The sequence below is a fragment of the Streptomyces sp. NPDC126503 genome (assembly GCF_040302405.1).
Classification (GTDB): domain Bacteria; phylum Actinomycetota; class Actinomycetes; order Streptomycetales; family Streptomycetaceae; genus Streptomyces; species Streptomyces gulbargensis.
In genome coordinates this window covers 163,529-392,074 of record NZ_JBEORS010000001.1, presented here as the reverse complement: position 1 = coordinate 392,074, position 228,546 = coordinate 163,529, and the positions used below count along the sequence as shown (strand labels likewise).

198 protein-coding genes and 7 tRNA genes (2 of these 205 only partly in view) are annotated in these 228,546 nt (G+C 72.8%); 125 read left to right on the top strand and 80 right to left on the bottom strand.

Annotated features, from left to right (window positions below):
- Positions 1 to 489, top strand: the 3' portion of a protein-coding gene (locus ABTY40_RS01865) for a methyltransferase domain-containing protein (protein WP_352057693.1). 465 nt of this gene lie to the left of the window's left edge; 489 of the gene's 954 nt are visible here — the last part of the coding sequence; the start codon falls outside the window, past its left edge; the stop codon is at positions 487 to 489.
- Between the two features lie 44 nt (positions 490 to 533).
- On the opposite strand, the gene ABTY40_RS01860 is transcribed toward ABTY40_RS01865, so the two are convergent.
- The 14 genes from ABTY40_RS01860 to ABTY40_RS01795 all read right to left on the bottom strand — a co-directional run bounded on the left by ABTY40_RS01860 (position 534) and on the right by ABTY40_RS01795 (position 19,701).
- Positions 534 to 1,988 carry an FHA domain-containing protein gene (locus tag ABTY40_RS01860; RefSeq protein ID WP_352057692.1) on the bottom strand — a complete coding sequence of 485 codons (1,455 nt, stop codon included), beginning with the start codon at positions 1,986 to 1,988 and terminating at the stop codon, positions 534 to 536.
- A gap of 45 nt (positions 1,989 to 2,033) precedes the next feature.
- Positions 2,034 to 3,359, bottom strand: coding sequence for a vWA domain-containing protein (locus tag ABTY40_RS01855; protein WP_352057691.1), 1,326 nt, complete (start codon positions 3,357 to 3,359; stop codon positions 2,034 to 2,036).
- 51 nt (positions 3,360 to 3,410) lie between these two features.
- On the bottom strand, positions 3,411 to 4,820 hold the full coding sequence (locus ABTY40_RS01850; protein WP_352057690.1) for a protein phosphatase 2C domain-containing protein: 1,410 nt from the start codon (positions 4,818 to 4,820) through the stop codon (positions 3,411 to 3,413).
- A 2-nt stretch (positions 4,821 to 4,822) separates the two neighbouring features.
- Positions 4,823 to 7,336 carry a tetratricopeptide repeat protein gene (locus tag ABTY40_RS01845; RefSeq protein WP_352057689.1) on the bottom strand — a complete coding sequence of 838 codons (2,514 nt, stop codon included), beginning with the start codon at positions 7,334 to 7,336 and terminating at the stop codon, positions 4,823 to 4,825.
- Positions 7,333 to 8,610: a coiled-coil domain-containing protein gene (locus ABTY40_RS01840; protein WP_352057688.1), complete on the bottom strand. Its 1,278-nt coding sequence runs from the start codon at positions 8,608 to 8,610 to the stop codon at positions 7,333 to 7,335. Before ABTY40_RS01840 ends, ABTY40_RS01845 begins: the two co-directional genes overlap by 4 nt.
- A gap of 48 nt (positions 8,611 to 8,658) precedes the next feature.
- A complete protein-coding gene (locus tag ABTY40_RS01835) occupies positions 8,659 to 9,747 on the bottom strand; it encodes a glutamate ABC transporter substrate-binding protein (RefSeq protein WP_502990458.1) in 1,089 nt (362 codons plus the stop codon).
- An 11-nt stretch (positions 9,748 to 9,758) separates the two neighbouring features.
- Positions 9,759 to 11,219 (bottom strand): GlnX family signal transduction membrane protein, encoded by a 1,461-nt coding sequence (locus tag ABTY40_RS01830; protein ID WP_502990457.1) that lies wholly within the window; start codon positions 11,217 to 11,219, stop codon positions 9,759 to 9,761.
- 336 nt (positions 11,220 to 11,555) lie between these two features.
- Complete coding sequence (locus tag ABTY40_RS01825) at positions 11,556 to 12,542, bottom strand: N-acetylglucosamine kinase (RefSeq protein WP_352057687.1); 987 nt, start codon at positions 12,540 to 12,542, stop codon at positions 11,556 to 11,558.
- On the bottom strand, positions 12,533 to 13,798 hold the full coding sequence (locus ABTY40_RS01820; RefSeq protein WP_352057686.1) for a 6-phospho-beta-glucosidase: 1,266 nt from the start codon (positions 13,796 to 13,798) through the stop codon (positions 12,533 to 12,535). Before ABTY40_RS01820 ends, ABTY40_RS01825 begins: the two co-directional genes overlap by 10 nt.
- Before the next feature lie 10 nt (positions 13,799 to 13,808).
- A complete protein-coding gene (locus ABTY40_RS01815) occupies positions 13,809 to 14,714 on the bottom strand; it encodes a carbohydrate ABC transporter permease (protein ID WP_352057685.1) in 906 nt (301 codons plus the stop codon).
- 3 nt (positions 14,715 to 14,717) lie between these two features.
- Positions 14,718 to 15,659 carry a carbohydrate ABC transporter permease gene (locus ABTY40_RS01810; protein WP_352057684.1) on the bottom strand — a complete coding sequence of 314 codons (942 nt, stop codon included), beginning with the start codon at positions 15,657 to 15,659 and terminating at the stop codon, positions 14,718 to 14,720.
- Positions 15,660 to 15,665: 6 nt separating this feature from the next.
- Positions 15,666 to 17,003: an ABC transporter substrate-binding protein gene (locus ABTY40_RS01805; protein WP_352057683.1), complete on the bottom strand. Its 1,338-nt coding sequence runs from the start codon at positions 17,001 to 17,003 to the stop codon at positions 15,666 to 15,668.
- A gap of 101 nt (positions 17,004 to 17,104) precedes the next feature.
- Complete coding sequence (locus ABTY40_RS01800; protein WP_502990456.1) at positions 17,105 to 18,400, bottom strand: ROK family transcriptional regulator; 1,296 nt, start codon at positions 18,398 to 18,400, stop codon at positions 17,105 to 17,107.
- Positions 18,401 to 18,621: 221 nt separating this feature from the next.
- On the bottom strand, positions 18,622 to 19,701 hold the full coding sequence (locus ABTY40_RS01795; RefSeq protein WP_502990455.1) for a mechanosensitive ion channel family protein: 1,080 nt from the start codon (positions 19,699 to 19,701) through the stop codon (positions 18,622 to 18,624).
- A 241-nt stretch (positions 19,702 to 19,942) separates the two neighbouring features.
- Here ABTY40_RS01795 and ABTY40_RS01790 point away from each other — a divergent pair, with 241 nt between their 5' ends.
- Positions 19,943 to 20,506 carry an HNH endonuclease gene (locus tag ABTY40_RS01790; RefSeq protein ID WP_352057681.1) on the top strand — a complete coding sequence of 188 codons (564 nt, stop codon included), beginning with the start codon at positions 19,943 to 19,945 and terminating at the stop codon, positions 20,504 to 20,506.
- Between the two features lie 31 nt (positions 20,507 to 20,537).
- Here ABTY40_RS01790 and ABTY40_RS01785 read toward each other — a convergent pair whose 3' ends face one another.
- The gene (locus ABTY40_RS01785; protein ID WP_352057680.1) at positions 20,538 to 23,822 is read right to left on the bottom strand and encodes a glycoside hydrolase family 84 protein; all 3,285 of its coding nucleotides are present in this window, start codon (positions 23,820 to 23,822) and stop codon (positions 20,538 to 20,540) included.
- A gap of 238 nt (positions 23,823 to 24,060) precedes the next feature.
- On the opposite strand from ABTY40_RS01785, the gene ABTY40_RS01780 reads away from it, so the two are divergent.
- From ABTY40_RS01780 to ABTY40_RS01770, 3 genes are read left to right on the top strand one after another with little or no spacing between them, the layout of a single operon-like run.
- Positions 24,061 to 24,327 carry a hypothetical protein gene (locus ABTY40_RS01780; protein ID WP_386334882.1) on the top strand — a complete coding sequence of 89 codons (267 nt, stop codon included), beginning with the start codon at positions 24,061 to 24,063 and terminating at the stop codon, positions 24,325 to 24,327.
- Position 24,328: 1 nt separating this feature from the next.
- Positions 24,329 to 26,428 carry a 4-alpha-glucanotransferase gene (gene malQ / locus ABTY40_RS01775; protein WP_352057679.1) on the top strand — a complete coding sequence of 700 codons (2,100 nt, stop codon included), beginning with the start codon at positions 24,329 to 24,331 and terminating at the stop codon, positions 26,426 to 26,428.
- A 20-nt stretch (positions 26,429 to 26,448) separates the two neighbouring features.
- Complete coding sequence (locus tag ABTY40_RS01770; protein ID WP_309053572.1) at positions 26,449 to 26,679, top strand: hypothetical protein; 231 nt, start codon at positions 26,449 to 26,451, stop codon at positions 26,677 to 26,679.
- 90 nt (positions 26,680 to 26,769) lie between these two features.
- Here the strand turns inward: ABTY40_RS01770 and ABTY40_RS01765 are convergent, their stop codons facing one another.
- Positions 26,770 to 27,300, bottom strand: a complete 531-nt coding sequence (locus ABTY40_RS01765; protein ID WP_352057678.1) for a MarR family winged helix-turn-helix transcriptional regulator — start codon at positions 27,298 to 27,300, stop codon at positions 26,770 to 26,772.
- A 124-nt stretch (positions 27,301 to 27,424) separates the two neighbouring features.
- On the opposite strand from ABTY40_RS01765, the gene ABTY40_RS01760 reads away from it, so the two are divergent.
- The 4 genes from ABTY40_RS01760 to alc all read left to right on the top strand — a co-directional run bounded on the left by ABTY40_RS01760 (position 27,425) and on the right by alc (position 31,497).
- Positions 27,425 to 28,381, top strand: a complete 957-nt coding sequence (locus ABTY40_RS01760; protein ID WP_352057677.1) for an EamA family transporter — start codon at positions 27,425 to 27,427, stop codon at positions 28,379 to 28,381.
- Between the two features lie 5 nt (positions 28,382 to 28,386).
- The gene (locus ABTY40_RS01755; protein ID WP_352057676.1) at positions 28,387 to 29,325 is read left to right on the top strand and encodes a DMT family transporter; all 939 of its coding nucleotides are present in this window, start codon (positions 28,387 to 28,389) and stop codon (positions 29,323 to 29,325) included.
- 9 nt (positions 29,326 to 29,334) lie between these two features.
- Complete coding sequence (locus ABTY40_RS01750) at positions 29,335 to 30,261, top strand: LysR family transcriptional regulator (protein ID WP_352057675.1); 927 nt, start codon at positions 29,335 to 29,337, stop codon at positions 30,259 to 30,261.
- Positions 30,262 to 30,357: 96 nt separating this feature from the next.
- The gene (gene alc / locus ABTY40_RS01745; RefSeq protein WP_352057674.1) at positions 30,358 to 31,497 is read left to right on the top strand and encodes an allantoicase; all 1,140 of its coding nucleotides are present in this window, start codon (positions 30,358 to 30,360) and stop codon (positions 31,495 to 31,497) included.
- Positions 31,498 to 31,669: 172 nt separating this feature from the next.
- Here the strand turns inward: alc and pepN (ABTY40_RS01740) are convergent, their stop codons facing one another.
- The 4 genes from pepN (ABTY40_RS01740) to ABTY40_RS01725 all read right to left on the bottom strand — a co-directional run bounded on the left by pepN (ABTY40_RS01740) (position 31,670) and on the right by ABTY40_RS01725 (position 39,655).
- On the bottom strand, positions 31,670 to 34,246 hold the full coding sequence (pepN, locus tag ABTY40_RS01740; RefSeq protein WP_352057673.1) for an aminopeptidase N: 2,577 nt from the start codon (positions 34,244 to 34,246) through the stop codon (positions 31,670 to 31,672).
- Between the two features lie 140 nt (positions 34,247 to 34,386).
- On the bottom strand, positions 34,387 to 35,403 hold the full coding sequence (locus ABTY40_RS01735; RefSeq protein WP_352057672.1) for an aspartate-semialdehyde dehydrogenase: 1,017 nt from the start codon (positions 35,401 to 35,403) through the stop codon (positions 34,387 to 34,389).
- Positions 35,404 to 35,606: 203 nt separating this feature from the next.
- The gene (locus ABTY40_RS01730) at positions 35,607 to 38,924 is read right to left on the bottom strand and encodes a S8 family serine peptidase (RefSeq protein ID WP_352057671.1); all 3,318 of its coding nucleotides are present in this window, start codon (positions 38,922 to 38,924) and stop codon (positions 35,607 to 35,609) included.
- A gap of 188 nt (positions 38,925 to 39,112) precedes the next feature.
- Positions 39,113 to 39,655, bottom strand: a complete 543-nt coding sequence (locus ABTY40_RS01725; protein WP_352057670.1) for a CGNR zinc finger domain-containing protein — start codon at positions 39,653 to 39,655, stop codon at positions 39,113 to 39,115.
- Positions 39,656 to 39,785: 130 nt separating this feature from the next.
- Here ABTY40_RS01725 and ABTY40_RS01720 point away from each other — a divergent pair, with 130 nt between their 5' ends.
- The 5 genes from ABTY40_RS01720 to ABTY40_RS01700 all read left to right on the top strand — a co-directional run bounded on the left by ABTY40_RS01720 (position 39,786) and on the right by ABTY40_RS01700 (position 43,577).
- On the top strand, positions 39,786 to 40,241 hold the full coding sequence (locus tag ABTY40_RS01720; RefSeq protein WP_352057669.1) for a VOC family protein: 456 nt from the start codon (positions 39,786 to 39,788) through the stop codon (positions 40,239 to 40,241).
- 44 nt (positions 40,242 to 40,285) lie between these two features.
- Positions 40,286 to 41,161, top strand: coding sequence for a pyridoxamine 5'-phosphate oxidase family protein (locus ABTY40_RS01715; RefSeq protein ID WP_352057668.1), 876 nt, complete (start codon positions 40,286 to 40,288; stop codon positions 41,159 to 41,161).
- Positions 41,158 to 41,775 carry an HPP family protein gene (locus ABTY40_RS01710; RefSeq protein WP_502990454.1) on the top strand — a complete coding sequence of 206 codons (618 nt, stop codon included), beginning with the start codon at positions 41,158 to 41,160 and terminating at the stop codon, positions 41,773 to 41,775. Before ABTY40_RS01715 ends, ABTY40_RS01710 begins: the two co-directional genes overlap by 4 nt.
- A 29-nt stretch (positions 41,776 to 41,804) precedes the next feature.
- The gene (locus tag ABTY40_RS01705; RefSeq protein WP_352057667.1) at positions 41,805 to 42,272 is read left to right on the top strand and encodes an NUDIX hydrolase; all 468 of its coding nucleotides are present in this window, start codon (positions 41,805 to 41,807) and stop codon (positions 42,270 to 42,272) included.
- Between the two features lie 99 nt (positions 42,273 to 42,371).
- Entirely contained in the window at positions 42,372 to 43,577 is a 1,206-nt protein-coding gene (locus tag ABTY40_RS01700) for a serine hydrolase domain-containing protein (protein ID WP_352057666.1), read from the top strand.
- 3 nt (positions 43,578 to 43,580) lie between these two features.
- Here the strand turns inward: ABTY40_RS01700 and ABTY40_RS01695 are convergent, their stop codons facing one another.
- From ABTY40_RS01695 to ABTY40_RS01675, 5 genes are all read right to left on the bottom strand, one after another.
- A complete protein-coding gene (locus tag ABTY40_RS01695; protein ID WP_352057665.1) occupies positions 43,581 to 44,588 on the bottom strand; it encodes a hypothetical protein in 1,008 nt (335 codons plus the stop codon).
- A 202-nt stretch (positions 44,589 to 44,790) separates the two neighbouring features.
- Complete coding sequence (gene pepN / locus ABTY40_RS01690) at positions 44,791 to 47,337, bottom strand: aminopeptidase N (protein WP_352057664.1); 2,547 nt, start codon at positions 47,335 to 47,337, stop codon at positions 44,791 to 44,793.
- A gap of 178 nt (positions 47,338 to 47,515) precedes the next feature.
- Positions 47,516 to 48,160, bottom strand: a complete 645-nt coding sequence (locus tag ABTY40_RS01685) for a superoxide dismutase (RefSeq protein ID WP_309053935.1) — start codon at positions 48,158 to 48,160, stop codon at positions 47,516 to 47,518.
- A 211-nt stretch (positions 48,161 to 48,371) separates the two neighbouring features.
- Positions 48,372 to 49,784 carry an amino acid permease gene (locus ABTY40_RS01680; RefSeq protein WP_352057663.1) on the bottom strand — a complete coding sequence of 471 codons (1,413 nt, stop codon included), beginning with the start codon at positions 49,782 to 49,784 and terminating at the stop codon, positions 48,372 to 48,374.
- A 115-nt stretch (positions 49,785 to 49,899) separates the two neighbouring features.
- A complete protein-coding gene (locus ABTY40_RS01675) occupies positions 49,900 to 51,315 on the bottom strand; it encodes an amino acid permease (RefSeq protein WP_352057662.1) in 1,416 nt (471 codons plus the stop codon).
- Positions 51,316 to 51,575: 260 nt separating this feature from the next.
- Between ABTY40_RS01675 and ABTY40_RS01670 the strand changes: the two genes are divergently transcribed.
- Positions 51,576 to 52,169 (top strand): biotin transporter BioY, encoded by a 594-nt coding sequence (locus ABTY40_RS01670; protein WP_352057661.1) that lies wholly within the window; start codon positions 51,576 to 51,578, stop codon positions 52,167 to 52,169.
- 73 nt (positions 52,170 to 52,242) lie between these two features.
- Here the strand turns inward: ABTY40_RS01670 and ABTY40_RS01665 are convergent, their stop codons facing one another.
- Entirely contained in the window at positions 52,243 to 53,688 is a 1,446-nt protein-coding gene (locus ABTY40_RS01665) for an amino acid permease (RefSeq protein ID WP_345281352.1), read from the bottom strand.
- A 196-nt stretch (positions 53,689 to 53,884) separates the two neighbouring features.
- Here ABTY40_RS01665 and ABTY40_RS01660 point away from each other — a divergent pair, with 196 nt between their 5' ends.
- Together ABTY40_RS01660 and ABTY40_RS01655 are read left to right on the top strand one after the other, a co-directional pair.
- On the top strand, positions 53,885 to 54,379 hold the full coding sequence (locus tag ABTY40_RS01660) for a ribose-5-phosphate isomerase (protein WP_345281350.1): 495 nt from the start codon (positions 53,885 to 53,887) through the stop codon (positions 54,377 to 54,379).
- Positions 54,379 to 55,188: an Fpg/Nei family DNA glycosylase gene (locus ABTY40_RS01655; RefSeq protein WP_352057660.1), complete on the top strand. Its 810-nt coding sequence runs from the start codon at positions 54,379 to 54,381 to the stop codon at positions 55,186 to 55,188. The genes ABTY40_RS01660 and ABTY40_RS01655 overlap by 1 nt, the downstream gene beginning before the upstream one ends.
- Positions 55,189 to 55,208: 20 nt before the next feature.
- On the opposite strand, the gene ABTY40_RS01650 is transcribed toward ABTY40_RS01655, so the two are convergent.
- Positions 55,209 to 56,438, bottom strand: a complete 1,230-nt coding sequence (locus ABTY40_RS01650) for a GNAT family N-acetyltransferase (RefSeq protein WP_352057659.1) — start codon at positions 56,436 to 56,438, stop codon at positions 55,209 to 55,211.
- 108 nt (positions 56,439 to 56,546) lie between these two features.
- On the opposite strand from ABTY40_RS01650, the gene ABTY40_RS01645 reads away from it, so the two are divergent.
- Complete coding sequence (locus ABTY40_RS01645) at positions 56,547 to 57,692, top strand: PP2C family protein-serine/threonine phosphatase (RefSeq protein ID WP_345281343.1); 1,146 nt, start codon at positions 56,547 to 56,549, stop codon at positions 57,690 to 57,692.
- Here ABTY40_RS01645 and ABTY40_RS01640 read toward each other — a convergent pair.
- Positions 57,649 to 58,764, bottom strand: coding sequence for an acyltransferase family protein (locus tag ABTY40_RS01640; RefSeq protein WP_352057658.1), 1,116 nt, complete (start codon positions 58,762 to 58,764; stop codon positions 57,649 to 57,651). The two genes, ABTY40_RS01645 and ABTY40_RS01640, sit on opposite strands and share 44 nt — an antisense overlap.
- A 344-nt stretch (positions 58,765 to 59,108) precedes the next feature.
- Between ABTY40_RS01640 and ABTY40_RS01635 the strand changes: the two genes are divergently transcribed.
- Positions 59,109 to 59,303, top strand: coding sequence for a hypothetical protein (locus ABTY40_RS01635; RefSeq protein WP_309054347.1), 195 nt, complete (start codon positions 59,109 to 59,111; stop codon positions 59,301 to 59,303).
- A gap of 164 nt (positions 59,304 to 59,467) precedes the next feature.
- Here the strand turns inward: ABTY40_RS01635 and ABTY40_RS01630 are convergent.
- Positions 59,468 to 59,541 (bottom strand) — tRNA-Gly (locus ABTY40_RS01630).
- 135 nt (positions 59,542 to 59,676) lie between these two features.
- Between ABTY40_RS01630 and ABTY40_RS01625 the strand changes: the two genes are divergently transcribed.
- From ABTY40_RS01625 to clpX, 5 genes are all read left to right on the top strand, one after another.
- Positions 59,677 to 59,753: transfer RNA gene (locus tag ABTY40_RS01625), tRNA-Pro, on the top strand.
- A 172-nt stretch (positions 59,754 to 59,925) separates the two neighbouring features.
- The gene (tig, locus tag ABTY40_RS01620) at positions 59,926 to 61,299 is read left to right on the top strand and encodes a trigger factor (RefSeq protein WP_352057657.1); all 1,374 of its coding nucleotides are present in this window, start codon (positions 59,926 to 59,928) and stop codon (positions 61,297 to 61,299) included.
- A 252-nt stretch (positions 61,300 to 61,551) separates the two neighbouring features.
- Positions 61,552 to 62,169, top strand: coding sequence for an ATP-dependent Clp protease proteolytic subunit (locus tag ABTY40_RS01615; RefSeq protein ID WP_309052224.1), 618 nt, complete (start codon positions 61,552 to 61,554; stop codon positions 62,167 to 62,169).
- 62 nt (positions 62,170 to 62,231) lie between these two features.
- Positions 62,232 to 62,894 (top strand): ATP-dependent Clp protease proteolytic subunit, encoded by a 663-nt coding sequence (locus ABTY40_RS01610; RefSeq protein ID WP_345281335.1) that lies wholly within the window; start codon positions 62,232 to 62,234, stop codon positions 62,892 to 62,894.
- 176 nt (positions 62,895 to 63,070) lie between these two features.
- Entirely contained in the window at positions 63,071 to 64,354 is a 1,284-nt protein-coding gene (gene clpX, locus ABTY40_RS01605) for an ATP-dependent Clp protease ATP-binding subunit ClpX (RefSeq protein ID WP_030494070.1), read from the top strand.
- 78 nt (positions 64,355 to 64,432) lie between these two features.
- Here clpX and ABTY40_RS01600 read toward each other — a convergent pair whose 3' ends face one another.
- Positions 64,433 to 65,413, bottom strand: coding sequence for a hypothetical protein (locus tag ABTY40_RS01600; RefSeq protein ID WP_352057656.1), 981 nt, complete (start codon positions 65,411 to 65,413; stop codon positions 64,433 to 64,435).
- Between the two features lie 139 nt (positions 65,414 to 65,552).
- Here ABTY40_RS01600 and ABTY40_RS01595 point away from each other — a divergent pair, with 139 nt between their 5' ends.
- The 20 genes from ABTY40_RS01595 (at position 65,553) to galE (ending at position 93,618) form a co-directional block, all read left to right on the top strand.
- Entirely contained in the window at positions 65,553 to 68,174 is a 2,622-nt protein-coding gene (locus tag ABTY40_RS01595; protein WP_352057655.1) for a valine--tRNA ligase, read from the top strand.
- Positions 68,175 to 68,314: 140 nt separating this feature from the next.
- A complete protein-coding gene (locus tag ABTY40_RS01590; RefSeq protein ID WP_352057654.1) occupies positions 68,315 to 69,454 on the top strand; it encodes a sensor histidine kinase in 1,140 nt (379 codons plus the stop codon).
- 87 nt (positions 69,455 to 69,541) lie between these two features.
- A complete protein-coding gene (folC, locus tag ABTY40_RS01585; protein ID WP_352057653.1) occupies positions 69,542 to 71,065 on the top strand; it encodes a bifunctional tetrahydrofolate synthase/dihydrofolate synthase in 1,524 nt (507 codons plus the stop codon).
- A 5-nt stretch (positions 71,066 to 71,070) separates the two neighbouring features.
- Positions 71,071 to 71,439, top strand: coding sequence for a DUF4233 domain-containing protein (locus tag ABTY40_RS01580; protein ID WP_345281310.1), 369 nt, complete (start codon positions 71,071 to 71,073; stop codon positions 71,437 to 71,439).
- A gap of 66 nt (positions 71,440 to 71,505) precedes the next feature.
- Positions 71,506 to 71,919: a nucleoside-diphosphate kinase gene (gene ndk / locus ABTY40_RS01575; protein WP_309054747.1), complete on the top strand. Its 414-nt coding sequence runs from the start codon at positions 71,506 to 71,508 to the stop codon at positions 71,917 to 71,919.
- Positions 71,920 to 72,143: 224 nt separating this feature from the next.
- Complete coding sequence (locus tag ABTY40_RS01570; protein ID WP_309050388.1) at positions 72,144 to 73,163, top strand: rod shape-determining protein; 1,020 nt, start codon at positions 72,144 to 72,146, stop codon at positions 73,161 to 73,163.
- Positions 73,164 to 73,312: 149 nt separating this feature from the next.
- Positions 73,313 to 74,428 (top strand): rod shape-determining protein MreC, encoded by a 1,116-nt coding sequence (mreC, locus tag ABTY40_RS01565; RefSeq protein ID WP_352057652.1) that lies wholly within the window; start codon positions 73,313 to 73,315, stop codon positions 74,426 to 74,428.
- Positions 74,425 to 75,093, top strand: a complete 669-nt coding sequence (gene mreD, locus ABTY40_RS01560; protein WP_352057651.1) for a rod shape-determining protein MreD — start codon at positions 74,425 to 74,427, stop codon at positions 75,091 to 75,093. The genes mreC and mreD overlap by 4 nt, the downstream gene beginning before the upstream one ends.
- Positions 75,094 to 75,112: 19 nt before the next feature.
- The gene (gene mrdA, locus ABTY40_RS01555; protein WP_345281302.1) at positions 75,113 to 77,299 is read left to right on the top strand and encodes a penicillin-binding protein 2; all 2,187 of its coding nucleotides are present in this window, start codon (positions 75,113 to 75,115) and stop codon (positions 77,297 to 77,299) included.
- A 4-nt stretch (positions 77,300 to 77,303) separates the two neighbouring features.
- Positions 77,304 to 78,503 carry a rod shape-determining protein RodA gene (gene rodA / locus ABTY40_RS01550; protein ID WP_345281300.1) on the top strand — a complete coding sequence of 400 codons (1,200 nt, stop codon included), beginning with the start codon at positions 77,304 to 77,306 and terminating at the stop codon, positions 78,501 to 78,503.
- A 134-nt stretch (positions 78,504 to 78,637) separates the two neighbouring features.
- Positions 78,638 to 80,257 (top strand): CYTH and CHAD domain-containing protein, encoded by a 1,620-nt coding sequence (locus ABTY40_RS01545; RefSeq protein WP_352057650.1) that lies wholly within the window; start codon positions 78,638 to 78,640, stop codon positions 80,255 to 80,257.
- Positions 80,258 to 80,309: 52 nt separating this feature from the next.
- Positions 80,310 to 82,238, top strand: a complete 1,929-nt coding sequence (locus tag ABTY40_RS01540; RefSeq protein ID WP_309050382.1) for a TIGR03960 family B12-binding radical SAM protein — start codon at positions 80,310 to 80,312, stop codon at positions 82,236 to 82,238.
- 86 nt (positions 82,239 to 82,324) lie between these two features.
- Positions 82,325 to 83,434 carry a hypothetical protein gene (locus tag ABTY40_RS01535; protein ID WP_352057649.1) on the top strand — a complete coding sequence of 370 codons (1,110 nt, stop codon included), beginning with the start codon at positions 82,325 to 82,327 and terminating at the stop codon, positions 83,432 to 83,434.
- Between the two features lie 126 nt (positions 83,435 to 83,560).
- A complete protein-coding gene (locus ABTY40_RS01530) occupies positions 83,561 to 84,352 on the top strand; it encodes a TIGR03936 family radical SAM-associated protein (protein WP_309050380.1) in 792 nt (263 codons plus the stop codon).
- 235 nt (positions 84,353 to 84,587) lie between these two features.
- Complete coding sequence (locus ABTY40_RS01525) at positions 84,588 to 88,475, top strand: Rne/Rng family ribonuclease (protein WP_352057648.1); 3,888 nt, start codon at positions 84,588 to 84,590, stop codon at positions 88,473 to 88,475.
- Between the two features lie 253 nt (positions 88,476 to 88,728).
- On the top strand, positions 88,729 to 89,049 hold the full coding sequence (gene rplU / locus ABTY40_RS01520) for a 50S ribosomal protein L21 (protein ID WP_156694430.1): 321 nt from the start codon (positions 88,729 to 88,731) through the stop codon (positions 89,047 to 89,049).
- Between the two features lie 14 nt (positions 89,050 to 89,063).
- Complete coding sequence (gene rpmA, locus ABTY40_RS01515) at positions 89,064 to 89,318, top strand: 50S ribosomal protein L27 (protein ID WP_010041940.1); 255 nt, start codon at positions 89,064 to 89,066, stop codon at positions 89,316 to 89,318.
- A 109-nt stretch (positions 89,319 to 89,427) separates the two neighbouring features.
- Entirely contained in the window at positions 89,428 to 90,867 is a 1,440-nt protein-coding gene (obgE, locus tag ABTY40_RS01510) for a GTPase ObgE (RefSeq protein WP_352057647.1), read from the top strand.
- Between the two features lie 89 nt (positions 90,868 to 90,956).
- Positions 90,957 to 92,615, top strand: a complete 1,659-nt coding sequence (locus ABTY40_RS01505) for a glycosyltransferase family 2 protein (protein ID WP_352057646.1) — start codon at positions 90,957 to 90,959, stop codon at positions 92,613 to 92,615.
- A 16-nt stretch (positions 92,616 to 92,631) separates the two neighbouring features.
- Entirely contained in the window at positions 92,632 to 93,618 is a 987-nt protein-coding gene (gene galE, locus ABTY40_RS01500; protein ID WP_345283239.1) for a UDP-glucose 4-epimerase GalE, read from the top strand.
- A gap of 105 nt (positions 93,619 to 93,723) precedes the next feature.
- Here galE and ABTY40_RS01495 read toward each other — a convergent pair whose 3' ends face one another.
- From ABTY40_RS01495 to ABTY40_RS01485, 3 genes are all read right to left on the bottom strand, one after another.
- Complete coding sequence (locus tag ABTY40_RS01495) at positions 93,724 to 94,830, bottom strand: glycosyltransferase (RefSeq protein WP_352057840.1); 1,107 nt, start codon at positions 94,828 to 94,830, stop codon at positions 93,724 to 93,726.
- A gap of 62 nt (positions 94,831 to 94,892) precedes the next feature.
- The gene (locus tag ABTY40_RS01490) at positions 94,893 to 97,763 is read right to left on the bottom strand and encodes a bifunctional glycosyltransferase/CDP-glycerol:glycerophosphate glycerophosphotransferase (RefSeq protein WP_352057645.1); all 2,871 of its coding nucleotides are present in this window, start codon (positions 97,761 to 97,763) and stop codon (positions 94,893 to 94,895) included.
- 326 nt (positions 97,764 to 98,089) lie between these two features.
- On the bottom strand, positions 98,090 to 99,754 hold the full coding sequence (locus ABTY40_RS01485; RefSeq protein ID WP_352057644.1) for a hypothetical protein: 1,665 nt from the start codon (positions 99,752 to 99,754) through the stop codon (positions 98,090 to 98,092).
- A 239-nt stretch (positions 99,755 to 99,993) separates the two neighbouring features.
- Between ABTY40_RS01485 and ABTY40_RS01480 the strand changes: the two genes are divergently transcribed.
- From ABTY40_RS01480 to ABTY40_RS01450, 7 genes are all read left to right on the top strand, one after another.
- The gene (locus ABTY40_RS01480; protein WP_352057643.1) at positions 99,994 to 100,992 is read left to right on the top strand and encodes a glycosyltransferase family 2 protein; all 999 of its coding nucleotides are present in this window, start codon (positions 99,994 to 99,996) and stop codon (positions 100,990 to 100,992) included.
- Positions 100,993 to 101,123: 131 nt separating this feature from the next.
- Positions 101,124 to 101,549, top strand: a complete 426-nt coding sequence (locus tag ABTY40_RS01475; protein ID WP_352057839.1) for a GtrA family protein — start codon at positions 101,124 to 101,126, stop codon at positions 101,547 to 101,549.
- A gap of 113 nt (positions 101,550 to 101,662) precedes the next feature.
- Complete coding sequence (gene proB / locus ABTY40_RS01470; RefSeq protein ID WP_345283743.1) at positions 101,663 to 102,766, top strand: glutamate 5-kinase; 1,104 nt, start codon at positions 101,663 to 101,665, stop codon at positions 102,764 to 102,766.
- 187 nt (positions 102,767 to 102,953) lie between these two features.
- Complete coding sequence (locus tag ABTY40_RS01465) at positions 102,954 to 103,463, top strand: DUF8830 family protein (RefSeq protein ID WP_352057642.1); 510 nt, start codon at positions 102,954 to 102,956, stop codon at positions 103,461 to 103,463.
- Between the two features lie 93 nt (positions 103,464 to 103,556).
- Complete coding sequence (locus tag ABTY40_RS01460; RefSeq protein WP_352057641.1) at positions 103,557 to 104,840, top strand: glutamate-5-semialdehyde dehydrogenase; 1,284 nt, start codon at positions 103,557 to 103,559, stop codon at positions 104,838 to 104,840.
- A gap of 76 nt (positions 104,841 to 104,916) precedes the next feature.
- A complete protein-coding gene (locus ABTY40_RS01455) occupies positions 104,917 to 105,546 on the top strand; it encodes an SCO2584 family spore wall biosynthesis protein (RefSeq protein ID WP_352057640.1) in 630 nt (209 codons plus the stop codon).
- An 82-nt stretch (positions 105,547 to 105,628) separates the two neighbouring features.
- Positions 105,629 to 106,717 carry an SCO2583 family membrane protein gene (locus ABTY40_RS01450; protein WP_352057639.1) on the top strand — a complete coding sequence of 363 codons (1,089 nt, stop codon included), beginning with the start codon at positions 105,629 to 105,631 and terminating at the stop codon, positions 106,715 to 106,717.
- On the opposite strand, the gene ABTY40_RS01445 is transcribed toward ABTY40_RS01450, so the two are convergent.
- Entirely contained in the window at positions 106,702 to 107,820 is a 1,119-nt protein-coding gene (locus ABTY40_RS01445) for a M48 family metallopeptidase (RefSeq protein WP_352057638.1), read from the bottom strand. The two genes, ABTY40_RS01450 and ABTY40_RS01445, sit on opposite strands and share 16 nt — an antisense overlap.
- Before the next feature lie 128 nt (positions 107,821 to 107,948).
- On the opposite strand from ABTY40_RS01445, the gene ABTY40_RS01440 reads away from it, so the two are divergent.
- The 7 genes from ABTY40_RS01440 to ABTY40_RS01410 all read left to right on the top strand — a co-directional run bounded on the left by ABTY40_RS01440 (position 107,949) and on the right by ABTY40_RS01410 (position 112,186).
- Positions 107,949 to 108,143, top strand: a complete 195-nt coding sequence (locus tag ABTY40_RS01440; protein WP_352057637.1) for a hypothetical protein — start codon at positions 107,949 to 107,951, stop codon at positions 108,141 to 108,143.
- Positions 108,144 to 108,227: 84 nt separating this feature from the next.
- Positions 108,228 to 108,392, top strand: coding sequence for a hypothetical protein (locus ABTY40_RS01435; RefSeq protein ID WP_030494103.1), 165 nt, complete (start codon positions 108,228 to 108,230; stop codon positions 108,390 to 108,392).
- 53 nt (positions 108,393 to 108,445) lie between these two features.
- Positions 108,446 to 109,066 (top strand): nicotinate-nucleotide adenylyltransferase, encoded by a 621-nt coding sequence (nadD, locus tag ABTY40_RS01430; protein ID WP_345283268.1) that lies wholly within the window; start codon positions 108,446 to 108,448, stop codon positions 109,064 to 109,066.
- Between the two features lie 19 nt (positions 109,067 to 109,085).
- Positions 109,086 to 110,840 carry an LCP family protein gene (locus ABTY40_RS01425; RefSeq protein ID WP_352057636.1) on the top strand — a complete coding sequence of 585 codons (1,755 nt, stop codon included), beginning with the start codon at positions 109,086 to 109,088 and terminating at the stop codon, positions 110,838 to 110,840.
- 69 nt (positions 110,841 to 110,909) lie between these two features.
- Positions 110,910 to 111,347, top strand: coding sequence for a ribosome silencing factor (rsfS, locus tag ABTY40_RS01420; protein ID WP_345283282.1), 438 nt, complete (start codon positions 110,910 to 110,912; stop codon positions 111,345 to 111,347).
- Positions 111,344 to 111,997, top strand: coding sequence for a histidine phosphatase family protein (locus ABTY40_RS01415; RefSeq protein ID WP_352057838.1), 654 nt, complete (start codon positions 111,344 to 111,346; stop codon positions 111,995 to 111,997). The genes rsfS and ABTY40_RS01415 overlap by 4 nt, the downstream gene beginning before the upstream one ends.
- Positions 111,998 to 112,113: 116 nt before the next feature.
- A tRNA-Ala gene (locus ABTY40_RS01410) sits at positions 112,114 to 112,186 on the top strand.
- A 59-nt stretch (positions 112,187 to 112,245) separates the two neighbouring features.
- Here the strand turns inward: ABTY40_RS01410 and ABTY40_RS01405 are convergent.
- Positions 112,246 to 113,121 (bottom strand): helix-turn-helix transcriptional regulator, encoded by an 876-nt coding sequence (locus ABTY40_RS01405; RefSeq protein WP_352057635.1) that lies wholly within the window; start codon positions 113,119 to 113,121, stop codon positions 112,246 to 112,248.
- A gap of 101 nt (positions 113,122 to 113,222) precedes the next feature.
- Between ABTY40_RS01405 and ABTY40_RS01400 the strand changes: the two genes are divergently transcribed.
- Together ABTY40_RS01400 and ABTY40_RS01395 are read left to right on the top strand one after the other, a co-directional pair.
- The gene (locus ABTY40_RS01400) at positions 113,223 to 114,653 is read left to right on the top strand and encodes an MFS transporter (protein ID WP_352057634.1); all 1,431 of its coding nucleotides are present in this window, start codon (positions 113,223 to 113,225) and stop codon (positions 114,651 to 114,653) included.
- Positions 114,654 to 114,790: 137 nt separating this feature from the next.
- A complete protein-coding gene (locus ABTY40_RS01395) occupies positions 114,791 to 115,024 on the top strand; it encodes a hypothetical protein (protein WP_005317760.1) in 234 nt (77 codons plus the stop codon).
- Here the strand turns inward: ABTY40_RS01395 and ABTY40_RS01390 are convergent.
- Positions 115,003 to 116,337 carry a glycosyltransferase 87 family protein gene (locus ABTY40_RS01390; RefSeq protein ID WP_352057633.1) on the bottom strand — a complete coding sequence of 445 codons (1,335 nt, stop codon included), beginning with the start codon at positions 116,335 to 116,337 and terminating at the stop codon, positions 115,003 to 115,005. The genes ABTY40_RS01395 and ABTY40_RS01390 overlap by 22 nt on opposite strands.
- A gap of 123 nt (positions 116,338 to 116,460) precedes the next feature.
- Here ABTY40_RS01390 and ABTY40_RS01385 point away from each other — a divergent pair.
- The 10 genes from ABTY40_RS01385 (at position 116,461) to ABTY40_RS01340 (ending at position 129,238) form a co-directional block, all read left to right on the top strand.
- Positions 116,461 to 116,533: transfer RNA gene (locus tag ABTY40_RS01385), tRNA-Ala, on the top strand.
- Between the two features lie 313 nt (positions 116,534 to 116,846).
- The gene (gene leuS, locus ABTY40_RS01380; protein WP_352057632.1) at positions 116,847 to 119,714 is read left to right on the top strand and encodes a leucine--tRNA ligase; all 2,868 of its coding nucleotides are present in this window, start codon (positions 116,847 to 116,849) and stop codon (positions 119,712 to 119,714) included.
- 130 nt (positions 119,715 to 119,844) lie between these two features.
- On the top strand, positions 119,845 to 120,594 hold the full coding sequence (locus ABTY40_RS01375; protein WP_352057631.1) for a hypothetical protein: 750 nt from the start codon (positions 119,845 to 119,847) through the stop codon (positions 120,592 to 120,594).
- Between the two features lie 136 nt (positions 120,595 to 120,730).
- The gene (locus tag ABTY40_RS01370) at positions 120,731 to 121,576 is read left to right on the top strand and encodes a DegV family protein (RefSeq protein WP_352057630.1); all 846 of its coding nucleotides are present in this window, start codon (positions 120,731 to 120,733) and stop codon (positions 121,574 to 121,576) included.
- A gap of 333 nt (positions 121,577 to 121,909) precedes the next feature.
- Entirely contained in the window at positions 121,910 to 122,827 is a 918-nt protein-coding gene (locus ABTY40_RS01365; protein WP_352057629.1) for a ComEA family DNA-binding protein, read from the top strand.
- Positions 122,824 to 125,352, top strand: a complete 2,529-nt coding sequence (locus ABTY40_RS01360) for a ComEC/Rec2 family competence protein (RefSeq protein WP_352057628.1) — start codon at positions 122,824 to 122,826, stop codon at positions 125,350 to 125,352. The genes ABTY40_RS01365 and ABTY40_RS01360 overlap by 4 nt, the downstream gene beginning before the upstream one ends.
- Positions 125,353 to 125,398: 46 nt before the next feature.
- Entirely contained in the window at positions 125,399 to 126,034 is a 636-nt protein-coding gene (locus ABTY40_RS01355; protein ID WP_352057627.1) for a winged helix-turn-helix domain-containing protein, read from the top strand.
- Complete coding sequence (locus ABTY40_RS01350) at positions 126,031 to 127,302, top strand: MFS transporter (protein ID WP_352057626.1); 1,272 nt, start codon at positions 126,031 to 126,033, stop codon at positions 127,300 to 127,302. Before ABTY40_RS01355 ends, ABTY40_RS01350 begins: the two co-directional genes overlap by 4 nt.
- A 26-nt stretch (positions 127,303 to 127,328) precedes the next feature.
- Positions 127,329 to 128,210 (top strand): arylamine N-acetyltransferase family protein, encoded by an 882-nt coding sequence (locus tag ABTY40_RS01345; protein ID WP_352057625.1) that lies wholly within the window; start codon positions 127,329 to 127,331, stop codon positions 128,208 to 128,210.
- A 104-nt stretch (positions 128,211 to 128,314) separates the two neighbouring features.
- Positions 128,315 to 129,238: a YceI family protein gene (locus ABTY40_RS01340; RefSeq protein ID WP_352057624.1), complete on the top strand. Its 924-nt coding sequence runs from the start codon at positions 128,315 to 128,317 to the stop codon at positions 129,236 to 129,238.
- 28 nt (positions 129,239 to 129,266) lie between these two features.
- Here ABTY40_RS01340 and ABTY40_RS01335 read toward each other — a convergent pair whose 3' ends face one another.
- A complete protein-coding gene (locus tag ABTY40_RS01335) occupies positions 129,267 to 129,509 on the bottom strand; it encodes a hypothetical protein (RefSeq protein ID WP_345283322.1) in 243 nt (80 codons plus the stop codon).
- A gap of 62 nt (positions 129,510 to 129,571) precedes the next feature.
- Here ABTY40_RS01335 and holA point away from each other — a divergent pair, with 62 nt between their 5' ends.
- Positions 129,572 to 130,558: a DNA polymerase III subunit delta gene (holA, locus tag ABTY40_RS01330; RefSeq protein ID WP_352057623.1), complete on the top strand. Its 987-nt coding sequence runs from the start codon at positions 129,572 to 129,574 to the stop codon at positions 130,556 to 130,558.
- Positions 130,559 to 131,110: 552 nt separating this feature from the next.
- On the opposite strand, the gene rpsT is transcribed toward holA, so the two are convergent.
- Complete coding sequence (rpsT, locus tag ABTY40_RS01325) at positions 131,111 to 131,377, bottom strand: 30S ribosomal protein S20 (RefSeq protein ID WP_043221497.1); 267 nt, start codon at positions 131,375 to 131,377, stop codon at positions 131,111 to 131,113.
- A 216-nt stretch (positions 131,378 to 131,593) separates the two neighbouring features.
- On the opposite strand from rpsT, the gene lepA reads away from it, so the two are divergent.
- The 3 genes from lepA to hemW all read left to right on the top strand — a co-directional run bounded on the left by lepA (position 131,594) and on the right by hemW (position 136,801).
- Positions 131,594 to 133,462, top strand: a complete 1,869-nt coding sequence (lepA, locus tag ABTY40_RS01320; RefSeq protein ID WP_309053868.1) for a translation elongation factor 4 — start codon at positions 131,594 to 131,596, stop codon at positions 133,460 to 133,462.
- Between the two features lie 182 nt (positions 133,463 to 133,644).
- A complete protein-coding gene (locus ABTY40_RS01315) occupies positions 133,645 to 135,522 on the top strand; it encodes an AMP-dependent synthetase/ligase (protein WP_352057622.1) in 1,878 nt (625 codons plus the stop codon).
- 37 nt (positions 135,523 to 135,559) lie between these two features.
- Entirely contained in the window at positions 135,560 to 136,801 is a 1,242-nt protein-coding gene (hemW, locus tag ABTY40_RS01310; RefSeq protein WP_352057621.1) for a radical SAM family heme chaperone HemW, read from the top strand.
- Between the two features lie 172 nt (positions 136,802 to 136,973).
- On the opposite strand, the gene ABTY40_RS01305 is transcribed toward hemW, so the two are convergent.
- Positions 136,974 to 137,780 carry a DUF3097 domain-containing protein gene (locus ABTY40_RS01305; protein WP_352057620.1) on the bottom strand — a complete coding sequence of 269 codons (807 nt, stop codon included), beginning with the start codon at positions 137,778 to 137,780 and terminating at the stop codon, positions 136,974 to 136,976.
- Between the two features lie 10 nt (positions 137,781 to 137,790).
- Positions 137,791 to 138,528, bottom strand: coding sequence for an MBL fold metallo-hydrolase (locus ABTY40_RS01300; protein ID WP_352057619.1), 738 nt, complete (start codon positions 138,526 to 138,528; stop codon positions 137,791 to 137,793).
- A gap of 136 nt (positions 138,529 to 138,664) precedes the next feature.
- On the opposite strand from ABTY40_RS01300, the gene hrcA reads away from it, so the two are divergent.
- The 6 genes from hrcA (at position 138,665) to ABTY40_RS01270 (ending at position 143,599) form a co-directional block, all read left to right on the top strand.
- Positions 138,665 to 139,684: a heat-inducible transcriptional repressor HrcA gene (gene hrcA / locus ABTY40_RS01295; RefSeq protein ID WP_345283339.1), complete on the top strand. Its 1,020-nt coding sequence runs from the start codon at positions 138,665 to 138,667 to the stop codon at positions 139,682 to 139,684.
- Positions 139,685 to 140,821 carry a molecular chaperone DnaJ gene (gene dnaJ, locus ABTY40_RS01290; protein ID WP_309049519.1) on the top strand — a complete coding sequence of 379 codons (1,137 nt, stop codon included), beginning with the start codon at positions 139,685 to 139,687 and terminating at the stop codon, positions 140,819 to 140,821. It begins immediately after the preceding gene.
- A gap of 190 nt (positions 140,822 to 141,011) precedes the next feature.
- On the top strand, positions 141,012 to 142,106 hold the full coding sequence (locus ABTY40_RS01285) for a nitronate monooxygenase (RefSeq protein WP_352057618.1): 1,095 nt from the start codon (positions 141,012 to 141,014) through the stop codon (positions 142,104 to 142,106).
- Positions 142,103 to 142,846, top strand: coding sequence for a 16S rRNA (uracil(1498)-N(3))-methyltransferase (locus tag ABTY40_RS01280; RefSeq protein WP_352057617.1), 744 nt, complete (start codon positions 142,103 to 142,105; stop codon positions 142,844 to 142,846). Before ABTY40_RS01285 ends, ABTY40_RS01280 begins: the two co-directional genes overlap by 4 nt.
- Before the next feature lie 76 nt (positions 142,847 to 142,922).
- Positions 142,923 to 143,216, top strand: coding sequence for an ArsR/SmtB family transcription factor (locus ABTY40_RS01275; protein WP_352057616.1), 294 nt, complete (start codon positions 142,923 to 142,925; stop codon positions 143,214 to 143,216).
- The gene (locus ABTY40_RS01270) at positions 143,213 to 143,599 is read left to right on the top strand and encodes a VOC family protein (RefSeq protein ID WP_352057615.1); all 387 of its coding nucleotides are present in this window, start codon (positions 143,213 to 143,215) and stop codon (positions 143,597 to 143,599) included. The genes ABTY40_RS01275 and ABTY40_RS01270 overlap by 4 nt, the downstream gene beginning before the upstream one ends.
- A 20-nt stretch (positions 143,600 to 143,619) precedes the next feature.
- On the opposite strand, the gene ABTY40_RS01265 is transcribed toward ABTY40_RS01270, so the two are convergent.
- Complete coding sequence (locus ABTY40_RS01265; protein WP_352057614.1) at positions 143,620 to 143,976, bottom strand: hypothetical protein; 357 nt, start codon at positions 143,974 to 143,976, stop codon at positions 143,620 to 143,622.
- Positions 143,977 to 144,043: 67 nt separating this feature from the next.
- On the opposite strand from ABTY40_RS01265, the gene ABTY40_RS01260 reads away from it, so the two are divergent.
- From ABTY40_RS01260 to ABTY40_RS01235, 6 genes are all read left to right on the top strand, one after another.
- Positions 144,044 to 145,393, top strand: a complete 1,350-nt coding sequence (locus ABTY40_RS01260; RefSeq protein WP_352057613.1) for an ATP-binding protein — start codon at positions 144,044 to 144,046, stop codon at positions 145,391 to 145,393.
- Positions 145,390 to 146,511, top strand: coding sequence for a tetratricopeptide repeat protein (locus ABTY40_RS01255; protein ID WP_352057612.1), 1,122 nt, complete (start codon positions 145,390 to 145,392; stop codon positions 146,509 to 146,511). Before ABTY40_RS01260 ends, ABTY40_RS01255 begins: the two co-directional genes overlap by 4 nt.
- Before the next feature lie 95 nt (positions 146,512 to 146,606).
- Positions 146,607 to 146,966 carry a histidine triad nucleotide-binding protein gene (locus tag ABTY40_RS01250; protein ID WP_345283357.1) on the top strand — a complete coding sequence of 120 codons (360 nt, stop codon included), beginning with the start codon at positions 146,607 to 146,609 and terminating at the stop codon, positions 146,964 to 146,966.
- A gap of 14 nt (positions 146,967 to 146,980) precedes the next feature.
- Positions 146,981 to 147,883, top strand: coding sequence for a ribonuclease Z (locus ABTY40_RS01245; protein WP_352057611.1), 903 nt, complete (start codon positions 146,981 to 146,983; stop codon positions 147,881 to 147,883).
- 7 nt (positions 147,884 to 147,890) lie between these two features.
- Positions 147,891 to 148,901 carry an adenosine deaminase gene (locus ABTY40_RS01240; protein WP_352057610.1) on the top strand — a complete coding sequence of 337 codons (1,011 nt, stop codon included), beginning with the start codon at positions 147,891 to 147,893 and terminating at the stop codon, positions 148,899 to 148,901.
- A 5-nt stretch (positions 148,902 to 148,906) separates the two neighbouring features.
- On the top strand, positions 148,907 to 149,038 hold the full coding sequence (locus ABTY40_RS01235) for a hypothetical protein (RefSeq protein ID WP_352057609.1): 132 nt from the start codon (positions 148,907 to 148,909) through the stop codon (positions 149,036 to 149,038).
- 22 nt (positions 149,039 to 149,060) lie between these two features.
- Here ABTY40_RS01235 and ABTY40_RS01230 read toward each other — a convergent pair whose 3' ends face one another.
- Positions 149,061 to 150,401, bottom strand: a complete 1,341-nt coding sequence (locus ABTY40_RS01230) for an MFS transporter (protein ID WP_352057608.1) — start codon at positions 150,399 to 150,401, stop codon at positions 149,061 to 149,063.
- A 253-nt stretch (positions 150,402 to 150,654) separates the two neighbouring features.
- Here ABTY40_RS01230 and ABTY40_RS01225 point away from each other — a divergent pair, with 253 nt between their 5' ends.
- The 5 genes from ABTY40_RS01225 (at position 150,655) to ABTY40_RS01205 (ending at position 155,097) form a co-directional block, all read left to right on the top strand.
- Positions 150,655 to 151,770: a PfkB family carbohydrate kinase gene (locus ABTY40_RS01225; protein ID WP_352057607.1), complete on the top strand. Its 1,116-nt coding sequence runs from the start codon at positions 150,655 to 150,657 to the stop codon at positions 151,768 to 151,770.
- 106 nt (positions 151,771 to 151,876) lie between these two features.
- Positions 151,877 to 152,923, top strand: coding sequence for a PhoH family protein (locus tag ABTY40_RS01220; protein WP_309049533.1), 1,047 nt, complete (start codon positions 151,877 to 151,879; stop codon positions 152,921 to 152,923).
- Between the two features lie 12 nt (positions 152,924 to 152,935).
- Positions 152,936 to 153,439 carry an rRNA maturation RNase YbeY gene (ybeY, locus tag ABTY40_RS01215; RefSeq protein WP_352057606.1) on the top strand — a complete coding sequence of 168 codons (504 nt, stop codon included), beginning with the start codon at positions 152,936 to 152,938 and terminating at the stop codon, positions 153,437 to 153,439.
- A gap of 12 nt (positions 153,440 to 153,451) precedes the next feature.
- Complete coding sequence (locus tag ABTY40_RS01210) at positions 153,452 to 154,747, top strand: hemolysin family protein (RefSeq protein WP_352057605.1); 1,296 nt, start codon at positions 153,452 to 153,454, stop codon at positions 154,745 to 154,747.
- Positions 154,744 to 155,097: an MmcQ/YjbR family DNA-binding protein gene (locus ABTY40_RS01205; RefSeq protein WP_352057604.1), complete on the top strand. Its 354-nt coding sequence runs from the start codon at positions 154,744 to 154,746 to the stop codon at positions 155,095 to 155,097. The genes ABTY40_RS01210 and ABTY40_RS01205 overlap by 4 nt, the downstream gene beginning before the upstream one ends.
- Positions 155,098 to 155,137: 40 nt before the next feature.
- Here ABTY40_RS01205 and ABTY40_RS01200 read toward each other — a convergent pair whose 3' ends face one another.
- Complete coding sequence (locus ABTY40_RS01200; protein ID WP_352057603.1) at positions 155,138 to 156,541, bottom strand: MFS transporter; 1,404 nt, start codon at positions 156,539 to 156,541, stop codon at positions 155,138 to 155,140.
- A 91-nt stretch (positions 156,542 to 156,632) separates the two neighbouring features.
- Between ABTY40_RS01200 and ABTY40_RS01195 the strand changes: the two genes are divergently transcribed.
- The 4 genes from ABTY40_RS01195 to era all read left to right on the top strand — a co-directional run bounded on the left by ABTY40_RS01195 (position 156,633) and on the right by era (position 159,840).
- On the top strand, positions 156,633 to 157,520 hold the full coding sequence (locus tag ABTY40_RS01195) for a helix-turn-helix transcriptional regulator (protein WP_352057602.1): 888 nt from the start codon (positions 156,633 to 156,635) through the stop codon (positions 157,518 to 157,520).
- Positions 157,521 to 157,666: 146 nt separating this feature from the next.
- Positions 157,667 to 158,371, top strand: a complete 705-nt coding sequence (locus ABTY40_RS01190; RefSeq protein WP_352057601.1) for a hypothetical protein — start codon at positions 157,667 to 157,669, stop codon at positions 158,369 to 158,371.
- Between the two features lie 27 nt (positions 158,372 to 158,398).
- Positions 158,399 to 158,761 (top strand): cytidine deaminase-like protein, encoded by a 363-nt coding sequence (locus ABTY40_RS01185; RefSeq protein ID WP_345283382.1) that lies wholly within the window; start codon positions 158,399 to 158,401, stop codon positions 158,759 to 158,761.
- A gap of 128 nt (positions 158,762 to 158,889) precedes the next feature.
- Positions 158,890 to 159,840 carry a GTPase Era gene (gene era, locus ABTY40_RS01180; RefSeq protein WP_425578593.1) on the top strand — a complete coding sequence of 317 codons (951 nt, stop codon included), beginning with the start codon at positions 158,890 to 158,892 and terminating at the stop codon, positions 159,838 to 159,840.
- 57 nt (positions 159,841 to 159,897) lie between these two features.
- Here the strand turns inward: era and ABTY40_RS01175 are convergent, their stop codons facing one another.
- The gene (locus ABTY40_RS01175; protein WP_352057600.1) at positions 159,898 to 160,164 is read right to left on the bottom strand and encodes a protealysin inhibitor emfourin; all 267 of its coding nucleotides are present in this window, start codon (positions 160,162 to 160,164) and stop codon (positions 159,898 to 159,900) included.
- 20 nt (positions 160,165 to 160,184) lie between these two features.
- On the bottom strand, positions 160,185 to 161,243 hold the full coding sequence (locus ABTY40_RS01170; protein WP_352057599.1) for a M4 family metallopeptidase: 1,059 nt from the start codon (positions 161,241 to 161,243) through the stop codon (positions 160,185 to 160,187).
- A gap of 296 nt (positions 161,244 to 161,539) precedes the next feature.
- Between ABTY40_RS01170 and leuA the strand changes: the two genes are divergently transcribed.
- Positions 161,540 to 163,315 carry a 2-isopropylmalate synthase gene (leuA, locus tag ABTY40_RS01165; protein WP_352057598.1) on the top strand — a complete coding sequence of 592 codons (1,776 nt, stop codon included), beginning with the start codon at positions 161,540 to 161,542 and terminating at the stop codon, positions 163,313 to 163,315.
- Between the two features lie 327 nt (positions 163,316 to 163,642).
- Positions 163,643 to 164,335: a TerB family tellurite resistance protein gene (locus ABTY40_RS01160; protein ID WP_352057597.1), complete on the top strand. Its 693-nt coding sequence runs from the start codon at positions 163,643 to 163,645 to the stop codon at positions 164,333 to 164,335.
- Positions 164,336 to 164,343: 8 nt separating this feature from the next.
- Here ABTY40_RS01160 and ABTY40_RS01155 read toward each other — a convergent pair whose 3' ends face one another.
- From ABTY40_RS01155 to ABTY40_RS01125, 7 genes are all read right to left on the bottom strand, one after another.
- Positions 164,344 to 165,285 (bottom strand): DMT family transporter, encoded by a 942-nt coding sequence (locus ABTY40_RS01155; RefSeq protein ID WP_352057596.1) that lies wholly within the window; start codon positions 165,283 to 165,285, stop codon positions 164,344 to 164,346.
- A gap of 87 nt (positions 165,286 to 165,372) precedes the next feature.
- On the bottom strand, positions 165,373 to 166,899 hold the full coding sequence (locus tag ABTY40_RS01150; protein ID WP_352057595.1) for a LuxR family transcriptional regulator: 1,527 nt from the start codon (positions 166,897 to 166,899) through the stop codon (positions 165,373 to 165,375).
- Positions 166,900 to 167,096: 197 nt separating this feature from the next.
- Positions 167,097 to 168,464, bottom strand: a complete 1,368-nt coding sequence (locus ABTY40_RS01145; protein ID WP_352057594.1) for an FAD-dependent oxidoreductase — start codon at positions 168,462 to 168,464, stop codon at positions 167,097 to 167,099.
- Positions 168,465 to 168,586: 122 nt separating this feature from the next.
- Positions 168,587 to 169,381: a hypothetical protein gene (locus ABTY40_RS01140; protein WP_352057593.1), complete on the bottom strand. Its 795-nt coding sequence runs from the start codon at positions 169,379 to 169,381 to the stop codon at positions 168,587 to 168,589.
- 33 nt (positions 169,382 to 169,414) lie between these two features.
- Complete coding sequence (locus ABTY40_RS01135; protein WP_352057592.1) at positions 169,415 to 170,215, bottom strand: DUF3592 domain-containing protein; 801 nt, start codon at positions 170,213 to 170,215, stop codon at positions 169,415 to 169,417.
- On the bottom strand, positions 170,212 to 170,481 hold the full coding sequence (locus ABTY40_RS01130; protein WP_352057591.1) for a DUF397 domain-containing protein: 270 nt from the start codon (positions 170,479 to 170,481) through the stop codon (positions 170,212 to 170,214). Before ABTY40_RS01130 ends, ABTY40_RS01135 begins: the two co-directional genes overlap by 4 nt.
- A complete protein-coding gene (locus ABTY40_RS01125; protein ID WP_352057590.1) occupies positions 170,463 to 171,299 on the bottom strand; it encodes a helix-turn-helix domain-containing protein in 837 nt (278 codons plus the stop codon). The genes ABTY40_RS01130 and ABTY40_RS01125 overlap by 19 nt, the downstream gene beginning before the upstream one ends.
- Before the next feature lie 117 nt (positions 171,300 to 171,416).
- On the opposite strand from ABTY40_RS01125, the gene ABTY40_RS01120 reads away from it, so the two are divergent.
- From ABTY40_RS01120 to ABTY40_RS01105, 4 genes are all read left to right on the top strand, one after another.
- On the top strand, positions 171,417 to 171,653 hold the full coding sequence (locus tag ABTY40_RS01120) for a hypothetical protein (protein WP_345283421.1): 237 nt from the start codon (positions 171,417 to 171,419) through the stop codon (positions 171,651 to 171,653).
- On the top strand, positions 171,650 to 171,865 hold the full coding sequence (locus ABTY40_RS01115; protein ID WP_309054677.1) for a hypothetical protein: 216 nt from the start codon (positions 171,650 to 171,652) through the stop codon (positions 171,863 to 171,865). The genes ABTY40_RS01120 and ABTY40_RS01115 overlap by 4 nt, the downstream gene beginning before the upstream one ends.
- A gap of 135 nt (positions 171,866 to 172,000) precedes the next feature.
- Entirely contained in the window at positions 172,001 to 172,750 is a 750-nt protein-coding gene (gene recO, locus ABTY40_RS01110; protein ID WP_345283427.1) for a DNA repair protein RecO, read from the top strand.
- Positions 172,751 to 172,768: 18 nt separating this feature from the next.
- Positions 172,769 to 173,593 (top strand): isoprenyl transferase, encoded by an 825-nt coding sequence (locus ABTY40_RS01105; protein ID WP_345283747.1) that lies wholly within the window; start codon positions 172,769 to 172,771, stop codon positions 173,591 to 173,593.
- A gap of 94 nt (positions 173,594 to 173,687) precedes the next feature.
- Here the strand turns inward: ABTY40_RS01105 and ABTY40_RS01100 are convergent, their stop codons facing one another.
- Genes ABTY40_RS01100 through ABTY40_RS01085 form a run of 4 tightly spaced genes read right to left on the bottom strand, consistent with a single transcriptional unit; the run spans position 173,688 to position 176,888 of the window.
- Positions 173,688 to 174,098, bottom strand: a complete 411-nt coding sequence (locus ABTY40_RS01100; protein ID WP_345283429.1) for a Fur family transcriptional regulator — start codon at positions 174,096 to 174,098, stop codon at positions 173,688 to 173,690.
- 60 nt (positions 174,099 to 174,158) lie between these two features.
- Positions 174,159 to 175,052 carry a metal ABC transporter permease gene (locus tag ABTY40_RS01095; protein ID WP_352057589.1) on the bottom strand — a complete coding sequence of 298 codons (894 nt, stop codon included), beginning with the start codon at positions 175,050 to 175,052 and terminating at the stop codon, positions 174,159 to 174,161.
- Between the two features lie 16 nt (positions 175,053 to 175,068).
- Positions 175,069 to 175,833 (bottom strand): metal ABC transporter ATP-binding protein, encoded by a 765-nt coding sequence (locus ABTY40_RS01090; protein WP_345283437.1) that lies wholly within the window; start codon positions 175,831 to 175,833, stop codon positions 175,069 to 175,071.
- Positions 175,834 to 175,862: 29 nt separating this feature from the next.
- A complete protein-coding gene (locus ABTY40_RS01085; protein WP_352057588.1) occupies positions 175,863 to 176,888 on the bottom strand; it encodes a metal ABC transporter substrate-binding protein in 1,026 nt (341 codons plus the stop codon).
- Between the two features lie 164 nt (positions 176,889 to 177,052).
- Here ABTY40_RS01085 and ABTY40_RS01080 point away from each other — a divergent pair, with 164 nt between their 5' ends.
- Both ABTY40_RS01080 and ABTY40_RS01075 read left to right on the top strand, forming a co-directional pair.
- On the top strand, positions 177,053 to 178,435 hold the full coding sequence (locus ABTY40_RS01080) for a glycine--tRNA ligase (RefSeq protein ID WP_345283445.1): 1,383 nt from the start codon (positions 177,053 to 177,055) through the stop codon (positions 178,433 to 178,435).
- Positions 178,436 to 178,650: 215 nt separating this feature from the next.
- Positions 178,651 to 178,839, top strand: coding sequence for a DUF6243 family protein (locus ABTY40_RS01075; protein ID WP_352057587.1), 189 nt, complete (start codon positions 178,651 to 178,653; stop codon positions 178,837 to 178,839).
- 91 nt (positions 178,840 to 178,930) lie between these two features.
- On the opposite strand, the gene ABTY40_RS01070 is transcribed toward ABTY40_RS01075, so the two are convergent.
- Positions 178,931 to 180,361 (bottom strand): MFS transporter, encoded by a 1,431-nt coding sequence (locus tag ABTY40_RS01070; protein WP_352057837.1) that lies wholly within the window; start codon positions 180,359 to 180,361, stop codon positions 178,931 to 178,933.
- A 109-nt stretch (positions 180,362 to 180,470) separates the two neighbouring features.
- Here ABTY40_RS01070 and ABTY40_RS01065 point away from each other — a divergent pair, with 109 nt between their 5' ends.
- From ABTY40_RS01065 to ABTY40_RS01050, 4 genes are all read left to right on the top strand, one after another.
- Positions 180,471 to 181,592 carry an MmyB family transcriptional regulator gene (locus tag ABTY40_RS01065; RefSeq protein WP_352057586.1) on the top strand — a complete coding sequence of 374 codons (1,122 nt, stop codon included), beginning with the start codon at positions 180,471 to 180,473 and terminating at the stop codon, positions 181,590 to 181,592.
- A complete protein-coding gene (gene dusB / locus ABTY40_RS01060; protein WP_352057585.1) occupies positions 181,483 to 182,619 on the top strand; it encodes a tRNA dihydrouridine synthase DusB in 1,137 nt (378 codons plus the stop codon). Before ABTY40_RS01065 ends, dusB begins: the two co-directional genes overlap by 110 nt.
- Before the next feature lie 355 nt (positions 182,620 to 182,974).
- Positions 182,975 to 185,686: a pyruvate, phosphate dikinase gene (gene ppdK / locus ABTY40_RS01055; RefSeq protein ID WP_352057584.1), complete on the top strand. Its 2,712-nt coding sequence runs from the start codon at positions 182,975 to 182,977 to the stop codon at positions 185,684 to 185,686.
- A gap of 545 nt (positions 185,687 to 186,231) precedes the next feature.
- On the top strand, positions 186,232 to 187,254 hold the full coding sequence (locus ABTY40_RS01050) for an ArsR/SmtB family transcription factor (protein ID WP_345283459.1): 1,023 nt from the start codon (positions 186,232 to 186,234) through the stop codon (positions 187,252 to 187,254).
- On the opposite strand, the gene ABTY40_RS01045 is transcribed toward ABTY40_RS01050, so the two are convergent.
- Positions 187,224 to 188,384, bottom strand: coding sequence for an alkaline phosphatase PhoX (locus ABTY40_RS01045; RefSeq protein WP_345283463.1), 1,161 nt, complete (start codon positions 188,382 to 188,384; stop codon positions 187,224 to 187,226). The genes ABTY40_RS01050 and ABTY40_RS01045 overlap by 31 nt on opposite strands.
- 226 nt (positions 188,385 to 188,610) lie before the next feature.
- On the opposite strand from ABTY40_RS01045, the gene ABTY40_RS01040 reads away from it, so the two are divergent.
- Both ABTY40_RS01040 and ABTY40_RS01035 read left to right on the top strand, forming a co-directional pair.
- Entirely contained in the window at positions 188,611 to 189,072 is a 462-nt protein-coding gene (locus ABTY40_RS01040) for a group III truncated hemoglobin (RefSeq protein WP_352057583.1), read from the top strand.
- Positions 189,073 to 189,189: 117 nt separating this feature from the next.
- On the top strand, positions 189,190 to 189,603 hold the full coding sequence (locus ABTY40_RS01035; RefSeq protein ID WP_345283470.1) for a VOC family protein: 414 nt from the start codon (positions 189,190 to 189,192) through the stop codon (positions 189,601 to 189,603).
- Positions 189,604 to 189,671: 68 nt separating this feature from the next.
- On the opposite strand, the gene ABTY40_RS01030 is transcribed toward ABTY40_RS01035, so the two are convergent.
- From ABTY40_RS01030 to ABTY40_RS01010, 5 genes are all read right to left on the bottom strand, one after another.
- The gene (locus ABTY40_RS01030; RefSeq protein WP_352057582.1) at positions 189,672 to 190,433 is read right to left on the bottom strand and encodes an SDR family NAD(P)-dependent oxidoreductase; all 762 of its coding nucleotides are present in this window, start codon (positions 190,431 to 190,433) and stop codon (positions 189,672 to 189,674) included.
- Positions 190,434 to 190,534: 101 nt separating this feature from the next.
- Entirely contained in the window at positions 190,535 to 191,119 is a 585-nt protein-coding gene (locus tag ABTY40_RS01025; RefSeq protein ID WP_352057581.1) for a TetR/AcrR family transcriptional regulator, read from the bottom strand.
- Positions 191,120 to 191,177: 58 nt separating this feature from the next.
- Complete coding sequence (nirD, locus tag ABTY40_RS01020; RefSeq protein WP_352057580.1) at positions 191,178 to 191,525, bottom strand: nitrite reductase small subunit NirD; 348 nt, start codon at positions 191,523 to 191,525, stop codon at positions 191,178 to 191,180.
- Positions 191,522 to 194,074, bottom strand: a complete 2,553-nt coding sequence (gene nirB / locus ABTY40_RS01015; RefSeq protein ID WP_352057579.1) for a nitrite reductase large subunit NirB — start codon at positions 194,072 to 194,074, stop codon at positions 191,522 to 191,524. The genes nirD and nirB overlap by 4 nt, the downstream gene beginning before the upstream one ends.
- 1 nt (position 194,075) lies before the next feature.
- Positions 194,076 to 195,296 carry an NAD(P)/FAD-dependent oxidoreductase gene (locus tag ABTY40_RS01010; protein ID WP_352057578.1) on the bottom strand — a complete coding sequence of 407 codons (1,221 nt, stop codon included), beginning with the start codon at positions 195,294 to 195,296 and terminating at the stop codon, positions 194,076 to 194,078.
- Positions 195,297 to 195,512: 216 nt separating this feature from the next.
- Between ABTY40_RS01010 and ABTY40_RS01005 the strand changes: the two genes are divergently transcribed.
- The gene (locus tag ABTY40_RS01005; RefSeq protein WP_352057577.1) at positions 195,513 to 196,298 is read left to right on the top strand and encodes a sulfite exporter TauE/SafE family protein; all 786 of its coding nucleotides are present in this window, start codon (positions 195,513 to 195,515) and stop codon (positions 196,296 to 196,298) included.
- 28 nt (positions 196,299 to 196,326) lie between these two features.
- Here ABTY40_RS01005 and ABTY40_RS01000 read toward each other — a convergent pair whose 3' ends face one another.
- From ABTY40_RS01000 to ABTY40_RS00990, 3 genes are all read right to left on the bottom strand, one after another.
- Positions 196,327 to 196,947: a class F sortase gene (locus ABTY40_RS01000; RefSeq protein WP_352057576.1), complete on the bottom strand. Its 621-nt coding sequence runs from the start codon at positions 196,945 to 196,947 to the stop codon at positions 196,327 to 196,329.
- A gap of 115 nt (positions 196,948 to 197,062) precedes the next feature.
- Entirely contained in the window at positions 197,063 to 197,569 is a 507-nt protein-coding gene (locus ABTY40_RS00995; RefSeq protein WP_352057575.1) for a GVDTG sorting domain-containing protein, read from the bottom strand.
- Between the two features lie 282 nt (positions 197,570 to 197,851).
- On the bottom strand, positions 197,852 to 198,679 hold the full coding sequence (locus ABTY40_RS00990; protein ID WP_352057574.1) for an aminotransferase class IV: 828 nt from the start codon (positions 198,677 to 198,679) through the stop codon (positions 197,852 to 197,854).
- A 151-nt stretch (positions 198,680 to 198,830) separates the two neighbouring features.
- Here ABTY40_RS00990 and ABTY40_RS00985 point away from each other — a divergent pair, with 151 nt between their 5' ends.
- From ABTY40_RS00985 to ABTY40_RS00965, 5 genes are read left to right on the top strand one after another with little or no spacing between them, the layout of a single operon-like run.
- Positions 198,831 to 199,436: an NADPH-dependent FMN reductase gene (locus tag ABTY40_RS00985; protein WP_352057573.1), complete on the top strand. Its 606-nt coding sequence runs from the start codon at positions 198,831 to 198,833 to the stop codon at positions 199,434 to 199,436.
- 9 nt (positions 199,437 to 199,445) lie between these two features.
- A complete protein-coding gene (locus ABTY40_RS00980; protein ID WP_352057572.1) occupies positions 199,446 to 201,182 on the top strand; it encodes an ABC transporter ATP-binding protein in 1,737 nt (578 codons plus the stop codon).
- Positions 201,179 to 203,038: an ABC transporter ATP-binding protein gene (locus ABTY40_RS00975; protein ID WP_502990453.1), complete on the top strand. Its 1,860-nt coding sequence runs from the start codon at positions 201,179 to 201,181 to the stop codon at positions 203,036 to 203,038. Before ABTY40_RS00980 ends, ABTY40_RS00975 begins: the two co-directional genes overlap by 4 nt.
- 20 nt (positions 203,039 to 203,058) lie before the next feature.
- Positions 203,059 to 203,418: a divalent-cation tolerance protein CutA gene (gene cutA, locus ABTY40_RS00970; RefSeq protein WP_352057571.1), complete on the top strand. Its 360-nt coding sequence runs from the start codon at positions 203,059 to 203,061 to the stop codon at positions 203,416 to 203,418.
- A complete protein-coding gene (locus ABTY40_RS00965; RefSeq protein ID WP_352057570.1) occupies positions 203,415 to 203,567 on the top strand; it encodes a gamma-glutamylcyclotransferase family protein in 153 nt (50 codons plus the stop codon). The genes cutA and ABTY40_RS00965 overlap by 4 nt, the downstream gene beginning before the upstream one ends.
- 47 nt (positions 203,568 to 203,614) lie before the next feature.
- On the opposite strand, the gene ABTY40_RS00960 is transcribed toward ABTY40_RS00965, so the two are convergent.
- The 3 genes from ABTY40_RS00960 to ABTY40_RS00950 form a co-directional block, all read right to left on the bottom strand.
- Positions 203,615 to 205,696: a molybdopterin oxidoreductase family protein gene (locus ABTY40_RS00960; protein WP_352057569.1), complete on the bottom strand. Its 2,082-nt coding sequence runs from the start codon at positions 205,694 to 205,696 to the stop codon at positions 203,615 to 203,617.
- A gap of 163 nt (positions 205,697 to 205,859) precedes the next feature.
- Entirely contained in the window at positions 205,860 to 206,570 is a 711-nt protein-coding gene (locus ABTY40_RS00955; RefSeq protein ID WP_352057568.1) for a SanA/YdcF family protein, read from the bottom strand.
- 30 nt (positions 206,571 to 206,600) lie between these two features.
- On the bottom strand, positions 206,601 to 207,323 hold the full coding sequence (locus ABTY40_RS00950) for an aquaporin (protein WP_352057567.1): 723 nt from the start codon (positions 207,321 to 207,323) through the stop codon (positions 206,601 to 206,603).
- A gap of 75 nt (positions 207,324 to 207,398) precedes the next feature.
- On the opposite strand from ABTY40_RS00950, the gene ABTY40_RS00945 reads away from it, so the two are divergent.
- From ABTY40_RS00945 to ABTY40_RS00920, 6 genes are all read left to right on the top strand, one after another.
- On the top strand, positions 207,399 to 208,118 hold the full coding sequence (locus ABTY40_RS00945) for a hypothetical protein (RefSeq protein WP_352057566.1): 720 nt from the start codon (positions 207,399 to 207,401) through the stop codon (positions 208,116 to 208,118).
- Positions 208,119 to 208,230: 112 nt separating this feature from the next.
- Positions 208,231 to 209,214, top strand: coding sequence for a sirohydrochlorin chelatase (locus ABTY40_RS00940; RefSeq protein ID WP_352057565.1), 984 nt, complete (start codon positions 208,231 to 208,233; stop codon positions 209,212 to 209,214).
- Positions 209,215 to 209,249: 35 nt separating this feature from the next.
- Positions 209,250 to 210,557, top strand: coding sequence for a deoxyguanosinetriphosphate triphosphohydrolase (locus ABTY40_RS00935; RefSeq protein WP_352057564.1), 1,308 nt, complete (start codon positions 209,250 to 209,252; stop codon positions 210,555 to 210,557).
- 155 nt (positions 210,558 to 210,712) lie between these two features.
- Positions 210,713 to 211,975, top strand: a complete 1,263-nt coding sequence (locus ABTY40_RS00930; RefSeq protein ID WP_352057563.1) for an NAD(P)/FAD-dependent oxidoreductase — start codon at positions 210,713 to 210,715, stop codon at positions 211,973 to 211,975.
- A 26-nt stretch (positions 211,976 to 212,001) separates the two neighbouring features.
- Positions 212,002 to 213,897 carry a DNA primase gene (gene dnaG, locus ABTY40_RS00925; protein ID WP_352057562.1) on the top strand — a complete coding sequence of 632 codons (1,896 nt, stop codon included), beginning with the start codon at positions 212,002 to 212,004 and terminating at the stop codon, positions 213,895 to 213,897.
- A gap of 142 nt (positions 213,898 to 214,039) precedes the next feature.
- Positions 214,040 to 215,056 (top strand): RNA polymerase sigma factor, encoded by a 1,017-nt coding sequence (locus ABTY40_RS00920; protein WP_502990452.1) that lies wholly within the window; start codon positions 214,040 to 214,042, stop codon positions 215,054 to 215,056.
- 78 nt (positions 215,057 to 215,134) lie between these two features.
- Here ABTY40_RS00920 and ABTY40_RS00915 read toward each other — a convergent pair whose 3' ends face one another.
- The 4 genes from ABTY40_RS00915 to ABTY40_RS00900 all read right to left on the bottom strand — a co-directional run bounded on the left by ABTY40_RS00915 (position 215,135) and on the right by ABTY40_RS00900 (position 220,760).
- Positions 215,135 to 217,063: an ABC transporter ATP-binding protein gene (locus tag ABTY40_RS00915; RefSeq protein ID WP_352057561.1), complete on the bottom strand. Its 1,929-nt coding sequence runs from the start codon at positions 217,061 to 217,063 to the stop codon at positions 215,135 to 215,137.
- On the bottom strand, positions 217,063 to 218,796 hold the full coding sequence (locus ABTY40_RS00910) for an ABC transporter ATP-binding protein (protein ID WP_352057560.1): 1,734 nt from the start codon (positions 218,794 to 218,796) through the stop codon (positions 217,063 to 217,065). The genes ABTY40_RS00915 and ABTY40_RS00910 overlap by 1 nt, the downstream gene beginning before the upstream one ends.
- Before the next feature lie 159 nt (positions 218,797 to 218,955).
- Positions 218,956 to 220,395, bottom strand: a complete 1,440-nt coding sequence (locus ABTY40_RS00905; protein ID WP_352057559.1) for an FGGY family carbohydrate kinase — start codon at positions 220,393 to 220,395, stop codon at positions 218,956 to 218,958.
- Between the two features lie 50 nt (positions 220,396 to 220,445).
- Positions 220,446 to 220,760: a YtxH domain-containing protein gene (locus ABTY40_RS00900; RefSeq protein ID WP_345283519.1), complete on the bottom strand. Its 315-nt coding sequence runs from the start codon at positions 220,758 to 220,760 to the stop codon at positions 220,446 to 220,448.
- A 136-nt stretch (positions 220,761 to 220,896) separates the two neighbouring features.
- On the opposite strand from ABTY40_RS00900, the gene ABTY40_RS00895 reads away from it, so the two are divergent.
- From ABTY40_RS00895 to ABTY40_RS00885, 3 genes are all read left to right on the top strand, one after another.
- Positions 220,897 to 220,969 (top strand) — tRNA-Asn (locus tag ABTY40_RS00895).
- Positions 220,970 to 220,974: 5 nt separating this feature from the next.
- Positions 220,975 to 221,050, top strand: a tRNA-Asn gene (locus tag ABTY40_RS00890).
- A 163-nt stretch (positions 221,051 to 221,213) separates the two neighbouring features.
- A tRNA-Ile gene (locus ABTY40_RS00885) sits at positions 221,214 to 221,290 on the top strand.
- A gap of 169 nt (positions 221,291 to 221,459) precedes the next feature.
- On the opposite strand, the gene ABTY40_RS00880 is transcribed toward ABTY40_RS00885, so the two are convergent.
- The 5 genes from ABTY40_RS00880 to ABTY40_RS00860 form a co-directional block, all read right to left on the bottom strand.
- Positions 221,460 to 221,960 carry a hypothetical protein gene (locus tag ABTY40_RS00880; protein WP_352057558.1) on the bottom strand — a complete coding sequence of 167 codons (501 nt, stop codon included), beginning with the start codon at positions 221,958 to 221,960 and terminating at the stop codon, positions 221,460 to 221,462.
- Positions 221,961 to 221,962: 2 nt separating this feature from the next.
- Positions 221,963 to 223,405: a hypothetical protein gene (locus tag ABTY40_RS00875; RefSeq protein ID WP_352057557.1), complete on the bottom strand. Its 1,443-nt coding sequence runs from the start codon at positions 223,403 to 223,405 to the stop codon at positions 221,963 to 221,965.
- Between the two features lie 48 nt (positions 223,406 to 223,453).
- Entirely contained in the window at positions 223,454 to 223,894 is a 441-nt protein-coding gene (locus tag ABTY40_RS00870; protein ID WP_352057556.1) for a hypothetical protein, read from the bottom strand.
- A gap of 195 nt (positions 223,895 to 224,089) precedes the next feature.
- Complete coding sequence (locus ABTY40_RS00865; protein WP_352057555.1) at positions 224,090 to 224,221, bottom strand: hypothetical protein; 132 nt, start codon at positions 224,219 to 224,221, stop codon at positions 224,090 to 224,092.
- A 69-nt stretch (positions 224,222 to 224,290) separates the two neighbouring features.
- Positions 224,291 to 224,725, bottom strand: coding sequence for an Lrp/AsnC family transcriptional regulator (locus tag ABTY40_RS00860; protein ID WP_352057554.1), 435 nt, complete (start codon positions 224,723 to 224,725; stop codon positions 224,291 to 224,293).
- Between the two features lie 98 nt (positions 224,726 to 224,823).
- On the opposite strand from ABTY40_RS00860, the gene ABTY40_RS00855 reads away from it, so the two are divergent.
- Positions 224,824 to 225,759, top strand: coding sequence for an SMP-30/gluconolactonase/LRE family protein (locus ABTY40_RS00855; protein ID WP_352057553.1), 936 nt, complete (start codon positions 224,824 to 224,826; stop codon positions 225,757 to 225,759).
- 8 nt (positions 225,760 to 225,767) lie between these two features.
- Here the strand turns inward: ABTY40_RS00855 and ABTY40_RS00850 are convergent, their stop codons facing one another.
- Both ABTY40_RS00850 and ABTY40_RS00845 read right to left on the bottom strand, forming a co-directional pair.
- Complete coding sequence (locus ABTY40_RS00850) at positions 225,768 to 227,825, bottom strand: phosphocholine-specific phospholipase C (protein ID WP_352057552.1); 2,058 nt, start codon at positions 227,823 to 227,825, stop codon at positions 225,768 to 225,770.
- A gap of 314 nt (positions 227,826 to 228,139) precedes the next feature.
- Positions 228,140 to 228,546 carry the 3' portion of an organic hydroperoxide resistance protein gene (locus tag ABTY40_RS00845; protein ID WP_309054730.1) on the bottom strand. The gene runs 10 nt beyond the window's last position, so 407 of the gene's 417 nt are visible here — the last part of the coding sequence; its start codon lies off the right edge, out of view — the gene reads right to left on this strand; it ends in the stop codon at positions 228,140 to 228,142.

The following is a 228,546-nucleotide window of genomic DNA, read 5'->3' as shown; positions in this document are numbered from 1 at the left end:
GCCCACCTCGCCGCCGCCGGCCACCGGCCCACCGTGCTCACCGCCGACGGGGCACGCGGCTGCCCCGAACGCGCCCCGTTCGGCCGGATCGTGGCGACCTGCGCGCTGCCCTCGCTCCCGTACGCCTGGCTCCCGCAGTGCCGGCCCGGCGCGCTCGTCCTCGCCCCGCTGTCCACCGGACTCCTCCTGCTGCGGGTGCGCGACGCGGCCCACGCGGAGGGGAGGTTCCTGAACACCCCGGCGTACTTCGTCGGCCTCAGGGGCGTCGCCGCGCGGGTCCCGCGCTCCACCCCGGTCGGCGACGACCGGTTCGGCTTCCTGTACGGGCTCGTCGGCGACCGCCTCGACCGGCGCGAAGCGCTCGCGCTCTGGCGCCGCGAGGGGCGGCCGGAGCGGGAGCGCTTCGGGGTGACGGTGAGCGGGGGACGGCAGTGGGCCTGGCTGGACGAGCCCGGCGGCCCGTACGCCTGGCCCCTGCCGGAGGCCTGACGGGGAGGCCCGTGCGGGGGCGGCCGTCCGCCGCCCCCGGTGGTTCAGCCGCGCCGGACGGTGATCGTCGTCCAGGCGCCGACGTGCACCCGGTCGCCCTCCTGGAGCGGCACCGGCACGTACGGCTGGATCGGTTCGTCACCGCCGTTGATCGTGGTGCCGTTGGTGGAGTTCTGGTCCACCACCGCCCACGACCCGTCGGGCTGCTGCACCAGCACCGCGTGCTGGTGCGAGACGCCCGGGTCCTCCGGCGGCACCGACAGGTCGATGTCGGGCGACTCACCGGTGGAGTGCCGGCGGCGGCCGATGGAGACCTGGTTCCCCTGGAGCGGCAGCTGCTTCGGCGGGGAGTACGCGGGCAGGTTCAGGCCCGAGGCCTCCGGGCCGCTGCGCCGCATCATCGCCATGAAGTAGTCGCGGTCCGGCCCGATGTGCGCGGTCCAGCCCTGCGGCTGCCGCGGCGGCGGGAACTGCTGCTGCGGAGGCTGCGGGTGCTGGGGCTGCTGGGGAGGCCCCTGGTGCGGCGGGGGTCCCTGGTGCTGCGGCGGAGCCTGGTGGGGCGCCTGCGGTCCCTGATGCGCCTGCGGTCCTTGGTGCGGCGGGGGCCCCTGGTGCTGCTGAGGCCCCTGATGCTGCTGAGGCGGCGGACCCTGCTGCGGCTGGTGCTGCGGCGGGCGGGGAGCCGGGGCCGGGGGCGCCGGAGGGGCGGGCGGCTGCGTCTGGGACGGCGGGGACAGGACCCAGTCGTCGTCCGCGCGCGGCTGCGGCGGGGCAGGACGGGGAGGCGCCTGCGGACCCGGGCCCTGGGCCTGCGCGGGCCCCTGACCAGGGCCCTGCCCGGGCGCCTGGCCCGGGCCGCCCTGCGGGAAGGCCGGCGGCCGGGGCGCCTCGGGGCGCTGCGGCGGAGCCTGGTGGTGGGTCGGCTCGGCGCCCAGCGGCTCGGCCGGCCGGTTCACCTGCGAGGGCCGCGACCCCTGGTAGCCGAAAGGGTCCTGCTGCTGCGGCGGAGCGGGCGGCTGCGCCGGCGGCGGGGTCTGGAAGCCCGGGGGCAGGTTCAGGCCGGGCGGCGGTCCGGGCCGCTGCGAGGCCTGCGGGGGCGGCGCCACGGGGGTGTAGGAAGTCGCCGTGTTCGTCAGGAAGTTCCAGCGGCACTCCTCGCAGAACGGCGCACTGTGCTCGCGCGGCGTCCGGCACTGCGGGCAGAGCTCCGCCTGGGCCGTGGCGTTCGGGTCGCCGCCGGGGCCGAAACCACCGGGCGCCGCGGGCGGAGGGCCCACCGGGGGCGCGCCGGGCGGCGGACCCATGGGCGCGGGCCCGGCGGGCCCGCCGGGAGCACCCTGGCCACCCGGTCCGTTCGGGCCCGGGTATCCGTACGCGGGCGGCGGCGGGGGAGGCGGCGGTACGGCACCCGCCGGCGCACCCGTCCCGGCCATGCGATGGCCGCAGACCTCGCACCAGTCGTCGGAGACCGACTGGTGTCCGTTCGGGCAGGTCGGCATGTCGGTGCTTCCCCCTCTCTCGTCGTCAGGCCCGGCGTACCGGGCTCACCTCTTGACGCGAACGGTCTTCGTGGAGCGGGTCTCGAGTGTCATCTCGTCCGCCTCGGCGACCTTCGCCTTCAAACGCACAGTACCCGTCGCCGCGTCGACCACGTCCACCACCTTCGAAAGGAGTTTCGCGGTATCCGCGTTCCCGGAAGCCGCCGCGAGCTGCACGGCCCGGCCCAGCTTCGCCGTCGCTCCGTCACGATCGCCCGCTTTGCGGGCGTTCAGCCCCTGCTGGATGGCGTCGGCGAGCTCGGCCTGCCCCGTGTAGTGCGCCACCTGCGGATGGATGGCCGTCGACAGGGCGAGGTCCTCCGTCCACACGGCCCGCACCAGGCCCTGGCCCAGGACCCGGGGCGCGCCGCCCGCCCGGTCCGGGACGACCAGGGAGACCCGGGCGGCGAGCATCTCCCGCCCGATCGCCGCCTCGGGCACCCGCACGGTCACGTGGTAGTCGCGGGACTCGTCGCCCCAGGAACCGGTCGGGTAGTCACCGGCCCGCGGCCCCGCCTCCGAACGCCGCCCGGTCAGGTCCTCCACGGACGGCGCCACCTGCTTGACGCGCGTGAGCTCCGCCCCGACCGGCGTCCACAGGCGCAGCGCCACGTCGGCGACGCCCTTGCCCATCGCGGTCTCCATCATGGCCGTGAAGTCCGCGGCGAGTCCGGCCGGGTCGGCGACGATGTCGGCGGTGCCGAGGAGCGCCGAGGCGATCCCGGTGACCTCCTTCACCTCCCAGTCGGTGCCCACGCCCCGCGCGTCGCAGGTGAACCGGCCCGCGCAGGCGTCCAGGGCCGCCCGCAGCTCCTGCGGCGACTCGTGCTCGTTGCGGCCGTCGGTGAGCAGCACGCCGTGTCTGATGGCCAGGTCGGCGGAGGCGAGCAGCCGGTCGGCGAGGCGCAGCCAGGTGCCGATGGCGGTGCCGCCGGCCGCCGTCAGCCGGCGCAGCGCCTCCTTGGCCGCGGCGCGGGTGTGCGGACCGGCGACGGCGAGTCCGCCGTTCGCCGGGTAGACCTCGGTGGCCTCATGGGTGCCGGCGACCACGGCGAAGGCCGTCCCGTCGCGCAGGGTGTCGATCGCGGCGGCGGTGGCCTCCCGGGCGCCGCGCATCTTGTCCGGCGGGTACTCCATCGAGCCCGAGCAGTCCACCATGATCACCACGCCGGCCTGCCCGCCGCCCGTGAGGCCGCCCGCGCCGCTGGTGCCGCCGCCGGTCGCGGTGACCGTGACGACGGCGTGGACCTCCCGGCCGCCCTCCGGCAGGAACTCGTTCTGGAACACGTCCACCGAGAAGTGGGGCACGGTCGGCTTGGAGAAGTTCGCCATCGGTTTCGGCTCCTCGGCAAGGCGGTCGAAGGGGCGGGGTGCGGCGCGCGCTCAGGCGGTCGCCGTCCCGGCGGAGGGCAGGGCGAACGGCAGGACGGCCACCGTGACGTTGTCGTGGCCGCCGCCGTCCAGGGCGTGTCCGACCAGTACCCGCGCGCTGTGCAGCGGGCGGTCCGCCGCGTCCGGCGGGACGACCCGTGCCATGTCCTCGGCCCCCTCCGCGTAGTTCCACAGACCGTCGGTGCAGACCACGACGACGCCGGAACGGTCGGGTTTGAAGGCGGCGGTGTGCGGGTCGAGTTCGTACGCGTCGGCGCCGAGCCAGCCGGTGATGGCGTGGGCGCGTTCGTCCGCGTACGCCTCGGCCTCGTTCATCAGGCCGGCCGCGACCATCTGGGCGGCCCAGGAGTCGTCCTCGGTCAGCCGGGCCGGCGGTGTCGTGCGGTCGTCGGGCACCCAGTAGACCCGGCTGTCACCGATCCAGCCGACGACGAGCAGCCCGTCGGCGACGACCGAGCCGACGATGGTGCAGGCCGGGGCCCCGCCGGCGCGGGCGCGCAGCGAGTCGTGTCCGCCTGCGTCCTCTCCGGGCTCCCGGGCCAGGGAGTTGACGGCCTCGGAGGCGGCGACGATCGCCTCGTGCATCGCCTGCTGCGGATGGGTCCCCCGGGGGAGCGCGGCGAGCAGCGAGGCGCTGGCGGCCTCGGCGGCGGCGGCGGAGGCCTCGTCGGGGCGGGTCGCGGAGGAGACGCCGTCGCAGACGATGGCGAGGGTGGCGGGGGAGCCGTCGGGCAGCGTGGTCGCGGAGACGGCGAAGGCGTCCTCGTTGCGGTGGTGGCGCAGGCCCCGGTCGCTGACCGCGCCCGCGAGCCCGGCGAGTTCGCGCTCGACGTGGTCGCGTTCGCGGGGCTGGGCGTGCCCGCAGTGCTCGCAGTAGCCGTCGGTGTCCACCCGTCCGGCCCGGCACGCCACGCACACCCCGGCCGCCGGGAGGGCGACGGGAGCGGCGGCGGGCGCGGGAGCGGGTGCCGGTGCCGGCGTCACCGGGGCGGTGAGGTCGGCCCGTACGGCGGTACGGGGATCGGGCGCGGCGAGTTCGAAGTCCCCGCTTCCCGAGACCGTCGGCCCGTCGCCCGGGGAACCGGCCGGGGCACCCGGCTCCGGCACCCCGTCCGTGCGGACCGCCAGGGTCGGCAGGTCCCGGCCGCCGGAGTCCGTGCCCGGGAGGTCGCCCGGGTGCTGGGTCGCGGTGGACAGGGAACCGGCGTCCCGCGGCGGGGCGTCCGGCCAGACCACGGGGGTGCCGATCGCCACGGTCGGGCGGTCCGGCTCGGGGCCCGCCACGGGCAGGGCCGTCAGGTCGTGGCCGCACGCCCCGCAGTACCGGTCTCCCGAGTCCAGCGGCTCCGCGCAGCCCGGGCAGGCGGCGAGTCCGTGCGACGGCTTCGGCTTCTGGGACATCCTCACACCCACGTCCGGGGGCGGAAACGGTTCGCCCGCTCCACCAGTTCGATCCTCTCCTCGCCCCGCTGCGCGAGCCGGGCCAGCACCCGGTACGAGCGTTCGAGGCCGAAGCGCAGTCCGCGCTCGTCCAGTTCACTGCCGAGCAACAGCGCGCCACCGCCCGGTGCCGCGCCGGGACTCCCGGAGAGTACCCAGTCCAGCGCCGTACCGAGCACCTCGGTCGACAACCGCTCCCGGCGCACCGCGTCCAGACCGAAGCCCCGCAGCGCCGAGACCTGCGCCGCGGCGGCCGTCAGGTCCGGTCCCAGCGGCTCGTCCGCCGGGCGCCGCCGCAGCCGTGCCCGTACGGCCGCGACCCGGGCCGCCGTGTAGTGGATCGACGTCTCCGGGACGGACTCCAGCGCCCGTACGGCCCCGGTCCGGTCGCCCGCCGCGAGCCGCACCCGCGCCAGGCCGAAGGCGGCGCTCACGAAGTTCGGGTCGGTCGCCCACACCAGGCCGTAGTACTCGGCCGCGTTGTCCAGCTGGCCGAGGACCTCCGCGCAGACGGCCAGCGCCAGCTTGGGCGCCGGTTCCCCGGGGAAGGCGTCGTACACCGCGTCGAAGGCCAGGGCCGCGTGCGCGAAGTCCCCGACCACCAGCGACGCGACGCCCCGGTACCAGACCACCCGCCAGTCGTCCGCCCGGTGTTCCTCCAGGGCGACGAGGGTCCGCCCGGCCGCCGGCAGGTCACCGAGCTCCAGCTGCGCCCGCAGGGCGCGCAGCCACAGTTCCGGCGAGGGCGCGGGCGCCGCCTGGAGGGCGACGAGCAGTTCGGCAGGCGCGGCGGCCACCAGGCCCGCGAGGAAACCGGCGTTGGGGTCGGCCGGGTCGACCCGCGGCACGGGCAGCGCGAGGGCGGTGGCGGGCAGGTCGAGCGGGGCGAGCGCCGCGGCCAGCCCCCGGCCCTCCGGCACCGGGGACACCGCCGGGGCCCCGGCCCGCCGGCCCCGGCGGGCGCCGAGCACCGACACGTCCTCGGCCGACTCCGCGAACAGCTCGGTGTCGGTCACCCGCACCTCCGTGCCGAACAGTGTCGACAGGGCGGGGCGCGGACGCCCCGACTGCAGTGCCACGACCTCGCGCAGCACCCCCGTCAGCTGCTCCGCCATCTCCTGCGCGGAGGCGAACCGGCGCACCGGATCCGGGTCGGTCGCCCGCACCAGGAGCCGGTAGAACGACTCGTACCGGCGGAACACCTCGATGTGCTCCGGGTCCGGCAGCGAGTCGGCGAAGACGTTGGTGTAGCCCTGGAAGTCGAAGGTGAGGACGGCGAGCGTGCGCGCCACCGTGTACAGGTCGCTGGCCACCGACGGGCCGACCTCGGCCACCTCCGGCGCCTGGTAGCCGACCGTGCCGTAGATCGCCGACTCGTCGTCGTCCATCCGCCGGACCGCGCCCATGTCGATCAGCTTCAGCTGGTCCTCGCTCTGGATCGCGTTGTCGACCTTGAAGTCGCAGTACAGCAGGTTCCGGCTGTGCAGGTGCCCGAGCGCCTCCAGGGCCTCGATCCCGTACGCGCAGGCCTGCTCCACCGGCAGCGGGTCGCGCCGGCCGTCCGGGGTCCGGCGGTCGTTGGCGATCTCCTTGAGCGACTTGCCGCCCACGTACTCCATGACGATGTAGCCGTCCAGGGAGCCGGTGCGCGGGTCCAGGTGCTCGACGAAGTTGTAGATGCGGACGATGTTGGAGTGCTCGATCTCGGCGAGGAAGCGGCGCTCCGAGATCGCCGCGGCCATCGCGTCCTGGTCACCGGTGTCGAGCAGGCCCTTGAGGACCACCCACCGGTCGGAGACCGCCCGGTCCACGGCCAGGTAGACCCAGCCGAGGCCGCCGTGCGCGAGGCAGCCCGCCACCTCGTACTGCCCGTGCACGACGTCCCCGGCCCGCAGCTTCGGCACGAAGGAGTACGGATGCCCGCACGAGGTGCAGAACCCCTCGGTGCGGCCCGGCCGGTCGCCCCGCGACCGCCCCACCGGGGCCCCGCACTCCGAGCGCGAGCAGAACCGCTTGCGCTCCGGCACCTCCGGGCGCTCCATCACGGCCGCCCGCGGATCAGGACGCGGCACCTCCGGGACCGTCACCAGACCCGCGCCCAGCCGGCTGCGCGCCGACTGGCCGGTCGACGTGCCCGAACTGCGCACCGACACCGACCGGTCGGTGGCCGCCCCGGACAGCGACCGCGACAGGCGCCCGGAGACCGAGCGGCGCGAGGTCGAGGAGCGGGACGAGGACCGCGAGGAGGCGCGCGAGGAACTGCGCGCCGAACCGGAGTCCGGCCCCCCGGCCACCGGCCCGGCACCGCCCTTCCCCGGCACGGCCACCCCGGTCGGCACCGACCGCAGCAGCCCGCCGGGCGCGACGACCGGCGCGAGCCCGCACGTGTCGCAGTACAGCTCGCCGCCGCCCACGTCCTCGTACGACCCTTCGCACGAAGGCCGCTGACAGCTCCCCACGCCCGTTCCCCCGCTCACCCCTCGCGTCCTTCCGCGTCCCTGGGCGCGGACAGCACGTCCGCCGCCGCCCGCTGGTAGCGCAGCACCGCCTGCTCGGCCGCCCGCAGGTCGCAGGGCGCGCTCCACAGCATCCGGCGGGCCGCGTCGTAGCGCTCCACCAGCAGCGGGTCCTCCGCCGCCCCGAGCCGTGCCACCTTCGCCTTGTAGGCGTCGAGCCGGCCGCGCAGCTCCGCCCGGACCGCGAGCGGCGCCGTCACCGCCGTCAGCGACTCCCTGGCCCGCAGCAGCTCGTCCTCCGCCTCCACCTCCAGGGCGTCCAGGAGCGGCGACAGCCGGTGCCACTGGGCGTGCCTGCGGTACTCGGCGGCCGTGGCCAGCCGCTCCTGCAGGGCCGTCGGCGGCCCGCTCACGGCCGGCACCTCCGAGGCGGCGATCTTCGCCAGGACCTCACCGCGCGCGGCCCGCGCCTCCGCCAGGGTCCGGTCCGCCCGCGACAACACGTCCCGCAGCCGCAGCAGCCGGTCCTCGGAGTCCTGCCGCACCGCCAGGACCGCCTCGATCTCGCGCCGTACGTCCTCCAGGGCCAGCGCCGCCCGGTCGTACCGCTCCGTGTCCGGCCGGCCCCCGCCGGGCGCCGAACTGCCCCCGGCCGGCCGCCAGAAGGCCAGCGGGTCCGTCACCACCTGGGCGCGCAGCGCCGTCAGCTCGGCCGTGATCGCCTCCAGCGCGTCACCGGCCGGGTGCTCCCCGGGCCGGACGCCGACCGAGTGCGCCAGCGACCGCGTCCGGCGCAGCTCGGCGGCGAGCAGGTCTATGCGGGCGGGCAGCGCCGACCAGACGGCGTCGGCGGTGACGACCACGTCGAGCGAGGAGGCGTACAGCTCGTTCATCCGCCGCACCAGCCGGTCCAGGCTGAACAACTCGGCGAGCACCGGCTGCCCGTCCGTCCCGCCCGGGACGGCCACCCACGCGCCGCGCAGCCGGTCGGTGAGCTCCGCGAGCTCCTCCCGGCCGGGCCAGCGGCGGCGCGCCCGGATCTCCCGCGCCTCGCGCAGCGCGGCCGTGTAGGCGTCGAAACAGTTCCAGAGCAGGCCGATGGTCCGCTCGGCGGCCGCCCAGCGGTCCCGGGTCGTGCCCGTCAGCTCCGCCCCTTCGAGGAGCCTGCGGCCGGCGTGGTCCTGGAGCGCGAGGAGCGAGTCCTCGATCGCCTTGTGCTCCGCGCCGAGCCGCGCCAGCGCACGGTCCGCCTCGTCCCGGTCCATCACCGGCCCAGGAGGTCCCGCGACGCTCATCGATCACCTCTTCCGCTCGCGTGCGCCGGGGCCGTGGCGGCCCCGGGGCTACTTGTACAGGGGGGCGGGCGGGGTGGTCATCCCGGGCAGGACGGCCTCCAGCCACTTCTCGTACGCCTTCTGCCAGGGGCCCTTCCGGTAGCCCTCCAGGACCTGGTTGACCCGGCGGACCAGGTCCTCGTTGCCCAGCTTGGCCGCCACCGCGTAGTACTCCTTGGTGAAGCGCGTGCCCTTGAGCTCGACCGCCGGGTCCTGGGCGGCCTGGCCGGCCGCGAGGGCGCTGTCGGTGACGACCGCGTCCACCTCGCCCAGCTGGAGGCGGGCCAGGCAGTCCAGCTGGTTGGGCACGGTCAGCAGGTCCTCGTCGTCCTTGGTGCCGTCGCCCGGGTCCTTGAAGACGGCGCCGAAGGCGTTCTCCTCCAGGGCCTCGTAGGCGGTGGAGCTCTCGGCCGTGCAGACCCTCTTGCCGCGCAGCGAGGCGTCGTGACCGGTGATGCTCCGGTCGCGCTTGGGCGCCAGGACCTGCTGTCCGGTCTCGAAGTAGGCGGTGGAGAACGCGACCTGCTGGATGCGCCTGCAGTTGACCGTCATCGTCCGCACGACGAGGTCGACCTTGCCGTTGTCCAGGGCGGCGACCCGCTGGTTGGTGGGGACCGCCCGGAGGATCACCGCGTCCTCGTCACCGAGGATGTCCTTGGCGATGGCCTTCGCCAGGTCGATGTCGAAGCCCTGGAGGGCCTGCGTCTCCGGGTTCCGGTAGCCCCACAGGTAGCTGGACTGGTCGACGCCGACGATCAGCTTCCCGCGCTTCCTGATGGCCCGCAGGGTGGGGCCGTCGGCGGTGGACGGGCGCAGCGAGGCCTCCGGGTCGCGGCAGGTGTCCGCCTTGACCTGGATGCCGGTGCCCACGCCCGGGCCGGACACGGGGGCCCCGGGGACGGCCGCCGCGCCCCCGCCGTGCGCCAGCGGCAGCAGCGTCAGGGAGGCCGTCAGACCGCAGGCCACGGCCATGGCGGCGACCCCGCCCCAGCCGCGCAGCCGGGCCGCCGCCCGCCGCACCGCCCGCGTGGACGCACCCGGCGCCGTCCGCCGCGCCAGCGGGTCCGCGCCGCCCGCTCCGTACGAACCGTCCGTCATCCCGCCCCCTCTCACCGGTACTCCGACAGTCTGCGGTTGATGCCGAGCAGGGCGCCCAGCGCGCCGAGGAAGCCCAGCGCCACCGCGCCGGCCGGGAGGGCCGTGAGCGCGTCCCCGGCGTCCCCGGCGGCGCGGGTGAACTCCGCCTGCTCATGGGTGAGGCCCCGCTCCAGGGCCGCGTCGACCCGGTCGAAGGTCTCGCCCGTCGTTCCCCGCGGGCCGATGATCAGCCGCAGGGCGCCCAGGAAGTCGCCGCCCTCGCCCAGCGCGCGGGCGGCGGTGTGGCGCTCCTTCCACTCCGCCGTGCGCGCGGCCGCCTCGTCCACCGGGCCGCGCCCGGCGTCGTCGTCCGCGAGCTCCCGCGCCCCGGCGAGCGCCGTGGTCAGGGCCTCCATGGCGGTCGCGTACTCGACCTCGTACTTGTCGTCCTTGCCGTCCTCGGTGAGCACCGCGCCCCGGGCGACCTGGGTCAGGTTCTCGTTGGCCCGGGCCTTCAGCGAGCTGATCCGGGCCTCGTTGAGGAGCTGGAGCGAGGCCTGCCCCTGGGCGCGTGCGGTGCTCAGCTCGGAGCGCGCCACGGTGTGGGCGGCGAGGAGCCAGACCAGCACGGCGAGCGAGGCGGCGGTGGCGGCCAGCAGCCCCGGGCTGAACACCCGGTGGGTACGGGTGTAGTGCCGCCGCTGGGCCCAGGCGAGCACCCCGAGGGCGAGCAGGCCCACGGCGAGCGAGGCGACCGGCCAGGCCCGGGCGGCGTCGTCGTCCCGCCGGAGCCGCTCGGTCTCCGCCGCGTACAGCCGCTCGGCGGCGGGCAGCATGTGCCGCGTCATCTGCTGGTTGGCGTAGCGGAGATAGGCGCCGCCGAGCGGCAGCCCCTGCCGGTTCGCCGCGCGGGCCCGCTCGACGAGACCGGTGTAGCGGGGCAGTTGTTCGTTGAGCGTGGTGATCTCACGGCCCGAGGCGGACGAACCGTCCGTCTGCGCCGCCGCCTTGACCAGGAGGCGGGAGGCGGTGGAGATGTCGCGGAGGTAGCGCGCGCGGGACTCGGCGGGCTCCAGGGTGCCCGCCAGGATCCCGGCCGCCGCGGTGGAGTCGGCGTCGGCCAGCGAGCGGTAGACGGCGGCGGCGTCGGCGCTCAGCGGCTGGCTGCGGCGCACGACGTCCTCGGCGGCGGAGGCCCGGTCCGCCACCTCGTAGGCGGTGACCGCGCCGAACGCGACGACGAGCAGCGCGAGCACGGCCCCCAGGATCTGCAGGCGGCCCGGTTCGGTCGTCGCGGCCTCGCGCAGCCGCTCACGGGCCACGGCCCAGGCGCCGCGGCCCCCGGGCTCCACGGCCGAGGAGCCGTCGGGCGAGCCGGGGGAGGGCGGTCCGGCCACGGCCGACGGCTGCGCGGGCACACCGGCGAGGCCCGCGGACGCGGTGGCCGCGCCGCGCGCCGCCGGCGCGGCGGGCGCGTTCGGCGGGTATGTCACTGGACCTCCCCCTCGGTCGCTGACGACGGCCCGTCCCTCCGTCTCCCGGCGGGACGCACCACCCGGCGAGCAGTATGACCTCAGCGGCCGTCCCGCACACCAGGGTTGACGCGATCTTGTTCCTATGGTGCCGCATGCCCCCGGCACATCCTCGGGCGAACCCGCCCCCTCTGCATACACCCTCCGGCCCGCATCGGTTCCGTTCGAGCCACCCCTCGGACAGGTGATACGGGAGCGGGGCGCCCCCTCCGAGAGGAGAACGCCCCGCGTGAGCCGCGCGCGAGCCCCCACGTGCCCGCGCGTCCGACCCGTTCACACCCCCCGTGGCCGGCTCCGTCAGCCCTCGTAGTGCGCCCGCAACCGGGCCGCCGCCTCCGGCCGGGCCGCCGCCTCGTCCAGGGCGAGCAGCGCCGCCCCGAGGACCGGCGGCGCGGTCACGTACCCGGTCACCGCCTTCGGCGCGCGCTCGGCGAGCAGTTCGCCGATCCGCCGCTCAAGCTGCGGGTGCCGGGCGGCCAGCACGCTGCCGCCCAGCATCACCGGGGTCTCCTCCGCGAGGAGTCCGAGCCGGCCGAGCGCCACCACCGACATCGCCACGACCTCCTCGGCCTGGCGGTGCACGAGCCCCAGCGCCACCGGGTCACCGGCCGCCGCCACCCGGAAGAGCACCGGTGTCAGCTCGTGCTTCCGGACGAGCGGGATCCGGCCCAGGTGCAGGGCCTCGATCAGCCCGTACATCGACTCCAGGCCGAAGTGCGCGGGAAGTTCACGGGCCAGCGCGGTCGGTTCGCCGCGCCCGTCCTCGGCGCGGGCGGCGCACCACAGAGCCTCGTCGGCGAGTCCGCCGCCCCCGCCCCAGTCGCCGGAGATCTTCCCGATCGCCGGGAAGCGGGCGGTGCGCCCGTCCGGCGTCATCCCCACGCAGTTGATCCCCGCCCCGCAGACCACGGCCACGCCCCTCGGCTCGTCGATCCCGGCCCGCAGGATCGCGAAGGTGTCGTTGTGCACCCGCACCGAGCCGCTCCAGCCCCGGGCGAGGAGCGCGCGGTGCAGCTCCGCCTCCTCCACGGGCAGGTCGGCGTTGGCGAGACAGGCCGTGACGTGGGCGAACCGCACCGGGACGGACGCCTCGGCCGCCGCCCGCCCCACGATCTCGGCCAGTGCGTCGACCGCCGTCCCCACCCCCACCACCGGGGGCTGGAACCCGCCGCCGCGCGCCGTGCCGAGCACGGTTCCCTCCGTGGAGAGGACCACGGCGTCGGTCTTGCTGTTCCCCGCGTCGATCGCGAGGAGGACCACGTCCGGGCTTGCGTTCACGCCCACGCGAGGTGCTCCCGGTTGTGCGCGATCAGCCGGTCGGTGAGCCCCTCGGCGGTCGCGTACTGCCCGACCAGCGGGTGGGCGAGCAGCGCCGCGAACACCCGGTCGCGGCCCCCGCGCAGCGCCGCCTCCAGGGCGAGCTCCTCGTAGGCCGTGACGTGGGCGATCAGCCCCGCGTACAGCGGGTCGAGCGGCGCCACCGGCAGCGGCACCGGCCCGGCCGGCCCGACCGCCGCCTGCGTCTCGATGACGGCGTCGTCCGGCAGGAACGGCAGCGTGCCCCGGTTGTAGGTGTTCACCACCTGGTACGGGGAGCCCGCGCCGCCCAGCAGCGCGGCCGCCAGGTCCACGGCCGCCTCCGAGTAGAAGGCGCCGCCCCGCTTCGCGAGCAGGGCCGGCTTCTCGTCGAGCGCCGGGTCCCCGTACATCTCCAGGAGTTCCTTCTCCATCGCCGCGACCTCGGCGGCCCGCGAGGGCTTCGTGCCCAGCTCCCGCACCACCTCGTCGTGCGCGTAGAAGTAGCGCAGGTAGTACGAGGGGACGACGCCGAGCCGGTCCAGGACCGCCCGCGGCAGGCGCAGGTCGCCGGCGATCGCGTCGCCGTGCTCGGCGAGCAGCCGCGGCAGCGCGTTCTCGCCCTCGGGGCCCCCGATCCGTACCGCCGTCTCCCAGGTCAGGTGGTTGAGACCGACGTGGTCCAGGTGGATTTCGGACGGTTCGAGGTCCAGGAGCGCGGCGAACCTGCGCTGGAAGCCGATCGCCACGTTGCACAGGCCGACCGCCTTGTGGCCGGCGTGGAGCAGCGCGCGCGTGACGATGCCGACCGGGTTGGTGAAGTCGATGATCCAGGCGTCCGGGTTGGCGCGCCGGACCCGCTCGGCGATGTCCAGGACGACGGGGACCGTGCGCAGCGCCTTGGCGAGACCGCCGGCGCCCGTGGTCTCCTGGCCGACGCAGCCGCACTCCAGCGGCCAGGTCTCGTCCTGGTTCCGGGCGGCCTGGCCGCCGACCCGCAGCTGGAGCAGGACGGCGTCGGCGCCCTCCACCCCGGCGTCGAGGTCGGCGGTGGTGGTGATCGTCCCGTCGTGGTCCAGCTTGGCGAAGATCCGCCGGGCGAGCCCGCCGACCAGCTCCAGACGGTCGGCGGCCGGGTCGACGAGGACCAGTTCCGTGATGGGCAGGGTGTCGCGCAACCGCGCGAAACCGTCGATCAGTTCGGGGGTGTAGGTGGAGCCGCCCCCCACGACAGCGAGCTTCATGATGTGTGCGTCAGCCCTTCACTCCGGTGAGTGTGACTCCCTCGACGAACGCCTTCTGGGCGAAGAAGAACACGAGGATCACGGGGGCCATGACCAGGACGGTCGCGGCCATGGTCAGGTTCCAGTCGGTGTGGTGCGCGCCCTTGAAGGACTCCAGGCCGTAGCTGAGCGTCCAGGCGGCCGGGTTCTCGGAGGCGTAGATCTGCGGCCCGAAGTAGTCGTTCCAGCAGTAGAAGAACTGGAAGAGGGCGACGGCGGCGATGCCGGGCTTCGCCATCGGCAGCACGATCCGCAGCAGGGTGCGCAGCTCCCCGCAGCCGTCGATCCGCGCCGCCTCGATGTACTCGTCCGGGATGGTCAGCAGGAACTGGCGCAGCAGGAAGATCGCGAAGGCGTCGCCGAAGGCCATCGGGATCAGCAGCGGCCAGAGCGTGCCGGACAGGTCCATCTGCTTGGCCCAGAACAGGTACATCGGGATGAGGACGACCTGCGGCGGCAGCATCATCGTCGCGACCACGAGCAGCAGTGACAGGTGCCGGCCCCGGAAGCGGAACTTGGCGAGCGCGTACGCGACGGGCACGGAGGACACCACGACGAGGACGGTGCCGAGCCCCGCGTACAGCAGCGAGTTCCGCCACCAGGTGAGGAAGCCGGGGGTCTCGAAGACGGTGACGTAGTTCTCGGGGTGCCAGGTGTTCGGTGTGAGGTCCCGGGTGAGCGCCTGCGCGTCGCTCATCAGGGAGGTGAGCAGGACGAAGACGAACGGCAGCACGAAGAAGAGGGCCGCGGCGACGGCCAGGGAGTGCACGGCGATCCAGTGCAGCAGCGCCTTGCGGCGGGCGGTCCGCGCGGCGGACCCGGCGGGCCCGGCCGCGTGCCCGCCCCGGGGGCGGTCGAGGACGGTGGAGGTGCTCATGGTTCAGTCACCCGAGCCGATCAGGCCGCCGCGCCGGCGCATGAGCAGCGCGGTGCAGGCCATGGAGAGGGCGAACAGGACGAGGGCCACGACGCAGGCGGCGCCGTAGTCGAAGCGGCCGAAGCCGAGGGTGTAGACGAGCTGGGGCAGGGTCAGGGTGGAGTCGTCGGGGTAGCCCGGCTCGAAGGTCTGTCCCGAGCCGCCCATCACGCCCGAGGCGACCTTGGCGGCCACGATCGGCTGCGTGTAGTACTGCATCGCGCCGATGATCCCGGTGACGACCGCGAAGAGGACGATCGGCGCGATGTTCGGCAGCGTCACGTACCGGAACCGCTGCCGGGCGGAGGCGCCGTCCAGCTCCGCCGCCTCGTACTGCTCCTTCGGTACGTCGAGCAGCGCGGCCATGAAGATGACCATGAGGTCGCCCACGCCCCACACGGCCAGGACGGTGAGGGCCGGCTTGGCCCAGGCCGCGTCGTTGAACCAGGAGGGGGCGGGGATGCCGACCGCATCGAGGAGCGCGTTGACGGGGCCGGTGCCGGGGTTGAGCAGGAAGACGAAGGCGAGCGTCGCGGCCACCGGCGGCGCCAGGTAGGGCAGGTAGAACAGGGTGCGGAAGACGCCGGTGCCGGTCTTCACCTTGGTGGCGATCATGCCGACGCCGAGCCCGAAGACGACCCGGCAGGTCACCATGACGACCGCCAGCCAGAGCGTGTTCTGCAGGGCGGGCCAGAACTTCGGCAGGTCGGAGAAGACGTACGTCCAGTTGTCGAGGCCGCGCCAGGTGGGCGGGTTGAGCCCGTCGTACCGCATCAGCGAGAAGTAGACGGTCGAGACGAGCGGGTACGCGAAGAAGACGCCGAAGCCGACGAGCCACGGGGCCATGAAGGCCGCCGTGCGCAGCGCCGACCTGCGGCGCTTCGAGCGGAGGGTGTACGTGGTCATGGGGGGTTACTTCGCCTGCGCGATGTCGCGGTCGATCTGGGCGGCGGTCTCGGCCAGCCCCTTGCGCAGGTCCGGCACCTGGCCCTTCTCGTACTTCTCGGCGAAGTCCTGGAAGGTGTCCTGGTAGGTGGAGCCGTTCACCGCGCCGTCGGAGGTGGTGGACTCGGGGTGCCGGGCGATGTCCAGGAAGACCTTGAACCGCTCGTCCGTCCTCAGGTCGGGGGACTTGAGGGCGTCCAGCGTGGAGGGGACGTTGCCGATGGCGTTGGCGAAGCTCACCACGGCCCCGGTGTCCATGGTCATGTACTTGACCAGCTCCCAGGCGGCGTTCTGCTTCCGGCTCTGCGGGGCGATGCCGATGATCGTGCCGGAGAGGTAGCCCTTGCCGTACTCGTCCACCTCGTCGTCCGCGACGGGCAGCGGCGCGACGCCGACCTCGAAGCCGACCTTGGCCTCCTTGAGGAAGTTCAGCCGCCACTCGCCGTCGAGCTGCATGGCGACCTGACCGGTGTGGAAGGGGTGCTTGGCGCCCCACTCGTCACCGAAGGTGGTGCGGTAGCGGTCCAGCTTCTCGAAGCCGCCCAGCGCGTCCACCAGGGACTTCTGGTACGTCAGCATCTCGGCGAAGGCCGGGTCCTTGGCGATGTTGGACTTGCCGTCCGCGTCGAAGTAGCGGTGGTCCCACTGCGACATGTAGTGGCTCGGGACCGTCTCGTAGCCCAGGTAGTTGGGCATGAAGCCGAGTCGCTCGTAGCCGGCTCCCTTGTGCCGGGTGAGCTTCTTGGCGACCTGGGTGAACTGCGACCAGGTCTTCGGCGGCTCCTTGATGCCGGCGGCCTCGAAGGCGTCCTTGTTGTAGTAGAGGCCGTAGGCGTCGGAGAGCAGCGGCAGGGTGCAGCGCTTGCCCTCGAACTGGGTGTAGTCCTGCAGGACCTTGGAGAAGGTCTTGTCGAGGTCGATCCTGTCCCTCTCCAGGAAGGGCTTCAGGTCCGCGAAGGCGCCCGAGTGGCAGAACTTGCCGACGTTGGCGGTGGTGAAGGAGGCGGCGACGTCCGGCCCGTTGGAACCGCCCGCGCGCAGCGCCTGGTTGAGCTTGTCGTCGTTGATGTTGCCGACGACCTTCACCTTGATGTTCGGGTGTGCCTTGGTGAACCGGTCGATGTTGTCCTGGATCGCCTTGACCTCGGAGGGCGCCGACCAGCCGTGCCAGAAGGTGAGGGTGGTCGGGGCGTTCGGGTCGTCGGCCGCCGCGTCGCCGGCGGGGCCGGTGCAGGCGGTGGCGAAGAGGGCCAGGGAGGCGGTGGCGGCGAGCGCGGCGGCGGCTCTGCGGAGGCGTACGGGCATGGCGGTGTCACTCCCGGGACGGAAAGGTTGCGGGGACGGGCGGGGACGTGGCGGGTCGGCCCCGGGGCGCGGCGGGCCCCGGGGCGGTCGGGCGGGACGGGTCAGCGGGAGGTGTCGAAGACCTCGTCGCGGGTGGTGGCCAGGGCGCTTTCGAGGGCGCCGCGCAGGACGGGGCGGTGGGGTACGGCGGTGAGGACGAGCCGGGGCCGGGAGGCGGCCAGGTCGGCCAGCTCGGACTGCACCCGGGCCCGCAGGGGTTCGCCGCCCGCGACGAGGACCTCCCCGGACAGCACGATCAGTTCCGGGTCCAGGACGGCGACGACGGAGGCGAGCCCGGTGGCGAGCCGCTCGGCGTACCGGTCGAGCAGCTCCGCGTACCGGGCGTCCTCAGCGTGGACGGCGGCGGCCCGGGACAGCAGCCCCGTCGCGACCGGTACGTACGGCTGCTCGGCGGTCTCGATGCCGAGGGCGCGGGCGATCCGGGGCACCGACTGGACGCCGGCGAGTTCCTGGTAGCCGCCGGAGTTGGCCTTGGTGACCTGGCGGACGAGCGGCGTGCCCGGCACGGGCAGGAAACCGACCTCGCCGGCGCCGCCGGTGAAGCCGCGGTGGAGGCGCCCGCCGAGGACGAGGGCGGCGCCGAGGCCCTCCTCGTTCCACAGCAGCACGAAGTCGCCGTGGCCGCGCGCGGCGCCCAGGCGCTGCTCGGCCACCGCGGCGAGGTTGACGTCGTTCTCGTACTCGAACGGCATGGGCAGGGCGGCGGCCAGCTCCGCCAGGAGGGTGGGGGAGTGCCAGCCGGGCAGGTGGGAGGCGTAGCGGAGCCGTCCGGTGGCCGGGTCGAAGGCGCCGGGCGTGCCGATGACCAGGCGCCGCACCTCCGCGCGGCCGATCCCGGCGGCCGCCACCGCCCCGTCGAGGGCCTCGGTGACCTGGCGGACGACCCCGCCGGCGGGACGGCCCGGGGTGCGCAGCTCGAACTCGCCGACCAGGGCGCCGGTCAGGTCGGCGACGGCGGCGTGGATGCGGTCGGGGCTCACGTCGAGGCCGGCGGCGTACGCGGCGCGGGCGTTCACGGCGTACAGCTGGGCGTTGGGGCCGGGCCGCCCGGCGGTGGTGCCGGTGGCGACGACCAGCCCGGCCGCTTCGAGGCGCGCGAGGAGCTGCGAGGCGGTCGGCTTGGACAGGCCGGTGAGCTTGCCGATGCGGGTGCGCGAGAGCGGGCCGTGGGCCAGGAGCAGGTCCAGGGCGGCGCGGTCGTTCATGGCGCGGAGCACGCGAGGCGTGCCGGGGACCGTGGCGGCGCCGGCGGAGACCGGCGGCGCGCTCCCGGCCGGGGACGCGCCCGTGGTCGGGGCCCCGGGGGCGCCCGGGGTTCCGGGAGTCGTACCGGCCATCTCGGTCGCACCTGCCCTTCGACGCTTTCGGGCCATTGTGCTGCCTGCAGGGGCGGTCGGCGGGCCCGCTTCCCCGACCACACTGTTAGGAAAGTTTCCTATTCTGTGGGAGGAAAATAAGGCGCCCGTCACGGAGCCGTCAATACCCGGGGACGCGCGACGCCCCCGAAGGCAACCGAAGCGTTACCGCGGGGGCGTCGGACGGTCCTGCGACCGGCGGGCTACTTGTTCAGGTCGGGCCTGGGCAGCGGCGTCGCCGCCGCCGACTGCGGCGACGTGGTCGACGCGAACGCCGAGGGCGCCGCCATGCCCGCCGTCGGGTCGGCGTCCGCCTCGTCCGCCGGCTGCGGCAGCCCGCCCACGATCCGGATGCCCGCCTGGTCCAGGCCCCGCTTGATGCGCCAGCGCAGCTCGCGCTCCACGCCCAGCGCCTTGCCCGGCATCGTCTTCGCCGACACCCGGACCGTCATCGAGTCGATCAGCACCTCGGTCAGACCGAGCACCTCCACCGGCCCCCAGAGGCGCTCGTTCCACGGCTCCTCCTTGGCCATGGCCTCGCCCGCCTCGGTGACCACCGACCGCACCTTGTCCAGGTCCTCCGACGGCCGGACCGTCACGTCCACGCACGCCGTCGCCCAGCCCTGGCTGAGGTTGCCTATGCGCTTGATCTCGCCGTTGCGCACGTACCAGATCTCGCCGTCCACACCCCGCAGCTTCGTCACCCGCAGGCCCACCTCGACGACCTCGCCGGAGGCCACGCCCGCGTCGACCGAGTCACCGACCCCGTACTGGTCCTCCAGGATCATGAAGACACCGGACAGGAAGTCCGTCACCAGGTTCCGGGCGCCGAAACCGATCGCCACACCGGCCACACCGGCCGAGGCGAGCAGCGGAGCCAGGTCGATCTTGAAGGCGCCGAGGATCATCAGGCCGGCCGTGCCCAGGATGAGGAACGACGCGACCGAACGCAGCACCGATCCGATCGCCTCGGACCGCTGCCGCCGCCGCTCGGCGTTGACGAGGAGACCGCCCAGGGCCGTCCCCTCCACCGCCTGCGCCGACCGGTTCATCCGGTCGATCAGCTTCGTCAGGGCACGGCGGACGGCCATCCGCAGCAGGATGGCCACGACCAGGATCAGCAGGATGCGCAGACCGGTGTTGAGCCAGGTGGACCAGTTCTCCTCCACCCAGCCGGCGGCGTTCGTGGCCCTCTCCGCCGCCTCGTCCAGGGTCACCGGCAAGGGCTCGGGTTCGGTGGCAGCCGCCAGGGCGGACCAGGACACGGGACAACCTCCAGGCATCGCGTACGCAGGCCATCCACAGTAACGGGGCCGCGCACCCGGACCCGTGACCCTGTTCGAGGGAGAGACGGACCTCACCCGGGCACGTAGGAGGAGAGAGCTGCCGATGTGGTCGAGAACACCCCCGGCCCGTCACCCCCGTTCCGGATACGTGGTGGCGTTCCGACCAGGCATGAGGAGAGACTGAGAGCAGTTTCGTCCCGGCGCGAGCCACGCGCCGCCGGCGTCATAGGAGGCATCCGTGCCGCACGTCCTGGTCCTGAACGCGTCGTACGAGCCGCTCGGCGTCGTACCGCTCCGCCGCGCACTCGTCCTCGTACTGGAGAACAAGGCCCTCTGCATCGAGGAGTCCGGCGCCTTCCTGCACAGCGAGACCCAAGTCGTCCCCGCGCCCAGCGTGGTGCGGCTGAAACGCTTCGTGCGGGTCCCCTACCGGGGGCCCGTTCCCTTGACCCGCAGAGCCCTCTTCGCCCGGGACGGCGGGCGGTGCATGTACTGCGGGGGCGTCGCCACCAGCGTCGACCACGTCATCCCGCGCAGCCGGGGCGGCACCCACGCGTGGGACAACGTGGTGGCGGCCTGCCGCCGCTGCAACCACGTCAAGGCCGACCGGCACCTGCGCGAGCTGGGCTGGCGGCTGCGCCACCCACCCGCCCCGCCGACGGGCCTGGCCTGGCGGATCATCGGGACCGGACACCGGGACCCCCGCTGGCTGCCGTACCTCAAGGCGTTCGGCGCCGAGGACGTGATGGCCCGGATCGACGCCGTCGCCGACACCCCCGAAGGGGCGTTGACGACCGGTTGATCCGGGCCTTTCGCGTACCGGGGGAGACCTCCTAGGGGGTCTCCTCCGGTGCCGTCGTCCGGTCGGCCGCGTCCGCCGGGGCGTCCGGCGCCTGAGCCGGAGGCGCCGCGGATTCCTCCGGCGTGCCCGCGTCCGGGGACTCCGGCGCGGGCGGGGCCGCCGGGGAGCCGCCGGCCTCGGGTGTCTCCGGTGCCTCCGGGCCCTCCCCGGGCCGGGCCGGCTCCGCCACCGCGTACGTCTCCACGGACCAGAGCGAGTAGCCGTACCGGGTCGCCCGGGCCTCGCCGCGCACCCGCAGGAAGCGGGTGTCCGCCGCGTCCATCCGCACCGACTCCCGGCCGCCCCGCCCGTCCTCGACGCGCGTGGCCGTGCGCCAGGTGCGGCCGTCCGGTGACACCTCCACCCGGTAGCGGGAGGCGTACGCGTCCTGCCAGTGCAGCACCACCCGCCCTATCCGGGCCGGGGCGGGCAGCTCCAGCTGCCACCAGGCGTCGTCCTGGGCCGGGGAGGACCAGCGGGTCGCCGGATCGCCGTCCACCGCCGAGGAGGCCGGGAAGTCCGGGGTCTCGTCGCCCGAGGACGTCGCCTTCGCCGCCCGCGCCAGGTCGGGGCCGGCCGTGCGCGGGAACGCCCGCACGGTCAGCACCCGCTCCTCGCCCGCGAAGGAGATTGGCACCCGGTACGCGCCGGCCGGCGCGTCCCCCGCCACCGACACCTCCAGCGGCACCGTCGTCCGGGTGCCCCGCTCCACCACCGTCCGCCGCGGCACCCGTACGGAGACGCCCTTCGGCGCCTTCGCCGTGACCGCCCCGGCGACCTCGCCCGCGCGCACACCCGACAGCTCCAGGTCCACCCGCTGCGCCGCGCCGCCGATCTCGGCGTCCGTCTCCGGCCGCTTCAGGTCCAGGCCGGCGCGCGGACCGTCCGCGAACCACGGCACCAGGGAGCGCACCTCGGGCGGAGCGCCCTCGCCCCACACCACCCGCAGCGCGTCCGCGCGCAGCCCCTTCGGCTCCGGCTGCGTCCAGCCGCCGGACGCGAGCGGCCCCAGGGAGCGCCAGCCCTCGCCCGGGACGTACGCCTCCACGCGCGCGTGCCCGTCGCCCGTGCCCGGCACCGTGAGCACCGTCACGGCCTCCAGGGCCCGCGGGCGGTCCAGCCGCACCGTGTACGCGCCGGCCGTGCGCTCGGCCCGCCGCGCCTCGGGCCGGCCGGTCCCCGTCCAGGCCGCCGACTCGGCGAGCACCGCGTCGAGGAACGGGCCGAGCACCCCGGCGCCGACCGTCACCTGCCCGGGCTCCAGGGACGCACGCAGCGGCTCCAGGCGCAGCCGGGCCCGCCAGGCCGCCGCCCCGTCGCCCCGGTCCTGGGCGAGCAGCATGTCGACCGCCGCCTCACCGGCCCGGCCGTACCGGGAGAGCCGCTCCAGCCACGGGCCGGTCTCGTCGCCCAGCGCGCCCCCCGCGGTGCCCGCGAGCCGCCGCGGGGCCTCGCCCATCACCGTGAACGCGGCCCGCAGCTCCCGCGCGGCCTTCTCCCGCGCCGCCTTCTCCCCGGGGCCCGTGCCCGGAAGGGCGCGGGAGGAGCGGAAGGCGGCCAGGAGCGGCTTCAGATAGGCCGACTCGGCGCCCGGCGCGAGGATCGAGGAGGCGTCGTTCCCGGCGAGCGCCCACAGGGCCTCGCGGGCCGCCGGGTCCGGGCCCGCGAGGTCGTCGACGGCCGCCCGCCAGGACTCCTGGGGCCGGTAGCCCTTCGGGTTCCAGGCGTAGTCGGCGGCGGTGAACAGCGGCACCCGCGAGGCCACCGGCTGCTCCATCGCGTGGGCGAGGAAGGCGGCGGACCCGGCGGCCACGGCCGGTTCGCGGCCGGTGTGCGGTCCGAGGAAGAGACGGTCCTGCGCGTAGTCGTTGACCGGGTAGTTGTCCATGGTGACCAGCGGGTGGCCGCCCAGGGCCGCGCGGACCCCGGCCATCTCGCCACCGGTGATGGTGCGCGGCACCACCCCGACGCCGGTCCAGGCCACCCGCACGCGCGCGTCGAGCGCCCCGGCGAGCGCCGTCCGGTAGGCGGTGGCGCCGTCCTGGAAGTACTCCGTCGGCATCACCGTCAGCGGCTCGGCGCCCGGGTACCGCTCGGCCAGGTGCCGGGCGACGGTGTTCGCCACGCGCGCGTGCGCGGTGGCGGCGCCCGCCGCGTCCCGCCCGAAGACCTCGGCGTCCCGGGCGCAGTGCCACTCGCCGTACCCGGCGTCCTGGAACTGGAGCTGGAACGAGCGGAAGCCGAGCTCCCACATCGCGTCGAGCTTCCGCGTCAGGGCCCGTACGTCGGCGTCCGAGGCGAGGCACATGGACTGGGCGGGCGCCACGGCCCAGCCGAGCGTCACGTGGTTGGCGCGGGCCCGCTCGGCGAGCGCCCGGAACTCCGCGCGCCGCTCCGCCGGGTAGGGCTCGCGCCACTGCGCCTGGCGGTACGGGTCGTCACCGGGTGCGTAGAGGTACCGGTTCTGCTTGGTGCGGCCCAGGAAGTCGAGGTGCGCGAGCCGCTGCTCCGCGGTCCACGGGGTGCCGTAGAAGCCCTCGGTGACACCGCGCTCCGCCGTGCCCGGCCAGTCGCGGACGACGACGCCCGGGATCTCCCGGCCGCCGCCGAGGAGCTGGCGCACCGTCTGCACGGCGTGGAACAGACCGTCCTCGCCCACCCCGTCCAGGGCGAGCGTGTCCCGGCCGCCGGGGCGCCCGGTCGCCAGCCGATAGCCGCCGCGCGGCAGGTCGAGCCGCTCAGGCACCCGCAGCGCGCGCAGCGCCTCCGCGGCTCCGGAGACCCCTTCGCCGGACGGCCCGGCGGCCCGGATCACGGGCCCCGCGCCGGGCAGCGCGGTGTGGACGGTCCGTACCCCGGCCCCGCGCAGCAGTTCCCGCAGGGCGGCGAGCGCGTACGGATCGGCGTCGGCGTCCGCGAGCAGCGTCACCTCGTCCCCGAGACGTACGGAGGGGCCGCCGGCGGTCAGCGACTGGGGCCGGGGCCAGACGGCGGGAGCGCCGTTGGAGGAGGTGGCGGTCCCGGTCCCCGGGGCCTTCGCCGCTTCCCGGCCCGCCGGCGCCTCCTGGCCCCGCGGCGTTCCCGCGCTCGCCGGTGCTCCGGGGGCCGGCGACGTCCCGGGGTTCGGTGACGTTCCCGGGTTCTGCGGTGCCACCGGCGCGAGAGGTGAGCGGGGGGCGTGCGGCGCGGCCTGCGCCACCCCGGGGGCGGGGCCTGAGAGAAGGCCGCCGATCACCGCCGCGGCCACCGCCGTCGCGGTCCGCTTCCTGCGCCCCACAAGGACTCCCTTCGGCCCGTTCACTTGCCCGGATGCCCCGGCTGCCCGGTCGCCGCCTGCCCGGCCACGCCCTCCGACGGGCGCGTGGCCGGGCGTGCGGCGGGTCACGAGCGGGTTACGACCCCACCACCCGTCGCACTGGGGTGTCAATGTGCGGGGGCGATGTGTCGGCTTTGCCCGTCGATCCTTCGGCGAGGTGACGTCACTTCGCCACAATCCGCCGGTAAAACGAGGAGCGATGGGTAGGGCTTCAGTCGTTGTGCCCTGGTCCCACCCGCCGAGACGACACCCGGGAGACCCCGTGCCCCCCACCGCCCCCCACCACGCCGGACGGATACGGATTCCCCGTCAGAGCGAGCCCGGCGCCGGACCGTTGACCAGCGAGCCGCCGCTCGCCGCCGCCGCGCCCCTCACCAGCGAACCGCCCCTCACCGGGGCGGCCCCCCTCACCAGCGAAGCCACCGCCCCCGGCACCGCGGGCGGCGCGGAGTCCCCCGGAGTGTGAAGTGACCCTGGCCCGTCTCGCCGCCCGCCACGGCGTCGCCACCGAGTACAGCCCCTCTCCAGGCGTCACCGTCCGCGTGCCGGACGCCACCGTGGTCGCGGTCCTCGGCGCCCTGGGGGTGGACGCCACCACCCCGGAGGCGGTCGCCGCCGCCCTCGGCGCGGCGGAACGGGCCGAGCGGGAACGGCTGCTGCCGCCCACGCTGGTCCGCCACCGTGACGGCGAACCGGTCCGGCCCCCGGCCGGTCTGCCGCCCGGGACCCGGCTCCGGGTCACCATCGAGACGGGCGGCACCCACACCGGCCCCGACTGGGACGCCCTGCCCCCCGGCGTCCACACCGTGACGGCCGAGGCCCCCGACGGACGCACCGCCACCAGCACCCTGATCGTCGCCCCCGCGCGCGTGCCCGGCCCCGGCCGGCGGGGTTACGGGCTCCTCGTCCAGCTGTACTCGCTGCTCTCCACCCGCTCCTGGGGCATGGGCGACCTCGGCGACCTGCGCGAGCTGGCCGACTGGGCGGGCCGCGTCCACGGAGCGTCCTTCCTCCAGGTCAACCCGCTGCACGCGGGCGTGCCCGGCGCCCCCTCCGACCCCTCCCCGTACCGGCCCTCCTCCCGCCGCTTCCCCGACCCGGTCCACCTGCGGATCGAGGACGTCCCCGAGTACCGCCACCTCGGCCCCGAGCACCGCGAGGAACTCGACCGGATCCTCGCCGAGGCCACCGAACTGCGCGAACGGGTCCTCAAGGGCGCCCTGATCGACCGGGACGCCGTCTGGGCGCTCAAGCTGCGGGCCCTGGAGCTGATCGTCACCGGCGTCGATCTCGGCCCCGGGCGGCGCGCCGACTACCACGACTTCCTCGCCGAGCGCGGGCGTGCCCTGGAGGACCACGCCACCTATCTGGCCCTCGCCGAGCGGTACGGCCACCACTGGCGCTCATGGCCCGAGCAGCTGCGCACCCCGCGCGGCGCCGAGGCCGTCGTCCACGCCGACGCGGAACTCGCCGCCCGGGTCGACCTCCACTGCCGCCTGGCCTGGCTGACGGACCGGCAGCTCGCCGGGGCGGCGGCCGCCGCCCGCGAGGCCGGCATGGCGGTCGGGATCATCCACGACCTGGCCGTCGGCGTGCACCCCGAGGGCTCCGACGTCTGGGCGCGCCAGGGCGACTTCGCCGCCGGCATGTCGGTCGGCGCCCCGCCCGACGCGTTCAACGCGCGCGGCCAGGACTGGGGCCTGCCGCCCTGGCGCCCCGACGCCCTCGCCGCCGCCGGCTACGCCCCGTACCGCGCGCTCCTGCGCGAACTCCTCCGCCACGCGGGTGCCCTGCGCATCGACCACGTGATGGGCCTGTTCCGGCTCTGGTGGGTGCCGGAGGGCCGTGAGCCCGCCGAGGGCACCTACGTCCGCCACGACGCCGAGGCGATGCTCGCCGTCCTCGTCCTGGAGGCGCACCGGGCCGGCGCCCTCGTCATCGGCGAGGACCTGGGCACGGTCGAACCGGGCGTACGGGAGACGCTGGCCCGGCGCGGTGTCCTCGGGACCTCCGTGCTCTGGTTCGAACGCGACTGGGCGGGCGGTGGCCGGCCGCTCGCGCCGGAGTCCTGGCGGGCCGACTGCGTGGCCACCGCAACCACCCACGACCTGCCGTCCACGGCGGCCCGGCTCTCCGGCGACCACGTGGCCCTGCGGCAGCGGCTCGGCCTGCTGCCCGGGGACCCGGAGCGGGAGCGGGCGGCGGACGCGGCCGAGACCGCCGAATGGCTCGGCCTCTTCCAGCGGCAGGGCATGCTCCCGGAGGGCCGGGGCGAGGAGGAGGCCTCCGTCCGGGCCGTCCACCGCTTCCTGTGCGCCACGCCGGCCCGGCTGGTGGGGGTGTGGCTGCCGGATCTCGTGGGGGACCGCAGACCGCAGAACCTCCCCGGCACCTGGGACCAGTACCCCAACTGGCGGCTGCCCGTCGCCGACCCCGGAGGGCAGCCGGTCACCCTGGAACGGATCGCCGCCTCCCCCCGCGCCCACGCGCTGCTGCGGGTCGTCCGGGACGGCACCGGGGCCCCGGCCGGAGCCCGTACGGCACCCCCGGACGCGCGGCCCGTTTAGGTGTTCGCTACGTTTGCACCGTGGACAAGAAGAACGCCCTGCGCGCCGGCGCCGTCGCGGCCGGTACGACGCTGATGATGCTGCTCATGTCGTCCCCCGCGCTCGCGCTGACCCGCGACGACGGTGACGACCCGGCCCCCAAGCTGGAGGTCGTCGAGACCCTCGGTCTCTTCGTGGTGGCCCCGCTGGTGCTGTTCCTGGTCATCACCGGCCTGGTGATGGTGCTCGACAAGTCCCGCAAGAAGGCCTGACCGCCTCCCTCTCCTTCCCCGCGAGGGCGCCGCACGGTACGACGTACCGCGCGGCGCCCTCGCCTGCGTGCGCCCTCGCTCCCGCCCGCCTCAGGCGGTGGTCGCGAGCAGTTTGCGGAGCAGGGCGGCCAGCTGGTCCGCCTCCTCCTCGGTGAGCGCCGACTCCAGGGCCTCACGCTGGCGTTCGAGGCCCGCGCCGACCGCCTGGTCCACCAGCTCCCGTCCGCGTTCGGTGAGCGTGACCCGCAGTCCGCGCCGGTCGTTCGGGTCGGGGCTGCGGGTGAGCAGTCCGGCCTTCTCCAGCTTGTCGAGCCGGCCCGTCATCCCGCCGGTGGTGATCATCAGGGTGGCGGTCAGCTCCCGCGGTGACAGCGTGTACGGCTCCCCGGACCTGCGCAGGGTGGCCAGCACGTCGAACTCCCCGAGCGCCATGCCGTAGGGCGCGTACGCCTTGTCGACCTTCCCGCGCATCGCGGCGGCCAGCCGGTAGATCCGTCCGAAGACCGCCATGGGGAGCGTGTCGAGATCGGGGCGGACCGCCGCCCACTGGTCGGTGATGGCGTCGACGGCGTCGTGGGCCGGCCCGGAGGGGTGCCCCGGGCCCGGGATGTGCTTCTCCATGTCCCCAGTCTTCCCTTCCCCCTGACTCGAAAGCAAGAAAGACACTTGCAAGTAAGTAGCTTAGTGGTAAGTTAATTACTGCCAAGGCGCTTCGGTGCCGTCGCTCACCGCAGGGGGAACCGTCATGTCCCGCAAGGCCGCCGTCGTCGCGCTCACCGCCCTCGCCCCCATCTCCTGGGGCTCGACCTACTTCGTCACCACCGAGTTCCTGCCGCCCGACCGGCCCCTGTTCACCGGCCTGATGCGCGCCCTGCCCGCCGGGCTGCTCCTCCTCGCGCTCACCCGGAAGCTGCCGAAGGGCGCCTGGTGGTGGAAGGCCGCGGTCCTCGGCGCCCTCAACATCGGCGCCTTCTTCCCCCTGCTGTTCCTCGCCGCGTACCGGCTGCCCGGGGGTCTCGCCGCCGTCGTGGGCTCGGTCGGTCCGCTCTTCGTCGTCGGCCTCGCCGCCCTCGTCCTCGGCGACCGTCCCAGCGTCCGCTCCCTGCTCACCGCCGTCGCCGCGGCCTTCGGCGTCAGTCTCGTCGTCCTCAAGGCGGGGGCCGCCTTCGATCTCGTCGGCGTGGGCGCCGGGCTGCTCTCCGCGCTCTCCATGTCCGCCGGTGTCGTCCTCACCAAGCGCTGGGGCCGCCCCGAGGGTGTCGGCGCCCTCGCCCTCACCGGCTGGCAGCTCACCGCCGGCGGTCTGGTCATCCTGCCCCTCGCCCTCGCGATCGAGGGCGCGCCGCCGGTCCTGACCGGAACCCATCTGGCCGGCTACGCCTACCTCGCCTTCGGCAACACCGCCGTCTCCTACTTCCTCTGGTTCCGCGGCATCGAGCGGCTCGGTGCCTCCTCCGCCACGCTGCTCGGCCCGCTCTCGCCGATCACCGCCGCCGTCATCGGCTGGGCCGCGCTCGGCCAGGCCCTCGGGCCGGTCCAGGTGCTCGGCATGGTCATCGCCTTCGGCGCCACCGTGGCCGCACAGCTGACCCCCCGTAACGCCTCCCCGGCCCCGGCCCCGACGCGGAAAATGTTCACTTATTCTGAAAGGAACGGTCAGGAAGTTTCGATGGACCTGGAGGTTTCCGGGATGCGACGGTAGCGGGCATGACCTCCACCACCGCTCGCCTCCCCACCACCGCTGACGACAGCCCCACCGACTCCGCGAGGCCGGCGCCCGCCAAGGGCGCCGGCCTCGGTCTGCTCCTCGCCCTCCTCGCCACCGTCGTCTGGTCCGGCAGCTTCGTCGCCACCCGCGACCTGGCCGACTCCGTCCCGCCCGTCCAGGCCGTCTTCTGGCGCTGGATCATCGCCCTCGCCGCCGTCGCGCCCTTCGCCGTCCGCCCCTTCTGGCGGCAGCGCAAGCTCCTTGGCCGCCACCTCGGCTTCCTCGCCCTGGCCTCCCTCTTCGGCGTCGCGCTCTACAACACGCTGGTCCACCAGGCGGGCCTCACCACCTCCGCCACCAACATGGGCATGATCATGGCCGCCTCCCCGGTGATCATGGCGGTGTACGCCCGCTGCGGCGGCGAACGCCTCGGCCCCCGCCGCGTCCTCGGCACCGCCGTGGCCGTCGTCGGCGTCCTCCTGCTCGTCGGCAAGGGAAGGCTCACGATCGACTTCGCGGCGGGCGACCTGTGGATGTTCGCCGCGGCCCTCTCCTTCGCCTCCTACAGCGCCCTGCTCAAGCGCAGGCCCGAGGGGATCGACCCGCTCGCCTTCCTCTTCGCCACCTTCCTGCTCGGCGCGCTGATGCTCGCCCCGGCCTACGGCGTCTCCCTCGCCGTCCAGGGCGGCTTCCCCGTCACGCCCGGCACCGCCGGACCCCTGCTGTACGTCGGTGTGTTCTCCTCCGCGGTCGCCTTCTTCGCCTGGAACCGGGCGATCTCCCTCGTCGGGGCCGCCCGCGCCGGAGTCGTCTACTACCTCCAGCCCGTGTGCGTCGCCCTCCTCTCCGCCGCCCTCCTCGGCGAACGGCTCGGCCTCCTCGGCGGCGTCAGCATGGTGCTCATCCTCGGCGGAGTCGCCCTCAGCTCCGCCCGGTAGGTTGCGGCCATGACCGAGTGGGACATCAAGAAACTGCACATCCTGCGCACCCTCCGCGACCGCGGCACCGTGACCGCCACCGCCGAGGCGCTGCGCATGACCCCTTCGGCCGTCTCCCAGCAGCTCACCAACCTCGCCCGGCAGCTCGGCGTCCCGCTCCTGGAGGCCCATGGCCGGCGCGTCCGGCTCACCGACGCCGCCCATCTGGTCCTGCGGCACGCCGAAGCCGTGTTCGCCCAGCTGGAACGGGCCGGAGCCGAACTCGACGCGCACGTCAGGGGCGAGGCGGGCCGGTTCCGGATCGCCGCCTTCTCCACCGCCGTGCCCGCCCTGGTGGTCCCCGCCGTCCAGAGCCTCCGCGCCGACCACCCCGGCCTGGACGTCCGCGTCCACGAGGCCGAGGCGGCCGAGGCGTACGAACTCCTGGCCGGCGGCGAGGCCGACCTGGCGCTCTCGCTCGCCGCCCACGCCCCCACCGCCCGGGACCCCCAGTTCGGCCGGATCCCGCTGCTCGCCGACCCCCTCGACGTCGCCCTGCCCGCCGGACACCCGCTCGCCGAAGCGCCCGGCCTGCGCCTCGCCGACCTCTCCGGCGAGCCCTGGATCTTCGGCGGCTCCGGCCCCTGGTCCGAGATCACCACCGCGGCCTGCGAGGCGGCCGGCTTCGTCCCCGAACAGGCCCACAGCGCCGCCGGCTGGACCGCCATCCTCGCCATGGTCGAGGCCGGGATGGGGGTCGCCCTCGTCCCGCGCATGGCCTCCGCCGAACGCCGCGGCGGCACCGGCTCCGGCGTCGTCATGCGGGTCCTCGCCGCCGACCAGCCCCGCCGTCACGTCGTCGCGGCCGTCCGGGGCGGCGCCGAGGAGGGGCCGGCCGTGGCCCGGGTCCTGCACGCCCTGCGGCTGGCCGCGGGCCGGCGCGAGACCGTCCACTGACGGCCCGCTCCCCGGGCCAACCTTTCGAGAAAACTGAACAGGACCGTCGAAAACATTCGATGGACCTCCGGTGTCGGGGCGCGGGAGAGTCGGACCATGACGACCTCCGCAGGGAACACCGCCCCCGAGAACCAGGACCCGCACGCCAACGACGCCGCCCCCTACTCCGGCGGCGACCCCTACGCCGACTACCGCGCCGGTGACTTCCCCTTCACCGAGCTCGTCGACCTGGCCGACCGCCGCCTCGGCGCCGGCGTCGTCGCCGCCAACGACGAGTTCTTCGCCGAGCGCGAGAACCTCCTCGTCCGCGAGCGCGCCGTCTTCGACCCGGAGCACTTCGGCCACAAGGGCAAGATCATGGACGGCTGGGAGACCCGCCGCCGCCGGGGCGCCGACGCCGAGAACGTCTTCCCCGCCGCCGACGACCACGACTGGGCGATCGTCCGCCTCGGCGCCCCCGGCGTGATCCGCGGCATCGTCGTCGACACGGCCCACTTCCGCGGCAACTACCCGCAGCGGGTCAGCGTGCAGGCCACCGCCGTCGAGGGCTCGCCCAGCCCGGCGGAACTCCTCGACGCGAAGTGGGAGGAGCTCGTCCCGCCCACCCCCGTCCGGGGCCACGCCGCCAACGGCTTCACCGTCGACAGCGAGCGCCGCTGGACCCACATCCGCCTCTGCCAGCACCCGGACGGCGGCATCGCCCGCCTGCGCGTCCACGGCGAGGTCGTGCCCGACCCCGAGTGGCTGGAACTCCTCGGCACCCTCGACCTGATCTCCGTCCTCAACGGCGGCGTGTACGAGGACGCCTCGGACAAGTTCTACTCCTCGCCCACCCAGATCATCCTGCCGGGCACGTCCCGCAAGATGGACGACGGCTGGGAGAACCGCCGCCGCCGCGTCCGGGGCACCAACGACTGGGTCCGCTTCCGCCTCGCCGCCCAGGGTGCCGTCCGCGCCGTGGAGATCGACACCGCCTACCTCAAGGGCAACTCGGCCGGCTGGATCGCCCTGCACGGCCGCAACGGCGAGACCGGCGAATGGTTCGAGATCATCCCCCGCACCCGCCTCCAGCCCGACACCCCGCACCGCTTCAAGCTCCCGGCCCAGGCGGTCGTCACCCACGTCCGCCTCGACGCCTTCCCCGACGGCGGCGTCGCCCGGATGCGGCTGCACGGCACCCTCACGGAGCAGGGCGCGGCCGACCTGCGCGCCCGCTACGAGCGCCTGAGCGGCTGAGCCCGAGCGCCTGACCGCCCCCGGGCGTCAGGCACGAGACCTCCGCCCGGCGGCGCGGCCGCGCGCCGACGCCCGCCCGCCGGGCGGATTCCAGACACGGCAGAAGGGGCGCCCCCGGGGGGAGGCGCCCCTTCTGCCGTACGCCGGCGAAACGCCGTACGCCGGCGGTCCGCTAGACGGCGGCGGCCGCGTCCGCGGCCTGGGCCCTCAGGGCCCGCTCCACACCCGCGCGGCTCTCCGTCACCAGACGCCGCAGCGCCGGCACCGGCCGGTGCTCCGCGATCCACGCGTCGGTCGCGTCCAGCGTCTCCTGGGACACCTGCAGCGTCGGGTAGAGCCCGACCACGATCTGCTGGATCATCTCGTGGCTGCGGGTCTCCGCGACCCGCTTGATCGAGGCGAAGTACTTCTCCGTGTACGGGGCGAGCAGCTCACGCTGGTCGGGCTGGACGAACCCGGCGATCACCGCCTCCTGCACCGCGTTCGCCAGCTTGTCGTCCTCGACGACCGACGCCCAGGCCTCCGCCTTCGCCGCCTCCGTCGGACGGGCCGCCCGCGCGGTGGCCGCGTGGCGCTCGCCCGCCGCCGTCCGGTCGCGCTCCAGCTCGGCGGCGATCTCCGTCTCGTCGTAGACGCCGGCCGCGGCCAGCCGCTGCACGAACGCCCAGCGCAGCTCGGCGTCGACGGCCAGGCCCTCGATGGTCTCGCGGCCCTCCAGGAGCGCGGCCAGCAGGTCGAGCTGCTGCGGGGTACGGGCGGTCGCGGCGAAGGCCCGCGCCCACGCCAGCTGGTGGTCGCTGCCCGGCTCGGCCGCCTGGAGGTGCGCCAGGGTCGCCTCCGTCCAGCGCGACAGACCCGTCTCCCGCCACTGCGGGGCCGCGTACAGCTCCAGGGCGGCCTTCACCTGGCCCTGGAGGGACTGCACCACGCCGATGTCGGACTCCTTGGCGATGCCGGAGAGCACCAGCTCCAGGTAGTCGCGGGTGGCCATCTCGCCGTCGCGGGTCATGTCCCAGGCGGAGGCCCAGCACAGGGCGCGCGGCAGCGACTCGGCGAAGTCGCCGAGGTGCGCGGTGACGTGGGCGAGGGACACCTCGTCGAGGCGGACCTTCGCGTACGACAGGTCGTCGTCGTTCAGGAGCACGACCGCCGGGCGGGCCTTGCCGACCAGCTCCGGCACCTCGGTCGAGGCGGCCGCGGCGATGTCCAGCTCCAGGCGGTCGGTGCGGACCAGCTTGCCGGTGCCGTTCAGCTCGTAGAAGCCGATCGCGATCCGGTGCGGGCGCAGCACGGCCTCGCCCTTGGCGCCGGCGGGCAGCGCGGGGGCCTCCTGGCGCACCGCGAACGAGGTGATGACCCCGTTCTCGTCGGTCTCGATCTCCGGGCGGAGGACGTTGATGCCGGCCGTCTCCAGCCAGGCCTTCGACCAGGCCGTCAGGTCGCGGCCGGAGGTCTCCTCCAGCGCGCCGAGCAGGTCGGCGAGGCGCGTGTTGCCGAAGGCGTGCCGCTTGAAGTAGGCCTGCACGCCGGAGAAGAAGGCGTCCTCGCCGACGTAGGCGACGAGCTGCTTGAGGACCGAGGCGCCCTTGGCGTACGTGATGCCGTCGAAGTTGACGAGCACGTCCTCCAGGTCGTTGATCTCGGCCATGATCGGGTGCGTGGACGGCAGCTGGTCCTGGCGGTAGGCCCAGGTCTTCTCCGCGTTGGCGAAGGTGGTCCACGCGTGCGGCCAGCGGGTGCCGGGGACGGCGGCCTGGCAGGCGACCGAGGTGAAGGTCGCGAACGACTCGTTCAGCCAGAGGTCGTTCCACCACTCCATGGTGACGAGGTCGCCGAACCACATGTGGGCCAGCTCGTGCAGGATGGTCTCGGCCCGGCGCTCGTACGCCGCGTCCGTCACCTTCGAGCGGAAGACGTACTGGTCGCGGATGGTGACCGCGCCCGCGTTCTCCATCGCGCCCGCGTTGAACTCCGGCACGAACAGCTGGTCGTACTTGGCGAACGGGTAGTCGTACGCGAACTTCTCCTGGAACCAGTCGAAGCCCTGGCGCGTGACGTCGAAGATGTGGTCCGCGTCGAGGAACTCGGCCAGCGAGGGGCGGCAGTAGATGCCGAGCGGGACGGTCCGGCCGTCCTTCTCGTACGTCGAGTGCACCGCGTGGTACGGGCCGGCGACGAGCGCCGTGATGTACGTGGAGATGCGCGGGGTCGGCTCGAAGACCCACACGCCGTCCTTGGGCTCCGGGGTCGGCGAGTTCGAGACGACCGTCCAGCCCTCCGGGGCCTTCACGGTGAACTGGAAGGTCGCCTTCAGGTCGGGCTGCTCGAAGGAGGCGAAGACCCGCCGCGCGTCCGGCACCTCGAACTGGGTGTAGAGGTAGACCTGGTCGTCGACCGGGTCGACGAAGCGGTGCAGGCCCTCACCGGTGTTCGTGTACGCGCAGTCCGCGACGACCCGGAGCTCGTTCCGGCCGGCCTTCAGGTGCCGCAGGGCGATCCGGGAGTCCCGGAAGACGGCGGCCACGTCCAGCGACCTGCCGTTCAGGACGGCCTCGTGGACGGCGGGCGCGACGAGGTCGACGAAGGTCTCGGCACCCTCCTCGGCGGCGTCGAAGCGGACGGTGGTGACGGACCGGTAGGTGCCGCCCTCCTGCGCACCGGAGAGGTCGAGTTCGACCTCGTACGCGTCCACGGTGAGCAGCGCCGCCCGCTGCTGCGCCTCTTCGCGGGTCAGGTTCGTGCCAGGCACCCGGTCAACTCCTCGGTTTCGTGACGTTTGGGCCATCCTTCCACGGGGCCCGCCGGAGGCGCACGGAACATTTCCCAGGGCGAACAGGCGAAAGGGCGGCCACCCGAACGGGTGCCGCCCTCACCGGGTCCGTACCGGCGTCAGCCCTTGAGCTCCGCCGCGACGAGCTCCGCGATCTGCACCGCGTTCAGCGCGGCGCCCTTGCGCAGGTTGTCGTTGGAGACGAACAGCGCGAGGCCGTTCTCGACCGTCTCGTCCACGCGGATGCGGCCGACGTACGAGGCGTCCTTGCCGGCGGCCTGGAGCGGGGTCGGGATCTCGGAGAGCTCGACGCCCTCGGCGTCCTTGAGCAGCTCGTAGGCGCGCTCGACGCCGATCGGGCGCGCGAAGCGGGCGTTCACCTGGAGGGAGTGGCCGGAGAAGACCGGGACGCGCACACAGGTGCCGGAGACCTTGAGGTCCGGGATCTCCAGGATCTTGCGGGACTCGTGGCGGAGCTTCTGCTCCTCGTCGGTCTCGTGCGAGCCGTCGTCGACGAGGTTGCCCGCGAGCGGCAGCACGTTGAAGGCGATCGGCCGGCGGTAGACGCCGGGCTCCGGGTAGGCGACGGCCTCGCCGTCGTGGGTGAGCTCGGTGGCGCGGTCGGCGACGGCCTTGATCTGGCCGTCCAGCTCGGCGACGCCGGCCACGCCGGAGCCGGAGACGGCCTGGTAGGTGGTGGCGACGAGCGCGGTCAGGCCGGCCTCCTCGTGGAGCGGCTTGAGGACCGGCATGGCGGCCATGGTGGTGCAGTTCGGGTTCGCGATGATCCCCTTGGGGCGGTCCTTGACCGCGTGCGGGTTCACCTCGGACACGACGAGGGGAACCTCGGGGTCACGGCGCCACGCGGAGGAGTTGTCGATCACGACGGCGCCCTGGGAGGCGACCTTTTCGGCCAGGGCCTTGGAGGTGGCGCCGCCGGCCGAGAAGAGAACGATGTCCAGGCCGGTGTAGTCGGCGGTGGACGCGTCCTCGACGGTGATCCCGTCCACGACGGTGCCGGCGGAGCGGGCGGAGGCGAGCAGGCGCAGCTCGTCCACCGGGAAGTTCCGCTCGGCCAGGATCCTGCGCATGACTGTGCCGACCTGACCGGTGGCTCCGACGATTCCGACCTTCACGGGGACTCCTCCGTACGAATGTGCAGGCTGCTGCCGTCCATGATGCGCGTCTTCCGGCCCGCCTTGTCCAATCCATTGTCCAAGGGCCGGGACGGATGCCGGACGTGACACCGGACACGCCGTGCCGTGGGCGGGCGTGCCCGGGGAGACGACGGAGGGGCGGGCACCGGTTCCGGCGCCCGCCCCTCACTGGTACCGCGGTGTTACGGAGTGACCTTGCCGATCAGGACGCTGCCGGAGCCCGCGACGGTGCCGCGCGCGTTGAGCAGCTGGACCTCGCCGAAGAACTGGCGTCCCTCGGGGGCGGGGCCGGCGACCAGGACCTGGGCCGCGACCTCGGCGCTGCCGCCGTTGGCCAGGGGGTAGGTCTTGGCGGAGTCCACCTGGACGCTGCCGAGCGCGGCCGAGTAGTACACGTCCTTGTAGTCGAAGGTCGTGCCGCTCTCGGCGTGCACCGCGTAGCCGTCGATCACGACGGTGTAGGTGCCCGGAGCGGGCTTCACCAGGGAGACGCTCTCCTCGGAGTCGCCGTCGGCGGACTGGCCGACCTGCTTGCCGTCCTTGAGGACGCTCAGGTCGAGGTCGGCCGCCTTGTCGGAGGTGTTGCCGATCGCGATGTCGAGCCGCTCGACGCCCTCACCGATGGTGACGGTCTTCGTCTGCTGCTCGTGGTGCTTGATCGTCGGGGTCTCGACCCGGGCCGAGCCCAGCGGGCCGCCCTTCAGCTTGCCGTCGAGCGCGGCGAAGGAGTTGGTGACGGTCCACTCGACGGCGGCCGGGGTGCCGACCTTCGCCTCGGCCACGGTCTGGACGGCCGGGTCGAAGGAGGCGCCGAGGACGGAGACACCGAGGGTGTACGGGTTGTCCAGCTCGGGCGAGGTCCGGCGGGCCTCGACCTCGATCTCCCAGACGCCCGGCGTCGGGTTGGCGTACGACCGCAGGTCCGGACGGCAGGTGTTCGCCGGGTTGTAGTGCGGGTAGCACGCGGTGGACGCGGTGGACTCGATGGCCACGCCGTACGGGTGGATCGCGATGAACCGGGTCTGGCTCTTGCCCTTCAGGCCCCCGAGGGAGACCTCCAGGGACTTGGCGCCCTCCGGCACGGTCACGAAGTACGACTTGTGGCTGTTGCGCTGGACCGAACCGGCGGCGGAGAAGCCGTAGCCGGGCGCGACCAGGTCGCTCGCGACGACCGAGGTGGCGAGGATCTGCTTGTCCACGCCCTCGGTGCGCTCGTCGTCGGCCTCCAGGATGACGCTGTGCACGCCGGCCGTGGTGGGACGGGCCTGGAGCTTGACGGTGACCGGCTTGTTCAGCGGCAGGTCGATCTCGTCGTCGCCGAGGATGCGGAAGGTGCCGTCGTTGTACTTGAGCTCCAGCTCGTGCTCGATGACCCGGTCCGGGCCGCTCGTGCGCGTGACGGTGACGTCGTAGACCTTCTTCTGGCCGACCTTGAGGCCGCCCTCGCGGTCGTACACACCGGTGCCGGTGCGCGGGGCCGGGAAGATCGCGGTGTCGACCGGGGCCTCGACCTTGTAGTCGTGGGCGGTCGCGCCGTCCTTGATCGCGTCCCAGGCCTCTTCGATGTCGATGAGGCCCGAGCCCTGCTCGTGGGCCGCGACACCGGAGATCCGCTTGGCGGTCGAGGTGAGCGCCGTGCGCAGGGTGAGCGGGGAGAGCTCCAGGCCCTTCTGCTTCGCGGCGGAGAGCAGCAGCGCGCTCGCGCCCGCGACCTGCGGGGAGGACATGGAGGTGCCGTTGAGCATGCCGTAACCGGCGGGCAGCGCGTATCCGGCCTCGGCGACGCCGGAACCGGCCTGCCAGGTCGGGATGGTGTTCACGGCCGAGCCCGGACCGGTGATGGTCGGGGTGAAGCCGCCGTCCTCACGCGGGCCGCGCGAGGAGAAGGGGAACATGGCGTAGGACTTCTCGACGGCCGAGCCGTAGTTGGCGGCCCAGGTCGACTTCGAGATGGCCGCGCCGACCGAGACGACCTTGTCGGCCAGGCCGGGGTCGCCGATGGTGTTGATGCCGGGGCCCGAGTTGCCGGCCGAGATGACCAGCTGGACGCCGTACTCGTCGATGAGACGGGTGTAGAGGCGGGCGCGGACGTTGTCGCCGTCGTTCTGCGCGGGCAGGCCGCCGATCGACATGTTGACGATGTCGACGCCGCGGTGGGCGACGAGGTCCACCATGCCCTCGGTGAGGGCGGTGTTGGTGCAGCCGCCGGTCCACGTGCAGGCACGGGAGGAGACGATCTTCGCGCCGGGCGCGGCACCGCTCATCCGGCCGCCGAAGAGGCCCTTCGCGGCGGTGATGCCGGCGACGTGGGTGCCGTGCGAGGACTCGACCAGGCCGACGTTGACGAAGTCGCGCTTCTGGCCGACCCAGCTGCCGCCCAGCGGGTCCATCGGGACGTCCTTGCGGATCTCCACGACGAACGGGGTCTTCTCGACGACCTCGGTGGCCGGGTTGTCGGTACCGAAGTAGCCGATCTGGTACCCGTCCTTGTACGGCTTCATCGGCGCGTTGTCCGTGAAGTCGTTGTTCTGGTCGGTGTCCACGCGGACGGTGCCGGCGGCCGGGTCGTACAGCAGACCGAAGACGTCGGTGGTGTCGCCGTCGCGGTTGATGTCACCGGCCGGGTCGCCGCCCGCGGTGACCGACTCGCTGAAGCGGCTCCACTGGTACGAGCCCTCCGGGGCCTTCCAGCTCTGGGTCGCCGCGGTGAAGACGGGGCCGGAGACCGGGGTGACCTGGGCGCGCCAGGTGCCGTCGCTCTCGGTCAGCGGGTCGGTGGCGGTGACCCAGTCGACGATCTTGCGCTCGCCGGTGGTGGTCTTCTGCAGGGCCGGGTGGCCCAGGTCGACGCCCGAGTCCAGGATGCCGATGGTCACCCCGCGGCCGTCGGCCTTCGGGTGGTCCTCGACGAAGTCGACCGCGCCCGTCTCGTGGGACGGGTTGTACGGGTTCTTCGCCGGGGTGCTCTTCGAGGGCGCCGGGTAGGTGCGCGTGACGGTGGTGCCCTCGACGGCACCGGTGGCGGCGCCCGCGTCCGGGGTCGGGTCGTCCAGCGGGATCTCGGCCTGGAGGTCGATCGACTGGACGGAGGAGAGCTTGGCGGCGGCCTTGATCGCCGCGTCGGCCTTGCCGGTGGGCAGGGTGGCGCGGACGTAGCCGAGCTTGTCCTCCCGCTTGCCGACGGAGGCGCCCTGGAGCGCGTCGAGCTGGCCGGCGACCTGCTCGGTGGCGCCGGGGGCGGTGGCGACGAGGATCGTGACGTTCTTCTCGCCGCTCGCCTCGGCCTCGGAGAGGCGCTGCGCGTCCGTGGCGCCGAGCTTGTCGGCGGGCTCGGTGGACTTGACCGGGGGAGTGGTCGCCGGGTCCTCGGCGGCCAGGACCGGGGCGGCACCGGCCGCGACGAGCGCGGTCACCAGTCCGGCGGCGGCGGCGATGCGGGCCGCACGTCTCCCGGGGGTCGAGCGCCCGGGTATGGAGCTCTGGGTTTCGGGGGTGGTCATTTACATCCCTGTTTGTGAAAAGAGAGGGTCCGGATTTCGGTACCGGATGACCGCTCAGCCTTTCGCAAATGACAGGGGTTTGGGGAGAGTTGCCGGGTGTCCGGATGGGCCGATGGCGTACATCCGCCATCATGCCCGATCCGCCATCGGGAGCGAAACACCCCCAACCGGGGTGAGTCGCCCGGGATTCAGCTGTCCTTCGTACGGGCGTAGTGGCGCGAGGCCTTGGCCCGGTTGCCGCAGGTCGCCATCGAGCACCAGCGCCGGGTGCCGTTGCGCGAGGTGTCGAAGAAGTGCAGGACGCAGGCCTCGTGGGCGCAGGCGCGGATGCGGTCGGGGGCGGTGCGCAGCAGGTCGAGGTAGTCGCGGGCGGCGATCCAGCCGGGGCCCCGGGCCGGGTCGGCGAACTCCGCCTCCTCGCCGGGGCCCTCGGTGGTGAGGGTGGCCCGGATGCGGCCGTGACCGAGGACCGCGTCGACCCGGGCGGTGGCGCCGGGGTCACCGGGCCGGTCGACGAGCGCGGCGAGGGCGTCCCGGGCGGCGAGGGTGTGGCGCAGGGTCGGGGCGTCGGCGGTGAAGCGCCCGTCGAGGCCGTTGGCGGCGAGCCAGACCGCGAGGCCCTCCTCGTCGGTGAGCAGGTCCTGGAGGACGCCCTCGTGATTCCAGCGGGTGTTGAGCAGGTCGAGCGAGACGGGCTCGCCGGTGAGCGGCCGTGGGTCGGGAGCGGTCATGGCGGCACCTTCCTCGCAGGACTAACCCCTCAAGGGTACGTGAGCGGTTGACGCTCGCGATCTCTAACCTCTAAAGTCGAATTAACAGGTTAGCCCGCACGGGCCGGCCACCACCGGGAGGGGAATCACCATGTCCGCCATCGGCACGCTCGCCACCCACCACGTCGGCCTGAACGTCACCGACCTGGACCGCTCCCTCGCCTTCTACGGCGAGGTCCTCGGCTTCGAACTCCTCCGCGAGGGCACCGAGGACGCCCGCCGCTACGCCCTGCTCGGCCAGGACGGCCGCCTCGTCCTCACGCTCTGGCAGCAGGCCGGCGAGACCTTCGACGCGGGCCGGGCCGGCCTGCACCACCTCGCCTTCGAAGCCGAGTCCCTCGACCACGTCCGCGCCGCCGAGTCCGCGCTCACCGCCCGCGGCGCCGCCTTCGCCCACGAGGGCGTCGTCGCCCACCGCGAGGGCGCGGCCTCCGGCGGCATCTTCTTCCACGACCCGGACGGCACCCGCCTGGAGATCTCCGTCCCGCACGGCGCGGACGGCGCCCCGGCCCCTTCGGGAGAGGCCCCCACCTGCGGCTTCTTCTGACCGCCCCGCAGCCGACCGCCCACTCGCCCCCCGTGGAGTCCCGCATGACCGCGTATCACCACGGCTCCCTCGCCGTGCAGGAACGGCTCGGCGTCCGGCAGCTCGCCGAGCACGTCGGCCGCTCGCTCCTTTCCACCCTCCGCCCGGTCGCCGCCGCCTTCCTCCAGGCCCAGCCCCTGCTGGTCGTCGGCGTCACCGACGACCGGGGCCGGGTCGGGGCGCACCTGCTCACCGGTGAGCCCGGCTTCGTCCGCGCGACGGGCCCGCGCACCGTCTCGGTGGCCGCCGCCCTCCCCGGCGGACCGCTCGCCGACCCGGCCGCCGGCACCCCCGTCGGCACCCTCGCCCTCGACCCCCGCACCCGGCGCCGCATGCGCCTCAACGGCCGGGCCCGCCCCACCGGCGAGGGCTTCACGATCGAGGCCGAGGAGGTCTTCTCCAACTGCCCCAGATACCTCCAGAAGCGGGAGCTGTACGGCTCCGGCCCCACCGGACGCCCCGGCCCCGGCGCCGTACGCCGCGGTGAGGCGCTCACCCCCGGGCAGACGCGCCGCATCCGCGCCGCCGACACCTTCTTCGTCGCCACCTCCGCACCCGACGGAATGGACGCGAGCCACCGCGGCGGCAACCCCGGCTTCGTCCGCGTGGACGGCCCCCGCGACCTCAGCTGGCGCGACTACCCGGGCAACGCGATGTTCCTCACCCTGGGCAACCTGGAGACGGACGGCCGCGCCGGAATCCTCTTCCTGGACTGGAAGACGGGGACGACCCTGCAGCTCAGCGGCCACGCCCGGACGGAGTACGGTCAAGAGGAGCGGATCGTTCACTTCCGGATCGACGGCGTCGTCGAGACCCCGGCCGCCGGCCCCCTGCGCTGGTCGGCGCCGGAGTTCTCCCCGGCCAACCCGACCACCCCGTGACCGCCCCGCTCCTCGCCGCCCGCACGCGGACACCCGACATCCATGACCCCGAGGAACCCGTGACCACCACCCCGGCTCCCGAGGCCACCGTGCCCGCCGCCCCGTCCGCCCCCGCCGCCCCCGCCCCGGCCACCGTCCGGCTCCGCCCGCCCGCCCGGCCGCGCCCCCTGGCGGTGCTCGCCGCCACCGCCGCCAGCACCGCCGCGCTGCTCCTGCTCGTCGCCCTCGGCACGGTGCTCCACCACCCCCTGCTCATACCGCCGCTCGCCGCGAGCATGGCCCTGGTCGCGGCCTCGCCCGAGCTGCCGCTCTCCCAGCCCCGCTCCCTCGTCGGCGGCCAGCTGCTCTCCGCCCTCACCGGCTTCGCCGTGCTCGCCGTCGCGGGCCCCGGCCTGTGGAGCGCCGCCGCCGCCGGCGGCCTCGCGCTCGGCGTGATGATGCTCGCCCGCACCCCGCACTCCCCGGCCGCCGCCACCGCCGTGATCGTCGCCCTCCAGGACCCGCCCTTCCTGGTCTTCACCGCCCTGCTCGTCCTCTCCTGCCTCCTCCTCGTCGCGGTCGGCCTCACCGCCGCCCGCGCCACCCGCCGCACGTACCCCGCCTACTGGTTCTAGAAGCGCGAGGGATCGCCTAACCTCGCGACATGAAGCAGGAGTTGCGGGTGGCGGCCTACGCCGTGTGCGTACGGGACGGGGAGATACTGCTGGCCCGCTGGGTGGCCCGGGACGGCACCAAGCGGTGGACCCTGCCCGGTGGCGGCATGGACCACGGCGAGGAACCCGTCGCGACCGTCGTCCGCGAGGTCGAGGAGGAGACCGGCTACCTCAGCGAACCCACGGCCCTCCTCGGCGTCGACTCCGTCCTGCGCACCTGGACACCCCGCCTCGGCATCCCCGGCTCCTTCCAGGGCCTCCGCCTCCTCTACGAGGCCCGGATCACCGGGGGTGCCCTCCGCAACGAGACCGGCGGCTCCACCGACCTCGCCGCCTGGCACCCCCTGGACTCCGTCGCCGATCTGCCCCGGGTCGAACTCGTCGACATCGGGCTCGACCTGTGGCGCGAGCGGCCCCCGCTCGGCCGCTCCCGGCTCACCGGCCCGGCGAACGGCTGAAAAACGCTCAACCGGCGCGGGGCGGCGCAACCCTGGCCGCCCGCCCGCGGTCCTCCCCGCCGACCGCAGTACCTCCGAACACAGATCAGGGGACACCGCATGTCAGCCGTACGCACCACACGCGCCGCGCTCGCCACCGCCCTCGTGGCCGGCCTCACCGTCACCGCCCTCGCCACACCGGCCCTGGCCGCCCCGGCCGAGCGGGACCACGCGGCGACCCAGCGGGCGCTCCAGGCCGCCGTCGACGCCGGCGTCCCGGGCGCTGTCGCCCAGGCGCGGAACGGGCGAACCTCCTGGACCGGCACCGCCGGTGACCGCGGCGGCGACGACCGCTACCGGGTGGGCTCCATCACCAAGACGTTCGTGGCCACCGTCCTCCTCCAGCTCCAGGCCGAGGGACGGATCGACCTCGACGACCCGGTCGAGAAGTGGCTGCCCGGCCTGGTGCGGGGCAACGGCCACGACGGCCGGAAGATCACCGTCCGCCAGCTCCTCAACCACACCAGCGGCATCTACGACTACACGGCGGACCCCGGATTCGGGGCCAAGACCTTCGGCCCCGGATTCCTGGAGCACCGCTACGACACCTGGGCCCCCCAGCAGCTCGTCGGCATCGCCATGGAGCACCGGCCGGAGTTCGCCCCCGGCACCTCCTGGAAGTACTCCAACACCAACTTCGTCCTGGCCGGTCTGGTGATCGAGAAGGTCACCGGACGCCCCTACGGCAAGGCCGTCGAGAACCGGATCGTCAAGCCGCTGAAGCTCCGCTCCACCAGCGTCCCCGGCACCCGGCCGACCGTGCGCGGACCGCACAGCCCCGCCTACTCCACCCTCTCGGCCGACCCGAACGCGCCCGTGCACGACGTCACCGAGCTCAACCCCTCCCTCGCCCACGCGGCCGGCGAGATGATCTCCGACTCCGCCGACCTCCAGACCTTCTACCGGGCCCTCCTCCAGGGCCGGCTGCTCCCGAAGAACGAGATGCGCGAACTGACCACCGCCGTCCCGGTCTCCCCCCAGCACCCCCAGTTCCGCTACGGACTCGGCATCTCCTGGCAGAAGCTCGGCTGCGGAACCGAGATCTGGGGCCACGGCGGCGGCATCCACGGCTCCCTCTCCGAGGCGTACACCACCCGCGACGGCCGGCACTCCCTCGCCGCCAACATCAACGCCGACTGGACGGGTGACACGCAGGCGATCATCGAGGCCGAGTTCTGCGGCACGGAGCCGAAGCCCGCGGCGGGCAACGCGGACCCGAAGGGGCTCGCCGCGAAGGCCGCGGCCGGGCTCCTTCCGGCCGGCTGACCCTCACCGGGGCAGGACGACGACGTAGGCGGCGGGCTGCCGGTCCGACGCGGCCACCAGGGCCGTACGGACGACGGTGGCCTGCTGCTCCGCCGACTCCCGCAGCTTGCGCGGGGTCAGGTGGACGACGGTGATCCCGAGCCGCTCCAAGTGCTCGCGCTTGCGGGTGCACTCGGACCACCGCGCGTCGTCGTCCTCGCGCGGCGCCCGGGTGTCCAGCTCGACCGCGACCGCCTGGTCCGGCCAGTAGGCGTCGACTCCGCCCAGGTGCGGGCCGCCCGGCAGCCGCAGGTCCACGTTCCACAGCGGGTCCGGCAGCCCGAAGGCGCGCACCATCTCGTAGAGCCGCTCCTCCGACAGGGACCGCCCCTCGGCCAGCAGCGTGTCCACGGCGTCCACGACGTGTGGGCGGGTGAGCAGCCGGGCCCGGTTCAGCTCGCGGACCACCGGGCCCGGCTCGCAGTGCCCGCCCCGGACCGCCTCGGTGAGCACCCGCCGTACCGCCTCCGGGTCGGTCAGCGCCGCCACCGCGTCGGCGACCGCCCGGGCCACCGGGGCGACCGGCAGACCGGTCACCTCCACCGGCTCCGGCGTCTCGGGCGCCCGCACCACCCGCACCCAGCCGGTCGAGCGCAGCCGCCGGGTCCGGGGCACCAGCACGTCGATCCGGTCGAGCGCGGTGAGCGGGGGAGCGGCCGTGAAGCCGTGCAGGGCCAGCGCGGCGAGACCCGTGATCATCGGCTGCGGTCCCTGGACGGGCACGGCCCCGTCCCTGCGGGCGTACAGGAGGGCGGCGACCAGCCGGTCCTCGCTGGTGGGCCGTCCCGGGCGGAGCAGGAAGACACCGGGCAGCAACTGCCGCCAGTCACCCCCGGGGGCGCAGCGGGCGGCGACCTCGGCACCGGTCAGCCCCTGCGCCCGCAACTGGGCGACGGTGGCGAGGCGTTGCGTACCGGGGGTGCGGGAGGCGCGGGGGAGGGGGCGGGGGGAGATGGGGGTGTTGTGGTTCATGCCGGGGGTCTTCCGCTTCCGAAGGGTCCCCTAACCCCTGTTACACGCTCGTCGACATTCCGGGACAACCTCGCCCTAAAGTACGCACGTTCGAATGCCGATGAGGGCTCCCGGTCAGGCGACCGGGCCGCCCCCGCGACGAGGGCCCCGGTGCCGCGCCCTCCCGCGCGCCACCGGGGCCCTCGTCGTACCGGCCGCGCCGCTACGAGGCCATGGCGTCGCAGGCCTGCGCCCGCAGCGCCCGCGCCAGGTCGTCCCGCGCCTCCAGGACCAGGCGGCGCAGGGCCGGGGCCGCCCCGGCGTGCTCCGACAGCCAGGCGTCCGTCGCCGCGAGGGTCTCCTCCCGGTCCTGGAGCGCCGGGAAGAGACCCTGGACCACGTCCATGCCGATCTGGATGGACCGGTCGGCCCACAGCCGCTCGATCGCCGCGAAGTACTTCTCCGCGTAGGGGGCGGTCAGTTCCCGCTGCGAGGGCTGGGCGAAGCCCGCGATCGTCGCGCCCACCAGCGCGTTCGACAGGGCGTCCGACTCGACGACCTGCGCCCAGGCCTGCGCCTTGACCTCCGCCGCCGGCCGCGAGGCGAGCAGCCGGACCTGGTGGCGCTTGCCCGTCGCCGTGTCGTCCCGGGCCAGTTCCTCGCCGATCCGGGCCTCGTCGGCCCGCCCGTGCGCGGCCAGCGGCGACAGCAGCGCCCAGCGCAGCTCCTGGTCGACGTCGAGCCCGTCGATCTTCGCCGTACCGTCCAGCAGCCCCTCCAGGAGCTGGAAGTCCGCCTCGGACCCGGCCACGGACGCGAAGAAGCGCGCCCAGGTCAGCTGCTGCTCGCTGCCCGGCTCGGCGAGCCGCAGCTCGCGCAGTCCGCCCTCGGCGAGCAGCCGCCCGCCCTCCTCGCGCCACGCGGGGGCCGCGTAGCGGGTGACCGCCGTCCGCGCCCAGGTGTGCACCATCTGGAGCACGCCGATGTCGGTCTCGCGGCCCGCGTGGGCGAGCGCCACGGAGACGAAGTCCCGGGCCGGCATCAGGCCGTCGCGGGTCAGGTTCCACAGCGCCGACCAGCACAGCGCCCGCGCCAGCGGGTCCGTGACGTCCCCGAGGTGCGTCCGCAGGGTGGCGAGCGAACCCTCGTCGAAGCGGACCTTGCAGTACGTCAGGTCGTCGTCGTTCACCAGGACCAGGTCCGGCCGCTCGGCGCCGGCCAGCTCCGTGACCACCGTCCGGGTGCCCGTCACGTCCACCTCGGCGCGGGCGTACCGGACGAGCTCACCGCCGGTGAGCCGGTAGAGGCCCACGGCGGCCCGGTGCGGGCGCGGCTCCGCGCCGTCCTGGACGACGGCGAGCTCGGTGATCCGGCCCTCCGCGTCGTAGGTGACGGCCGGGGTCAGGGTGTTCACGCCGGAGGTCTGGAGCCAGGACTTGGCCCAGGCCTTCATGTCGCGGCCGGAGGTCTCCTCCAGGACGGACAGCAGATCGGCCAGGCGCGTGTTGCCGTACGCGTGCCGCTTGAAGTAGATCCGCGCCCCCTCCAGGAACGCGTCCCGGCCGGCGTAGGCGACGAGCTGCTTGAGGACGGAGGCGCCCTTGGCGTAGGTGATGCCGTCGAAGTTGAGCTTGGCGTCCTCCAGGTCACGGATGTCGGCCGTGATCGGGTGCGTGGACGGAAGCTGGTCGGCCCGGTAGGCCCAGGCCTTGCGGTTGTTGGCGAAGGTGACCCAGCTGTTGGTGAAGCGGGTCGCCTCGGCGAGCGAGAAGGAGCCCATGAAGTCGGCGAAGGACTCCTTGAGCCACAGGTCGTCCCACCAGACCATGGTCACCAGGTCGCCGAACCACATGTGGGCCATCTCGTGCAGGACGACGTTGGCCCGGCGCTCGTACGCCGCCTGCGTCACCTTGCCCCGGTAGATGTACTCCTCGGTGAAGGTGACCAGACCCGGGTTCTCCATCGCGCCGAGGTTGTACTCGGGCACGAACGCCTGGTCGTACTTGCCGAAGGGGTACGGGTAGTCGAAGTTGTCGTGGAAGAAGTCGAGCCCCTGCTTGGTGACGAGGAAGACGTCGTCCGCGTCGAAGTGCCGGGCGAGCCCCTTGCGGCACATCGCGCCCAGCGGGATCTCCAGGTCCCCGCGCGTGTACGTGTCCGTCACGTAGTGGTACGGGCCGGCGACGACACAGGTGATGTACGAGGAGATGGGCGCGGTCTCCGCGAACCGCCACACGCCGTCCTCGCCCCGCTCGCCCGCGCCGTTCGACCAGACCGTCCAGCCCTCGGGCGCGGTCACCTCGAAGCGGTACGGGGCCTTGAGGTCGGGCTGCTCGAAGGTGGCGTAGACCCGGCGCGCGTCGGCCGGCTCGTACTGCGTGTAGAGGTAGACCTCGCCGTCCTCCGGGTCCACGAAGCGGTGCATGCCCTCGCCGGTGCGGCTGTAGGCGCACTGGGCGTCGACGACCAGGACGTTGTCGTCGGCGAGTTCGTCGAGGGTGACGCGGGCGCCGTCGAAGACGGCCGCCGGGTCCAGGGAGCGCCCGTTGAGGGTGACGGCGTTCACCGAGGGGGCGATCAGGTCGACGAAGGTCGAGGTGCCCGAGCCCGTGCGGCGGAACCGGACGGTCGTGACCGAGCGGAAGGTGCGGACCGCCTCCTCGGAGTCACCGACCGCCGAGCGCAGGTCGAGGGCGACCTCGTAGGCGTCGACGGACAGCAGCTCGGCCCGCTCGCGGGCCTCGTCGCGGGACAGGTTCTCACCGGGCACGGTCACTCCTTCGTGGCGCGTTCGAAACAGCCCCGATCCTCCCACGGGCCCCGGGGGACGGAAGAACCCCCGTGAGTCACGTCCTCACGGGGGTTCTTCTTTCATCCGCCCGCAGGTGAAGGTTGAGAAGACGATCACGAGCAGGACGCCGGGGGCGGGCGGCGCGGGCCGCCGCCGGTCAGAAGGAGATCAGCGGGACGCTGGCCTTCGCCGCCTGGTAGCGCTTGTTCACGTCCTGCCAGTTGACGACCTGCCACATGGCCTCGATGAAGTCCACCTTCTGGTTCTTGTACTGCAGGTAGAAGGCGTGCTCCCAGGCGTCGAAGACCAGGATCGGGACCGAGCCCTGGCCGACGTTGCCCTGGTGGTCGTAGACCTGCTCCACGATCAGGCGGCCGCTGATCGGCTCGTAGGCGAGGACGCCCCAGCCGGAGCCCTGGGTGGTGGCGGAGGCCTTCGTCAGCTGCGCCTTGAACTTGGCGAAGGAGCCGAAGGACTCGGTGATCGCGTCCGCGAGGTCACCGACGCCGTCGGCGGCCAGCGGCTCGCCGCCGCCCCCGTCCTTCGGGCTGTTCATGTTGTTCCAGTAGATGCTGTGCAGGATGTGGCCGGAGAGGTGGAACGCCAGGTTCTTCTCCAGGCCGTTGATGGAGCCCCACTGCTCCTTGTCGCGGGCCTCCTCCAGCTGCTCCAGCGTGTCGTTCGCGCCCTTGACGTACGCGGCGTGGTGCTTGTCGTGGTGCAGCTCGATGATCTGCGGATTGATCACCGGCTCCAGCGCCGCGTAGTCGTACGGCAGCTCCGGAAGGGTGTAGATCGCCATGTGCCCGGCTCCTTCGACAGCGTGCTTATTGCAACCTATATGCAAGTGCAGGCTAACAGTAGGTGCGGCAGAAGTTGATCAGACCCTGGACCTAGGTCCTCGGACGCCCCCGGTGGTCGCGACGCCGGGCGCGCCGCGGACCGGCCCCGGACGCGGCGGAGCCCCCGGACCGTGGTCGGTCCGGGGGCTCCGGGAAACAGCGGGGGGTGTGTCAGGAGGCGCGGCGCGCTGCGGCCTTCTGCCGGACGAAGCCGACCGCGGCCAGCAGGACGGTGAGGCCGCCCGTCCAGTACAGCTGCACGCGGGTGCCCTCCTCGCGGGCCATCAGGAGGAAGATCGCCGCCATGCCGGCCAGCGCCACCCAGGTCAGCACCGGGAACGCCCACATCTTCACGACCAGCTTCTCCGGCTCCTCGCGCTCGGTGCGGCGGCGCAGCACCAGCTGCGAGGCGGCGATGAAGAACCAGACGACGAGGATGATCGCGCCGATCGTGTTGAGCAGCCAGATGAAGATGTCGTTCGGCCGCCAGTAGCTCAGCAGCACGCAGGCGAAGCCGAAGACGGAGGAGACGAGCACCGCCGGGCGCGGCACCCCGCCGTAGAGGCGGCCCAGCGCCTTCGGTCCCTGGCCGCGGGCGACCAGCGAGCCGGCCATGCGGGAGGCGCCGTAGATGTTGGCGTTCATCGCGGAGAGCAGGGCGATCAGCACGACCACGTTCATGATCTGGCCGGCCGCCGGGATGCCCAGGTGGTCGAGGGTGGCCACGTACGGGCCCTTCTCGACGACCGCCTTGTCGTCCCACGGCACGAGCGTGACGATGACCGCCATGGAGCCGATGTAGAACAGCGCGATCCGCCACATCGCCGTACGGACCGCCTTGGCGACGCCCTGCACCGGGTGCTCCGACTCGGCCGCCGCGATGGTGACGGTCTCCAGGCCGCCGTACGCGAAGACCGAGGCCAGCAGACCCACGATCAGGCCCTCGGAGCCGTGCGGGAAGAAGCCGCCGTCACCGGTCAGGTTGGTGGTGCCCGGCGCGTCGCTGCCCGGCAGCGCGCCCACGATCGCGAGGACGCCGATGCCGAGGAAGAGGACGATCGCGCCGACCTTGAGGGCGGCGAACCAGAACTCGAACTCGCCGAAGTTCTTCACCGCCGCCAGGTTGGTGCCGCAGAAGACCAGCATGAACAGGGCGACCCAGGCCCACTCGGGCGTCCCCGGGAACCAGCCGGTCATGATCTTCGCGGCGCCGATGCCCTCCAGGCCGACGGCCACGCAGAGCAGGAACCAGAAGGCCCAGCCCGCGGTGAACCCGGCCCACGAGCCGAAGGCCCGCTCGGCGTGGACGGAGAAGGAGCCGGAGGCCGGGTTGGCCGCCGACATCTCGCCGAGCATGCGCATCACCAGCATGACGAGCAGGCCGGAGAGCGCGTAGGCGACCACGATGGAGGGGCCGGCGGCGGCGATGCCGGCGCCGGACCCCACGAAGAGGCCGGCCCCGATCACGCCGCCGAGGGCGATCATGGAGAGATGGCGCTGCTTGAGGCCGTGGGAGAGGCCGTCGGCAGGAGCGGACGCGCCGTCCTTGCGGTCGGCCGGCGCGGGCGCGGTGGTCCGGGGCATGGGCGAACCCTGTTCAGTAGCCGAGACGGGGAGGGAGCCACAGTCTGTGGGCCCGCACCGCTGGCAGGGAACAGATGTCCGCTATACGGTCACGATCTTCACACAAGGTGAAGAGTCAGTTCCGTTTCGGTGAGGGGGCGGAAGAGGCCGAACGGGTACGGAATTCCCGTACCCACGCCACCAGGAGCACCGCGCCGGTCGCCGCCGCCGACCACAGCACCTGCGGACGCGCCCCCTCGTCCGTCAGCATCAGCACGACCACCGCCGCCATCGCGGCCAGCGCCAGCCAGGTCAGCCACGGGAAGCCCCACATCCGCAGCGTCAGCGTCTGTGGTGCCTCCCGCTCGATCCGGCGCCGCAGCCGCAGCTGCGAGACCGCGATCAGCGCCCACACGAACAGCAGCACCGCGCCCACCGCGTTGAGCATGTAGAGGAAGACGGAATCCGGCCACTTCAGATTGAGCAGGACGGAGACGAACCCGAAGGCCACCGAGGCGAGCACCGCGCGCCGCGGCACCCCGCCCGCCGAGACCCGCAGCAGCCCTCGCGGCGCCTCCCCGCGCTCGGCCAGCGAGAACACCATCCGGGACGACCCGTACAGATTGGCGTTGAGCGCCGAGAGCAGCGCCACGAACACCACCACGTTCATGATCTGACCGGCCGCCGGCACCCCGATCGCGTCCAGCACGGCCACGTACGGCGAGCGGCCCGGCTCCATCGCCGTCCACGGCAGCAGCGTCACCACGACCAGCATCGAGCCCACGTAGAAGAACAGAATGCGCCAGACCGCGCTGCGCACCGCCCGCGCCACGTTCCGCGCCGGGTCCTCCGTCTCGGCCGCCGCGATCGTGACGACCTCCAGGCCGCCGAAGGCGAAGACGACGGCGAGGACCCCGGAGACGACGCCCTCCGCGCCGTGCGGCAGGAAACCGCCCTGCCCGGTGAGGTTGGCGAGGCCCACCGGATCGGTGTCCGGCAGCCAGCCCGCGATCGCGAGGACACCCAGGACAAGGAAGAGGACGATCGCCCCGACCTTGAGCGCGGCGAACCAGAACTCGAACTCGCCGAAGTTCTTCACCGCCGCCAGGTTGGCCGCCGTGAAGACCAGCATGAAGACCAGCACCCACGCCCACTGCGGGAACCCCGGCACCCAGCCGTTCGCGATCCGCGCCGCGCCCGTCGCCTCCACGGCGAGGACGACCACGAGCAGGAACCAGTACAGCCAGCCCACCGAAAAGCCCGCCCAGCGCCCCAGCGCCCGCTCGGCGTGGACGGAGAAGGCGCCGGAGGCCGGCATCGCCGCCGACATCTCGCCCAGCATCCGCATCACCAGCATCGCGAGCGTCCCGGCGATCAGGTACGAGAGCACGATCCCGGGCCCCGCGACGGCGATGCCCGCGCCCGAACCGACGAAGAGACCGGCGCCGATGACCCCGCCGAGCCCCAGCATCGTCAGGTGACGCTGCTTCAGACCGTGGGAGAGGGGCTCGGGTTCGGCGAGCGGGGAGGACGGCGGGGCGTCGGCGCGCATGGTGGGCTCGTGCTCTCGGGGAAGGGACACCTTTATGGGGACCCCACAGTCTCCCTGTTGACCGGGTCCGGAGGCAAAAGGGGCGTCTCGCAGCGAGTCGCCAGTGACCAGGGTCACGTGGCGTCGCGCATGATTTTCCTCTTTTGTCGAAACCCCATGAAGTGCTGAGCTCCGGCTTTGTCGACGCCTCACGGTGATCGGGCGTTCACTCCTGGCATAGCGTCAACGTGTCCCTCCACCCTCACCCCCGCGGAGTAACGATGAGCACCGCCGCCGCCCCCGCCCGCACCCTCCGTACGGGCACCGTCCTCGCCGATCTGCTCCCCGCGAGCCGCGCCCGCGACATCGCCCTCGTCGCCGGCGGCGCCGCCCTCACCGGCCTCGCCGCCCAGCTCTCCGTCCCGGTCCCCGGCTCCCCGGTCCCGGTCTCCGGCCAGACCTTCGCCGCCCTGCTCGTCGGCACCGCGCTCGGCGCCCGCCGCGGCTTCCTCTCCCTGGCGCTGTACGCGCTGGTCGGCATGGCGGGCGTGCCGTGGTTCGCCCAGGGCACCTCCGGCTACGCGATGCCGTCCTTCGGCTACATCCTCGGCATGCTGCTCGCCGCCACCGTCGTCGGCGCCCTCGCCCGCCGCGGCGCCGACCGCTCGGTCCTGCGCACCGCCGGCACCATGGTCCTCGGCTCCGCGATCATCTACGCGGTCGGCGTGCCCTACCTGGCCCTCGCCACCGGCATGACCCTCGGCCAGGCGGTCACCGCCGGCCTGGTCCCCTTCCTCATCGGCGACGCCCTCAAGGCCGCCCTCGCCATGGGCGCCCTCCCGGCGGCCTGGAAGCTCGCGGGCCGCTCCTCCTGACCCGCCGCACGGACACGCGAAGGGCCCCGCCGCTCCCAGGGAGCGGCGGGGCCCTTTCACGTACCGGACGAGATCACGGGCGGGTCGAGGACTTCGCCGTCCGCTCCCGGACCAGCGCGATCACCAGGACCAGGGCCGCCACCAGGAGGGAGAGCACGACCTGCTCGCGGGCGCTGCCGCCGTCGTACAGCATGTAGCCGAGGACGAAGACGATCATGCCGATCGTCGCCCAGGTCAGGTACGGGAACAGCCACATCCGCACGACCAGCTTCTCGGGCGACTCGCGCAGGATGATGCCGCGCATCCGCAGCTGGGTCACACAGATGACCAGCCAGACGAAGAGGGCCACGGCGCCGGAGGAGTTCAGCAGGAAGGCGAAGACCGTGTCGGGCCACTTGTAGTTGAAGAAGACCGCGACGAAACCGAAGACGACCGAGGAGAGGATCGCGGCCCGCGGCACGCTCCGCTTGTCCACCTTCGCGAAGGACTTCGGCGCGTCACCGCGCTGCCCGAGCGAGAAGGCCATGCGGGAGGCCGTGTAGAGGCCGGAGTTCAGGCAGGAGAGCACCGCGGTCAGCACGATGACGTTCATGACCTGGCCGGCGTGCGGGATGCCGATGGAGTCGAGGGCGGCGACGTACGAGCCCTTCTCGACGATCGACTTGTCGTTCCACGGCAGGAGCGTGAGGACGACGAAGATCGAGCCCAGGTAGAAGACGCCGATCCGCCAGATCACGCTGTTGGTCGCCTTCGTCACGGCCCGCTGCGGGTCCTCGGACTCGCCGGCGGCCAGCGTGACGATCTCGCTGCCCATGAAGGAGAAGACGACCATCAGGACACCGGTGAGGATCGCGCCCGCGCCCATCGGGAGGAAGCCCCCGGTGTCGGTGAGGTGCGCGAACCCGGCGCCCGGGTTGTCCGAGCCGGGCAGCACGCCGAAGACGGCCAGCAGACCGATCACGACGAACGCGCCGATCGCCACGACCTTGATGCCGGCGAACCAGAACTCGAACTCGCCGTACGAGGAGACGGAGGCGAGGTTCGTGGCGGTGAGGACCACCATCACGATCAGCGCCCAGGCCCACTGCGGCACGGCCGGGACCCAGCCCTCGAGGATGACCGCGCCCGCGGTCGCCTCGACGGCCAGCACCACGACCCAGAAGAACCAGTACAGCCAGCCGATGGTGAAGCCGGCCCAGCGGCCGAGCGCCTGGTCGGCGTAGGTGGAGAAGGAGCCGGAGGTGGGCCGCGCGGCCGCCATCTCGCCGAGCATCCTCATGACGAAGACGACCATGGCGCCGACGAGGGCGTAGGAGAGGAGGATCGCGGGACCGGCGGCGGCGATGCCCGCGCCGGAGCCGACGAACAGTCCGGCGCCGATGACACCGCCGATGGCGATCATCGACAGGTGGCGGTTCTTGAGTCCGGCCTTGAGGCCGTCGGGCGACTGCGACGTGCCGGTGCCGCCGGGTTCGCCGGCCTTCCCGCCGTCCTTCGTCAGGGTCGGTTGCGTGTTCATGAACGCTTCCTCGTGAGTGGGGGCTGCTCGGGTCGCGAGCCCGAGCATTCAACCCCGTGGACAGGGGTGATCGGAAGACCTCATTCCGATTCGTTGTCGAAGCCGTACCGCGAGGGCCGAAGGTCCGGACCAGGCCGGGCGAAGGTCCCGACCCCGCTGACCGCTACCCCGCTCCCGGCGTGCCACACTCGGACCCATGCGCGTCTACATCGGTTCCGACCACGCCGGCTACGAACTCAAGAACCACCTCGTCGAGTGGCTGAAGGCCCACGGCCACGAGCCCGTCGACTGCGGTCCCCACATCTACGACGCCCTCGACGACTACCCGCCGTTCTGCCTGCGTGCCGCCGAGCGGACGGCCGCCGACCCCGACAGCCTGGGCATCGTCATCGGTGGCTCCGGCAACGGTGAGCAGATCGCCGCGAACAAGGTCAAGGGAGTCCGCGCCGCCCTCGCCTGGAGCGAGCAGACCGCCGCCCTCGGCCGCGAGCACAACAACGCCAATGTGATCTCCGTCGGCGGACGCATGCACACCCGGGAAGAGGCGACCAAGTTCGTCGAGATCTTCCTGAACACCCCCTACTCCGGTGACGAGCGTCACACGCGCCGCATCGACATGCTGACCGCCTACGAGAACACCGGCGAGCTGCCCCCCATTCCGGCCCACCACCCGCAGGAGCCGACCGCCTGATGCCCGAGGGGCACACGATCCACCGGCTGGCCGCCGACCACCGCGAACGGTTCGGCGGCCGGTCCGTGCGCGTCTCCAGCCCGCAGGGCAAGTTCGCCGACTCGGCGGCCCTGCTCGACGGCTCCGTCCTGGAGACCACCGAGGCCCACGGCAAACACCTCTTCCTCGGCTTCCCCGGCGAGGAGTGGATCCACATCCACCTCGGCCTCTTCGGCAAGGTGACCTTCGGCGCGGCGCCGGCCCCGCCGCCCACCGACACCGTGCGCCTCCGGCTCGCCACCTCCGACGCCTACGTCGACCTGCGCGGCCCCACGACCTGCGCCCTCGTCACCGACGCCGAGAAGCGCGCGATACACGACCGGCTCGGCCCCGACCCACTGCGCGAGGGCGACGACCCCGACAAGGCCTGGCGCCGGATCTCCCGCAGCCGCACCACCATCGCCGCCCTGCTCATGGACCAGAAGGTCATCGCCGGCGTCGGCAACGTCTACCGGGCCGAGGTCCTCTTCCGCCACGGCATCGACCCCTACCGCCCCGGCAAGGACCTCACCCCGGGCGAGTGGGACGCGATCTGGACCGACCTCGTCGCCCTCATGCGCGAAGGCGTCCGGCTCAACCGCATCGACACCGTCCGGCCCGAGCACACCCCCGAGGCCATGGGCCGCCCGCCGCGCGTCGACGACCACGGCGGCGAGGTGTACGTCTACCGCCGCGCCGCCCTGCCCTGCCACCTGTGCGCCACCGAGATCCGCACCGCCGAATTGGCCGCCCGCAACCTCTTCTGGTGCCCGGCCTGCCAGCGCCGCTGACGGCCGGGCCCGGACACGGCCTAGAAACCGTGCGGCAGCCACGGTGCCACCGGTGACCCGAACGCCACCGACGCCTCCGTCAGCGCCCCTCCGCGCAGCTCCCGCACCCGGCCGGCCGCCGCCAGCGACACCAGCGAGGTCCCGCCCAGATACGCCGCGCCCAGCTCCCGTACCGACAGCTCCACGTCCGCCGGCTCCGAGGTACGGACGCACACCGCGCCCTTCGTGTCACCCGTGAGGCGCCAGCGCCCCTCGTTCCACGGGCAGAACGCGTCCGCCACCTCGAACACCACGTCCACCGGCGCCTGGTACGTCCGCGCCTCCAGGGCCGCGCCCACCTCCACCAGACGGACGAACAGGCCCTCCCGCACCGTCGGTTCGCACCGCCGCAGCTCCGACACCAGGTGCTGCCACCCGTCGTCCACCGGCCGGCTCTGGATCCGTACCCGCGAGGTCAGGTCCACCGAGCAGAGGAACCGCCACAGCGCCGCCTCCGCCGCCGGCTCCAGGGCCATCACCTGATGCGGCACCACCGACCCGTCCGGACCCGCGAACGACCAGTCCGGCTTGATCGCGTACAGCGCGAAGCCCACGACCTCCCCGTCCCGCTCCGCCAGCACGCACTGCCGCGCCGAGGCCCCCTCCCGGTTCCCCACCGGGTCCAGCAGCGGCAGCCGCTCCCACCCGGGCCGCCGGGCCAGCATCCCCGGCCGGGTCGGCACCAGCCGCGCGTACACCGCCTCGCAGGCCTCCGCGGCATCCGCCGGATCCACCGCCCGCAGCGCCACCGCGTCCGTGCCCTCCGGCACCGAGAGCCGCACCCGGTGCGTGTCGATCGTCGCGCGCGCCGTGTACGAGGCCGCGCCGTAACCGAACCGCCCGTAGATCTCCGGCTCCGAGGCCGTCAGGATGGCCAGCGGTTCCCCCCACGCGCGTACGTCCGACAGCTGCCGCCGCATCATCGAGGTCAGGATCCCGCGCCGGCGGTGCGTCCCCGCCACGCTCACCATCGTCACCCCGGCCGCCGGCACCGACGCCCCGCCCGGCACCGTCAGGCGGAACGAGAACGCCCCCGCCGTCCCCACCGGCAGATCCCCGTCCCAGGCACCCAGGAAGCGGTCGTGCTCGGTCAGGTCCCGCCAGAGCCGGATCTCCTCCGGATCCTCCTGCACACCCCCGAACGCCAGCGCGAGAACTTCGTACCAGCGATCCCACTCGGCCGGGTCCAGCACCCGCAGTTCCGTCGTCATATGCCATCGATATCAGGGCCCCCGCGCCCGGGGCGACCCGATTTCACGCACCTTGTCACCGGGGTACCGCTGCACGACCCCGGAGCGGGTGGATAGGGTCACTGGCCAATGGGACACCGCGCGGGAATGCACACGTACGCGGCCCGGCTGCGCAGGCGCGCCCGCCGGGCCCGCACCGCCCTGCGCAAATCGGGGGTCGACTACTTCCGCGGCGACGGCTCCGACCGGCTCGCCCTCGCCGGGCTGCTCCTGACGATCCCGGCCCTCGCCGCCGGAACCCTCGTCGACCCCGTGTGGTGCGCTCCCCCCGTCCTCGTCCTGCCCATCGTGGCCGGCGGGCTGCTGCTGCGCCCCGCCAGCCTCCTGGGCCTGTACGCGGCGGCCGCCTGCGCCCTCATCGTCGAGTCCTTCGCCCTCGGCCCGTACACCCAGGGCCCCGCCAGGGTCACCCCCGGCACCGTGCTCGTCGTGGCGGCCTGCGGCCTCTTCGGGCTGCTCATCGCCCAGTTCCGGGCCCGGGTCGGCGTGCCCTGGCGGCGCGGCGGCACCATGCTGTTCGACCTGCGCGAACGCATCCGCGTCCAGAGCGCCCTGCCCCGCCTCCCGCAGGGCTGGCACCGGGAGATGGCCCTGCGCCCGGCCGGCGGCCAGTCGTTCTCCGGCGACTTCGTGGTCGCCGCCCGCACCCACGGCGGCCGCACCCTGGAAGTCGTCCTCACCGACGTCTCCGGCAAGGGAATGGACGCCGCCTCCCGTTCCCTGCTGCTCTCCGGGGCCTTCGGCGGCCTGCTCGGCTCACTCCCGCCGCACGGCTTCCTGCCCGCGGCCAACGGCTACCTGCTGCGGCAGAACTGGGACGAGGGCTTCGCCACCTCCATCCACCTCGTCCTCGACCTGGACTCCGGCGACTACGAGCTGTTCTCCGCCGGCCACCTGCCCGCGCTCCAGCTCCACGCCGGCACCGGCCGCTGGGAGGAGAAGGCCGCCGAAGGGCCCCTCCTCGGCGTGTACGACGGGGCCGAGTTCCACCCGGTCAAGGGTTCCCTGCGCCCCGGCGACGTCCTCATGCTGTTCACCGACGGCCTCGTCGAGGCCTCCGACCGGGACATCGCCGAGGGCATCGACCGCCTCACGGGGGAGGCGGACCGCTGCGTCGCCGAGGGCTTCCAGGGTGTGGCCTGGCACCTCATCGAGGCAGTCGCCAAGGACGTCAACGACGACCGGGCGCTGCTCCTTCTTTCCCGTCGCGCCTGAACGCCCATGCCATGTCCGGTTCCGTGACCGGCTTCATGATCTTCCGTACGAGCGGGGTGCACAGCAGCGTCATCACCGCGAGCATCGCCACGGTGATGCCCACCCGGCCCACCGGGGTCTGCAGCCAGTCGAGCTTGTCGTAGAAGCCGGTGTAGAGCCCGGTGCGGATCGCGAAGCCGTGCAGCAGATAGCCGCAGATCGTGCCGGCGCCCAGCACGGTGAACCAGCGGTTGCTGCCCGGCACCAGCGACAGGAAGGCGGCCGTCAGGAGCAGGGTCAGCAGGAAGAGGACACCCGCCCAGAACAGACCGGGCGCCAGCTCCATGTTCATCTCCTGCACGCTCCGCGACCGGTAGATCCAGTTCAGCGGCACGTGGTCGGTGACGCGGTAGGTGACGACCAGCGTCACGGCGAGCACCACCACGGAGGCCACCCGGACCGGCGTCCGGCGCAGCATCTGGAAGTGCTCCGCCTTCATGCGCAGACCGATCACGAAGAACGGCAGGAACTGCAGGACGCGGGGCAGGTCGAAGGCGCCGCCGAGACCGGGCGTGACGACCGCGAGCGCCGCGATGCCGATGGAGAGGGCCACGGGCCAACGGACCACCGACCAGAAGGGCGCGGTCACCCGCCAGATGAACAGCGCCAGCAGGAACCACATCAGGTACGAGGGGTGGAGCAGGCTGAACGGCCGGTTCGGCTCCGCGCCCCACCGCATCAGCAGCGTGTACGCGGTCTCGAAGACCACGTACGGCAGGGCGACCCCGGTGAGCAGGCGCTTGAGCTGGTCGGGCCGGCCCGTGTAACTCCGCGACAGGTACCCGGATATGAGGACGAACACCGGCATGTGGAACACGTATATCCACATGTACAGCGTGCGGGTGGCCTGGCTGCCCGCGAGCACCACCGGCAGGACGTGGCCGACGGCCACGAGCAGGATGGCCAGGTACTTCGCGTTGTCGAAGTAGGGGTCGCGCACGGAGGGGCGGGGGGCGCGCGCCTCGGGGAGGGGGGCCGTCGCGGGTGACGGCGAGACCGTGGCGCCGGGGCCACTCTGAGCGGTGAACGACATTGCGGTGACGTTAGTTGTGCACCCTCTGTCCGGAAACCATGAGGTGCCGGGGGTTTTTGTCCGGACACATCACGCTGAAAGGGGCGGTGGAGCGAGGAGGTACCCCCTCGAACCGGGGCAATTCGAGCAGGGTTGTACGCCTGTGTGATTTCTCTCTATCTCCTTCGCCCTCCGTACCCCTCCCGGGCACCGCCCGTCCTCCCCGCGTCCTTCTCCCGTTCGCGATGGTTCGTCACCGTCCGGTGAGGGCAAGCAGGTTGGTGGCACCATGGGAACAACGGGGGGTGTATTCGGACACGTACCCCCCGGTGGACAAGGCGGAACCGACCGAGGGTGTGATCAGTGTGGCCATTTCGCTGTCCGTGGTGCTGCTGTTGGCAGTCATTCTGGTGGTGTTGATCCGCGGCGGAAACCTCAAGGGCGGCCCGGCCGTCGTCGCCGTCCTCTTCGGCTTCTTCCTCGCCTCCACGGGCATGGCCGACGACATCCAGCGCTTCCTGGACTCGATCACGACGACCATCGGCTCCATAAAGTTCTGACGCGAGACGCGGAAGCGGGCCCCCGCCGGGATCGGCGGGGGCCCGCGCCCGTTCCCGGGTCGGTGGCCCCGTGGGCCTGCCACGACCGACACCGCACCTCGGACACCTCCGGGCCGGAAAACGCCCACGGCCCGGAACGCTGCAGCGTCCGGGCCGTGGGTCCGTGGAGCGGGCGACGGGAATCGAACCCGCGTAGCTAGTTTGGAAGACTAGGGCTCTACCATTGAGCTACGCCCGCACAGGGATGCGCCGCCGGTCGTCGTCCGACCGCGGCACGGACAGCATGGTAGCCGGTCCGGGGCCGTGCGCGCACACCTCGGAAAAGAGGGGGCGCCGCAGCGTCTCCGTGCATGTACCCTACGTGTCGCACCGACGGGGTGTGGCGCAGCTTGGTAGCGCGTCCGCTTTGGGAGCGGAAGGCCGTGGGTTCAAATCCCGCCACCCCGACCATGACGATCACGCCGCTCGGCGCACACCTTCTTGATCACGTTGTGGGGGCCCTCCCGCTTGCGGTTACTATGCAAGCTGCGTGCCCGTGTGTCTCTCTGACCGGGCCGATCGGCCGGAACCGCCCCGTGCGGCGCCGGCAGCATCCAGGAATCAGCCACAAGGAGACCGAACCGTGAAGAGCGCCGTGGAGACCCTGAACCCGACCCGGGTTCGGCTCACTGTCGAGGTGCCCTTCGAGGAGCTCAAGGACAGCCTCGACGCGGCGTACAAGAAGATCAACCAGCAGGTCACGGTCAAGGGCTTCCGCAAGGGCAAGATCCCTGCTCGCGTGATCGACCAGCGCTTCGGCCGGGGCGCCGTGCTGGAGGAGGCCGTCAACGACGCGCTTCCGAAGTTCTACGGCGAGGCCGTGAACGAGGCCGAGGTCAACCCGCTGGGCCAGCCCGAGGTCGACATCACCGAGCTGAAGGACGGCGAGCTGCTGGCCTTCACCGCCGAGGTGGACGTCCGCCCGGCCCTCGAGATCCCGGACTACTCCGGCATCGAGGTCACCGTCGACGCCGTCGAGGTCACCGACGAGGACGTCGAGAAGTCCGTGGAGCAGCTCCGCGAGCGCTTCGCCTCGACCTCCCCGGTCGAGCGCGCCGCCCAGGACGGAGACGTCGTCACGATCGATCTCGAGGCGAAGGTCGACGGCGAGGTCCTGCCCGACGGTGTCGCCGAGGGCGTCTCGTACACCATCGGTTCCGGCGAGCTGCTCGACGGCATCGACGAGGCCGTCAAGGGCCTGGAGGCCGGTGGCGAGGCCACCTTCACCTCGCAGCTGAAGGGCGGCTCCGCCGAGGGCAAGGACGCCGAGGTCACCGTCAAGGTCACCGCCGTCGCCGCCCGTGAGCTCCCCGAGCTCGACGACGACTTCGCGCAGATGGCGTCCGAGTTCGACACCCTCGAGGAGCTCAAGGCGGACAGCCGCAAGCGCCTCGAGAACATGAAGCAGTTCGACCAGGCCACCCAGGCCCAGGAGCGCGTCCTGGACGAGCTCCTCAAGCTGGTCGAGGTCCCGATGCCCGAGAAGCTTCTCGAGGACGAGATCAACACCCGCAAGCACAACCTGGAGCACCACCAGCTCGGCCAGATGGGCCTCACCCTCGAGAAGTACCTGGAGATCCAGGGCAAGACCGAGGAGGAGTTCCTGGCCGAGACCAAGGAGCAGGCCGAGAAGGGCATCAAGACGCAGTTCATCCTCGATGAGCTCGTCAACAAGGAGAAGCTCGACGTCTCCCGCGAGGAGCTCACCGAGCACCTGTTCCGCCGCGCCGCCTCCTCGGGCATGAGCCCCGACCAGTTCGCCCAGGCCGTGGCCCAGGGCGGCCAGGTGCCGATGCTCGTCGGCGAGGTCGCCCGCGGCAAGGCCCTCGCGGTCGTCGTCGAGGCCGCCAAGGTCGTCGACACCAACGGTGAGGTCGTGGACCTGTCCGACGACGAGGACGAGACCGAGACCGCCGAGGCCGCCGCCGGCGAGGCCGAGGTCTCCGAGGAGAAGTAAGGCTCACCGGACGGCCCCGCGCCGCCCGCTGACCCCCCTGCCACGGGCCCGGACGCACACGAGTGCGGCCGGGCCCGTGGACGTGTCGGGACCTCTCGCGCGCCTCCAACTACCTTGCGCTCCCAGCGAACAGGTCGGGAACCGGGATGGCGTTGTCCTACCTGCGCGTTAGGGTCCATGAATACGGGGGCACTGCCCTCGGAACGAGACGCTGAGACGGCCCGGGGCCGTCGGAGACGAGCAGGTGGATACGTGACGAATCTGAAGCCTTACGCCGCGGGTGAGCCGTCCATCGGTGGCGGCCTCGGCGACCATGTCTACAACCGGCTGCTCGGCGAGCGCATCATCTTCCTCGGCCAGCAGGTCGACGACGAGATCGCCAACAAGATCACCGCGCAGATGCTGCTCCTGGCCGCCGACCCGGAGAAGGACATCTACCTCTACATCAACAGCCCCGGCGGCTCGGTGACGGCCGGCATGGCGATCTACGACACCATGCAGTACATCCCGAACGACGTGGTGACCATCGGTATGGGCATGGCGGCCTCCATGGGCCAGTTCCTGCTCACCGGAGGTACGGCCGGCAAGCGCTTCGCCCTGCCGAACACCGACATCCTGATGCACCAGGGCTCCGCCGGCATCGGCGGTACCGCCTCGGACATCAAGATCCAGGCCGAGTACCTCCTGCGCACCAAGAAGCGCATGGCCGAGATCACCGCGCGCCACTCCGGCCAGACCGTCGAGGCGATCATCCGCGACGGTGACCGCGACCGCTGGTTCACGGCGGAGGAGGCCAAGGAGTACGGCCTCATCGACGAGATCATCTCCGCCGCTTCGGGCGTTCCGGGCGGTGGCGGTACGGGCGCCTGAGCCCCTCCCGCCCGCTCAACAGCCCCAGCCCACCGAACGCCACCAGGACGGTGAACACCCAGATGCAGAACAACCTCTCCGCGAGCGGCCTCTACACCGGCGCGCCGATGGACAACCGCTACGTCGTCCCGCGCTTCGTCGAGCGCACCTCGCAGGGCGTCCGCGAGTACGACCCCTACGCGAAGCTGTTCGAGGAGCGCGTGATCTTCCTCGGCGTGCAGATCGACGACGCCTCCGCCAACGACGTCATGGCGCAGCTGCTGTGCCTGGAGTCGATGGACCCGGACCGCGACATCTCGATCTACATCAACAGCCCCGGTGGCTCCTTCACCGCGCTGACGGCCATCTACGACACGATGCAGTTCGTGAAGCCCGACATCCAGACGGTCTGCATGGGCCAGGCGGCCTCCGCCGCGGCCGTGCTGCTCGCCGCCGGCACCCCCGGCAAGCGGATGGCCCTGCCGAACGCCCGCGTGCTCATCCACCAGCCCTCCGGCGGCACCGGCCGTGAGCAGCTCTCCGACCTGGAGATCGCGGCCAACGAGATCCTGCGGATGCGCAGCCAGCTCGAAGAGATGCTGGCCAAGCACTCCTCGACCCCGATCGAGAAGATCCGCGACGACATCGAGCGCGACAAGATCCTCACGGCCGAGGACGCCCTCGCCTACGGTCTCGTCGACCAGATCGTCTCGACCCGCAAGAGCACGGCCGCCTCGGCAGCCTGACGCTCGACGTTCCCTGGAGCACGGTCCGCACGGCCGAATCGGCGCATGTGGCCGAATCGCGACCATGTGAACCGTGCCAAGGGGGGCCCGAACGGGGGGCCCGGCAAGGTACCGTCGAATATGAGGCACCAGGAGTCGCTGAACCAAGCGCTCCCAGGCGATAGGGGAAGCACCTCGTGGCACGCATCGGTGATGGCGGCGACCTGCTCAAGTGCTCGTTCTGCGGAAAGAGCCAGAAGCAGGTGAAGAAGCTCATCGCAGGACCCGGTGTGTACATCTGCGACGAGTGCATCGACCTCTGCAACGAGATCATCGAGGAAGAACTCGCCGAGACGAGCGAGGTGCGGTGGGAGGAGCTCCCCAAGCCCCGCGAGATCTACGAGTTCCTCGAGGGCTACGTCGTCGGGCAGGAGCCCGCGAAGAAGGCCCTCTCGGTCGCGGTGTACAACCACTACAAGCGTGTCCAGGCCGGTGAGAACGGCGGCGCGCAGGGCCGTGACGACGCCATCGAGCTGGCGAAGTCCAACATTCTGCTGCTCGGCCCGACCGGCTCAGGCAAGACGCTGCTCGCGCAGACCCTGGCCCGGATGCTGAACGTCCCGTTCGCCATCGCCGACGCGACGGCGCTGACGGAGGCCGGCTACGTCGGCGAGGACGTCGAGAACATCCTGCTCAAGCTGATCCAGGCGGCCGACTACGACGTCAAGAAAGCCGAGACCGGGATCATCTACATCGACGAGATCGACAAGGTCGCCCGTAAGAGCGAAAACCCGTCGATCACGCGCGATGTCTCCGGCGAGGGCGTGCAGCAGGCCCTGCTGAAGATCCTGGAGGGCACCACCGCCTCCGTCCCGCCGCAGGGCGGCCGGAAGCACCCGCACCAGGAGTTCATCCAGATCGACACGACGAACGTCCTGTTCATCGTGGGCGGCGCCTTCGCCGGCCTGGAGAAGATCATCGAGTCCCGCGCCGGCGCGAAGGGCATCGGCTTCGGGGCGACCATCCGCTCCAAGCGCGAGATCGAGGCGAGCGACCAGTTCCAGGAGGTCATGCCGGAGGACCTGGTGAAGTTCGGGATGATCCCCGAGTTCATCGGCCGCCTCCCGGTCATCACCTCGGTCCACAACCTCGACCGCGAGGCCCTCCTCAAGATCCTCGTCGAGCCCCGCAACGCGCTGGTCAAGCAGTACCAGCGCCTCTTCGAACTCGACGGCGTGGAGCTGGACTTCGACCGCCCCGCCCTGGAGGCCATCGCCGACCAGGCCATCCTCCGCGGCACGGGCGCGCGCGGCCTGCGCGCCATCATGGAGGAGGTCCTCCAGTCGGTGATGTACGAGGTCCCGTCCCGCAAGGACGTGGCCCGCGTGGTCATCACGGCGGACGTGGTGAGGAACAACGTGAACCCGACGCTGGTGCCGCGGATCGTGAAGAACGACGGGCGGCACGAGAAGTCGGCCTGACGGCCGCACCGGACGACGCGAGGGGGTCCCGCCGGAAGGCGGGACCCCCTTTGCCGTGCCGTCAGACCCGGCGGGCCGTCAGACCTTGGACCGCGAGGTGCTGTAGAGCTTCGCCGCGAGGTCCGCGACCTCCGCCTGCGGGACGGGCTGCCCCGCCCCCGTGATCTGCGTCATGCTGATCAGGTTCACGCCGGCGATCGTGCTGTAGTCGGCCCAGACGCAGATCGGGACCTCGAACGACTTGGCCGCCAGGCCGGAGGACGACGCCTTGGGCGTGAGCTTCGCGTTCTGGCACTTCATGAGGGCGCCCGAGAAGCCGCTGGGCGTCACCTCGGTCGGGCTGCCCACCAGCTCGGCCTTCATCTCGTCGTCGTCGCCGCTGCCTTCCTTCATCTTCTGGAAGTAGCCGTCGATCGCCTTCTCCGGGTCGGAGATCTCGCCCCACATCCCGTTCAGGGTCAGCACGTTGCCCGTGGGGAGCTGTCCGCTGGCGGGCGTGCTGTTGCCGTACGAGGCGGAGGCCTTCTGCGGGTTCTTGATCCCGAGGTACTGCTCGGCCGAGGCCTTGTCATCGGCGGACATCTCGCCGGAGGACCCCTTGGACTCCTGCTTCTTGTACTCACCGACCGCGGCCGCCGGGGTGATCTTGAAGCCCTTCGTGTCGTCGGCCACCGCCCCGTTCCCGCCGCCGGCGCCGAACAGGAAGTACGCCCCCACGCCCAGCGCCGCGACCACCGCGACCGCGCCTATGACGAGGCCCGTCTTCGACTTCTTCGGGGCCGGCGGGGGCGGGGGGAAGGCGCCGGGGTGCTGGGGGGCGCCGTACGGAGGCTGCTGGGGGTACTGGCCCGGCTGCTGGTAGCCGCCGCCGTACGGCTGCTGCGGGGGGACGCCCTGCGGGGCCTGCTGCGGGTAGCCGTAACCGGGCTGCGGCGCCTGTGGGGGCTGACCGTACGGCCCCGGCTGCTGCGGCTGCTGGCCGTACGGGCCGGGCTGGCCGTAAGGACCGGGCTGCTGCGGCTGCTGGCCGCCGTACGGCCCCGGCTGGTTGTAGCTCATCGACAGGTTCCCCTCACAGGATGTTTATGCGTAGCGGACATCCTCGCGGAAGCCGGCCGCCCACAGGGAGCCGGGGCCCCACACCGTTACCGAACAATCGAGTTTCGGGGCACCGGCACCGCACCCCTAAACTGGGCCCGTGACCGAGAACACTCAGCAGCAGACAGCGCCCACCACCGAACTGCCGACCCAGTACGCGCCGGCCGAGGTAGAGGGGGCGCTGTACGAGCGCTGGGTGGAGCGCGGGTACTTCGAGGCGGACGAGAAGAGCGACAAGCCGCCCTACACCATCGTCATCCCCCCGCCGAACGTCACCGGCTCCCTCCACCTGGGCCACGCCTTCGAGCACACCCTGATCGACGCCCTGACCCGCCGTAAGCGCATGCAGGGCTACGAGACGCTGTGGCAGCCCGGCATGGACCACGCCGGCATCGCCACGCAGAACGTCGTCGAGCGTGAACTCGCCAAGGAGGGCAAGTCCCGCCACGACCTCGGACGCGAGGCGTTCGTCGAGCGCGTCTGGCAGTGGAAGGCCGAGTCCGGCGGTCAGATCTCCGGCCAGATGCGCCGCCTCGGCGACGGCGTCGCCTGGTCGCGCGAGCGCTTCACCATGGACGAAGGCCTCTCGCAGGCCGTCCAGACCATCTTCAAGAAGCTCTACGACGACGAGCTGATCTACCGCGCCGAGCGCATCATCAACTGGTGCCCGCGCTGCCTCACCGCGATCTCGGACATCGAGGTCGAGTACCAGGACGACGACGGCGAGCTCGTCTCCATCCGGTACGGCTCCGGGGACGCGGAGATCGTCGTCGCCACCACCCGCGCCGAGACGATGCTGGGTGACACCGCCGTCGCCGTCCACCCGGACGACGAGCGCTACAAGCACCTCATCGGCACCGAGATCGAGCTGCCGCTGACCGGTCGCCGCATCCCGGTCGTCGCGGACGGCCACGTCGACCCCGAGTTCGGCACCGGCGCCGTCAAGGTGACCCCGGCGCACGACCCGAACGACTTCGAGATCGGCCAGCGCCACGACCTGCCGAGCATCGCGGTCATGGACGAGCACGCCGTCATCACCGTCCACGGCCCCTTCCAGGGCCTGGACCGCCTCGAGGCCCGCTCCGCCATCGTCGCCGCCCTGCGCGCCGAGGGCCGGATCGTCGCCGAGAAGCGCCCGTACACCCACTCCGTCGGCCACTGCTCGCGCTGCAAGACCACCATCGAGCCGCGCCTGTCGATGCAGTGGTGGGTCAAGGTCGGCCCGCTCGCCGAGGCCGCCGGTGACGCGGTCCGCGACGGCAAGGTCAAGATCCACCCGCAGGAGATGGAGAAGCGGTACTTCGACTGGGTCGACAACCTGCACGACTGGTGCATCTCGCGCCAGCTGTGGTGGGGCCACCGCATCCCGGTCTGGTACGGCCCGAACGGCGAGGTCGTCTGCGTCGGCCCGGACGAGGAGCCGCCGGCCGGCGAGGGCTGGCACCAGGACACCGACGTCCTCGACACCTGGTTCTCCTCCGGCCTGTGGCCGTTCTCCACGCTGGGCTGGCCCGAGCAGACCGAGAGCCTCGCGAAGTTCTACCCGAACTCCGTCCTCGTCACCGGCTACGACATCCTCTTCTTCTGGGTCGCCCGGATGATGATGTTCGGTCTCTACGCGATGGACGGCACCCCCCCGTTCCACACCATCGCCCTGCACGGCATGGTCCGTGACCAGAACGGCAAGAAGATGTCGAAGTCCTTCGGCAACGTGGTCAACCCGCTGGACTGGATGGACGAGTACGGCTCCGACGCCGTCCGTTTCACCCTGGCCAACGGCGCCAACCCGGGCGTCGACGTCCCGATCGGCGAGGACTGGGTCAAGGCCTCCCGGAACTTCGCCAACAAGATCTGGAACGCGACCCGCTTCGCGCTCATGAACGGCGCCACGATCGAGGGCGACCTGCCCCCGGTCGAGCAGCTGTCCGCGACCGACCGGTGGATCCTGTCCCGTCTCAACAAGACGGTCGCGCAGGTCGACGCGTACTACGAGGACTACCAGTTCGCCAAGCTCAGCGACGCCCTCTACCACTTCGCGTGGGACGAGGTCTTCGACTGGTACGTCGAGCTGTCGAAGACGACCTTCTTCGCCGGCGGCGAGCAGGCCAAGGTCTCCGGCCGGGTCCTCGGCGAGGTCCTGGACGTCATGCTGCGGCTGCTCCACCCGATCGTCCCGTTCGTCACCGAGGCCCTGTGGACCACCCTCACCGGTCGCGAGTCCGTCGTGATCGCCGAGTGGCCGAGCGACTCCGGTTTCCGTGACGAGGCGGCCGAGGCCGAGATCGAGAACCTGCAGAAGGTCGTCACCGAGGTCCGCCGCTTCCGCGCCGACCAGGGCCTGCAGCCCGGCCAGAAGGTCCCCGCCCGCCTCGAGCTCGACGGCACCGCGCTCGCCCCGCACGAGGCCGCCATCCGGCAGCTGCTGCGGCTCCAGCCGGAGGGCGAGGGCTTCTCCGCCACCGCCTCCCTGCCGGTCGCCGGGGCCACCGTCTCCCTCGACCTGTCGGGCACGATCGACGTGGCCGCGGAGCGCAAGCGCCTCGCGAAGGATCTGGCCGCCGCCGAGAAGGAGAAGGCGCAGGCCGAGGGCAAGCTCGGCAACGAGGCCTTCCTCGCCAAGGCGCCGGACAACGTGGTCGACAAGATCCGTACCCGCCTCGCCAAGGCGGAGGAGGACATCGCCCGCATCCAGGCCCAGCTGGAGCGGCTGCCGCAGGCGTAGCGGCGCGAAGCACCGACGCGCGGGGCCCGCGACCGGAACCGGTCGCGGGCCCCTCCTGTTTGTCCCGGGGTGGGTGACCTCACACGACATGTGACGAAAGTCCGCCGGGGCGGGCCGAAGGACCCTGGATGATGGTGGGCATGGACCGCATCCCCGCCTTCCGCGCGCTGCGCCGCCGCGTGGACCGGTGGGCGGGCCAGCCCCGGGCCATGGACGTGGTCGCCGCGTGCAGCGCCTTCGGCCTGATGCTCCTGGACGTGCCCGGGCTCGCCCGCGCCGACAACTCCCTCACCGGCGTCACCGCGACCCTGGTCCTCGCGGCCGGCGCCGCCACCCTGGCCCTGCGGCGCAGGGCGCCCTGGGTGCCGCTGCTCGTGGCGCTCGGTCTGATGGGCTGGCTGCACGAGCTGACCATGGTCCAGTTCGCCCTGTACTCCCTCGGCCGCTTCCGGGGCCGCCGGGCCGCCGTCCTCGCCACCCTGCTCTACGTCGGCACCGCCTACGCCTACTTCCACCTGCCCGGCTGGCCGGCCCGGCACGGTGCCACCCTGAGCGACTTCCTGAGCCTGGTCGTGCCGATCGGCGTCCTCGCGGCCGGCGTCGGCATCGCCGCGTACCGGCAGGACCTGGTGCGCGCCCTGGAGGCGCAGCGCCGGGCGGCCGCCGCCCGGCAGGCCGTGCAGGAGGAGCGGATCTCCGTCGGCCGGGACGTCCACGACCTGGTCGGCCGCGAGCTGACCGTCCTCGCGGTACGGGCCGAGGTCCTCGCCGTACGGGCCAGGGGAGAGGCGCACCAGAAGGACTTCGAGGAGCTCGCCGACACGGCCCGGCGCGCCCACCACATGCTCAACGAGACCATCGTGCGGCGCGGTGACGGGCCGGGGGCGACCCCCGGCCTGGAAGGGCTCGCCGAGCTGGCCCGGGAGAGCGAGCGGATGGGCAGTCCCGTGGACGTCCGGATCACGGAGGCGGCGAAGGCCCTGTCGCCGCTGCGGCAGACGGCCGTCCACCGGGTGGTGCGGGAGTGCCTGACGAACGCGGCCAAGCACGCCCCCGGGCTCCCCGTGACCGTCACCGTCGCGGTCGACGGCCCCCGGCTGCGCGTCGAGGTGCGCAATCCGCTGCCGAAGAACCCGCCGGAGAAGGCGCCCGTCTCGACCGGTACGGGCCTGTTCTCCATGGAGGAGCGCGTCACCAGCATGGGCGGCACGCTCCGGGCCCGCCGCGAGGACGGCGCCTACGTGGTCACGGCGCTGCTGCCCTCGGGCCTGGCCCGCTGATCGACCGCGCGACCCCGCCCCCTGGTCCGAAAGTCCCGAAAGGGGTGGGTCCACGGTCCTGTCGGCCCCCCTCCGTAGACTGGGTGCGTGAGTGAGCCCCGCGAGCCGATCGACGCGTCGGAAGACGCCCAGCCCGACGCCTTCGACGAGATCGTCGACGCCGAGACCGACCGTGACCCCGACCTGGCGGTGATCGAGGCCGGGAGCCGTACCCTGCGCGCCCAGGCCGGGCCCCCGCAGGGCGACCCCGTGCCGAGCCGCCCGGAGGACCCGGAGCTGGACAGGGCGCTGCGCGAGGTCGAGACCGAGCTGGCCACCCGCTGGGGCGAGACCAAGCTGGAGCCGTCGGTCACCCGGATCGCGGCCCTGATGGACGTGCTGGGCGAGCCGCAGCGCGCGTACCCGTCGATCCACATCACCGGCACCAACGGCAAGACGTCGACGGCCCGCATGATCGAGGTGCTGCTCGGCGCCTTCGAGCTGCGCACCGGGCGGTACACCTCGCCGCACGTGCAGACGATCACCGAGCGGATCAGCCTGGACGGCGCGCCCATCTCGGCCGAGCGGTTCATCGAGACGTACCAGGACATCAAGCCGTACGTGGAGATGGTCGACGCCCGCGAGGAGTACCGGCTCTCCTTCTTCGAGGTCCTCACCGGGATGGCGTACGCGGCCTTCGCGGACGCCCCGGTCGACGCGGCGGTCGTCGAGGTCGGCATGGGCGGCACCTGGGACGCGACCAACGTGATCGACGGCTCGGTCGCCGTGGTGACCCCGATCGACCTGGACCACACCGACCGGCTCGGCGGGACGACCGCCGAGATCGCCGGGGAGAAGTCGGGGATCATCAAGCCGGGCGCGACCGTGATCCTCGCCCAGCAGCCGGTGGACGCGGCGCAGGTCCTGCTGAAGAAGTCGGTCGACGCCGACGCCACCGTGGCCCGTGAGGGCATGGAGTTCGGCGTGGTCTCCCGGGAGGTCGCGGTCGGCGGCCAGCTCCTCACCCTGCGCGGCCTCGGCGGCGAGTACGACGACATCTTCCTGCCGCTGTACGGGGCGCACCAGGCGCACAACGCGGCGGTGGCGCTCGCGGCGGTCGAGGCCTTCTTCGGCATCGGCGCGCAGCACGCCCGGACCCTGGACCTGGACACCGTCCGGCGGGCCTTCGCGCAGGTGGCCTCGCCGGGCCGCCTGGAGGTCGTCCGCTCCTCCCCGACGGTCGTCCTCGACGCCGCCCACAACCCGCACGGGGCGCGGGCGACGGCGGAGGGCATCTCGGAGTCCTTCGGCTTCTCCCGGCTCATCGGCGTCGTCTCGACCAGCTCCGACAAGGACGCCCGCGGGCTCCTGGAGGCCTTCGAGCCGATCTTCGCGGAGGTCGTGATCACGGCCAACTCCAACCCGCGGGCCACCGACGTCGACGCGCTCGCCGCGATCGCCGTCGAGGTCTTCGGCGAGGACCGGGTGGTCGTGGAGCCGCGGCTGCCCGACGCCCTGGAGGCGGCGATCACGCTCGCCGAGGAGGAGGCCGAGTTCGGGGGCGCGGGTGTCCTGGTGACCGGTTCGATCTTCACGGTCGGGGACGCCCGGCTGCTGCTCAAGAGGGGCTGACCCCGATGCGTACGCTCTGTTCCTCGACGCTCATCGGCGAGTTCTTCGTGATCGGCTTCGCCGGTCTCGTCGCGATGAAGGACGACAGCCTGGAGGTCTCCACGGTCTGGACCGTCTGCGGCGTCGCCATGGTCCTGTCGGTGCTGCTGTGCGGGATGATCACGCGGCCCGGCGGGGTGCAGCTCGGCTGGGCCCTGCAGATCGGTCTGATCCTCAGCGGCTTCTTCGTCCCCGTCATGTTCTTCCTGGGGGCCGGCTTCGCCGCCCTGTGGTGGTGCTCGGTGCACTACGGCCGGAAGGTGGACGAGGTCAAGGCCCGCTGGGCCGCGTCCCAGGCGGCCGCCGAAGGCTCCGCAGGGCCTGACGCTGCGTAATCGACCGGGGTGAGGCCCCTGTAGCCTCGGATACCCGCACACCGCTTTTCCCGAAGGAGTTCCCCCGTGAGCCAGCGCACGCTCGTCCTGCTCAAGCCCGACGCCGTCCGCCGTGGCCTGATCGGCGAGATCATCGGCCGTATCGAGCGCAAGGCCGGCTGGACCATCGCGGCCCTGGAGCTGCGCGAGCTGGACCAGGAGACGCTGGAGCAGCACTACGGCGAGCACAAGGGCAAGCCCTTCTACGAGCCGCTGATGGGCTTCATGTCCTCCGGCCCGGTCGTCGCGCTCGTCGTCGAGGGCGAGCGGGTCATCGAGGGTGTCCGCCAGCTGGCCGGTCCGACGGACCCGATCGCCGCCGCCCCCGGCTCCATCCGTGGCGACTACGGCACCATCGTGCGGGAGAACCTCATCCACGCCTCCGACTCGGAGGAGTCGGCGCAGCGCGAACTGAAGATCTTCTTCCCGGGTCTGGTCTGACCTCCGGTTGAGCCGGCGTCAGCCGAACAGCAGCCAAACGTGGGGCGACCGAAGGAATTTCGGTCGCCCCCAGGCATATGAACGTCCATCCCGGGAACGGATCGCCGCGTCCTACCGTCACCTATTTACACAGGTGGACCACCGCGCGGTATCCGCGTGAGCGGCACTACGATGGAAAACTCCACGCCGCACCACCCTCAGCCATGGGAAACAAGGGGAGCTCAATGTCGTTCATCGGCCGTGACATGGCTGTCGACCTCGGGACCGCCAACACGCTGGTGTACGTCAGGGGTCGAGGCATCGTTCTGAACGAACCGTCCGTCGTCGCGATCAACACCAACACCGGCGGCATTCTCGCGGTCGGTTCCGAGGCGAAGAAAATGATCGGGCGCACCCCCGGCAACATCGTCGCCGTCCGCCCGCTCAAGGACGGTGTGATCGCCGACTTCGAGATCACCGAGCGGATGCTCCGCTACTTCATTCTCAAGATCCACAAGCGCCGCTACCTGGCGCGTCCCCGGGTCGTCGTCTGTGTGCCCTCCGGCATCACCGGCGTGGAGCGCCGCGCCGTCATCGAGGCCTCGACGCAGGCCGGCGCACGCCAGGTCCACATCATCGAGGAGCCCATGGCGGCGGCCATCGGCTCGGGCCTCCCCGTCCACGAGGCGACCGGCAACATGGTCGTCGACATCGGCGGCGGCACCACCGAGGTCGCGGTGATCTCCCTCGGAGGAATCGTCACGGCACAGTCCATCCGGGTGGCCGGTGACGAGCTGGACAACGCGATCATCCAGCACATCAAGAAGGAGTACTCGCTCCTCCTCGGTGAGCGGACCGCCGAGCAGATCAAGATCACCATCGGTTCGGCCTACGACCTCGAACAGGACGAGCACACCGAGATCCGCGGCCGCGACCTGGTCTCCGGCCTGCCGAAGACCGTGGTCATCTCGGCCGCCGAGGTGCGCAAGGCCATCGAGGAGCCGGTCAACGCGATCGTGGACGCCGTGAAGACCACGCTCGACAAGTGCCCGCCGGAGCTGTCCGGTGACGTCATGGACCGCGGCATCGTTCTCACGGGTGGCGGCGCCCTGCTGCGCGGCCTCGACGAGCGCCTGCGCCGCGAGACGGGCATGCCGATCCACATCGCGGAGGACCCGCTGGACTCGGTCGCCCTCGGCTCCGGCAAGTGCGTCGAGGAGTTCGAGGCCCTCCAGCAGGTCCTGGACGCCCAGCCGCGCCGCTAGCGCCCTGCCCCGCGCCGTACGGCACACGTACGGCGCCGGGCGCACCGGCACCGTACAAGCGCACCATCCGCACCACCCCGTACGACCGCACCACCCGCACCACCGCACATCTGCACACCGAACCACGAGGAAAGGCACGGCCGCCGCACGTGAGGGACACACGAGAGAGCCGGCTGCTCCTGGTGCTGCTGATCGCCATCGCGTTCGCACTGATCACGGTGGACATCCGCGGCGGCCAGGAGTCGCCGGTCGACGGCGCCCGGCGGGCCGCCGCCACGGTCTTCGGACCGGTCGAGAACGGCGTCGCGGCGGCCGTCGACCCGGTCGGCAACGCCATAGGAGCGGTGCGCGACTCCGGAGAGCGGCACACCCGGATCGCGGCCCTGGAGAAGGAGAACGCCGAACTCAAGGCGAAGCTCGGCAGCGACGACCGCAACCGCAGCCGGCTGCGCGAGCTCGACACCCTCCTGAAGACGGCCGGCGCCGGCCAGTACGGCATCAAGGGCGCCCAGGTCATCGCCATAGGGTCGGCCCAGGGCTTCTCCTGGACCATCACCATCGACGTGGGCGCACGGGACGGCATCCAGCGGGACATGACGGTGCTCAATGGCGCCGGCCTCGTCGGACGCGTCACCACCGTCGGACCCTCCACCTCCACGGTCCTGCTCGCCAACGACCCCGACTTCACCGTCGGCACCCGGATGGAGAAGACCGACGAGCTCGGCTTCGCCACCGGCCAGGGCGACCGGCCGCTCCTCGTCCAGCTCCTCAACGGCAAGGCGAAGGTGAAGCCGGGCGACCGGCTCGTCACCTTCGGCTCGCAGGGCGACAAGCCGTTCGTGCCCGGCGTGCCCGTGGGTGAGGTCCTGCGCGTCGACCCGTCGGGCGGCGGCCTGACCCGTAACGTCTACGTCCGTCCGTACGTCGGCTTCAGCAAGCTCGACATCGTCGGCGTGGTCGTCCAGGCACCGCGTTCCAACCCGCGCGACGCGGTGCTGCCGCCGAAGCCCGAGCCGGCGCCGACGGTCACCGTGACCGTCACGCCCAAGCCACCGGCGAACGCCGCGAACGAGGGCGGGAACCAGGCCGGCCAGGACCAGCAGGGCCAGAACCAGAACCAGGCCGGCCAGAACCAGCAGCCGAACCAGAACCAGGCCGGCCAGAACCAGCAGCCGAACCAGAACCTGAACCAGAATCAGGACGCGGGCCAGAACGCGGGCCAGGACCAGCAGGCGCAGCAGGACGAGGGGGACACGACACCGTGAAGTTCAACCGGATCCTCCTCTCCGCGGCCCTGATCGTGGTCGCCCTCGTCGTCCAGGTCTCCGTCCTCGCCCGCCTCCAGCTCCCCGGCGCCGTCCCCGACCTCGTCCTCCTCACGGTCGTGGGCCTCGCCCTCGTGTACGGACACGTCAGCGGCGCCCTCGTCGGCTTCAGCGCCGGACTGCTCGCCGACTTCGCCCCGCCCGCCGACCACGCCGCCGGACGCTACGCCCTCGTGCTCTGCGTCATCGGCTACCTCGTCGGACTCGCCAAGCCCGAGAACGGCCGGCTGACCTCCGCCGTCGGCCCCATGGCCGTGGTCGTCGCCGCCGCCGTCGGTTCCACCCTGCTCTACGCCGGAGTCGGCGCCCTCGTCGGGGACACCGCCGCCCGCCACGTCGGCCTCGGCTCCCTCCTCTTCACCGCGGCCGTCTACGACTTGCTCCTGGCACCCTTCACGGTGCCGCTCATCATGGCCCTGGCCCGCCGCGCCGACAACGATCCCCTCGCCGACACCAGCGGCTCCAACGGCGCCGATGTCTCCTCCGGCTGGCTCTCCTCCGGCACCGGCCTGCGGATCGGCACCCAGCGCGGCGGACTGCGCGTGAAGGCCGCCCGCAGCCGCGCCTCACGGGCCGGGCGCATCAAGGGAGTCAAGCGACTGTGACCGAGGGGGCACCGGCAGTATGAGCAACATCCCCGAGACCGGACGGACCCCCCGGGTCAGGATCCGGCTCGTCGTCATCCAGGTTCTCGTCTTCTCGCTGCTCCTCACCCTGGGGGGACGGCTCTGGTACCTCCAGATCCGCAACGGCAAGGAGTACACGGACGAGGCCAAGAACAACCACGTCCAGCAGGTCGTCCAGCCCGCCGTCCGCGGCTCCATCCTCGACGCCCGCGGCGTCCCGCTCGCCGACAACGAGACCCGCCTCGTCGTCTCCGCCTCGCGCACCGAGCTGATGAAGATGAAGGACAAGGGCAAGGCCGTCCTCACCCGGCTCGCCGGCGTGCTCGAGATGAAGCCCGAGGACGTCATCAACAAGATCCGGCTCTGCGACTCCAAGACGCCCAAGCCCTGCTGGAACGGTTCGCCCTATCAGCCGATCCCGGTCACCGACGAGGCCACCACCCAACAGGCGCTGACCATCCGCGAGGCCTCCGAGGACTTCCCCGGCATCACCGCCGAACCCACCGCCGTACGCCGCTACCCCGCGCCCGGCAAGGCCCGGACCGCGCAGGTGCTCGGCTACCTCTCGCCCGTCACCGACCAGGAGATCGAGAAGGCCAAGGACACCGACTCGCCGTTCCTCCGTTCCGACCAGGTCGGCCGCTCCGGCATCGAGCGCACCTACGACAAGGAGCTGCGCGGCAAGGCCGGCGTCACCCGCTACGAGGTCGACAACCTCGGCCGTGTCATGGGCCAGACCAAGTCCGACCCCGGCATCGCCGGCTCCACCCTCGTCACCAGCATCGACGCCCGCGTCCAGGCCGTCGCCGAGCACGAGCTCGCGGCGGCCATGAAGGCCGTCCGCCAGGAGACCGACAAGATCACCGGCCGGAAGTACGAGGCCGACGCCGGCGCCGTCGTCGTCATGGAGACGAAGACCGGCCGGGTCGTCGCCATGGCCTCCCAGCCCGACTACGACCCCAACGCCTGGGTCGGCGGCATCTCCGCCTCGGACTACGCCGCCCTCACCAGCAAGAAGTCGAACTACCCGCTCCTCAACCGGGCCATCCAGGGCCAGGCCCCCGCGGGCTCCATCTTCAAGGTGGTGTCCGCGAGCGCCGCCGTCCGCGCCGGACACGGCTTCAACGACCGGTACAACTGCAGCAGCTCCTACAGCCTCGGCGGCCGCAGCTTCGCCAACTTCGAGTCCAAGGGCCACGGCCCGATCACCCTCGGAGAGGCCCTCAAGTTCTCCTGCAACACCGTCTTCTACGCCCTCGGCCACCAGGAGTGGCAGCGCGACGGCGGGCTGAAGCCCAAGAAGGACGCCCACGACTGGTTCTACCGGACCGCCCGCGACTTCGGCCTCGGCGCGGAGACCGGCATCGACCTGCCCAACGAGGTCACCGGCCGCATCCCCGACCGCCAGTGGAAGCAGAGCTTCTGGGAGGCCAACAAGGACGTCTGGTGCAAGCAGGGAAAGAAGGGCGGCAGCTACGTCGAGCAGATCGCCTACGAGAGCTGCCTCGAAGGCAACCAGCTGAAGGCGTACGACAGCATCAACTTCGCCATCGGCCAGGGTGACGTCCTCGTCACGCCCATCCAGATGGCCACCGCCTACGCCGCCATCAGCAACGGCGGCACCCTCTACAACCCGACCGTCGGCAAGGCCGTCATCAGCCCCGACGGCAAGCGCGTCCGCGAGATCAGGCCGACCCCGCACGGCAAGCTGCCCGTCGGCCCGGAGACCATCCGCGACCTCGACAAGGGCCTGCGCTCCGTCGTCGAACCCGGCGGCACCGCCGCCTGGCGCTTCGGCGGCTGGCCCCAGGACAAGATCCCGATGCGCGCCAAGACCGGTACCGCCCAGGTCTACGGCAAGCAGACCACCTCCTGGCTGGCCACCTACACCGACGACTTCACCATCGTCATGACCATCTCCCAGGGTGGCACCGGCTCCGGCGCCTCCGGCCCCGCCGTACGCAACATCTACGACGCCATGTACGGCCTCGACGACGCCGGCAACCAGGACCTCAAGCGCGCGCTGCTGCCCAAGCCGCAGAAGACCCTGCCGAAGATCAACCCCGACGGCACCATCGACGCCCCCGCCGTCAAGCCCTACGACCCCGAGGCGCAGAAGGTCGACCCCGAGGCGGGCGGGGCGACGCCGCCGCTCGCGGGCCCGCCCCCCGTCTGGAGGGACTGACCCGATGACGACCCGTACCGGCTTCTCCGTCTCCCGCTACGCCCCCGACCGCGGGCCGGTCGCGAAGCTCACCGCCCGCGACTCCGTCCTGCGCCGGCTCGACTGGCCGATGCTGCTCTCCAGCCTCGCGCTGTCGCTCCTGGGGGCCCTGCTCGTCTGGTCCGCCACCCGCGGCCGTACCGAGCTCAACAACGGCGACCCGTACTACTTCCTCTTCCGGCACCTCCTCAACACCGGCATCGGGCTCGCCCTGATGGTCGGCACCGTCTGGCTCGGCCACCGCACCCTGCGCGGGGCCGTGCCGATCCTCTACGGCGTGTCGATCCTGCTGATCCTCGCCGTCCTCACCCCGCTCGGCGCCACCATCAACGGCGCCCACGCGTGGATCGTCATCGGCGGCGGCTTCTCCCTCCAGCCCAGCGAGTTCGTGAAGATCACGATCATCCTGGTCATGGCGGTGCTGCTCGCCTCCAAGGTCGATGCCGGCGACCAGCTCCACCCCGACCACATGACCGTCGCCAAGTCCCTGGTCCTGGCCGCCCTCCCGATGGGCATCGTCATGCTGATGCCCGACCTCGGCTCGGTCATGGTCATGGCCGTCATCGTGCTCGGCGTGCTCCTCGCCTCCGGCGCCTCCAACCGGTGGGTCCTCGGACTCATCGGCACCGGCATCGGCGGCGCCGTCCTCGTCACCGCCCTCGGCATGCTGGACGAGTACCAGATCAACCGGTTCGCCGCCTTCGCCAACCCCGAACTCGACCCGGCCGGCGTCGGCTACAACACCAACCAGGCCCGCATCGCCATCGGCTCCGGCGGCCTCTACGGCGCCGGCCTGTTCAAGGGTCACCAGACCACCGGTCAGTTCGTCCCCGAACAGCAGACCGACTTCATCTTCACCGTCGCCGGCGAGGAGCTCGGCTTCATCGGCGCCGGATTCATCCTCGTCCTGCTCGGCATCGTGCTCTGGCGCGCCTGCCGCATCGCCCGCGAGACCACCGAGCTCTACGGCACCGTCGTCGCGGCCGGCATCATCGCCTGGTTCGCCTTCCAGTCCTTCGAGAACATCGGCATGACCCTCGGCATCATGCCGGTCGCCGGCCTGCCGCTGCCCTTCGTCTCGTACGGCGGCTCCTCCATGTTCGCGGTGTGGATCGCGATCGGACTGCTCCAGTCGATCCGGGCCCAGCGCCCCATGACGGCCTGAGCCGCCGCCGGGGCCGTGGTCCCGCGCACGGCCGACGGCGACGGGCCGGCGCGCGGGACCACGACCGGAGGGCCGGACCACGACAGGGGCGCGGACCACGACTAGATTCCGCGTCTCGGGCTAGATTCGGTGACATGGCCGAGACGAAGCGCGAGACCGAGCGGAAGTACGAAGCCGACACCACCACTACCCTGCCCGACCTGACCCGCGTGCCCGGGGTCGCCCGGGTCACCGACGAGGGCGTCATGGAACTCGACGCCGTCTACTACGACACCCCGGACCTGCGCCTCGCCGCCGACGGGCTCACCCTGCGCCGCCGCACCGGCGGCCGGGACGCCGGCTGGCACCTGAAGTTCCCCGTCGCCCCCGGCGTGCGCGACGAGATCCGGGCCCCGCTCTCGGACACGCTCCCCCCGGACCTCGCGGCCCTCCTGCGCTCCCGCGTCCGCGACACCGAGGTCGTTCCCGTCGTCCGCCTCCGCTCCTCCCGCGACGTGCGCCACCTCCTCGACGGCGACGGCACGCTCCTCGCGGAGGTCTCCGTGGACACCGTCCGCGCCGAGCGGAAGGACAAGGGCGCGAAGGGAAAACGGGCCGCCTGGACCGAGATCGAGGTCGAACTCGCGGACGACGACGCCTTCGGCGGCGCGGCGGCCGGGAAGGCCCAGGCCGGGAAAGCGCGGGCCGAGGCCGGTGGCGACGGCGCCGGGAAGGCCCGCGCCGACGGGGAGGCCTTCCTCGACGCCGTCGGGAAACGCCTCCTCAAGGCGGGCATCCACCCCGCGACCTCCTCCTCCAAACTCGCCCGCGCCCTGGCCGAGACCGGCGCCCGCCCCACGCCCGTCCTCGCCGCCCCGCCCGGCGCACCCGGCACCGCCGGAGCCGCCGTCCTCGCCTACGTACGCGAACAGATCCAAGCGATCGTCGCCCTCGACCCCGCCGTCCGGCGCGACCGGCCCGACGCCGTCCACAAGATGCGGGTCGCCTGCCGGCGCCTGCGCAGCGCCTTCTCGACGTACCGCAAGGTCCTCGACCGGGAGGTCACCGACCCGCTCGGGCGCGAGCTGAAGTGGCTCGCCGGCGAACTCGGCGTCGCCCGCGACGCGGAGGTCCTCGCCGAACGCCTCCGCGCCCGGGTCGACGCCGTGCCCGGCCCCCTCCTCCTCGGTCCCGTCCAGGGCCGCCTCCGCGTCTGGCACACCGCCCGGGACGCGGCCGCCCGGCGCGCCGTCCTCGACGCCCTCGACTCCGACCGCCACCTCGCCCTGCTCGCCGCCCTCGACCGGCTCCTCACCGACCCGCCCCTGCGCGAGGCCGCCTCCCGCGACGCCCGCGAGGTCCTCGCCCGCGCCGTCCGCAAGGACCACGACCGCCTCGCCGCCCGGATCGAACGCGCCCTCGCCCTCGATCCCGGCGAGGAACGCGACCGCGCCCTCCACGAGGCCCGCAAGGCCGCCAAACGCGCCCGGTACGCCGCCGAGGCCGCCCGCCCCACGCTCGGCAAGCCCGCCCGGCGGTTCGCCAAGCGCGTCAAGGCCCTCCAGACCCGCCTCGGCGACCACCAGGACAGCGTCGTCACCCGCGAGGCACTGCGCGAACTCGCCATCCAGGCCCACGCGGCCGGTGAGTCCGCCTTCACCTGGGGCGTTCTGTTCGGCCGCGAGGCGGCGACGGCGGAGACCCGGGCGGGGGAGCTGCCGGAGCTGTGGGCCCGCGCCTCCGGCCCCCGACTGCGGGCGGCACTGAGCCGCTGAGCACCGGGGTACGCTTGAGAGTCGCCCCCCTGCCAGCTCACGAAGGTTCGAGATGTCTGCTGCCGAGTCTGTCTTCCCGCAGCTCGAAGCTCTGCTCCCGCACGTGCAGAAGCCGATTCAGTACGTCGGTGGAGAGCTGAACTCCACGGTCAAGCCGTGGGAGTCCGCCGACGTCCGCTGGGCGCTGATGTACCCGGACGCGTACGAGGTCGGTCTGCCCAACCAGGGCGTCATGATCCTCTACGAGGTACTGAACGAGCGTGAGGGCGTCCTCGCGGAGCGCACGTACAGCGTGTGGCCCGACCTCGAGGCCCTGATGCGCGAGCACGGTGTGCCGCAGTTCACCGTCGACAGCCACCGGCCCGTCGGTGCCTTCGACGTGTTCGGTCTGTCCTTCTCGACCGAGCTCGGCTACACCAACATGCTCACCGCCCTCGACCTGGCGGGCATCCCGCTGGAGTCGAAGGACCGGACCGTCGACCACCCCATCGTGCTCGCCGGCGGCCACGCCGCCTTCAACCCCGAGCCGATCGCGGACTTCATCGACGCGGCGATCATCGGCGACGGCGAGCAGGCCGTCCTCGACATGACCGAGATCATCCGCCGCTGGAAGGCCGAGGGCCGGCCCGGCGGCCGCGAGGAGGTCCTCCTCCGCCTCGCGAAGACCGGCTCGGTCTACATCCCGGCGTTCTACGACGTCGAGTACCTGCCGGACGGCCGCATCGGCCGCGTCGTGCCCAACCGCTCCGGCGTGCCGTGGCGCGTGTCCAAGCACACCGTCATGGACCTCGACGAGTGGCCGTACCCCAAGCAGCCCCTCGTCCCGCTCGCGGAGACCGTCCACGAGCGCATGTCCGTCGAGATCTTCCGCGGCTGCACCCGCGGCTGCCGCTTCTGCCAGGCCGGCATGATCACGCGCCCCGTGCGGGAGCGAAGCATCACCGGCATCGGCGAGATGGTCGAGAAGGGTCTCAAGGCCACCGGCTTCGAGGAGGTCGGCCTGCTGTCGCTGTCCTCCGCGGACCACTCCGAGATCGGGGACATCGCGAAGGGACTGGCCGACCGGTACGAGGAGGACAAGATCGGTCTGTCCCTCCCGTCCACCCGCGTCGACGCCTTCAACGTCGACCTGGCCAACGAGCTGACCCGCAACGGCCGCCGCTCCGGTCTCACCTTCGCCCCCGAGGGCGGCTCCGAGCGCATGCGCAAGGTCATCAACAAGATGGTCTCGGAGGAGGATCTGATCCGGACCGTCTCCACCGCGTACGGCAACGGCTGGCGCCAGGTGAAGCTGTACTTCATGTGCGGCCTGCCCACGGAGACCGACGAGGACGTCCTGCAGATCGCCGACATGGCGATGAACGTGATCGCCGAGGGCCGTAAGGTCTCCGGCCAGAACGACATCCGCTGCACCGTCTCCATCGGCGGTTTCGTACCCAAGCCGCACACCCCCTTCCAGTGGGCCCCGCAGCTCTCCGCCGAGGAGACCGACGAGCGCCTGGCGAAGCTCCGCGACAAGATCCGCGGCGACAAGAAGTACGGCCGCTCGATCGGCTTCCGCTACCACGACGGCAAGCCCGGCATCGTGGAGGGCCTCCTCTCCCGCGGCGACCGCCGCGTCGGCGCCGTCATCCGCGCGGTCTACGAGGACGGCGGCCGCTTCGACGGCTGGCGCGAGCACTTCTCGTACGACCGCTGGATGGAGTGCGCGGAGAAGACCCTCCCCGAGTTCGGCGTGGACGTCGCCTGGTACACCACCCGCGAGCGCACCTACGAGGAGGTCCTGCCCTGGGACCACCTGGACTCGGGCCTCGACAAGGACTGGCTCTGGGAGGACTGGCAGGACGCCCTCGACGAGACCGAGGTCGAGGACTGCCGCTGGACGCCGTGCTTCGACTGCGGCGTGTGCCCGGCCATGCAGACCGAGATCCAGGTCGGCCCGACCGGCAAGAAGCTGCTGCCGCTGACCGTGGTCAAGTAGCCGGTCCGCGAGGCCCCCGCGTAACGCTCCGATGACGGCCCGTCCCAGGTGAGAACCCTGGGACGGGCCGTCGCGTCATGTCCGGCATGAGCATGGAGAAGCCCGCGCCCCCGCCCGCGCCGGAGGGCTGCCTGACGGCGGTCGTCAGGATCCCGGTGAGGGTCGTCGTGCTGGTGCTCGTCGTGCCGGTGCGGATGGTGTGGGACGTGCTCGCCGCCGGTGGGCGGTTCGTCGGCCGGGCCGTGCTGCGGCCCCTGGGGCGGGGACTCGCCGTCGCGGGGGCGTGGCTCGGGCGGGCCCTGTTCGTGTGGCCGTGGGTCGCGCTGTGGCGGTACGTCCTCGGGCCCCTCCTGCGGTACGGGATCGCCGCGCCGGCCGTCCGGCTGTGGCGGTACGTGCTCGCGCCCCTCCTGCGGTACGGGGTCGCGGTGCCGGCCGCCTGGCTGTACCGGGCGGTGCTCACCCCGTTGGGTCAGGGCCTCGCGTGGTTCTTCTCACGGCTGGGGCGCGGGCTCGCGCTCGGCGGCGGGTGGCTGGCGCGTGCGCTGTTCGTGTGGCCCTGGGTGGGGCTCTGGCGGTACGTGGTCGTGCCCGTCGTGCGGTACGGGATGGTGCTGCCGCTCGGGCTGATCTGGCGGTACGGGATCGTCGTACCGCTCTCCTGGCTGTGGAGGTCCGTGGTCGCGCCTGCCCTGCGGTACGGGATCGCGCTGCCGCTCGGGCTGATCTGGCGGTACGCCGTCGTCCTGCCGTTCGGTTGGCTCGCGCGGCGCGTGCTCCTGCCGGTGGGGCGGGAGATCGGGGCGGCGTTCGTCGTCGGCTGGCGCGTCGCCGGGTTCGTCTCGCGCGCCGTCGGCCGGGCCCTCGCCCTCCTCGCCCGGACCCTCGTCGGGCGGCCCGCCGCCTGGTTCTACCGCGGCGTGTGCACACCCGTCGGCCACTGGGTCCGCGACTCCCTGTGGGCCCCCGCCCGGAAGGCGGCGGTGGAGGCGGGGCGCGCCGTCCGGGGGACCCTGGCCGCCGCGCGGGCCACGGTGCGGCAGGCCCGCGCCGACGCCTGGCGGGCGCTGGCGGGCGGCACCCGGGTGCCGGAGCCCGGGGAACCGGAGGTGGCCAAGGCGCGTACTCTGGGTAGTACAAGGAACGTCCCCGGCGCGGTGCCCGCCCCCGAGATCTCCCCGCAGACGCGGGGGTGATCCGGGCAGGCCCCCCAGGGGCCGCCCCACGAGCTTCCGGGCGGTGCGCCACCCGCGCCCGCCCCGCACCGAGGAGAAGAACCACTGGGCAAGCGACAGCCCGAAGGCCCGCCGCCCGCACCGGCGGTGCAGCGCATTCGTCTGCGCTACACCAAGCGCGGCCGCCTCCGGTTCACCAGCCACCGTGACTTCCAGCGCGCCTTCGAGCGCGCCCTGCGCCGCGCCGAGGTGCCCATGGCGTACTCGGCCGGCTTCACCCCGCACCCCAAGGTGTCCTACGCCAACGCCGCGCCGACGGGCACCGGCTCCGAGGCCGAGTACCTGGAGATCGCCCTCACCGAGCGGCGCGACCCCGAGACCCTCCGGGCCCTGCTGGACGAGTCCCTGCCGGACGGGCTCGACATCACCGACGCCGTCGAGGCCCGCACCTCCGGCCTCGCCGACCGGCTCACCGCCTCCGTGTGGGAGCTTCGGCTCGACGGTGTGACCGTCGAGGAGGCCGAGAAGGCCGTGGCCGCGTTCAACGCGGCCGAGGCCGTGGAGGTCCAGCGCAAGACCAAGAACGGCATCCGCACCTTCGACGCCCGCTCCGCCGTCGCCGAGCTCGTCGCAGCGCGTCCCCAGGCCGATTCCCACGGTGATAGGCCGCTGGACAGTGCCTGTGCGATACTGCGGCTGGTTGTTCGGCACGAGACACCCGCCGTACGACCCGACGACGTCCTGTCCGGTCTCCGAGCTGTGGCCGACCTGGCGCCGCCGGTCCCCGCAGCGGTGACTAGGCTGGCGCAGGGCCCCTTCGACGAGGAGTCCGGCACGGTGACCGACCCGCTCGCGCCCGACCGCGAGGCAGTCACGGCCGCTCCACCCACGGCCGCCGCGACCGCTTCAGCGACGGCGCCGAGTGCGGGCACCGCGTAGGGAGCGGTCGTCGTAGCGCCGCCCTCGCACTCGGGAGCCACCTGGGTCGGGCAGCGCACTGACCAGAAGACTTTCGCCAGGCCGTACGCATCGGGCGTACGGAACCGGCGAGCCAGACATACAGCTCCCGTGCGGCGCCCGCGCCCCGGACGGCGGCACCGCGCCCCAGGCGTGACCGTGCCGCCGGACCGGAATCAGACGCGGCGCCCGGGAGCGTGACGGGAGAACCGCCCGCATGCTCGAACACGACGAGAACAACAACGACACCAACGCCCCCGGGGACAAGCTGCCGCCGCGCCGCAGGCGCCGCGCCGCTTCCCGCCCGGCCGGTCCGCCGGTGACCGCCGGTGCCGCCGAGGCCGTGGAGACCCCGGCGGCCGCCGAGCCCGCCGTCGAGGCCGCGCCTGCCGCCGAGCCCGCCGAGGCGCCGGCGCCGCGTACCCGCCGCCGTGCGACCCGTAAGGCCACCGCTCCGGTGACGTCCCCGGCGCCCGTGGACGAGCCGGTCGCCGCCGAGGCCGCCCCGGTGGAGGAGCCGGCCGTCGAGGCCGCGCCCGCCGCCGAGCCCGCCGAGGCGCCGGCGCCGCGTACCCGCCGCCGCGCCACCCGCAAGGCCACCGCTCCGGTGACGTCCCCGGCGCCCGTGGACGAGCCGGTCGCCGCCGAGGCCGTCCCGGTGGAGGAGCCGGCCGTCGAGGCCGCGTCCGCCGCCGAGCCCGCCGAGGCGCCGGCGCCGCGTACCCGCCGCCGCGCCACCCGCAAGGCCACCGCGCCCGTCACCTCACCGACCGCCGCCGCTGCCGCCGAGGAGCCCGTCACCCAGGTCGCCGCCGCGCCGGCCGCCGAGCCCGCGCCGGCCGCCGAGGCCCCGGAGGCCGAGCCCGCGCCGCGTACCCGCCGCCGCGCCACCCGCAAGGCGACCGCCCCCGTGACCTCCCCGGCGCCCGCCGCCGAGGAGCAGGCCGCCGGCGAGTCGCTGCCCGGTGACACCGTCGCGCAGATCGCCGCCGACGAGGCCGAGGTTACCGCCGCCGAGACCGCCGCCACCCGTGGCCGCGGCCGCCGCCGCGCCACCTCGCCGCAGTTCGCCGCCGAGCCCGCCGCGGCGACCGAGGAGACCGGCCGGCCGCGCCGCGCCGCGCGCCCCGCCGTCCCCGTCTTCCAGCCGCCGGTCTTCACCGAGCCGATGTTCCAGACCCCGGAGACGGCGGCCGCCATCGCCGCCGCCGAGGCCGTGGAGGACGACGAGGAGCTGGAGGAGTTCGAGGAGACCGCCGCCCCGGCGCCCGAGGCCGTGGAGACCGCCGAGCGCGCCGAGTCCGGCTCGCGCCGCCGTCGCCGCCGGCGCGGTGAGCCCGTCGCCGTCGAACCCGTCCCGGCCACCGTCGCCGACGAGCCCGAGGTCGAGTCCGCCGAAGCCGCCGAAGAGGCGCAGGCGGCCGAGGAGGCCGAGGAGACCGACGAGTACGAGGACCGCCCGTCCCGTCGCCGCCGTCGCGGGGGCCGGCGCCGTCGCCGCGGTGAGCTCGCCGAGACGGAGGAGTCCGAGGACTCGGAGGAGTTCCACGCCGAGGACGAGGCCGAGGAAACCGCCGAGGCCCAGGGCGAGGACGAGGACGAGGAGACCGAGGGCCTGAACGGCGGCGGCTCCAGCAGCTCCCGCCGTCGCCGCCGCCGTCGCCGTCGCAGTGACGCCGCCGCCGAGGCGGAGGCCGCCGAGGAGGACGGCGTCCGGACGGTCGTCAAGGTCCGCGAGCCGCGCCCGGCCCGCGAGAAGGCCGAGCCCGGCACGGGCGCGGACGAGGTCCAGTCCATCAAGGGCTCGACCCGTCTGGAGGCGAAGAAGCAGCGCCGCCGCGAGGGCCGCGAGCAGGGCCGCCGCCGCGTGCCGATCATCACCGAGGCCGAGTTCCTCGCCCGCCGCGAGGCCGTCGAGCGCGTGATGGTCGTCCGCCAGAACGGCGAGCGCACCCAGATCGGCGTCCTGGAAGACAACGTGCTCGTCGAGCACTACGTCAACAAGGAGCAGGCCACCTCCTACGTCGGCAACGTCTACCTGGGCAAGGTCCAGAACGTGCTGCCGTCGATGGAGGCCGCCTTCGTGGACATCGGCAAGGGCCGCAACGCCGTCCTGTACGCCGGTGAGGTCAACTTCGAGGCGCTCGGCATGGCCAACGGGCCGCGCCGCATCGAGACCGCCCTCAAGTCCGGCCAGTCGGTCCTCGTCCAGGTGACGAAGGACCCGATCGGCCACAAGGGCGCCCGTCTGACCAGCCAGGTCTCCCTCCCGGGCCGCTACCTCGTGTACGTGCCCGAGGGCTCGATGACCGGCATCAGCCGCAAGCTCCCGGACACCGAGCGGGCCCGGCTGAAGACCATCCTCAAGAAGATCGTCCCCGAGGACGCGGGCGTCATCGTGCGCACCGCCGCCGAGGGCGCGAGCGAGGACGAGCTGCGCCGCGACGTCGAGCGTCTGCAGGCCCAGTGGGAGGACATCCAGAAGAAGGCCAACCAGATCTCGACGTCCGCGCCGAGCCTGCTCTACGGCGAGCCGGACATGACCGTCCGGGTCGTCCGCGACATCTTCAACGAGGACTTCTCGAAGGTCATCGTCAGCGGCGACGAGGCCTGGGAGACCATCCACGGGTACGTCTCGCACGTCGCGCCCGACCTGGCCGACCGCCTGTCCAAGTGGACGAGCGAGGTCGACGTGTTCGCCACGTACCGGATCGACGAGCAGCTGATGAAGGCGCTGGACCGCAAGGTCTGGCTGCCGTCCGGCGGTTCGCTGGTGATCGACAAGACCGAGGCGATGGTCGTGGTCGACGTCAACACCGGCAAGTTCACCGGCCAGGGCGGCAACCTGGAGGAGACCGTCACCAGGAACAACCTGGAGGCGGCCGAGGAGATCGTGCGCCAGCTGCGGCTGCGCGACCTCGGCGGCATCGTCGTGATCGACTTCATCGACATGGTCCTGGAGTCCAACCGCGACCTGGTGCTGCGCCGCCTCCTGGAGTGCCTGGGCCGTGACCGGACCAAGCACCAGGTGGCCGAGGTCACCTCGCTCGGCCTGGTCCAGATGACCCGCAAGCGGGTCGGCCAGGGCCTCCTGGAGTCCTTCTCCGAGACCTGCGTCCACTGCAACGGCCGCGGTGTCATCGTGCACATGGAGCAGCCGACCACCTCCGGTGGCGGTGGCGGCGGCAAGCGCTCGAAGAAGCGTGGCCGCGGCGGTGCCGAGCACCCGCACGAGCACGTCGAGGCCGTGGAGACGGACGCGCCGTCCGAGGCCGAGCCCGAGGTGGAGACCGAGGCCGAGATCGCGGCCGAGCTGGCCGCCCCGGTGGCCCTCCCGGAGCCGATCGCCCCGGACGAGGAGCTCTACGGCAGCGCCGCGGAGGCCGAGGCCGCCGCCACGCGCGGCCGTGGCCGGCGCCGCGCCACCCGGCGTGTCACCGCCCCGGTCGCCTCGACGCCGGTCGTCGAGACCGACGCCGTGGAGCTGGTCGAGGACGTGGCCGACACCGCGCCCGTGACCCCGGCGCCCGAGCCGGTCGCCGAGACCGCCCCGGAGCCGGCCCCGGCCGAGCGCCCGGAGCCCGCGGCCGAGGAGAGCGCCGCGCCCGCGCCGCGTACCCGCCGCCGCGCCACCCGCAAGGTGACCGCGCCGGTCGTCTCCACCCCCGCGGTGGAGGTCGAGGTCGTGGAGCCGGTCGCGGAGCCCGCCCCGCAGCCGGAGCCGGAGCCCGCCGTGGCGTCCGAGCCGGTCGCCGAGGAGGCCCCGGCCGCCGCGCCGCGCACCCGCCGCCGGGTGGTCCGCAAGGCCACCGCCCCGGCCGGTTCGCCCTCGGGCGCCGAGGAGGCGGCCGTGGTCGTCCTGCCCGCGGCCCCCGCCCAGGACGCGCCGGAGACCCCCGCCGCGGAGCCGCAGGGCGAGCCGGAGTCCGAGGCCGCCCCGGCGGCCCGGAAGACGGCCCGTAAGACGGCGAAGAAGGCGGCCCCGGCCAAGAAGACCGCCGCGAAGAAGACGGCGGCCAAGAAGACGGCGGCGAAGAAGACCACCGCCAAGAAGACCACCGCCAAGAAGGCGGCGGAGAAGTCCGCGGCTCCGGCCCAGGACTGATCCGGTCCGTTCCACCGGCGCGGACCGCCCCAGCACGGGGCGGTCCGCACCCGGTCGGGCGAATTTGACCCCCCGCGTCAGCCGCCCGTACCCTAGGTCGTCGGCGTGTCTGAAGGCGCGCCGCACCTCTGAGCACCTTCCTCCCGCTCGTCGGGAGAGGCCGCTCGTCCGATCCCGGATCATCACGGACCCCTCGGGGACCGTGTGGGTGGCTGGCGTCAGAGGTTCCATCGCGAGTGAGAGAGAGATCCGCGTGTACGCCATCGTGCGCAGCGGTGGTCGCCAGCACAAGGTTGCTGTCGGCGACATCGTTGAGGTTGACAAGATTTCCACTGCCAAGGTTGGCGACACGGTCGAGCTCTCGACCCTGCTCGTTGTCGACGGCGACGCTGTGACCAGCGACCCGTGGGTCCTGGCCGGCATCAAGGTCACGGCCGAGGTCGTGGACCACCACAAGGGCGCCAAGATCGACATCCTGCGCTACAAGAACAAGACCGGCTACCGCCGTCGCCAGGGTCACCGTCAGCAGTACACGGCGATCAAGGTCACCGCGATCCCGACGGCCGCGAAGTAAAGAGGGACTGAGCAATGGCACACAAGAAGGGCGCATCGTCCACCCGGAACGGTCGCGACTCCAACGCCCAGCGGCTCGGCGTGAAGCGCTTCGGCGGTCAGGTCGTCAACGCGGGTGAGATCCTGGTCCGCCAGCGCGGCACCCACTTCCACCCGGGCGCGGGCGTCGGCCGTGGCGGCGACGACACGCTGTTCGCCCTGCAGGCCGGTTCGGTGCAGTTCGGCACCCACCGTGGCCGCAAGGTCGTGAACATCGTTCCGGTCGCCTGATCGGATCTTTGCGGAGGCGGACCTCACTTCCCTCACGGGAAGCGGGTCCGCCTTTCGCGTGTTACTAGAGAGACATTCCCCCCGTTTTACGCATCTGGAGGCACAGAACATGACCACCTTCGTGGACCGCGTCGAGCTGCACGTCGCCGCGGGTAACGGAGGCCACGGCTGCGCCTCCGTCCATCGCGAGAAGTTCAAGCCGCTCGGCGGGCCCGACGGCGGCAACGGCGGACGCGGCGGTGACGTGATCCTGGTCGTCGACCAGTCGGTCACCACCCTCCTCGAGTACCACCACTCGCCGCACCGCAAGGCCACCAACGGCCAGCCCGGCGCCGGCGACAACCGCTCCGGCAAGGACGGCCAGGACCTGGTCCTGACCGTGCCCGACGGCACCGTCGTCCTCGACAAGCAGGGCAACGTCCTCGCGGACCTGGTCGGTCAGGGCACCACCTTCGTCGCGGGCCAGGGCGGTCGCGGCGGCCTCGGCAACGCGGCGCTGTCCTCCGCGCGCCGCAAGGCCCCCGGCTTCGCGCTCCTCGGCGAGCCCGGTGAGGCGCGGGACATCGTCCTGGAGCTCAAGACCGTCGCCGACGTCGCCCTCGTCGGCTACCCGAGCGCCGGCAAGTCCTCGCTCATCTCCGTCCTGTCGGCCGCCAAGCCGAAGATCGCGGACTACCCCTTCACCACCCTCGTCCCGAACCTGGGCGTCGTCACCGCCGGCTCGACCGTCTACACCATCGCCGACGTGCCGGGTCTCATCCCGGGCGCCAGCCAGGGCCGTGGCCTCGGCCTGGAGTTCCTCCGCCACGTCGAGCGCTGCTCGGTCCTCGTCCACGTCCTGGACACGGCGACCCTGGAGTCCGACCGCGACCCGGTGACCGACCTCGATGTGATCGAGGAGGAGCTGCGGCAGTACGGCGGCCTGGAGAACCGGCCCCGGATCGTCGTCCTCAACAAGATCGACATCCCGGACGGCCAGGACCTCGCGGACATGATCCGCCCCGACCTGGAGAAGCGCGGCTACCGCGTCTTCGAGGTCTCCGCGGTCGCCCGCACCGGCCTGAAGGAGCTCTCCTTCGCCCTCGCCGGCATTGTCGCCGAGGCCCGCGCCGCCAAGCCGAAGGAGGAGGCGACCCGCGTCGTCATCCGCCCGAAGGCCGTGGACGACTCCGGCTTCACCGTCACGTACGACGAGACCGAGGACGTCTACCGGGTGCGCGGCGAGAAGCCCGAGCGCTGGGTCCGCCAGACCGACTTCAACAACGACGAGGCCGTCGGCTACCTGGCCGACCGGCTCAACCGCCTCGGTGTCGAGGACGCGTTGATGAAGGCCGGTGCCCGCGCCGGCGACGGCGTCGCGATCGGTTCCGAGGAGAACGCGGTCGTCTTCGACTGGGAGCCCAGCATGACGGCCGGCGCCGAGATGCTCGGCCGCCGCGGCGAGGACCACCGCATGGAGGCCCCGCGCCCGGCGGCGCAGCGCCGCCGCGACCGGCAGGCGGAGCGCGACGAGGCCGACCGCGAGTTCAACGAGTTCAACCCCTTCTAGAAGGGACGCCGGGGCCGCTCCCCGGTCGCGCTCCGGAGCCCTCCTCCGCCCCGTCGGGGGTGGTGGGGGGCTCCCGTAGGATCCCTGCTGTGAGCAGCGTCTTCCCGTCCGAGCAGACCACCGGCAGCACCGCGTCCGAGCCGACCGCGGGCAAGGTGAGCGTCGTCGTCATCGCCTACGACGACGAGGCGCTCGTCGCCGAGGCGATCAGGTCCGCGCTCGACCAGGGCCCGGTCGTGGCCGAGGTCGTCGCGGTCGACGACCGCTCCGGGGACGGGACGGGCCGCGTCCTCGACGAGCTCGCCGCCCGCCACCCGAAGGTACGGGTGATCCACCGCACCGAGAACAGCGGCGGCTGCGGCACCCCCCGCAACGACGGCGTACGGGCCGCCACCGCCCCGTACGTCATGTTCCTCGACAGCGACGACGTCCTGCCCGCCGGCGCCGCCGAGGCGCTGGTCGCCGCCGCCGAGCGGCACCGCACCCCGGTGGCCGTCGGCGTCTGCGTCCGGCGCGAGCTGCCCGAGGGCCGGGACGTCCGCTGGCAGCCGGCGCTCTACCGGGAGCCCGCCGTCCTGGAGACCGCCGAGCAGCTGCGGCCCCTGCTCCACGACACCCTGTGCGTGAACAAGGTCTACGACCGGAGCTTCCTCGCCGAGCACGACATCCGCTTCCCCGACGGCCGGTTCGTGTACGAGGACTTCCTCTTCACCGCCCGCGTGTACGCCGCCGCGCCACGGGTCGCCGTCGTCCCCGACACCGTGTACGTGTGGCACGTGCGCCGGGCCGCCGCCCGCCTGTCGATCTCCCTGGACCGCGAGGGCGTCACCAACTGGCAGGCCCGGATCGCCGCCCACCGCGCCGCCGTGGAGACCCTCGCGAAGGCCGGGCAGCCGGGTCTCGCCGCCGCCTGCCGCACCAAGTTCCTCGAACACGACCTGCGCATGTACGCCCGCGACCTGAGGCAGCGGGACGCGGACCACCGTGCCGCGTGGTGGGACCTCACCCGGGACCACCTCGCGGACTTCACGGAGGCGGAGATCGCCGCCGCGAGCGCGCCCGCCCGCTGGATCGCCCGGTTCCTGCTCGCCGCGCCGGAGCCGCGCGACCTCCCGCGCCTTTCCCGGCTGGCCGCCGGCCCGGCCCGGCTCCTGCCGCCGTACGCGGGGACCCGTACCGCCGCCGTCTGGTCCGAGGACCTGCCGGGGGCGGAGCTCGACGGCATGGACACGCTGCCCCTGGACGAGCTGCCGCTGCTCGTCGACGCCACTCTGCGGACCACCGGCGGCGGCGAACTGGCCCTGACCGTCCGGGACCTGTACGGGCGGCTCGCCGAGGCCGTGCCCCGTACCGCAGAGGTGTCGTTCCTCCCGCGCGAGGGCGGCGGCCCGGCCCGTACCGCACACGCCGTCCTGGCCCCGGGGGAGGGCGGCTGGACCGCCCGGGTGCCCGCCCCGCTCACCGCGCTGGCCAGGACCGGTCGCCGGCGCGGCCGCCGGGGCACGCAGCTGTGGGACTTCGGGGTCACCGTGACGTGCGCCGACGGGACCTCCTTCACCAGCGCGCTGCGGCTGCCGGACGGCTCCCAGCGTCGTTCGGTCCTTCCGAGCAGCCGGTACGGTGTACTCCTGGTGCAGCAGTACGTCACGGCCAACGGGTCGCTGGCCGTACGGCTCGCACCGGGAGCACGAGACGGGCTCCGGGCGGTCAGGGCCCGGCTCCGTCGGCTCTCGCGCAGTTCTCAGTGAAAGGGTTTGGGGCGCTATGACTTATCTGATCACCGGCGGCGCCGGTTACATCGGCTCGCACGTGGTCCGCGCCATGACGCAGGCGGGCGAGCGGGTCGTCGTCCTCGACGACCTGTCCACGGGCTACGCGGAGCGGGTGCCGGAGGGCGTACCGCTGGTGGTCGGGTCGACGCTCGACCGCGAGGTCCTGGACCGGACGATCGCCGAGCACGGGGTGACGGGCGTCGTCCACCTCGCGGCCAAGAAGCAGGTCGGCGAGTCCGTGGAGCTGCCGCTCCACTACTACCGCGAGAACGTCATCGGCCTCACCGTCCTCCTGGAGGCGGTCGCCGCCGCGGGCGTGCGCAACTTCCTCTTCTCGTCCTCGGCCGCCGTCTACGGCATGCCGGACGTGGACCTCGTCACCGAGGAGACCCCCTGCCTGCCGCTGAGCCCGTACGGCGAGACCAAGCTCGCGGGCGAGTGGCTGGTCCGCGCGGCGGGCAAGGCCCACGGCATCTCCACCGCCTGCCTGCGCTACTTCAACGTGGCCGGCGCGGCCACCCCCGAGCTGGCCGACACGGGCGTCTTCAACCTGGTCCCGATGGTCTTCGAGCGCCTGGACGCGGGCGAGTCCCCGCGGATCTTCGGTGACGACTACGACACCCCCGACGGCACCTGCATCCGCGACTACATCCACGTCGAGGACCTGGCCGACGCCCACCTCGTCGCCGCGCGCAAGCTGGCGGAGTGGGCCGAGGCGGGCGAGCCGCGCGACCTGACGGTCAACATCGGCCGTGGCGAGGGCGTCTCCGTCACCGAGATGGTCGGCCTGATCAACGAGATCACCGGCCACACGACCGAGCCCGTCGTCACCCCGCGCCGCCCCGGTGACCCGGCCCGGGTCGTCGCCTCCGCCGACCGCATCGCGGCGGAGCTGGGCTGGAAGGCCCGCCACGACGTGCGCGACATGATCAGCTCGGCCTGGGCCGGCTGGGTCGCGCGCCGCGGCGCCACCGTCTGAGCGCACTGTCGGACCGGCGCGGTTTCCGCGCGGGAACACGGGAACGGGCCGGGGAGAGGATCTCCCCGGCCCGTTCCCGTACGCCGTGCCCGCCGGCGAGCGCCGTCAGCGCTCCAGGAAGGCGAACAGCGCCTCCCAGCGGTCGGTGATCTCGTCCGCCGCGTACCGCTTCACGTTCTGGAAGGCGGCGTCGCCCATCCGGTCCCGCAGCTCCTTGTCGGAGATCAGCGTGCTGATGTGCCCGCCGAGCTCCATGGCGTTGCCGAGCCGCGCGAGCAGCCCGTCCTCGCCGTCACGGATGATCTCCCGTACACCCGGGGCGCAGTCGAACGCGGCGCAGGGCACGCCGGCCGCCATCGCCTCCAGGAGGGTGATCGGGAAGCCCTCCGCGCGGGAGGCCTGCGCGAAGACCGAGGCCTCGGAGAGCGCGCCGAGCACGTCGTTGGTGCGGCCCATCCACTCCACGGACCCGTCGAGCCCGAGGCTGGTCGTCCGGGCGCGCAGCGCCTGCTCCTCGTCACCGGCGCCGTAGATCCGCAGCTTCCAGTCGGGATGGCGGCCGGCGATCTCCGCCCAGCTGTCGAGCAGCATGTCGACGCCCTTCTCGTGCGAGAGGCGTCCGATGGAGGCGACGATCTTCCCGGTGCGCGGGACCGGGTTCTCGGGCATGAAGGGCAGGGCGTTCGGCATGTGGCCGACGTTGTCCATGCCGGCCCGGATCCACTGGTCCGCGTCACCGGGGGTGAGGACGAGGAGCCGGTCGACGTCCTTGTAGTAGCGCTTCACACGGGCGAGCCGGGAGGAGGCGGCGCTCGCGGCGTACGACTCGTGGCTCATGCCGATGACGACGAGGCCCTTGGTGTCGGCGAGGGAGACCCACTCCATCGCCCACACCTGGGTCACGATCACCACGGCACCGGGCCGGGCGGCGGCGAACAGCGCCGTCAGCCGGTCGGCGCGCTCGCGCATCCCGGCCGCGCGGGCGGCGTGGCGCCGCCGCTCGACCGCGTTGAGCTTGCCCTTGAGGCCGCGCAGCGGCTTCACCTGCGGCGGGTGGGCGTCGTACAGCGTGGTCGTCCCGTACGGCAGCGGCTCGGGGAACTCGTGCTGCCGGCCCTCGGGGGCGGGGGTGATGCCGACGACGTGGACGCGGTGGCCGCGGCCGGTGAACTCCCGGGCCATCTGGTGCGTCCAGGTGGTCACACCGCCCATCTCGTCCACGCTGTTGGAGACGATGAAGATGTCGCGGCCGCCGGACACGGTGGTCTGGTTGGTCACTTCCCGCTCCTGGTGAAGAACTTGGCGACGATCTGACGGGCCGCGTCGCCCCGGTCGTACTCGCTGAACTCTGCGTTGAACCGCTGGCGCGCCGCCGCGTACTTGGTGTCGGCCTCGTCCTTGAAGTTGGCGATCACTCCGAAGAGTTCCTCCTCCGTGGCCACGACCGGGCCCGGGGCGCGCTCCTTCAGGTCGAAGTAGGTGCCGCGGTTCTCCTTGGCGTACTCGTCGTAGTCGTACGTGAAGAAGATCATCGGCCGGTCGAGCAGCCCGTAGTCGAACATCACGGAGGAGTAGTCCGTGATCAGTCCGTCCGCGAGGGCCAGCAGCGGCGTGATGTCGTGCAGCCGCGACACGTCGACGATCCGGCCGCGGACCGACGGCGGCAGCGACACGCTGTTCAGGTAGTGGGTCCGGATGAGCAGCGTGTGGGTGTCGCCGAAGCGCTCCGCGAACTCCTCCAGGTCGAAGGGGGGCTGGAAGGCCCGCACCTTGCCGCCGGGGGCCGCGCGGAAGGTCGGCGCGTACAGCAGCACCTTCTTGTCCGGGTCCAGGCCCAGCTCCTCCGCGAGCGGACCGCGCTCGCGCCGGCCGCTCTCGGCCTCGGCGCGGCGGGCGGCGGCCAGCTCGTCGTTGCGCGGGTAGCCGACGGGCAGCAGGACCTCGTCGCGGAGCCGGAAGCCCTTCGCGAGGGTGCGCCGGTCGTGCTCACCGCGGATGAGGAAGTGGTCGAACCGGTCCAGGGCGCGCTGGAAGGACTCCTGCGCGGCCAGGCCGCGGGCCTTGGTGTTGGGCTCGTCGAAGCCCATCCGCTTCAGGGCCGTGCCGTGCCAGGTCTGGATGTAGGTGGTGCCGGGGCGCTTGGTGAGGCGCAGCGGGAAGCCCTGGTTGTCGATCCAGAACTCCGCCTGGGCCAGCGCCCGCAGGTACTGCCAGCTCCAGCGCTTGACCAGCGTGGCGTCCTCGGGGAAGCCGGTCGGCCGGGCGCCCGCGTACGACCAGACGGCCTCGAAGGCCACGCCCTGACGGCGCATCTCCTCGTAGATGGCCTTCGGGCTGTCGCTGTACTGCTTGCCGAGGTGGCTCTCGAACACGACGAGGCCCTTGCGGATCGGCAGCTTGCTGTAGAACTCGTGGTAGACGCGCAGCTTGGTCTCGCCCGAGTGCAGGTCCTTCTTCGCCTTGAGCAGGCGGCGCAGGCTCGTCTTCGCGAACTGCGCGGTCCGCCCGTGCATGGCGCCCTCGATCACCGCCGAGGTGTGCACGGCCGCCTTGCCCTCGGCGGACAGGACGTAGGACAGGTTGCCCTTCTTGGTGATCTCCGGGACGAAACGGTCGGAGACCAGCGTGGTGAGCTTCGGGCGGACGCGCAGCGCGCGGGCGTTGTCGAGCGAGGTGCCGCCGACGGAGACCCGGGTGCGCAGGCGCTTGCCGTCGACCGTGAGGATCACCCGCACGTCCCAGACGGCGTCGATGATGCCGAGCGGGCGCACGGCGCGGGCGATGTCCGCGGTGCCCTCCCACTCGATGAACCGGCCGGCGTGGCGCAGCGAGGTCACCGGGATGTGGGCGGTCTTGCCGCCGACGCTGCGGCGGGCCGAGAACTCCAGGACGGCGCTGATCTGCGCGTCCGGGGTGATGCGGCCCAGCGGGTTGACGATCCGTCCCGCCAGCTTCACGACGCCGTCGGTGCTCTCGTACGAGGTCAGGCGGTTGCCCAGGGCGAGCGCGGTGAGCGGCCGGGTGTGGAAGCCGCGCGCGGTGACGTCCAGGATGCTGCGGCCCTGCTCGGTGTCGATGTGGCGGTCGCACCAGTAGATCCGCTCGTCCTGCTCGGCGAGCGGGACGGTGAGGCGGCCCGGGTTGGTGAGCGCCTCGGTGGCCGGGAGCAGGTTCTCCCAGTCCTCCTTGCTCAGCAGGTAGGCGCAGATCGCGTGGATCGGCTGCACTTCCTCGTAGGCCTGCGGGTCGATCTCGGCGAGGTAGCCGTTGGCCACCTCGGCGAACTCGCGGCGGTAGTCCTCGCCGAGCAGCGGCAGGTCGCGCAGGTGGAGGACGAGGTCGTGCTTGAGGAACTTGATGTCCTTGCGGTACTTGAGCTCGTCGTAGCCCTTGCTCTCCAGCAGGGCGTCCACGCGGCGGTGGATCTCCATCCGGTGGACGAAGTTGGCGATCTCGTGGCGCCGGTTGCTGATGGACTTGGAGGCGGCGCTCTCCTGCACGTTCCAGAAGTAGACCGTGTTGGGGATGAGCGTGATCCGGCGGGCGGCGACGTAGGCCTGCGCCGAGAACAGCAGGTCCTCGTAGTGGATGCCGACCGGGAACTCCAGGCCGTTCTCCAGCAGGAAGTCGCGGCGGTAGCACTTGTTCGTCGACAGGGTGTCGAACGTCAGCAGGTCCGAGAGCTCGGTGATCGACTCGATCGTCCGGGTCTTGGAGTAGAGCCACGGGTACCAGGCGGTCTTCTTCTGGTTGCGGCTGTCCAGGTGCACGCGGACGCACAGGCCGGAGACGATGTCGGAGCCGGTGCTCTCGGCGGCGTCCAGCATGTTGCGGCAGGCGTTGCGTTCCAGTACGTCGTCGCTGTCGAGGAACATGACGTAGGCGCCGGAGCACTGCTGGATGCCGTAGTTGCGGGGCGCGCCGCAGCCGCCGCTGTTCTGCGGCAGCTGGAAGGCCCGCACCCGGTCCGGGTGCGCGGCGGCGAGCGCCTGGGCGACCTCGAAGGTGCTGTCCTTGCTGCAGTCGTCGACGATCACGACCTCGACGCCGTGCAGAGTCTGATCCAGGACCGACTGAACGGCCGTCGGGAGACGCTCTGCGTCGTTGTAGGCGATGACGACCACGGAGACGTCAGGCACTTGCACCTCGATCCACTTGTCTTTCCTCCAGACACACCCAAGCTACCTGGTGTTCCCCAGCTGGTTTGCCGCGCCTTTCGCCCGGGCGGCGAGCGCCGTGTCCCGATCGTGACGGAGCGAGCGGCGCTCTCGACACAACCATTGCCCGGCGCCGTAAGTCGCCCTTAGGGGCGCCACCTCGCGACGGGCGCAGGTTCTCGGCACATGTGCCGAGAACCTACCCCAAACCCTGTTACGTCCGGTCCGGGTGTGTGAGGGGGAACACACCGCTGGAAGGGATTTGCCACCGCCGGAATTGGGCAAAGGGGGCACCCGGCCCGGCCGTGGTCCGGTCAGCCGCGCCGCAGCCGGTCCACGCCGTAGTACGTGGCGGCGCACCGGGCGGCCCAGTCGCGCGCGTACACCTCGGTGAAGAACGGCTCCGCGAGCCCGCCGATGAGCAGCGGGCGGTACGTGGCCTCGGTGGCGCCGTCCGCGACGCCGGCCCGGATCCGGGTGTTCTGCCGGTCCCAGGCCACGCTGCGGGACACGGTCTGGGTGGCCGTCGTGCGCACCGTGGGCACCAGGGCGGCCAGACTCGCGGCCGTGAGGCTCCCGGCGAGGACGAGGACGGTGAGACGTACGGCACGGTCGCGGCGGGCGCGGGGGATTCCGGGGGCCCGCGGGGCGGAAGCCTCCGGGGCCTGCTCCGGGCCGGGGCTCACGGCGGTGCGGGCGGCCGGGCCGAAGCGGCGCCCGAGGGTGTGGCCGAGCCACGCCCCGTACGCGCCGAGCGTGAGCAGGAAGGGGACGAGGAAGCTGGTCCAGGTCCGCGCGTACGTCCACCCCGTCGGCCCGTACCCGCTGCGCAGCCCGTACGCCGCCACCAGGCTCGCCAGCGCGATCAGCGGCACCGGCAGCACCGCGAGCAGCCACAGCGGCGGCCGTGCCGTGCCGCCCGGCCGCTTCCGGGGGCCGCGGTCGCCGGCCGCGAGCGCCACCGCGAGGCCCAGGAGCACCCCGGCGGCCAGCGCCCCCGCGTACGCCCACTGGCCGCCGATCGTCTCCCAGATCCGCAGCCAGTCCCGGACCGTCTCGCCGATTTCCCCGGCCGTCAGAGGCTTCTCCGGCTGCTGGGCGCGCCGCCACCGGGCGCCGGGCGAGGTGGTGAGCAGCACCAGACCGATGCCGAGCCCCAGGCACCAGGCCGTGCACCAGGTCGTCGCGTACCGGTCGCGCGCCCGGCCCAGGCCGGGCAGGCAGAGCAGGCCGACCACCGCCGCGGCCGTCCCCGCCGTCGCCACGAAGGGCTCGCTGAGCATGCCGGCCGCCACCCCGACCAGCAGCGCGCCCGCCACGGCCGCGCCGCGCGCCCGACGCCGGCCGCGCGCCGCCCGTACGGCCCAGATCACCGCCCAGACACCCAGCACGCTCGGCACGGTGTGGGACAGCGTGGCCGGCGCCCACAGCAGGGCCTGGTACGGGCGCGTGCCGGCGAAGAACAGCAGTGCCTCGAGGACCGTCACCGCCGCCGCGAGCGCGACCGCCGGCACCGGCAGGCGCAGGGCGCGCAGCGCCTCACGGGCGAGGAGGAAGAGGCCCGCGCCGAGCGTGACCACGAGGAGGGCGGGCAGCAGTTTGGGGCCCGTCATGTCGTCGGCGTACAGGACACCGGTCAGGAAGGCGTTGGTCACCCGCCCGTTCTGCGTGCGGTAGAAGTCCGCCGTGATGCCGAGGACGCCCAGGTCCCGTGCCTTCCAGAGGGCGCACCAGTCGTCGGAGACCGGACGTACGTACAGGCCGAGGAAGGCGCCGACCGAGAGCAGCGCCCCGGCGCCCGCCATCGTGACGAGTCCGGCCCCGGCCGCCGCGCGCCGCAGCAGGCCCTCGCGGGCGCCGTTCCTTTCCGGCCGTCCGGCCGTGACTCCGCCCTCTTCCGGGCCGTCGCCTGTACCGTCCTGTGAACGGTCCGGCGGTGTGTGCGCGCCGTCGTTCTCCGGGAAGGTCGTCCTGCTCACCGGTCATCGCTCCTGCGGCCAAGGTCGCCTCTACGGGTGACAAATGGGTGAAAATGGCATGCGGCTCACTATCTGCCCCGCATGCTTTGCTCCGTGGACGACATGCCGACCGTGAGCGGTCACTCGCGCGATGCGCGCCGGTCACCCACGCGCCGTACCGTGACCGGGCTGCTCGAAGGAGAGTTCGGTGGCGGTCCCTCAGGACGTACTCTCGCTCGGCCCTCTGGAGTGACCGTTCAATGACCAGGCTTTCCGTCGTCGTCCCCTGTTACAACGAGGAAGACGTCATCGAGCGATTCGACACACGTATGCGAGAGGTACTCGACGGCCTCCCGGTCGGCTACGAGATCTGTTACGTGGACGACGGCAGCTCCGACGGAACCCTCGAGCGGCTGCGCGCCATCGCCGCCCGGCACCCGCACCGCACCCAGTACGCCTCCTTCAGCCGCAACTTCGGCAAGGAGGCCGCCATGCTGGCCGGCCTGCGCAAATCCAGCGGCGACGCCGTCGTCATCATGGACGCCGACCTCCAGCACCCGCCCGAGCTCCTCGGCCGCATGCTCGACCTCCACCACCAGGGGTACGACCAGGTGATGGCGCGGCGCACCCGGGACGGGGACAAGAAAATGCGTTCGGCGCTCAGCCGTCTGTACTACCGGGCCGTGAACCGCTGGGTCGACGTCGAACTCACCGACGGGGTCGGCGACTTCCGCCTGCTGTCCCGGCCAGCCGTCGACGCCCTGCTCTCCCTGCCCGAGTACAACCGCTTCTCCAAGGGCCTCTTCTCCTGGATCGGCTTCGACACCGTCACCTTCGACTACCAGAACGCCGCCCGGGAGGCCGGTGAGACGAAGTGGAAGTTCGGCTCCCTGCTCAACTACGGCATGGACGGGCTGATCTCCTTCAACAACCGGCCGCTGCGCATCGCGCTCTGGCTCGGTCTCATGCTGAGCGGGCTGGCCGCCCTGTACGCGGTCTGGATCACCGTCACCGCCCTCTTCCAGGGCGTCACCGCGCCCGGTTACGTCACCCTCGTCGCGATCGTCGTCGGCCTCGGGGGAGTGCAGATGGTGATGCTCGGCCTCATCGGCGAGTACATCGGGCGCATCTACTACGAGACCAAGCGCCGGCCGCACTTCCTGGTGAAGGAGACCCACCGCTCCTTCGGCCGCGCCGCGGCCGAACAGGCCGCCGCCGAGCGGATCCGCGTCACCTCGGCCGAGCGGGACCACCGGTGAGGCGCGGGGGAGCGGCACCGGGGGCGTCCGAGGCGTCCGGGGACGGGCGGTCCGGAGACGGGCGGTCCGAGGGCGGGCGGTCCGGGGCCGGGGAGCGGCGGGGTGGCGGGCGGCGCGCGCGGCTCGCCGAGATAGTCCGCTTCGCGCTCGTCGGCGGGGTCAACACCGGCACCTTCTTCGGCTGCTACCTGCTGCTCCACCCCTGGATGCCGTACTTCGCCGCGTACACCCTCGCCTTCGTCCTCAGCATGGTCGGCTCCTTCTTCCTCAACACCTACTTCACCTACCGCACCCGCCCCACCTGGAAGAAGTTCGCCCTCTTCCCCCTCACCAACGTCACCAACTACCTGGTGCAGAGCGTCGGCCTGTACGCCCTGGTCACCTGGGCCGGAATGGACGACAGGATCGCGCCACTCGTCGCCGCCGTCGTCGCGATCCCCTTCACCTACCTCATCTCCCAGCGGATCCTCGTGCCCCGCCGGTCCGGCGACGACGGCCCGGAGCCGCCCGGTCCAGGGAACGGAATGGACGAGCGGCAGCCCTCCCGACTCGCGTAGATTGCCTGGCAGCCGCGGCCCCGGGAGCGCGCGGCGCGTGGGACGGCCGAGTGAGGACGACGCAGGTGGCGACGCAGGTGACGACGGTGGAGACGGACGCGGCGAGGCAGTACGTGACGGAGGCCCGGAGGATCGTCGTCAAGGTCGGCTCCTCCTCCCTCACCACGGCCTCCGGAGGGCTCGACGCCGACCGCGTGGACGCCCTCGTCGACGTGCTCGCCAAGGTCCGCAGCGGCGGCGAGAAGGAGATCGTCCTCGTCTCCTCCGGTGCCATCGCCGCCGGCCTCGCGCCGCTCGGCCTGACCCGGCGGCCCAAGGACCTCGCCCGGCAGCAGGCCGCGGCCAGCGTCGGACAGGGCCTCCTGGTCGCCCGGTACACCGCCTCCTTCGCCCGGTACGGGGTCCGCGTCGGCCAGGTCCTGCTGACCACCGACGACACCAGCCGCCGCGCCCACTACCGCAACGCCTACCGGACCCTCGACCAGCTCCTCGCCATGGGCGCGCTGCCGGTCGTCAACGAGAACGACACCGTCGCCACGGACGAGATCCGCTTCGGCGACAACGACCGGCTCGCCGCCCTCGTCGCCCACCTCGTCCGCGCCGACCTCCTGGTCCTGCTCTCCGACGTCGACGGGCTCTACGACGGCGACCCCTCCAAGCCCGGTACGGCACGGATCGCCGAGGTCACCGGACCCGAGGACATCGCGCACGTGGAGATCGGCTCCGCCGGCAAGGCGGGGGTCGGTACCGGCGGCATGGTCACCAAGGTCGAGGCCGCCCGGATCGCCGCCGCCGCCGGGATCCCGGTCGTCCTCACCTCCGCCAGCCGCGCCGCCGACGCCCTCGCGGGCCGCGACACCGGCACGTACTTCCACCGCACCGGCCGCCGCTCCGCCGACCGGCTGCTCTGGCTCGCCCACGCCTCCACCCCCCAGGGCTCCCTCACCCTCGACGACGGGGCCGTCCGTGCCGTCGTCGAGGGCAAGAAGTCCCTGCTCGCGGCGGGCGTCGCGGCCGTCGAGGGCGACTTCGTGGCCGGTGACCCGGTCGAGCTGCGCGACACCGGGGGACGGGCCGTGGCCCGCGGGCTCGTCAACTTCGACGCCAAGGAGATCCCCCGGATGACGGGCCGCTCCACGCACGAGCTGGCCAGGGAACTGGGCCCGGAGTACGCGCGCGAGGTCGTCCACCGGGACGACCTCGTGGTCCTGGCCTGAGCGGACGCGGCCGGAAATCGCGGCGGAAGCGCTTGCGAAACCCCCTCCGAAACGGCTGAAAGTCCTGCCATCCGGAAGGCACGTTCACCAAAACCGCCCCATCAACCGCCGCGGACTGGTCAACTTTGTCTCGGGGGTAACAGCAAGGCGGGGTACAGCACCACACGCATCACACAGGAGGCCGCCGGTGAGACGAGCGCGCCCTGGGGCACTGCCCCGCGGGACTGGCGAACGCGCCCTGACCAGTGTCGAGGCCGGAGCCGACTTCGACCAGGCACGGAACAGGGTCACGGACCGGACGACGGAAGGGACCACCGAGACACCCGCGGCACGGGCCGCCGCCGAGGAACGGCCCGTGTCCAAGCTCTGGCACATCACCCTCAGCGTCTCCGGCGTCGAGTCGCCGCTGCAGGAGGTGCGGCGGGGTCTGGAACAGCTGGCGCACGACCACCCCTTCCTGCTGACCAGCCGCTACGCCAACGACCACGCCGAGATCCGGTACTGGGAGGAGGCCCGCGACCTGCACGACGCGGCGGCCGTCGCCCTGCGCCTGTGGGGGGAGCACCGGCAGACCGCGAAGCTGCCGCCCTGGGAGATCGTCGGCCTGGAGGTCATCGACCGCGAGACCTACCACCAGCGGATCGCGGAGGGGTACGGCCCGCCGCCGGCCGCCCCGGTCGGCGTCCACCCCTACTGAGCCGCCCCGCCGGGCGCCGACGCCCGTCTCGGAGTGCGGGACGGCCGTGAGATACGTGAGGGATGTCCGCAGAGGTACCAGTACCCTGCGGACATGACCTCGCTCACGCCCCTCGACAACCTCACCCCGGTCACCCGGGCCGCCTACCGGGCCCGTGGCGCCGCCGCGCAGATCGCGCCACTCCCGCGCGCCGCCAAGGACGACGCCCTCCTGGCGATCGCGGACGCCCTGGAAGTCCGTACCGCCGAGATCGTCGAGGCCAACGCCGAGGACATCACCAAGGCCCGCGAGGCCGGCACCAGCGAGTCGATCATCGACCGCCTCACCCTCACCCCCGAGCGCGTCCGGGCCATCGCCGCCGACGTCCGCGACGTCGCCGCCCTGCCCGACCCGGTCGGTGAGGTCGTCCGGGGCTCCACCCTCCCCAACGGCATCGACCTCCGCCAGGTCCGCGTGCCCCTCGGCGTCGTCGGCATCATCTACGAGGCCCGACCCAACGTCACGGTCGACGCCGCCGCGCTCTGCCTCAAGTCCGGCAACGCGGTCCTGCTGCGCGGCTCCTCCTCCGCGTACGCCTCCAACACCGCCCTGGTGAAGGTCCTGCGCGACGCCATCGGCGGCGCCGGGCTGCCCGCCGACGCCATCCAGCTCGTGCCCGGTGAGTCCCGCGACTCGGTGCGCGAGCTGATGCGGGCCCGCGGCCTGGTCGACGTCCTCATCCCGCGCGGCGGCGCCTCCCTCATCCGCACCGTCGTGGAGGAGTCCACCGTCCCGGTCATCGAGACCGGCACCGGCAACTGCCACGTCTACGTCGACGCCCAGGCCGACCTGGACACCGCCGTCGACATCCTGATCAACTCCAAGGCCCAGCGGGTCAGCGTCTGCAACGCCGCCGAGACCCTTCTCGTCCACCAGGACATCGCCGAGGCGTTCCTGCCCCGTGCCCTGGCCGCGCTCGCCGAGGCCGGCGTCACCGTCCACGCCGACGAGCGGGTCCTCGCCCACGCAGAGGGCTCCAAGGCCACCGTCGTCCCGGCCACGCCCGAGGACTGGGAGACCGAGTACCTCTCCTACGACATCGCCGCCGCCGTCGTCGACGACCTCGACAAGGCCGTCGAGCACATCCGCATGTGGTCCTCGGGCCACACCGAGGCCATCGTCACCACCTCCCAGGCCGCGGCCCGCCGCTTCACCCAGCTGGTCGACTCCACCACGGTGGCCGTGAACGCCTCCACCCGGTTCACGGACGGCGGCCAGTTCGGCTTCGGCGCCGAGATCGGCATCTCCACCCAGAAGCTGCACGCCCGCGGCCCCATGGGCCTTCCCGAGCTGACCTCGACCAAGTACATCGTCACCGGCGACGGTCACATCCGGTAAACACCCCCTTTCGGCGGGGCGGGGAGGGTTCGCACTCTCCCTGCCCAAATCTCCCTGCCCGGGCTACGCTGAGAACGTGCCGGACGACGTGGGGGGCAGGCCGTTTCCTGACGGCCGGGACCCCGAGGACTGGGACGACCGCGGAGGCGCGGACGAGGACTTCGCCGCCGTGGTCTTCGACGAGGACTTCGTCCGGTCCGCACCCGTCCACGAGCCGACCGCCGTCGAGCGGCTCCTGGCCGCCGCCCAGGCCCGCGCCGAGGCCGAATCCGCCCGGGCCCGCGCCGGCGGCGGACACGGCGACGAGGACTACTGCGAGGACGGCTACGACCCCGGCCTCACCTACGAGCCCGACGACATCGGCGACGACGCCAGCCCCTACGGCCCGTACGGCGGCGCCCTGCGCCCCTACCGGGGCAGCGCCCGCTGGCACCGGCCCGTCGCCTGGCTCCTCGCCCTCCTGATGGGCGTCGGCATAGTCGCCCTCGCCTTCAGCGCCGTCTACCGGGGCGCCACCGCCCACCGCCAGGACCGCATCACACCCCCGGCCACCACCGGCGTCGACAAGCCGAACCCGCACCCCGCTCCGCCGGCCGCGCCCGCCCTGCACGCGCCCGGCGCGCTCCTCACCCCCTCGGCGGAACCGGCCCGCCCCGAGTACGCGGCGCCGCCGGCCTCCCCGGGATCGCACGCTCGCACCCCTTGACCGGACGCACCCTCCGCCCCCCCGGCCGAAGTACGCCCGCGCCCGGCGTTTACCGGAGCCCCGACCGACCTACCCTGAAGGTATGGCAGGGCGTGGCGACCCGCCTGAGGGGACGCCCGACGGGCTCCCCGGCGGTGGTGAGGACGAGTACCGATCCGTCGTCTTCGACGAGTCGTTCGTCCGCGCTGCCCGCCTCCAGGAGTTCTCCGCCCGGGAACGGATGGGCGAGCACGCCCAGGCCGTCCGCAGCCGGTCCCCCGGGGAGGACGGCGCCGTCGCCCGGGGCGGCGGCTCCCGCCAGGCACTCCTCCTGGTCCTGCTGATCCTCCTCGCCTTCGGTACCGCCATCTACCTGGGCGTCCGCAATCCCTACCTGCCGCCCGCCGACGAGCGGGCCGCCCCCCTGCGGACCACCGTGGTCCCGCTGGCCCCGCAGCGCACCGTCCCCGGCGGCGAACCGGCCCGGCTGTTCGCCCGCGGCCCCGCCGCCGAGCACCGCACCGGAGCGGCCGGCATCAATCTCCCCGTCGCCGGACGCACCCCCCACTTCTCGGAGAGCCAGGTCGTCACCGCCCTCGGCATCGCCAAGGACTACCTCGTCGCCTCCTCGCTGGAACCCGGCGTCCTGTCCGGCGCCACCGTCCGGCCCGCGCGGCTCCTCCTCGACCCCGACCAGCTGCCCCAGTTCGACCGGAGCGTGGAGACCCCCGCCGACGACGGCCGCCACGCCGAGGCGGGCTGGCTGGTCCGCTTCGACCCGCGGCGGGCCGTCCTCGCCGACCCCGCCGTCCGGGTCCAGGGCACCCTCCGCTTCGAGGAGACCGGCCCCGAGACCCTGGACGTCACCGCGGACCACACGTTCACCTACGCCCTGCGGGCCCCCGGCGCCCCACCGGAACGGGCCTCCCTCTTCACCGTCCAGCGGCAGACGCACTTCCGCTTCGACCGCGAGGACCTGCGCATGCACCGGACGGAACTGCTCACCAGCACCGTCCTGGCCGGCCCCCAGGCGTGCGGTGCCGGCACCACCGGCTCCCTGACACCGCTCCTGGCCGGAGCGGGCGTCCCCGAAGCGGGCAGCGCGCGGGCCACCGACCCGTACGCCACGGCCCGCCCCGCCGCCCCCTCGCTCTGCGGCGCGCTGGCGCCGGGCGCTCAGCCCTCGCCCTGACCGTCTCTGCCCGGCCCGTCCTTCTCCTCGCCGCTGCCGGAGCCGCCGTCCGCGGTCCTGCCGCCGCCCTGGCCGCCGCCGAACCGATTGCGCAGCCGGCCGCCCAGGTCGCCCGCCAGGTCCCCGGCGCCGCCCGCGATGTCCCCGACCAGCTTCATCAGCGGGTCCTTGCTGGTGCGTACCGTGTCGGCGTAGTGCCCGGCCGACTCCCGGAACGAGTCCGTGACCGAAGCGTCCTTGTCCTCGGAGCGCTTCGGGTAGTGGCCGTCCATGATCCGCTGGAAGTCACGGCTCTCCGACCACTTCTTCAGCTCCGCCGCCCGGACGGTGGTGAAGGGGTGCGAGCGCGGCAGCACGTTGAGGATCTTCAGGACGGAGTCCCGCAGGTCACCGGCCTTCTCGTACTCGTCCGCCTGGGCGAGGAACGCGTCCACGTTCATCTCGTGCAGGTGGTTGCCGCCCGCGATCTTCATCAGCCCCCGCATGGAGGCCTGCACGTCCTGCCCCACCAGGAGCCCGGCCCGGTCGGCGGACAGCTCCGACTTGCGGAACCACTCGCGCAGCGCCGTCACGATGGCCATGATCGCCACGTTGCCCAGCGGGATCCAGGCGACCTTGAGAGCCAGATTGGTGAGGAACAGCAGGACCGTGCGGTACACGGAGTGCCCCGACAGGGCGTGCCCGACCTCGTGGCCGACGACCGCCCGCATCTCCTCCTCGTCGAGGAGCTCCACCAGACCGGTGGTGAGCACGATGATCGGCTCGTCCAGGCCGATGCACATCGCGTTGGGCTTCGGGTCCTGCGTCACGTACATCGGCGGGACCTTCTCCAGGTCCAGGATGTAACAGGCGTCCCGCAGCATGTCGTTGAGGTGGCTGAACTGCGCGTCGCTCACCCGGACGGAGTCCGAGAGGAAGAGGAGCCGCAGGCTGCGCTCGGGCAGCAGCCCGCTGAGCGCCTTGAAGGCCGTGTCGAAGCCGCTGAGCTTCCGCAGCGCCACCAGCGCGGAGCGGTCGGCCGGGTGCTCGTAGGCCCGCGAGGAGATGCCGGGGAACCGCTTGCGCTGCCTGCTCGGCACGCTCCCCTGATGGTTCTCGGTCATGGATGCCCCCTGTTCGTACGAGTCGGTGCTCGTCCCCCTGACGACCCCAGCCTAGGCGCTGGCGTTACGGTGTGGCGGGAGCCTGTGGACAACTCGGGCACCGTGGACGACCGAGGAGTACGACCGACATGCCGGACACCGGCCAGACCACCGACCTCGCGGCCACCCTCCTGGGACTCGCCGCCGCACAGGAGGGACCGGGCGACACGCTCCGTGTCGTCCTGCTCGTCTCCCTCGTCGGCGGCGCCCTGCTCGCCTGGTTCCTGCTCCGGGGCTACGGCCGCGACGACACGGACCGCGGGGACGACGACGCCAACGCCTGAGTCGGCGTGAGCGCGCCCGGACCGCCCGCATACGATGTGCGCGAAGTCTCCGCTCCCACCCCCGATCGATAGGTCCTGCTGAAGATGAGCCTCCACAGCACCGCCGCCAACCTGGTCACGCTCGCCTCCGAGGGCGCCGAGCACGGCGGCAACCACGACAGCCTCAACCCGTACGTCACGGGCGGCGGCGCCTTCCTCGCCCTGATGCTGCTGCTCTGGATCACCACCCGCTTCAACCGCGACCGCTGAGCCGGGAGACCGCCGATCCGGTGTCCGCCGCCGTGCCAGTAGGCTCTGCACGCATGGGAGAGCAGGAAGTGCCTACTGGTGGCCGCGGCAAGCGCCGACTCGGCGTGATGGGCGGGACGTTCGACCCGATCCACCACGGACACCTGGTGGCGGCCAGTGAAGTGGCCGCCCTGTTCCACCTCGACGAGGTGGTGTTCGTGCCGACCGGGGAGCCCTGGCAGAAGAGTCACAAGGCCGTGTCGCCGGCCGAGGACCGCTATCTGATGACGGTCATCGCCACCGCGTCGAACCCGCAGTTCTCGGTCAGCCGGATCGACATCGACCGCGGCGGCGCCACGTACACCATCGACACCCTCCGGGACCTGCGCTCCCTCAACAGCGACTCCGACCTCTTCTTCATCACCGGGGCGGACGCGCTGTCGCAGATCCTCACCTGGCGCGACGCCGAGGAACTCTTCTCGCTCGCCCACTTCATCGGTGTCACCCGGCCGGGCCACGACCTCACCGACGACGGCCTGCCCAAGGGCGGCGTCTCGCTGGTCGAGGTGCCCGCCCTCGCCATCTCCTCCACCGACTGCCGCGCGCGGGTCGCGCAGGGCGACCCCGTCTGGTATCTGGTCCCGGACGGTGTGGTCCGCTACATCGACAAGCGCCAGCTGTACCGCGGCGAGTGAGTCCCGGGGAGGGGCACCGGTGAACGATCAGCAGAACCCGTACGACCCGTACCAGCCGCAGCCGCAGATCATCGGCTACGACGCGTACGGGCAGCCGGTGTACCAGCAGCAGGTCCCGCAGCAGGCTCAGCAGCAGCCCTACGACCCGTACGCCCCCCAGGACTCGTACGCCCCCCAGGACCCGTACGCCACCCAGCAGGGGTACGCCTACGACGCGTACGGACAGCCCGTCCAGCAGCCGGCGTACGACCCGTACGCGCCGCAGCCCCCGCACCAGCAGCCCGAGCAGTCGCAGGACTACGCCTACCCCGGGTACGACAGCACCGCGAGCACCCAGCAGTGGCAGGCGGCCGCCCCGGCCACCGGCTCCTACGCGAGCCCCGCGCCCGAGGCACCGGCGGCCCCCACGGTCGCGCCCGCCGGCGTCCCCGGCCAGCGCCCCGCCCCGGAGGGGCCCGGTGAATCAGAACGCGGTGGCGGTCCCGGGCGGACGGGCCAGGACGAGGACCGGGCCTACCGCACCGAACAGTTCTCGTTCATCGAGGAGCCCGACGAGGACTCCGAGGACGTCATCGACTGGCTCAAGTTCACCGAGAGCCGCTCCGAGCGGCGCGAGGAGGCCCGCCGGCGCGGCCGCAACCGGATCATCGCGCTCGTCGTCGTCCTCGTGCTCGCCGTCGCCGGCGGCGTCGGCTACCTCTGGTCCGCCGGTCTGCTGCCCGGCACGTCCCGCGAGCAGGCCGGACCCGCCCCCGCGAGCGGCCCGCAGAAGCGCGACACCATCGTCATCCACCTCCACGACACCAAGAGCGGCACGACCACCACCGCCCTGCTCGTCGACAACGCCACCACCAAGCAGGGCACCACCGTCCTGCTCCCCAACGCCGTCGTCGTCGCCGACGGCGAGGGCGCCGCGACCACCCTCGGCAAGTCCGTCGAGGACGACGGTTCCAGCGGCACCCGCGAGGCCGTCGGCAACCTCCTCGGTGCCGAGATCACCGGAACCTGGAGGCTGGACACCCCGTACCTGGAGAACCTCGTCGAGTACCTCGGCGGCATCGAGGCCGACACCGACACCACGGTGCCCGACCGCAAGAAGGGCGCGGCCCCGCTCGTCGAGAAGGGCGAGAAGCAGTCCCTCAACGGAGCCGCCGCCGTGGCCTACGCCACGTACCGCGCTCCCGGCGAGACCGAGGCCGACCGGAGCCGGCGCTTCGGACAGGTCCTGTACGGCGTGCTCCGCAAGATGCCCGGCGACCCCCAGGCCGCCACCGCCGCCATCGAGTACCTCGTCCAGATCCTCGACCCCTCCCTGCCCGCCAAGGACCTCGGCGCCTCCCTCGCCAAGCTGGGCGAGTACGCCAAGGTCGGCGACTACCGCACGACCGTGCTCCCCGTCGGCGCGGACGGCACGCTCAGCGCCGGCGCGAGCGACACCGTGGTCAAGGACGTCCTCGGCGGCAAGGTCACCCCGCCGGAGACCGACGGCGTGCCGCGGGTCTCCGTGAAGGACGCCTCCGGCAGGAAGGCCACCGAGGCCGTCCGGGCCGTCCTGATCAACGGCGGCTACGCCTTCGTCGGCGGGACGACGGAGTCCGGCACCCGGGAGACCTCGCAGGTCGTGTACGGCGACGACGCCCGGAAGGCGACCGCCGTCGAGGTCGCCAAGACCCTCGGTCTACCGGAGAGCGCGGTCACCAAGGGCACGCCCGGCGGTGCCGCCGCGGTCACCGTGGTCCTCGGCCGGGACTACGAGGTTCCGGGCGCCTCGTAATCGTTTGCGGGTCCGTCGGCGGTCCGTGAGACCCTGGAGGGGTACTGGACCGCCGACGAAAGCCTGCCTGTGACCGCCACTGATCGCTCCATCGAGCTCGTCACCGCCGCCGCCCAGGCGGCGGCCGACCGGCTCGCGCACGACATCATCGCGTACGACGTCAGCGATGTGCTGTCGATCACCGACGCCTTCCTGCTCGCCTCCGCCCCCAACGACCGCCAGGTCAAGTCGATCGTCGACGAGATCGAGGAGCGGCTGCTCAAGGAGCTCGGCGCCAAGCCGGTCCGCCGCGAGGGCGACCGCGACGCGCGCTGGATCCTGCTCGACTACGTGGACATCGTCGTCCACGTGCAGCACAGCGAGGAGCGCGTCTTCTACGCCCTCGAGCGGCTGTGGAAGGACTGCCCCGAGCTCCCGCTGCCCGAGGACGCCGTGAAGACCCGCGGCAAGGCGGCCGAGCACGCCGCCCTCACCGGCGCCGACGGAGCGGACGGTGAGCTGAGCTGAGCACCACCACGGGCGGCAGGGGCCGCCGCATCGTTCTGTGGCGTCACGGCCAGACCTCGTGGAACCTGGAGCGCCGTTTCCAGGGCTCGACCGACATCGAGCTGACGGAGACCGGCGTCGCCCAGGCGCGCCGGGCCGCCCGTCTGCTCGCCGCGCTGGGGCCGGACGCCATCGTCGCCTCCGACCTGAAGCGCGCGGCCGCCACCGCCGCCGAACTCGCCGCGATCACCGGCCACACCGTCGCCCACGACTCCGCTCTGCGCGAGACGTACGCGGGGGAGTGGCAGGGCCTCACCCACGAGGAGATCGTGGAGCGGTACGGCGAGCAGTACGCGGCCTGGAAGCGCGGCGAGCCCGTGCGCCGGGGCGGCGGCGAACTGGAGACCGAGGTGGCCGACCGGGCCGCCCCGGTGGTCCTGGAGCACGCCGACAAGCTTCCCGAGGGCGGCACGCTCGTCGTGGTCAGCCACGGCGGCACCATCCGCACCACCATCGGCCGGCTCCTCGGCCTGGAGTCCGAGCACTGGGAGAGCCTGGGCGGGCTCTCCAACTGCTGCTGGTCGGTCCTCGGCGAGGGCGCGCGTGGCTGGCGCCTGCTGGAGCACAACGCCGGCACGCTCCCCGAGCCGGTCCTCGGCGACGACGACTGAGGCCTCCGAGCGGCCCCGCTGAGACCCCGAGCGGCCCCTCGGACCCGGATTTCACTTTCTGGCAGGTCACAGGCTAAAGTTCTTCTTGTTCGAAGCGCGGAGCGCGAAGAACACGAGGGGCTATAGCTCAGTTGGTAGAGCGCCTGCATGGCATGCAGGAGGTCAGGAGTTCAATTCTCCTTAGCTCCACAGACACCGGATCCCGTCCCCGCAAGGGGGCGGGATCCGTCGTTTCCGCCGCCCCTTTCTCACCCGCCGGCCCGGCCGCTCGCCCGCAGGGAGTCGATCGCGCGGCGGCTGTCCTCGTCGCTCGGCGTGTAGGCCACGATCCGGCACTCCGGCATTCCGTTGACCGACAGCGACACCGAGGTCATCCGGATCTCGCCGACCAGCTCGTGCCGGAAGGTCTTCACGCGGGTCCCGGGCGGCACCACGTCTCCGCTGCGCCAGAGCCGGGCGAAGTACGGGCTGGCCTCCGACAGGAGCCGCACGAAGGACTCCCACGCGGGCTCGCCGACGTGCCGCCCGTACGCGCCGCGCAACTGGGCCACCATCAGCGGCAGCTCCACCTCCCGGTCGACCACCGGGCACTTCGCGTCGGCCACGGTGAACAGCCCCCACAGCACGTTGGGTATCCCGGACGGGGCCGGCTTCATTCCCCGCGTGTCCTCCAGGAACAACCGCGCGTAGGTGGAATTCGTCGCCAGCACGTCGTACCGCGCGTTGTAGAGCACCGCCGGATGCGGGACCAGCGCGTCCAGGATGCCCTGGATCTCCGGGCTCACGGACAGGACCTGTTCGGTGGCCGGATCCGGCTCGTACGGCACCTCGGCGAGGTGGTAGAGGTGCTCCCGCTCCGGCCGGTCGAGCCGCAGCGTGCGGGCGACCGCGTCCAGCACCTGCGCGGAGGCGTTGATCGGCCGGCCCTGCTCCAGCCACGTGTACCAGGTCACGCCCACACCGGAGAGCTGGGCGACCTCCTCCCTGCGCAGCCCGGGCGTGCGGCGGCGCAGCCCCGGCGGCATGCCCACGTCCTCGGGCGTCACCCGGGCCCGGCGGCTGCGCAGGAAGGCGGCCAGTTCCGGCCGCCGACGCGCTCGAGTCGGTGCTGCCACAGTCGTCACACCCCCATGGTCGAGTCCCCGTCCCGCCGCTGCCAGGTGCTGCCGGTACCAGCATCGGCGGACTCTCGTTACCCGTATCCGGCCGCGATCACGCTCGGCGCATGACCTCGACCGCGACACGTCCCGTCCTCAGTAAAGCCCCCGGCACCGACAATCGCCCCGGACCGCTCCTCGGCGTCCTGCTCGCCGCCCAGTTCATGGCACTCCTCGACACCTTCATCGTCAACGTCGCCGCCCCCACCATCCGCGCCGAACTGGCCGCCTCCGGAGCGGAACTGCAACTCGTGGTCGCCGGATACACCACCGCCTACGCCGTGCTGCTCGTCACCGGCGCCCGCCTCGGGGACCTGCTCGGCCACCGCCGGGCGTACCTCGGCGGCCTCGCCCTCTTCACCGCCGCCTCACTCGCCTGCGGACTGGCCTCAGGCACCGGCCAGTTGATCGCCTTCCGGGTCGCCCAGGGGGCAGGCGCGGCCCTGATGATCCCGCAGGTCCTGAGCCTCATCCAGCGCACCTTCACCGGCGAGGCGCGCGGCCGCGCCCTCGGCGCCTACGCGGCGGTCCTGGCCACCGGCGCCGCCGCCGGGCAGGTCCTGGGCGGTGTGCTCGTCAGCGCCGACCTCTTCGGCACGGGCTGGCGGCCGGTGTTCCTCGTCAACGCGCCCATCGGAATCGTCCTGCTCGTCCTCGGCGCGCGCGTCCTGCCCCCGGACGTCACCACCGGCTCGCGTACCCGCCGGCTCGACCTGCCCGGGCTCGTCCTGCTCGCCGCGGCCGTCACCCTCCTGACCGTGCCCCTCGTCCTCGGTCAGGAGTACGACTGGCCGCTGTGGACCTGGCTCTCGCTCGGCGGCTCCGTACCGGTCCTCGCGACCTTCGCGCTCCACGAGTCGCGTCTCGCCCGGCGCGGCGGCGCCCCATTGATCGCCCCCCGGGTGCTGCGCCGTCCCGGCATGGGCGTGGCCGTGCTCCGGATCGCCCTCGCCACGGGCGTCAACGCGGGTTTCCTCTTCGTCCTCACCCTGCACCTCCAGGGCGGCCTCGGTCACAGTGCCCTGCGCGCGGGCCTCACCTTCGCCCCGGCCGCCGTCGCCTTCGGCATCGTGGGGCTGACCTGGCGCCGCCGGCCCGCCTGGGCGGCGCCTCTGCTGGTCCCCGGCGGATTCCTGCTGGCCGCCGTGGCCGCGCTCGCCGTCGGCCGGATCCTGGCGGACGGCACCGGGGGCGGCTGGGCGCTGCCGCCGGCCCTCGGCGCGATGGGCGTGGGCCTCTCGCTGGCCTTCAGCCCTGTCCTGACCGGCGCGCTGGCCACCGTACGACCCGAGGACGCCACCGATGCCGGCGGGCTGCTCGCGACCGTCACCCAGCTCGGGCAGCTCGTCGGAGTCGCCGCCTTCGGCGCCCTCTTTCTCGGCCGGGCGGCCGGAGGAGGCCCGGTGCCGTCCGCCGACGCGCTGTGGACGACAGCGCTCGCGCTGGCCGCCGCCTCGGGTGCCGGGGCGGTGGTGGGGCGGGTGCGCCGAGCGCGCTGACCCCCTTGCGGTGCCATGGCAGAATCGGACGGCCGGAGGGGGACCAGGATCCGGACGGGAGGGTGGCCCAGGTGTTCGGCGTCGACGGCGGGGTGTCCTATGTGTGCGCGGCCTGCGGCCACAGCGGGAGCTGACTGATGGGTGCACACAGGCGGAAGTGCGACTGGTGCGGCAGCGGGACGCCCATCGTCCGCGACATGGATCCCGTGAACCCCGAGTTCCAGTACTGGTGCGAGGAGTGCGCGCGGGCGCTGATCATAAAAGGCGACCCGATCGAGACCTACCGAGAGTTGGAGGGGGAGCCGATCTACGGCCGGCTCCTCGACGAGCACTGCACCCTCAAGCGGTTCTACTCCTTCGCCACGGCGTGATCGCGGCGCTCCGTCAGCTCTCCCTCGCCGGGGCCTGATCGCGCGGGGCCGCCGGCGTGTTCCCCGGAACCCTCGGCGTGTTCCCTCGCCGTGGCCTCACGCCGCCGCAGGCTCAGCGCGTACCCCGCGAGAACGGCGGTCGCCGTCAGCGGATAGACCGCCGACAGCAGCATCTGTCCCGCGTTCTGGTCCAGTTCGGGCCGGCCCGGGTCGTGCGGCACCCACCACAGCGCGAACGAGGCGAAGGCCAGCGCGACCGCGCCCGTCACCGGCCACGCGCGCGTGGAGCGGTCCGCGAGCAGAATCAGCAGCGGGACGCACCAGACCCAGTGGTGGGACCAGGAGATCGGACTGATCATCAGGGCGGCGAAGGCACAGACGACGACGGCCACCGCCTTGTCGCCGCGCAGTGCCGCCCGTATCGCCAGGGTCATCGCCACGGCGCCGAACGCGCCGGCGGCGAGCACCCACCACACGCCGGGGGAGTCGGTGTGCATCAGCCGGGCGAGGACCCCGCTCAGGGACTGGTTGGCGGTCTCCTCGGCGTGGCCGACCCGGCCGGTCTCGAACAGGGTCCGCGTCCAGAAGGTGCGGGAGTCGGCCGGCAGGGCCACCACGGCGGCCAGGGTCGCGGCGAGGAACACCCCGGTCGCCGTCAGCGCCGTCCGCAGCCACGGGTTCGTCCCGCGGTCGCGGCGCCACAGCAGCAGCCCGGCCGCGAACAGCAGCACCACGAAGAGACCCGGTGTGAGTTTCACCGCGGTCGCCAGGCCGATGCCGAGCCCGGCCCACCGGCTCCCCGCGCGCCGGGTGAGGTCCCACAGGACCGCCACCGCCACCAGCAGGTTGATCTGCCCGTAGCGCAGCGTCGTCCACACCGGTTCGCACCAGACCACGGCGGCGGCCACCCACAGCGTCGTACGCCACAGGTCCGTACGGGCCTCGGCGCGTGCCAGGGCCGGGCGCACCAGCTGGAGCGACAGCCGCACCAGGGCGACGACGAGCAGCAGGTTCCCCGCCGTCGACAGCGTCCGCATCACCGGAACGCTCACCCAGGTCAGCGGCAGGAACAGCACGGCGGCGATCGGCGGGTACGTCATGCCGAGGTTCGCCGAGGTGGCGCGCATCGCGTACAGGTCGCCCCCGGCCCGCAGCGTCTCGGCCTCGGCGCGGTAGACCATCACGTCGAGCATGTTCACGTGGGCGAGGCGTTGCGCCACCCAGAAGGCCGTGAAGGAGAGCAGGCAGACCGCCGCGGCGGTGACCAGGGGCCAGGGCCGGGCACGGGTTTTCGACAGCACGGAGACGGACACAGTCGGCGACCCTACCCGCCTGGTCAGAGGCCCCCGGAGAACCGATTTGGAGATCTGCCGGGGAGCCGGTTAATGTTCTGTCTGTCGCCGCGAGGGAAACCGGGACGGAGACGAAAACAGCAAGGGGCTATAGCTCAGTTGGTAGAGCGCCTGCATGGCATGCAGGAGGTCAGGAGTTCAATTCTCCTTAGCTCCACAGTGAAGAAGCGGGCCACCCGGATCGGGTGGCCCGCTTCGTCGTGTGCGGCCTTCCGTCCAGGTCGCGCCGCTTCGCGCGCAGCGCCGTGGCCGTCCGGGCGGCGGACATTCGGTGCGGCCGTTGTGGGCCCTGCGGTACCCTGGCGCCATGCGTGCCGTACGCCTCCTGCTTATCGAGCCGCGCTGATCAGTCCCGACGGTCACAGACATCCGTCGGAGTCGGCGCGGCGTCCCCTCCTGTGCGAGGGGATTTTTCATTTCGTGGCAGTTCGTGGCAGTGGGCAGAGACGATCGATGGAGCTTCAAGGACCATGACCGAGACCAATACGGCCGCCGAGACGGCGGCACCGCATCGCTACACGGCGGCCATGGCCGCTGACATCGAGGCACGCTGGCAGGACTTCTGGGACGCCGACGGCACGTACGAGGCTCCGAACCCCACCGGTGACCTGGCCGGCGACCCCGAGGTCGCCGCCCGGCCCAAGAAGTTCATCATGGACATGTTCCCGTACCCCTCGGGCGCGGGCCTGCACGTCGGCCACCCCCTGGGCTACATCGCCACGGATGTTTTCGCCCGCCACGCGCGCATGAACGGGCACAACGTCCTGCACACCCTCGGCTTCGACGCCTTCGGCCTGCCGGCCGAGCAGTACGCCGTGCAGACCGGCACGCACCCGCGCGTGTCCACCGAGGCCAACATGGAGAACATGAAGGCCCAGCTGCGCCGACTGGGTCTGGGCCACGACAAGCGCCGGTCGTTCGCGACGATCGACCCGGACTACTACAAGTGGACCCAGTGGATCTTCCTGCAGATCTTCAACTCCTGGTACGACACCGAGGCCCGCAAGGCCCGGCCGATCGCGGAGCTGGTCGAGCAGTTCGAGAACGGCACGCGCGAGGTTCCCGGCGGCCGTGAGTGGAGCGCGCTGACCGCGGCCGAGCGCGCCGACGTCCTGGGCGAGTACCGCCTGGCGTACGCCTCCGACGCCCCGGTCAACTGGTGCCCCGGCCTGGGCACCGTCCTGGCCAACGAGGAGGTCACCGCCGACGGCCGCTCCGAGCGCGGCAACTTCCCCGTCTTCAAGGCCAAGCTGCGCCAGTGGAACATGCGCATCACCGCCTACGCGGACCGCCTGCTGGACGACCTGGACGGCCTGGACTGGCCCGAGGCCATCAAGCTGCAGCAGCGCAACTGGATCGGCCGCTCCGAGGGCGCCCGCGTCGACTTCCAGGTCGGCGACGCCGGTGCGATCACCGTCTTCACCACCCGCCAGGACACGCTGTTCGGCGCGACCTACATGGTGCTGGCCCCCGAGCACGACCTGGTCGAGAAGATCGTCCCGGCCGCCTGGCCCGAGGGCACCCACGAGGTGTGGACCGGTGGGCACGCCACCCCGGCCGAGGCCGTCGACGCCTACCGCAAGCAGGCCGCCTCCAAGTCCGACGTCGAGCGCCAGGCCGACGCCAAGGAGAAGACCGGCGTCTTCACCGGCGCGTACGCGACCAACCCGGTCAGCGGCGAGCGGGTTCCCGTCTTCATCGCCGACTACGTCCTGATGGGCTACGGCACCGGCGCGATCATGGCGGTCCCGGCGCACGACTCCCGCGACTTCGCCTTCGCGCGCGCCTTCGAGCTGCCGATGCGCTGCGTCGTGGAGCCGAGCGACGACCGCGGCACCGACCCGGCCACCTGGGACGACGCCTTCTCCTCGTACGAGGCGAAGCTGATCAACTCCGCCAACGGCGAGGTCTCCCTGGACGGCCTGGGCGTCGTCGACGCCAAGGCGAGGATCACCGCCTGGCTGGCCGAGCGCGGCATCGGCGAGGGCACCGTCAACTTCCGCCTGCGCGACTGGCTGTTCAGCCGCCAGCGCTACTGGGGCGAGCCCTTCCCGATCGTCTACGACGAGGACGGGGTCGCCCACCCGCTGCCCGAGTCGATGCTGCCGCTGGAGCTGCCGGAGGTCGAGGACTACTCGCCGCGCACCTTCGACCCGGACGACGCCGACACGCAGCCGGAGACCCCGCTGTCCCGCAACGAGGACTGGGTCAACGTCACGCTGGACCTGGGCGACGGCCCCAAGCGGTACCGCCGCGAGACCAACACCATGCCCAACTGGGCCGGCTCCTGCTGGTACGAGCTGCGCTACCTGGACCCGCACAACGACCGGAAGCTGGTCGACCCGGCCATCGAGCAGTACTGGATGGGACCGCGCGAGGGCATGCCGACGGGCGGTGTCGACCTGTACGTGGGCGGCGCCGAGCACGCCGTGCTGCACCTGCTGTACGCCCGCTTCTGGTCCAAGGTCCTGTTCGACCTGGGCCACATCTCCTCGGCCGAGCCGTTCCACAAGCTGTACAACCAGGGCATGATCCAGGCCTACGTCTACCGGGACGCGCGCGGCATCGCCGTCCCGGCGGCCGAGGTCGAGGAGCGTGACGGCGGCTTCTGGTACCAGGGCGAGAAGGTCAGCCGCGTCCTGGGCAAGATGGGCAAGTCCCTGAAGAACGCCGTCACCCCGGACGAGATCTGCGCCGAGTACGGGGCCGACACCCTGCGCCTCTACGAGATGGCCATGGGCCCGCTGGACGTCTCGCGGCCCTGGGACACGCGCGCGGTGGTCGGCCAGTACCGGCTGCTGCAGCGGCTGTGGCGCAACATCGTCGACGAGACGACCGGCGAGGTCACCGTCGTCGACACCGCGCCCGACGAGGACACGCTGCGCGCCCTGCACAAGGCGATCGACGGTGTCTCCCAGGACATGGCCGCGATGCGCTTCAACACCGCCATCGCCAAGATCACCGAGCTGAACAACCACCTGACCAAGTCCGGTGGCGCGGTCTCCCGCACGGTCGCCGAGCAGCTGGTGCTGCTGGTCGCCCCGCTGGCCCCGCACATCGCCGAGGAGCTGTGGCACCGCCTGGGCCACGAGCGGTCGGTCGTCCACCAGGACTTCCCCGTCGCCGACCCGGCGTACGTCGTGGACGAGACCGTGACCTGCGTCGTGCAGATCAAGGGCAAGGTCAAGGCGCGTCTGGAGGTCCCGCCGTCGATCACCGACGCCGACCTGGAGGCGCTGGCGCTGGCCGACCCGCACGTGGTCAACGCGCTGGGCGGGGCCGAGATCCGCAAGGTGATCGTGCGCGCGCCGAAGCTGGTCAACATCGTGGCCGGCTAGTCACGCGGACCGACCCAGGGGTTTCCCCTACGGGCAGGTTGGGGGTTCCGATGGAACCACCGGCCTGCCCGTTCCGTTTACCGTGGAGGAACCACAACCGTGGAAGCCGACGGACACCGGAGGGGCGCACATGGATGGCGCGATTGTCACGATCCTGGCGCTGTTGTTCTTGGCGTTCGTGGCGCTCGGGGTCTACGCCACCGTCAAGGTGGTCAAGGCGACCAAGCGCGGGGTGGACCGCACGATCGACCAGGCGCGGCGGACCGTCGAGGACACGACGCTGCGCGCCAAGAGCATCGGCCAGGCGGGCGTCGCGGGCGAGCTGGCCCGGCTGAGACTGTCGTTGCGCACGTCGATGCGCGCCACGCAGGAGGCGTTGAAGGCCGGCGCCGTCGAGGACGCCTCACTGAGGGAGTCCCTCGACCTCTTCCAGCGGCTGAGTGCCCACGGTCTCGAACTGGACGAGGACCTCAAGCGGCTGGAGAAGGAGCCCGACCGGGCATGGGTGGCCGCACAGCTCCCCGACCTGACCGCCCGTACGGAGCGGATCACCAGCTCGGCCGAGGCCCTGCGCCGGGCCGCCCGGGAGCGGGCCCGGAAGTTCGCCGAGGACGACCTGTCGGCGCTGTCGGCCCAGATCGACATGGAGGCGGGCGCGCTGCGCCACTGGGACCGCGCGGAGAGCGGGCCGCACGCCGCGGGCGGAACGGCCGCGTCCGCCGACCCCTGGGGAGAGCCGGGGGCGGCGGCCACCGGACACACGACGGCGGGTACCGGCGGGGCGGGGGCGGCCGAGGGGCCGCAGGCGCTTCCGCCGCGCGATCCGCGGCTGACCGCCTACCCGTGGGAGAAGTCGGCCCGCCCGGAGAGCACCACCTGACGGAGCGGACGGAGCCGCGGAGGTCCCGTGACCGGGCCGCCGCCGCCGTGTTCCCTGGTGGGGCCGCGCCGTCCGCGTCCGGGCCGCGCAGGGGGCGGACTGCCGCGCGGCGGCCGTGACGGGTAACCTCCCGCTCATGTCCCGGCATGTCGCGATCGTCACCGATTCCACGGCCTACCTGCCACCCCAGACGATGGAGCGGCACGCGATCACCGCGGTCCCGTTGACCGTCGTCATCGGTGACCGCGCCTACGAGGAGGGCACGGAGATCTCGGCCAGATCCCTGGCCGAGGCCCTGCAGAAGCGGCGCCACGTCACCACCTCGCGCCCGGGGCCCGAGGTCTTCGCGGAGGCCTATCGGGACGCCGCCGCGGCCGGGGCACGGGGCATCGTCTCCCTGCACCTGTCCGCCGAGGTCTCCGGCACGTACGACGCGGCCGTCCTGGCCGCGAGGGAGGCACCCGTCCCCGTGCGGGTGGTCGACACCCGCATGGTCGGCATGGCCCTGGGCTTCTGCGCGCTCGCGGCGGCCGAGGTCGCGGAGGCCGGAGGCTCCCTCGACGAGGCCGCCGCGGCAGCCGAGAAGCGGGTGGCGAACACCTCCGCCTACTTCTACGTCGACACCCTCGACTACCTGCGCAAGGGCGGCCGCATCGGCGCCGCCCAGGCTCTGCTGGGCTCCGCGTTCGCGGTCAAGCCGCTCCTCGAACTCGACGGCGGCCGGATCGAATTGCGCGAGAAGGTCCGCACCGCCTCCAAGGCCATCGCACGCCTGGAGGAGATCGCCGTCGAGCGGGCCGGAACGGGCCCCGTCGACGTCGCCGTGCACCACCTCTCCGCACCCGAGCGGGCCGCCGTGCTCGCCGACCGGCTGCGAAAGCGTCTGCCGGCCATCGAGGACCTCCAGGTCAGTGAGGTGGGCGCGGTCATCGGCGCCCACACCGGGCCTGGCCTGCTCGCGGTGGTCGTCTCACCCCGCTGACCACCTGCCCCTTCACCCGGAAGAGTGAGGGAGTTTTCCACAACCGGGCGGCTGTCCACGGAACATGGCGCGGACCGGCACGGCGAGGCGGTGATCCCTACCGTCACGAGCATGGTTCTTCACACAGACATCGACACGACCGCGTTCGGCACCGGCAGCGCCTCGGCGGCCCCGACGAGTGGGCCCGGCCGTGCGCCGGGTTCCGACGGACGGAGCAGGACGGGCGGCCGGGGCTCGCCTCCCGGGCGGGCCCGGCGACGCTCCCGCGTCGGCGGGACGGCCGCGGGCGAGGGGGCTCCGTCGGTTTCGTACCCTGTGGCCTCCACGCGTCCCGTGTCCCGTCCGGGAGAGGTCCCGGAGGGGGCACCGGCCCGGGACCCGCTTCCGATCGGCGGTGACGCCGTACGGGTCAGGGGGGCCGCCCTGTTTCCGGAGGCCCGCCTGCCGGAGGCGACGGGGGATCCGCGGACGGCGGACAGGGAAGAGCTGACGGCCGGCCGTTCGCGGCCGGGGCGGCGGGAGAGGTTCACGGAGGCGGTCCGCGAGCGTGTCCCGCTGTGGGTGCGGACGCGGTGCGGTCTCGAACCGAGGACCCTGGCCGCGCTCGCGGTGGTTCTCGCCGTGGCGGCCGTGATCGCGGGCGCCTTCTTCTGGACGGGGCGGCCGGAACCGGTACGGGCACCCGAAGTGGTGCGTGCCGTCCCGCCCCCGGTGGCCCCCTCGGCGTCGGAGGTGTCCACCCCGCTCCCGGCGGAGGCCGGTCCGCCGAGGGCCGTGGCGAGCGCGACGGGCCGGGCGAACGTCGTCGTGGACGTCAGCGGCAAGGTGCGCCGCCCCGGGGTGCTGACGCTGCCGGCGGGGTCGCGGGTGGCGGACGCACTGAAGGCCGCGGGAGGGGCGAAACCGGGAGCCGATCTGACGGCTCTCAACCGGGCGAGGGTGCTCCTGGACGGTGAGCAGGTGCTGGTCGGTCTGCCGGGGGCGCCGGCCGGGGGCGCGGGGGGACCCGTCCCGGGATCCGCCGGCGGTCCGGGATCCGCCGGTGACCCGGGCCCCGCGGCACCGCTCAGCCTCAACGCGGCCACGGCGGAGCAGCTCGACTCCCTGCCGGGCGTGGGGCCGGTCCTGGCGCGGCACATCGTGGACCACCGCAGCCGGCACGGCGGGTTCCGTACGGTCGCGGAGCTGCGGGACGTCGACGGCATCGGCGAGCGCCGCTTCGCGGATCTCGAACCGCTGGTCCGGCCATGAACCCGGCAGACCGCCCGGCCGGAGCCGCGACGACGCCGACGGCAGGTCCGGACGCGCGGTCACGCCCCGGGCCTGGTGCGGAGGCGCGTGCCCCGGCGGAGAAGGAGGGGTGGGCCGATCTGCGGCTCGTGCCGCCGGCCCTCGCCGCCTGGGCAGCGGCGGCCTGGGCCGTGGGGACCACCGGGTGGCGCACGATCACCGCTGTGGCGTTCTGCCTGGTGGTGCCGGCCGTTCTGCTGGTTCCGGCGGTGCGGCGGCGTGCCACGGGGGCGGCGGGGCGCGGGCTGCGGACGACGGCGGTGGTCGCGGTGCTGTTCTGCGCGGCGGCGGGCGCGGCCTCGGCGGGGTTGCACGCGGCGGACCGGGTGCGCGGCCCCGTGCCGGAACTGGTGGAGCGGTACGGCCGGGCGCAGGTGGAGGTGACCGTCACCGCCGATCCCCGGCTCACCCGGCCCCGGGTGCGGGGCAACGCGATGGCGCCCGTCTCGGTCGTCCTGGACGGCGAGGTGACCCGGGTCGAGGGCGTGGACGGCTCCGTCCACCGGACCCGGACCCCGGTGCTGGTGATCGTGCCGCCGGGGGAGGGGCGGGAGGCGTGGCTCCGGCTCCTCCCCTCCACCCGGCTGAGTATGGAGGGCCGGTTCGCGCCGCCCCTGAACCCCGCGGAGCGCTTCGCCGCGGTCCTGAGGGCGGACCGGTCCGGCCCGCCCCGGATCGTCGAGCGGCCGAGCGCGCCGCAGCGCTTCGCGGGGAAGCTGCGGGCCGGACTGCGCACGGCGTCCGAAGGGCTCGCCCCCGACCCGCGGGCTCTGCTGCCGGGCCTGGTCGTCGGCGACACCTCCAGGATCGGGCCCGAGCTGCGGGAGGCCTTCGTGGCCACGGACCTCACCCACCTGCTGGCGGTCTCCGGGAGCAACCTGTCGGTGGTCCTGCTGCTGCTCGTCGGCCGCCCGGGGACGGCCCACCGGGTGGAGCGCGGCGGACTCGCGCCCCGGCTGGGGATGTCCCTGAGAGCGACGGCGCTGGCGGGCGGGGCGCTGACGCTCGCCTTCGTCCTCGTCTGCCGGCCCGATCCGAGTGTGCTGCGGGCCGCCGCCTGCGGTCTGGTCGTGCTCCTCGCGATCTTCACGGGCCGGCGCCGGTCGCTGATTCCGGCGCTCGCGGCGGCCGTCCTTGCGCTGGTGCTCTTCGACCCCTGGCTGGCGCGGAGCTACGGCTTCCTGCTCTCGGTCCTGGCCACCGGGGCGCTGCTCACCGTGGCGCCGCGCTGGAGCGCGGCCCTGCGGCGGCGCGGGATGCCGGACCGGATCGCGGAGGCGCTGGCGGCCGCCCTGGCGGCGCAGGCGGTGTGCGCGCCGGTCGTGGTGGTGTTCGCGGCGCGGGTGAGTCTGGTGGCGATCCCGGCGAACCTGTTCGCGGAGTTCGCCGTGGCCCCGGCGACGGTACTCGGGTTCGCCGCGCTCGCGTTGGCGCCGCTGTGGGCGTCGGCCGCGGAGGGCGTGGCCTGGGTGGCGGGGTGGCCGGCCGGGTGGATCGCCACGGTGGCGCGGACGGGGGCGGCGCTGCCGGGTGCGGAGGTGAGCTGGCCGGGCGGCTGGTGGGGCGGTCTGGGGCTCGCGGGGCTCACGGTTCTGGTGGTGCTCGGTGCCCGCCGGTTGCCGCATCGGGGGGTGATCGGCGTGGTCCTGGCCGCAGTGCTGGTCCTGGTGGTCGTGAGGCCGGCGCCGCTGGCACGGTGGGCCACCGGCTGGCCGCCGCCGGGCTGGGTGCTGGCCATGTGCCAGGTCGGGCAGGGGGACGCGGTGGTGCTCGCGGCGGGCGGGGACGCGGCCGTCGTCGTGGACGCGGGCCCGGAGGCCGGGCCGGTCGACCGTTGTCTGCGCGAACTCGGAGTGAGGAAGGTGCCGTTGGTCGTCCTCACGCACTTCCACGCGGATCACGTGGCGGGGCTGCCGGGGGTGCTGCGCGGTCGCGCCGTGGGGGCCGTCCAGACGACGGGGCTCCAGGAGCCGCCCGGGCAGGCGGCTTTCGTCCGGCGGACCGCGGCACAGGCGCGGGTGCCGCTGGTGCGGGCCGTGGCGGGGGAGCACCGGAGAATCGGGGCCCTGGAGTGGTGGGTGCTCTGGCCGGCCGCCGGGCCCCCCGCGCCGGGGACCGGGGCGAACGACTCCAGCGTCACCCTGCTCGTCCGGACGGCGGGCGGCGCGCGATTGCTGCTGCTCGGGGACCTCGAACCGCCGGCGCAGGCCGCCCTGTTGCGCAGCCGACCGGATCTGGGGCCGGTCGACGTGCTGAAGGTGGCCCATCACGGTTCGGCGCACCAGGACCCGGGGCTGATGCGGGCGGTACGGCCGCGGCTGGCGTTGGTCTCGACGGGGGCCGACAACCCGTACGGGCATCCCTCGCCCCGCACGGTGGCGGCGCTGGGCGCGGGCGGTGCGCGGGTGCTGCGGACGGACCGGGACGGGGCGATCGCGGTGGTGGGGGCGGGGTCCGGGCTCGCCGCCGTGGCGAAGGGAGGGTGAGGGGAGAACCCTTGTAAAGGAATCTTTCTAAAGATAGCTTTACATCATGCCGGAGAACAGCGCACCCCTCCCCACCCCGCCCCCCGCCGGGGAGGAGCAGCCCCGCAGCATCCGACTGACCGACCCTCGCGCCCTGCGGGCCTACGCCCACCCCCTGCGGCTGACACTGGTCGGCCTGCTCCGCAGCAACGGCCCCTTCACCGCCACCCGGGCCGCCGCGCTGACGGGGGAGTCCGTGGCCAGCTGCTCCTACCACCTGCGCATACTCGCCAAGTACGGCCTCGTGGAGGAGGCGCCGGGCGGCCGCGGGCGGCAGAAGCCCTGGCGGGCCACCGCCCAGTACACGGAATGGCCGGAGTACAGCGAGGACCCGACGGTCGCGGAGGCCGCCGACACGCTGAGCGCCGCCGTCGCCGAGCGCTACTTCGAGCGGTTCACCCGTGCCATGGAGAACCGGCGCGCCGTCCCGAAGGAGTGGCGTGAGGCCGAACAGCTCGGCGACTCCCTGCTCCACCTCACGCCAGGGGAGCTGACCGACCTCGGGAAGCGGATCGAGGAGCTGCTCCGGCCCTACGAGGAGCGTGAGAGCGACCGTTCGCTCCGGCCGGAGGGTGCCCGCCCCGTCAGCATCATGCGCATCGCCTACCTGGACCAGGACGTCCCCACCGACGAGAAGGAGTGACCGAGGTGCCCCTCGCCGACCGCGTTCCCGCGCTCCTGCGCGAGCGTGCCTTCCGCCGCTACTGGACGGGACAGACCGTCTCCCTCGTCGGCGACCAGATCTCCCTCATCGCCATCCCGCTCGCCGCCGTCCTGGTCCTCGGCGCGGACGCCGCATCCATGGGCTGGCTCAAGACCGCCGAACTGCTCCCCGCCCTCCTGTTCAACATGCCGCTCGGCGCCTGGGCCGACCGGCAGGCCCGCCGCCGGCACGTCATGATCACCGCCGACCTCGCGCGGGCGGCGCTGCTCCTCACGCTCCCCGTCGCCTACGCCTTCGACGCCCTCACACTGGTCCAGCTGTACGTGGTGGCCTTCGCGGTCGGGGCGCTCACCGTGCTGTTCGAGGTCTGCAACAGCACGATCCTCGTCGCCCTCGTCCCCGCCGACCGCTATGTACAGGCCAACTCGCTGGTCAATGGCAGCCGTTCGACGTCCTGGCTGGCCGGCCCCGGTATCGGCGGCCTGCTCGTGCAGTTCCTCACCGCCCCCCTCGCCCTGGTGGCCGATGCCCTCACCTACCTGGTGTCGGCCGGATACCTGGCGCGGATACAGCCCGAGGAGCCCCCGGCCGCCCCCGCGGGCAAGGGGCACTTCACGGAGGGACTCCGCTGGGTGGTCCGGGAGCGTTCCATGCGGGTGATGTTCGCGGCCTCCGGCACCGTGCAGTTCTTCAACTACATGTTCCACACCCTCTTCGTGCTCTACGCGACCACCGAACTCGGCCTGAGCGCGGGGGTGCTGGGCGCGGTGCTCGCCGCGGGGGCCGTCGGCGGACTGCTCGGTGCCATGGTGAGCGGCGCGGTGGTCCGCAGGATCGGCATCGGGCCCTCGATCGTCGCCGGGTTCCTCGGCTTCACCACGCCGCTCGTCCTCATACCCCTGGCCGAGGGCCCGTTCCCACTGGTCGTCGGCCTGCTGTTCGTCGCGGAGTTCCTTTCCTGCGTGGGTGTCATGCTCGTGGACATCGCCAACGGCTCGGTCCAGATGGCGGTGATACCCGACGCGATCCGGGCCCGGGTCATGGGCGCCTTCCGTACGCTCAACCACGGGTTCCGTCCGGTCGGCGCACTCGCCGGCGGCCTGCTCGGCTCCGTCCTGGGTCTGCGGCCGACGCTGTGGATCGCCACCGTCGGAGCCGTTCTCGCCGTGCTGTGGATCCTGCCCTCACCGCTCGCCAGAATGCGCGAACTCCCCACCAGGGAAAGGGAACCGGCGCCCGTCGCATGAGATCCCGGGTCGGGCAGACTGGCCGCATGACCACTCAGCAGACCGGGGCCGGACCCACCCCGTCCCCCGCACAGCCGACCGGGGCCCACGAGGCCCGGACCGCCCTCCTGCCGGCCGCCACCGTCGACGCGTACCTGCGCCGCATCGGGGCGGACCGGCCCGACCGCGCCGACGCCGACGCCCTGCGCGACCTCCAGGTGCGCCACCTGCGCGGCGTCCCCTTCGAGAACCTCTCGATCCACCTCGGCGAACCCGTCGTCCTGGACGAGACGGCGCTGGTCGACAAAGTGGTGCGGAGGGGCAGGGGCGGCTTCTGCTACGAGGTCAACACCGCGTTCGCCGCGCTCCTGCGGTCACTCGGCTTCCAGGTCTCCCTCCTCCAGGGGCGCGTCTTCGACCCGGCGGGGCGGCCCGGCATCCCGTACGACCACATGGCGCTCCTCGTCGTGACGGAGGACGGGCGGCGGTGGCTCGCGGACGTCGGCTTCGGCGAGCACAGCCACCACCCGCTCGCCTGCGACGAGCGCGGCGAGCAGAAGGACCCGGCCGGGACCTTCCTCGTACGGGACACGGCCGAGGGCGACCTGGACGTGCTCCACGACGGAAAGCCGCAGTACCGGCTGGAGACGCGCCCGCGCGAACTCGCCGACTTCGCCGCCGGTGCCTGGTACCACCAGACGTCGCCCGCTTCGCACTTCACGGGTTCCCTCGTGTGCTCGCGGCTCACCGAGGACGGCCGGGTGACCCTCAGCGGCACCAAGCTGATCACCCGGGCCGACGGACGGCGGACCGAGCGGGAACTCCACGGGGAGGAGGAGATCCGCACGGCGTACCGGGACCTCTTCGGGATCGTGCTGGACGCGCTTCCGGTGGTGAGGAATCCGGCCGTAAAGAACCGGACTCCCTAAAACGGACCCTCGGTAACACTTGCCCCGTTTGCCTCGAACACCTCAACGGTGATCGAATGCCACGTCGTCGCATGGTGAACGAGTCGCACGGGGGTGCGTGAAGGATGTTCGGTGGTCTGTTCGGAAAGCGTGGGGCCGGTGCCGCGCGCGGCGGTCCGCTCGCCGGCCTCGCCGTACCCGCCTCGGCGGGCGTGCTGAGCTGCCGGGTGCTCGACCCCGTGCACGAACCGGTACGGCAGGCCGAGTTCACCCTCAGCGACACGGCCGGGCGCAAGGTCCTGGGCGGCGAGACCGACCCGTACGGCACCGTCCTCGCCACCGTGCCCGCCGGCGAGTACCGGCTCGCCGTCACCTCCGACGGCTACACCCCGTACCACCGCACCGCCGTCGTCACCGAGGGCCGGCACGCCGGCCTCGGTGACGTGCTCCTCCAGATCGCGCCGCAGCCCCGGCTCCCCGAACCCGGCGACTGGGAGATCGACCCGCTGCACTCGCAGATCGGCTTCACCGCCCGCCACATCGGCCTCGCCCGGATCCACGGACGGTTCAACACCTTCGCCGGCGCCCTCCGGATCGCCGACCGCATGGAGCACTCCGCGATGCACGTCGTCATCGACGCCGCCTCCATCGACACCGGGGTCCGGATGCGCGACGACCACCTGCGTTCCGCCGACTTCCTGGAGGCCGGCGCCTACCCCACGATCGAGTTCTACAGCGACCGCTTCGTCCACCGGGGCGGCAGCCGCTGGGCCGTCACCGGCGCGCTCACCCTCCACGGAGTGAGCCGCACCGTGACCCTCGACACGCAGTACCTCGGCGTCGGCAACGGCCTGGAGGGGGAGACCCGCGGCGCCTGCCGGGCCACCACCGAGCTGCACCGCGAGGACTTCACCCTCACCTGGCAGACGCTCCTCGCCCGCGGGATCGCCGCCGTCGGCTCCAGCATCAGCATCGACCTGGACGTCCAGATCCTGCCCAAGACCGGCACGGCGGCCCCCGACGAGGCCCCGGCGCACGCCTACGCCTGACCCGCGCGGGCGGCGGGGCGGCGAACCCCTACGGGGCTTCGAGCCACCCCTCGTACTCGGCGGCCAGGGCGTCCAGGGCCGCCGGGTCGAGCCGGCCCTCCGGATCCTCGACCACCACCAGCCACTGCGCGTCCTCGGCGTCGTCCTCCCCGGCCAGCGCGTCCCGGACCAGCTGAGGCTCCTCTCCGACGCCGAAACGGTCCGGCAGCTCCTGCGCGACCTCCTCGGCCGCGTCCCGGTCGGGCAGTACCAGTACGTGTCGTTCACTCACCCCGCCATTCTCCCGCCCCGCGCGGCCCCGGTTGTCAGTGGCCCATGGGATGCTGAAGGGCGATGGCCACCAGAAAGACATCCCCCGACGACCTCCTCGGCCCCGTGACGCTCGCCGTGGGACAGGAGGACCTGCTCCTCGACCGCGCCGTCCAGGAAGTGGTCGCGGCCGCCCGCGCCGCGGACGCCGACACGGACGTACGCGACCTCACGCCCGACCAGCTCCAGCCCGGGTCCCTCATGGAGCTCACCAGCCCCTCGCTGTTCGCCGAACGCAAGGTGCTGGTCGTGCGCAACGCCCAGGACCTCTCGGCGGAGACGGTCAAGGACCTCAAGGCCTACCTGGACGCGCCCGTCGAGGACATCACCCTCGTCCTCCTCCACGCGGGCGGCGCCAAGGGCAAGGGGCTGCTCGACGCGGCGCGCAAGGCCGGGGCGCGGGAGGTCGCGTGCCCGAAGACGACGAAACCGGCGGAGCGGCTGACGTTCGTACGGCAGGAGTTCCGGCGGCTCGGGCGGGCGGCCACGCCCGAGGCGTGCCAGGCGCTCGTGGACGCCATCGGCAGTGACCTGCGGGAGCTTGCCTCCGCCGTCGCCCAGCTCACCGCCGACGTCGACGGGACCGTCGACGAGGCGGTCGTCGCGCGCTACTACACCGGGCGCGCCGAGGCCTCCTCCTTCACCGTCGCCGACCGCGCCGTCGAGGGCCGGGCCGCGGAGGCCCTGGAGGCCCTGCGCTGGTCCCTGTCCACCGGCGTGGCACCCGTCCTCATCACCAGCGCGCTCGCCCAGGGCGTCCGGGCCATCGGCAAGCTCTCCTCCGCCCGGGGCATGCGGCCGGCGGACCTCGCCCGGGAGCTGGGCATGCCGCCCTGGAAGATCGACCGCGTCCGGCAGCAGATGCGGGGCTGGACCCCCGACGGCGTCGCCCAGGCGATGCGGGCCGTCGCGGAGGCGGACGCGGGCGTGAAGGGGGGCGGGGACGATCCCGAGTACGCCCTGGAAAAGGCGGTCGTCGCGGTGGCCCGCGCGGCGAGGGCACGGCGCTAGCGGGACGGTGTCGTGGGGGCGCGGGCCCGGTCCTCCGCCGGCGCGTTTCCCCCACCCCGCCCCTTCCCGAAACCCTGCCGGGGGCTGGTGGGTGGCTGGGCCGATGACCGATGCCGGGTGCGCGGCCGGGGTCGTGTGCCTGGCCTTCAGGCCGCCCGACCCCGGCCGCCCGCGCCCAGCCCCTCGCCAGGCCGACCCGAGCCCCCGTCCTCTCCTAGCCGCCCGACCCCGGCCGGTCTCCGCCCAACCCTCCCGCCGGGACGGCCCGCCCCACGGGGCCTCCCGCCCAGCCTCCGCCAGCCCGCCCCCCAGCCCCCCGCCAGGCCGCGCCCCGCCCCCCAGCAGCGCCGGGCTCGGTCTCCTCCCCCGGGCCCCGGACACGACGAAGGCCCCGGTCCCCCTGGGGAAGGGGGAGGCGGGGCCTTCGTCGTCGTGATGTGGGCTCGCACACGCGTGGCGAACGCGTCTCGCGTGCGGGTCCGGGGGGCCGGGTGGGAGCGGTAGAGAGGGTCCGCTGGGTCCCGTGCGGCCGGTGGAGCGTTAGATCAGAGCTCAGCCCTGAAGGGAAGCGACCTTGACCGCCAGCGCCGACTTCTTGTTGGCGGCGGCGTTCTTGTGGATGACACCCTTCGAGACAGCCTTGTCGAGCTGACGCGAGGCGGCACGGGCGGCCACGGTGGCCTTCTCGAGGTCGCCGGCGGCGACAGCCTCACGGGCCTTGCGGATCGCGGTCTTGAGCGACGACTTGACGGCCTTGTTGCGCAGGCGCGCCTTCTCGTTGGTCTTGTTCCGCTTGATCTGGGACTTGATGTTCGCCACTGAAAGAGCCTTTACAGGTTCGATGTTTCTTCAGGATGTGCCACTCCCCCGTAGCCCTCCGGGCACGGGAGGCACCCCCAGGAGAGGGCACACGAGACACAGCTGTCCACGGTATCAGCAGCCCTCCGGCCCGCCCAAACCGGGCGTCGGGCGGCGGGCATGGGACCATGGAGCCTACGTATCCGTTCTGAACATCGCCCGAGACGAGAACCCTGCGTGCCCGCGACTCCTACCAACGTGCCCGAGCCGAGCCGAACCGACCCGGCTCTGATCCGCAACTTCTGCATCATCGCGCACATCGACCACGGCAAGTCCACGCTCGCCGACCGGATGCTCCAGCTGACCGGTGTGGTCGACCAGCGGCAGATGCGCGCCCAGTACCTCGACCGGATGGACATCGAGCGTGAGCGCGGCATCACGATCAAGTCCCAGGCGGTCCGGCTGCCGTGGGCGCCGACCGAGGGGCCCGATCAGTCCAGGACGCACATCCTGAACATGATCGACACCCCCGGGCACGTCGACTTCACCTACGAGGTCTCGCGGTCGCTCGCGGCCTGCGAGGGCACGATCCTCCTCGTGGACGCGGCCCAGGGCATCGAGGCGCAGACCCTCGCCAACCTGTACCTGGCGATGGAGAACGACCTCACCATCGTTCCCGTACTGAACAAGATCGACCTGCCGGCCGCGCAGCCGGAGAAGTTCTCCGAGGAGCTGGCGAACCTCATCGGCTGCCAGCCGGAGGACGTCCTCAAGGTCTCGGCCAAGACCGGCATGGGCGTCGAGGCGCTGCTCGACCGCGTGGTCAGGGACGTTCCGGCCCCGGTCGGCAACGCGGACGCCCCCGCCCGCGCGATGATCTTCGACTCGGTCTACGACTCGTACCGCGGCGTGGTGACGTACGTACGAGTGATCGACGGGCAGCTGAACAAGCGCGAGCGCATCCGGATGATGTCGACCGGCGCGACCCACGAACTGCTGGAGATCGGCACCAACTCGCCCGAGATGCTGCCGGCCGACGGCCTCGGCGTCGGTGAGGTGGGCTACCTCATCACCGGCGTGAAGGACGTCCGCCAGTCCAAGGTCGGTGACACGATCACCTCGCAGGCCAAGGGCGCCACCGAGGCCCTCGGCGGCTACAAGGACCCGAAGCCGATGGTCTTCTCCGGCCTGTACCCGCTGGACGGCTCGGACTATCCGGAGCTGCGCGACGCGCTCGACAAGCTCCAGCTCAACGACGCCGCGCTGGTCTACGAGCCGGAGACCTCCGCCGCGCTCGGCTTCGGCTTCCGCGTCGGCTTCCTCGGGCTGCTCCACCTCGACGTGATCCGCGAGCGCCTGGAGCGCGAGTTCGGGCTCGACCTGATCGCCACCGCCCCCAACGTGGTCTACCGCGTGGTCATGGAGGACGGCAGCGAGCACACGGTCACCAACCCGAGCGAGTTCCCCGAGGGCAAGATCAGCGAGGTGTACGAGCCGGTCGTCCGCGCCACGATCCTCGCGCCCAGTGAGTTCATCGGCTCGATCATGGAGCTGTGCCAGAACCGCCGGGGCACCCTCATCGGCATGGACTACCTCTCCGAGGACCGGGTGGAGATCCGCTACACCCTGCCCCTCGCCGAGATCGTCTTCGATTTCTTCGACCAGCTGAAGTCGAAGACGCGCGGGTACGCCTCCCTCGACTACGAGCCCACCGGCGAGCAGTCCTCCAGCCTGGTGAAGGTGGACATCCTCCTGCACGGCGACAAGGTGGACGCCTTCTCGGCGATCACCCACAAGGACGCCGCGTACGCCTACGGTGTGCGGCTCGTCGCCAAGCTGCGCGAGCTCATCCCCCGGCAGGCCTTCGAGGTGCCCATCCAGGCCGCCATCGGCTCCCGGGTCATCGCCCGCGAGACCATCCGCGCCATCCGCAAGGACGTCCTCGCCAAGTGCTACGGCGGTGACATCTCCCGTAAGCGGAAGCTGCTGGAGAAGCAGAAGGAGGGCAAGAAGCGCATGAAGATGGTCGGCTCCGTCGAGGTGCCGCAGGAAGCCTTCATCGCCGTCCTGTCGAGTGACGAGTCCTCCGGCAAGGGCAAGAAGTAGTCGCCCCCGGGTAACTGCCTTATGCACCGAATGGGCCCACGTGCGCACGGCACGTGGGCCCGTTCGTTATCCGCAGACCCTTACGTGACGGCTTTCCGGCCTCTACCCTGAAGCCGGTTCGAAGGTTACTCGCCAGTTAGTTACGCACCACCCGTAGGCCCCGCCGCCGCCCGGAGGACGTCGTGAGCGACACACAGACCCTGATCGAGAACCGGCCGCCGTCCGTGGCGACCCTCTTCCTTGAGCGCGTCGAGCGGACTCCCGACGCGGAGGCCTACCGCTATCCGGTGCCCGCCGCCTCCGGCCAGGGGCCCGACGACTGGAAGTCGCTCAGCTGGGGCCAGGCCGCCCGGCGGGTCTACGCCATCGCCGCCGGCCTCGTCGATCTCGGCGTGCAGCCCGAGGAGCGCGTGGCCCTCGCCTCCTCCACCCGCGTCGAGTGGATCCTCGCGGACCTCGGCGTCATGTGCGCGGGCGCGGCCACCACCACGGTCTACCCGCAGACCAACGCCGAGGAGTCGGCCTTCATCCTCTCCGACTCCGAGTCGAAGGTCCTCATCGCGGAGAACGCCGCCCAGCTCGCCAAGGCCGTCGAGCGCCGCGCCGACCTGCCCGGCCTGCACCACGTGGTCGTCATCGACCCCGAGGGCGCGGACACCTCCGACGACTGGGTGCTCACCCTCGCCGAGCTGGAGGCGCGCGGCGCCGCCTACCTGGAGAAGCACCCCGAGGCGGTCAAGGAGCGGGTCGCCGCGATCACCTCCGGGCAGCTCGCCACCCTCATCTACACCTCCGGCACCACCGGCCGCCCCAAGGGCGTCCGCCTCCCGCACGACAACTGGTCGTACATGGCCAAGGCCATCGCCGCCACGGGTCTCGTCACGCAGGAGGACGTCCAGTACCTCTGGCTGCCGCTCGCGCACGTCTTCGGCAAGGTCCTCACCTCCGGACAGATCGAGGTCGGCCACGTCACCGCCGTCGACGGCCGTGTCGACAAGATCATCGAGAACCTGCCGGTGGTCCAGCCGACCTACATGGCGGCCGTCCCCCGCATCTTCGAGAAGGTCTACAACGGGGTCGCCGCCAAGGCCCGGGCGGGCGGCGGCGCCAAGTACAAGATCTTCCAGTGGGCGGCCGGCGTGTCGCGCGAGTACGCCAAGGTCACCCAGGACAACTTCCGCCGCACCGGTACCGCCTCCGCGCCCTTCGGCCTCACCGCCAAGCACAAGGTCGCCGACGCGCTCGTCTACGCCAAGATCCGCGAGGCCTTCGGCGGCAACCTGCGCGCCTGCATCTCCGGCTCCGCCGCCCTCGCCCCCGAGATCGGCTACTTCTTCTCCGGCGCCGGCATCCACATCCTGGAGGGCTACGGCCTCACCGAGTCCTCCGCCGCCTCCTTCGTGAACCCGGGCGAGGCCTACCGCACGGGCACCGTCGGCAAGCCGCTGCCCGGCACCGAGGTCCGCATCGCCGACGACGGCGAGATCCTGCTGCGCGGCCCCGGCATCATGGAGGGCTACCACGGCCTGCCCGAGAAGACGGCCGAGGTCCTGGAGTCCGACGGCTGGTTCCACACCGGCGACATCGGCGAACTCTCCGCCGACGGCTACCTGAAGATCACCGACCGCAAGAAGGACCTGATCAAGACCTCCGGCGGCAAGTACATCGCGCCGGCCGAGGTGGAGGGCCAGTTCAAGGCCGTCTGCCCGTTCGTCTCCAACATCCTCGTCCACGGCGCCGACCGGAACTACTGCACCGCGCTCATCGCCCTCGACGAGCCCACCCTCCTCGGCTGGGCCGCCGAGCACGGCCTCGCCGGCAAGACGTACGCCGAGGTCGTCGCCGCCCCGCAGACCGAGAAGATGGTCCAGGGGTACGTCGACCGCCTCAACGAGAACCTCCAGCGCTGGCAGACGATCAAGAAGTTCCGTCTCCTGCCGCGCGACCTGGACATCGAGCACGGTGAGCTCACCCCCTCCCTGAAGCTCAAGCGCCCGGTCGTCGAGCGGGCCTACAAGGACCTCATCGAGGAGATGTACGCCGGGTCGCGCGAGGCCTGATCCGCGCGGCGACCGTTCACCCGGGCGGTACGGGACAATGGACCCCATGCCTTCCGTACTGCCCGATGGTGAGCCCATGCCCGAGGACGGGGCGCTGCCCGCACGCGCCCTGGAAGGGGCCGGGGAGCGTCCGCTCGGGTTCTATCTGCACGTGCCGTACTGCGCCACGCGGTGCGGTTACTGCGACTTCAACACCTACACCGCGAGCGAGCTGCGCGGCGAGGGCGGCGTGCTCGCCTCCCGCGACAACTACGCCGGCCAGGTCGCCGAGGAGATCCGCCTCGCCCGGAAGGTCCTCGGCGACGACCCCCGGCCGGTACGGACCGTCTTCGTCGGCGGCGGCACGCCCACGCTGCTCGCGGCCGGCGACCTCGTCCGGATGCTGGGCGTGGTCCGCGAGGAGTTCGGGCTCGCCGACGACGCCGAGATCACCACCGAGGCCAACCCGGAATCGGTGGACCGGGAGTACCTGGCCGAGCTGCGCGCCGGCGGCTTCAACCGCGTCTCCTTCGGCATGCAGAGCGCCCGGCAGCACGTCCTGAAGGTCCTCGACCGCACGCACACCCCCGGCCGGCCCGAGGCGTGCGTCGCCGAGGCGCGGGCGGCGGGCTTCGAGCACGTCAACCTCGACCTCATCTACGGCACGCCGGGGGAGTCCGACGACGACTGGCGGGCCTCGCTGGAAGCGGCGATCGGCGCCGGACCCGACCACGTCAGCGCCTACGCCCTCATCGTCGAGGAGGGCACGCAGCTCGCGCGCCGCATCCGGCGCGGCGAGGTGCCCATGACCGACGACGACGTGCACGCCGACCGCTACCTCATCGCCGAGGACGTGCTCTCCCGGGCCGGTTTCTCCTGGTACGAGGTCTCCAACTGGGCCACCTCCGACGCCGGCCGCTGCCTCCACAACGAGCTCTACTGGCGCGGCGCCGACTGGTGGGGCGCCGGGCCGGGCGCGCACTCGCACGTCGGCGGGGTGCGGTGGTGGAACGTGAAGCACCCCGGGGCGTACGCGGCGGCCCTGGGCGCCGGGAAGTCCCCGGGCGCCGGACGCGAGGTCCTCATCGACGAGGACCGGCGCGTCGAGCGCGTCCTGCTGGAGCTGCGGCTCCGGGAGGGGTGCCCGCTGGAGCTGCTGCGGCCCGCCGGCCTGGCCGCTTCGCGGAAGGCCCTTTCGGACGGGCTCCTGGAGGACCGGGCGTACGCGGCGGGGCGGGCGGTGCTGACGCTGCGGGGCCGGCTGCTCGCGGACGCGGTGGTCCGGGACCTGGTGGACTGACGCCGCGCGCCGCGTTCCGTGCGGGCCCGCGCCGTCCGCGCCCGCGCCTCCGCCCCTTGTGCCCACCCGTCCGGCCCCTGCGGGGCGTATGCCCACAACGGGGTGACTCGGCGTGCCCGTGTGCCCACCCGTCCGGCCGTGCGGGAGGTACGCCCACGACAAGGCGCCCCCGCTACGGCGCCGTCACGAAGTCGATCAGTTCCTCCACGCGGCCCAGGAGCGCCGGCTCCAGGTCCTTGTAGGAGTGGACCTTGGAGAGAATGTGGCGCCAGGCAGCGCCCGTGTTGTCGGAGGGCCAGCCGAGGGCGCGGCAGACGCCCGTCTTCCAGTCCTGGCCGCGCGGGACGGCGGGCCAGGCGGGGATGCCCACGGAGGAGGGCTTCACGGCCTGCCAGACGTCGATGTACGGGTGGCCCACCACCAGTACGTGCGGCGAGGTCACCCGGGCCGCGATGCGGTGCTCCTTGGAGCCGGGGACGAGGTGGTCGACCAGGACGCCGAGGCGGGCGTCCGTGCCGGGGCCGAACGCGTCGACGATCTCCGGGAGGTCGTCGACGCCCTCCAGGTACTCCACCACGACGCCCTCGATCCGCAGGTCGTCGCCCCACACCCGCTCGACCAGCTCGGCGTCGTGCCGGCCCTCCACGTAGATGCGGCCCGCGCGGGCCACCCGGGCCCGCGCGCCGGGGACCGCGATCGAGCCGGAGGCGGTGCGGGCGGGCCGGGAAGGAGCGGCGGCCGACGGCCTGACCAGAGTGACGGCCTTCCCCTCCAGGAGGAAGCCGCGCGGCTCCAGCGGGAAGACCCGGTGCTTGCCGAACCGGTCCTCCAGCGTGACCGTGCCGACCTCGCAGCGGATCACCGCCCCGCAGAAGCCGGTCGTGACCTCCTCCACGACCAGGTCGCGTTCGGCCGGCACCTCGGGCACCGGGGCCTGCTTCTTCCACGGGGGCGTCAGATCCGGGTTGTAGCTGCGCATTGACCGGACGTTAGGCGACGGAGAAGCGCCGTGCCAGTTCCGCGCGCTGGCGTCGGACGAAGGCGGCGTCCACCACCGCCCCGTGCCCGGGCACGTACAGCGCGTCCTCGCCCCCGAGCGCGAGCAGCCGGTCCAGGGCGTCCGGCCAGCGGGAGGGGATCGCGTCCGGCCCGGCCTGCGGCTCACCGGACTCCTCCACCAGGTCGCCGCAGAACACGGTCTCGCGCTCGCCCGGCACGAACAGGGCCAGGTCGTGCCCCGTGTGACCCGGTCCCACATTGGCCAGGAGCACCTGGCGCCCGCCCAGGTCGAGCGTCCACTCGCCGCTCACCAGGTGCCCCGGGGCCACCAGCGCCCCGGCCGCCTCCTGTGCCGCCCGCGCGTCGAGACCGTGCCGTACCGCGTCCCCGCGCATCTCCCGGGCCGCCCGCTCGCCCGCCAGCAGACGGTCCGAGCCGACCGCCCCGAAGACCTCGGCCCCGGGGAAGGCCGCGGTGCCGAGCACATGGTCGAAATGGGGATGACTGAGTGCGATGTGCGTCACGTCCCGGCCGCCCGTCAGCGCCCGCGCGTCGGCGCGCAGGGACGCGCCCTCGGCGAGCGAGGAGCCCGTGTCGTACAGCAGTACGCCCCGTTCTCCCACCACCAGGCCCGCCGTGGCGTCCCATCCCGGCAGCCGCCGCCGGCCCACGCCGTCGGCGAGCCGTTCCCATCCCCGCGCCGTCCAGTCGATGTCCCTCGCGTCCATACCGAGACGCTAGCGGTTCGGCCTCCTTGCCAGGAGCGACCGGCCCGGCCGTACACTGGCCGGGGATTCCTGGCACTCGAACAGGGCGAGTGCCAAATGCGGAGCAACCGGAACGACCACAGCTGGAGGTGTGCGCATGCTCAGCGAACGCAGACTCGAGGTGCTCCGCGCCATCGTCCAGGACTATGTCGGCACGGAGGAGCCCGTCGGCTCCAAGGCGCTCACCGAACGCCACAAGCTCGGCGTCTCGCCCGCCACCGTGCGCAACGACATGGCGGTGCTGGAGGAGGAGGGCTACATCGCCCAGCCGCACACCAGTGCCGGGCGCATCCCCACCGACAAGGGCTATCGCCTCTTCGTCGACCGGCTGGCCGGCGTCAAGCCGCTGTCCACCCCGGAGCGGCGCGCCATCCACAACTTCCTGGACGGCGCGGTCGACCTGGACGACGTCGTGGGCCGCACGGTACGGCTGCTCGCGCAGCTCACCCGTCAGGTCGCCGTCGTCCAGTACCCCTCGCTGACCCGTTCGACCGTGCGGCACGTGGAGCTGCTCTCGCTGGCCCCGGCCCGCCTGATGCTGGTCCTGATCACGGACACCGGCCGGGTCGAGCAGCGGGTGATCGACTGCCCCGCCCCCTTCGGCGAGACCTCCCTCGCCGACCTGCGGGCCCGGCTCAACAGCCGGGTCGTCGGCCGCCGGTTCGCCGACGTGCCGCAGCTGGTGCAGGACCTCCCGGAATCCTTCGAGGAGTCGGAGGACCGGGCCACGGTCTCGACCGTGCTCGCCACCCTCCTCGAAACGCTCGTGGAGGAGCAGGAGGAGCGGCTGGTGATCGGCGGCACCGCCAATCTCACCCGCTTCGGTCATGACTTCCCCCTGACGATCAGGCCCGTCCTGGAGGCTCTGGAGGAGCACGTCGTGCTCCTCAAGCTGCTCGGCGAGGCGAAGGAATCGGGCATGACCGTACGCATCGGGCACGAGAACGCCCATGAAGGACTGAACTCCACGTCCGTCGTCTCGGTCGGCTACGGTTCGGGCGGCGAAGCAGTCGCCAAGCTCGGCGTGGTCGGACCGACCCGCATGGACTACCCCGGAACGATGGGAGCGGTACGCGCAGTGGCACGTTACGTCGGACAGATCCTGGCGGAGTCGTAAGTGGCCACGGACTATTACGCCGTACTCGGCGTGCGCCGAGACGCGTCCCAGGACGAGATCAAGAAGGCCTTCCGCCGCCTGGCCCGCGAGCTTCACCCGGACGTGAATCCGGACCCGAAGACGCAGGAGCGGTTCAAGGAGATCAACGCGGCCTACGAGGTCCTCTCGGATCCGCAGAAGAAGCAGGTCTACGACCTGGGCGGCGATCCGCTGTCCTCCTCCGGCGGAGGCGGCGCGGGCGGCTTCGGGGCCGGTGGCTTCGGCAACTTCTCCGACATCATGGACGCGTTCTTCGGCACGGCCTCGCAGCGCGGGCCGCGCTCGCGGACCCGCCGGGGCCAGGACGCCATGATCCGCCTGGAGATCGACCTCAACGAGGCGGCCTTCGGCACCACGAAGGACATCCAGGTCGACACGGCCGTCGTCTGCACCACCTGCTCGGGCGAGGGCGCGGCCCCCGGCACGTCCGCGCAGACCTGTGACATGTGCCGCGGCCGCGGTGAGGTCTCCCAGGTCACCCGGTCCTTCCTCGGCCAGGTCATGACCTCGCGGCCCTGCCCCCAGTGCCAGGGCTTCGGGACCGTCGTCCCGACCCCGTGCCCCGAGTGCGCGGGTGACGGCCGGGTCCGCTCCCGCCGCACGCTCACGGTCAAGATCCCGGCCGGTGTCGACAACGGCACCCGCATCCAGCTCGCGGGCGAGGGCGAGGTCGGCCCCGGCGGCGGCCCCGCGGGCGACCTGTACGTCGAGATCCACGAGACCCCGCACGAGACGTTCCAGCGGCGCGGGGACGACCTGCACTGCACGGTGACGATCCCGATGACGGCGGGCGCGCTCGGCACGAAGGTGCCGCTGCAGACCCTGGACGGGGTGGAGGAGGTCGACATCCGGCCCGGCACCCAGTCCGGCCAGTCGATCCCGCTGCACGGCCGGGGCGTCACGCACCTGCGCGGCAACGGGCGCGGCGACCTCATCGTCCACGTCGAGGTGCAGACGCCGAGCAAGCTCGACGCGGAGCAGGAGCGGCTGCTGCGGGAGCTGGCGAAGCTGCGCGGTGAGGAGCGGCCGACCGGCCAGTTCCAGCCGGGCCAGCAGGGGCTGTTCTCGCGGCTGAAGGACGCGTTCAACGGGCGCTGACCCGGACGGACCGAAGGGGCGGCGCACCGCGCCGCCCCTTTTCCGTGCGGTCCGGCGCGTCGCGGTGGGCGCTCCCGTCCGGCCCGTCCGGCACATCGTGGTGGCGCGCCCCCGTCCGTGCGGCCGGGCGGCGCCTCCGGGGGCCTCGCCCTTCTCCGGTGGGGCGCCCGGGGCATGACACGATGCCCGTATGTCCACCACCGCACTGAACGATCTCTCCCGGTTCCCGATCGTGCAGGCCCCCATGGCGGGTGGCGCCTCCTGTCCCGAGCTCGTCGGGGCCGTCTGCGAGGCCGGGGCGCTCGGCTTCCTCGCCGGCGGCTACAAGACCGCCGGCGGGCTCTACCAGGAGATCAAGCGGGTCCGCGGGCTGACCTCGCGGCCCTTCGGCGTGAACGTCTTCATGCCGCAGACCGGGCGGCCCGGTGACCCGGCCGCCGTCGGGATCTACCGGCACCAGCTGGCCGGCGAGGCCACCTGGTACGACACGGTGCTCGGCGACACCGACGACAGCGGTGACGACTTCTACGACGCCAAGCTGGCCATCCTCCTGGAGGACCCCGTCCCCGTCGTCTCCTTCACCTTCGGCTGCCCCGCCCCCGAGACGCTCCAGGCCTTCGCGCGGGCCGGTACGTACACGGTCGTCACCGTCACCTCCGCCGACGAGGCCCTCGCCGCCGAGCGCGCGGGCGCCGACGCCGTCTGCGTCCAGGGTGTCGAGGCGGGCGGCCACCAGGGCACGTACCGCGACGACCCGGCCGGCGAGGGCCCGCCCGGCACCGGCCTGCTCACCCTCCTCACCCTGGTCCGCGAGGCCGTCGGGCTGCCGATGGTCGCCGCCGGCGGCATCATGCGCGGCGCGCAGATCGCGGCCGTCCTCGCCGCCGGCGCCGTCGCCGCGCAGCTCGGCACCGCTTTCCTCGTCTGCCCCGAGTCCGGCGCCCACCCGTTGCACAAGCGGGCCCTGACCGACCCGCTGTTCCACCGCACCGAACTCACCCGGGCCTTCTCGGGGCGCCCGGCGCGCGGGCTGGTCAACCGCTTCGTCCGCGAGCACGGGCCGTACGCCCCCGCCGCCTACCCCGAGGTCCACCACCTCACCGCCCCCCTGCGCAAGGCCGCCGCGACGGCCGGGGACGCCCAGGGCATGGCCCTGTGGGCCGGACAGGGCCACCGGCTCGCCCGCGAGCTGCCCGCCGGGGACCTGGTGGAGGTCCTCGCCGCCGAACTCGACACCGCTCTCACCGGCCTCGCCGGCGCCCACGTTCCCAGGAGCTCCTCATGACCGCCCCCGTCTTCGTCGTCGACCCCCTCCCCGACACCCGGCAGTGCGTCCTGGACGGGCCCGAGGGCCGGCACGCCGTCTCCGTGAAGCGGCTGCGCGCCGGGGAGGGCGTGGTCCTGACGGACGGGCGGGGCCGCTGGGCCGAGGGCGTGGTCCTCGCGGCGGAGGGCAAGGACCGGCTGACCGTGGAGCTCTCGCCGGTGCGCGAGGACCCGGAGGAGGAGCCGCGCGTCACCGTCGTCCAGGCCCTGCCCAAGGGCGACCGGGGCGAGCTGGCCGTCGAGACCATGACCGAGACGGGGGTGGACGCGATCGTCCCCTGGGCCGCCTCCCGCTGCATCACCCAGTGGAAGGGCGACCGGGGCGAGAAGGCGCTCGGCAAGTGGCGTTCCACCGCGCGCGAGGCGGGCAAGCAGTCCCGCCGCACCCGCTTCCCCGAGGTGGCGGGAGCGATGACCACCAAGCAGGTGGCCGCGCTGCTCGCCGAGGCCGACTTCGCGGGCGTCCTGCACGAGGACCGCGATCACCCGAGCGAGGCGCTCGCCACCGCCGAGCTGCCCGCGAAGGGGTCGATCGTGCTGGTCGTCGGGCCCGAGGGCGGGGTGTCCCCGGAGGAGCTGGCCGTCTTCGAGGCGGCGGGCGCGAAGCCGTACCGGCTGGGCCGCAGCGTGCTGCGCACCTCCACGGCGGGGACGGCGGCCACGGCGCTGGTGCTGGGGAGGACCGGCCGCTGGAGCTGACCGCCGCCCAGGAGGACTTCCGCGGGCCGGGCCCGTCGACTTGTCATGCAAGTGAACGCTTGCCTATGGTGGAGGCATGGCCGACGACGTCTTCAAGGCACTGGCCGACCCCACCCGCCGGCGCATCCTCGACGAGCTGGCGGACCGGGACGGCCAGTCCCTGTTCGAGATATGCGCCCGGCTCTCGACCCGGCACGGCCTCGGCCTGTCCCGGCAGGCGATCAGCCAGCACCTCGCCGTCCTGGAAGCCGCGGACCTGGTCCGTACCCGGCGCGAGGGCCGCTACAAGTTCCACGACCTGAACACCGCACCGCTCGAGCGCATCATGACCCGATGGCTCAGGCCCGACGCGCCGGAGAACACCCCATGAGGATCCACCTGACCAGCGTCTTTGTCGACGACCAGGACAAGGCCCTGCGCTTCTACACCGACGTCCTCGGCTTCGTGAAGAAGACCGAGGTCCCGCTCGGCGAGCACCGCTGGCTGACCGTCGTCTCGCCCGAGGACCCCGACGGCACCGAACTGGTGCTGGAGCCGGACGCCCACCCCGCCGTGAAGCCGTACCAGACGGCGCTCGCCGAGGACGGCATCCCGGTGACCTCCTTCGCCGTGGACGACGTACGGGCCGAGTTCGAGCGGCTGCGCGCGCTCGGCGTCCGCTTCACCCAGGAACCCACGGAGATGGGCCCGGTCACCACGGCCGTCCTCGACGACACCTGCGGCAACCTGATCCAGATCGCCCAGTACGCGTAGCGGCGCGGGCCCCGGCCGCCTCAGCCGCTCCCGGCCCCCGTCAGGGCGTCGAACAGCGGCCAGCCGTCCACCTCCCGCGCGCCGTGCGCGACGGGCAGGAGCCCGCGGGCGGCGGCCAGGTCCAGGAAGCGACGCACCACGCCCGGCTCGTGGAGGTTGAGGTGACCGCCGTCCACGGCCGCCACCTCACCGGCGCCCATCGGGAAACCGGCCACGATCCGGCCGGGGCCGCCCCGGAAGACCAGCCGCAGCGCGCTGTGCCGGGCCTCCACCCGGCGCAGGGTCAGATACGTCCGGCACTCCGGGTGCGTGTGCCCGACGTTCCACAGCCAGACCTGTCCGTCCACCGTCAGCCGGCGTACGCGTGCGCGTCCCATCCGTCGCAGCCTACGCGGGCGGAACCCGGTGGACGGGCTTCCGGGCGCCTTTTCTAGGCTGACCCGCATGGCCGACGAGTCCCCCCTGATCCGCAGTCTCCGCGCCGCCGTCGCCGCCGCGCCCGGTGACGTCCCCCTGCGCCTCCATTTCGCCGGACTGCTCCTCGCCGAGGGGCGGAACGACGAGGCCGTCGCGGAGGCGGCCGTGGCCCTCCAGCACGCGCCCGGGGACGCGGACGCCCGCGCCCTGATGATCCGGGCCATGGGCATGCCCCCGGCCCCGCAGGCGCCCCCCGCACCCCAGGCCCCGGCGCCGCCCGCCACCGAGACCCCGGCCCCCGGCCCCGTACCGCCGCGGAACGCGACCGAACCCCCCGCCCCCGTACGGCCGGAGGCTCCCGAGCCGCCCGACGAGCCGCCCGCCTTCGACTGGGCCGCCGCCGAGCAGCAGGTCCAGGACCTCGTGGGCCCGCGCTTCCTGGAGGAGCCGCAGGCCGCCGACGGCGACGGCACCGCCGGGGACGCCGCCGCCTGGGACGTCGACGCGCCCGGCGCCGTACGGCTCGCCGACGTCGGCGGCATGAGCGAGGTCAAGGACCGCCTGGAGGCCGCCTTCCTCGCCCCCATGCGCAACCCCGAACTCCGCCGCCTCTACGGCAAGTCGCTCCGCGGCGGCCTCCTCCTCTACGGCCCGCCCGGCTGCGGCAAGACCTTCATCGCCCGCGCCGTCGCCGGCGAACTCGGCGCCGGCTTCCTCACCGTCTCGCTCTCCGACGTCCTCGACATGTGGATCGGCGCCTCCGAGAAGAACATCCACGACATCTTCGAGACCGCCCGCCGCCAGGCGCCCTGCGTCGTCTTCCTCGACGAGCTCGACGCGCTCGGAGCCAAACGCTCCCGCACCCACCACAGCGGACTGCGCAACGTCGTCAACCAGCTCCTCACCGAGCTCGACGGCATCGCGAGCGGCACCGGCAACGAAGGCGTCTTCGTGCTGGCCGCCACCAACGTGCCCTGGGACGTGGACATCGCGCTGCGCCGCCCCGGCCGCCTCGACCGCACCCTGCTGGTGCTGCCGCCCGACGCCGCCGCCCGCGAGGCGATCCTCCGCTACCACCTGCGCGAGCGCCCGATCGAATCCGTCGACCTCGGCAAACTCGTCAAGGTCACCGAGGACTTCTCCGGCGCCGACCTCGCCCACGTCTGCGAGACGGCCGCCGAGGCCGCGCTCCTCGACTCCGCCCGCACCGGCTCCGTACGGCTCATCACCACCAAGGACCTGCTGGCCGCCGCCAAGCAGCTCCGCCCGTCCACCGAGCCGTGGTTCGCCGCCGCCAAGAACGTCGCCATGTTCGCCAACGAGGGCGGTCTCTACGACGACCTGCTCGCCTACCTCAAGCGGAAGCGCAAGCTGTGACCACCCCCGGCACCCCGCACGCCCCCGGCGCGCCCACCGCCCTCGACCGCGCAGAGGCGCTGTACGAGGCCGGGCGGTTCGCGCAGGCCGGCGCCCTCGCCGCCCAGCACCTCGCCACCGACCCGGAGGACGCCGAGGCGCTCGTCCTGCTCGCCCGCTGCCACCACCGGGCCGAGGACCACCCCGCCGCCCTGGCCGCCGTCGACGGGGCGCTCGCCGTCCGGCCCGAGCTGCTCATGGGCTGGCTGATGCGGACCCAGATCCTGCTCGCCCTGCGGCGGTACGCGGAGGCCGAGGCCGCCGCCCAGCGGGCGGTGGCGCTCGCCCCGCAGTACCGGGGCAGCCACTACGCGCTCGGCACCGCGCTCGCCGAGACCGGCGAACGCACCCGCGACCGGGCCCGGCTCGCCACCGCCTACGAGGCGGCGCGGGCGGCGGTCACCCTCGCCCCCGAGGAGGACGCGGCCCACTTCCTGGTCGGCCTGACCGCTCAGCGCCGGGGTGACCACGCCACCGCGCAGCGCGCCTACGAGACGGCCCTGCGGCTCAATCCGCAGAGCAGCGAGGCGCACAACAACCTCTCGCTGCTGCGGCTGCGGCGCCGCTGGTTCCGGCGCGGGGCCTGGACGCAGGCCGCCGAGGGCTTCGTCGCCTCCGCCGCGCTCGACCTCCAGGACCGCAAGGCCCGCTACAACCTGGAGGCGATGGCCTGGAACACCGTCGCGGGCGCCCGCTGGGTCGCCCTCGCCGGCTTCGTCGCCGCCGCGATCGGCTCGGCCCCGCTGCGGACCGGCTCCACCGGCGCCGAGGCGGTCGTGCCCTTCCTCGTCGGCGCCGCCGTGCTCGCCGGCGCCTGGGGCGGCTGGTTCCTGTGGATGGCGCGCCGGGTGCCGCCCCGGCTGCGGCGCCCCCTGCTGCTCGTGGCCCGCGCGTGCCCGCCGGTCCTCGCCATGGCCGGGGCGGTGGGGCTGCTCGGCCTGTACTCGGTGGTCACGATGGCCCTGTGGACCTTCGACGCCGGGGTCGTGGGGGCGCTCGGGACGCCGCTGTTCTGGGGCGTCGTCCTCACCTACTGGGTGAGCCGGGCGCGCCTGAACCGGCGCGCGCCCCGGGACTGACGCGTCGCCGGGCCGCGCCGGCCCGGCACGCCCCGCGGGCCGGTGCCGGATAGCATGCCCGGGTACCGATCCACGACGGCGAGGAGGCCCGGGCCATGGCCGGAGAGCCGCAGAGCGACTGCCTGTTCTGCAAGATCGCGCAGGGGGAGGTGCCCGCGACGATCGTGCGCGAGACGGAGACCACCGTCGCCTTCCGCGACATCAACCCGCAGGCGCCCACCCACGTGCTCGTCATCCCGCGCCTCCACCACCCGGACGCCGCCTCGCTGGCCGCCGCCGCGCCCGGCGTCGCCGCCGACGTGCTGCGCGAGGCGGGCGAGGTCGCCGCCCAGGAGAAGATCCAGGACAGCGGCTACCGCATCGTCTTCAACACCGGCACCGGAGCGGGCCAGACCGTCTTCCACGCGCACGCGCACGTCCTCGGCGGCCGCGGCCTCAACTGGCCCCCCGGATAGGCCCGGTCGGTCCCGTGTCCGTACGCGAACTGGTCGTCCTCGGCACCGCCAGCCAGGTCCCCACCCGGCACCGCAACCACAACGGCTACGTGCTGCGCTGGGACGGCCAGGGCATCCTCTTCGACCCCGGTGAGGGCACCCAGCGGCAGATGCTGCGCGCCGGGGTCGCCGCCCACGACCTGCACCGGATCTGCGTCACGCACTTCCACGGCGACCACTCCCTCGGCCTCGCCGGCGTCATCCAGCGGATCAACCTCGATCAGGTCCCGCACGCGGTCACCGCCCACTATCCGGCGAGCGGGCAGCGCTTCTTCGACCGGCTGCGGTACGCCACCGCCTACCGCGAGACCGTCGACCTCACGGAGGCACCGGTCACCGCCGACGGCCCGCTCGCCGTCACCGCCGACTTCACCCTCGAAGCCCGCCGGCTCTCCCACCCCGTGGAGTCCTACGGCTACCGGCTGATCGAGCCCGACGGCCGCCGCCTGCTGCCCGAGAGGCTGGCCGCCCACGGCATCAAGGGCCCCGACGTGGGCCGGCTCCAGCGCGAGGGCGCCCTCGGCGGGGTCACGCTCGACGCGGTGAGCGAGGTGCGGCGCGGGCAGCGCTTCGCCTTCGTCATGGACACCCGGCTCTGCGACGGCGTCCACGCCCTCGCCGAAGGCGCCGACATGCTCGTCATCGAGTCCACGTTCCTCGACGAGGACGTCCGGCTCGCCACCGACCACGGCCACCTGACGGCCGGTCAGGCCGCGGCCGTCGCCCGGGACGCGGGCGTACGGCACCTCGTCCTCACCCACTTCTCGCAGCGCTACTCCGACCCCGCCGCCTTCGAACGGCAGGCGCGGGCGGCCGGGTTCGACGGCGAGCTGAGCATTGCCCAGGACCTGATGCGGGTCCCCGTACCGAAGAGATAGAACCCCCATGCCTGTACCCAAGGCCGAACTGCACCTGCACATCGAAGGGACCCTCGAACCCGAGCTCGCCTTCGCGCTCGCCGCGCGCAACGGCGTGACCCTGCCGTACGCGGACACCGAGGCGCTCCGCGAGGCCTACCGCTTCGAGGACCTCCAGTCCTTCCTCGACCTGTACTACGCCCTCATGGCGGTCCTGCGCACCGCCGGGGACTTCACCGACCTCGCCGACGCCTACCTGGAGCGGGCCGCCGCCCAGGGCGTGCGGCACGCCGAGATCTTCTTCGACCCGCAGGCCCACACCGCCCGGGGCGTGCCGTTCGGCACCGTCGTCGAGGGCCTGACCGCCGCGCTCGACCGGGCCGAGGAGCGGTACGGCGTCTCCACCCGGCTCATCATGTGCTTCCTGCGCGACGAGTCCGCCGAGTCGGCGATGGCCACCCTGGAGGAGGCGAAGCCGTACCTGGACCGGATCACGGGCATCGGCCTGGACTCGGCCGAGGCCGGGCACCCGCCGTCGAAGTTCCGCGCGGTGTACGAGGAGGCGGCCCGGCTCGGCCTGCGCCGCGTCGCCCACGCGGGCGAGGAAGGCCCGGCCGCCTACGTGACGGAGGCCCTCGACGTCCTGGGCGTGGAGCGCGTCGACCACGGGCTGCGCTGCATGGAGGACCCGGAGCTCGTCGCCCGGCTGGCCCGCGAGCGCGTCCCGCTCACCCTCTGCCCGCTGTCGAACGTTCGGCTCCGCGTCGTCGACACCCTCGCGGACCACCCGCTGCCGGCCATGATGGAGGCGGGCCTGCTGGTGACGGTGAACTCCGACGACCCCGCCTACTTCGGCGGGTACGCCGGCGACAACTACGACGGCGTGCGCGACGCCCTCGGCCTGACGCCGGACCAGCTGCGGCAGCTCGCTCGCAACTCCTTCGAGGCGTCCTTCCTGGAGGACGACGAGCCGCGCCGGGCGCGCTGCCTCGCCGAGGTGGAGGCCTACACCTTCCCGTCCGGCACACCGGGGGAGTGACGGGCATGGAACCGGTCTGGCAGGTCGTCCTGGTCCTCGGCAGCCTCACCGCGCTCAGCGTCCTGGCCTTCCTGGCCTCCCTGCTGGCCCCCCGCCTCCGCCGCCCCCGCCCGCCGGTCACCCGGCGCGGGACCTGAGGGCCACGCCCCAGGGCCCCGGCTACCCCCGGTCCGACGGGCGCGCGAGGCCGAAGGCCGATCGCGCGCGGCGGCGGGCCGGGACCGGGATCGGGGTGACGTCCTGCTCCGGGGCGCCCATCTGGGGGACCAGCGCCGTCGTCGCGGACGCCGTACCCGCGAGGACGGCGGCGGGGGCGCCGCCACGGCGCCGGACCGAGCCCGGCACCAGGGGGCGGCCGGAGGCGAGCCGGGCCACCGCCGTCATCGGGCCCGCCACCGCGAGCAGCAGCCCGCACAGCACCACGCCCATGCCCGGATAGCCGGCGGCCTCCGAGAGGAGACTGCCGGTCACCGGGCCGCAGGCCACGCCCAGCGAGGACGCCGAACCGACCAGCACCGCCCACCGGCCGCGCGGGTCCAGGGAGGCGGCCAGACCGAGCAGGTACGACAGGACCACCGGGTAGACCGCGTTCCACAGGATCTCGCCGGCCGCGAAGGCGGCCAGGTTCCCGGCCGCCGCGCTCAGCAGCACACAGCCCGCGATCAGCACCGTGCCCGCCCCGATCGGCACCGCCCGGCCCAGCCGCGCGCCGAGCGCCCCCGCCGCCGCGACCCCGGCGAGCCCGGCGCCGAGCGCCGTCGCGAAGACCGCGCCGACGGCGACCTCGGAGAGCCCGGCCTGGGTGAGCCCGATCCGGCCGCTCACCCCCCACAGCGCGTTCTGCGCCATCGACCAGCACAGGATGCCGCCGGCCAGGACGGCCCCGGCCCGCCGGTACGGCAGCGGCCCCGCCGCTCCCGCCGGGACACCGCGCGCCTCCGCCCCGGCGCCCGCCGCCGGACCCGGCAGCCGTCCCGTCACCGTCCACACGAGCGCGGCCGCGCCCGCCAGCGCGAGCAGCGGCAGCCGGTGACCGCCGCCCAGGTGCGGCAGGGTGAGGTACAGGGCCCCGGCGGTGGCGGAGACGGTGAGCAGGCCCAGCGCCGACGCCCGGTGCGGATCCCGCTGCCCGGCGATCCCCGAGGCCGCCACCGCCGTCGCCGTGCCCGAACCGCAGCCGCCGAGGACGGTGCCCGCGATCACCAGCGGCACGGCGCCGCCGACGGCGGCGGAGCCGTACCCGACGACCATCGCGAGGAGACCGGCGCGGGCCGCGCGGCGCGCCCCGATCCGGTCCACCCGGGCGGCGAGCGCGAAACCGGCCGCTGCGGAGCCGAGGAGCAGTGCCGAGCCGGCCAGACCCGCCTGCGACGGGCCGAGACCGAGCCCGGTGGAGAACCGGCCGACGACGGTCGGCAGCAGGTACGGAGCGAGATAACCGGCGGTGAAGAGGGCGACGAGGGCGACGAGGGCCCCCGGGTCGCGCGGTCGCGACGACATGGGCGTTCCAGGGAGACGAGCAGGAGGGGGGAGGAGCGCCCGGTGGTGCACGCGGGTGCGCGGGACATGTGTATCAACCGCGCCCGCGCCCGGAGAAGGCGAGGCTCCCGCTACGGCGTGTGATCCGCGACACCTTCGGTTTGCGGCCGGGCGGTCCGGGTAGCGGACTTGACTCACCTCGCGCCGTCCCCGCCTGTCCGGCGCCCCCGTCGGGCAGACTGGACAGATCCGCACCGCGACCGGGGAGCCTGCCGTGACCACCACCAGGGGAGAGCAGCCGCACCACGACGCCGACGTCGACCCGTTGGTGTGCCTGAGGGAGCCCACCGACCCCGCCTGCGACGTCTTCCTGACCGGCACCGTCTTCCTGGACATCATCTTCACCGGCCTCGACAGCGCCCCCGTGCGCGGCACCGAGTCCTGGGCGCGGGGGATGGGCTCCAGCCCCGGCGGCGTCGCCAACATGGCCACCGCCCTCGCCCGCCTGGGCCTGCGCACCTCCCTCGCCGCCGCCTTCGGCGACGACCACTACGGCGAGTACTGCTGGGACGCCCTGGAGCAGGGAGAGGGCATCGACCTGTCGCTGTCCCGCACGGTCCCCGGCTGGCACTCCCCGGTGACCGTCTCCATGGCCTACGAGGGCGAGCGGACGATGGTCTCCCACGGCCACGAGGCCCCGCTCGACGACGCCGTGCCCGCCTCCCCGCCGTACGCCCGCGCCGCCGTCGCCTCCCTGGTCCCGGGCCGCAGCGAGGAGTGGGTGGAGCGGGCGGCCCGTTCCGGCGCCAAGGTCTTCGCCGACGTCGGCTGGGACGACACGGGCCGCTGGGACCTGGCGGGCCTGGCCGACCTGGAGCACTGCGAGGCCTTCCTGCCGAACGCCGCGGAGGCCATGCGCTACACCCGCACCGACTGCCCGCGCGCCGCCGCCCGCGCCCTCGCCGACAAGGTGCGCTACGCCGTCGTCACCCTCGGCGCCGAGGGCGCCTACGCCGTCGACGGCGCCACCGGCGAGACCGCCGAGGTGCCCGCGATCCAGGTCCGCGCGCTCGATCCGACCGGAGCCGGGGACGTCTTCGTCGCCGGGTTCGTCACCGGCACCCTCGCCGACTGGCCGCTCGCCGACCGGCTCGCCTTCGCGGGCCTGACCGCCGCCCTCTCGGTCCAGGAGTTCGGCGGCTCCCTGTCCGCCCCCACCTGGGGCGAGATCGCCGCCTGGTGGCAGCACGTCCAGGGCCACGCCCGGCAGGACCCGGCCGCGCTGCGCGGCCGGTACGCCTTCCTGGAGCGGCTCCTGCCCGCGCCCGCCCGCCCGTGGCCGCTGCGCCGGGCGGTGCCGACCATCGGCTTCCGCGCCGCGGCTTCGTAAACCGCTTCGGGCTTGTCCCCGTCAAGTCGTAGGCTTGGTGACCGAGAGGTTGTCGAGCAGCGAGAACCCCGCAACGGGAGGTATGCGCAGGCCCCAGTGCCGGCCCATGACTCACACACCCACAGCCCACAACGGAGCGCCCCAGGACGGGGCGCCGGGACAGGCCCGTGCCCACTTCGCCGTCCCCGCCAAGCATCCGATGGTGACCGTCCTCGGCTCCGGCGACGCGCTGCTGCGCGTCATCGAGAAGGCCTTCCCCGGCGCGGACATCCACGTCCGGGGCAACCAGGTCAGCGCGGTCGGGGACGCCGCGGAAGTCGCCCTGATCCAGCGCCTGTTCGACGAGATGATGCTGGTGCTCCGCACCGGACAGCCGATGACGGAGGACGCAGTGGAACGCTCGATCGCCATGCTCAGGGCGAGCGGGAACGGCACGCCGGAGAGCGGCCAGGAGACCCCGGCCGAGGTGCTCACGCAGAACATCCTCTCCAGCCGGGGGCGGACCATCCGTCCCAAGACGCTGAACCAGAAGCGGTACGTCGACGCGATCGACCAGCACACGATCGTCTTCGGCATCGGCCCCGCCGGCACCGGCAAGACGTACCTCGCCATGGCCAAGGCGGTCCAGGCCCTGCAGTCCAAGCAGGTCACCCGGATCATCCTCACCCGCCCCGCCGTCGAGGCCGGCGAGCGCCTCGGCTTCCTGCCGGGCACGCTCTACGAGAAGATCGACCCGTACCTGCGCCCGCTCTACGACGCCCTGCACGACATGCTCGACCCGGACTCCATCCCCAAGCTGATGGCGAGCGGGACGATCGAGGTCGCGCCGCTGGCGTACATGCGCGGCCGCACGCTCAACGACGCGTTCATCATCCTGGACGAGGCGCAGAACACGAACCCCGAGCAGATGAAGATGTTCCTCACCCGCCTCGGCTTCGACTCGAAGATCGTCATCACCGGTGACGTGACCCAGATCGACCTGCCGAACGGGACCAAGAGCGGCCTGCGACAGGTCCAGGACATCCTCGAAGGCCTCGACGACGTGCACTTCTCCCGCCTCACGTCGCACGATGTCGTCCGGCACCGGCTCGTCGGCCGTATCGTCGACGCGTACGAGCAGTACGACAGCCGTAACGGCCGCAACGGGAAGTAGAACGCAGAGCACATGGCGATCGACGTCAACAACGAGTCCGGCACCGAGGTCGACGAGCAGGCGATCCTCGACATCGCCCGCTACGCGCTCGCGCGCATGCGCATCCACCCGCTCTCCGAACTGTCGGTGATCGTGGTGGACGAGGCGGCGATGGAGCAGCTCCACATCCAGTGGATGGACCTGCCCGGGCCCACGGACGTCATGTCCTTCCCGATGGACGAGCTGCGCCCGCCGTCCCGGGACGACGAGGCCGCGGAGCCCCCGCAGGGGCTCCTCGGCGACATCGTGCTCTGCCCCGAGGTGGCCAAGCGGCAGGGCGAGGAGGCCCCGACGCGGCACTCCATGGACGAGGAGCTCCAGCTGCTCACCGTCCACGGGGTGCTGCACCTCCTCGGTTACGACCACGAGGAGCCCGACGAGAAGGCCGAGATGTTCGGCCTCCAGGCGGCCATCGTGGACGGCTGGCGCGCGGAGAAGGGCCTGACCGGCCCCTCCCCGGCGCCGACCGTCTCCTGACCCCGCCGCCGCATGAGCGCATCGCTGATTCTCGGCGCCGTCGCCCTGGTCGTCGTGGCCTGGCTGGCCGCGTGCGCGGAGGCCGGTCTCGCCCGCGTCTCCAGCTTCCGCGCCGCCGAGGCCGTACGGTCCGGCCGGCGCGGGGCCGCGAAGCTCGCCCAGGTCGCCTCCGACCCCACCCGCTACCTCAACATGGCGCTGCTCGTCCGGGTCGCCTGCGAGACGGCGGCCGGCGTCCTCGTCACGTACGCCTGCCTGACGGAGTTCCCGGAGACCTGGGAGGCGCTGGTCGTCGCCATCGCGGTGATGGTCCTCGTCAGCTACGTCGCCGTCGGGGTCTCCCCGCGGACCATCGGCCGCCAGCACCCGCTGAACACGGCGACGGCCGCCGCCTACGTGCTGCTGCCGCTCGCCCGCGTCATGGGGCCCGTGCCGCAGCTCCTCATCCTCATCGGCAACGCGCTGACCCCGGGCAAGGGCTTCCGCAAGGGCCCCTTCGCCTCCGAGGCCGAGCTGCGGGCCCTGGTCGACCTGGCCGAGCAGGAGTCCCTCATCGAGGACGAGGAGCGCCGCATGGTGCACTCCGTCTTCGAGCTGGGCGACACCCTGGTCCGCGAGGTGATGGTGCCGCGCACGGACTTGATCTGCATCGAGCGGTACAAGACCGTCCGGCAGGCCCTCACCCTCGCGCTGCGCTCGGGCTTCTCCCGCATCCCGGTGACCGGCGAGAACGAGGACGACATCGTCGGCATCGTGTATCTGAAGGACCTGGTCCGCAAGACGCACATCAACCGGGACGCCGAGGCGGACCTGGTGTCGACGGCGATGCGCCCGGCGGCCTTCGTCCCCGACACCAAGAACGCGGGCGACCTGCTGCGCGAGATGCAGCAGGAGCGCAACCACGTCGCCGTCGTCATCGACGAATACGGCGGCACCGCCGGCATCGTCACCATCGAGGACATCCTGGAGGAGATCGTCGGCGAGATCACCGACGAGTACGACCGGGAGCTGCCGCCCGTCCAGGAGCTCGGCGCCGGGCGGTACCGGGTCACGGCCCGCCTCGACATCGGCGACCTGGGCGAGCTGTACGGCCTCGGTCCCGACGAGTACGACGACGAGGACGTGGAGACGGTCGGCGGGCTGCTCGCCAAGGCGCTGGGCCGGGTGCCGATCGCCGGCGCGAAGGCCGCCGTCGACCTCCCGGACGGGCGGGCCCTGCGGCTCACCGCGGAGTCCCCGGCCGGCCGCCGCAACAAGATCGTCACCGTGCTCGTGGAGCCCGTGGAACCGGCGGAGGCCGCGGAGTGACCCCCGAGCGGCTGCGGGCCTTCTGCCTGGAGTTCAACGGCGCCTCCGAGGAGTTCCCCTTCGGCCCGGACGTCTCCGTCTTCAAGGTGGCCGGGAAGCTGTTCGCCCTCTCCTGGCCGGACGCCCGGCCGCTCCGGGTCAACCTCAAGTGCGATCCCGACGAGGCGGTACGGCTCCGGGCCGAGCACCCGGCGATCGCCCCCGGCTACCACATGAACAAGCGGCACTGGAACACCGTGACCGTCGGGGAGCTCCCGGAGCGGATGGTCCGGGAGCTGATCGAGGACTCGTACGACCTCGTGGTCGCCGGCCTGCCGAAGGCGGTACGGCTCCGGCTCGACCGGCCCTGACGGCCCGCACCGGGCGCCCGGCCTCGGCGCCGGAGGGCCGTCACGCCCGGCGGCGGAGTCCCAGGGCCACCACGGCCGCCGTCGCGAGCACCAGGCCCGCGTCGAGGGCGAGGACCGTGCGGACGCCCCCGTACAGATCCGGGCCCGTCGTGGCGAGCACACCGAGCAGCGGGATGCCGACCGTGATGCCGACCTGCTGGGTCGTCGTCACCAGGCCCGTCACCAGACCCTGCTCCCCGTCGGGGACGCCGGACGTGGCCGTGAGGCCGTACGAGATGATCGCGGCCAGGTGGCACATCGACGCCGCCGAGACGGCCACCGCCGCGAGCAGCGCGCCGGAGGAGCTGCCGATGCCCAGGAGGGCGGCCGTGAACAGGCCCTGTCCGGCGAGGCCGAGGACCAGCGTGCGGCGGGCGCCGAGGCGGCCGATGACCCGGGGCGCCAGCGCGCCGACGGCGACCGAGAGCACGCCCTGGACGCCGAAGACCAGACCCGTGGCGAAGGAGGAGAGCCCCAGCGTCTCCTGGAGGTAGAGGGTCAGGACGAAGACGACGGTCGACATCATCGAGAAGGTCACCAGGCCGCCGAGGTTGCCGAAGGCGACCGTGCGCCGCCGCAGCATCGTCAGCGACACCAGCGGAGCCGCGTGCCGGGATTCGACCAGCACGAACGCTCCGAGCAGCACCACGCCCGCCACCAGCGTCACCAGCACGTCGGTGCCGCCGAAGCCGCGCTCGGCCGCCGTGGACAGGGCGTAGATCAGCGCCAGCAGACCGCCGGTGACGGTCACCGCGCCCGGCACGTCGAGGCGGGGCCGCTCCGGTGTCCGGGACTCGGGCAGCAGGCCCGGCGCGAGCGGCAGCACGATCACGGTGAACAGGGCGAGCAGGCCCATCGTGGAACGCCAGCCGAGGGTGTCGGTCATGACCCCGCCGAGGACCATGCCGCAGGTGAAGCCCAGCGAGAGCAGCGTGCCGGAGATGCCGAGCGCCCGGTCGCGCTGCGGCCCCTCGGGGAAGGTGGTGGTGAGCAGCGACATGCCGGTGGGCACGATCGCCGCCGCGCCGAGCCCCTGGAGCGCGCGTCCGGTGAGGAAGGACGCCGGGTTCCAGGCGAAGGTGGCGAGGAGCGAGGCCGCGCCGAAGACGGCGAGGCCGGTGAGGAAGAGCTTCTTGCGCCCGTACAGGTCGCCGAGCCGGCCCGAGATCAGCAGGAAGCCGCCCGACGGCAGGGCGAAGGCGGTCACCGCCCACTGGAGGGCCGTGTGGTCGAGGCCGAGGTCCGCGCCGAGCGCGGGCAGCGCGACGTTCAGGACGGAGAAGTCGAGCGCCACCATGAACTGGGCGGCGCACAGCACGAAGAGGATGAGCCGGGAGCGGCCGGTGAGAGCCGGTACGGGGACGGGGACCTCGGGGGTTTTTGGGGGTGAGGACAGGGTGGTCATGGCCCCACCCTCGGCGCGGGCGGCCCGGCCTGGGGAGCGGGAACTTATCCTGTTGGTCGCACCACCAGGCAGCCAGGGGGAGGAAGCAGACGTGGCCACGGCTCTCGAGAGCACCACCGCCAAGGCGCACCGGCTCGCCGAACTGCGCGAGTTCCTCCGGAGCCGGCGGGCCCGGGTGAGCCCCGCCGAGGCCGGCCTGCCGGAGGGCGGTGCCCGGCGCCGCACGCCGGGTCTGCGCCGCGAGGAGGTCGCCGTCCTGGCAGGGGTCGGGGTGTCCTGGTACCAGTGGCTGGAGCAGGGACGGGACATCACCGTCTCCCCGCAGGTGCTCGACTCGGTGGCCCGGGTCCTGCGCCTCGGCCCGGCCGAGCGGCGCCACCTGTACGTCCTCGCGGGGCTCAACCCGCCGGCCGCCGAAGTGGACCCGGAGGCGCGGGACATGTGCCAGGGCCTGCGCCGGCTGATCGAGGCCTGGATGCCGTTCCCCGCGCACATCATGGACGCCTACTGGAACACCGTCCTGTACAACGAATCGGCCTCGATCGTGCTCGGCATGCGGCCGGAGATCGTCCAGAACTGCCTGATCTCCTTCTTCACCGACACCCTCTACCGGTCCCGCTCGGCCGACTGGGAGGAACTGGCGCCGAAGGTCGTCGCCCAGTTCCGGGCGGCCTGTTCGGAGCGTCCGGACGACGAGGGCTTCCGCGCGGTGGTGGAGCAGGTCAAGGCGGCCAGCGAGGAGTTCACCCGGCTCTGGGAGCGGCAGGACGTCATGCCCGGCGGCCTCCACCGCAAGGTCCTGTCGCATCCGCTGGTGGGCCCGCTGCACATGGAGGCCACCCAGCTGCGGGTGCCGGCCCGGCCCGATCTGGTGGTGGTGCTGCACACCCCGCTGCCGGAGGTCGACACGGCCGCCAAGCTGGAGTGGCTGGTCTCCCCGGAGGGCCGGCGCGGGGCGATGTACCCGGTCGCGGGCTGAGCCGGACCGCCGTTCCGGCCGGGGGTGCGGGGGGTGCGCGGTCCGGGGGCGCCGGCGGGGCCGATATCCTCCTCGCCGGTCGTGCACCGCGTGCGGGCGTCCCGGCCTTCCGCTCATCTCCCCACCCTCAAGAGGCAGTTCACATCATGCGCACTCGCATCCGCCGCGGCCTGACCGTGGTTCTCGCCGTCTCGGCGCTCTCCCTGACCGCCGCCTGCGGCGGTTCCGCCGACAAGGGCGACAACGCGGGCAAGGGCTCCGGCGACAAGGCCGCCCCCTCCGCCACCCCTCTGACCGCCGCACAGATGAAGGCCGGCGCCCTCCAGCTCAAGGACCTGCCCGCGGGCTGGAAGGTCAGCAAGGCGGAGGACGACAAGACCGTCTACAAGGCCGACAAGCCGGAGTGCGAGGCCGTCGCGACCCTCCTCGCGGACGAGGTCGCCGGTGCCACCACGGGCGCCGACGTGGACTACGAGCGCGGCAACTCCGAGTCGCTGCTGAGCCAGCAGGTCATGACCTTCCCCGGCACCGGCGCCGCCGACTACGTCACCTCCCTCGGCACCGCGCTCGGCAGCTGCAAGGGCTTCACCGCCGAGATGGAGGGCGTGAAGATGAACATCGCCCTGGAGAAGCTCACCGCCCCGCAGGGCGCCGAGAAGGCGGAGGCCTTCCGGCTGAAGATGAACATCGCCTCCCTCGGCGTGGACCTGGAGTCCAACATGCTGGTCGCCTCGCAGGGCACCGGCCTGACCCGCTTCGCCCACGTGCCCGCCGATGCCTCCGGCCACAAGGACTTCGACGGCTTCGCCAAGCTGGCCGTCGGCACCTTCGTCAAGGGCGCCACGAGCTGACCCCGTGCCCCGACCTATGCTCGGGGCATGACACTCAGCAAGGAGCACGGCGACCTCGGCGCCGAGGACCTGAAGATCATCACCCTCGCCCGCAGCGCCCGCGCCCGCAACGGCGTGGCCGAGGGTGCGGCGGTGCGGGACGAGACCGGCCGCACGTACGTGGCGGGCACCGTCGAGCTGGAGTCGCTCAGGCTGAGCGCGCTGCAGACCGCGGTCGCGATGGCCGTCGCCAGCGGTGCCGAGTCGCTGGAGGCGGCTGCCGTCGTCTCGACCGCCGAGGCCGCTTCCGACGCGGACCGCGCGGCCGTCCGGGACCTCGGTGGGCCGCAGACCCCGGTGTTCCTCGCGGGTCCGGACGGGCAGCTGCGCGCGGCGGTCACCGCCGGCTGAGAGCGACGGGCGGGGGAGCGGCCGGGGCGGCGGTACGGCTCCGCGCCGGTCCCCGCCGCCCTCCGGATCCGGCCGCGCGGGCCCGCCCCGGCGCACCGAGTACGTGAGGGGGGCGCTCATCGGGGACAATGGCCCCCATGAGCGCTCGCAACCAAGAAACCGAAGCCGTCCACCGGGCCGGCTTCGCCTGCTTCGTCGGCCGCCCCAACGCGGGCAAGTCCACCCTCACGAACGCTCTGGTCGGCCAGAAGGTGGCCATCACCTCGAACCGGCCGCAGACCACCCGGCACACCGTCCGCGGCATCGTGCACCGCGAGGACGCGCAGCTGATCCTGGTCGACACCCCCGGCCTCCACAAGCCGCGCACCCTCCTCGGCGAGCGTCTCAACGACATCGTCCGCACCACCTGGGCCGAGGTCGACGTGATCGGCTTCTGCCTGCCCGCCGACCAGAAGCTCGGCCCCGGTGACCGGTTCATCGCCAAGGAACTCGCGGAGATCCGGAAGACCCCCAAGGTCGCCATCGTCACCAAGACCGACCTGGTCGACTCCAAGACGCTCGCCGAGCAGCTCATCGCCATCGACCAGCTCGGCAAGGAGCTGGGCATCGAGTGGGCCCAGATCGTGCCCGTCTCGGCCGTCGGCAACAAGCAGGTCCAGCTCGTCGCCGACCTGCTCATCCCGCTCCTGCCGGAGTCCCCGCCGCTCTACCCGGAGGGCGATCTCACCGACGAGCCGGAGCAGGTCATGGTCGCGGAGCTGATCCGCGAGGCCGCGCTCGAAGGCGTACGGGACGAACTGCCGCACTCGATCGCGGTGGTGGTCGAGGAGATGATCCCGCGCGAGAACCGCCCGGCGGACAAGCCGCTGCTCGACATCCACGCCAACGTGTACATCGAGCGCCCCAGCCAGAAGGGCATCATCATCGGCCCCAAGGGCAGCCGCCTGAAGGAGGTCGGGATGAAGTCCCGCAAGCACATCGAGGCGCTGCTCGGCACCCCGGTCTTCCTGGACCTCCACGTGAAGGTCGCCAAGGACTGGCAGCGCGACCCCAAGCAGCTCCGCCGCCTCGGCTTCTGACCGCCGAGGGCGTGCCGGCCGCCGGAACCCGACCCCGGGCCCGGCGGCCGGCACGCCCTAGGCGCCTTCCTTCAGAACCCTCGACACCAGGGCCCGCTGCGCCTCCGACAGGTCCGGGTCCGCGCAGTGGACCGTCAGGCCGTCGATGACGATCTCGTACGTGAAGCCGTCAGGTACGCCCCGGCCGCCCGGTTCGCCGCCCTCGTCGATCACGGCCGTCGCCAGGGAGCGCCATTCCCCGGCGTCCGGCCGGCCGGTGGTGTCCACCTCGGCCGACCGCTCGATGCCCGCGAAACCACCCGTGCGCCGCACTCGAATCCGCATGGGCCCTGTCTATCAGCCGGTCAGTCGGTCGGCACCCCCACCGCGGACCAGGCCTTCAGGACGGCCTGGATCTCCGCGCCGTCGCCGTACCGCGCCTTCGCCGCCGCCACCGTGGCCGCGGCGAACTCCGCGAACCGGGTCTCCGGCGTGAGCGTCCCGCCCGTCATCACGTCGTACCAGATCTGCCCGGCCCGCTCCCAGGCGTTGCCGCCCAGCTCGGTCGCCGCGAGGTGGAAGGCGCGGTTGGGGATGCCCGAGTTGATGTGCACGCCGCCGTTGTCCCGGCTCGTGCGCACGTAGTCGTCCATGTGGGCCGGCTGCGGGTCCTTGCCGAGCACGTCGTCGTCGTACGCCGTGCCGGGGGCCTTCATCGACCGCAGCGCCTTGCCCTCCACGTTCGGGTGGAAGAGGCCCTCGCCGATCAGCCAGTCGGCCTGCTCGACGCTCTGCCCGAGCGTGTACTGCTTCACGAGCGAGCCGAAGACGTCGGAGACGGACTCGTTGAGCGCCCCGGACTGGCCGAAGTACTCCAGGTTCGCCGTGTACTGGGTGAAGCCGTGGGCGAGCTCGTGCCCGATGACGTCCACCGGCAGGGTGAAGTCGAGGAAGATCTCCCCGTCCCCGTCGCCGAAGACCATCTGCTCGCCGTTCCAGAAGGCGTTGCCGTAGTCGCGGTCGTAGTGGACGGAGGCGATCAGTGGCAGGCCCGCGCCGTCGATCGAGTTCCGTCCGTACACGCCGTGGAAGAGTTCGAAGGTGGCGCCGAGGCCGGCGTAGGCCCGGTTGACGGTGGCGTCGCCGGTCGCCGCCTGTCCTTCCTCGCGGACCTGCCTGCCCGGCAGGTCGGTGCCGCCCCCGCAGTCGTGGATCGTGCGGTGCGGCCGGGCCTCGGCCGCACCGCCGTCCCCCCGCGCGGGGGCGGGGGACGGCTGCTGCCGGGCGCGGAAGGTACGGGCCGCGGCGTCCGCCGCGAGGGTGCGGCGGGCCTTGGCGGCGACGGCGGCGTCGGAGGAGCGGGCCAGATGTTCCAGGAGGTGGGGAGGAACGATCGTGCAGAAGACGGGCGTGTGCGGTGTCATGTCCGCAATGTGGCACCGCGTGAGCCCGCTGTCACGAGAAGTGACCAGGATTGGCGAAATGGAGTGATGAGTCACGTTTCCGTCTTGACGCCGGACCCGTCCCGCATACTGAAACGGGACGTCCGCCTCCGACGCTCCTGGGCTATGGTGACGCACATCATGCGTTTCGGGCTGCTTCTCCTTAGCTGCCGCGGCGAGGGCCTGTAGTCGTAGGCCGACCCCCTCCCCGCGGGTTTCGGTGTTGCGTTTCGACAGTCGGCCGTCCCTCCCGCAGGACCCCCGAGGAGCCCTACGCAATGTCCCCGCACCAGTCGCAGTCTCCGTTCGTCGACCGCCCGACGCCCGTCACCAACGCGACGCACCTGCAGAAGCCGTCCGGGATGCCGATCCACAAGTACCGCCCGTACGAGGCCGTCGAGATCCCCGACCGCAGCTGGCCCGACCGCCGCATCACCAAGGCGCCCCGCTGGCTGTCGACCGACCTGCGTGACGGCAACCAGGCCCTGATCGACCCGATGTCGCCCGCCCGCAAGCGCGAGATGTTCGACCTGCTGGTCCGCATGGGCTACAAGGAGATCGAGGTCGGCTTCCCCTCCTCCGGCGAGACCGACTTCGCGTTCGTACGCTCCATCATCGAAGAGGGCGCGATCCCGGACGACGTCACCATCTCCGTCCTGACGCAGGCCCGCGAGGACCTGATCGAGCGGACCGTGGAGTCCCTGGTCGGCGCGAAGCGCGCCACCGTCCACCTGTACAACGCCACCGCGCCCACCTTCCGCCGGGTCGTCTTCCGCGGCTCGAAGGAGCAGATCAAGCAGATCGCCGTCGACGGCACCCGCCTGGTCATGGAGTACGCGGAGAAGCTGCTGGGCCCGGAGACCACCTTCGGCTACCAGTACAGCCCGGAGATCTTCACCGACACCGAGCTGGACTTCGCCCTGGAGGTCTGCGAGGCGGTCTGCGACGTCTGGCAGCCCGGCCCCGGCCGCGAGATCATCCTGAACCTGCCCGCCACCGTGGAGCGTTCGACGCCCTCCACCCACGCGGACCGCTTCGAGTGGATGTCCCGGAACCTGACCCGCCGCCAGTACGTCTGCCTGTCCGTCCACCCGCACAACGACCGCGGTACGGCCGTGGCGGCGGCCGAGCTGGCGCTGATGGCCGGCGCCGACCGCGTGGAGGGCTGCCTGTTCGGGCAGGGCGAGCGCACCGGCAACGTCGACCTGGTCACCCTGGGCATGAACCTGTTCAGCCAGGGCGTCGACCCGCAGATCGACTTCTCGCAGATCGACGAGGTCCGCCGGACCTCCGAGTACTGCAACCAGATGGAGGTCCACCCGCGCCACCCCTACGCGGGCGACCTGGTCTACACCGCCTTCTCCGGCTCCCACCAGGACGCCATCAAGAAGGGCTTCGACGCCATGGAGGCCGACGCGGCCGCCCAGGGCAGGACCGTCGACGAGATCGAGTGGGCCGTCCCCTACCTGCCGATCGACCCCAAGGACGTGGGCCGCTCCTACGAGGCCGTCATCCGGGTCAACTCCCAGTCCGGCAAGGGCGGCATCGCGTACGTCCTGAAGAACGACCACAAGCTGGACCTGCCCCGCCGGATGCAGATCGAGTTCTCGAAGATCATCCAGCAGAAGACGGACACCGAGGGCGGCGAGGTCACGCCGGCCGCGATCTGGTCCGTCTTCCAGGACGAGTACCTGCCCAACCCGCAGAACCCCTGGGGCCGCATCCAGCTGCGCTCCGGCCAGACCACCTCCGACACGGACGGCACGGACACGCTGACCGTCGAGGCGGTCGTCGACGGCGTCGACACCGTCCTGACCGGCTCCGGCAACGGCCCGATCTCGGCCTTCTTCGCCGCCCTGCAGTCCATCGGCGTGGACGCCCGCCTGCTGGACTACCAGGAGCACACGATGAGCGAGGGCGCCTCCGCGCAGGCCGCCTCCTACATCGAGTGCGCCATCGACGGCAAGGTGCTGTGGGGCATCGGCATCGACGCCAACACCACCCGCGCCTCCTTGAAGGCGGTCATCTCGGCGGTCAACCGCTCCGCCCGCTGACCCGGCCCCGCCCGCCCGCCGCCCCGTCCCTTCCCGCAGGGGGCGGGGCGGCGGTGTCCCCGAGCCGGTCCGGCCACTCCGGAGGGTGATCTCATGCTCACGGCTCCGGCCACCGGGCCGGGTGCCGCACGGCCTCTCCCGGACCCCGTTCCCGCCGGACAGGGCCTTGCGGGCGCGCCCGGAGCGCCCTCGCGGGACCCCGGGAAGCGGTGACGTGTCTCGGCCATCTCCCGGGCGAAGTGCTGACGAGGTGCTGACGGCGGATCGAGGATGTGGCTAACATCACGCCAACGCCGGCAGTGCAGCCGGGCCGTTGAGGAGGTGCGTGTGCGGTCTGCCCGGAATTCACGTGGTGGGAAGGTGACCGTGTGCGGGATCCGGACCTCCTGGAACACCGTCGGAGACGGTGAGTTCTTCTGCGAGGAGTGCGGAGGCGACCGCAACTACCGGCGCCGCACCGGCCGCCGCAGGTTCGCCGTCCTGGGCGTCCCGGTCCTGCCCCGCGGCTGTACCGGCCCCGTGATCGAGTGCGCCTCCTGTCAGACGCACTTCGGTACGGAGGTGCTCGACCGGCCGACGACGAGCCGGTTCTCCGGGATGCTGCGCGACGCCGTGCACACCGTGGCCCTCGCCGTCCTCTCGGCCGGCGGCACCGACTCCCGCGAGGTCCTGTACCGGGCGGTGTACGCGGTCCGCGCGGCCGGCTACGTGGACTGCACGGCCGTCCAGCTGGTCGACCTGGTCGAGGCTCTGGAGGCCGACACCGGCCGTTTCATGCCCCAGGTGAACCCCGAGGGCACGCTGCTCGCGATCGAGATCCACGAGGCCATCGACCCGCTCACCCCGCACCTCCTGCCCTCGGGCCGCGAGTCGATCCTGGTCCAGGCGGCCCGGATCGCGCTGGCCGACGGCCCCTACACCCCCGCCGAGACGGAGGTCCTCGGCACCGTGGGCGACGCCCTCGCCCTGGACCCGGCCGACACCGCCCGCCTCCTCAGCACGGCCCGCACGGTTCCGTAACGGCCGCTTCAGCGCAGAGCGGGAGCACCGGCCGCCGGCTCCACGTCCGGCGCCGGGGCCTCCCCGGCGTCCCCGGCCTCCGGCTCCTGTCCCTCCGGCGCGCCGAACCACGCCACCGCCACCGCGCCGACGACCGCGAGCACGAAGCCGAGGACGGCGAGCCAGGCGAGACCCGGGCGGGAGGCGTCGCCCAGCCACCAGACGCCGACCATGCCGGGCAGCACCGTCTCGCCGACCACCAGCGCCGCCGTCGCCCCGTTCACCGAGCCGATCTGCAGCGCGACGGTGTGCAGGTACATGCCGCCGATCCCGGCGACGAGGATCGCGTAGAGCGCCGGGTCCGCGAGCAGCGTGCCGAGGTCGAAGGGGTCGACGCCGCCCAGGATCCGCACCCCCACGCCCAGCGCGCCGAAGCCGAGGCCGGAGAGCAGACCGGCCAGGATCGCGGCCCGCGCCCCCAGCAGCCGTACGAGCACCGTGCCGCCCGCCATCAGGAGCAGCGAGACGGCGAGCAGCCACCAGTGCGTCGCGACCGGGGTGTGCCCGTCGCCCTCCGCGCCCGCCGCGCTCGCGAGGAGCACCAGCGCGGAACAGACCACGCCGATCGACGTCCATTCCGCGCGGGTGAGCCGGATCCCCAGCAGCCGGACGCTCAGGACCGCCGTGACGACCAGGTTCGCGCTGATCACCGTCTGGGACAGGAACAGCGGCAGCATCCGGGCCGCGAGCGCCCCAAGCCCGAAGCCGATGAAGTCCAGAACCGTGCCCACGACGAACTCCCAGGTCGTCGCCGCCTTCGCGGTGGAGGCGAGGCTCGGCCCGCCCCGCTCCGTGAGCCCCCCGGACGCCGCCTCCCGCCGCGCGGACCTGCGCGACCCGACGGCCTGCAGGACGGAGCCCGTGCCGTAACAGATCGAGGCGGCGATGGCGGTCAGCAGTCCTATGAGCACCGGCAGGCTCCGTTCCAGGGGTGAGGGGTACGGACTGCCAGACGGGGGATCGGGCCCCGAAGTTGCCTCGCGCGGTGAACCGGCCGGTCAGCCGGAGGGGGCTCCGCCCGGAGGACGGGTGCGCGGGGACCGGAGCAGGGTGGCCGCGCGGTGGGCGTCGGGGAGGGCGCCGAGGTGGTGGAAGGTGGCCCGGGCCGAGGTCAGTTCGCGCCGGGCCGCGTCCGTGTCGCCGGCCGCCCGGTGCGCCGCCGCGAGCAGGGTGCGGGTCCGGGCGGCCTCGTAGGGGATGCCGAGGGCCAGCCACGCGTCGCGCGCCCGCCGGAGGACGGTGACGGCCTCCGCGGTGGTCCCGGAGGCCGTACTGGCCAGGCACACCGCGCCGTACGCGGTGCCGGCCAGGGCGCGGGGGAGGGGGGCGTCTCCGGCGAGGGTGTGCAGGGCCGCCGCCGCGCGGGCCGCGCCCCGTACGTCCCCTGCGGCGAGGCCCGCCTCGGTACGGGCGGCGAGCAGGCGGGAGCGGCCCAGGAGGTCACGGCGGGGGTCGTCCTGGTGGGTCAGGGCGAGGTCCAGGCCGGCGACCGCCGCGTCCGGCCGGCCCTGGGCGAGGCGCAGCAGCGCCAGGCCGGGCTGCGGCAGGCGGTCCAGGTCGTGGACGCGGGCGTAGGAGAGGGCGGCCTCGGCCAGGCGCCCCTGCCGCCGCTGGAGGTCCCCGGCCGTGCGGTACGCGGCGGCGGCCGCCTCCGGCTGGTCCGCGGGGATCTCGTGGCAGGCCTGCCGGGCCTCGGACTCGGCGCGCGTCCAGGCGCCGAGCAGGTCGAGCACCTCGGCCCGCCGGGCCCGGAACACCCCGCGGAACGGGTTCTCGCAGGAAGGGGCGGCGAGCGGGGCCCCGGTGGGACGGCCCGTCCAGGGCGCGGCGGCCCAGGCCGTCGCCGCGTCGGTCCACGCGACCGCGCGGGGCAGGTCGGCCGCCCGCAGGCAGCGGGTGAGGGCCAGGGAGAGGAGCAGCCCGGTGAACCGGCCGCTCAGCGCGCCGCCGGTGGCCGCGCGGACCACCTCGTCCAGGAGGGCGAGGCCCTCGGCGCGGCGGCCCTGCGCGAGGAGGACCGAGGCGGCGGTCTGACGGGCGAGGGCGATCAGGTCGGGGCTGCCGGAACAGGCGGCGAGCGCCGTCATGAGGTGGCTCGCCGTCAGGGCCGTGACGGCGTCGCCGTGGGCGGCGGCCCGCTCGGCGTCCGTCCAGGCGAGGAAGCACTGCTCGGGGCAGGGCGGCAGGTCGTCGAGGTGGTGCCGGGCCCGGCGCAGCCAGCCGGCCGCCGCGGCGGGCCGGTCCAGACCGGCGTAGGTGTGGTGGAGCCACCAGGCCTCCAGGCCGGCGCCCCGGTGGTCGCCCGCCGCCACGTGGGCCGCGTGCGCCCGCAGGCGGGCCGCGACGGACTCCTCCACGTGCCCCGCCCACCAGGCCGCCTCCGCCAGCGCGGACAGGTCCCGGGCGGCCACCGCCCGGGTGGGGTGCGCGTCGTGCGCGTGCAGCAGCGCGTACGCCTCGGCCCAGGACTCCCGGGCCACCGCGTCCCGGGCCCGCGCGACCGGGTCCGTCGTGGGTGCGGACATGGCCTCACCTCTTCCGGGCCTTCCAGCGTAGCCGCGGGCCCGCCGCCCGGCCGGGCGGCGCGGTGTGCGGCCCGGCGGAGGCACCCGGAGGGCGCAGGCCCCGGCACACGCGCCGGAACGCCGGAACCGCCCGGCACGGCCCAGGGGCGGGGCGTGCCGGACGGTTCCGGGCGGGGCGATCAGGTGGCGTTCGGGCGTCAGCCGATGGCGCCGCTCGCGCGCAGCATGTCCTCGCGCTCGACGATCTTCACGCGCTCGCGGCCCTCCGGCTCGCCGAGCGCCTTCTCGGCGGCGTCGAGGGCGTACCAGCCCTCCCACGTCGTGTACGTGAGGCCCTTGCCCTCCAGGAAGGTCACGACGGCCTCCGGCTCCGGAGCCTCGGGGGTCAGCAGCCGGCCGTGCGCGAAGTCGTCGAGCAGGTTCGCGACCGTCTCGTTGGCGTCGCCCTTGGTGTGACCGATGAGGCCGACGGGCCCGCGCCGGATCCAGCCGGTGACGTACGTGGAGGGCATCGGCGCGTCGCCCTCCATGACCCGGCCGCCCTGGTCCGGGACGGTGCCGCTGACGGTGTCCCAGGGCAGCTTCGGCAGCTCGTCGGAGAGGTAGCCGACCGCGCGGTAGACGGCCTGCACGTCCCAGTCGGTGGTCCGCCCGGTGCCCTTGACGTTGCCGGTGCCGTCCAGCTCGGTGCGCTCGGTGCGGAGGCCGACCACCTTCCCGTCCTCGCCGAGGATCTCCACCGGCGACTCGAAGAAGTGCAGGAACAGCTTGTGCGGGCGGTCGCCGATGTCGCGGATCGCCCAGTTCTCCAGGGTCTTCGCGACCATGTCGGTCTGCTTGTTCTTGCGCCGCTCCGCGATGGAGCCCTCGTCGTAGTCGATGTCCTCGGGGTTGACGATGACCTCGATGTTCGGCGAGTGGTCCAGTTCGCGCAGCTCCATCGGGCTGAACTTGGCCTGGGCCGGGCCCCGGCGGCCGAAGACGTGGATCTCCACGGCCTTGTTGGCCTTCAGGCCCTCGTAGACGTTCGGCGGGATCTCGGTCGGCAGCAGCTCGTCCGCCGTCTTCGCGAGGATGCGGGCGATGTCCAGGGCCACGTTGCCGACGCCGAGCACGGCGACCTTCTCGGCCGACAGGTCCCAGGTGCGCGGGACGTCCGGGTGGCCGTCGTACCAGGAGGCGAAGTCGGCGGCGCCGAGGGAACCGTCGAGCTCCACGCCGGGGATCTTCAGCTCGCGGTCCGCCATGGCGCCGGTCGAGAAGACCACGGCGTCGTAGAAGGCGCGCAGGTCGTCCAGGTGCACGTCGGTGCCGTAGTCGACGTTGCCGAAGAGGCGGACCTGCGGCTTGTCGAGGACCTGGTGGAGGGCGGTGATGATGCCCTTGATGCGCGGGTGGTCGGGGGCGACGCCGTAGCGGATGAGGCCGAAGGGGGCGGGCATCCGCTCGAAGATGTCGATGGACACGCCCGGCTCGGTGGCGGCCTCGGACTTCAGCAGCGCATCGGCGGCGTAGATTCCGGCGGGGCCGGCGCCGACGATCGCGACCCGGAGGGGGCGGGGCATGACTGGGTTCCCTTCGCAAACGACGTGACGGCGAAGCCGCCGACACTTAGGTCACCCTAAATAACTCATCGGTGGGACCGGTACCCGCCCCCGGTCTATGGCCTCATAAGTCAGGCTTATGGCTACTCAAAGGGTATGGACAGGATGAATCCCACCAGGGCCAGGCCGTCGAGACCGAGGAAGAGGAGGAACCACCCCATGAACGTGTTGAAGCGCTGGCTGAACGACGGCCGCACCGGATGGACCTCCGCCGGCTCCTCCGGGTCGTAGCACACCTCGGCGTACGGGCCGTAGGCGTCGGGGAAGGCGACCCGGGTCACGTTCTGGGCGTCCACGTAGAGGTACGCCCCCGGCACGTTCGCGGGCCGGGCGAAGACCCTGGTGCCGTGCTTGCGGATGCGCCGCACGTGCAGCCACTTCCCGACCTCGTACACCCCGAAGCCGAGGGCCGCCGTCGTGAGGAACCCGACGGGGACGACCGCGATGGCCCGCCCGGCGTCACCGAGCAGCCCGGCGAGCACGCTCACGCCCACGACCGCCCCGACGCAGGCAAGGACGAACCGCTTCATCCGGCGCACGTACCGCTCGCGCCAGCGTGTCCGCCGCGTCCGCACGATGACGAGCGCGGCGCCGTCGATCTCCTCCGCCGGTTCGAGTCGCAGGGCGTTCACCCCGGCGGCGAAGGCCGCCGCGGCGGCCTCGTCCACGTCCTCGACCCGGTGCACGACCGGCTCGGCGCCCGTGCGCGCCCGCAGCTCCACGGCTATGGTCCGCCCCTCGGTCCACACGCGGGCGACGGCCTCGCCGGGCATCGTCAGCTCCTCGCGGGGGCGGTCCAGCACCAGCCCGCGCTCGAGGGCGCTCAGGACGACACCGTCACGGCCGCCGAGGATGGGCAGGGACGCGATGATCGACATGCCGGTGATCGTAGGGGCGGGTGCCTTCCGGCGTCAGCCCTTCACCGTCACGAACAGGATGGCCCCGAGGGCGTAGAGGCTGCCGCCGGCGATCCCGCACCCCAGGAGGGTGACGAACGCGATCGCGATCCGCTCGTACGGCCCGGCCGGGTGGACGACCCGCCGCGGGTCGCGCGGGTCGTAGGCCAGCTCGATCCGGCCGGGACCCGAGGTCGTCGTGTACGTGTGCCGGCCGCCCGTGGCGTCCGTGAACCGGTACACCTTCCGGTTGTTCGTGTAGTGGCTGAACTCGCCCATCACCGTGATGCCGTGCCTCGGCAGGTGCCACTGGCGGTACGTCTCCCCGCCCACGACATGGACCATGAAAGCGCCGATGCCGCCCAAGACGAGGGCCATCAAGAAGCCGAAGGCGTACTCGCCCTTCGGAGCCCTCAGCGCGATGAACACGTCCACCGCGACGATCACCGCCGCGACGACGCCTCCCACGATCCAGTTCCGGGTGGCGCGGGTCGGCGGGTCGGCGAGGGCGAAGGTGGTGACGAGCGCGGCGCCGTCGGGCGCGGGCTCCGCCGGCAGCGCGGCGGTCACGGCGTCGGCGAAGGCGAGGGCGGCGGCCTCGCTCACGTCCGTGACCCGGTAGATCCTCGGCTCGGTTCCCTCGGGCGCCGTCAGGACGATCGACACGGACCGGCCCTCCGCGTGGACGAGCTGGATCGCCGCGAGGGGTATGCGGTGCTCCTTGTCCGTCCGGCGGAGGGTGACCGGCCCGCCCCCCTCGAACCGGAGGACGGAGCCGGCGCCGCCCCGCAGGAGGAGGGAGGGGGAGGTCGTCATTCCTTGACGCCCGCGACGAAGACGGCCCAGGCGGCGGCGGGGACGACGAGGACGGGACCGGTGGGGTTCTTGCTGTCGCGGACGGGCACGACACCGGGGAGGTCGTCCAGGACTTCGAGGCAGTTGCCGCCATCGCCGTTGCTGTACGAGCTCTTGCGCCACGCGGCGCCGGCGAAGTCGTACGAGACCTCGACGCAGTCGCCGCCCGACCCGTTGCTGTAGCTGCTCTTGAACCACTTGGCGTTGCTCAGGTCGTACTGGCGCATCGTCTGAAGTCCTCCGCCGCCGACTCGATCAGTGCGAGGGACGCCTCCGGCGACAATGCGGCGACCCTGAGCAGATCGTAGGTGCGCTGAGCCTGCTTCACCACCGCCGGATCGTCGAGAAGGGTCCCTGAAAACGCGGTCTCCGTATAGGCCGTTGGCGGCTGGTCCTCGAACTCCATGAGTCGCAGCGACCCCTCCATGGCGGCATGTGCGCCCACCTCCCGGGGGAGCACGGTGAGCAACACCCATCGCTGCCGGATCAATGCCGCGATGTGGTCCAGCTGCGCGGCCATGGCCGCGTGGCCCCCTACAGGGGTGCGCACAGCGTTTTCGTGCAGGATGACCCAATACTCGGGCCTTGTTGTGACGTCCCGGAGGATGGCCGCACGCTCCATCCGGGGACCAACCTTCTCCGCGATGAACTCCTCCGAGGCGAACGGATGTGTCGCCACGGTCACCGCCCGCGCGTACTCCGCCGTCTGGAGCAGCCCCGGCACCACCGTCGGAGCGAACTCACACAGCTTCGTCGCCACCGCCTCCAGCTCCGCGACCTCCGTGAAATAGGAGGCGTACGGCGACTTGTCGATGAGTTTGCGCCACGTTCGTTCGAAAATACCGCCGGTTTGTAGGACTTCGTCGATTCGCCGGGCCACATCCTTCTGCGGCTTTCGAATTCCCTGCTCGAACAGTCCGATGTAGGCCCCGGATACGAACACCCGTCTGCCCAGTTCCTCCTGGGAGAGCCCCGCCGCCTCCCGGCGTTCCTTCAGGAGCTCCCCGAAGAAGACCCACGCGTCCTGCTGCTTGCCTCTGGCCATGGATTAACTCCCCACCCCGACCTCGCAGTTGTATGGCCTGCGCGTCTGTCGATTCTACGGATGGGGCGCCACCCTGGAGTGGGGAAGCCGGAAATGGATTCAGAAAGGCATACGTTGGTGAAGGAAGACATCAAACGATCGACCACGGGGACGGTACGCGTGGCACAAGAGGCCGTGACGGAATTGCGCGAGGCGCTGGCGCGGGCGGGAATCACCCTCCCCTCGCTCGGGCTCGACGTCGTCACGCTCGCCGCCGAGCCCCCGAGGCCGCTCGTGGAATTGGGATGCTGCACGGTGGAAACGGCCCGGCTCCTCGCCGCCGCTGTACTGCCGGGGGAGGAGGACCGGTCATGACCCTGCCCATCGGGGCGTACGTCGTCGAGATCCGCACCGGACGGGTCGCGCGCGTCATGGGGCACGAGGGGCCCTACATCCAGGTCCGGCCGCTCGGCGGCGGCCGGGAGTGGGACGTCGAGCCCGACGGGGTGCGCGAGGCCACCTCGGCGGAGCGGCTGAGCGCGGCCACGGCCCACGTGAACGCCCGGAGCCGGGGCGAGGTGCCCTGAGCTCGGGCGGGTCGCCCGCCCTCCTCCCGCAGGGGACCGCCCGGCGGCCGGCTCTCCGGCTCCCGGCGGTCCCCGCCGTACCCCGCCCGCCCCTTCCCGGTCCGGGCCGCCCCTCCCGTACGGGAGAATGGGGGCATGAGTCTGTTCCGCGACGACGGCATCGTGCTGCGCACCCAGAAGCTGGGTGAAGCGGACCGCATCATCACCCTCCTCACGCGCGGTCACGGCCGCGTACGCGCCGTGGCGAGGGGCGTGCGGCGCACGAAGTCGAAGTTCGGGGCCAGGCTGGAACCGTTCTCGCACGTGGACGTGCAGTTCTTCGCCCGGGGCAGCGACCTGATCGGCCGCGGGCTGCCGCTCTGCACCCAGAGCGAGACCATCGCCGCCTACGGGGGCGGCATCGTCACCGACTACGCCCGCTATACGGCGGGCACGGCCATGCTGGAGACGGCGGAGCGCTTCACCGACCACGAGGGCGAGCCGGCCGTCCAGCAGTACCTCCTGCTCGTCGGCGCCCTGCGGACCCTCGCCCGGGGCGAGCACGCGCCCCACCTCATCCTCGACGCCTTCCTGCTCCGCTCCCTCGCCGTGAACGGGTACGCCCCCAGCTTCGAGGACTGCGCCAAGTGCGGACTCCACGGGCCGAACCGGTTCTTCTCGGTCGCGGCGGGCGGCGTCATATGCGGCGACTGCCGGGTGCCCGGAAGCGTCGTACCCTCGGCGGAGGCCATCGGCCTGCTCAGCGCGCTGCTCACCGGCGACTGGGCGACGGCGGACGCGTGCGAGCCGCGTCACGTCAGGGAGGGCAGCGGACTCGTGTCCGCCTATCTGCACTGGCATCTGGAGCGCGGCCTGCGCTCCCTGCGGTACGTAGAAAAGAGCTAGGAGATCCATCGCATGGCCATCGCACGACGCGGAATCCTCGGGCGGCAGCGCCGGGAGTACAAGACCCCCGAGCCGCACCCGTCCGGCGCCCGCCCGCCGAAGCTCCCGGCCGAGCTGGTGCCGAACCACGTCGCCTGCGTGATGGACGGCAACGGCCGCTGGGCCAAGGAGCGCGGCCTGCCCCGTACCGAGGGCCACAAGGTCGGCGAGGGCGTCGTCCTCGACGTGCTCAAGGGCTGCCTGGAGATGGGCGTCAAGAACCTCTCTCTCTACGCCTTCTCCACCGAGAACTGGAAGCGGTCGCCCGAGGAGGTCCGCTTCCTCATGAACTTCAACCGGGACGTCATCCGCCGCCGCCGCGACGAGATGGACGAGCTCGGCATCCGCATCCGCTGGGTCGGCCGGATGCCCAAGATGTGGAAGTCGGTCGTCGAGGAGCTCCAGATCGCCCAGGAGCAGACCGTCGGGAACGACGCCATGACGCTGTACTTCTGTGTCAACTACGGCGGCCGGGCCGAGGTCGCCGACGCGGCGCAGGCCATCGCCCGGGACGTGGCGGCCGGCAAGCTGGACCCGTCGAAGGTCAACGAGAAGACCTTCCAGAAGTACCTGTACTACCCGGACATGCCGGACGTCGACCTCTTCCTGCGGCCCAGCGGCGAGCAGCGCACCTCCAACTACCTGATCTGGCAGAGCAGCTACGCCGAGATGGTCTTCCAGGACGTGCTGTGGCCCGACTTCGACCGCCGCGACCTGTGGCGGGCCTGCGTCGAGTACGCCTCCCGCGACCGCCGCTTCGGCGGCGTGGACCCGGCCGACATGGCCGTCCTCGACAAGACCTGACCGGCACCGGGGCGCCGCGACCGCGCCCCCGGGGACGGAGCGGGGCCCGCACCGGGTGATTCCGGTGCGGGCCCCGCCGTCGTTCGCGTACGGACTACTTCCCGGCGCACTCCGCGCACGTGCCGAAGATCTCGACCGTGTGCGCCACGTTCACGAAGCCGTGTTCCGAGGCGACCGCCTCGGCCCACTGCTCGACCATCGGCCCCTCGACCTCGACCGCCTTGCCGCACAGGCGGCACACCAGATGGTGGTGGTGGTCCTCGGTCGAACAGCGGCGGTAGACGGTCTCACCGTCGCTGGTGCGCAGCGCGTCGACCTCGCCCGCGTCCGCGAGGGACTGGAGCGTGCGGTAGACCGTGGTGAGGCCGACGGAGGCGCCGCGGTGCTTGAGCATGTCGTGCAGCTCCTGGGCGCTGCGGAACTCGTCCACCTCGCTCAATGCCGCCGCCACCGCGGCCCGCTGTTTGGTCGAGCGGCCGCGTACGGGGGGTCCTGCCGTCGTCACGGGGCCTCCTTGATTCCTTGACTGCCCCCGCCATTCTGCCAGCCCCCCGACCCCGCCAGGTCAGACCTGCACGTCGTCCGCCGGCCGCCGGGTGGCCGGGACCGGGGCGTCGCAGCCCGCCGCGCCCCCCTCGGCGGCCCGCGCCCGGCGTCTGGCCAGCGGCGCGGCCAGCAGCGTCAGCAGGACGAAGACGCCGATCGCGTACAGGACGATGGTCGCGCCGGGCGGGACGTCCTGGTAGTACGAGGTGACCGTGCCGGCCAGGGTGACCGTGACGCCGGTCGCCACCGCGAGGACGAAGGTCGCCCGGAACGACTTCGTCAGCTGCTGGGCCGCGGCCACCGGCACCACCATGAGCGCGCTCACCAGGAGCAGGCCGACGACCCGCATGGCGACCGTGACGGTGACCGCGGCCGTGACCGCGATCAGCAGGTTCAGGGCGCGCACCGGCAGGCCGGTGACCCGGGCGAACTCCTCGTCCTGGCTGACGGCGAAGAGGTGCCGGCGCAAGCCCACCGTGACGAGGACCACGAACGCGGCCAGCAGGCTGATCGCGGTGACGTCCTCGGGCGAGACCGTGGTCAGGGAGCCGAAGAGGTACGAGCTGAGGTTGGCGTTGGAGCCAGTCGGCGAGAGGTTGATGAGCAGCACACCGCCGGCCATGCCGCCGTAGAACAGCAGGGCGAGGGCGAGGTCGCCGCGGGTCTTGCCGTACGCCCGGATCAGCTCCATGGCGACGGAGCCGGCGACGGCGACCAGGGTGGCCATCCAGACCGGGCTGGAGTTCAGCAGGAAGCCGAGGCCGACGCCGGTCATGGCGACGTGACCGATGCCGTCGCCCATGAGGGCCTGGCGGCGCTGGACCAGGTAGATGCCGACGGCCGGGGCCGTGATGCCGACCAGGACGGCGGCGAGCAGCGCCCGCTGCATGAAGGCGTCGTGGAGGAATTCCATGATCAGGTCAGCTTCCTCAGGTCAGCAGACCCGTACGGAGCGGCTCGCCGGCCGCGTGCGGATGGACGTGGTCGTGGCCGGGCAGGGCGTGCTGTCCGACGGCCTCGGGCGGCGGGCCGTCGTGGACGACACAGCCGTCGCGCAGCACGACGGCCCGGTCGATCAGCGGCTCCAGCGGGCCCAGCTCGTGCAGGACGAGGAGGACCGAGGTGCCGCCGCCGACCTGCTCGCGCAGGGTCGAGGCCAGCACCTCCTGGCTGGCGAGGTCCACCCCCGCCATGGGCTCGTCCATGATCAGGAGCTCGGGTTCGGAGGCGAGGGCGCGGGCGATCAGGACCCGCTGGTGCTGGCCGCCGGAGAGGGCGCTCACCGAGTCGCCCGCCCGGTCGGCCAGGCCGACGAGGTCGAGGGCGCGGGCGACGGCCGCCCTGTCCTCCCGGGAGAAGCGGCCGAAGCGGCGGCGGGCCAGCCGCCCCGAGGAGACGACCTCGCGGACGGTGGCGGGGACGCCGCCGGCGGCGGTGGTGCGCTGCGGCACGTAGCCGATCCGCGCCCAGTCGCGGAAACGCCTCCGCTCGGTGCCGAAGAGTTCGATGGTGCCGCCGGTCAGCGGGACCTGGCCGATGACCGAGCGGACGGCGGTGGACTTGCCGGAGCCGTTGGCGCCGAGCAGGGCGACGACCTCACCGCGGTGGACGGTGAGGTCGACGCCGCGGAGGACGGGCCGGCCGCCGAGGGCAGCCGTGGCCCCGCGGACGGAAATGACGGGTTCCAGGGCCATGGCTCGTGCCTCCGATACGTGCGTGGGTGTCACTTGGCGCCGAGGGCCTTCTTCAGCGCGGTGAGGTTGGACCGCATGACCTCGACATAGTCATCGCCCCGGGACCGGTCGGTGATTCCCTCCAGCGGGTCGAGGACGTCGGTCTTCAGGCCGGTGTCGCCCGCGAGGGTCTTGGCGGTCTTGTCGCTGGCGAGGGTCTCGAAGAAGACGGTGGTGACCTTCTCGCGGGCCGCGACCTGCTGGAGTTCCTTCATCCGGGCGGGGCTCGGCTCGGACTCGGGGTCGAGGCCGGAGATGCCCTCCTGGTCGAGGCCGTAGCGCTCGGCGAGGTAGCCGAAGGCGGAGTGGGTGGTGATGAAGGTCCGCGTGGTGGTGTTCTTCAGGCCGGTCCGGAACTCGGTGTCCAGGCCTTCGAGCTTCTTCACCAGGTCGGCGGTGTTCTTCTTGTAGTCGGCGGCGTGGGCCGGGTCGGCCTTCTCGAAGGCGGCCCCGACGCCCTTGGCGACCTCGGCGTACTTCACGGGGTCGAGCCAGATGTGCGGGTCGGCGCCGGCCTCGGAACCGTGGTCATGGCCCTCGTGGCCCTCCTCGGCGTGGCCTTCCCCGGCGTGCGCGGCGTGCTCCTCGGGGGACTCGCCCGCGTGGGCTTCGTCGACCCCGGTGCCGTGCTCCTCGAGCTTCGTGAGGGTGGCGGCGTCGACCGTGTTCTCGACGCGGGCCTGGGCGATCGCCTCGTCGACGGCGGGCTGGATGCCCTTGAGGTAGAGGATGACGTCGGCGTCGCCGAGCGCGCCGACCTGGCGCGGCTTGAGCTCCAGGTCGTGGGGCTCGACGCCGGGCTTGGTGAGCGTCTCGACGGCCACGTGGCCGCCGCCTATCCGCTCCGCCAGGAACTGCATGGGGTAGAACGACGCCACCACGTCCAGCTTGCCGCCGCCGCTGCCGCTGTCACCGCCTGCCGCGTCCGGGGAGCCGGCGCAGGCGGAGAGCGAGACGAGGCCGAGCGCGACGGCTCCGGCGAGGGCGGTGGGGGGTATCAGACGGCGTACGTTCATGACACTCATTTTCAACAAATATGGAAACGATTGTCAATTGTCGTATGTGTGGCCCCGGCCACGCGGGTCGTGATCGTCCGTCGAACGAACCGATTTGATACGGGGGGTGCGGGCGCCGGTAACCTGTGGCATTCGCACTTCGTCGTCGTAATGAAGAGAGCACCGTGGCCGCCGACAAGATCGACACCATCGTCAGCCTGAGCAAGCGCCGTGGCTTCGTTTTCCCCTGCAGTGAGATCTACGGCGGTCAGCGCGCCGCCTGGGACTACGGGCACCTGGGCGTCGAGCTCAAGGAGAACATCAAGCGTCAGTGGTGGCGTTACATGGTCACCTCGCGCGAGGACGTCGTCGGCATCGACTCGTCGGTCATCCTGGCCACCGAGGTCTGGGAGGCCTCCGGCCACGTCGCGACCTTCACCGACCCGCTGACCGAGTGCACCTCCTGCCACAAGCGCTTCCGCGCCGACCACCTGGAGGAGGCGTACGAGGAGAAGCACGGCCGTCTCCCCGAGAACGGCCTCGCCGACCTCAACTGCCCCAACTGCGGCAACAAGGGCACCTTCACCGAGCCGAAGAACTTCTCCGGCCTGCTCTCCACCCACCTCGGCCCGACCCAGGACTCCGGCTCCGTCGCCTACCTGCGTCCCGAGACCGCCCAGGGCATCTTCACCAACTTCGCCCAGGTGCAGACGACCGCGCGCAAGAAGCCCCCGTTCGGCATCGCGCAGATGGGCAAGTCCTTCCGGAACGAGATCACTCCGGGCAACTTCATCTTCCGGACCCGCGAGTTCGAGCAGATGGAGATGGAGTTCTTCGTCAAGCCGGGCGAGGACGAGCAGTGGCAGGAGTACTGGATGGAGCAGCGCTGGAACTGGTACACCGGCCTGGGTCTCCGTGAGGAGAACATGCGCTGGTTCGAGCACCCGCAGGAGAAGCTCTCCCACTACTCCAAGCGCACCGCCGACATCGAGTACCGCTTCCAGTTCGGCGGCAGCGAGTGGGGCGAGCTGGAGGGCGTCGCCAACCGCACCGACTACGACCTGAGCGCCCACTCCAAGGCCTCCGGTGCCAACCTGACGTACCTGGACCAGGAGTCCAACGAGCGCTACACGCCGTACGTCATCGAGCCGGCGGCCGGTGTCGGCCGCACGATGCTGGCCTTCCTCCTCGACGCCTACACCGAGGACGAGGCCCCCAACGCCAAGGGCGTCATGGAGAAGCGCGTCGTGATGCGCCTCGACCACCGCCTGGCCCCGGTCAAGGCCGCCGTCCTGCCGCTCTCCCGCAACCCGCAGCTCTCCCCGAAGGCCAAGGGCCTCGCGGCCGACCTGCGTCAGAACTGGAACATCGAGTTCGACGACGCCGGCGCCATCGGCCGCCGCTACCGCCGCCAGGACGAGATCGGCACCCCGTACTGCATCACCGTCGACTTCGACACCCTCGACGACAACGCGGTGACCGTGCGCGAGCGCGACACCATGAAGCAGGAGCGCGTCTCCCTCGACCAGATCCAGGGCTACCTGGGCAGCCGCCTGCTCGGCTGCTGAACCCCCTGCCGCGTCGGCAAGAGCCCCCGGTTCCACAGCGGGAACCGGGGGCTCTTGCCGTACGGGCGCGGGCCGCGCGTGCCGGAAAAACCGGGTGCTCCCGCGGGCCCCCGCCGGTAGCGTTCACGGCATGTTTGCTCATCTCCCGATCTACGAGTGAGAGCGGCGCGCAGGCCGATCCACCGACCACCGCACACCTCACCCCAGGGGAGCCCATGGCCAAGAGCAAGAACAACCTTCTCGGCGTCGGCGGACAGCGCAAGAAGCTGTCCCGCGCCGACCAGCAGGGAGCAGGACAGGGCCGCGCGGCCGACCGCCGCCGGGCCGAGGACCAGAAGCAGGAGCTGGTGAAGAAGATGCGCGAGCGCGCCCGGCAGGAGACGCCGGCCGAGCCGGCGGAGTAGACGCACCGGCGCGGCCGGAGAGAACGGACGGAGGGCCCGGGTCACCACGTGACCCGGGCCCTCCGGCGTCGTACGGCTCAGCCCCTACGGCTCAGCCCACCGCCCTGGGCAGGCGCAGGGCGGCGAGGGCCGTCAGCAGGGCCACCACCAGCTGGACCACGAGCACCACCGCGAGGGCCGTGCCCATGGAGCCCGTGTCCGCCAGCGACAGGAACAGGGTGCCGAGCGTGGCCACGCCCAGGGCGAGGGCCGCCTGCTGGGTCGTCACCATGACGCCGCCGCCCACGCCCGCCCGCTCCGGCGGCACCTCCGCGAGGACCACCCGGAACAGCACCGGGAGCTGGAGTCCCTGGCCGATCCCCGCGACGGCCATCCCCGGCAGCAGGGCCGCCACCGAGAGGTCCGGCCAGGACCGCCAGGCCGTCCAGGCCAACAGGCCGAGACCGGCCGCCTGGACCAGGGCTCCGGCCGGGATCACCCGGCTGCCCCAGCGCGCCACCAGCCGCGGCCCCGCGAGCGAGGCCGCGAAGAAGGCCAGCGCCATCGGGGCCAGCGCCACGCCGGCCGCCACCGCGCCGAACCCGGCGCCCTCCTGGAGGGCCACCGCGATCACCAGCATGAAGCCGCCGAAGCCGCCCGACAGCGGCAGGACGAGCACCAGACCGCGCCGCAGCGGGACCAGCTTCAGCAGGCTCGGCGGGACCAGCGGGGAGCCGCCGAGGCGCTCCACGCGCCGTTGCACCCGCCAGAACGCCACCGCCGCGCAGGGGGAGACGGCGAGCGCGAGCCAGGTCCACAGCGGCCATCCGGCGGCCCTGCCCTCCGTCAGCGGGGCGAGCAGCGTGGTCAGGGCCAGGGCGAGGAGCAGGGTGCCGGCCACGTCCACCGGCGCCGGGCGGTCCGAGCGGGTCTCGGGTACGGCACGGGCGGCGAGCGGCAGGAGCAGCAGCACCACCGGCACGTTCACCAGGAACACCGCGCGCCAGCCGGTGCCCCACAGGTCGGCGGCGACCAGCAGGCCGCCGAGGATCTGGCCGGTGACGAAGGAGAGCCCGGTGGTCGCCCCGTACAGGCCGAGCGCCCTGGCCCGGCGCGTGCCCGACGTCGAGGCGTGAAGGGTCGCCAGCACCTGCGGCAGCAGCATGGCCGCCGCGGCACCCTGTGCCACGCGCGCGCCCACCAGCGTCCAGGGGCCCGGTGCGAGCCCGCAGGCGAGCGAGGTGAGGCCGAAGGCGACGAGGCCGGTGAGGAAGAGGCGCCGGCGGCCGAAGAGGTCCCCGAGCCGCCCGCCGAGGACGAGCAGCACGGCGTACGACAGGCCGTACCCGGCGACGACGAGTTCGAGGAGCGCCTCCCCGGCCCCCAGGTCCCGGCCGAGGGACGGCAGGGCGACGTTGACGATGAAGAAGTCGACCAGCGGCAGCGCGGCGCCGAGGAGGACGGTGCAGAGGCCGAGGGCGCCGAGCCCCGGCGGGACGGGCTCGCCGCCGGGAGCGGCGGCCGGACGGGCGGTGGTGGGGATCGTGGTCACGCTTCGACGATCGGCCTCCGCTCAGCCTGGTACCAGAGTCTTCTCATCCTGGTACAACGGCTACCTGGCACCGGGCGGGCGGCCCGGGCAGGCTGGGGGCATGACCCTCACGGCGGGCCCCGCGCCCGAGCCCGCACCGCGACCCGCGCCCGAGCCCGCACCGCGACCCGCGCCCGATCCCGCACCGCGGCGCCCGACCGGGCCGGCGCCCGTACCCCCGACGCCCGGAACGGCCGCACGGCGCCCCTCCGAGCCCGAGGTGCGGCGGTACGAGCTGGCCGCCTTCCTGCGCAGCCGGCGGGAGCGCATCAGCCCCGAGCAGGTCGGGCTGCCGCGCGGGCGCCGGCGCCGGACGCCCGGCCTGCGCCGCGAGGAGGTCGCCCAGCTCTCCGCCGTGGGCGTCACCTGGTACACCTGGCTCGAACAGGCCCGGGACATCCAGGTCTCCCCGCAGGTCCTGGCCGCCCTCGCCGGGGCCCTGCTGCTCGACCCGACCGAGCGCGCCCACCTCTTCGCCCTGGCCGGGCGTGCCGACCCGCACCCCGAGGCGCCCGACGCGGCCGTCACGCCCGCCCTGCGCGCGATCCTCGACCAGCTGGAGCCCGTACCGGCCGCCGTGCAGAACGCCCGCTTCGACTTCCTCGCCTACAACCGCACCTTCGGACACCTCTTCCGCGACCTGGACGCCCTGCCCCGCGAGGACCGCAACTCCCTCTGGCTCGCCTTCACCGACGACGCGTTCCGGTCGGCCGTGACCGACCTGACGGAACTGCTGCCGCTCCTCACCGGCAAGCTGCGGGCCGCGCGGGCCGAGCACCTGGCCGATCCTGCGTGGAAACGGCTGGTCCAGCGCCTGGAGGAGGCCTCGCCGGAGTTCCGGGAGATCTGGGCCCGCCACGACGTGGTCGCCCCCGGCGGCCGTACCAAGCTGATCCGCAACGCCCACGTGGGCCTGCTCCGCTTCGAGCACACCAACCTGTGGCTCGGTCCCGGCGGCGGCCCGAGCCTGGTGACGTACGTGCCGCTGGACGAGGAGACCCGGGCCGGGGTCGGGCGGCTGCTCGCACTGGTGGCCCCGTCCGCGGATTCCGGCGGTGCGGGACAATGGGCCAATGACCGCGTTCTCCCCCCTCTCCATCGGGCCGCACATCGTGCAGCCGCCGGTGGTGCTCGCCCCGATGGCCGGCATCACCAACGCCCCCTTCCGCACCCTCTGCCGTGAGTTCTCCGGCGGAAAGGGCCTGTTCGTGAGCGAGATGATCACGACGCGGGCGCTGGTGGAGCGCAACGAGAAGACGATGCAGCTCATCCGGTTCGACGAGACCGAGAAGCCGCGCTCGATCCAGCTGTACGGCGTGGACCCGGTGACCGTCGGCAAGGCCGTGCGGATGATCGTCGACGAGGACCTCGCCGACCACATCGACCTGAACTTCGGCTGCCCGGTGCCCAAGGTGACCCGCAAGGGCGGCGGCTCCGCCCTCCCGTACAAGCGGCCCCTGCTGCGGGCCATCCTGCACGAGGCCGTCTCGAACGCCGGTGACCTGCCGGTGACGATGAAGATGCGCAAGGGCATCGACGACGACCACATCACCTACCTCGACGCGGGCCGGATCGCGGTCGAGGAGGGCGTCACGGCCATCGCCCTGCACGGGCGGACGGCCGCGCAGCACTACGGCGGTACGGCCGACTGGGACGCCATCGCGCGCCTCAAGGAGCACGTGCCGGAGATCCCGGTGCTCGGCAACGGTGACATCTGGTCGGCCGACGACGCCCTGCGGATGATGCGCGAGACCGGTTGCGACGGCGTGGTCGTCGGGCGCGGCTGTCTGGGCCGCCCGTGGCTGTTCGCCGACCTGGTGGCGGGCTTCGAGGGCACCGGCGCCTACGTCCGGCCCGGGCTGCGGGAGGTCGCCGACGTGATGGTGCGGCACGCGCGGCTGCTCGGCGAGTGGCTGGGCGACGAGGCGCGCGGTGTCATCGACTTCCGCAAGCACGTCGCCTGGTACCTGAAGGGCTTCGCGGTGGGCTCGGAGATGCGCAAGAAGCTGGCCGTCACCTCCTCCCTGGACGAGCTGCGCGCTCAGTTGAGCGAACTCGACCTGGACCAGCCGTGGCCGGTGGGGGCGGACGGCCCCCGGGGCCGTACGTCCGGAAACAACCGTGTCGTGCTGCCGGACGGCTGGTTGAAGGACCCGTACGACTGCGCGGGTGTGAGCGAGGACGCCGAGCTGGATACGTCCGGCGGCTGAGATCCGGGCCCGTTCGGGGAGTGATCCTCACCACCCTTGAGGTGGGGTGTGCTCAGATGAGCGGGTCGGCGGCGCCTGCATCGCCTGAAGGGTGGCACCCAGTGCCACCCTTTTTGCGTTCAAGGCCTGAACGCAAATGCTCGGCGGGGCGCTCATTCGAGCGAGAATCTGCTGGATTGGGTCAAGCGGTCTTCGGGGTGTGAAAGCGGAAGCTACTCCCTGGTTACTTTCGAAGTGGGGGCGGACGGGTGGTTACGACTGTGTGACCGGCAGGCGTACCTCCCCAGAAGCCTTCGATCTGGGTATGTTCCTCGCCGTCAGGGCAGCCAACCGAGTCGTCGAGGAGTCGAGACCCGTGTCGGAAAACAATGATCAGAAGTTCGTGTACGACTTCACCGAGGGCAACAGGGACCTGAAGGACCTCCTCGGTGGCAAGGGCGCGAACCTGGCCGAGATGACCAACCTCGGTCTCCCGGTTCCTCCCGGCTTCACGATCACGACCGAGGCGTGCAAGGTCTACCTCGAGAGCGGCTCGGAGCCGGCGGCGCTCCGCGACGAGGTCAGCGCGCACCTCGACGCGCTCGAGCAGAAGATGGGCAAGAAGCTCGGCCAGGCCGACGACCCGCTGCTCGTCTCCGTCCGCTCGGGCGCCAAGTTCTCGATGCCGGGCATGATGGACACGGTCCTCAACATCGGCCTCTCGGACGAGTCCGTGGTCGGCCTCGCGAAGCAGGCCGACAACGAGCGCTTCGCCTGGGACTCGTACCGCCGCCTCATCCAGATGTTCGGCAAGACCGTCCTGGGCGTCGACGGCGAGCTGTTCGAGGACGCGCTCGACGAGGCCAAGGCCGCCAAGAAGGCCGCCAGCGACACCGACCTGGACGCGGCGGACCTGAAGAAGCTCGTCAAGCAGTTCAAGAAGATCGTCAAGACCGCGACCGGCCGCGACTTCCCGCAGGACCCGCGCGAGCAGATGGACCTGGCCATCAAGGCCGTCTTCGACTCCTGGAACGGCGACCGCGCCAAGCTGTACCGCCGCCAGGAGCGCATCCCGCACGACCTCGGCACCGCCGTCAACGTCTGCTCCATGGTCTTCGGCAACCTGGGCCCGGACTCCGGCACCGGCGTCGCCTTCACCCGCGACCCCGCCTCCGGCCACCAGGGCGTCTACGGCGACTACCTCCAGAACGCGCAGGGCGAGGACGTCGTCGCCGGCATCCGCAACACCGTGCCGCTCGCCGAGCTGGAGTCGATCGACAAGAAGTCGTACGACCAGCTGATGTCGATCATGGAGACCCTGGAGACCCACTACAAGGATCTCTGCGACATCGAGTTCACCATCGAGCGCGGTCAGCTCTGGATGCTCCAGACCCGCGTCGGCAAGCGCACCGCCGGTGCCGCCTTCCGCATCGCGACCCAGCTCGTGGACCAGGGCCTGATCGACGAGGCCGAGGCGCTCCAGCGCGTCACCGGCGCGCAGCTCGCCCAGCTCATGTTCCCGAAGTTCGACGAGGACGCGAAGGTCGAGCAGGTCGGGCGCGGCATCGCCGCCTCCCCGGGCGCGGCCGTCGGCAAGGCCGTCTTCGACTCGTACACCGCCGTGAAGTGGTCCCGCTCGGGCGAGAAGGTCATCCTGATCCGCCGCGAGACCAACCCGGACGACCTGGACGGCATGATCGCCGCCGAGGGCATCCTGACCTCGCGCGGCGGCAAGACCTCCCACGCGGCCGTCGTCGCCCGCGGCATGGGCAAGACCTGTGTCTGCGGTGCCGAGGAGCTGGAGGTCGACACCAAGCGCCGCCGGATGACCACCGCCTCCGGCGTGGTCGTCGAGGAGGGCGACGTCGTCTCCATCGACGGCTCCACCGGCAAGGTCTACCTCGGTGAGGTACCCGTCGTACCGTCCCCGGTCGTGGAGTACTTCGAGGGCCGCATGCACGCCGGCGCCGACGACGCCGACGAGCTGGTCCAGGCCGTCCACCGGATCATGGCCTACGCCGACCGCGTCCGCCGCCTGCGCGTCCGCGCCAACGCCGACAACGCCGAGGACGCGCTGCGCGCCCGCCGCTTCGGTGCCCAGGGCATCGGCCTGTGCCGCACCGAGCACATGTTCCTCGGTGAGCGCCGCGAGATGGTCGAGCGTCTGATCCTCGCCGACACCGAGGACGAGCGCGAGGCCGCCCTCGCCGAGCTGCTGCCGCTGCAGAAGCAGGACTTCATCGAGCTGTTCGAGGCGATGGACGGGCTGCCCGTCACGGTCCGCCTGCTCGACCCGCCGCTGCACGAGTTCCTGCCCGACATCACCGAGCTGTCGGTGCGCGTCGCCCTCGCCGAGGCCCGCAAGGACCCCAACGAGAACGACCTGCGCCTGCTCCAGGCCGTCCACCGGCTGCACGAGCAGAACCCGATGCTGGGTCTGCGCGGTGTCCGCCTCGGCCTCGTCATCCCCGGTCTGTTCACCATGCAGGTGCGGGCCATCGCGGAGGCCGCGGCCCAGCGCATCGACGCCAAGGGCGACCCGCGCGCCGAGATCATGATCCCGCTCGTCGGCACCGTCCAGGAGCTGGAGATCGTCCGCGAGGAGGCCGAGCAGGTCATCGCCGAGGTCCAGGCCCGCACCGGCGTGGAGCTCAAGCTGGCGCTCGGCACCATGATCGAGCTGCCGCGTGCCGCCGTGACCGCCGGCCAGATCGCCGAGGCCGCGGAGTTCTTCTCCTTCGGCACCAACGACCTGACGCAGACGGTGTGGGGCTTCTCCCGCGACGACGTGGAGGCCTCGTTCTTCACCGCGTACCTGGAGAAGGGCATCTTCGGGGTCAGCCCCTTCGAGACCATCGACAAGGACGGCGTCGGCTCCCTCGTGCGCAGCGCCGTCGAGGCCGGCCGTGCCACCCGCCCCGACATCAAGCTCGGTGTCTGCGGCGAGCACGGCGGTGACCCGGAGTCGGTGCACTTCTTCCACGAGGTCGGCCTCGACTACGTCTCCTGCTCGCCGTTCCGGATCCCGGTGGCGCGCCTGGAGGCGGGCCGTGCCGCCGCCGGATCGAAGGGCAGCGACAGCCGCTGACCCGACCGCTGAGGCGCTGCTGAACGGCCGTTCAGCAGCGGTCTCCCGGGAACCACCGGGGCCGCCGCCGGTCTCTCACGACCCTCACCGACGGGCGGCGGCTCCGGAACCAAGAGAGACGGGACGGACACCTTTGTGCGGAGGTGTCCGTCCCGTCGTTTTGATTTTGAGTCGATTTTGTTCGGAAGTGAGTTCACGTTCAATTGGGGCCCATTGAATTATTGGGCTTTGAACTTTCCCGTTTCTTCGGCAAAGAACGGGTCGGGCGCGGCCTCCGGATCCCCACCCGGTGGCCGCGCCCTTTACCCATGTCGGGCAGGTGAGCCGCAACCCTCGCCGACCGCCGCCGGACGGGCAAAGCCCCCCACGGTCTTCACCACGTCACCTCGGTCCTGAAGGTTTCCTGCCCGACACCGCACAGCTTTTCGGTTCACCCCCGTTCGCCGCGATGCTTTTCAACTGTGGCTGAAACACCCTGGTAACAACCTGTGATGGTGTGCATACTCGTCGGCGGGGGTGGTTGCGAGTGCACAGGTGGGGGCTTGATGCTGCGGATTCATTTCACCGGCGACGATCTGGCGGCGGTCCGGATGGCCGCCCGTCCCGACGTTCTGTGGGAAACGATTCTGAGCTTTCACCGCTTAAGGGACCGGCGGGGCCCCGTCGTCTACGGGGAATGGCGCTCCGAAACGCGGATGCGGCTCGGCGGGGAGACCCGGCTGCTCGCCGCCCTGGTGCCCAGCCGGGGCTATTTTCCCGACTTCCTGACGCCCGCCGAAGCGGTGCACGGGCTCGACGAGGGCCTCCAGGCGATCCGCGCGACGGACCTCGGCCGGCTGCGCGGTGAGCTCTCCCTGCTCGCCGCCGACCGCAGTGGCGGCCGGACCGTGCCCCACTCGCTCCGTGCCCTCGCCGACGGCGGCGCGGAGCCCTTCGACCGGCTCGTCGGGGCGCTGCGGTCCTACCACCGGGCGGCCGTGGAGCCGTACTGGCCGCACATCCGGGCCCGCGTCGAGGCCGACCGGGCGCGGCGCGGCCGGGCCCTCCTCGACGGCGGCGCGGAGGAGCTGCTCGCCTCACTGCCGCCGATGCTGCGCTGGCAGGCACCCGTCCTGGAGGCCGACTACCCGGTCGACCGGGACGTCCACCTCGGCGGCCGGGGGCTGCTGCTCCAGCCCTCGTACTTCTGCCGGGGGACCCCCGTCATGCTGCGCGACCCCGCGCTGCCGCCGGTTCTCGTCTACCCCGTCACGCACGGCGAGGCACCCACCGTCCGGGCGCCCGGCGGCTCCTCGCTCGCGAAGCTGGTGGGGCAGACCCGCTCCGCCGTGCTGCACGCCATCGGGGACGGCGGGACGACGAGCGAGCTGGCCCGGCGCGCCGGGGTCTCGCTCGCCTCGGCGAGCCAGCACGCGGGCGTGCTGCGCGAGGCCGGGCTGATCGCGACCCTCCGCCACGGCAACGCGGTGCTGCACACGCTGACACCGCTGGGCGCCGCCCTCCTCGGGGGCGCCCAGCGGCAGGCCGAACCGGAGCGTTACGCGCGGAACGGACCGGTCACCTCGTAGGTGATGCCGCCCGAGGAGCTGCCCGAGGTGCCGCGCTGGCTGGAGAAGTACAGCCGCCGGCCGTCGGGGGAGAAGGCCGGGCCGCAGATCTCGGAGGAGGACTGGCCGTTGATCCGCAGGAACGGGGCCACCACGTCGTCGGGGGTGATGACGCAGATCTCCATGTTGCCGCCGTCCTCGGCGACGAACAGGTCACCGGAGGAGGCCCCGGTGACGTTGTCGACGCCGGTGAGCGGGGCGGCGCCGCTCGGCACCAGCGAGTCGTCGTACGCCAGCTCGTAGGTGCTGGTGGCGAGGTTGAGCTGCCAGAGGCGGTTGTCGCCCTTGGTGGTGAACCACACGGTGTCGTTGGCGTAGTGGCAGCCCTCGCCGCCGTTGAACTTCTTGGCCGCCGAGACCTGGTAGCGGGTGGCGGTGGGGGAGCCGTCCGGGTCCGGCACGTTCTGCCAGGTGAACGAGCCGGAGGTGGCCGTGCCGGCCACCAGGACCTGGAGGGTGCCGGAGGAGAGGTTGCCCCAGGTGGAGGGCACGAAGCGGTAGAAGCAGCCGTCGGACTTGTCCTCGGTGAGGTAGACCGCCCGGCGGACCGGGTCGGCGGCCGCCGCCTCGTGGTTGAAGCGGCCCATGGCGGCCCGGCGGACGGCCGGGTTCACGCCCCACGGGTCCGTCTCGTACACGTAGCCGGTGTCGACCTCCTCGCAGGACAGCCAGGTGTTCCACGGCGTCTTGCCGCCGGCGCAGTTCCGGTTGGTGTTGGAGAGGATGCGGTAGGCCGAGGTGATGGAGCCCGAGGAGTCGAACTTGATCGCGCTCGCGCCGCCGGTGCTGGAGATCTCCGAGTTGGAGACGTAGATCCAGCCGGTGCCGTCGGCGTAACAGGCGCCGCCGTCGGGGGCGTTGTGCCAGACGTACGAGGTGCTGCCGACCCGCTGGCCGGACCGGGCGACGACCCGGCTGGTGAAGCCGCTGGGCAGCTGGATGCCGTTGGCGTCGGCGGCGCCGAGCGGGCCGTAGGGGCCGGCCCCGGGCTGGGCGGGGGCCGCGTAGGCCGCCCCGCGCATCAGGGTGCCGCCGAAGGCGGCCGCCGACGTGCCGATGACCGCTCCGCGCAGGAAACTGCGTCGCTCCACGTCTCACTCCATGGGTGTGATGATCAGCCGCCACACGGTCCGCGGCGGGGTCGCGCGCTTCCGGAACCTAGGAGTACGGAGTTGACTGTGCATCAACAAGTGGTGAAGCGGAAGCGGCGGGACGGGGACGGGGACCGCCCCACGGGGGACGGGCGTCACCTTCCGGCCATTCCGCCCCACGGATGCGGCGCGGGGGCAGCGCCTCGCCGTGCGGGACACTGGAGGCATGCCTGCCACCCGGAACCCCAGGGACATCGGCGGCCGTGACGACCTCGCCGTCCTGCTGCGCCGCTTCTACACCGAGGCCTTCACGGACCCGCTCATCGGGCCGTACTTCACCGAGGTCGCGGGCACCGCCCTGGACGCCCATCTGCCCCGGATCACCGACTTCTGGGAGCGGGCCCTGTTCCGTACGGCCGGCTACGGGCGGGACGCCTTCGCGCCGCACGCCGCCCTGCACGCGGCCCGGCCCCTCACCGCCGCCCACTTCGGGCGCTGGGTCCAGCTCTGGCACGCCACCGTCGACGGCCTCCACCGCGGTCCCCAGGCCGAGCGCGCCAAGGCGCAGGGCGAGCGGATCGCCCGCGCCATGCTGCGGCGGCTCGCCGGGCCGGACGCGCCCACCGGGGGCGGGGACGGTGGCTTCGTCCCGCTGGCGGCGCTGCGCCTGCGGGCCCCGGCGGCCTGAGAGAAAAACTTCCGGAAGGCCACGCGCCGGGCGATGAGTTCCGGACGGACCGCCGGTCTACCCCCTCGAACGCGCCGGAACCGAGCAGGGCGGCGCCCTATCGAGGAGAGAGACACCATGGCCCCGCAGATGATCTTCGTGAACCTGCCGGTGAAGGACCTGGACGCGAGCAAGGCCTTCTACGAGAAGATCGGTTACTCGATCAACCCGCAGTTCACCGACGAGACCGCCGCCTGTGTCGTCATCAGCGACACGATCTTCGCGATGCTCCTGACCGAGGAGAAGTTCAAGAGCTTCACCGCCCCGGGCAAGGAGATCGCCGACGCCACGAAGGCCACCGAGGTGCTGATCACGCTGAGCGCCGAGAGCCGCGAGAAGGCCGACGAGCTCGCCGACGCCGCCCTCGCCGCCGGCGGCAGCCCGGCGAAGGAGCCGATGGACATGGGCTTCATGTACGGCCGCTCCTTCGCCGACCCGGACGGCCACCACTGGGAGGTCTTCTGGATGGACCCGGCCGCCGCCCAGGGCTGAGCGGCCACGGGGAGCCGGTCCCGGCCGGGCCGCCGGGGCCGGACCGGGACCCGGCGTTCCCGCCGGGATCAGGCCGAGACGCCGCCGTCGATCACCAGGTCCGCGCCCACGACCGCCCCCGCCGCGTCCGAGGCGAGGTAGAGGACCGCCGCCGCCACCTCGGCGGCGGAGGTGATCCGGCCCAGCGGCGACTCGCCCTTCATCCGCACCTCCCGCTCGGCCTCGGTCTCGCCGGGCAGCAGGGACATGGCCGATTCGGCGGCCCCCGGACTGACCGCGTTGATGCGCACCCCGTCGCCGATGTGGTCCAGGGCCGCGGCGCGGGTGAGCGCCGAGACCGCCGCCTTGGAGACCTGGTAGCCGAACACGCCCGGGACGCGGACGTGCGCGCCCAGGTTGGAGGAGATGTTCACGATCGCCCCGCCGCCGTGCGCCCGCATGTGGGCGACCTCGGCCTGGAGGGCGTGCAGGACGCCCGTCACGTTGATGTCGAGCAGGGCCTGCCAGTCCTCCAGGGGGAAGTCGGCGGCGCTGTGGCCGCCCCGGAAGATCCCCGCGTTGTTCACGGCCACGTCGAGCCCGCCGTACAGCTCCACCGTGCGCCGGACCAGCTCCCGCACGGAGGCGGCGGAGGACACGTCGGCGGTGACGGCGGAGGCGGTGCCCCCGGCGTCCCCGATCATGGCGACGGTCTCGTCCAGGGCGGCGGCGGTGCGGCCGGCGGCGACGACCTTCGCACCCTCGGCGGCGAAGGAGAGCGCGATCTCGCGGCCCAGGCCGGACCCGGCCCCGGTGACGAGGACGACGCGGTCGGTGAAGCGATCGGACATGGAAAACCCCTCCGAGGGACAGTTCTCTGACTTGACCGTACGTTCCAAAATGAGCCGCAGGAAAAGGGCGCCCCTTCCGGGCGCCCCTCCGGTGGTCCGGCTCAGTCCAGCAGGGCCAGGGCCTGCTCCGCCGCGTCCCGGACCCGTGCCGGGTCCGTGGAGGCCTTGCCGACCAGCCGGATGCCCTGGATCAGGACGAGCAGCATCCGGGCCAGGGCCCGCGGGTCGCGCTCCGGCGGCAGCTCGCCCTGGGCGCGGGCCCGGACGAGCGTCGCGTGGAGCAGCGTCTCCAGGTGCTCCCAGTTGAGCTCCACCCGGCGTGCCACGGCCGGGTCGTGCGGGGCCAGCTCCGCCGCCGAGTTGGTGACGAAGCAGCCCTGCAGGCGCTCCTCCTCCGACCCGGCCTCGGCCGCGAAGCGGCGGACGAGCGCCCGGACGGCCGGCAGGGCGGGGCCCGGCGCGGACAGCTCCTCGACCATCCCCGGCACGCGCTCCTCGGCGTAGCGGTCCAGGGCCTTCAGATACAGCTCGTGCTTGTTCCCGAAGGTGGCGTAGAGGCTCGCCCGGCCGATGCCGAGGTGCTCCACGAGGTCGGACATCGCCGTCGCCTCGTAGCCGCGCGCCCAGAACAGTTCGAGGGCTGCCCGGAGCGCGGCGTCGGGATCGAATTCCTTGGTCCTGGCCACGCCCCGACCGTACGCCTCTCTGGAACGACCGGTCAAGTAAAGGGGAGTTGCCCCGGCGTCACCGCACCCGCACCGGGTAGACCGTCACCGTGACCTCCTCGTCGTCCAGGCACCGGCCCGTCGTCAGGTCGAAGCGCTGCTTCAGCAGCGGCGAGGCCACGAACGGCCGCCCCTCCGCCGACCCCAGCAGCCCCCGGGCGAGCACCTGGGCCCCCGTGAACGGATCGCGGTTGTCGATCGCGTACGTCCGCCCCGCCCGGTCCCGGAAGACCGCGGCCTGCCGGCCGTCCGGGAGCAGGGCCGCCATGCCCCGCCCCGGCGTCAGCCGGTCCGCCTCGCAGACCGTCAGCCAGGAGTCGGGGGAGGGGGACAGTTCGAGCGTCGTCCGTTCCTGCTGCGTCGTCATCGGGAGGTCGCTCCTTCCAGCGTGCCGACCGGCGAGCCGATCGTGAGGATGTCGAGGTCCGGCTTGATCTGGTCCCGCTCCGGGACGAAGCGGACCGAGGGGTCCGGGGTCTCCGGGGCGTTGACGAAGGAGACGAACCGCCGCAGCCGGTCGGGGTCGTCCAGGGTCCGGGCCCACTCGTCCCGGTACTCCGCGACGTGCGCCGCCATCAGCGCCTCCAGCTCCTCGCAGAGACCCAGGCTGTCGTGCACCACCACGTCCCTGAGGTGGTCGAGCCCGCCCTCCAGGCGCTCCAGCCAGGTGGACGTCCGCTCAAGGCGGTCGGCCGTCCGGATGTAGAACATCAGGAACCGGTCGATGAGACGGATCAGTTCGGCGTCCGAGAGGTCCTGGGCGAGCAGGTCGGCGTGGCGCGGGGTCGCGCCGCCGTTCCCGCCCACGTACAGGTTCCAGCCGGCGGCCGTCGCGATGACGCCGAAGTCCTTCGACTGGGCCTCCGCGCACTCGCGGGCGCAGCCCGAGACCGCCGACTTCAGCTTGTGCGGGGCGCGCAGGCCCCGGTAGCGCAGTTCCAGCCGGATCGCCATCTTCACCGAGTCCTGCACGCCGTAGCGGCACCAGGTCTGCCCCACGCAGGACTTCACCGTGCGCAGCGCCTTGCCGTACGCGTGCCCCGACTCGAAGCCCGCGTCGACCAGCCGTGTCCAGATCGCCGGGAGCTGGTCCACCCGCGCGCCGAACAGATCGATGCGCTGACCGCCGGTGATCTTGGTGTAGAGCCCGAAGTCACGGGCCACCTCTCCGATCACGATCAGTTTCTCCGGGGTGATCTCACCGCCGGGGATGCGCGGTACGACCGAATAGGAGCCGTTGCGCTGCATGTTGGCGAGGAAGTGGTCGTTGGTGTCCTGCAGCGCGGCCTGCTCGCCGTCCAGGATGTACCCGTCCAGGCCGATCGCCGGGGCGAGGGAGGCGAGGATCGAGCCCACGGTCGGCTTGCAGACCTCGCAGCCCTCGCCGCCCCGCGCCTCCGGGCGCCCGTGGGAGTCGAGGAGGGCGGCGAAGGAGGTCACGCGCAGGGTGCGGGCGATCTCGTAGAGCTCACTGCGGGTGTACGCGAAGCAGCCGCAGAGCCCCTTGCCGGTCGCCGCCGGCAGCAGCTTCTCGATGACCTTGACGCAACTGCCGCAGCCGGTACCGGCCTTGGTGCACTTCTTCACCTCGGGCAGCGTCGCGCACTGGGTGATCGCGTGCTTGGTCACGTTGTGGCAGGAACAGATCACCGCGTCGTCGGGCAGCGCCGACGGACCGAGCGCGACCGGCGCGCCCGCACCGGCCGGAAGGACCAGCTGCTCGGGGGCGACCGGCGGCACGGAGCCGGTGAGCGGGCGCAGCAGGCCGTAGGAGTCGGCGTCCCCGACCAGGACGCCGCCGAGGAGCACGCCCTCTCCGTCCACGACCAGCTTCTTGTAGACGCCCGAGCGGGAGTCCGAGTACACCACGTCGAGGCAGCCCTCGGCCGTGCCGTGCGCGTCGCCGAACGAGGCCACGTCCACGCCGAGCAGCTTGAGCTTGGTCGACATGTCCGCGCCGGTGAAGCCCGCTCCGGCCTCCTCCTCCGCCAGGGTGGCGGCCACCGTCTGCGCCATCTCGTAGCCCGGCGCCACCAGGCCGTACACCCGCCCGTCCACGGCGAGCGCGCATTCGCCGATCGCGAAGACCGCCGGGTCCGAGGTGCGGCACCACTCGTCGACCGCGATGCCGCCGCGCTCGCCGACCGCCAGGCCGCAGTCCCGCGCCAGCTGGTCCCGGGGCCGCACACCGGCCGAGAACACCACCATGTCCGTGGCGACCTCGGAGCCGTCCGAGAGCCGCATCGCGGTGACCGCGCCGTCCTCGGTGACGACCTCCTGCGTCCCCGTCCCGGTGTGGACGGTCAGGCCCATCTGCTCGATGGTGCGCAGCAGCGCGGCGCCGCCGCCCTCGTCCACCTGCACCGGCATCAGCCGGGGCGCGAACTCCACGATGTGGGTGTCCAGGCCCAGGCCCTTGAGCGCGCCCGCCGCCTCCAGGCCGAGCAGACCGCCGCCGACCACCGCGCCGGTCGTCGCCCCCTTCGCGTACTCCTCGATCGCCAGCAGGTCCTCGATCGTGCGGTAGACGAAACAGCCCCGGGCGTCCTTGCCGGGCACCGGCGGCACGAAGGGGTACGAGCCGGTCGCGAGGACCAGGGTGTCGTACGCGAAGACCCGCCCCGAGCGGGCGGTGACCGTCCGGCCCTCCCGGTCGACCGCCTCGGCCGGGTCGCCGACGTACAGCTCGATGCCGTGCCTCTCCATGAAGCCGGCCTCGACCATCGACAGATCGTCGGGGGTCCTGCCCGAGAAGTACGAGGTCAGCTGGACGCGGTCGTAGGCGGGGCGGGGCTCCTCGCAGAGCACGACGATCCGGGCCCGCGCGGTGACGCCACGCTCGGCGAGCGCCTCCAGGAACCGCTGGCCGACCATTCCGTGGCCGACCAGGACGATGGTGGGGGTGTGCGCGCTCATGTCAGGAGCCTCCGTCGTGGGTGAGCAGGTGCAGCAGGGGGGCTTCGGGGAGGGCTTCGTCGCCCTCCCAGGCCCGGGCGAGCGCGCCGACCGCGGCCAGATCGCCGAGGAGGACGCCCCCGACGAGCCGGTCCCCGCGGACGACGACCTTGCGGTAGGCGCTGCGCGTGGCGTCGGTGAGCTGGACGACGTCGTCGCCCGGCCGTGGCGTGGCCTCGCCGAAGGCGGCGAGGTCCAGGGGCCGGGAACCGCCCAGGGTGAGCCGGGTGAGCGCCCGGGTGCCGGTGTAACGCGGACCGGAGCCCGCGCCGCCGGCGGGAGCGGGGTGGCCGTCCCCGGCGGTGAGCACGTCCGCCAGGACATCGGCCTGTTCCAGGGCCGGACCGGCGAGGCCGTAGACGCGGCCGGCGTGCTCCGCGCAATCCCCGATCGCGTGGACGCGGGGATCGGAGGTCCGCAGCTCGTCGTCGACGACGATCCCGGTCCTGACCTCGAGGCCCGCCTCCCGGGCCAGGGCGGTCCGCGGGCGCACCCCGCAGGCCAGCACCACGACCTGGGCGTCGAGCACGAAGCCGTCGGCCAGTTCGACCGCCGTCACCGCCCCGTCGCGCTGCCGCAGTCCGCTCACCCGGCACTCGGTGTGCACCTCGACCCCGAGGGACTCCACGTGCTCCCGCAGCAGCTCCGAGGCCCGCGCGTCCAGCTGCCGCTCCATGAGCCGCTCGCCCTGCTGGGTCAGCACCACCTCGGCGCCCCGCGCGGCCAGCGCCCGCGCCGCCGACACCCCGAGCAGCCCGCCGCCGACGACCACCGCCCGCACCCCGGGCCGTACCAGCTCCCGCAGGGTCAGGCAGTCGTCGAGCGTACGGAAGGGGTGCACGCCCTCCGGGAGCTCCGCCCCGCGCAGTCCGCGCAGCGGCGGCAGCACCGGGTTGGAGCCGGTGGCCAGGACCAGGCGGTCGTAGCCGACGAGCGAGCCGTCCGCGCACTCCACCGTCCGGGCGGCCCGGTCGATCCGCACCGCCCGCACGCCGCGGCGCACCGGCTCACGGCCCCCGGGCAGGGCGATGACCTCGGGGGCGTACCGCCCGGCGAGGACATCGGCGAGCAGCACCCGGTTGTACGGGGCGTGCGTCTCCTCGCCGAGGAGGGTGACCGGCAGGCGCTGGGCGAGGCGGAGGCCCGCCGTTCCGCCCCCGACCACCACGATCCGTGTACTCATGTCCGGAAGCGTGCGCGGCGGGTGTTTCCCCGCCGCATCCCGTCTGTTTCCCGCACGGAACGCTGATCTCCGCCCGGGCCGGCCGGCGCTGTGAGGGCGCGCGGTACGGCCCCGGCCGCGGGGCCCCTCCGGCGGGACCGGGGCCAAGCTCAGAGGTAGCTCAACGATCCCCGGTTCCGTGGACGGGGCAACGATCCGCTCCCTAGGCTCGCGATCATGCCCGACATCACCCTGACCACCCTTGTCCTGCTGTGCCTCGCCGCGCTCCTGGCCGGGTGGATCGACGCGGTCGTGGGCGGCGGCGGGCTGCTCCTCCTGCCGGCGCTGCTGCTCGGGCTGCCCGGCGTCCCGCACACGTACGCCCTCGGCACCAACAAGGCCGTGGCGATCGTCGGCACCACCGGGGCCGCCGTCACCTACGCCCGCAAGGCGCCGGTGCCGGTCTGGACGGCGGTGCGGGTCGGGCTCGCGGCCACCGCCGGCTCCATGCTCGGAGCCGTCTTCGCCGCGGGCATCAGCGACCGGGTCCTCCGGCCGCTCATCATGGTGGTCCTGGCCGGCGTGGCCGCCTTCGTCATCCTGCGGCCCGCCTTCGGCGCGCGGCCCGAGGGGGCGGAGCGGGCCCCGCTGACCCGGGCCAGGATCGTCACCGCGATCGTCCTCGTCGGCGGCGGGATCGGCCTCTACGACGGCATGTTCGGGCCCGGCACCGGCACCTTCCTCGTGCTCGCCCTGACCGCCGTGCTCCACCTCGACCTGGTGACGGCCTCCGCCACGGCCAAGATCGTCAACGTCTGCACCAACGCGGGCGCGCTCGCCACCTTCGCCTACCAGGGCACCGTCTACTGGCAGCTGGCCGCCGTGATGGCCGTCTTCAACCTGGCGGGCGGCATGCTCGGGGCGCGGATGGCGCTGCGGAAGGGCACCGAGTTCGTGCGCGGGGTGCTGCTCGTCGTGGTCTTCTCGCTGGTGGCGAAGCTGGCCTTCGACCAGTGGAGCTGAGCCCGGGGCGGGGGCCGGGGGCGGCGGTCTACCGCACGCCGATCAGGTGGCCGAAGGCGACCACGTTGCCCTGGTAGCCGCCCGCCTTCTCGGAGAAGCCGCCGCCGCAGGTGATCACCCGGATCTCGGCCCGGTCGGCCTCTCCGTACACCTTCTCGTCGGGGAAGTCCTCGTTCGCGTACACCTCCACCGCGTCGACCGTGAAGACGGCGGTCCGGCCGTCGCGCCGGTCCACCTCGATCCGGTGGCCCTTCTTCAGCGCGCCCAGCGTGTAGAAGACGGCCGGGCCCTCGGCGTTGTCGACGTGCCCGGCGACGATCGCGGTGCCCTTCGCGCCGGGCGTCGTGCCGTCCTCGTACCAGCCTGCGAGGTTGCGGTCGGCGGCCGGCGGCACGGCGAGCGAACCGTTCGCCGCCAGGCCGAGTCCGGTCACCGGGGCGTCCACACCGGTCTCCGGGATGCGCAGCCGTACCGGCTCCGAGGGCGGCAGCGGATCGGCGGCGGCGTCCGTGTGCACGGCCGGTCCGGCCGCGAAGGCCTGGGCGGCGGACGGCACGGGCGGGGTGACGTCCTCCGAGCCGTTCTGCACGAGCCAGAGGCCGACACAGACGGCCACCGCTATGCCCCAGCCCTTGCTCCTGCCGCTCACTCGACACTCACCTGCCGCTCACCTGTCCGTCGTGTGCTCCATGGGTTCCAGGGGTGTGGCCCTGCCCCCGCCGGGCCGTGTGCGGGCGCGCGGCGGGGGCAGGACGGGCGGTGGCTCAGTGGCCCTGCGCGCCGCTCGCCCGGCGGCGCAGGAGCCAGGCACCGCCGACGGCAGCCGCGGCCAGCACCGCCGCGCCCGCCGTGACCTGGGCGGTGTCGGGGCCGATGCTGCCCCCGACTCCGGTGGGGACGTGGCCGCTCGGAGGCCGGTGCTTGACGGTCAGGTCACCCCGGGCCGTCTTGCCGTTGTCACAGGCCACACTGATCCCGTACGTGCCGGGCTTCGTGTGCTGCGGCACGGTGAACTGGCCGACCACGACCTCCTTGTGGGTGCTGGGGTTGAGCTGGAACTCGCCCGCCCCGAGCGAGTTCGCGTCCCCGACGCCGCGGCCGTGCTTGCCGCACGCCGTGGTGTTGACCGTGACGGTCGTGCCGGGGGACGCGGACGACGGGTACACCTCGAGGGTCTCGAAGTCGCCGGCGTGCGCGAGGGGGGCCGCGAGGACCCCGATCGCGGCGACCGACAAGGCGGTACCGGTGAGCAGGCGGGCAGTGGTGCGCATGGATGTCCTCCGGGGCGGGGCGCGCGAGCGGTCATGCCGGGGCCGTGCCGGGAGGGACTTCCCGGTACCGGCCTCCTAGGACCGAGATAAGAGCCGCGCCCCGCCCCGCGCCTGCTGAGGGGGCATCAGGATTGCGCCGTCCGGGACGGCGTGTCGCCTGGATGTTGAGCGTTTACGCAGGTCAGAGCCGGTTTCGTGGGGCCGGGTGACACGCCGTGCCGAACGGGTGATCACCGTCACCCGGTCGGCACGGACCGGCGTCGGGGCGGCCCGGCGGGGACGTCACACGGCGACCGGTTCGCCCTCCACCGCCAGGTACGCCGCGTGGACGCGCTCCATCAGCTCCTCGTCCACCGGGAAGCGGACCTGGTCCACCGCGGCCACGGGGGCGATCGTCCTCGAATTGGTCACCAGGGCCGCCCGGAAGCCGGACAGGCCGTCCAGGGTGACCGGGCGGCGGACCGAGGGCAGCCGGGACAGGAGCAGGGCCATGGTGATGCCGACGAGACAGGGGGCGGACGGCCAGACCAGACGAGTGCCGTCCCAGAACGCCACGTTGGTGACCGCGCCCTCGGCGACCTCCCCCGCGGGGGAGGTCAGCAGGGCTTCGTCGAAGCCCGCCCGGCGGGCCGCCTCACCGTGGTACGTCTGCCCGAAGCCGCCCAGATGCTTGAGGTGCGGCGCCGGGCGCAGGTAGTCCACGGACCGCAGCCGCTGCGGCGCGCCGGGGCCGTCGGGGGCCGGCGCGGTGACGGTCACCAGGATCCGGGCACCGCTGCCGGGGCCGCCGTCCGGGTACGCGTACACCCGCGCGGAGGCGTCGGTGCGGCCCGCCCGTGCCAGCGCCCCCGCCAGCAGGGTCCGCACCCGCTCCCCGGGGAGCGGGTGGCCGAAGAGTTCGCGGGTCGCGCCGTCGAGGCGGTCCAGGTGCAGGCCGAGCCCCTTCACGCGCCCGCCGCGCACCTGCATCGCCGTGAAGTGGCCGTACCCGCTCATCAGCGCGGCGGCCAGCCCCGGTTCGGCGACGGGAACCCCGTCGGCCTCGACGTGCGCCGGGGCGAGCGGGGAAGGGGGTGCGGCGGGGGAGCGGTGCGTGGGGCCGGTCGTCATGGACCCACCGTAGAACCCCGCCGCGCCGCCGTGAACCGGCGCCCGCGCGCGCCTCGCGGAACCCGGTGCCGGAGCCCCCCGACCACCCCGCAGAACCCCGGGAAAATCCGTGCTTGACCTCAACTTTGGTTGAGGTATCACGATCTTGGCCATGGACCTCAACGACGCCACCGCGCCCACCGCCCCCCTGACCCTCGCCCTCGTCGTCGCCAGCGACCGCGAAGGCCGCTTCGCCCCCGTCATCGCCGACTGGTTCCGCACCCGGGTCGCCGAGCGCGCCGACTTCACCCTCACCGTCCTCGACCTCGCCGAGACCCGCCTCCCCACTTCCCTCTCCTACGCCCCCGACCCCGCCGTCCGCGCCGAACTCGCCCGCGTCACCCCCGTCCTGGAACAGGCCGACGCCTTCGTCGTCCTCACCCCCGAGTACAACCACTCCTTCCCTGCCTCCCTGAAGAACCTCATCGACCGCCACTACACCGAGTGGCGCGCCAAGCCCGTCGGCTTCGTCTCCTACGGCGGCATCTCCGGCGGCATCCGCGCCGTCGAGCAGCTCCGCCAGGTCTACGCCGAGATGCACGCCGTCACCGTCCGCGACGGCGTCGTCCTGCCCAACGCCCAGGGGCTGTTCGACGAGGACGGCCGGTTCAAGGACCCGACCGGCCCCGAGAACGGCGCCAAGCTCATGCTCGACCAGCTCGCCTGGTGGGGACGCGCCCTCAAGGACGCCAAGGCCGTCCGCCCCTACGCCGCCTGAGGGTCCGTCATGACGCTGCTGCGACTCCTCGCCGGGCGCCTGCGCCCCCACCGCGCCCTCCTCGCCCTCCTCGTCCTCCTCCAGCTCGTCCAGACCCTCGCCTCCCTCGCCCTGCCCGCCCTCAACGCCGGTGTCATCGACCACGGCGTCCTGCGCGGCGACACCGGCCGCGTCCTCACCGGTGGGGCCACGATGGCCGCCGTCACCCTCCTCCAGGGGACGGCGGCCGCCGCCGCCACCTACACCGGCGCCCGCATCGCCATGGGCGTCGCCCGCGACCTGCGCTCCGAGGTCTTCCGCCGGGTCCAGGACTTCTCCGCCCGCGAACGCGCCCGCTTCGGCACCGCCACCCTCGTCACCCGCGTCACCAACGACGTCCAGCAGATCCAGACGTTCACCGTCCTCGTCCTGACCATGCTGGTCGCCGCCCCGCTCCTGTGCGCCGGCGGACTCGCCCTCGCCCTGCGCCAGGACGTCCCGCTCGCCCTGGTCCTGCTCCTGTTCGTGCCCGTCATGACCGGCGCCGTCGGCGCCGTCGTCCTGCGGATGCGCCCCCTCTTCCGCGGCATGCAGGAACGCCTCGACCGGGTGGGCCGGGTGCTGCGCGAACAGATCACCGGCGTCCGGGTCGTCCGCGCCTTCGTCCGCGACCGCCACGAACGGGCCCGGTTCGCCGCCGCCAACGACGAACTCCTCACCGTCGGCCTCCGCGCCGGCCGGCTCCAGGCCCTCATGTACCCGATCGTCCTCGTCGTCTGGGAGCTCACCACCGTCGCCCTCGTCCACCTCGGCGCCCGCCGCATCGACGCCGGCACCCTCCAGCCCGGGGAACTCGTCGCCTTCCTCGGCTACCTCCTCCAGACCGCCATGTCCGTGATGATGTGCCTCTTCCTCCTCATGCACATGCCCCGCGCCGAGGCCGCCGCCGAGCGCGTCCGCGAGGTCCTCGGCACCCGGCCCTCGCTCACCCCGCCCACCACACCGGTCCGCCGGCTCCCCGGCCCCGGCCGCCTCGACCTCCAGGACGTCGGCTTCCGCTACCCCGGCGCCGAGGAACCCGTCCTCAGCGGCGTACGCCTGACCGCGGGACCGGGCGAGACCACCGCCGTCATCGGCTCCACCGGCAGCGGCAAATCCACCCTGCTGGGACTCGTGCCCCGCCTCCTCGACGCCACCGAGGGCCGGGTCCTCGTCGACGGCACCGACGTCCGCGACCTCGACCCCGCGCTGCGCGCCGCGACCGTCGGACTCGTCCCCCAGAAGCCGTACCTCTTCGAGGGCACCATCGCCTCCAACCTCCGCTACGGCCGCCCCGACGCCACCGACGCGGAACTGTGGCACGCCCTGGAGGTCGCCCAGGCCGCCGACTTCGTCCGCGAACGGGAAGGCGGCCTCGACGCCCCCGTCACCCAGGGCGGCACCAACCTCTCCGGCGGCCAGCGCCAACGGCTCGCCATCGCCCGCGTCCTCGTCGTCCGCCCCCGCGTCTACCTCTTCGACGACTCCTTCTCCGCCCTCGACGCCACCACCGACGCCCGGCTGCGGGCCGCCCTGCGCGAGGAGACCGCCGGCGCCACCGTCGTGATCGTCGCCCAGCGCGTCTCCACCGTCCGCCACGCCGACCGGATCGTCGTCCTCGACCATGGCCGCGCCACCGCCACCGGCACCCACGACGAACTCCTGCGTACCGACCCCACCTACCGCGAGATCGTCCACTCCCAGCTCACCCAGGAGGAAGCAGCGTGAGCACCGCGACCGCCCCCCGATCCGAGCGGTCCACGGCCCCCGCCCGCGGCGGCCCCCCGGTCCGCGGCCCCGGCCTGCCCGTCCCCGCCGTCGAACGCTCCCTGCACTTCCGCGCCTCCGGTCTGCGCCTGCTGCGCGTCCTCGCCCCCGACCGCGTCCGCCTCGCCGCCGTCATCACCGCCGCCACCGCGGCCGTCCTCCTCGCCGTCCTCTCCCCGCTCCTCCTCGGCCGCGCCACCGACCTCGTCGTCACCGGCGCCGGCGGCCCCGCCGGCGTCGACTTCACCGCCGTCGGCCGGATCCTCGCCCTCTCCGTCGCCGTCGTCACCGGCTCGGCCCTCCTCACCTGGCTCCAGCAGCGGCTCGCCACCACCGTCGTCCAGCGGGCGGGCCACCGGCTCCGCGAGCGGGCCCAGCACAAACTGGCCCGGCTGCCCCTCACGTACCTCGACGGCCGGCCGCGCGGCGAGGTCCTCTCCCGCACCACCAACGACATCGACAACATCACCCAGACACTCCAACAGGCCTTCAGCCAGATGATCCGGGCCCTGCTCACCCTCGTCGGCGTCCTGGCGATGATGTTCTGGATCTCCCCGCTGCTCGCCCTCGTCACCCTCGCCACCGTGCCCGTCTCGCTCGCCGTCGCCGCCCGCATCGGCCGCCGCGCCCAGCCCGAGTTCATCCGCCAGTGGGACGTCACGGGCCGGCTCGGCAGCCACGTCGAGGAGACGGTCACCGGCCACACCGAAGTCGTCGCCTTCGGCCGCCGCGAGGAGGCCGTCCGCCGCTTCGACGAACTCGGCGGGGAACTGCACCGGGCGAGCTTCCGCGCCCAGTTCGTCTCCGGCTTCATCCAGCCCGCCCTCACCCTCGTCGGCAACCTCACCTACGTGGTCGTCGCCGTCGCCGGCGGACTGCGCGTGGCGAGCGGCACCCTGACCGTCGGCGACGTGCAGGCCTTCGTCCAGTACTCGTACGAGTTCAACGGCCCCGTCACCCAGATCGCCGCCATGGCCAACCTCCTGCAGTCCGGGGTCGCCTCCGCCGAGCGGGTCTTCGAACTCCTCGACGCCGAGGAGGAGACCCCCGATCCGGCCGAACCCCGCCGGCCCGCGCACCCGCGCGGCCGGGTCGTCCTCGACGGCGTCTCCTTCCGCCACGAGCCCGGCCGGCCCCTCATCGAGAACCTCTCGCTCACCGTGGAGCCCGGCAGGACCGTCGCCGTCGTCGGCCCGACCGGCGCCGGCAAGACCACCCTCGTCAACCTGCTGATGCGCTTCCACGAACCGACCGGCGGCCGCATCACCCTGGACGGCGTCGACACCGCCGCCATGGCCCGCGAGGACCTGCGGTCGGGGATCGGCATGGTCCTCCAGGACACCTGGCTGTTCGGCGGCACCATCGCCGAGAACATCGCGTACGGGGCACCCGGCGAGGTCCCGCGCGAACGGATCGTCGCCGCCGCCGAGGCCGCCCACGCCGACCGGTTCATCCGCACCCTCCCCGACGGCTACGACACCGTCCTCGACGAGGACGGCGGCGGGCTCAGCGCCGGCGAACGCCAGCTCGTCACCCTCGCCCGCGCCTTCCTCTCCGACCCGGCCATCCTCGTCCTGGACGAGGCGACCAGCTCCGTCGACACCCGCACCGAACTCCTCGTCCAGCGCGCCATGGCCACCCTGCGCGCCGGCCGCACCAGCTTCGTCGTCGCCCACCGGCTCTCGACCGTCCGCGACGCCGACACCATCCTCGTCCTCGAACGCGGGGCCGTCGCCGAACAGGGCACCCACGAGGAACTCCTGGCCGCGGGCGGCGCCTACGCCCGGCTGTACGCCGCCCAGTTCACCCGGGCCTGAGCCCCCGGTACGGTGAGGACGTGACCCCACCCGCCCCCGGCACCCGCACGCCCCACACCCCCGGCGTCCTCACCGTACGGACCACCACCGACAGCGCGGACAAGGCGGCGGCGCTCGCGCGCGGCGCCGTCGAGGCACGGCTCGCCGCCTGTGCCCAGGTCTCCGGCCCCCTCACCTCCGTCTACCACTGGCAGAAGGCGATCGAGACCGCCGAGGAGTGGCAGGTCGAGTTCAAGACGACCGAGGCCCGCTACGAGGCCCTGGAGGCCCACCTCCTCGCCGCCCACGACTACGAGACCCCCGAGATCCTCGCCACCCCCGTCGTCCGCGTCTCCGCCGCCTACCGGGAATGGCTGGAAAGAGAGGTCGGCGCCCCGTGACGCTGCCATGGTTCGTCCACGGCACGCTCCGCCCCGGCGCGTACCACCACGACCGCCTCCTCCTCGGCCGCACCGCCATCGAGGAGGAGGCCCTGCTGCCGGGAACCCCCTCCCCTCCATGCCAGGCTCGGTTCGCCTCCGGGCGCTGAAGCCGGACTCACGGCCCCCCTTTTTTCCCGGCTCGGTTCGCCTGTGCTCAGCCGCGTTCCAGCCGGACCGCGCACACCTTGAACTCGGGCATCCGGGAGACCGGGTCGAGCGCCGGGTTCACCAGCGTGTTCGCCCGGCCCTCCCCGTACCAGTGGAACGGCATGAAGACCGTGTCCGGGCGGATCCCGGTCGTGATCCGGGCCGGGGCCACCGCCCTCCCGCGCCGCGACACCACCGCCACCGGCTCGCCCTCGGCCACCCCGAGCCGCTCCGCCAGGCGCGGGTGCAGCTCCACGAACGGGCCCGGCGCCGCCGCGTTCAGCTCGTCCACCCGCCGCGTCTGCGCCCCCGACTGGTACTGGGAGACCACCCGGCCCGTCGTGAGCACCACCGGGTAGTCGGCGTCCGTCTCCTCGGCCGCCGCCCGGTGCACCACCGGCACGAACCGGGCCCGCCCGTCGGCGGTCGCGAACCGGTCCAGGAAGAGACGCGGCGTCCCCGCGTGGTCCGGGTCCGGGCAGGGCCAGAAGACGCCCTGCTCCCGCTCGATCCGCCCGTAGTCGATCCCCGCGTAGTCGGCGGGGCCGCCCGCCGAGGCGCGGCGCAGCTCCTCGAAGACCTCCTCGGGCTCCGCCGGGAAGCCCTTCTCCCAGCCGAGCAGGGCGGCGAGCCCGTGCAGCACCTCCAGGTCCGTGCGGACCCCCGGCGGCGGGGTGAGCGCCCGGCGGCGCAGCAGCACCCGGCCCTCCAGGTTGGTCATCGTGCCGGTCTCCTCGGCCCACTGCGTCACCGGCAGGACCACGTCGGCGAGCGCGGCGGTCTCGGAGAGGACCACGTCGGCGACGGCGAGGAAGTCCAGCGACCGGATCCGCTCCTCCACGTGCGCGGCGCGCGGGGCGGACACCACCGGGTTCGAGCCCATCAGGAGCAGCGCCCGCACCTCCCCGCCGAGCGCGTCGAGGAGTTCGTACGCGCTCCGCCCCGGCCCGGGCAGCGTCTCGGGTGCCACCCCCCACACCCCGGCGACGTGCGCGCGGGCGGCCGGGTCGTCCAGCTTGCGGTAGCCGGGCAGCTGGTCGGCCTTCTGGCCGTGCTCGCGCCCGCCCTGGCCGTTGCCCTGGCCGGTGAGACAGCCGTAGCCGCTGAGCGGCCGCCCGGCGCGGCCGGTGGCGAGGCAGAGGTTGATCCAGGCGCCGACGGTGTCGGTGCCCTTGGACTGCTGCTCGGGGCCGCGCGCGGTGAGCACCATGGCGTTCTCCGCCTCGCAGAACATCCGCACCGCTTCCCGTAGCAGGGGCACCGGGACGCCGGTGATCCGCTCGACGAGTTCCGGCCAGTGCGCCATCGCCCCGGCGCGGGCCGCCTCCCAGCCGGTGGTCCGCTCCGCGACGAACTCCTCGTCGACCCGGCCCTCGGCCACCACCTGGTGCAGCATGCCGAGCGCGAGCGCCAGATCCGTGCCGGGACGCGGCGCGAGGTGGAGGTCGGCCTGCTCGGCGGTGCGGGTGCGGCGCGGGTCGACGACGATCAGCCGGCCGCCGTTCTCCTTCAGCTCGGTGAGATAGCGCAGCGCGGGCGGCATGGTCTCGGCCAGGTTGGAGCCGACGAGGATCACGCAGCCGGTCCTCGGGATGTCCTCGAGCGGGAAGGGCAGCCCCCGGTCGAGCCCGAAGGCCCGCTGGTGCGCGGCGGCCGCCGAGGACATGCAGAAGCGGCCGTTGTAGTCGATCTGCGAGGTGGCGAGGACGAGCCGGGCGAACTTGCCGAGGGCGTACGCCTTCTCGTTGGTGAGGCCGCCGCCGCCGAAGACCCCCACCGCGTCGGGCCCGTGGTCGGCGCGGGTCCGGCGCAGCCCGTCGGCGACGGCGGCGAGTGCTTCCTCCCAGGACGCGGGCCGCAGGGCCCCCGTGTCAGGGCACCGGACCAGGGGCTCGGTGAGCCTGACCCGGGAGGAGAGCACGGCGGGGGCGGTGCGGCCCTTGCCGCACAGCGCCCCCCGGTTGACGGGGAAGTCGGTCCGGTCGACCACCTCGGCGGGCAGCTCCGGAACGCCGGTCGGGCGGAGCGACATCCCGCACTGCAGGGCGCAGTAGGGACAGTGGGTGGGGACGGTGGTGACCTCGGACATGGCGTCATCCTGCGTCGCGCGTGTTACGCGGGGCGGCGCGCCGTATTACAACCGCGGTGCTCCGTCCTCCGCCGCGGCCGGCCGGCCGGGTGAGGTCGGGGCGCGCGGGCGGGGCGGGACGAGGGCCGCCGGGTGGGGGAGGTCAGGACCGCCGGGCGGGCGGTCAGGACGCGGCGCGGTCCGGCGGGGCCGGGGAGGCCAGGGCCTCGGCGACGCCCCTCTCCGCCGGCCCGAGGAACCGCGGATCGGGGCGCAGCCCCGCGTCGAGCGCGGCCTTGGCCGCCGCGACCATCTCCCGGGTGGTGCCGTAGTACCAGGTGCCGTCGTGCGGTTCGGGGACCCCGACCCCGTACGCCTCCACCCCCGCCCGTCCGCACAGCGCCACCGCCCGCTTGACGTGGAAGTCCTGGCTGACCAGGACCGCCCGGTCGACCCCGAAGATCCGGCGGGCCCGCACGCAGGAGTCCCAGGTGTCGAAGCCCGCGTAGTCGCTGACGATGCGGGCGTCCGGGACTCCGCGCGCGGTCAGGTAGGTCCGCATGGCGCTGGGCTCGTCGTACGCCGTCCTGCTGTTGTCACCGGTGACGAGGAGCACCCGCACCTTGCCGGTCCGGTACAGCTCGGCGGCGGTGTCGAGCCGGTGCGCCAGGTACGGGGTGGGCCGGCCGTTCCACAGTCCGGCGCCGAAGACGAGGGCGACGTCCCTGGCGGGCACGTCGGCGGTGGTACGCAGCTTCCCGGCCGAGGCCGTGTGCGTCCAGGTCACGGGGGCGAGCGCGAGACAGGCGCCGAGCATCACCGCCCGGACGGCGCGGCGGCGCCCCCGGACCGTGCGCGGGAGCCGGGGCAGCCACCGGCCGAGCCGTACCGGCATGGGGAACCTCCGTGGATCGGGACCGTTCTGTCACCCCGTCCGACGCGCGGGGGCGGGGTTCGGTTCGGCCGAGCGCCGTTCTGTTCCGTAGAGCACACCCGCCAGGCCCATGCCGAGCACCATGCCCAGGAGCTGCGCGGCCGCGAAGGCGGGCACGGAGGCGGGCGCGATGCCGGTGAAGGAGTCGGTGAGCGAGCGGCCGACGGTGGCCGCCGGATTGGCGAACGAACCGGAGGAGGTGAACCAGATCGCCGCGCCGATGTAGCCCGCGACGGCGACCGGGGCGAGGGAGGCGCGGCCGGTGTGGCGCAGGCCCTGGACGACGAGGACGAGTCCGGCGGTCGCGACGGCCTCCCCGAGCAGGAGGTGGGGTTCGGACCGGGGCGCGGTGGCCAGGACCCCGGGCGTCCGGCCGAACATCGCCTCCGCGAGCAGGGCGCCGGACACCGCGCCCGCGAGCTGCGCGGCCATGTAGGCGAGGGCCTCGCGTCCGCCGTTCCCGGGCCGCCGCGACCACCACTCGGAGAGGGTCACCACGGGGTTGAAGTGGGCGCCGGAGAGCGGGCCGAGGAGGGCGATGAGCAGGCCCAGGCCGACGGCGGAGGCGAGGGAGTTGGCGAGCAGCCGGACACCGATGTCCTGGCTGAGGGAGTCGGCGCGGATGCCGGAGCCGACGACGACGGCGACGAGGGCCGCGGTCCCGACGAACTCCGCGGTCACGCGGCGGGGGAGCGGCGCGAGAGACATTCTCATAACGGAAAAGATATTCCGTGATCCGGAATGAAAAAAGGGGGGAGGGGTATGAGGGGACGTCCGTACGATCCGTGGGTGATCACCGACGCCGCCGCCCGCGCGGCCCTCCTCGACCACGCCGTCCGCGACAACGCCGACTGGTGCCACACCCTCTGCCGCGCCCACGGCCTCCCCGGCGCGTTCGGACACCGCGCCTGGACCAACCCCCGGCGCACCCCTCCGTACTATCCGGACGCCGTCACCCTCACCGGGGACGCCACCGCCGCCGACGTCCTCACCGGCATCGACCGCACCGTCCCCGGCGCCTCCGTCAAGGACAGTCACGCCCGGCTCGACCTGGGCGCCGAAGGCTTCCGGCTCCTCTTCGAGGCCACCTGGATCCACCGCCCCGCCGGCCCGCCCCGCGCCTCCGCCCCGGCCGGCTGGCGCCCCGTCCGCACCCCGGAGGAGCTCGCCGCCTGGGCCACCGCCTGGAGCGGCGGTGACGCGACGGAAGCCACGCTCTTCCCGGCGGCCCTCCTCGCCGACCCGGACACCACGTTCGTCGCCGGCCACGGCGAGGACGGGCGGGTCGTCGCCGGCGCCGTCCTCACCGCCCGCGCCCGCGTCACCGGCGTCTCCAACCTCTTCGCCACGGACGGCACCGACCCCGCCGACGCCTGGGCCGGCGTCCTCGCCCTGGCCGACCCCGCGCTCCCGGTCGTCGGCTACGAGTCCGGCGACGACCTCACCGCCGCCCGCGCCGCCGGTTTCGGGGAGCTCGGCCCCCTGCGGATCTGGCTCGACGCCGCCTGACGCCCCGGGTCCCGCCGGTGTGAGACCGCCGAAACACACGGGGGCGGTCCCGGAACGGCAGTCGTGACCGCGGCGCAACGGGGCGGCAACGTGCCGCCGCGAGGATCGGTCCATGACGGAGCCGGACAGCACGCTCGCCACCGCCGCCGGGCTGCTCGGCCGGTTCACCGACCAGCTCGGAACCCAGCTCGGCGCGGTGCGTCCGTACGGCCCCCCGCCACGGAAGCCCGAGGAGGAGGTCCCCACCATGCCCCGCCCCCACGCACCCCGCACCGCCCCGGCCCGCACCCCCCGCGAGCCCGCGGCCCCCGGCCGTACCACCCACGCCCGGCCCGCCCCCGCTCCCGCCCCCCGCCCCGTCCTCGTCGCCGTCGGCCACGGCAGCCGGGACCCGCGCGCCCGCGACACGCTCGCCCGGCTCCTGCGGCGGGTCCGGGAGCTGCGGCCCGGGCTCGACGTACGCCCCGCCCACATCGAGCTGAACGCCCCGCTCCTGCCCGACGTCCTCGCGGAGCTCGCCGCCGAGGGCCGCGAGGCCGTCCTCGTCCCCCTCCTCCTCGCCCCCGGCCACCACGTCACCCACGACCTGCCCGCCGCTCTCGCCGCCGTACCCGCCCTCCGCGCCCGCGCCGCCGAGCCGCTCGGCGCCCACCCGCTGCTCGTCGAGGCCCTCGCCGACCGCCTCGCCCTGGCCGGGTGGACCGCCGCGGACTCCGCCTCCCGCGCCACCGGCGTCGTCCTCGCCTCCGCCGGCTCCCGCGACCCCCGCTCCGCCGCCACCCTCCGCCAGATCGCCGACCTGCTCGGCGAACGCCTCGGAGGCGTGCCCGTCGTCCCCGCGTACGCCTCCGCCGCCGCCCCCACCGTCCCCGAGGCCCTGCGCGCCCTCGCCGCCCGGGGCCGCCACAGGACCGCCGTCGCCTCCTGCTTCACCGCGCCCGGCCTCTTCGCCACCCGCAGCGCCGCCCACGCCCCCTGGATCGCCGCCGAGCCGCTGGGCGACCACCCCGCCCTCGCCCGGCTCGTCCTGCACCGCTACGACCGCGCCGTCACCGGCCGCCCCACCGTCCCCGTACGGGAACTCGCCGCCATCTGAGCGCTTCTGTCGGCCCCTCCGGTTACCGTCGACCCATGGAAGGCATCACGGAACCCCCGGCCCAGAACACCCCCGGCTACGACCAGGCCGCGACCGAGCGGTGGGCCGCCGAGCCCGACAAACGCCCCGGCCGCACCGCCTTCCAGCGCGACCGCGCCCGCGTCCTGCACTCCGCCGCGCTGCGCAGGCTCGCCGGCAAGACCCAGGTCGTCACGCCCGGCACCCGCGGCCACGCCTGGGACGCCAGCCCCCGCACCCGGCTCACCCACTCCCTGGAGTGCGCCCAGGTCGGCCGGGAGCTCGGCGCCGCGCTCGGCTGCGACCCCGACCTGGTGGAGGCCGCCTGCCTCTCTCACGACATGGGCCACCCGCCCTTCGGGCACAACGGCGAGCAGGCCCTCAACGACGTCGCCAAGGACTGCGGCGGCTTCGAGGGCAACGCCCAGTCGCTCCGCCTCCTCACCCGCATCGAGCCCAAGCGGTTCGTCAGGGACGCCGACGGCGAACCCGTCAGCGTCGGCCTCAACCTCACCCGGGCCGCCCTCGACGCCGCCACCAAGTACCCCTGGCCCCGGGGCGGCCACCCCACCGACCCCGGCTCGCCCAAGTTCGGCGTGTACGAGGACGACCTGCCGGTCTTCGAGTGGGTCCGGCGCGGCGCCCCCGCCGACCGCAAGTGCTTCGAGGCCCAGGTCATGGACTGGTCCGACGACGTCGCCTACTCCGTCCACGACTTCGAGGACGGCCTGCACGCCGGGCACATCGACCCCAACCTGCTGCTCGCCGAGCCCGAGCGCGCCGACATCTTCGCCGTCGCCGTCGGCCGCTACGTACCCGAGGACACCGACCCGCAGGAGCTGGCCGAGGCGCTCGACCGGCTCGTCGGGCAGGAGTGGTGGCCGCACGGCTACGACGGCTCCGCCGTCGCCCAGGCCCGCCTCAAGGACGCCACCAGCCAGCTCATCGGCCGCTTCTGCCTCGCCGCCGAGGGCGCCACCCGGCAGGCGTACGGCTCCGGCCGCCTCACCCGCTACGGCGCCGCACTCGTCGTCCCCCGCGCCACCCGCAACGAGTGCGCCGTCCTCAAGGCCGTCGCCGACCGGTACGTCATGCAGCGCGCCGAACAGGAAGCCCTCCGCGCCGACCAGCGGATCGTCGTCGCCGAACTGGCCGAGGCCCTCGTCGCCCGCGCCCCCGACGGCCTCGAACCCCAGTTCCGGGCCCTCTTCGACGCCGCGCCCGGCGACCGGGCCCGCAAGCGGGTGATCGTCGACCAGATCGCCTCCCTCACCGACGCCTCCGCCCGCGCCCTGCACGCCCGCCTCCACCCGCACCGGGGCTGAGGACGCGCTCCTTCCCCACGGCACCGGGGCCGGGGACGCCCTCTTGGCGTCACTCCCGCCCGTGCGGGACGCTCGCAGGCACGCCCCCGGCCGGTACGGCCCGGACAACTCCCGGGGGCGTAGGTTGGAAGCGGTCGCAACGAGGAGGAATCGACGTGGTCGACGCAGATCAGACCTTTGTCATCGTCGGAGGAGGACTGGCCGGCGCCAAGGCGGCGGAGACCCTGCGCGCGGAGGGGTTCCACGGCCGGGTGATCCTCATCGGCGACGAACGCGACCACCCCTACGAGCGCCCACCCCTCTCCAAGGGCTACCTCACCGGCGCCAAGGACCGCGACAGCGCCTTCGTCCACGACCCCGCCTGGTACGCGGCCCACGACATCGAGCTCCACCTCGGGCAGCCCGTCACCGCCGTCGACCGCGAGGAACACACCGTCCGCCTCGGCGACAACACCGTCATCCGCTACGACAAGCTGCTCCTGGCCACCGGCTCCGAACCGCGCCGCCTCGACGTCCCCGGCACCGGCCTCGCCGGCGTCCACCACCTGCGCCGGCTCGCCCACGCCGACCGGCTCCGCCAGGTCCTCGCCGGCCTCGGCCGCGACAACGGCCACCTCGTGATCGCCGGCGCCGGCTGGATCGGCCTGGAGGTCGCCGCCGCCGCCCGCGGCTACGGCGCCGAGGTCACCGTCGTCGAATCCGACCCCACCCCGCTCCACCGGGTCCTCGGCCCCGAACTCGGCCAGATCTTCGCCGACCTCCACACCGGCCACGGCGTCCGCTTCCACTTCGGCGCCCGGCTCACCGAGATCGTCGGCCAGGACGGCATGGTCCTCGCCGTCCGCACCGACGACGGCGAGGAGCACCCCGCCCACGCCGTCCTCGCCGCGATCGGCGCCGCTCCCCGCACCGCCCTCGCCGAGAACTCCGGGCTCGCCCTGGTCGACCGCGCCGACGGCGGCGGCATCGCCGTCGACGAGTCGCTGCGCACCTCCGACCCCGACATCTACGCCGCCGGCGACGTGGCCGCCGCCCACCACCCCCTCCTCCACACCCGGCTCCGCGTCGAGCACTGGGCCAACGCCCTCAACGGCGGCCCCGCCGCCGCCCGCGCCATGCTCGGGCGGACCGTCTCCTACGACCGAGTGCCGTACTTCTTCACCGACCAGTACGACCTGGGCATGGAGTACTCCGGCTCGGCGCCGCCCGGCTCGTACGACCAGGTCGTCGTCCGCGGCGACACCGGCAAGCGCGAGTTCATCGCCTTCTGGCTGAAGCGGGGCCGCGTGCTGGCCGGCATGAACGTGAACGTGTGGGACGTCACAGACCCGATCCAGCGCCTCATCCGCTCCCGGGCGGCCGTGGACCCCGACGCCCTCGCCGACCCCTCCGTCCCCCTGGAGAGCCTCGCCAAGTAGTCCCGCGCCCCCCGTAGACTTCACGCGTGGCAGGCAGGATCAACGATGACGACGTGAAGGCGGTCCGGGACGCGGTCCCGATCGACGCCGTCGTGTCCGAGTACCTCCAGCTCCGCAGCGCCGGTGGCGGAAACCTCAAGGGCCTCTGCCCCTTCCACGACGAGAAGTCGCCCTCCTTCCAGGTCAGCCCCAGCAAGGGACTCTTCCACTGCTTCGGCTGCCAGGAAGGCGGCGACACCATCGCCTTCGTGATGAAGATCGACCACCTCTCCTTCTCCGAGACGGTCGAACGCCTCGCCGCCAAGGCGGGCATCACCCTGCGGTACGAGGAGGGCGGCTACAACCCCGGCCACCAGCGCGGTGAGCGCGTCCGCCTCGTCGAGGCCCACACCGTCGCCGCCCGCTTCTACGCCGAACAACTCGGCTCGCCCGAGGCCGAGATCGGCCGCAAGTTCCTCGCCGAGCGCGGCTTCGACCAGGCCGCCGCCGAGCACTTCGGCGTCGGCTACTCCCCGGCCGGCTGGGACCACCTCACCCGCTACCTGCGCGGCAAGGGCTTCTCCGACCGGGAGCTGATCCTCTCCGGCCTCTCCCAGGACGGCCGCCGCGGCCCCATCGACCGCTTCCGCGGCCGGCTCATGTGGCCCATCAAGGACGTCGGCGGCGACGTCGTCGGCTTCGGCGCGCGCAAGCTCCGCGAGGACGACAACGGGCCCAAGTACCTCAACACCCCCGAGACCCCGATCTACAAGAAGTCGCAGGTCCTCTACGGCATCGACCTCGCCAAGAAGGAGATCGCCAAGACCAGCCGGGCGGTCGTCGTCGAGGGCTACACCGACGTCATGGCCTGCCACCTCGCCGGTGTCACCACGGCCATCGCGACCTGCGGCACCGCCTTCGGCGGCGACCACATCAAGATCCTCCGCCGGCTCCTCATGGACAACGGCTCGGCCCGCGTGATCTTCACCTTCGACGGCGACGCCGCCGGCCAGAAGGCCGCCCTGCGCGCCTTCGAGGACGACCAGAAGTTCGCCGCCGAGACCTACATCGCCATCGCCCCCGACGGCATGGACCCCTGCGACCTGCGGCTCGCCAAGGGCGACGAGGCCGTCGCCGAACTCGTCCAGCCCCGCACGCCCCTCTTCGAGTTCGCGCTGCGCCAGATCGTGAACCGCTACGACCTGGAGATCCCCTCCGGCCGGGCCGCCGCCCTGGACGAGGCCGCGCCCATCGTCGCCCGCATCAAGAACGTCGCCTCCCAGCACGAGGTCGCCGTCCAGCTCGCCGGCATGCTCGGCATCCTCGACACCCAGTTCGTCGTCCGCCGGGTCGCCCAGATCGCCCGCTGGCAGCGCCAGGGCGGCGGCAAGGGCCCCGGCCAGGAGCCCGCCCGCCACCGGCAGGCGCCCGCCCCGGTCCGGGCGCCCGCCGCGCCCGCCGGACCCGCGCTCAACCTGCGCAGCCCCGCGCACCGTACCGAGCGGGAACTCCTCAAGCTCGCCCTCCAGTACCCGGCGCTCGTCTCCCCGGCCTTCGACGCCTACGGCATCGACGAGTTCACCGCCCCGCCCTACGCGGCCGTCCGCCGGTGCATCGAGGACGCCGGCGGCGCCACCGGCGCACCCGCCGACTACCTCGCCGCCGTGCGCGAGGCCGCCCCCGACGACACCGTCCGCGCCCTCGTCACCGAACTCGCCGTCGAACCGATCTTCGCCAAGACCGTCGACGAGGCCTACGCCGGCGATCAGCTCGTCACCGTCCGCCTCCGCGCCGTCGACCGCCGCATCCGCGACGTCCAGGGCACCCTCGCCCGCCTCGGTGCCCACGGCGACCCCGAGCGCGTCGCCGCCGTCCAGAACGAACTGTGGGTGCTCACCCAGTACGGGCAGTCCCTCCGCAATCACGGGGCCGCCGCGCTCTGACGGTCGGTGACCCGGCGGTCTCAAAAAGTCACCGCACGCCCCTCGTGGCGGCGGTGTGTCGTACCCCACACTGGGTCACGGTGCCGTCCCGCTGCCCACCCCCCGTACCGGCAGCGATCACCCACCCCGGAGGTCGCCCCCCGTGCAGACCCAGACCGTGCCTCAGGAACCGTCCCCCGCCGACCTGGCCGCCGCACCGGAGATCCCGCTCCCGCGCCCCCGCCGACGGCCCGAACCCGGCGGCAACGGCCCCTCGAACGACCTCTTCCGCCAGTACCTGCGCGAGATCGGCCGCATCCCGCTCCTCACCGCCGAGGAGGAGGTCGACCTCGCCCGCCGCGTCGAGGCCGGACTCTTCGCCGAGGAGAAACTGGCCCGCACCCCGGACCTGGACACCCGGCTCGCCCACGACCTGGACCGCATCGTCGTCCTCGGCCGGATCGCCAAACGCAAGCTCATCGAGGCCAACCTCCGCCTCGTCGTCTCCGTCGCCAAACGGTACGTCGGCCGCGGCCTGACCATGCTCGACCTCGTCCAGGAGGGGAACCTCGGCCTCATCAGGGCCGTGGAGAAGTTCGACTACGCGCGCGGCTACAAGTTCTCCACCTACGCCACCTGGTGGATCCGCCAGGCGATGTCCCGGGCCCTCGCCGACCAGGCCCGGACCATCCGCGTCCCCGTCCACGTCGTCGAACTCATCAACCGCGTCATCCGCGTCCAGCGCCGCATGCTCCAGGAACGCGGCTACGAACCCACCCCCGAGGAGGTCGCCGCCCACCTCGGCCTCCCCCCGGAACGGGTCGGGGAGGTGCTCCGCCTCGCCCAGGAACCCGTCTCCCTCCACGCCCCCGTCGGCGAGGAGGAGGACGTCGCCCTCGGCGACCTCATCGAGGACGGCGACGCCGCCTCACCCGTCGAGTCCGCCGCCTTCCTGCTCCTCCGCCGCCACCTGGAGGACGTCCTCTCCACGCTCGGCGAACGGGAACGGCAGGTCGTCCAGCTCCGCTACGGCCTCGACGACGGCCGCCCCCGCACCCTGGAGGAGATCGGCCAGATCTTCGGCGTCACCCGCGAACGCATCCGCCAGATCGAGTCCAAGACCCTCGGCAAACTCCGCGACCACACCTACGCCGACCAGCTGCGCGGCTACCTGGACTGAAGCCCACCGGCAGCGAGCGGCCCGTGCCGCGTGTCACGCGGCACGGGCCACCCCGCGCTCGAACCGCCGGCCGGAGGCTCAGTCGACCTCGGCCACCGCCTGCGCGAACTGCGCCGCGTACAGCCGGGCATAGGCCCCGCCGGACGCCAGCAGCTCCTCGTGCGTGCCCTGTTCCACGATCGAGCCGTCCTCCATCACGAGGATCACGTCCGCGTCCCGGATCGTGGAGAGCCGGTGCGCGATCACGAACGAGGTCCGCCCGTGGGCCAGCCGCGCCATCGCCTTCTGGATCAGCACCTCGGTCCGGGTGTCGACCGAACTCGTCGCTTCGTCCAGGACCAGGATCACCGGGTCCGACAGGAACGCCCGCGCGATGGTGATCAGCTGCTTCTCACCGGCGCTGACGCCCGACCCCTCGTCGTCGATGACGGTGTCGTACCCGTCGGGCAGCGTGCGGACGAACCGGTCGGCGTGCGCGGCCCGCGCCGCCTCCTCGATCTCCGCCCGGCTCACCTCGCGCGTCGCGCCGTACGCGATGTTCTCCGCGATCGTTCCGCCGAACAGCCACGTGTCCTGCAGGACCATGCCGATCCCGGCCCGCAGCTGCTCCCGGGTCATGCGCGCGATGTCCACCCCGTCGAGGGTGATCCGGCCGCCCGTCACCTCGTAGAACCGCATCAAGAGGTTCACCAGGGTCGTCTTCCCGGCCCCGGTCGGCCCGACGATCGCGACCGTCTGCCCCGGCTCCACCGTGAGCGACAGGTCCTCGATCAGCGGCTTGTCCGGCTCGTAGCGGAAGGACACGTGCTCCAGGGCCACCTTGCCCTTGAGGTCGGCCGGCAGCTCGGCCGCCGGGGCGTCCGGCTCCTGCTCCTCGGCGTCGAGCAGCTCGAAGATCCGCTCGGCCGAGGCCACACCCGACTGCAGCAGGTTCGCCATCGACGCGACCTGCGTCAGCGGCATCGAGAACTGGCGCGAGTACTGGATGAAGGCCTGCACGTCACCGATGGAGAGCGTGCCGCTCGCCACCCGCAGCCCGCCGACCACCGCCACGAGGACGTAGTTGATGTTCGACACGAAGAACATCACCGGCTGCATGATGCCGCTGTTGAACTGCGCCTTGAACCCGGCCTCGTACAGCGCCTCGTTCTGCTCGCGGAAGTCCCGCGCCGACTCGTCCTGCCGCCCGAAGACCTTCACCAGGGCGTGCCCGCTGTACATCTCCTCCACGTGCGCGTTCAGCGCGCCCGTGGACTTCCACTGCTGCACGAAGTGCGGCTGCGACCGCTTGCCGATCCGGGCCGCGACCACCACCGACAGCGGCACCGTCACCAGCGCCACCAGCGCCAGCAGCGGCGAGATCCAGAACATCATCGCCAGCACGCCGACGATGGTCAGCAGCGAGTTGATCAGCTGGCCCATCGACTGCTGGAGCGTCTGCGAGATGTTGTCGATGTCGTTGGTCGCCCGTGACAGCACCTCGCCGCGCTTCGCCTTGTCGAAGTACGACAGCGGCAGCCGCGCCAGCTTCCGCTGCACGTCCTCCCGCATCCGGTAGACCGTCCGGTTGATCACCAGGATCGACATGCGGGTCGAGACCAGCATCAGCAGGCCCGCCGCCACGTAGATCGCCAGGACCCACAGCAGCACCGTGCCGACCGCGCCGAAGTCGATGCCCCGGCCCGGGACGAAGTCGACGCCGGACAGCATGTCCGCCATCCCGCCGTCACCCGCGGCCCGCAGCCGCTCGATCGCCTCGGCCTTCGTCGACCCCTCGGGCATCTGCCGCCCGACGACGCCGGCGAAGACGAGGTCGGTCGCCCGGCCCAGGATCTTCGGCCCGACCACCGAGCCCACCACCGCCAGCAGACAGGTGAGCACCATCATCCACAGCGCCCCGCGCTCCGGTGCCAGCTGCCGCAGCAGCCGCTTCCCCGAGCCCTTGAAGTCCATGGACCGCTCACCCGGGGCGCCCCCGGCCATCATGCGTCCGCCAGGACCGGCCATCAGGCTGCCTCCGCCTCGGTCAGCTGGGAGAGCACGATCTCCCGGTACGTCTCGTTCCCCGCCATCAGCTCGTGGTGCCGGCCGGTGCCGACGACCCGGCCCTCGTCCAGCACCACGATCCGGTCGGCGTCCCGGATGGTCGACACCCGCTGGGCGACGATCACCACGGTCGCGTCCGCCGTCTCCTCGGCCAGCGCGGCCCGCAGCAGCGCGTCCGTCTCGTAGTCGAGGGCGGAGAAGGAGTCGTCGAAGAGGTAGATCTCCGGCCTCTGCACCAGCGTCCGCGCGATCGCCAGCCGCTGCCGCTGCCCGCCGGACACGTTGGTGCCGCCCTGCGCGATCGGCGCGTTCAGCCCGTGCTCCAGCTTCGTCACGAAGTCGGCGGCCTGGGCCACCTCCAGCGCGTGCCACAGCTCCTCGTCGGTCGCGTCCGGCTTCCCGTACCGCAGGTTCGTCGCCACCGTCCCCGAGAAGAGGTACGGCTTCTGCGGGACGAGCCCCACCGTCCGCGCCATCAGCCGCGGGTCGAGCCGCCGCACGTCCACCCCGTCGACGAGCACCTCGCCGTCCGTCGCGTCGAACAGCCGCGGCACCAGACCCAGCAGGGTCGACTTGCCGCTGCCCGTCGACCCGATGATCGCCGTGGTCTCCCCGGGCCGCGCCACCAGCTCCACGTCCTTGAGGACCGACTCCTCCGCCCCGGGATAGCGGAAGCCGGCGCCCCTGACCTCCAGGTGCCCGCGCCGGTCCAGCGTCCGTACCGGGTCGGCCGGCGGCACCACGCTGGACGAGGCCGACAGGACCTCCTCGATGCGCTCGGCGCACACCTCGGCCCGCGGCACCATCATGAACATGAAGGTGGCCATCATCACGGCCATCACGATCTGCATCAGATAGGCGAGGAAGGCGGTCAGCGCACCGATCTGCATCCCGCCGCTGTCGATGCGGTGCGCGCCGAACCAGACGACGGCCACGCTGGAGACGTTCACGATCGTCATCACGGTCGGGAACATCAGCGCCATCAGCCGGCCGGTCGCCATCGACACGTCCGTCAGCTCGGCGTTGGCACCCCGGAAGCGCTCCTGCTCGTACCCGTCCTTCACGAAGGCACGGATGACGCGGTTGCCGGTGATCTGCTCGCGCAGCACCCGGTTCACCGTGTCGAGCCGCTCCTGCATGGTCCGGAACAGCGGCCGCATCCGGCGCACGATCAGCGACACCGACACACCGAGCACCGGCACCACGGCGAGCAGCACACCGGAGAGCGGCACGTCCTGGCCCAGCGCCATCACGATGCCGCCCACGCACATGATGGGCGCGGTCACCATGAGCGTGAACGCCATCAGGACCAGCGTCTGGACCTGCTGCACGTCGTTGGTGGTCCGCGTGATCAGCGAGGGCGCGCCGAACTGGCCCACCTCCCGCGCCGAGAAGGACTGCACCCGGTCGAAGACGGCGGCGCGCACGTCCCGGCCGAGCGCGGAGGCGGTCCGCGCGCCGAAGTACACGGCCCCGATGTTGCAGAGCACCTGGAAGACGGAGACGCCGATCATCAGCGCCCCGAACCGCAGGATGTAACCGGTGTCCCCGTGCACGACACCGTCGTCGATGATGTCGGCGTTCAGGGTCGGCAGATAGAGGCTCGCGCAGGTCGCCAGGAACTGGAGCAGGACGAGCAGGGCGATGGGTTTTCGATGAGGCCGGAGGTGGGTTCGGAGAAGTCTTATGAGCACGGCTCCTACTATCGCCCGCACCCCCGGGCCGTTACGACTCGGTTTTCCCCGCCGCGTCGCCGCGTCACCCCTTCGCCGGTGCGGGTCTCACCCGACCGCGCGGAACGAGGGGTACGGGGCCGGGGCCGGAGCCCCGGTTCCGGGTGCGGCGGCCGCCGCTCAGCCGGCGAAGGCCCCGGGGTGGATCTGCTCCCGGGTGGCGACGTACTGCTGCCGGACCGACTGGCCCACCGCCAGGTCGTCACCCGGCTCCAGGACCTGGGCGGCGGCGCCCTGCCAGGCCGGCGGAGCGGTCGGGGCGAGGGCGCCGCGCGCCACGCCGAGCGCCCAGGCCGCCTGCCGGGCCGCGCCCAGCGCCGCGTAGTCGGCCGGCTGGGGGACGACGACCCGCGCGCCGAACAGGGCGGGCGCGAGCGCCTGCACCGCCGGGAGGGCCGCCGCAGCGCCCAGCAGGAAGACCCGCCGGACCTCGGCCCCGCGCCCGCGCAGCACGTCCATCGCGTCGGCCAGCGCGCACAACATGCCCTCGAACGCGGCCCGGGCCAGGTGCTCGGGCTTCATCGACTCCCGGCGCAGTCCGCTGAGCGTCCCGGCGGTGTGCGGCAGGTTCGGGGTCCGCTCGCCCTCCAGATAGGGCAGCAGCACCAGCCCGGAAGCGCCGGGCGTCGACTTCAGGGCGAGCGCGGAGAGCTCCTCCAAGGAGTCGAGCCCGAGCATCTCGGCGGTGCCGCGCAGGGCCCGTACCGCGTTGGAGGTGGACACGACCGGCAGGTGCATGCCGGTGGCGTCGGCGAAGGAGGTGATGGCCCCGCCCGGCTCGGCGAGGGCCTCGTGGTGGACGGCCATCACGGAACCGGAGGCGCCCAGCGACACGACCGCGTCCCCCGCGCCGAGGCCCAGACCGAGGGCGGCGGCCATCGTCTCGCCCGTACCGGCCGAGATCAGCAGCCCCTCGGGCGTCGTACCGGCGGGCTCGGCCGGCCCGAGGACCTCCGGCAGCGCGGCCTGGTGCCCGAGGGCCAGCTCGACCAGGTCGGGACGGTACGCCCCGGTGCGGGCGGACCAGTAGCCGGTGCCGGAGGCCGCCCCCCGGTCGGTGGTCCGGCGCACGGGCCGGCCGAGGAGCTGCCACACCAGCCAGTCGTGCGGCTGGAGCACCATGGCCACCCGCCGGGCCTGCTCGGGTTCGGTACGGGCCAGCCAGCGCAGCTTGGCGACCGGCAGCCCGGCCCGAGGGACGGTGCCGACCGCCTCGCTCCAGGCCTCCCGCCCGCCCAGCGACTCCACGAGCTCCGCGGCGGCGACCTGCGCCCGCTTGTCGTTGCCGACCAGCGCGGGGCGCACGAGGGCGCCCTGCGCGTCGAGCGGGACGACCCCGTGCTGCTGCGCGGAGACGCCGATGGCCTCCACACCCTCCAGGAGCCCGCCGGTGGCGGCCTCCCCGAGCGACAGCAGCCAGGACTGCGGGTCGACGTCGGCGGCCTTCGGCTCGCCGGGGTGGGGGGCGTACCCCTGCCGCAGCACGGCACCCGTGTCCGTGTCACAGACGACGATGCGTGTGAACTCCGCAGAGCTGTCCAGTCCGGCGACTATCCCCATGACACATGATTCTGCCGCACTCCGGACCCCGGCGGGGCGGTCCGCCGGAGTCAGGTGTTGCTGGTGCCCCAGTCGTCGTCCCTGGGGACCCTCCCGTTCCCGCGGCTGCGGTCCCGCAGCGCGTGCACCCGGTCGCTCACGGACGGCGGCAGCCGGTCACCGACCCGGTCACCCACCACGTGCGCGGCCTTCCCCGCGAACTCCCGCCCGGTCTGCGCGGCGGACTCCGCGGCGTTGCGCACGGCGGGGTTCTCGGAGAACCCCTTCGCGGCCTTCTTCAACTGCTCGTAGCGTTCGCGCCCGGCACGCGTCCCGATCACGTACCCGAGGGCAAGTCCCGCGACGAACGTCAGCTTGTACCGCACGGCTCGATCCTTCCCTGGAGACCCTGGGGATACCGATTGGCGGAGCACCCCCCTGCTTGCGCTAATGTATGTCTCGCAGCGAGCGAGCGCCCACCGGGAGCCCCCGGCCCGGCTCCGTTCGGTGCACACGCAGCAATCCCCTGTAGCTCAATTGGCAGAGCAGCCGGCTGTTAACCGGCAGGTTACTGGTTCGAGTCCAGTCGGGGGAGCGCGATCCCCTGTAGCTCAATTGGCAGAGCATTCGGCTGTTAACCGGAGGGTTGCTGGTTCGAGTCCAGCCGGGGGAGCCACACGGAAGAGGACCCTTCGGGGTCCTTTTTCACGTCCGGGGGAACCGTCCGGCCCGCCCCGGAGTCTTCCACCGCGAGCAGAGCCGATCATCCGGAGCAGGAGATCGTATGAGCGGCTATGCTGCGGCAGACGGCGCGCACACATGTACGCGCGTCACCGTCCGGGGCGGTAGCTCAGCCGGTTAGAGCAGCGGACTCATAATCCGTCGGCCGTGGGTTCGAGTCCCACCCGCCCCACCACGTGATCGTGGACGCAGGAAGGTTTTGCCTCCCGCCGACCGCATCCACGGTCCCCCCGGGCCGGCCTCCCCCAGGGGAACGACACGCCGAGGTCACCCGGACGCGCGCACGCCACCCGCGTACGGCCGCGGCGCCCGGGTTCGATCCATGGGCCGCGCCCGTTTCCGGGTCAGAAGGCGTGGAGGTACACCCGGGTCCGCTCGGCGCCCAGGTTCTCGATGTAGATCTCCATCCAGGCGACGTGGCGGCGCCGGTCGTCCTTGACGCACGGCGGGCAGACACCCGCCCAGAGGGAATCCTTGAGCGTCTTCGGCTCGGCGAGTCCAAGGTGTCCGAACAGTTCGGACTCCTGCGTCGCTTTGATGCCCCATGGCGCCGGCGGCTCTTCGGAGCGCAGATCCTCGGCGATCCGGGCCGCGGTGGTTCTGTCGGTACGGAAGGAGAGGATGTAGTCGTCTTCCCGCGGGTTGACCCGCACGGCGCCCTTGACGTCCGTCGCGCCCTTGGGAATCTGAATCTTCATGTACGCGGCCGCTTCGGCGGCGCCGGCGCCCTTCTCCCAGTACGTGCTGTCGCGGGTCGTGCTGCCGGTGGTCCCGGTCGAGCAGGACGTGAGCAGCAGCGCGGACATGAGCGCCACGACGAGGCTTCCGCGTGCCTGCCGTCCCACCTTCACCGGTTCTCCTCGTCGCCCCGCGAGACGTCCCCACGGCCACCCGATCGCCCCGGGTCGGCAGGTTTCACCGTAGGGCTTGCGTCGCCGCTCAAGTCGTGGGTGAACGTCGAGCTGCTACCGCGCATGTCGAACTCCTGGGCGATGCCGACGGTGTGCAGGTGGCCCAGATCGTCGTCCTTGATGACGATCCCTTCGAGGAAGGGCGTGTCTTTGCCTTTGTCCCAGTTGTAGCGGTCCCAGACATTGACCTGGTAATCCAGTGACACGTGAGGCTTGCCATCCTCGCCGGGTCTGACTGTGACCATGCCCGAGATGGTCTGCTGGCTTGACCCCACTGCGTGGTACCAGTCGGTGTCCTTGGTGAACGTACCGCCGTACTGATGACTCTCCACGGGGATGGCGACGGGCTTGTCGCCTCCGGCCTTCTCGAATTCGGCCAGCGCCTTCATGTGCCACTCATCCTGGTTCCGTGCGATATGGACCTCCTCGATGTCGGACCGGAAGGCGGCATCGTCGTGCAGCATGCGGTCCACGTCAAGGTCGAGGGTTTCGCCGGTGCCCCGCAGGTAGTGCAGCATGTTCCGGGAGGCCGCTGTCTCTCCGGTGATGTCGCCCACCGTGGCGAGACCGAGGGCCAAGGCGTGAAACTGCACGTCCCGTGGTGTGGGGTCTTCGACGTTGAAGGGGCCGGAGCCCGGGTCGGCCGAATGCCACTGGTACCGCGGGTCCATGATTCCTGCCGCTCGCAGCTCGTCGCCCCGTTCCTGGAGCAGGATGCCGCGAGTGACCGGGTCGAGGCTCCGCCACCAGGCCGGGACGTCTTTGCGGTCCTTCGGCATGTTGGCGGCTTTGCCGGCCTCCTCCAGGGACGGGTAAGGGCTGGTCCGGGGGTTCCGGTTGAAGCCGTTGAAGGTGCCGTCCATGGGGTCGGCATCGAGGACGGCGGCATCGAGGGCCATGCGGATGCCGTCGTCGGCGTCGGTGACCGCCCTGACCGCTCGGAGGAGTTTTTCGGTCCACTGGTTCGCCTGGGCACGGGCGGCCTGCTGGAGGTCGGGGTCGTGAGCGAACGCCGTGCGCTCGGCCTGCGTGAGCTGTGCGGTGTCGAAGGAGACGGTGCCCTGGTCGGAGACGTACATGCCGGCCTTGACGGCGTCGGCACGGACCGCCTTGACCCGGTTGCACAGCTCGGCGAGCTGCGTGTGTGCGTCACGGAGGACGGCGGCGACGGCCTTCGCCTCCTTCTGCGCCCCCTGGAGCTCCCGCAGGGTGACGGTGAACCTGTCGTTGGCGGCCTGGGCGCTCACGCCGATCCAGACTTCGCCGAGCGGGACGCCGTGGATCTCCTTCTCGTACTGCTCCGCGAGTGTCCGGAACTTGGCCGCCATCTCCTCCCATTTCCCCGCGCAGGCGGTGAGCCTGGACAGGTCGGTGCTCATTACCTCGTGATAGGTCGGCACGTTTCCCCCTGGAACCGGTCCCGCCCGTCAGATGCCGTCGATCCGCGACTGCCGGGCCAGGCGCGCGGTGGTGTCGAGTTCGTTGCTCCGGAAGCTGATACCGGTCGCGCTCAGGGCCTGCCGCTCCGAGGCCAGGCGTCCGAGCAGCATCCTGACCTGCTTCTCCCAGGTCTCCTGCGCCCTCTTCAGGGCGCTGGACGTTTCCCAGCCGTGGCCGTCCTTCGGTCCGAACTCCTTGACCGCCGCGTTCGTGCTCTCGGCAGCGTGTTTGCCGTCCCGGGTGACCCCCGGCTCCATGTCCTCACCGATCGCCTTCGCGGCCGCCTTCTTGGCCGCCGGGCTGGAGGCCATGTCCGGCCTGCCGGCGCCTCCATCTCCTGCTCCGGGGGCAACCTGGTTCAGCCGCGTCGACGCGGACTGCTGGGCGGTCGCGTCCGCCTTGATCCGCTCCCATTCGTCCCAAGCCATGAATCTCCCCCGCCGGTGGTCCCTCGAGTAACTTACGGACCGGAATCGCGCTCAGAAACTCCGATCCGGCCGACATTGACGGGGTGGCTGATTTCCCCCGGCTGCCGCACGCATTCCTTCGGCACATCACCGGCCCGATCCGGTCGTCACCGAGTTCCAGAAGGCGATGCCCCCACGCCACGTCGCCGGGGCCGGTCACCCGGAGGCCGTCGCCGCCGTGAACAGGCCGATCTGGAGCGGCAGTCCGGGGAGGGTGGCGAACAGGGGGGCCTTCCACCAGGTCGGGTGGGTGTCCGGGGTGAGGGCGAGGTCGGGGAGCGCGGTCATGAGGTCACTCCACCAGCGGGCGGGGTGGTCCGGTATCCGGGGGCGTACTCAGGAAGCGGGTGGCCGTACTCAGGGCGTGACCGGGCGTTCGAAGAAGGTTTCCAGGACGACCGTGGCCCGGGTGCCGCTCACGCCGTCGATGGTGTAGACGCGGCGGAGGACGTCCTGGAGCTGCTGCGTCGTCTCCGTGCGGACCTTCAGGAGGACGGAGGCGCTGCCGGCGATGACGTGGGCCTCCAGGACTTCGGGGAGGGCGGCGAAGCGCTCGCCCGAGTCGCCCATCCAGGCCGTCGAGTCCACCATGACGAAGGCGAGCACGCCGCGTCCGAGCGCCGCCGGGTCGACGTCGACGGAGGTGCGGCGGATGACGCCGCGCTCCCGCAGTTTGCGGACCCGTTCGTGGGTGGCGCCCGCCGAGAGGCCGACGGCCCGGCCGAGGGCCGCGTACGGCGTGGCGGCGTCCTCCTGGAGGAGGGCCAGCAGGCGCCGGTCGGTGTCGTCCATCGGATCTCCTTCGGTGTTTTCCTTGATCTGCCGTACTCCATTCTGCCTATGCTGTGATCATCGGAGCAACGTTCGGTCCCATGAGACGGAGTGACGGCATGTCAGGCGAGCGACCGCAGGTGTACGAGATCCTCGACGACCGGTTCCGTACGGGCAGGTGCCACGCGGGCGACTCCCGCCTGGAGGTCCTGTACGAGGGCTGCCGATGGGCCGAGGGCCCGGTGTACGTGCCCGCCGGGCGGTACCTGCTGTGGAGCGACATCCCCAACGACCGGCTGCTCCGCTGGGACGAGACCACGGGCACGGTCGGTGTCTTCCGTTCCCCCGCCGGCCACCCCAACGGCAACACCCTCGACCGCGAGGGCCGGCTCGTCACCTCCGAACAGGGCAACCGCCGGGTCACCCGGACCGAGCACGACGGCTCGGTCACCGTGATCGCCGACCGCTTCCGGGGCAAGCGGTTCAACAGCCCCAACGACGCGGTGGTGAGGTCGGACGGCTGGATCTGGTTCTCCGACCCCGATTTCGGGATCACCTCCGACTACGAGGGCCACCGCGCCGAGAGTGAGATCGGCGCCTGCAACGTCTACCGCGTGGACTCCGCGAGCGGGGAGGTACGGCTCGTCGCCGACGGCTTCCAGGGCCCCAACGGGCTCGTCTTCTCGCTCGACGAGAGCCGCCTGTACGTCTCGGACAGCCGGGCCAACCACATCAGGGTCTTCGACGTCCGGGACGACGGCGGCCTCGCCGGGGACCGGGTCTTCGCGGAGTGCTCCACCGGCAACTTCGACAACATCCGCTTCGACGACGGCGGCCGGCTCTGGGCCGCCGCCATGGACGGCGGCGTCCACTGCTACGACCCCGACGGCACGCTCCTCGGCCGCCTCCTCGTCCCCGACGTCGTCTCCAACATCCGCTTCGGCGGCGCCAAGCGGAACCGCCTGTTCATCACCGCCGACACCACCCTCTACTCCCTCGTGATGGGCGTCACCGGCGCCCCGGCGCTGCCGGGGCGCACGGCGGTCCAGCAGTAAGGGGCCGGTCAGTACGTCAGCAGGCCCGGGTCCGAGCGGCCCGGGGCGCCGGTCTCCACATGGCCGGCCAGGCGGCGCAGGAACTCCGCGCTGGTGGCGGAGGTGACGGTGACGTCGTACCAGCGGTGGCTCCCGGCCAGGTCGAGCGTCAGCCGGACCGTCGCGCCGCGCGGGACGGCGACGGTCTGCGGGGTGCCGCCGTAGGCGTTCGCGACCGTGAGTCGCGCGTCGGCCGTGGTGGGGTTGGTGAAGGTGAGGTCCAGGTTGCCCGTGGTGGCGTTGTGGCGGGCGGTGACCTCGGGACACGCGGTCTTGCCGGGCCCGCGGAAGCGGCGCAGGAAACCGTTCGGGCCGTGGACGGTGAGGTCCGTGAGGCCCTTGGAGTACGTGGTGTTCCAGCTGTCCGTGAGCGACTTCCCGGCCTCCGTCGTGTACGTCCAGGGGGCGTCCGTGCGGTTCGCCGAGGTCACGTAGAACTGGGCGCCCGCGGCGGGACCCCCGCCGAACGTCAGGCGGTACGTGCCCGCCGCGGTGTCCGCCGCGCCGTCGACGTACGGGGCGTACCGCAGCGGCCGGGTGGGCTTGGCGCCCGGTTCCTGGCGGGGCATCGTGCCGACGGCCGGCGCGGTGGCGAGGAAGTCGGGATGACGGTTCCGGTCCGGCGGGTAGTAGCCGTCGGTCGGCGGGAGCGGGGCCGCCCCCGGGTCCGTACGCGTGAAGTCGAAGGCGGAGGTCAGATCGCCGCAGACGGCGCGCCGCCAGGGCGAGATCTGGGGCTCGTGGACGCCGAAGCGGCGTTCCATGAAGCGGATGATCGAGGTGTGGTCGAAGGTCTCGGAGCAGGTGTAGCCGCCCTTCGACCAGGGGGAGACGACGATCATCGGGACGCGCGGACCGAGACCGTACGGGCCGGCCACGTACCCCGTCTTCCCCGGGAAGTGGTCCAGTGCGGTGGGGACGGTCGACAGGCCCTGGGCCGCCGAGGCGGGGACGTAGGGCGGGACGACGTGGTCGAAGAAGCCGTCGTTCTCGTCGTACGTGAGGAACAGGGCCGTACGGGCCCACACGTCCGGGTTCGAGGTCAGCGCGTCGAGGACCTGCGCGATGTACCAGGCGCCGTAGTTCGAGGGCCAGTTGGAGTGCTCGGTGAAGGCTTCGGGAGCGGCGATCCAGGAGACCTGGGGGAGGGTGCCCGCCTGGACGTCGGCGCGCAGCTTGTCGAAGAGGCCCTCGCCCGCCTTGGCGTTCGTGCCCGTGCGGGCCTTGTCGTAGAGGGGGTTGCCGGGCTGGGCGTTGCGGTAGGTGTTGAAGTACAGCAGCGAGTTGTCGCCGTAGTTGCCGCGGTAGGCGTCGTTGATCCAGCCCCAGTGGCCGGCGGCGTCGAGGCCGTCGCCGACGTCCTGGTAGATCTTCCAGGAGATCCCGGCCGCCTCCAGGCGTTCGGGGTACGTCTTCCAGCCGTAGCCCGCCTCGGCGTTGTTGAGGACGGGGCCGCCGCCCGTGCCGTCGTTCCCGGTGTGGCCGGTCCACATGTAGTAGCGGTTCGGGTCGGTCGAGCCGATGAACGAACAGTGGTACGCGTCGCAGATCGTGAAGGCGTCCGCCAGCGCGTAGTGGAAGGGGATGTCCTCGCGTGTCAGGTACGCCATCGTCGCTGGCGTCTTGGCCGGGATCCACTGGTCGTACCGGCCCTTGTTGAAGGCCTTCTGGCCGCCCGCCCAGTCGTGGTTGAGGCCCTGCAGGAACTCCATCCCGAGGTCGTCGCTCGGCGGCCGGAACGGCAGGGTCACCTTGCGGCCGTCCGACTGGTTCCAGACCGACTTCCCGCTGGGCAGCGTCACGGGCCGCGGGTCGCCGAAGCCCCGTACGCCCTTCATCGCGCCGAAGTAGTGGTCGAAGGAACGGTTCTCCTGCATGAGGACGACGATGTGCTCGACGTCCTGGAGGGTGCCGGTGGCGCCCTGCGCCGGTATGGACGCGGCGCGCGCGATGCTCTGTGACAGGGCGCTGAACGCGGCGGCGCCGCCGGCGAGTTTGAGGAACCGGCGGCGGTCGAGGTCGGCCATGGGGGGTGTCCTCCGGAGGGGTAGGGAACGGGGTGGGTGCGGGGTGCCTGGTGCGGGTCGTGCCGGGAGGGCCGGCCGGGCGTGTGGTGCCTGTGGTGCGCGTGGTGCCCGTGCGTTTCGGCCCCGGCGCGCGCGGGACGCGTGTCCGTGGCGGGCGACCCAAGGACAGCCCCCCGCCGCCACCTCCCGGCGGCCGTCCCATGACTGCCCGCCGTACGGCCGGCGAATCCCTGGTGCCGTTCTCGTACCGGAACGGCAGAACCCCCGGCGCACCGAAGGGTGCGCCGGGGGTTCTGCCGTAGGAAGGGGACGGGTCACTCCACGACGAGCTCGACCCGGATGTTGCCGCGCGTGGCCTTGGAGTACGGGCAGAAGGCGTGCGTCTTCTCCAGGAGGGTCCGGCCGGCCTCGCCCTGGAGGTGGTCGGGGAACTCGGCGCGCATCACGACCGCCAGTCCGAAGCCGCCGTCCGCCGGGTCCTTGCCGATGGAGACCTCGGCGGTGACGGAGGCGTCCGAGATGTCGATCTTCTCCTGGCGGGCGACCACGCCCATGGCGCTGGCGAAACAGGCCGCGTAACCGGCGGCGAAGAGCTGCTCCGGGTTCGTGCCCTGTCCGTTCCCGCCGAGCGCCTGCGGGTGGGCGAGGGGGAGGTCGATGTGGCCGTCGGAGCTGACGGCGCGGCCCTCGCGGCCGTTGGCGGTGGCGACGGCGGTGTAGA

What these genes read in the sequence shown, in the direction of transcription:
- ABTY40_RS01860 (WP_352057692.1), bottom strand. Translation starts at nt 1,988, where the DNA reads ATGCCGACCTGCCCGAACGGACACCAGTCGGTCTCCGACGACTGGTGC.
- ABTY40_RS01855 (WP_352057691.1), bottom strand. Translation starts at nt 3,359, where the DNA reads ATGGCGAACTTCTCCAAGCCGACCGTGCCCCACTTCTCGGTGGACGTG.
- ABTY40_RS01850 (WP_352057690.1), bottom strand. Translation starts at nt 4,820, where the DNA reads ATGTCCCAGAAGCCGAAGCCGTCGCACGGACTCGCCGCCTGCCCGGGC.
- ABTY40_RS01840 (WP_352057688.1), bottom strand. Translation starts at nt 8,610, where the DNA reads ATGAGCGTCGCGGGACCTCCTGGGCCGGTGATGGACCGGGACGAGGCG.
- ABTY40_RS01835 (WP_502990458.1), bottom strand. Translation starts at nt 9,747, where the DNA reads ATGACGGACGGTTCGTACGGAGCGGGCGGCGCGGACCCGCTGGCGCGG.
- ABTY40_RS01820 (WP_352057686.1), bottom strand. Translation starts at nt 13,798, where the DNA reads ATGAAGCTCGCTGTCGTGGGGGGCGGCTCCACCTACACCCCCGAACTG.
- ABTY40_RS01815 (WP_352057685.1), bottom strand. Translation starts at nt 14,714, where the DNA reads ATGAGCACCTCCACCGTCCTCGACCGCCCCCGGGGCGGGCACGCGGCC.
- ABTY40_RS01810 (WP_352057684.1), bottom strand. Translation starts at nt 15,659, where the DNA reads ATGACCACGTACACCCTCCGCTCGAAGCGCCGCAGGTCGGCGCTGCGC.
- ABTY40_RS01805 (WP_352057683.1), bottom strand. Translation starts at nt 17,003, where the DNA reads ATGCCCGTACGCCTCCGCAGAGCCGCCGCCGCGCTCGCCGCCACCGCC.
- ABTY40_RS01800 (WP_502990456.1), bottom strand. Translation starts at nt 18,400, where the DNA reads ATGGCCGGTACGACTCCCGGAACCCCGGGCGCCCCCGGGGCCCCGACC.
- ABTY40_RS01795 (WP_502990455.1), bottom strand. Translation starts at nt 19,701, where the DNA reads ATGCCTGGAGGTTGTCCCGTGTCCTGGTCCGCCCTGGCGGCTGCCACC.
- ABTY40_RS01780 (WP_386334882.1), top strand. Translation starts at nt 24,061, where the DNA reads ATGGGTAGGGCTTCAGTCGTTGTGCCCTGGTCCCACCCGCCGAGACGA.
- ABTY40_RS01765 (WP_352057678.1), bottom strand. Translation starts at nt 27,300, where the DNA reads ATGGAGAAGCACATCCCGGGCCCGGGGCACCCCTCCGGGCCGGCCCAC.
- ABTY40_RS01760 (WP_352057677.1), top strand. Translation starts at nt 27,425, where the DNA reads ATGTCCCGCAAGGCCGCCGTCGTCGCGCTCACCGCCCTCGCCCCCATC.
- ABTY40_RS01755 (WP_352057676.1), top strand. Translation starts at nt 28,387, where the DNA reads ATGACCTCCACCACCGCTCGCCTCCCCACCACCGCTGACGACAGCCCC.
- ABTY40_RS01750 (WP_352057675.1), top strand. Translation starts at nt 29,335, where the DNA reads ATGACCGAGTGGGACATCAAGAAACTGCACATCCTGCGCACCCTCCGC.
- alc (WP_352057674.1), top strand. Translation starts at nt 30,358, where the DNA reads ATGACGACCTCCGCAGGGAACACCGCCCCCGAGAACCAGGACCCGCAC.
- ABTY40_RS01730 (WP_352057671.1), bottom strand. Translation starts at nt 38,924, where the DNA reads ATGACCACCCCCGAAACCCAGAGCTCCATACCCGGGCGCTCGACCCCC.
- ABTY40_RS01725 (WP_352057670.1), bottom strand. Translation starts at nt 39,655, where the DNA reads ATGACCGCTCCCGACCCACGGCCGCTCACCGGCGAGCCCGTCTCGCTC.
- ABTY40_RS01720 (WP_352057669.1), top strand. Translation starts at nt 39,786, where the DNA reads ATGTCCGCCATCGGCACGCTCGCCACCCACCACGTCGGCCTGAACGTC.
- ABTY40_RS01715 (WP_352057668.1), top strand. Translation starts at nt 40,286, where the DNA reads ATGACCGCGTATCACCACGGCTCCCTCGCCGTGCAGGAACGGCTCGGC.
- ABTY40_RS01705 (WP_352057667.1), top strand. Translation starts at nt 41,805, where the DNA reads ATGAAGCAGGAGTTGCGGGTGGCGGCCTACGCCGTGTGCGTACGGGAC.
- ABTY40_RS01700 (WP_352057666.1), top strand. Translation starts at nt 42,372, where the DNA reads ATGTCAGCCGTACGCACCACACGCGCCGCGCTCGCCACCGCCCTCGTG.
- ABTY40_RS01695 (WP_352057665.1), bottom strand. Translation starts at nt 44,588, where the DNA reads ATGAACCACAACACCCCCATCTCCCCCCGCCCCCTCCCCCGCGCCTCC.
- ABTY40_RS01685 (WP_309053935.1), bottom strand. Translation starts at nt 48,160, where the DNA reads ATGGCGATCTACACCCTTCCGGAGCTGCCGTACGACTACGCGGCGCTG.
- ABTY40_RS01680 (WP_352057663.1), bottom strand. Translation starts at nt 49,784, where the DNA reads ATGCCCCGGACCACCGCGCCCGCGCCGGCCGACCGCAAGGACGGCGCG.
- ABTY40_RS01675 (WP_352057662.1), bottom strand. Translation starts at nt 51,315, where the DNA reads ATGCGCGCCGACGCCCCGCCGTCCTCCCCGCTCGCCGAACCCGAGCCC.
- ABTY40_RS01670 (WP_352057661.1), top strand. Translation starts at nt 51,576, where the DNA reads ATGAGCACCGCCGCCGCCCCCGCCCGCACCCTCCGTACGGGCACCGTC.
- ABTY40_RS01665 (WP_345281352.1), bottom strand. Translation starts at nt 53,688, where the DNA reads ATGAACACGCAACCGACCCTGACGAAGGACGGCGGGAAGGCCGGCGAA.
- ABTY40_RS01660 (WP_345281350.1), top strand. Translation starts at nt 53,885, where the DNA reads ATGCGCGTCTACATCGGTTCCGACCACGCCGGCTACGAACTCAAGAAC.
- ABTY40_RS01655 (WP_352057660.1), top strand. Translation starts at nt 54,379, where the DNA reads ATGCCCGAGGGGCACACGATCCACCGGCTGGCCGCCGACCACCGCGAA.
- ABTY40_RS01650 (WP_352057659.1), bottom strand. Translation starts at nt 56,438, where the DNA reads ATGACGACGGAACTGCGGGTGCTGGACCCGGCCGAGTGGGATCGCTGG.
- ABTY40_RS01645 (WP_345281343.1), top strand. Translation starts at nt 56,547, where the DNA reads ATGGGACACCGCGCGGGAATGCACACGTACGCGGCCCGGCTGCGCAGG.
- ABTY40_RS01640 (WP_352057658.1), bottom strand. Translation starts at nt 58,764, where the DNA reads ATGTCGTTCACCGCTCAGAGTGGCCCCGGCGCCACGGTCTCGCCGTCA.
- ABTY40_RS01610 (WP_345281335.1), top strand. Translation starts at nt 62,232, where the DNA reads ATGCAGAACAACCTCTCCGCGAGCGGCCTCTACACCGGCGCGCCGATG.
- ABTY40_RS01600 (WP_352057656.1), bottom strand. Translation starts at nt 65,413, where the DNA reads ATGAGCTACAACCAGCCGGGGCCGTACGGCGGCCAGCAGCCGCAGCAG.
- ABTY40_RS01590 (WP_352057654.1), top strand. Translation starts at nt 68,315, where the DNA reads ATGGACCGCATCCCCGCCTTCCGCGCGCTGCGCCGCCGCGTGGACCGG.
- ABTY40_RS01580 (WP_345281310.1), top strand. Translation starts at nt 71,071, where the DNA reads ATGCGTACGCTCTGTTCCTCGACGCTCATCGGCGAGTTCTTCGTGATC.
- ABTY40_RS01570 (WP_309050388.1), top strand. Translation starts at nt 72,144, where the DNA reads ATGTCGTTCATCGGCCGTGACATGGCTGTCGACCTCGGGACCGCCAAC.
- mrdA (WP_345281302.1), top strand. Translation starts at nt 75,113, where the DNA reads ATGAGCAACATCCCCGAGACCGGACGGACCCCCCGGGTCAGGATCCGG.
- rodA (WP_345281300.1), top strand. Translation starts at nt 77,304, where the DNA reads ATGACGACCCGTACCGGCTTCTCCGTCTCCCGCTACGCCCCCGACCGC.
- ABTY40_RS01545 (WP_352057650.1), top strand. Translation starts at nt 78,638, where the DNA reads ATGGCCGAGACGAAGCGCGAGACCGAGCGGAAGTACGAAGCCGACACC.
- ABTY40_RS01540 (WP_309050382.1), top strand. Translation starts at nt 80,310, where the DNA reads ATGTCTGCTGCCGAGTCTGTCTTCCCGCAGCTCGAAGCTCTGCTCCCG.
- ABTY40_RS01535 (WP_352057649.1), top strand. Translation starts at nt 82,325, where the DNA reads ATGAGCATGGAGAAGCCCGCGCCCCCGCCCGCGCCGGAGGGCTGCCTG.
- ABTY40_RS01525 (WP_352057648.1), top strand. Translation starts at nt 84,588, where the DNA reads ATGCTCGAACACGACGAGAACAACAACGACACCAACGCCCCCGGGGAC.
- rpmA (WP_010041940.1), top strand. Translation starts at nt 89,064, where the DNA reads ATGGCACACAAGAAGGGCGCATCGTCCACCCGGAACGGTCGCGACTCC.
- obgE (WP_352057647.1), top strand. Translation starts at nt 89,428, where the DNA reads ATGACCACCTTCGTGGACCGCGTCGAGCTGCACGTCGCCGCGGGTAAC.
- galE (WP_345283239.1), top strand. Translation starts at nt 92,632, where the DNA reads ATGACTTATCTGATCACCGGCGGCGCCGGTTACATCGGCTCGCACGTG.
- ABTY40_RS01495 (WP_352057840.1), bottom strand. Translation starts at nt 94,830, where the DNA reads ATGGGCGGTGTGACCACCTGGACGCACCAGATGGCCCGGGAGTTCACC.
- ABTY40_RS01480 (WP_352057643.1), top strand. Translation starts at nt 99,994, where the DNA reads ATGACCAGGCTTTCCGTCGTCGTCCCCTGTTACAACGAGGAAGACGTC.
- ABTY40_RS01460 (WP_352057641.1), top strand. Translation starts at nt 103,557, where the DNA reads ATGACCTCGCTCACGCCCCTCGACAACCTCACCCCGGTCACCCGGGCC.
- ABTY40_RS01450 (WP_352057639.1), top strand. Translation starts at nt 105,629, where the DNA reads ATGGCAGGGCGTGGCGACCCGCCTGAGGGGACGCCCGACGGGCTCCCC.
- ABTY40_RS01445 (WP_352057638.1), bottom strand. Translation starts at nt 107,820, where the DNA reads ATGACCGAGAACCATCAGGGGAGCGTGCCGAGCAGGCAGCGCAAGCGG.
- ABTY40_RS01440 (WP_352057637.1), top strand. Translation starts at nt 107,949, where the DNA reads ATGCCGGACACCGGCCAGACCACCGACCTCGCGGCCACCCTCCTGGGA.
- ABTY40_RS01435 (WP_030494103.1), top strand. Translation starts at nt 108,228, where the DNA reads ATGAGCCTCCACAGCACCGCCGCCAACCTGGTCACGCTCGCCTCCGAG.
- nadD (WP_345283268.1), top strand. Translation starts at nt 108,446, where the DNA reads ATGGGAGAGCAGGAAGTGCCTACTGGTGGCCGCGGCAAGCGCCGACTC.
- ABTY40_RS01400 (WP_352057634.1), top strand. Translation starts at nt 113,223, where the DNA reads ATGACCTCGACCGCGACACGTCCCGTCCTCAGTAAAGCCCCCGGCACC.
- ABTY40_RS01395 (WP_005317760.1), top strand. Translation starts at nt 114,791, where the DNA reads ATGGGTGCACACAGGCGGAAGTGCGACTGGTGCGGCAGCGGGACGCCC.
- leuS (WP_352057632.1), top strand. Translation starts at nt 116,847, where the DNA reads ATGACCGAGACCAATACGGCCGCCGAGACGGCGGCACCGCATCGCTAC.
- ABTY40_RS01375 (WP_352057631.1), top strand. Translation starts at nt 119,845, where the DNA reads ATGGATGGCGCGATTGTCACGATCCTGGCGCTGTTGTTCTTGGCGTTC.
- ABTY40_RS01370 (WP_352057630.1), top strand. Translation starts at nt 120,731, where the DNA reads ATGTCCCGGCATGTCGCGATCGTCACCGATTCCACGGCCTACCTGCCA.
- ABTY40_RS01360 (WP_352057628.1), top strand. Translation starts at nt 122,824, where the DNA reads ATGAACCCGGCAGACCGCCCGGCCGGAGCCGCGACGACGCCGACGGCA.
- ABTY40_RS01355 (WP_352057627.1), top strand. Translation starts at nt 125,399, where the DNA reads ATGCCGGAGAACAGCGCACCCCTCCCCACCCCGCCCCCCGCCGGGGAG.
- ABTY40_RS01345 (WP_352057625.1), top strand. Translation starts at nt 127,329, where the DNA reads ATGACCACTCAGCAGACCGGGGCCGGACCCACCCCGTCCCCCGCACAG.
- ABTY40_RS01340 (WP_352057624.1), top strand. Translation starts at nt 128,315, where the DNA reads ATGTTCGGTGGTCTGTTCGGAAAGCGTGGGGCCGGTGCCGCGCGCGGC.
- holA (WP_352057623.1), top strand. Translation starts at nt 129,572, where the DNA reads ATGGCCACCAGAAAGACATCCCCCGACGACCTCCTCGGCCCCGTGACG.
- hemW (WP_352057621.1), top strand. Translation starts at nt 135,560, where the DNA reads ATGGACCCCATGCCTTCCGTACTGCCCGATGGTGAGCCCATGCCCGAG.
- ABTY40_RS01305 (WP_352057620.1), bottom strand. Translation starts at nt 137,780, where the DNA reads ATGCGCAGCTACAACCCGGATCTGACGCCCCCGTGGAAGAAGCAGGCC.
- ABTY40_RS01300 (WP_352057619.1), bottom strand. Translation starts at nt 138,528, where the DNA reads ATGGACGCGAGGGACATCGACTGGACGGCGCGGGGATGGGAACGGCTC.
- hrcA (WP_345283339.1), top strand. Translation starts at nt 138,665, where the DNA reads ATGCTCAGCGAACGCAGACTCGAGGTGCTCCGCGCCATCGTCCAGGAC.
- ABTY40_RS01285 (WP_352057618.1), top strand. Translation starts at nt 141,012, where the DNA reads ATGTCCACCACCGCACTGAACGATCTCTCCCGGTTCCCGATCGTGCAG.
- ABTY40_RS01280 (WP_352057617.1), top strand. Translation starts at nt 142,103, where the DNA reads ATGACCGCCCCCGTCTTCGTCGTCGACCCCCTCCCCGACACCCGGCAG.
- ABTY40_RS01275 (WP_352057616.1), top strand. Translation starts at nt 142,923, where the DNA reads ATGGCCGACGACGTCTTCAAGGCACTGGCCGACCCCACCCGCCGGCGC.
- ABTY40_RS01270 (WP_352057615.1), top strand. Translation starts at nt 143,213, where the DNA reads ATGAGGATCCACCTGACCAGCGTCTTTGTCGACGACCAGGACAAGGCC.
- ABTY40_RS01265 (WP_352057614.1), bottom strand. Translation starts at nt 143,976, where the DNA reads ATGGGACGCGCACGCGTACGCCGGCTGACGGTGGACGGACAGGTCTGG.
- ABTY40_RS01260 (WP_352057613.1), top strand. Translation starts at nt 144,044, where the DNA reads ATGGCCGACGAGTCCCCCCTGATCCGCAGTCTCCGCGCCGCCGTCGCC.
- ABTY40_RS01250 (WP_345283357.1), top strand. Translation starts at nt 146,607, where the DNA reads ATGGCCGGAGAGCCGCAGAGCGACTGCCTGTTCTGCAAGATCGCGCAG.
- ABTY40_RS01240 (WP_352057610.1), top strand. Translation starts at nt 147,891, where the DNA reads ATGCCTGTACCCAAGGCCGAACTGCACCTGCACATCGAAGGGACCCTC.
- ABTY40_RS01235 (WP_352057609.1), top strand. Translation starts at nt 148,907, where the DNA reads ATGGAACCGGTCTGGCAGGTCGTCCTGGTCCTCGGCAGCCTCACCGCG.
- ABTY40_RS01230 (WP_352057608.1), bottom strand. Translation starts at nt 150,401, where the DNA reads ATGTCGTCGCGACCGCGCGACCCGGGGGCCCTCGTCGCCCTCGTCGCC.
- ABTY40_RS01220 (WP_309049533.1), top strand. Translation starts at nt 151,877, where the DNA reads ATGACTCACACACCCACAGCCCACAACGGAGCGCCCCAGGACGGGGCG.
- ybeY (WP_352057606.1), top strand. Translation starts at nt 152,936, where the DNA reads ATGGCGATCGACGTCAACAACGAGTCCGGCACCGAGGTCGACGAGCAG.
- ABTY40_RS01210 (WP_352057605.1), top strand. Translation starts at nt 153,452, where the DNA reads ATGAGCGCATCGCTGATTCTCGGCGCCGTCGCCCTGGTCGTCGTGGCC.
- ABTY40_RS01200 (WP_352057603.1), bottom strand. Translation starts at nt 156,541, where the DNA reads ATGACCACCCTGTCCTCACCCCCAAAAACCCCCGAGGTCCCCGTCCCC.
- ABTY40_RS01190 (WP_352057601.1), top strand. Translation starts at nt 157,667, where the DNA reads ATGCGCACTCGCATCCGCCGCGGCCTGACCGTGGTTCTCGCCGTCTCG.
- ABTY40_RS01185 (WP_345283382.1), top strand. Translation starts at nt 158,399, where the DNA reads ATGACACTCAGCAAGGAGCACGGCGACCTCGGCGCCGAGGACCTGAAG.
- era (WP_425578593.1), top strand. Translation starts at nt 158,890, where the DNA reads ATGGCCCCCATGAGCGCTCGCAACCAAGAAACCGAAGCCGTCCACCGG.
- ABTY40_RS01175 (WP_352057600.1), bottom strand. Translation starts at nt 160,164, where the DNA reads ATGCGGATTCGAGTGCGGCGCACGGGTGGTTTCGCGGGCATCGAGCGG.
- ABTY40_RS01170 (WP_352057599.1), bottom strand. Translation starts at nt 161,243, where the DNA reads ATGACACCGCACACGCCCGTCTTCTGCACGATCGTTCCTCCCCACCTC.
- leuA (WP_352057598.1), top strand. Translation starts at nt 161,540, where the DNA reads ATGTCCCCGCACCAGTCGCAGTCTCCGTTCGTCGACCGCCCGACGCCC.
- ABTY40_RS01150 (WP_352057595.1), bottom strand. Translation starts at nt 166,899, where the DNA reads ATGTCCGCACCCACGACGGACCCGGTCGCGCGGGCCCGGGACGCGGTG.
- ABTY40_RS01145 (WP_352057594.1), bottom strand. Translation starts at nt 168,464, where the DNA reads ATGCCCCGCCCCCTCCGGGTCGCGATCGTCGGCGCCGGCCCCGCCGGA.
- ABTY40_RS01140 (WP_352057593.1), bottom strand. Translation starts at nt 169,381, where the DNA reads ATGTCGATCATCGCGTCCCTGCCCATCCTCGGCGGCCGTGACGGTGTC.
- ABTY40_RS01135 (WP_352057592.1), bottom strand. Translation starts at nt 170,215, where the DNA reads ATGACGACCTCCCCCTCCCTCCTCCTGCGGGGCGGCGCCGGCTCCGTC.
- ABTY40_RS01130 (WP_352057591.1), bottom strand. Translation starts at nt 170,481, where the DNA reads ATGCGCCAGTACGACCTGAGCAACGCCAAGTGGTTCAAGAGCAGCTAC.
- ABTY40_RS01125 (WP_352057590.1), bottom strand. Translation starts at nt 171,299, where the DNA reads ATGGCCAGAGGCAAGCAGCAGGACGCGTGGGTCTTCTTCGGGGAGCTC.
- ABTY40_RS01115 (WP_309054677.1), top strand. Translation starts at nt 171,650, where the DNA reads ATGACCCTGCCCATCGGGGCGTACGTCGTCGAGATCCGCACCGGACGG.
- recO (WP_345283427.1), top strand. Translation starts at nt 172,001, where the DNA reads ATGAGTCTGTTCCGCGACGACGGCATCGTGCTGCGCACCCAGAAGCTG.
- ABTY40_RS01095 (WP_352057589.1), bottom strand. Translation starts at nt 175,052, where the DNA reads ATGGAATTCCTCCACGACGCCTTCATGCAGCGGGCGCTGCTCGCCGCC.
- ABTY40_RS01090 (WP_345283437.1), bottom strand. Translation starts at nt 175,833, where the DNA reads ATGGCCCTGGAACCCGTCATTTCCGTCCGCGGGGCCACGGCTGCCCTC.
- ABTY40_RS01085 (WP_352057588.1), bottom strand. Translation starts at nt 176,888, where the DNA reads ATGAACGTACGCCGTCTGATACCCCCCACCGCCCTCGCCGGAGCCGTC.
- ABTY40_RS01075 (WP_352057587.1), top strand. Translation starts at nt 178,651, where the DNA reads ATGGCCAAGAGCAAGAACAACCTTCTCGGCGTCGGCGGACAGCGCAAG.
- ABTY40_RS01065 (WP_352057586.1), top strand. Translation starts at nt 180,471, where the DNA reads ATGACCCTCACGGCGGGCCCCGCGCCCGAGCCCGCACCGCGACCCGCG.
- dusB (WP_352057585.1), top strand. Translation starts at nt 181,483, where the DNA reads ATGACCGCGTTCTCCCCCCTCTCCATCGGGCCGCACATCGTGCAGCCG.
- ABTY40_RS01050 (WP_345283459.1), top strand. Translation starts at nt 186,232, where the DNA reads ATGCTGCGGATTCATTTCACCGGCGACGATCTGGCGGCGGTCCGGATG.
- ABTY40_RS01040 (WP_352057583.1), top strand. Translation starts at nt 188,611, where the DNA reads ATGCCTGCCACCCGGAACCCCAGGGACATCGGCGGCCGTGACGACCTC.
- ABTY40_RS01035 (WP_345283470.1), top strand. Translation starts at nt 189,190, where the DNA reads ATGGCCCCGCAGATGATCTTCGTGAACCTGCCGGTGAAGGACCTGGAC.
- ABTY40_RS01030 (WP_352057582.1), bottom strand. Translation starts at nt 190,433, where the DNA reads ATGTCCGATCGCTTCACCGACCGCGTCGTCCTCGTCACCGGGGCCGGG.
- nirD (WP_352057580.1), bottom strand. Translation starts at nt 191,525, where the DNA reads ATGACGACGCAGCAGGAACGGACGACGCTCGAACTGTCCCCCTCCCCC.
- nirB (WP_352057579.1), bottom strand. Translation starts at nt 194,074, where the DNA reads ATGAGCGCGCACACCCCCACCATCGTCCTGGTCGGCCACGGAATGGTC.
- ABTY40_RS01010 (WP_352057578.1), bottom strand. Translation starts at nt 195,296, where the DNA reads ATGAGTACACGGATCGTGGTGGTCGGGGGCGGAACGGCGGGCCTCCGC.
- ABTY40_RS01005 (WP_352057577.1), top strand. Translation starts at nt 195,513, where the DNA reads ATGCCCGACATCACCCTGACCACCCTTGTCCTGCTGTGCCTCGCCGCG.
- ABTY40_RS00995 (WP_352057575.1), bottom strand. Translation starts at nt 197,569, where the DNA reads ATGCGCACCACTGCCCGCCTGCTCACCGGTACCGCCTTGTCGGTCGCC.
- ABTY40_RS00990 (WP_352057574.1), bottom strand. Translation starts at nt 198,679, where the DNA reads ATGACGACCGGCCCCACGCACCGCTCCCCCGCCGCACCCCCTTCCCCG.
- ABTY40_RS00985 (WP_352057573.1), top strand. Translation starts at nt 198,831, where the DNA reads ATGGACCTCAACGACGCCACCGCGCCCACCGCCCCCCTGACCCTCGCC.
- ABTY40_RS00980 (WP_352057572.1), top strand. Translation starts at nt 199,446, where the DNA reads ATGACGCTGCTGCGACTCCTCGCCGGGCGCCTGCGCCCCCACCGCGCC.
- ABTY40_RS00960 (WP_352057569.1), bottom strand. Translation starts at nt 205,696, where the DNA reads ATGTCCGAGGTCACCACCGTCCCCACCCACTGTCCCTACTGCGCCCTG.
- ABTY40_RS00955 (WP_352057568.1), bottom strand. Translation starts at nt 206,570, where the DNA reads ATGCCGGTACGGCTCGGCCGGTGGCTGCCCCGGCTCCCGCGCACGGTC.
- ABTY40_RS00950 (WP_352057567.1), bottom strand. Translation starts at nt 207,323, where the DNA reads ATGAGAATGTCTCTCGCGCCGCTCCCCCGCCGCGTGACCGCGGAGTTC.
- ABTY40_RS00940 (WP_352057565.1), top strand. Translation starts at nt 208,231, where the DNA reads ATGACGGAGCCGGACAGCACGCTCGCCACCGCCGCCGGGCTGCTCGGC.
- ABTY40_RS00935 (WP_352057564.1), top strand. Translation starts at nt 209,250, where the DNA reads ATGGAAGGCATCACGGAACCCCCGGCCCAGAACACCCCCGGCTACGAC.
- ABTY40_RS00915 (WP_352057561.1), bottom strand. Translation starts at nt 217,063, where the DNA reads ATGGCCGGTCCTGGCGGACGCATGATGGCCGGGGGCGCCCCGGGTGAG.
- ABTY40_RS00905 (WP_352057559.1), bottom strand. Translation starts at nt 220,395, where the DNA reads ATGGGGATAGTCGCCGGACTGGACAGCTCTGCGGAGTTCACACGCATC.
- ABTY40_RS00875 (WP_352057557.1), bottom strand. Translation starts at nt 223,405, where the DNA reads ATGAGCACCGACCTGTCCAGGCTCACCGCCTGCGCGGGGAAATGGGAG.
- ABTY40_RS00870 (WP_352057556.1), bottom strand. Translation starts at nt 223,894, where the DNA reads ATGGCTTGGGACGAATGGGAGCGGATCAAGGCGGACGCGACCGCCCAG.
- ABTY40_RS00865 (WP_352057555.1), bottom strand. Translation starts at nt 224,221, where the DNA reads ATGACCGCGCTCCCCGACCTCGCCCTCACCCCGGACACCCACCCGACC.
- ABTY40_RS00860 (WP_352057554.1), bottom strand. Translation starts at nt 224,725, where the DNA reads ATGGACGACACCGACCGGCGCCTGCTGGCCCTCCTCCAGGAGGACGCC.
- ABTY40_RS00855 (WP_352057553.1), top strand. Translation starts at nt 224,824, where the DNA reads ATGTCAGGCGAGCGACCGCAGGTGTACGAGATCCTCGACGACCGGTTC.
- ABTY40_RS00850 (WP_352057552.1), bottom strand. Translation starts at nt 227,825, where the DNA reads ATGGCCGACCTCGACCGCCGCCGGTTCCTCAAACTCGCCGGCGGCGCC.